179 protein-coding genes, 43 pseudogenes, 1 CRISPR repeat array and 1 riboswitch (1 of these 224 cut by a window edge) are annotated in these 230,686 nt (G+C 38.0%); of the genes and pseudogenes, 80 read left to right on the forward strand and 142 right to left on the reverse strand.

The window, feature by feature from the left end; translation table 11 throughout:
• Nucleotides 1-52: 52 nt before the first annotated feature.
• From MHH90_RS04570 to MHH90_RS04685, 24 genes and pseudogenes are all read left to right on the forward strand, one after another.
• Nucleotides 53-1,264, forward strand: a complete 1,212-nt coding sequence (locus tag MHH90_RS04570) for a phosphopentomutase (RefSeq protein ID WP_011681180.1) — start codon at nt 53-55, stop codon at nt 1,262-1,264.
• Nucleotide 1,265: 1 nt separating this feature from the next.
• Nucleotides 1,266-1,773: pseudogene (locus MHH90_RS04575) on the forward strand (DUF1697 domain-containing protein).
• Nucleotides 1,774-1,793: 20 nt separating this feature from the next.
• On the forward strand, nt 1,794-2,603 hold the full coding sequence (locus MHH90_RS04580) for a purine-nucleoside phosphorylase (RefSeq protein ID WP_011681179.1): 810 nt from the start codon (nt 1,794-1,796) through the stop codon (nt 2,601-2,603).
• A gap of 3 nt (nt 2,604-2,606) precedes the next feature.
• Nucleotides 2,607-3,859 (forward strand): annotated as a pseudogene (locus MHH90_RS04585) (chloride channel protein).
• Nucleotides 3,856-4,521 (forward strand): glutamine amidotransferase-related protein, encoded by a 666-nt coding sequence (locus MHH90_RS04590; RefSeq protein ID WP_445330288.1) that lies wholly within the window; start codon nt 3,856-3,858, stop codon nt 4,519-4,521. The pseudogene MHH90_RS04585 and the gene MHH90_RS04590 overlap by 4 nt, the downstream one beginning before the upstream one ends.
• A 382-nt stretch (nt 4,522-4,903) precedes the next feature.
• A complete protein-coding gene (gene deoD, locus MHH90_RS04595; RefSeq protein WP_340725801.1) occupies nt 4,904-5,614 on the forward strand; it encodes a purine-nucleoside phosphorylase in 711 nt (236 codons plus the stop codon).
• A 342-nt stretch (nt 5,615-5,956) separates the two neighbouring features.
• Nucleotides 5,957-7,417 carry an LCP family glycopolymer transferase CpsA gene (gene cpsA, locus MHH90_RS04600; RefSeq protein ID WP_014621641.1) on the forward strand — a complete coding sequence of 487 codons (1,461 nt, stop codon included), beginning with the start codon at nt 5,957-5,959 and terminating at the stop codon, nt 7,415-7,417.
• The gene (gene cps4B, locus MHH90_RS04605; RefSeq protein WP_100273473.1) at nt 7,418-8,149 is read left to right on the forward strand and encodes a capsular polysaccharide biosynthesis protein Cps4B; all 732 of its coding nucleotides are present in this window, start codon (nt 7,418-7,420) and stop codon (nt 8,147-8,149) included.
• Between the two features lie 8 nt (nt 8,150-8,157).
• Complete coding sequence (locus tag MHH90_RS04610; RefSeq protein WP_232992660.1) at nt 8,158-8,850, forward strand: capsular polysaccharide biosynthesis protein; 693 nt, start codon at nt 8,158-8,160, stop codon at nt 8,848-8,850.
• A 9-nt stretch (nt 8,851-8,859) separates the two neighbouring features.
• Nucleotides 8,860-9,600: a tyrosine-protein kinase gene (locus MHH90_RS04615; RefSeq protein ID WP_232992659.1), complete on the forward strand. Its 741-nt coding sequence runs from the start codon at nt 8,860-8,862 to the stop codon at nt 9,598-9,600.
• Between the two features lie 56 nt (nt 9,601-9,656).
• Nucleotides 9,657-11,024: a sugar transferase gene (locus MHH90_RS04620; RefSeq protein ID WP_300979491.1), complete on the forward strand. Its 1,368-nt coding sequence runs from the start codon at nt 9,657-9,659 to the stop codon at nt 11,022-11,024.
• Nucleotides 11,025-11,056: 32 nt separating this feature from the next.
• A pseudogene (locus MHH90_RS04625) lies at nt 11,057-11,224 on the forward strand (DUF1972 domain-containing protein); the annotation flags it as partial.
• Nucleotides 11,225-11,445: 221 nt separating this feature from the next.
• Nucleotides 11,446-12,260, forward strand: a pseudogene (locus MHH90_RS04630) (sugar transferase); the annotation flags it as partial.
• A gap of 8 nt (nt 12,261-12,268) precedes the next feature.
• Nucleotides 12,269-12,718, forward strand: a complete 450-nt coding sequence (pssD, locus tag MHH90_RS04635) for a PssD/Cps14F family polysaccharide biosynthesis glycosyltransferase (RefSeq protein WP_220018424.1) — start codon at nt 12,269-12,271, stop codon at nt 12,716-12,718.
• Nucleotides 12,718-13,203 carry a glycosyltransferase gene (locus tag MHH90_RS04640; RefSeq protein WP_340725803.1) on the forward strand — a complete coding sequence of 162 codons (486 nt, stop codon included), beginning with the start codon at nt 12,718-12,720 and terminating at the stop codon, nt 13,201-13,203. Before pssD ends, MHH90_RS04640 begins: the two co-directional genes overlap by 1 nt.
• Nucleotides 13,204-13,941, forward strand: coding sequence for a glycosyltransferase family 32 protein (locus MHH90_RS04645; protein WP_115266070.1), 738 nt, complete (start codon nt 13,204-13,206; stop codon nt 13,939-13,941).
• Nucleotides 13,910-15,061: a hypothetical protein gene (locus MHH90_RS04650; RefSeq protein WP_220018422.1), complete on the forward strand. Its 1,152-nt coding sequence runs from the start codon at nt 13,910-13,912 to the stop codon at nt 15,059-15,061. The genes MHH90_RS04645 and MHH90_RS04650 overlap by 32 nt, the downstream gene beginning before the upstream one ends.
• Nucleotides 15,061-15,933 (forward strand): glycosyltransferase family A protein, encoded by an 873-nt coding sequence (locus MHH90_RS04655; RefSeq protein ID WP_340725804.1) that lies wholly within the window; start codon nt 15,061-15,063, stop codon nt 15,931-15,933. Before MHH90_RS04650 ends, MHH90_RS04655 begins: the two co-directional genes overlap by 1 nt.
• Nucleotides 15,934-15,960: 27 nt before the next feature.
• Nucleotides 15,961-16,923 carry a glycosyltransferase family 2 protein gene (locus MHH90_RS04660; RefSeq protein WP_157795595.1) on the forward strand — a complete coding sequence of 321 codons (963 nt, stop codon included), beginning with the start codon at nt 15,961-15,963 and terminating at the stop codon, nt 16,921-16,923.
• A gap of 116 nt (nt 16,924-17,039) precedes the next feature.
• Nucleotides 17,040-17,504, forward strand: a pseudogene (locus MHH90_RS04665) (CpsB/CapC family capsule biosynthesis tyrosine phosphatase); the annotation flags it as partial.
• A 39-nt stretch (nt 17,505-17,543) separates the two neighbouring features.
• Nucleotides 17,544-18,959 carry a flippase gene (locus MHH90_RS04670; protein WP_232992655.1) on the forward strand — a complete coding sequence of 472 codons (1,416 nt, stop codon included), beginning with the start codon at nt 17,544-17,546 and terminating at the stop codon, nt 18,957-18,959.
• Nucleotides 18,960-18,969: 10 nt separating this feature from the next.
• Entirely contained in the window at nt 18,970-20,070 is a 1,101-nt protein-coding gene (gene glf / locus MHH90_RS04675) for a UDP-galactopyranose mutase (protein WP_300979492.1), read from the forward strand.
• A gap of 12 nt (nt 20,071-20,082) precedes the next feature.
• Entirely contained in the window at nt 20,083-21,060 is a 978-nt protein-coding gene (locus tag MHH90_RS04680) for a Stealth CR1 domain-containing protein (protein WP_093528275.1), read from the forward strand.
• A gap of 10 nt (nt 21,061-21,070) precedes the next feature.
• Nucleotides 21,071-22,123 (forward strand): galactofuranosyltransferase, encoded by a 1,053-nt coding sequence (locus tag MHH90_RS04685; RefSeq protein ID WP_220018420.1) that lies wholly within the window; start codon nt 21,071-21,073, stop codon nt 22,121-22,123.
• 41 nt (nt 22,124-22,164) lie between these two features.
• Here the strand turns inward: MHH90_RS04685 and MHH90_RS04690 are convergent.
• The 3 genes and pseudogenes from MHH90_RS04690 to MHH90_RS04700 all read right to left on the reverse strand — a co-directional run.
• Nucleotides 22,165-23,414, reverse strand: a pseudogene (locus tag MHH90_RS04690) (ISL3 family transposase).
• Between the two features lie 162 nt (nt 23,415-23,576).
• Nucleotides 23,577-24,152 carry a VanZ family protein gene (locus MHH90_RS04695; protein ID WP_084830648.1) on the reverse strand — a complete coding sequence of 192 codons (576 nt, stop codon included), beginning with the start codon at nt 24,150-24,152 and terminating at the stop codon, nt 23,577-23,579.
• A gap of 235 nt (nt 24,153-24,387) precedes the next feature.
• A pseudogene (locus MHH90_RS04700) lies at nt 24,388-24,528 on the reverse strand (IS6 family transposase); the annotation flags it as partial.
• A 6-nt stretch (nt 24,529-24,534) separates the two neighbouring features.
• On the opposite strand from MHH90_RS04700, the gene MHH90_RS04705 reads away from it, so the two are divergent.
• From MHH90_RS04705 to MHH90_RS04740, 8 genes and pseudogenes are all read left to right on the forward strand, one after another.
• Nucleotides 24,535-25,173, forward strand: coding sequence for an HAD hydrolase family protein (locus MHH90_RS04705; RefSeq protein WP_340725916.1), 639 nt, complete (start codon nt 24,535-24,537; stop codon nt 25,171-25,173).
• A gap of 37 nt (nt 25,174-25,210) precedes the next feature.
• Nucleotides 25,211-25,783: pseudogene (locus tag MHH90_RS04710) on the forward strand (histidine phosphatase family protein); the annotation flags it as partial.
• Nucleotides 25,784-25,861: 78 nt separating this feature from the next.
• Nucleotides 25,862-26,998, forward strand: coding sequence for an AI-2E family transporter (locus MHH90_RS04715; protein ID WP_011681160.1), 1,137 nt, complete (start codon nt 25,862-25,864; stop codon nt 26,996-26,998).
• A gap of 121 nt (nt 26,999-27,119) precedes the next feature.
• A pseudogene (locus MHH90_RS04720) lies at nt 27,120-28,442 on the forward strand (glycoside hydrolase family 1 protein).
• 318 nt (nt 28,443-28,760) lie between these two features.
• Nucleotides 28,761-29,039 (forward strand): phasin family protein, encoded by a 279-nt coding sequence (locus MHH90_RS04725; RefSeq protein WP_011681159.1) that lies wholly within the window; start codon nt 28,761-28,763, stop codon nt 29,037-29,039.
• A 17-nt stretch (nt 29,040-29,056) separates the two neighbouring features.
• A complete protein-coding gene (locus MHH90_RS04730; RefSeq protein ID WP_113870352.1) occupies nt 29,057-30,634 on the forward strand; it encodes an ABC1 kinase family protein in 1,578 nt (525 codons plus the stop codon).
• Nucleotides 30,635-30,637: 3 nt separating this feature from the next.
• Nucleotides 30,638-31,257 (forward strand): annotated as a pseudogene (locus MHH90_RS04735) (SGNH/GDSL hydrolase family protein).
• Nucleotides 31,254-32,105: a patatin-like phospholipase family protein gene (locus MHH90_RS04740; RefSeq protein ID WP_014608321.1), complete on the forward strand. Its 852-nt coding sequence runs from the start codon at nt 31,254-31,256 to the stop codon at nt 32,103-32,105. The pseudogene MHH90_RS04735 and the gene MHH90_RS04740 overlap by 4 nt, the downstream one beginning before the upstream one ends.
• A 39-nt stretch (nt 32,106-32,144) precedes the next feature.
• Here the strand turns inward: MHH90_RS04740 and MHH90_RS04745 are convergent.
• Nucleotides 32,145-33,468: pseudogene (locus tag MHH90_RS04745) on the reverse strand (D-alanyl-D-alanine carboxypeptidase family protein).
• A 250-nt stretch (nt 33,469-33,718) separates the two neighbouring features.
• On the reverse strand, nt 33,719-34,915 hold the full coding sequence (locus tag MHH90_RS04750; protein ID WP_014621600.1) for a cation diffusion facilitator family transporter: 1,197 nt from the start codon (nt 34,913-34,915) through the stop codon (nt 33,719-33,721).
• 213 nt (nt 34,916-35,128) lie between these two features.
• Between MHH90_RS04750 and MHH90_RS04755 the strand changes: the two genes are divergently transcribed.
• From MHH90_RS04755 to MHH90_RS04815, 15 genes and pseudogenes are all read left to right on the forward strand, one after another.
• Nucleotides 35,129-35,782 carry a uracil-DNA glycosylase gene (locus tag MHH90_RS04755; RefSeq protein WP_014608320.1) on the forward strand — a complete coding sequence of 218 codons (654 nt, stop codon included), beginning with the start codon at nt 35,129-35,131 and terminating at the stop codon, nt 35,780-35,782.
• Between the two features lie 19 nt (nt 35,783-35,801).
• The gene (locus tag MHH90_RS04760; RefSeq protein WP_014621598.1) at nt 35,802-37,070 is read left to right on the forward strand and encodes a dihydroorotase; all 1,269 of its coding nucleotides are present in this window, start codon (nt 35,802-35,804) and stop codon (nt 37,068-37,070) included.
• Between the two features lie 75 nt (nt 37,071-37,145).
• Nucleotides 37,146-39,089: a DUF2207 domain-containing protein gene (locus MHH90_RS04765; RefSeq protein ID WP_340725917.1), complete on the forward strand. Its 1,944-nt coding sequence runs from the start codon at nt 37,146-37,148 to the stop codon at nt 39,087-39,089.
• A gap of 487 nt (nt 39,090-39,576) precedes the next feature.
• Complete coding sequence (locus MHH90_RS04770; RefSeq protein WP_023909664.1) at nt 39,577-40,548, forward strand: thiamine pyrophosphate-dependent dehydrogenase E1 component subunit alpha; 972 nt, start codon at nt 39,577-39,579, stop codon at nt 40,546-40,548.
• Between the two features lie 24 nt (nt 40,549-40,572).
• On the forward strand, nt 40,573-41,571 hold the full coding sequence (locus MHH90_RS04775) for an alpha-ketoacid dehydrogenase subunit beta (protein WP_002950819.1): 999 nt from the start codon (nt 40,573-40,575) through the stop codon (nt 41,569-41,571).
• A gap of 157 nt (nt 41,572-41,728) precedes the next feature.
• On the forward strand, nt 41,729-43,117 hold the full coding sequence (locus tag MHH90_RS04780) for a dihydrolipoamide acetyltransferase (protein ID WP_084828823.1): 1,389 nt from the start codon (nt 41,729-41,731) through the stop codon (nt 43,115-43,117).
• Nucleotides 43,118-43,287: 170 nt separating this feature from the next.
• Nucleotides 43,288-45,042 carry a dihydrolipoyl dehydrogenase gene (lpdA, locus tag MHH90_RS04785; RefSeq protein WP_084830641.1) on the forward strand — a complete coding sequence of 585 codons (1,755 nt, stop codon included), beginning with the start codon at nt 43,288-43,290 and terminating at the stop codon, nt 45,040-45,042.
• Nucleotides 45,043-45,317: 275 nt separating this feature from the next.
• Nucleotides 45,318-45,560: a hypothetical protein gene (locus tag MHH90_RS10235; RefSeq protein ID WP_014621592.1), complete on the forward strand. Its 243-nt coding sequence runs from the start codon at nt 45,318-45,320 to the stop codon at nt 45,558-45,560.
• Nucleotides 45,561-45,675: 115 nt separating this feature from the next.
• Nucleotides 45,676-46,155 carry a GH25 family lysozyme gene (locus MHH90_RS10240; RefSeq protein WP_041827343.1) on the forward strand — a complete coding sequence of 160 codons (480 nt, stop codon included), beginning with the start codon at nt 45,676-45,678 and terminating at the stop codon, nt 46,153-46,155.
• A gap of 195 nt (nt 46,156-46,350) precedes the next feature.
• Nucleotides 46,351-50,853 (forward strand): annotated as a pseudogene (locus MHH90_RS04790) (pullulanase).
• 250 nt (nt 50,854-51,103) lie between these two features.
• Nucleotides 51,104-51,982 (forward strand): iron uptake system protein EfeO, encoded by an 879-nt coding sequence (gene efeO / locus MHH90_RS04795; protein ID WP_022096825.1) that lies wholly within the window; start codon nt 51,104-51,106, stop codon nt 51,980-51,982.
• A gap of 5 nt (nt 51,983-51,987) precedes the next feature.
• Nucleotides 51,988-53,193 (forward strand): iron uptake transporter deferrochelatase/peroxidase subunit, encoded by a 1,206-nt coding sequence (gene efeB / locus MHH90_RS04800; RefSeq protein WP_084830640.1) that lies wholly within the window; start codon nt 51,988-51,990, stop codon nt 53,191-53,193.
• Nucleotides 53,171-54,856: an FTR1 family iron permease gene (locus tag MHH90_RS04805; protein WP_340725805.1), complete on the forward strand. Its 1,686-nt coding sequence runs from the start codon at nt 53,171-53,173 to the stop codon at nt 54,854-54,856. The genes efeB and MHH90_RS04805 overlap by 23 nt, the downstream gene beginning before the upstream one ends.
• A complete protein-coding gene (gene tatC, locus MHH90_RS04810) occupies nt 54,843-55,571 on the forward strand; it encodes a twin-arginine translocase subunit TatC (protein ID WP_024009901.1) in 729 nt (242 codons plus the stop codon). Before MHH90_RS04805 ends, tatC begins: the two co-directional genes overlap by 14 nt.
• A gap of 12 nt (nt 55,572-55,583) precedes the next feature.
• Nucleotides 55,584-55,772, forward strand: coding sequence for a twin-arginine translocase TatA/TatE family subunit (locus MHH90_RS04815; RefSeq protein WP_002947363.1), 189 nt, complete (start codon nt 55,584-55,586; stop codon nt 55,770-55,772).
• Between the two features lie 138 nt (nt 55,773-55,910).
• On the opposite strand, the gene MHH90_RS04820 is transcribed toward MHH90_RS04815, so the two are convergent.
• Together MHH90_RS04820 and MHH90_RS04825 are read right to left on the reverse strand one after the other, a co-directional pair.
• The gene (locus tag MHH90_RS04820) at nt 55,911-56,129 is read right to left on the reverse strand and encodes a type I toxin-antitoxin system Fst family toxin (RefSeq protein WP_307770172.1); all 219 of its coding nucleotides are present in this window, start codon (nt 56,127-56,129) and stop codon (nt 55,911-55,913) included.
• Between the two features lie 53 nt (nt 56,130-56,182).
• A pseudogene (locus MHH90_RS04825) lies at nt 56,183-56,463 on the reverse strand (transposase); the annotation flags it as partial.
• Nucleotide 56,464: 1 nt separating this feature from the next.
• Here MHH90_RS04825 and MHH90_RS04830 point away from each other — a divergent pair.
• The 3 genes and pseudogenes from MHH90_RS04830 to glgP form a co-directional block, all read left to right on the forward strand.
• Nucleotides 56,465-56,878: pseudogene (locus tag MHH90_RS04830) on the forward strand (substrate-binding domain-containing protein); the annotation flags it as partial.
• Between the two features lie 183 nt (nt 56,879-57,061).
• Nucleotides 57,062-58,561 carry a 4-alpha-glucanotransferase gene (gene malQ, locus MHH90_RS04835; RefSeq protein ID WP_340725806.1) on the forward strand — a complete coding sequence of 500 codons (1,500 nt, stop codon included), beginning with the start codon at nt 57,062-57,064 and terminating at the stop codon, nt 58,559-58,561.
• A 1-nt stretch (nt 58,562) separates the two neighbouring features.
• Complete coding sequence (glgP, locus tag MHH90_RS04840) at nt 58,563-60,827, forward strand: glycogen/starch/alpha-glucan family phosphorylase (RefSeq protein ID WP_167401502.1); 2,265 nt, start codon at nt 58,563-58,565, stop codon at nt 60,825-60,827.
• A gap of 105 nt (nt 60,828-60,932) precedes the next feature.
• Here the strand turns inward: glgP and MHH90_RS04845 are convergent, their stop codons facing one another.
• The gene (locus MHH90_RS04845; protein ID WP_228024360.1) at nt 60,933-61,373 is read right to left on the reverse strand and encodes a hypothetical protein; all 441 of its coding nucleotides are present in this window, start codon (nt 61,371-61,373) and stop codon (nt 60,933-60,935) included.
• Entirely contained in the window at nt 61,315-61,704 is a 390-nt protein-coding gene (locus MHH90_RS04850) for a hypothetical protein (protein WP_340725807.1), read from the reverse strand. The genes MHH90_RS04845 and MHH90_RS04850 overlap by 59 nt, the downstream gene beginning before the upstream one ends.
• Nucleotides 61,705-61,885: 181 nt before the next feature.
• On the opposite strand from MHH90_RS04850, the gene MHH90_RS04855 reads away from it, so the two are divergent.
• Both MHH90_RS04855 and xerS read left to right on the forward strand, forming a co-directional pair.
• Nucleotides 61,886-62,875 carry a lipoate--protein ligase gene (locus tag MHH90_RS04855; RefSeq protein WP_340725808.1) on the forward strand — a complete coding sequence of 330 codons (990 nt, stop codon included), beginning with the start codon at nt 61,886-61,888 and terminating at the stop codon, nt 62,873-62,875.
• A 224-nt stretch (nt 62,876-63,099) separates the two neighbouring features.
• On the forward strand, nt 63,100-64,170 hold the full coding sequence (gene xerS / locus MHH90_RS04860) for a tyrosine recombinase XerS (RefSeq protein ID WP_014608300.1): 1,071 nt from the start codon (nt 63,100-63,102) through the stop codon (nt 64,168-64,170).
• A 161-nt stretch (nt 64,171-64,331) separates the two neighbouring features.
• Here the strand turns inward: xerS and MHH90_RS04865 are convergent, their stop codons facing one another.
• The 20 genes and pseudogenes from MHH90_RS04865 to pcrA all read right to left on the reverse strand — a co-directional run bounded on the left by MHH90_RS04865 (nt 64,332) and on the right by pcrA (nt 84,323).
• Nucleotides 64,332-66,872 carry a M1 family metallopeptidase gene (locus tag MHH90_RS04865; RefSeq protein ID WP_340725809.1) on the reverse strand — a complete coding sequence of 847 codons (2,541 nt, stop codon included), beginning with the start codon at nt 66,870-66,872 and terminating at the stop codon, nt 64,332-64,334.
• Between the two features lie 133 nt (nt 66,873-67,005).
• Complete coding sequence (phoU, locus tag MHH90_RS04870; protein ID WP_041827032.1) at nt 67,006-67,659, reverse strand: phosphate signaling complex protein PhoU; 654 nt, start codon at nt 67,657-67,659, stop codon at nt 67,006-67,008.
• Between the two features lie 27 nt (nt 67,660-67,686).
• A complete protein-coding gene (pstB, locus tag MHH90_RS04875) occupies nt 67,687-68,445 on the reverse strand; it encodes a phosphate ABC transporter ATP-binding protein PstB (protein ID WP_011225971.1) in 759 nt (252 codons plus the stop codon).
• A gap of 12 nt (nt 68,446-68,457) precedes the next feature.
• Nucleotides 68,458-69,261 (reverse strand): phosphate ABC transporter ATP-binding protein PstB, encoded by an 804-nt coding sequence (gene pstB / locus MHH90_RS04880; RefSeq protein WP_002950744.1) that lies wholly within the window; start codon nt 69,259-69,261, stop codon nt 68,458-68,460.
• Nucleotides 69,262-69,271: 10 nt separating this feature from the next.
• Nucleotides 69,272-70,156, reverse strand: coding sequence for a phosphate ABC transporter permease PstA (gene pstA / locus MHH90_RS04885; protein WP_002952978.1), 885 nt, complete (start codon nt 70,154-70,156; stop codon nt 69,272-69,274).
• Entirely contained in the window at nt 70,146-71,060 is a 915-nt protein-coding gene (gene pstC, locus MHH90_RS04890) for a phosphate ABC transporter permease subunit PstC (protein WP_011225969.1), read from the reverse strand. The genes pstA and pstC overlap by 11 nt, the downstream gene beginning before the upstream one ends.
• Before the next feature lie 2 nt (nt 71,061-71,062).
• Nucleotides 71,063-71,938, reverse strand: coding sequence for a phosphate ABC transporter substrate-binding protein PstS family protein (locus MHH90_RS04895; RefSeq protein ID WP_002950736.1), 876 nt, complete (start codon nt 71,936-71,938; stop codon nt 71,063-71,065).
• 124 nt (nt 71,939-72,062) lie between these two features.
• Nucleotides 72,063-73,373 carry an RsmF rRNA methyltransferase first C-terminal domain-containing protein gene (locus tag MHH90_RS04900; RefSeq protein WP_014608296.1) on the reverse strand — a complete coding sequence of 437 codons (1,311 nt, stop codon included), beginning with the start codon at nt 73,371-73,373 and terminating at the stop codon, nt 72,063-72,065.
• An 82-nt stretch (nt 73,374-73,455) separates the two neighbouring features.
• The gene (locus MHH90_RS04905) at nt 73,456-74,223 is read right to left on the reverse strand and encodes an inositol monophosphatase family protein (protein WP_011681130.1); all 768 of its coding nucleotides are present in this window, start codon (nt 74,221-74,223) and stop codon (nt 73,456-73,458) included.
• Entirely contained in the window at nt 74,213-74,494 is a 282-nt protein-coding gene (locus MHH90_RS04910; protein ID WP_002950730.1) for a UPF0223 family protein, read from the reverse strand. Before MHH90_RS04910 ends, MHH90_RS04905 begins: the two co-directional genes overlap by 11 nt.
• Nucleotides 74,487-74,900: a Spx/MgsR family RNA polymerase-binding regulatory protein gene (locus tag MHH90_RS04915; RefSeq protein ID WP_002950728.1), complete on the reverse strand. Its 414-nt coding sequence runs from the start codon at nt 74,898-74,900 to the stop codon at nt 74,487-74,489. The genes MHH90_RS04910 and MHH90_RS04915 overlap by 8 nt, the downstream gene beginning before the upstream one ends.
• Nucleotides 74,901-74,960: 60 nt before the next feature.
• Nucleotides 74,961-75,881 (reverse strand): bifunctional riboflavin kinase/FAD synthetase, encoded by a 921-nt coding sequence (locus tag MHH90_RS04920; protein ID WP_011681127.1) that lies wholly within the window; start codon nt 75,879-75,881, stop codon nt 74,961-74,963.
• The gene (truB, locus tag MHH90_RS04925) at nt 75,878-76,759 is read right to left on the reverse strand and encodes a tRNA pseudouridine(55) synthase TruB (protein WP_340725811.1); all 882 of its coding nucleotides are present in this window, start codon (nt 76,757-76,759) and stop codon (nt 75,878-75,880) included. Before truB ends, MHH90_RS04920 begins: the two co-directional genes overlap by 4 nt.
• Nucleotides 76,760-76,925: 166 nt before the next feature.
• A pseudogene (locus MHH90_RS04930) lies at nt 76,926-78,172 on the reverse strand (DUF438 domain-containing protein).
• 1 nt (nt 78,173) lies between these two features.
• On the reverse strand, nt 78,174-78,407 hold the full coding sequence (locus MHH90_RS04935) for a DUF1858 domain-containing protein (protein ID WP_014621569.1): 234 nt from the start codon (nt 78,405-78,407) through the stop codon (nt 78,174-78,176).
• An 87-nt stretch (nt 78,408-78,494) separates the two neighbouring features.
• Nucleotides 78,495-79,115 carry a restriction endonuclease subunit S gene (locus MHH90_RS04940; RefSeq protein ID WP_014621568.1) on the reverse strand — a complete coding sequence of 207 codons (621 nt, stop codon included), beginning with the start codon at nt 79,113-79,115 and terminating at the stop codon, nt 78,495-78,497.
• 122 nt (nt 79,116-79,237) lie between these two features.
• Nucleotides 79,238-79,732: a thiol peroxidase gene (tpx, locus tag MHH90_RS04945; protein WP_232979342.1), complete on the reverse strand. Its 495-nt coding sequence runs from the start codon at nt 79,730-79,732 to the stop codon at nt 79,238-79,240.
• Between the two features lie 64 nt (nt 79,733-79,796).
• Nucleotides 79,797-80,552, reverse strand: a pseudogene (locus MHH90_RS04950) (HAD-IIB family hydrolase).
• A 60-nt stretch (nt 80,553-80,612) separates the two neighbouring features.
• The gene (locus MHH90_RS04955; protein WP_167401497.1) at nt 80,613-81,893 is read right to left on the reverse strand and encodes an O-acetylhomoserine aminocarboxypropyltransferase/cysteine synthase family protein; all 1,281 of its coding nucleotides are present in this window, start codon (nt 81,891-81,893) and stop codon (nt 80,613-80,615) included.
• Nucleotides 81,894-82,013: 120 nt separating this feature from the next.
• Nucleotides 82,014-84,323, reverse strand: a complete 2,310-nt coding sequence (gene pcrA / locus MHH90_RS04960) for a DNA helicase PcrA (RefSeq protein ID WP_084825637.1) — start codon at nt 84,321-84,323, stop codon at nt 82,014-82,016.
• A gap of 314 nt (nt 84,324-84,637) precedes the next feature.
• Nucleotides 84,638-84,744, forward strand: a riboswitch (glycine riboswitch).
• Nucleotides 84,745-84,838: 94 nt separating this feature from the next.
• On the opposite strand from pcrA, the gene MHH90_RS04965 reads away from it, so the two are divergent.
• Together MHH90_RS04965 and mnmE are read left to right on the forward strand one after the other, a co-directional pair.
• Nucleotides 84,839-86,182, forward strand: coding sequence for an alanine/glycine:cation symporter family protein (locus MHH90_RS04965; protein WP_100285026.1), 1,344 nt, complete (start codon nt 84,839-84,841; stop codon nt 86,180-86,182).
• A 128-nt stretch (nt 86,183-86,310) separates the two neighbouring features.
• Complete coding sequence (mnmE, locus tag MHH90_RS04970; RefSeq protein ID WP_011227195.1) at nt 86,311-87,681, forward strand: tRNA uridine-5-carboxymethylaminomethyl(34) synthesis GTPase MnmE; 1,371 nt, start codon at nt 86,311-86,313, stop codon at nt 87,679-87,681.
• A 112-nt stretch (nt 87,682-87,793) separates the two neighbouring features.
• On the opposite strand, the gene MHH90_RS04975 is transcribed toward mnmE, so the two are convergent.
• Nucleotides 87,794-88,969, reverse strand: a complete 1,176-nt coding sequence (locus MHH90_RS04975; protein ID WP_340725732.1) for an IS256-like element IS1191 family transposase — start codon at nt 88,967-88,969, stop codon at nt 87,794-87,796.
• 175 nt (nt 88,970-89,144) lie between these two features.
• Between MHH90_RS04975 and MHH90_RS04980 the strand changes: the two are divergent.
• Nucleotides 89,145-90,084 (forward strand): annotated as a pseudogene (locus MHH90_RS04980) (AraC family transcriptional regulator).
• 38 nt (nt 90,085-90,122) lie between these two features.
• Here the strand turns inward: MHH90_RS04980 and nt5e are convergent.
• Nucleotides 90,123-92,362: pseudogene (gene nt5e / locus MHH90_RS04985) on the reverse strand (cell surface ecto-5'-nucleotidase Nt5e).
• 132 nt (nt 92,363-92,494) lie between these two features.
• Nucleotides 92,495-93,151: pseudogene (locus MHH90_RS04990) on the reverse strand (amino acid ABC transporter permease).
• A gap of 300 nt (nt 93,152-93,451) precedes the next feature.
• On the opposite strand from MHH90_RS04990, the gene MHH90_RS04995 reads away from it, so the two are divergent.
• Together MHH90_RS04995 and MHH90_RS05000 are read left to right on the forward strand one after the other, a co-directional pair.
• Nucleotides 93,452-94,627, forward strand: a complete 1,176-nt coding sequence (locus MHH90_RS04995) for an IS256-like element IS1191 family transposase (protein ID WP_340725732.1) — start codon at nt 93,452-93,454, stop codon at nt 94,625-94,627.
• A gap of 163 nt (nt 94,628-94,790) precedes the next feature.
• A complete protein-coding gene (locus MHH90_RS05000; protein ID WP_014621555.1) occupies nt 94,791-96,242 on the forward strand; it encodes a peptide MFS transporter in 1,452 nt (483 codons plus the stop codon).
• Between the two features lie 18 nt (nt 96,243-96,260).
• On the opposite strand, the gene MHH90_RS05005 is transcribed toward MHH90_RS05000, so the two are convergent.
• The 18 genes and pseudogenes from MHH90_RS05005 to MHH90_RS05090 form a co-directional block, all read right to left on the reverse strand.
• Nucleotides 96,261-96,431, reverse strand: coding sequence for a hypothetical protein (locus MHH90_RS05005; RefSeq protein ID WP_011681119.1), 171 nt, complete (start codon nt 96,429-96,431; stop codon nt 96,261-96,263).
• Nucleotides 96,414-96,802, reverse strand: a pseudogene (locus MHH90_RS05010) (amidase family protein); the annotation flags it as partial. The gene MHH90_RS05005 and the pseudogene MHH90_RS05010, both read right to left, overlap by 18 nt.
• A gap of 142 nt (nt 96,803-96,944) precedes the next feature.
• Nucleotides 96,945-97,574: an orotate phosphoribosyltransferase gene (gene pyrE, locus MHH90_RS05015; RefSeq protein WP_011681117.1), complete on the reverse strand. Its 630-nt coding sequence runs from the start codon at nt 97,572-97,574 to the stop codon at nt 96,945-96,947.
• Nucleotides 97,575-97,662: 88 nt separating this feature from the next.
• On the reverse strand, nt 97,663-98,358 hold the full coding sequence (pyrF, locus tag MHH90_RS05020; RefSeq protein WP_014621553.1) for an orotidine-5'-phosphate decarboxylase: 696 nt from the start codon (nt 98,356-98,358) through the stop codon (nt 97,663-97,665).
• Nucleotides 98,359-98,556: 198 nt separating this feature from the next.
• On the reverse strand, nt 98,557-99,843 hold the full coding sequence (gene csm6, locus MHH90_RS05025; protein WP_014621552.1) for a type III-A CRISPR-associated CARF protein Csm6: 1,287 nt from the start codon (nt 99,841-99,843) through the stop codon (nt 98,557-98,559).
• A gap of 14 nt (nt 99,844-99,857) precedes the next feature.
• Nucleotides 99,858-101,018, reverse strand: coding sequence for a type III-A CRISPR-associated CARF protein Csm6 (gene csm6 / locus MHH90_RS05030; protein WP_260224126.1), 1,161 nt, complete (start codon nt 101,016-101,018; stop codon nt 99,858-99,860).
• Nucleotides 101,015-102,088 carry a type III-A CRISPR-associated RAMP protein Csm5 gene (csm5, locus tag MHH90_RS05035; protein WP_014621550.1) on the reverse strand — a complete coding sequence of 358 codons (1,074 nt, stop codon included), beginning with the start codon at nt 102,086-102,088 and terminating at the stop codon, nt 101,015-101,017. The genes csm6 (MHH90_RS05030) and csm5 overlap by 4 nt, the downstream gene beginning before the upstream one ends.
• Nucleotides 102,089-102,090: 2 nt before the next feature.
• A complete protein-coding gene (csm4, locus tag MHH90_RS05040) occupies nt 102,091-102,990 on the reverse strand; it encodes a type III-A CRISPR-associated RAMP protein Csm4 (protein WP_002950684.1) in 900 nt (299 codons plus the stop codon).
• Between the two features lies 1 nt (nt 102,991).
• A complete protein-coding gene (gene csm3, locus MHH90_RS05045) occupies nt 102,992-103,654 on the reverse strand; it encodes a type III-A CRISPR-associated RAMP protein Csm3 (protein ID WP_011681112.1) in 663 nt (220 codons plus the stop codon).
• A complete protein-coding gene (gene csm2, locus MHH90_RS05050; RefSeq protein WP_167401494.1) occupies nt 103,654-104,019 on the reverse strand; it encodes a type III-A CRISPR-associated protein Csm2 in 366 nt (121 codons plus the stop codon). Before csm2 ends, csm3 begins: the two co-directional genes overlap by 1 nt.
• Nucleotides 104,020-104,022: 3 nt before the next feature.
• Nucleotides 104,023-106,299 carry a type III-A CRISPR-associated protein Cas10/Csm1 gene (gene cas10 / locus MHH90_RS05055; RefSeq protein ID WP_014621547.1) on the reverse strand — a complete coding sequence of 759 codons (2,277 nt, stop codon included), beginning with the start codon at nt 106,297-106,299 and terminating at the stop codon, nt 104,023-104,025.
• Nucleotides 106,280-107,011 carry a CRISPR-associated endoribonuclease Cas6 gene (cas6, locus tag MHH90_RS05060; RefSeq protein ID WP_014621546.1) on the reverse strand — a complete coding sequence of 244 codons (732 nt, stop codon included), beginning with the start codon at nt 107,009-107,011 and terminating at the stop codon, nt 106,280-106,282. The genes cas10 and cas6 overlap by 20 nt, the downstream gene beginning before the upstream one ends.
• Before the next feature lie 130 nt (nt 107,012-107,141).
• Nucleotides 107,142-107,978: direct repeats of the CRISPR family, unit length 36 nt; unit sequence GTTTCCGTCCCCTCTCGAGGTAATTAGGTTTATATC.
• Nucleotides 107,979-108,078: 100 nt separating this feature from the next.
• Nucleotides 108,079-108,408 carry a CRISPR-associated endonuclease Cas2 gene (cas2, locus tag MHH90_RS05065; RefSeq protein ID WP_167401493.1) on the reverse strand — a complete coding sequence of 110 codons (330 nt, stop codon included), beginning with the start codon at nt 108,406-108,408 and terminating at the stop codon, nt 108,079-108,081.
• Nucleotides 108,408-109,412, reverse strand: a complete 1,005-nt coding sequence (gene cas1 / locus MHH90_RS05070) for a CRISPR-associated endonuclease Cas1 (RefSeq protein ID WP_167401492.1) — start codon at nt 109,410-109,412, stop codon at nt 108,408-108,410. Before cas1 ends, cas2 begins: the two co-directional genes overlap by 1 nt.
• A gap of 138 nt (nt 109,413-109,550) precedes the next feature.
• Complete coding sequence (locus MHH90_RS05075; protein WP_167401491.1) at nt 109,551-110,498, reverse strand: dihydroorotate dehydrogenase; 948 nt, start codon at nt 110,496-110,498, stop codon at nt 109,551-109,553.
• An 18-nt stretch (nt 110,499-110,516) separates the two neighbouring features.
• Complete coding sequence (locus MHH90_RS05080) at nt 110,517-111,290, reverse strand: dihydroorotate dehydrogenase electron transfer subunit (RefSeq protein ID WP_011681108.1); 774 nt, start codon at nt 111,288-111,290, stop codon at nt 110,517-110,519.
• Nucleotides 111,291-111,561: 271 nt separating this feature from the next.
• Nucleotides 111,562-112,110, reverse strand: coding sequence for a DJ-1 family glyoxalase III (locus tag MHH90_RS05085; protein WP_002948194.1), 549 nt, complete (start codon nt 112,108-112,110; stop codon nt 111,562-111,564).
• A gap of 41 nt (nt 112,111-112,151) precedes the next feature.
• Nucleotides 112,152-112,979: a TraX family protein gene (locus tag MHH90_RS05090; RefSeq protein WP_228024362.1), complete on the reverse strand. Its 828-nt coding sequence runs from the start codon at nt 112,977-112,979 to the stop codon at nt 112,152-112,154.
• A gap of 332 nt (nt 112,980-113,311) precedes the next feature.
• Here MHH90_RS05090 and MHH90_RS05095 point away from each other — a divergent pair, with 332 nt between their 5' ends.
• From MHH90_RS05095 to MHH90_RS05105, 3 genes and pseudogenes are all read left to right on the forward strand, one after another.
• Nucleotides 113,312-114,970 carry an Rqc2 family fibronectin-binding protein gene (locus MHH90_RS05095; protein WP_260224128.1) on the forward strand — a complete coding sequence of 553 codons (1,659 nt, stop codon included), beginning with the start codon at nt 113,312-113,314 and terminating at the stop codon, nt 114,968-114,970.
• Between the two features lie 925 nt (nt 114,971-115,895).
• Nucleotides 115,896-116,665: pseudogene (locus tag MHH90_RS05100) on the forward strand (MATE family efflux transporter).
• Complete coding sequence (locus MHH90_RS05105) at nt 116,662-116,928, forward strand: MATE family efflux transporter (protein WP_260224129.1); 267 nt, start codon at nt 116,662-116,664, stop codon at nt 116,926-116,928. The pseudogene MHH90_RS05100 and the gene MHH90_RS05105 overlap by 4 nt, the downstream one beginning before the upstream one ends.
• Before the next feature lie 200 nt (nt 116,929-117,128).
• Here MHH90_RS05105 and MHH90_RS05110 read toward each other — a convergent pair whose 3' ends face one another.
• Nucleotides 117,129-117,287 carry a hypothetical protein gene (locus tag MHH90_RS05110; RefSeq protein ID WP_002950673.1) on the reverse strand — a complete coding sequence of 53 codons (159 nt, stop codon included), beginning with the start codon at nt 117,285-117,287 and terminating at the stop codon, nt 117,129-117,131.
• Between the two features lie 236 nt (nt 117,288-117,523).
• Nucleotides 117,524-117,799 carry an ABC transporter substrate-binding protein gene (locus MHH90_RS05115; RefSeq protein ID WP_109195044.1) on the reverse strand — a complete coding sequence of 92 codons (276 nt, stop codon included), beginning with the start codon at nt 117,797-117,799 and terminating at the stop codon, nt 117,524-117,526.
• Nucleotides 117,800-117,942: 143 nt separating this feature from the next.
• On the opposite strand from MHH90_RS05115, the gene MHH90_RS05120 reads away from it, so the two are divergent.
• Nucleotides 117,943-118,578: an HAD hydrolase-like protein gene (locus MHH90_RS05120; protein WP_014608272.1), complete on the forward strand. Its 636-nt coding sequence runs from the start codon at nt 117,943-117,945 to the stop codon at nt 118,576-118,578.
• A 61-nt stretch (nt 118,579-118,639) separates the two neighbouring features.
• Here MHH90_RS05120 and MHH90_RS05125 read toward each other — a convergent pair whose 3' ends face one another.
• Nucleotides 118,640-119,404, reverse strand: coding sequence for a nucleoside phosphorylase (locus tag MHH90_RS05125; RefSeq protein ID WP_011681098.1), 765 nt, complete (start codon nt 119,402-119,404; stop codon nt 118,640-118,642).
• A 312-nt stretch (nt 119,405-119,716) separates the two neighbouring features.
• On the opposite strand from MHH90_RS05125, the gene MHH90_RS05130 reads away from it, so the two are divergent.
• Together MHH90_RS05130 and MHH90_RS05135 are read left to right on the forward strand one after the other, a co-directional pair.
• The gene (locus tag MHH90_RS05130) at nt 119,717-120,892 is read left to right on the forward strand and encodes an IS256-like element IS1191 family transposase (RefSeq protein WP_340725732.1); all 1,176 of its coding nucleotides are present in this window, start codon (nt 119,717-119,719) and stop codon (nt 120,890-120,892) included.
• Between the two features lie 37 nt (nt 120,893-120,929).
• Nucleotides 120,930-122,063, forward strand: a complete 1,134-nt coding sequence (locus tag MHH90_RS05135; protein ID WP_340725813.1) for an IS256-like element IS1191 family transposase — start codon at nt 120,930-120,932, stop codon at nt 122,061-122,063.
• Nucleotides 122,064-122,472: 409 nt separating this feature from the next.
• Here MHH90_RS05135 and MHH90_RS05140 read toward each other — a convergent pair whose 3' ends face one another.
• From MHH90_RS05140 to MHH90_RS05160, 5 genes and pseudogenes are all read right to left on the reverse strand, one after another.
• Nucleotides 122,473-122,796: a hypothetical protein gene (locus MHH90_RS05140; RefSeq protein WP_014621541.1), complete on the reverse strand. Its 324-nt coding sequence runs from the start codon at nt 122,794-122,796 to the stop codon at nt 122,473-122,475.
• A gap of 510 nt (nt 122,797-123,306) precedes the next feature.
• Nucleotides 123,307-124,171: pseudogene (locus tag MHH90_RS05145) on the reverse strand (alpha/beta hydrolase).
• A gap of 256 nt (nt 124,172-124,427) precedes the next feature.
• Nucleotides 124,428-125,465 carry a zinc-binding dehydrogenase gene (locus MHH90_RS05150; protein WP_011681096.1) on the reverse strand — a complete coding sequence of 346 codons (1,038 nt, stop codon included), beginning with the start codon at nt 125,463-125,465 and terminating at the stop codon, nt 124,428-124,430.
• Nucleotides 125,466-125,561: 96 nt separating this feature from the next.
• Nucleotides 125,562-126,656 (reverse strand): ferrochelatase, encoded by a 1,095-nt coding sequence (hemH, locus tag MHH90_RS05155; RefSeq protein ID WP_232975692.1) that lies wholly within the window; start codon nt 126,654-126,656, stop codon nt 125,562-125,564.
• A gap of 111 nt (nt 126,657-126,767) precedes the next feature.
• The gene (locus MHH90_RS05160) at nt 126,768-127,664 is read right to left on the reverse strand and encodes a cation diffusion facilitator family transporter (protein ID WP_065973155.1); all 897 of its coding nucleotides are present in this window, start codon (nt 127,662-127,664) and stop codon (nt 126,768-126,770) included.
• A 133-nt stretch (nt 127,665-127,797) separates the two neighbouring features.
• Here MHH90_RS05160 and MHH90_RS05165 point away from each other — a divergent pair, with 133 nt between their 5' ends.
• Together MHH90_RS05165 and MHH90_RS05170 are read left to right on the forward strand one after the other, a co-directional pair.
• Nucleotides 127,798-128,337, forward strand: coding sequence for a TetR/AcrR family transcriptional regulator (locus tag MHH90_RS05165; RefSeq protein WP_002944663.1), 540 nt, complete (start codon nt 127,798-127,800; stop codon nt 128,335-128,337).
• 38 nt (nt 128,338-128,375) lie between these two features.
• Nucleotides 128,376-128,709 (forward strand): annotated as a pseudogene (locus tag MHH90_RS05170) (glucuronide permease).
• Nucleotides 128,710-128,764: 55 nt separating this feature from the next.
• On the opposite strand, the pseudogene MHH90_RS05175 reads toward MHH90_RS05170, so the two are convergent.
• Nucleotides 128,765-129,619 (reverse strand): annotated as a pseudogene (locus MHH90_RS05175) (SDR family NAD(P)-dependent oxidoreductase); the annotation flags it as partial.
• Nucleotides 129,620-129,738: 119 nt separating this feature from the next.
• Between MHH90_RS05175 and MHH90_RS05180 the strand changes: the two are divergent.
• Together MHH90_RS05180 and MHH90_RS05185 are read left to right on the forward strand one after the other, a co-directional pair.
• The gene (locus MHH90_RS05180) at nt 129,739-130,443 is read left to right on the forward strand and encodes an ABC transporter permease (protein WP_252989159.1); all 705 of its coding nucleotides are present in this window, start codon (nt 129,739-129,741) and stop codon (nt 130,441-130,443) included.
• Nucleotides 130,444-130,729: 286 nt separating this feature from the next.
• Nucleotides 130,730-131,949: pseudogene (locus tag MHH90_RS05185) on the forward strand (ISL3 family transposase).
• Nucleotides 131,950-132,007: 58 nt separating this feature from the next.
• On the opposite strand, the gene budA reads toward MHH90_RS05185, so the two are convergent.
• The 12 genes and pseudogenes from budA to ndk all read right to left on the reverse strand — a co-directional run bounded on the left by budA (nt 132,008) and on the right by ndk (nt 144,069).
• Nucleotides 132,008-132,727 (reverse strand): acetolactate decarboxylase, encoded by a 720-nt coding sequence (budA, locus tag MHH90_RS05190; protein WP_340725814.1) that lies wholly within the window; start codon nt 132,725-132,727, stop codon nt 132,008-132,010.
• 15 nt (nt 132,728-132,742) lie between these two features.
• A complete protein-coding gene (gene alsS / locus MHH90_RS05195) occupies nt 132,743-134,419 on the reverse strand; it encodes an acetolactate synthase AlsS (RefSeq protein WP_340725815.1) in 1,677 nt (558 codons plus the stop codon).
• A gap of 161 nt (nt 134,420-134,580) precedes the next feature.
• Nucleotides 134,581-135,672, reverse strand: coding sequence for an MFS transporter (locus MHH90_RS05200; protein ID WP_340725816.1), 1,092 nt, complete (start codon nt 135,670-135,672; stop codon nt 134,581-134,583).
• 6 nt (nt 135,673-135,678) lie between these two features.
• Nucleotides 135,679-136,422, reverse strand: a complete 744-nt coding sequence (locus MHH90_RS05205; RefSeq protein WP_011225905.1) for an arginase family protein — start codon at nt 136,420-136,422, stop codon at nt 135,679-135,681.
• Complete coding sequence (locus tag MHH90_RS05210; RefSeq protein ID WP_340725817.1) at nt 136,419-137,501, reverse strand: radical SAM/SPASM domain-containing protein; 1,083 nt, start codon at nt 137,499-137,501, stop codon at nt 136,419-136,421. The genes MHH90_RS05205 and MHH90_RS05210 overlap by 4 nt, the downstream gene beginning before the upstream one ends.
• Before the next feature lie 216 nt (nt 137,502-137,717).
• On the reverse strand, nt 137,718-137,867 hold the full coding sequence (locus MHH90_RS05215; protein ID WP_002947897.1) for a KGR family RaS-RiPP peptide: 150 nt from the start codon (nt 137,865-137,867) through the stop codon (nt 137,718-137,720).
• Between the two features lie 59 nt (nt 137,868-137,926).
• Nucleotides 137,927-138,727 carry a Fe-S oxidoreductase gene (locus tag MHH90_RS05220; RefSeq protein WP_011225902.1) on the reverse strand — a complete coding sequence of 267 codons (801 nt, stop codon included), beginning with the start codon at nt 138,725-138,727 and terminating at the stop codon, nt 137,927-137,929.
• 59 nt (nt 138,728-138,786) lie between these two features.
• Complete coding sequence (locus MHH90_RS05225) at nt 138,787-139,644, reverse strand: Rgg/GadR/MutR family transcriptional regulator (RefSeq protein ID WP_023909614.1); 858 nt, start codon at nt 139,642-139,644, stop codon at nt 138,787-138,789.
• Nucleotides 139,645-140,166: 522 nt separating this feature from the next.
• Nucleotides 140,167-141,999: a translation elongation factor 4 gene (gene lepA / locus MHH90_RS05230; RefSeq protein WP_340725818.1), complete on the reverse strand. Its 1,833-nt coding sequence runs from the start codon at nt 141,997-141,999 to the stop codon at nt 140,167-140,169.
• 387 nt (nt 142,000-142,386) lie between these two features.
• Nucleotides 142,387-143,150: pseudogene (locus MHH90_RS05235) on the reverse strand ((S)-acetoin forming diacetyl reductase).
• 210 nt (nt 143,151-143,360) lie between these two features.
• Nucleotides 143,361-143,654, reverse strand: a complete 294-nt coding sequence (locus MHH90_RS05240; RefSeq protein WP_084830608.1) for a rhodanese-like domain-containing protein — start codon at nt 143,652-143,654, stop codon at nt 143,361-143,363.
• 1 nt (nt 143,655) lies between these two features.
• Entirely contained in the window at nt 143,656-144,069 is a 414-nt protein-coding gene (gene ndk, locus MHH90_RS05245) for a nucleoside-diphosphate kinase (RefSeq protein ID WP_171815264.1), read from the reverse strand.
• 167 nt (nt 144,070-144,236) lie between these two features.
• Between ndk and MHH90_RS05250 the strand changes: the two are divergent.
• Nucleotides 144,237-145,383: pseudogene (locus MHH90_RS05250) on the forward strand (cobalamin-independent methionine synthase II family protein).
• Nucleotides 145,384-145,452: 69 nt separating this feature from the next.
• On the opposite strand, the gene trmFO reads toward MHH90_RS05250, so the two are convergent.
• The 16 genes and pseudogenes from trmFO to MHH90_RS05330 form a co-directional block, all read right to left on the reverse strand.
• Nucleotides 145,453-146,796: a methylenetetrahydrofolate--tRNA-(uracil(54)-C(5))-methyltransferase (FADH(2)-oxidizing) TrmFO gene (gene trmFO, locus MHH90_RS05255; protein WP_024009878.1), complete on the reverse strand. Its 1,344-nt coding sequence runs from the start codon at nt 146,794-146,796 to the stop codon at nt 145,453-145,455.
• 100 nt (nt 146,797-146,896) lie between these two features.
• A complete protein-coding gene (locus tag MHH90_RS05260) occupies nt 146,897-148,192 on the reverse strand; it encodes a sensor histidine kinase (RefSeq protein ID WP_207559960.1) in 1,296 nt (431 codons plus the stop codon).
• A gap of 89 nt (nt 148,193-148,281) precedes the next feature.
• Nucleotides 148,282-148,941, reverse strand: coding sequence for a response regulator transcription factor (locus MHH90_RS05265; RefSeq protein WP_011227158.1), 660 nt, complete (start codon nt 148,939-148,941; stop codon nt 148,282-148,284).
• Nucleotides 148,942-148,976: 35 nt separating this feature from the next.
• On the reverse strand, nt 148,977-149,801 hold the full coding sequence (locus tag MHH90_RS05270) for a TraX family protein (RefSeq protein ID WP_340725819.1): 825 nt from the start codon (nt 149,799-149,801) through the stop codon (nt 148,977-148,979).
• A gap of 116 nt (nt 149,802-149,917) precedes the next feature.
• The gene (topA, locus tag MHH90_RS05275) at nt 149,918-152,062 is read right to left on the reverse strand and encodes a type I DNA topoisomerase (RefSeq protein ID WP_340725820.1); all 2,145 of its coding nucleotides are present in this window, start codon (nt 152,060-152,062) and stop codon (nt 149,918-149,920) included.
• A 167-nt stretch (nt 152,063-152,229) separates the two neighbouring features.
• Nucleotides 152,230-153,070, reverse strand: a pseudogene (gene dprA / locus MHH90_RS05280) (DNA-processing protein DprA).
• An 81-nt stretch (nt 153,071-153,151) separates the two neighbouring features.
• A protein-coding gene (locus MHH90_RS05285; RefSeq protein WP_148259541.1) for an IS3 family transposase occupies nt 153,152-154,503 on the reverse strand; the annotation gives its coding sequence in 2 pieces (ribosomal slippage) (nt 153,152-154,044 and nt 154,044-154,503; 1,353 coding nt in all).
• 75 nt (nt 154,504-154,578) lie between these two features.
• Entirely contained in the window at nt 154,579-155,499 is a 921-nt protein-coding gene (locus MHH90_RS05290) for an ROK family protein (protein ID WP_340725821.1), read from the reverse strand.
• 10 nt (nt 155,500-155,509) lie between these two features.
• Nucleotides 155,510-156,277 (reverse strand): ribonuclease HII, encoded by a 768-nt coding sequence (locus MHH90_RS05295; RefSeq protein WP_082245791.1) that lies wholly within the window; start codon nt 156,275-156,277, stop codon nt 155,510-155,512.
• Nucleotides 156,264-157,118, reverse strand: a complete 855-nt coding sequence (gene ylqF / locus MHH90_RS05300; protein ID WP_084828773.1) for a ribosome biogenesis GTPase YlqF — start codon at nt 157,116-157,118, stop codon at nt 156,264-156,266. The genes MHH90_RS05295 and ylqF overlap by 14 nt, the downstream gene beginning before the upstream one ends.
• Nucleotides 157,119-157,245: 127 nt before the next feature.
• On the reverse strand, nt 157,246-157,935 hold the full coding sequence (locus MHH90_RS05305) for an XRE family transcriptional regulator (protein ID WP_046206437.1): 690 nt from the start codon (nt 157,933-157,935) through the stop codon (nt 157,246-157,248).
• A 94-nt stretch (nt 157,936-158,029) separates the two neighbouring features.
• On the reverse strand, nt 158,030-158,545 hold the full coding sequence (locus MHH90_RS05310) for a transcription repressor NadR (protein WP_340725822.1): 516 nt from the start codon (nt 158,543-158,545) through the stop codon (nt 158,030-158,032).
• A gap of 23 nt (nt 158,546-158,568) precedes the next feature.
• Entirely contained in the window at nt 158,569-159,096 is a 528-nt protein-coding gene (locus MHH90_RS05315) for an ECF transporter S component (protein ID WP_011681081.1), read from the reverse strand.
• Between the two features lie 101 nt (nt 159,097-159,197).
• The gene (gene ffh, locus MHH90_RS05320; protein WP_167401485.1) at nt 159,198-160,760 is read right to left on the reverse strand and encodes a signal recognition particle protein; all 1,563 of its coding nucleotides are present in this window, start codon (nt 160,758-160,760) and stop codon (nt 159,198-159,200) included.
• Between the two features lie 32 nt (nt 160,761-160,792).
• Nucleotides 160,793-161,125 carry a putative DNA-binding protein gene (locus tag MHH90_RS05325; RefSeq protein ID WP_002950594.1) on the reverse strand — a complete coding sequence of 111 codons (333 nt, stop codon included), beginning with the start codon at nt 161,123-161,125 and terminating at the stop codon, nt 160,793-160,795.
• A gap of 65 nt (nt 161,126-161,190) precedes the next feature.
• Nucleotides 161,191-161,889: a GntR family transcriptional regulator gene (locus MHH90_RS05330; protein ID WP_011681080.1), complete on the reverse strand. Its 699-nt coding sequence runs from the start codon at nt 161,887-161,889 to the stop codon at nt 161,191-161,193.
• 167 nt (nt 161,890-162,056) lie between these two features.
• On the opposite strand from MHH90_RS05330, the gene guaA reads away from it, so the two are divergent.
• The 4 genes and pseudogenes from guaA (at nt 162,057) to MHH90_RS05350 (ending at nt 168,760) form a co-directional block, all read left to right on the forward strand.
• Complete coding sequence (gene guaA / locus MHH90_RS05335; protein ID WP_340725823.1) at nt 162,057-163,619, forward strand: glutamine-hydrolyzing GMP synthase; 1,563 nt, start codon at nt 162,057-162,059, stop codon at nt 163,617-163,619.
• 223 nt (nt 163,620-163,842) lie between these two features.
• Nucleotides 163,843-165,788, forward strand: a pseudogene (locus MHH90_RS05340) (DNA methyltransferase).
• 1 nt (nt 165,789) lies between these two features.
• Nucleotides 165,790-168,576, forward strand: a complete 2,787-nt coding sequence (locus MHH90_RS05345; protein WP_340725824.1) for a DEAD/DEAH box helicase family protein — start codon at nt 165,790-165,792, stop codon at nt 168,574-168,576.
• Between the two features lies 1 nt (nt 168,577).
• A complete protein-coding gene (locus tag MHH90_RS05350) occupies nt 168,578-168,760 on the forward strand; it encodes a hypothetical protein (RefSeq protein ID WP_041829036.1) in 183 nt (60 codons plus the stop codon).
• A gap of 439 nt (nt 168,761-169,199) precedes the next feature.
• Here the strand turns inward: MHH90_RS05350 and adhP are convergent.
• From adhP to glmS, 9 genes and pseudogenes are all read right to left on the reverse strand, one after another.
• Nucleotides 169,200-170,223, reverse strand: a pseudogene (gene adhP, locus MHH90_RS05355) (alcohol dehydrogenase AdhP).
• 146 nt (nt 170,224-170,369) lie between these two features.
• A pseudogene (locus tag MHH90_RS05360) lies at nt 170,370-170,651 on the reverse strand (DUF5960 family protein).
• Nucleotides 170,629-170,926, reverse strand: a pseudogene (locus tag MHH90_RS10245) (hypothetical protein). The pseudogenes MHH90_RS05360 and MHH90_RS10245 overlap by 23 nt, the downstream one beginning before the upstream one ends.
• 77 nt (nt 170,927-171,003) lie before the next feature.
• Nucleotides 171,004-172,122: pseudogene (locus MHH90_RS05365) on the reverse strand (DinB/UmuC family translesion DNA polymerase).
• A 165-nt stretch (nt 172,123-172,287) separates the two neighbouring features.
• Complete coding sequence (locus MHH90_RS05370) at nt 172,288-173,139, reverse strand: amino acid ABC transporter substrate-binding protein (RefSeq protein ID WP_014621495.1); 852 nt, start codon at nt 173,137-173,139, stop codon at nt 172,288-172,290.
• Between the two features lie 12 nt (nt 173,140-173,151).
• Nucleotides 173,152-173,781 carry an amino acid ABC transporter ATP-binding protein gene (locus MHH90_RS05375; protein WP_014621494.1) on the reverse strand — a complete coding sequence of 210 codons (630 nt, stop codon included), beginning with the start codon at nt 173,779-173,781 and terminating at the stop codon, nt 173,152-173,154.
• Between the two features lie 8 nt (nt 173,782-173,789).
• Nucleotides 173,790-174,431 (reverse strand): amino acid ABC transporter permease, encoded by a 642-nt coding sequence (locus MHH90_RS05380; RefSeq protein WP_023909604.1) that lies wholly within the window; start codon nt 174,429-174,431, stop codon nt 173,790-173,792.
• A gap of 195 nt (nt 174,432-174,626) precedes the next feature.
• Complete coding sequence (locus MHH90_RS05385) at nt 174,627-174,956, reverse strand: zinc ribbon domain-containing protein YjdM (protein WP_002950574.1); 330 nt, start codon at nt 174,954-174,956, stop codon at nt 174,627-174,629.
• A gap of 117 nt (nt 174,957-175,073) precedes the next feature.
• On the reverse strand, nt 175,074-176,882 hold the full coding sequence (gene glmS, locus MHH90_RS05390) for a glutamine--fructose-6-phosphate transaminase (isomerizing) (protein WP_024009870.1): 1,809 nt from the start codon (nt 176,880-176,882) through the stop codon (nt 175,074-175,076).
• 206 nt (nt 176,883-177,088) lie between these two features.
• Here glmS and MHH90_RS05395 point away from each other — a divergent pair, with 206 nt between their 5' ends.
• Nucleotides 177,089-177,997 carry a LysR family transcriptional regulator gene (locus MHH90_RS05395; protein WP_340725825.1) on the forward strand — a complete coding sequence of 303 codons (909 nt, stop codon included), beginning with the start codon at nt 177,089-177,091 and terminating at the stop codon, nt 177,995-177,997.
• Nucleotides 177,998-178,091: 94 nt separating this feature from the next.
• Here the strand turns inward: MHH90_RS05395 and MHH90_RS05400 are convergent.
• Nucleotides 178,092-178,906: pseudogene (locus MHH90_RS05400) on the reverse strand (IS3 family transposase).
• A gap of 68 nt (nt 178,907-178,974) precedes the next feature.
• Complete coding sequence (locus tag MHH90_RS05405) at nt 178,975-179,688, reverse strand: glycoside hydrolase family 73 protein (protein WP_340725826.1); 714 nt, start codon at nt 179,686-179,688, stop codon at nt 178,975-178,977.
• Nucleotides 179,689-179,860: 172 nt separating this feature from the next.
• On the opposite strand from MHH90_RS05405, the gene MHH90_RS05410 reads away from it, so the two are divergent.
• Nucleotides 179,861-180,868: a YeiH family protein gene (locus tag MHH90_RS05410; protein WP_084828765.1), complete on the forward strand. Its 1,008-nt coding sequence runs from the start codon at nt 179,861-179,863 to the stop codon at nt 180,866-180,868.
• Nucleotides 180,869-180,938: 70 nt separating this feature from the next.
• On the opposite strand, the gene MHH90_RS05415 is transcribed toward MHH90_RS05410, so the two are convergent.
• From MHH90_RS05415 to MHH90_RS05435, 5 genes and pseudogenes are all read right to left on the reverse strand, one after another.
• Nucleotides 180,939-182,506 (reverse strand): IS3 family transposase gene (locus MHH90_RS05415; RefSeq protein ID WP_340725827.1). Its coding sequence is split into 2 segments (ribosomal slippage): nt 180,939-181,861 and nt 181,861-182,506, totalling 1,569 coding nucleotides; the frame shifts between segments, so codons are not numbered across the junction.
• 99 nt (nt 182,507-182,605) lie between these two features.
• Nucleotides 182,606-182,921: pseudogene (locus MHH90_RS05420) on the reverse strand (hypothetical protein).
• Between the two features lie 145 nt (nt 182,922-183,066).
• Nucleotides 183,067-183,465, reverse strand: a complete 399-nt coding sequence (locus MHH90_RS05425; protein ID WP_011225860.1) for a hypothetical protein — start codon at nt 183,463-183,465, stop codon at nt 183,067-183,069.
• Nucleotides 183,466-183,616: 151 nt separating this feature from the next.
• On the reverse strand, nt 183,617-184,792 hold the full coding sequence (locus MHH90_RS05430) for an IS256-like element IS1191 family transposase (RefSeq protein WP_340725828.1): 1,176 nt from the start codon (nt 184,790-184,792) through the stop codon (nt 183,617-183,619).
• A gap of 210 nt (nt 184,793-185,002) precedes the next feature.
• Complete coding sequence (locus tag MHH90_RS05435; RefSeq protein ID WP_084828764.1) at nt 185,003-186,547, reverse strand: zinc ABC transporter substrate-binding protein AdcA; 1,545 nt, start codon at nt 186,545-186,547, stop codon at nt 185,003-185,005.
• Nucleotides 186,548-186,704: 157 nt separating this feature from the next.
• Here MHH90_RS05435 and MHH90_RS05440 point away from each other — a divergent pair.
• Nucleotides 186,705-187,514: pseudogene (locus MHH90_RS05440) on the forward strand (PrsW family glutamic-type intramembrane protease).
• Between the two features lie 55 nt (nt 187,515-187,569).
• Here MHH90_RS05440 and MHH90_RS05445 read toward each other — a convergent pair.
• The 8 genes and pseudogenes from MHH90_RS05445 to MHH90_RS05480 all read right to left on the reverse strand — a co-directional run.
• A pseudogene (locus MHH90_RS05445) lies at nt 187,570-187,956 on the reverse strand (C69 family dipeptidase); the annotation flags it as partial.
• Nucleotides 187,957-188,086: 130 nt separating this feature from the next.
• The gene (locus tag MHH90_RS05450; protein WP_084828762.1) at nt 188,087-188,281 is read right to left on the reverse strand and encodes a hypothetical protein; all 195 of its coding nucleotides are present in this window, start codon (nt 188,279-188,281) and stop codon (nt 188,087-188,089) included.
• Nucleotides 188,238-189,173, reverse strand: coding sequence for a hypothetical protein (locus MHH90_RS05455; RefSeq protein WP_252989158.1), 936 nt, complete (start codon nt 189,171-189,173; stop codon nt 188,238-188,240). The genes MHH90_RS05450 and MHH90_RS05455 overlap by 44 nt, the downstream gene beginning before the upstream one ends.
• A 172-nt stretch (nt 189,174-189,345) precedes the next feature.
• The gene (locus tag MHH90_RS05460; RefSeq protein ID WP_084828761.1) at nt 189,346-189,939 is read right to left on the reverse strand and encodes a site-specific integrase; all 594 of its coding nucleotides are present in this window, start codon (nt 189,937-189,939) and stop codon (nt 189,346-189,348) included.
• The gene (locus tag MHH90_RS05465) at nt 189,932-190,777 is read right to left on the reverse strand and encodes a GIY-YIG nuclease family protein (RefSeq protein WP_232693757.1); all 846 of its coding nucleotides are present in this window, start codon (nt 190,775-190,777) and stop codon (nt 189,932-189,934) included. Before MHH90_RS05465 ends, MHH90_RS05460 begins: the two co-directional genes overlap by 8 nt.
• A gap of 109 nt (nt 190,778-190,886) precedes the next feature.
• Nucleotides 190,887-191,045: a restriction endonuclease subunit S gene (locus tag MHH90_RS05470; RefSeq protein WP_309252091.1), complete on the reverse strand. Its 159-nt coding sequence runs from the start codon at nt 191,043-191,045 to the stop codon at nt 190,887-190,889.
• A 66-nt stretch (nt 191,046-191,111) separates the two neighbouring features.
• Nucleotides 191,112-191,438, reverse strand: a complete 327-nt coding sequence (locus MHH90_RS05475) for a restriction endonuclease (protein WP_084828759.1) — start codon at nt 191,436-191,438, stop codon at nt 191,112-191,114.
• Nucleotides 191,435-192,032 (reverse strand): annotated as a pseudogene (locus tag MHH90_RS05480) (N-6 DNA methylase); the annotation flags it as partial. The pseudogene MHH90_RS05480 and the gene MHH90_RS05475, both read right to left, overlap by 4 nt.
• On the opposite strand from MHH90_RS05480, the pseudogene MHH90_RS05485 reads away from it, so the two are divergent.
• Both MHH90_RS05485 and MHH90_RS05490 read left to right on the forward strand, forming a co-directional pair.
• Nucleotides 192,024-192,353 (forward strand): annotated as a pseudogene (locus MHH90_RS05485) (transposase); the annotation flags it as partial. The pseudogenes MHH90_RS05480 and MHH90_RS05485 sit on opposite strands and share 9 nt — an antisense overlap.
• Before the next feature lie 193 nt (nt 192,354-192,546).
• A pseudogene (locus MHH90_RS05490) lies at nt 192,547-192,819 on the forward strand (GRP family sugar transporter); the annotation flags it as partial.
• A 101-nt stretch (nt 192,820-192,920) separates the two neighbouring features.
• Here MHH90_RS05490 and MHH90_RS05495 read toward each other — a convergent pair.
• Nucleotides 192,921-193,925 (reverse strand): IS5-like element ISSth7 family transposase, encoded by a 1,005-nt coding sequence (locus tag MHH90_RS05495; RefSeq protein WP_011681261.1) that lies wholly within the window; start codon nt 193,923-193,925, stop codon nt 192,921-192,923.
• An 86-nt stretch (nt 193,926-194,011) separates the two neighbouring features.
• On the opposite strand from MHH90_RS05495, the pseudogene MHH90_RS05500 reads away from it, so the two are divergent.
• Nucleotides 194,012-194,653, forward strand: a pseudogene (locus MHH90_RS05500) (GRP family sugar transporter); the annotation flags it as partial.
• Between the two features lie 602 nt (nt 194,654-195,255).
• Nucleotides 195,256-196,431, forward strand: coding sequence for an IS256-like element IS1191 family transposase (locus MHH90_RS05505; RefSeq protein ID WP_340725732.1), 1,176 nt, complete (start codon nt 195,256-195,258; stop codon nt 196,429-196,431).
• Between the two features lie 125 nt (nt 196,432-196,556).
• Here the strand turns inward: MHH90_RS05505 and MHH90_RS05510 are convergent, their stop codons facing one another.
• From MHH90_RS05510 to MHH90_RS05545, 8 genes and pseudogenes are all read right to left on the reverse strand, one after another.
• Nucleotides 196,557-198,716, reverse strand: a complete 2,160-nt coding sequence (locus tag MHH90_RS05510; RefSeq protein WP_340725830.1) for a heavy metal translocating P-type ATPase — start codon at nt 198,714-198,716, stop codon at nt 196,557-196,559.
• Nucleotides 198,717-198,911: 195 nt separating this feature from the next.
• Entirely contained in the window at nt 198,912-200,087 is a 1,176-nt protein-coding gene (locus tag MHH90_RS05515) for an IS256-like element IS1191 family transposase (RefSeq protein ID WP_340725732.1), read from the reverse strand.
• Nucleotides 200,088-200,424: 337 nt separating this feature from the next.
• Nucleotides 200,425-200,625 (reverse strand): cold-shock protein, encoded by a 201-nt coding sequence (locus tag MHH90_RS05520; protein ID WP_014621469.1) that lies wholly within the window; start codon nt 200,623-200,625, stop codon nt 200,425-200,427.
• Between the two features lie 470 nt (nt 200,626-201,095).
• Nucleotides 201,096-202,430 (reverse strand): ISLre2 family transposase, encoded by a 1,335-nt coding sequence (locus tag MHH90_RS05525; RefSeq protein WP_003045982.1) that lies wholly within the window; start codon nt 202,428-202,430, stop codon nt 201,096-201,098.
• Between the two features lie 184 nt (nt 202,431-202,614).
• Nucleotides 202,615-202,890 (reverse strand): hypothetical protein, encoded by a 276-nt coding sequence (locus MHH90_RS05530; RefSeq protein ID WP_003045979.1) that lies wholly within the window; start codon nt 202,888-202,890, stop codon nt 202,615-202,617.
• Nucleotides 202,891-202,910: 20 nt separating this feature from the next.
• On the reverse strand, nt 202,911-203,288 hold the full coding sequence (locus tag MHH90_RS05535; RefSeq protein ID WP_003045977.1) for a replication initiator protein A: 378 nt from the start codon (nt 203,286-203,288) through the stop codon (nt 202,911-202,913).
• Nucleotides 203,289-203,298: 10 nt separating this feature from the next.
• Nucleotides 203,299-203,571: a hypothetical protein gene (locus tag MHH90_RS05540; RefSeq protein ID WP_340725831.1), complete on the reverse strand. Its 273-nt coding sequence runs from the start codon at nt 203,569-203,571 to the stop codon at nt 203,299-203,301.
• Nucleotides 203,571-204,083, reverse strand: a pseudogene (locus tag MHH90_RS05545) (MinD/ParA family ATP-binding protein); the annotation flags it as partial. The pseudogene MHH90_RS05545 and the gene MHH90_RS05540, both read right to left, overlap by 1 nt.
• Before the next feature lie 88 nt (nt 204,084-204,171).
• Between MHH90_RS05545 and MHH90_RS05550 the strand changes: the two are divergent.
• A complete protein-coding gene (locus MHH90_RS05550; protein WP_011681261.1) occupies nt 204,172-205,176 on the forward strand; it encodes an IS5-like element ISSth7 family transposase in 1,005 nt (334 codons plus the stop codon).
• Between the two features lie 69 nt (nt 205,177-205,245).
• Here MHH90_RS05550 and MHH90_RS05555 read toward each other — a convergent pair.
• The 22 genes and pseudogenes from MHH90_RS05555 to MHH90_RS05660 form a co-directional block, all read right to left on the reverse strand.
• A pseudogene (locus MHH90_RS05555) lies at nt 205,246-205,608 on the reverse strand (ParA family protein); the annotation flags it as partial.
• A gap of 144 nt (nt 205,609-205,752) precedes the next feature.
• Nucleotides 205,753-206,337 (reverse strand): hypothetical protein, encoded by a 585-nt coding sequence (locus MHH90_RS05560; protein ID WP_003045971.1) that lies wholly within the window; start codon nt 206,335-206,337, stop codon nt 205,753-205,755.
• 12 nt (nt 206,338-206,349) lie between these two features.
• A complete protein-coding gene (locus tag MHH90_RS05565; protein WP_300976337.1) occupies nt 206,350-207,687 on the reverse strand; it encodes a CHAP domain-containing protein in 1,338 nt (445 codons plus the stop codon).
• A 12-nt stretch (nt 207,688-207,699) separates the two neighbouring features.
• Entirely contained in the window at nt 207,700-207,960 is a 261-nt protein-coding gene (locus MHH90_RS05570; protein WP_017650060.1) for a hypothetical protein, read from the reverse strand.
• 19 nt (nt 207,961-207,979) lie between these two features.
• The gene (locus MHH90_RS05575; RefSeq protein WP_003045965.1) at nt 207,980-209,929 is read right to left on the reverse strand and encodes a hypothetical protein; all 1,950 of its coding nucleotides are present in this window, start codon (nt 209,927-209,929) and stop codon (nt 207,980-207,982) included.
• Between the two features lie 9 nt (nt 209,930-209,938).
• Nucleotides 209,939-210,583 carry a hypothetical protein gene (locus MHH90_RS05580; protein ID WP_003045963.1) on the reverse strand — a complete coding sequence of 215 codons (645 nt, stop codon included), beginning with the start codon at nt 210,581-210,583 and terminating at the stop codon, nt 209,939-209,941.
• Nucleotides 210,583-210,888: a hypothetical protein gene (locus MHH90_RS05585; protein ID WP_003045960.1), complete on the reverse strand. Its 306-nt coding sequence runs from the start codon at nt 210,886-210,888 to the stop codon at nt 210,583-210,585. Before MHH90_RS05585 ends, MHH90_RS05580 begins: the two co-directional genes overlap by 1 nt.
• A gap of 140 nt (nt 210,889-211,028) precedes the next feature.
• Complete coding sequence (locus MHH90_RS05590) at nt 211,029-211,313, reverse strand: BRCT domain-containing protein (RefSeq protein ID WP_003045958.1); 285 nt, start codon at nt 211,311-211,313, stop codon at nt 211,029-211,031.
• 5 nt (nt 211,314-211,318) lie between these two features.
• Nucleotides 211,319-213,496: a pLS20_p028 family conjugation system transmembrane protein gene (locus MHH90_RS05595; protein ID WP_340725832.1), complete on the reverse strand. Its 2,178-nt coding sequence runs from the start codon at nt 213,494-213,496 to the stop codon at nt 211,319-211,321.
• A gap of 131 nt (nt 213,497-213,627) precedes the next feature.
• Nucleotides 213,628-214,979, reverse strand: a protein-coding gene (locus tag MHH90_RS05600; protein ID WP_340725767.1) for an IS3 family transposase whose coding sequence is annotated in 2 segments (ribosomal slippage) — nt 213,628-214,520 and nt 214,520-214,979 — 1,353 coding nt in all. Because the reading frame shifts where the segments join, the coding sequence is not laid out codon by codon here.
• Between the two features lie 74 nt (nt 214,980-215,053).
• Complete coding sequence (locus MHH90_RS05605; RefSeq protein ID WP_003045954.1) at nt 215,054-215,536, reverse strand: LptM family lipoprotein; 483 nt, start codon at nt 215,534-215,536, stop codon at nt 215,054-215,056.
• 99 nt (nt 215,537-215,635) lie between these two features.
• Complete coding sequence (locus tag MHH90_RS05610; RefSeq protein ID WP_003045952.1) at nt 215,636-218,785, reverse strand: VirD4-like conjugal transfer protein, CD1115 family; 3,150 nt, start codon at nt 218,783-218,785, stop codon at nt 215,636-215,638.
• A complete protein-coding gene (locus MHH90_RS05615) occupies nt 218,778-219,035 on the reverse strand; it encodes a hypothetical protein (RefSeq protein WP_003045951.1) in 258 nt (85 codons plus the stop codon). Before MHH90_RS05615 ends, MHH90_RS05610 begins: the two co-directional genes overlap by 8 nt.
• Before the next feature lie 284 nt (nt 219,036-219,319).
• Complete coding sequence (locus MHH90_RS05620; RefSeq protein ID WP_003045947.1) at nt 219,320-219,730, reverse strand: hypothetical protein; 411 nt, start codon at nt 219,728-219,730, stop codon at nt 219,320-219,322.
• A 123-nt stretch (nt 219,731-219,853) separates the two neighbouring features.
• Nucleotides 219,854-220,999 (reverse strand): glycoside hydrolase family 3 protein, encoded by a 1,146-nt coding sequence (locus MHH90_RS05625; RefSeq protein WP_081587250.1) that lies wholly within the window; start codon nt 220,997-220,999, stop codon nt 219,854-219,856.
• A 103-nt stretch (nt 221,000-221,102) separates the two neighbouring features.
• Nucleotides 221,103-221,537 (reverse strand): single-stranded DNA-binding protein, encoded by a 435-nt coding sequence (locus MHH90_RS05630; protein ID WP_003045942.1) that lies wholly within the window; start codon nt 221,535-221,537, stop codon nt 221,103-221,105.
• 95 nt (nt 221,538-221,632) lie between these two features.
• The gene (locus tag MHH90_RS05635) at nt 221,633-225,904 is read right to left on the reverse strand and encodes an SspB-related isopeptide-forming adhesin (RefSeq protein ID WP_003045940.1); all 4,272 of its coding nucleotides are present in this window, start codon (nt 225,902-225,904) and stop codon (nt 221,633-221,635) included.
• A 30-nt stretch (nt 225,905-225,934) separates the two neighbouring features.
• On the reverse strand, nt 225,935-226,717 hold the full coding sequence (locus MHH90_RS05640; RefSeq protein ID WP_003045938.1) for an LPXTG cell wall anchor domain-containing protein: 783 nt from the start codon (nt 226,715-226,717) through the stop codon (nt 225,935-225,937).
• A 19-nt stretch (nt 226,718-226,736) separates the two neighbouring features.
• Entirely contained in the window at nt 226,737-227,810 is a 1,074-nt protein-coding gene (locus MHH90_RS05645; RefSeq protein WP_003045936.1) for a hypothetical protein, read from the reverse strand.
• Nucleotides 227,811-227,820: 10 nt separating this feature from the next.
• Nucleotides 227,821-228,168, reverse strand: coding sequence for a TrbC/VirB2 family protein (locus MHH90_RS05650; RefSeq protein WP_000791789.1), 348 nt, complete (start codon nt 228,166-228,168; stop codon nt 227,821-227,823).
• Between the two features lie 92 nt (nt 228,169-228,260).
• Complete coding sequence (locus tag MHH90_RS05655; protein WP_176693514.1) at nt 228,261-230,105, reverse strand: AAA family ATPase; 1,845 nt, start codon at nt 230,103-230,105, stop codon at nt 228,261-228,263.
• A 1-nt stretch (nt 230,106) separates the two neighbouring features.
• Nucleotides 230,107-230,686 carry the final stretch of a type IA DNA topoisomerase gene (locus MHH90_RS05660; protein WP_340725833.1) on the reverse strand. 1,169 nt of this gene lie beyond the right edge of the window, so only the last 580 of its 1,749 coding nucleotides appear in the window; its start codon lies beyond the right edge, outside the window; it ends in the stop codon at nt 230,107-230,109.

The raw sequence follows: 230,686 nt of genomic DNA on the forward strand, positions 1-230,686 counted from the left end.
ATAGAAAGGAAAGAGGTAATTTCGAAAGATTTTAGCTCTTTGTGGTGTTGTTATGTCCAAATTTAATCGAATGCATTTAATCGTTCTTGATTCAGTAGGTATTGGTGCAGCTCCAGATGCTAATAATTTTGTCAATGCTGGTGTTCCTGACGGAGCTTCAGATACCCTTGGACATATTTCTAAAACTGTTGGTTTGAATGTGCCAAACATGGCTAAACTTGGTCTTGGAAATATTCCTCGCGAACAACCCTTGAAAACTGTTCCAGCTGAAAGCAATCCAACTGGTTACGCAACTAAGTTAGAAGAAGTCTCTCTTGGAAAAGATACCATGACAGGTCACTGGGAAATCATGGGACTTAATATTACAGAACCTTTTGATACTTTCTGGAATGGATTCCCAGAGGAAATTCTTACTCAAATTGAAGAATTCTCAGGACGTAAGGTTATTCGTGAATCCAATAGACCTTATTCTGGTACAGCAGTTATCGATGACTTCGGACCACGCCAAATGGAAACTGGTGAGTTAATTATTTATACATCAGCTGACCCGGTTCTTCAAATCGCAGCTCACGAAGATATTATTCCTGTTGAAGAATTGTATCGTATTTGTGAATTTGCTCGTTCTATCACTTTGGAACGTCCAGCTCTTCTTGGTCGTATCATTGCTCGTCCTTACGTTGGTGAGCCTGGGAACTTTACTCGTACATCTAACCGTCGTGACTTGGCTATTTCACCATTTGCTCCAACTGTTTTGGACAAATTGAACGAAGCAGGAATTGACACTTACTCAGTTGGTAAGATTAGTGATATCTTCAATGGTGAAGGTATCAACCACGATATGGGTCATAACAAATCAAATAACCACGGTGTGGACAATTTGATTAAGGCTATGACATCAGAAGACTTTAAACATGGTTTTTCTTTCACAAACTTGGTAGACTTTGATGCCCTTTACGGACATCGTCGTAATCCACAGGGCTACCGCGATTGCTTGCATGAATTTGACGAGCGCTTGCCTGAAATTATCGCTGCTATGAAAGAAGATGATCTCTTGATGATCACTGCAGACCATGGTAATGACCCAACTTATGCTGGTACAGACCATACTCGTGAATACATCCCATTCTTGGCTTACAGCCCTTCCTTCAAATGTAGTGGCTTGATTCCAGTTGGACATTTCGCTGATATCTCAGCAACAATTGCGGATAACTTCGGTGTTGAGAAAGCGATGATTGGTGAAAGTTTCTTGGATAAACTTGTCTAAAATGAAACGTTGTACTTTTCTGGTTCGTGGGATAAATGTCGGCGGTCGTAATAGGGTAGTCATGGAAAAATTCTGCCATGACCTTGAGAAACTAGGTTTTAAGAATGTTTCTTCCTTTATTAATAGAAGAATTACTTTTAGCCATAGAAGAATTTCTGAATAAGTCTTACGCCTTTATTAATGTCTTTTCCCTTTTTACACTAGAGGAATACCAAAATGAGTGTAAATATCTACCGAAATGGTAGGAAAATGATTTGTACAGAAAAGATGTCCTCTTTTATACAGTTCAATTAGACAAGGATGAATTGAAGAGAGTAATAAATTCTTTTGATTTGGCAGATGAGACTCTTCATTTTGGGGAATTAGGAGTCTACTGGGGGAAACATGATAAGACAAGCTACAATCAAACGGTTTATCATAAAAATCTATTAAAGTCATCATTTTATTCTTATATTACGATTCGAAATGCAAGAACTTTTTCAAACATTGGTCATTGTTTGAAAAAATAAGGAACTAAAGGAGATTTAGAATGTCACTACTTGAAAAAATTAGAGTTACGCAAACCTTTTTGGAAAGCAAAGGAATTGAAAAACCTGAGTTTGGTTTGATTTTGGGTTCTGGACTTGGAGAATTGGCTGATGAGATCCAAGATGCTATTGTAATCGATTACGCAGATATTCCAAACTGGGGGAAATCAACAGTAGTCGGTCATGCAGGTAAACTTGTATATGGTACTTTGTCTGGACGTAAGGTATTGGCTCTTCAAGGACGTTTCCATTTTTATGAAGGAAATCCTCTTGAAGTGGTAACTTTCCCTGTACGTGTTATGAAAGCTCTTGGTTGTGAAGGTGTTATTGTAACTAATGCTGCTGGTGGTATTGGCTTCGGTCCTGGTACTTTGATGGCTATTACTGACCATATCAATATGACTGGTCAGAACCCATTGATCGGTAAAAACTTGGATGACTTTGGCCCACGTTTCCCAGATATGTCTAAAGCTTACACTCCAGCCTACCGCGAAATTGCTCATAAAGTGGCTGATAAACTTGGAATCAAGTTGGAAGAAGGGGTTTATCTTGGAGTAACTGGTCCAACTTATGAAACTCCTGCTGAAATTCGTGCCTTCAAGTCATTGGGGGCAGATGCTGTTGGTATGTCAACAGTTCCTGAGGTTATCGTCGCAGCACATTCTGACTTGAAAGTTCTGGGTATTTCATGTATCTCTAACTTTGCAGCTGGTTTGCAAGAAGAATTGAACCACGAAGAAGTTGTAGAAGTAACTGAACGCATTAAGGGAGACTTCAAAGGATTGCTTAAAGCTATTTTGTCGAAACTCTAAGAAATGATTTCTCAGGTAAGGAAACGTTTAAGGTTGTTACCAAAATCCCTTAAGCTGAGTTTAGCCGTTATTGGAACTGGGATTGCTTCAGGTTTTATTGGAATTTTTTTGCCACTACCTTCTAGAATTTATACAAGTTATTGTGTTTGGTAAAGATAAAAGGAACCTCTAGTTACAGTTTCAATCAATGAGTGCTTTTCGAAGACTCTCAGTCTTACTTGTTGTTGGGATTTTATCTAGTTTATTTTGGTATTTTCTTCAATGACGTGTCACCTTACTTTCCATTAGCAAAGCTAAGAAACTCGTTGGTAAAAGGAACCTAAATTTCCTCTAGGTCAGTCTTCTACATGCATTAGTCCAGGTGGCAATCGTTGCTGCTGGAGCCTCAATAGGCAAAGAAGGAGCACCTCGAGAATTGGGTGCTCTCTTTGGTGGGAGTCTTTCTAAAGGATTGCATTTATTCATTTCCGATAGACAATTATTAATTGCTTGTGGTGCTGGCTCAGGGCTAGCATCTGTTTACCAAGTGCCTTTTGCTAGTGCTTTGTTTGTTTTGTAAACCTTAGGAGTCTGTTAGAAACTAAAGAATATCATTATTATTCTTGCGACCACTTATGTATCTGCTTATTGTGCCAAACCAATTGTTGGTGAACAACACTTTATATATAGTCGATAAAGTGACTATTGATTCTTCCAGTTTTATACAGGCAATCATCTTAGCATTATTTGTAACAGCACTTGCCATAATATTTGGATATTTTGCAAAGAAGGCCAGTAAACATCATATTACAGGTAAAGAAATTCTTTGGACGTTGTCCTTTACCTTTATGATTCTTGGTGGACTGTCAGCTTACCTTCCAATTTTTATGGGAAACGGACAGGTTTTAGCTCAATGGATTTTTTCTGGAAACTCTTCAGCATATCTTCTTGTCATTCTCATCATCAAATGTCTATTAGTCTGTCTACTTTTAAGGAGTGGTGCTTATGGTGGAACTCTGATGCCATCGTTTGCTATAGGTGTAGGTACGGGTTATCTGATAACGGTGCTTCTTGGAAATTTTGGATTTTCTCATAGTCTTAGTTTAGGAATGTTACTAGGGGCAACCGTATTTTTAGGGACAATGCTTGATCCCCCCCTAACAGGAATAGCCTTGGTTGTTGGTTTTACAGGTATAGGAGGAGTTATCGTATTCCCACTTATACTAGCAAGTATCCTATCAAGGATGATAAACAATAAATGGAAAGAAAGATTATGAATATTCATTTTATCTTACACGAAAAATTTGAGGTTCCAGGAGCTTATTTGAAATGGGCTCAAAAGCGTGGACATCATATTTCATCAACAAAGGTTTATGAGGAAGAAGAACTTCCAGAAACTGTTGATGATATTGATTTCCTTATAGTAATGGGCGGACCTCAGTCACCTGATGAAGATCGTCAAGTCTTTCCATACTATGATCCAAAGGCTGAAATTGCATTAATTCAAAAAGCCATTGATGCTGATATCTATATTGTCGGGGTATGCTTAGGGGCTCAACTTTTATCTATAGCTTATGGTGGAAAATATGAACATAGTCCAGAACGTGAAATTGGCGTTTTCCCTTTGACCTTAACTGATGAAGGATTAGCTGATGATCACATTAAAGATTTTGGTTCTACTTTAAACACGGGTCACTGGCATGGTGATATGCCTGGTTTGAGCGACAAGGCAGTTGTTCTTGCGACTAGCAAGGGCTGTCCACGCCAAATAATTTGCTTTAGCCCTAAACATTATGCCTTCCAAGCACATTTAGAGTTTGACCTTGAAGCGATTGATTTACTGATAGCTGCTGATGGTGAAGAGTATTTGTACCAGCAAAATAAACAGTTAGATTTTGTTCAAACACCAGAACAATTGCATAATCATGATTATTCTTAAATGAATAAAAAATTATTTGCTTTTCTAGATTCACTAACCCAGATCTAAACATTTAAGTAGCTCATATACTATTTATATAATAGTAGAAAACTTTAAAAAATATAACTTAAGGATTGCGGAGCAGGTACTTATATTTGAAAATGAGTGGAGAGTTTGGGAAATAGCTAACCTGCTTAGACGCGTAGAGCTATGTCAGCTTCCTTATTTTCAATTACTTTCTAGTTGTTCTTTAACCTTTATAAATAATAGAAAGGATGGGTTAACCGTATTCAATGAACTGAATACGGGCGGAGAAGAGTGAAAAAGATAAACTGGATAGCATTGGTAATCTTCGTAAGTTTTTTATTTTTACTTCGTCTCTGTCGCCCTTTATAGATTAATTATGTCAATTCATATTTCTGCCAAACAAGGAGATATTGCTGATAAGATTCTTCTTCCTGGGGATCCTTTACGTGCAAAATTTATTGCCGAAAATTTCCTTGAAGATGCTGTGTGTTTCAACGAAGTACGTAACATGTTTGGTTACACAGGAACATACAAGGGTGAACGTATCTCAGTAATGGGGACTGGGATGGGGATGCCATCTATCTCTATCTATGCACGTGAGCTCATTGTTGACTACGGTGTCAAAAAATTAATTCGCGTAGGAACTGCCGGTTCTTTGAATGAGAATGTTCACGTTCGTGAGTTGGTTCTAGCACAAGCAGCAGCAACTAACTCTAATATTATTCGTAATGACTGGCCTCAATACGACTTTCCTCAAATTGCAAGTTTTAATCTCTTGGATAAGGCTTACCACATTGCTAAAGAACTTGGTATGACTACACATGTTGGTAATGTCTTGTCTTCTGACGTCTTCTATTCGAACTATGGTGAAAAGAACATCGAGCTTGGTAAATGGGGCGTGAAGGCTGTCGAAATGGAAGCAGCAGCACTTTACTACCTTGCAGCCCAACACCAAGTAGATGCTCTGGCTATTATGACTATTTCTGATAGTTTGGTAAATCCAGATGAGGACACAACAGCTGAGGAACGTCAAAATACTTTCACTGATATGATGAAAGTTGGTCTTGAAACACTAATTGCAGACTAGTTTGTAAAAGGACGCCATTTGGTCGTCCTTTTGTGTTGTAGCTAATATCTGTTCGAAGTGATAATAAGTTAAAATTTTTCAAACTACTAGAAAAAATAAAAATATTTGGAAGAAGAAGACTTTTAATAAATAGGTAAATATCTGACAATTTAAAGTTTAACTACTAAAAATGTGAAAGATAGTTCACAATATAATGGAAAATGATATAAATTAAATGATTGATATCATAATGAAAACGTTTTTTTGTTTTTTTTTTGAAAAAAATGACAATTGAAATGAAATTGTATTAATGTTACAATAATAATGGGGAATACTTAATTTTAATTTTTAGGAGCAATTTATATGAGTTCGCGTACGAATCGTAAGCAAAAACGTACGGGTAATAGATCATGGGGGATGGTCAACGTTGGATTGACCATTCTGTATGCTATTTTAGCATTGGTCTTATTATTCACCATGTTCAATTATAATTTCCTATCCTTTAGGTTTTTGAACATCATTATCACTATTGGTTTGTTGGTAGTTCTTGCTATTAGCATCTTCCTTCAGAAGACTAAGAAATCACCACTAGTGACAACGGTTGTATTGGTTATCTTCTCGCTAGTTTCTCTGGTTGGTATTTTTGGTTTTAAACAAATGATTGACATCACTAACCGTATGAATCAGACGGCAGCTTTTTCTGAAGTAGAAATGAGCATCGTGGTTCCTAAGGAAAGTGACATCAAAGATGTGAGCCAGCTTACTAGCGTACAGGCACCTACTAAGGTTGATAAGAACAATATCGAGACCTTGATGTCGGCTCTCAAAAAAGATAAAAAAGTTGATGTTAAAGTTGATGATGTTGCCTCATATCAAGAAGCTTATGATAATCTTAAGTCTGGCAAATCTAAAGCTATGGTCTTGAGTGGGTCTTATGCTAGCCTACTAGAGTCTGTCGATAGTAATTATGATTCAAATCTAAAAACAATCTATACTTATAAAATTAAAAAGAAGAATAACAATTCTGCAAAACAAGTAGATTCAAAAGTCTTCAATATTTATATTAGTGGTATTGATACCTACGGTTCAATTTCAACAGTGTCACGTTCAGATGTCAATATCATTATGACCGTTAACATGAACACACATAAGATTCTCTTGACGACTACTCCACGTGATGCATACGTTAAGATTCCTGGTGGTGGGGCAAACCAGTATGATAAATTAACCCACGCAGGTATTTATGGCGTTGAAACATCTGAACAAACTCTGGAAAATCTTTATGGTATTAAGATTGATTACTATGCCCGAATTAACTTCACATCTTTCCTTAAGTTGATTGACCAACTTGGTGGTGTGACAGTCCATAATGATCAAGCTTTCACAAGTCTTCATGGGAAGTTTGATTTCCCAGTTGGAGATATCCAAATGAATTCAGAGCAAGCACTTGGATTTGTTCGTGAACGCTATAGTTTAGATGGCGGAGATAATGACCGTGGTAAAAACCAGGAGAAAGTCATTTCTGCGATTGTAAACAAGTTGGCTTCTCTAAAGTCTGTATCAAACTTTACTTCAATCGTTAATAATCTCCAAGACTCTGTTCAGACAAATATTTCTTTGGATACCATTAATGCTTTGGCTAATACACAACTTGATTCAGGCTCTAAATTTACAGTAACGTCTCAAGCAGTAACTGGTACAGGTTCAACCGGACAATTGACCTCTTATGCGATGCCAAATTCTAGTCTTTACATGATGAAACTAGATAATTCGAGTGTGGCAAGTGCCTCTCAAGCTATCAAAAATCTGATGGAGGAAAAATAAGTGATTGACGTTCACTCACATATTGTTTTTGATGTTGATGATGGTCCTAAAACTTTAGAAGAAAGTTTAGACCTCATTGGTGAAAGTTACGCCCAGGGGGTACGTAAGATTGTTTCAACATCCCATCGTCGTAAGGGGATGTTTGAGACTCCAGAGGATAAAATTTTTGCCAACTTTTCTAAGGTAAAAGCAGAAGCAGAAGCACTTTATCCAGACTTAACTATTTATTATGGAGGTGAACTTTATTACACCTTAGACATTGTGGAGAAACTTGAAAAGAATCTCATTCCGCGCATGCACAACACTCAATTTGCTTTGATTGAGTTTAGTGCTCGCACATCTTGGAAAGAAATTCATAGTGGGCTTAGTAATGTTTTGAGAGCGGGGGTAACGCCTATTGTTGCTCATATTGAGCGCTATGATGCCCTCGAAGAAAATGCTGACCGTGTTCGAGAAATCATCAACATGGGGTGCTATACTCAAGTTAATAGCTCTCATGTTCTAAAACCAAAGCTCTTTGGAGATAAAGATAAAGTAAGAAAAAAACGTGTTCGTTATTTTTTGGAGAAAAATTTGGTTCATATGGTTGCTAGCGACATGCATAATCTTGGGCCGAGACCACCATTTATGAAAGATGCTTATGAAATTGTTAAAAAGAACTACGGCCCCAAACGTGCTAAGAATCTTTTTATTGAAAATCCCAAAACATTACTAGAAAATCAATATTTATAGGAGATATTATGAATCAAGATAACACTAAAAGTGTTGAAATCGACGTACTAGCATTGCTACATAAACTTTGGACGAAGAAGCTTTTGATTCTTTTCACAGCCTTTTATGTTGCTGCTTTCAGTTTCTTAGTTACTTATTTCTTTATCCAACCAACATATACATCAACAACGCGTATCTATGTTGTTAATCAGGCAACAGATAATAATAATCTTTCTGCTCAAGATTTGCAAGCTGGTACCTATTTGGTAAATGACTATAAAGAGATTATTACATCAAATGATGTATTATCAGAAGTTATTAAAGATGAAAAATTGAATTTGAGTGAGGCAGAACTGTCTAAAATGGTTTCAGTTAATATTCCTACTGATACTCGTCTTATTTCAATTTCTGTTAATGCTAAAACTGGTCAAGATGCGCAAACACTTGCTAATAAGGTTCGTGAAGTTGCTTCAAAAAAAATCAAGAAGGTGACAAAAGTTGAAGATGTCACAATGCTCGAAGAAGCTAAATTGCCAGAGTCACCATCTTCACCAAATATCAAACTTAATGTGCTTCTTGGGGCAGTGCTTGGAGGATTCCTTGCAGTGGTTGGTGTATTGGTACGTGAAATCCTAGATGATCGTGTTCGCCGTCCAGAAGATGTGGAAGATGCCCTTGGAATGACACTTCTTGGAATTGTCCCTGATACAGATAAAATTTAAGGAGAAGAAATGCCTTTATTAAAGTTAGTTAAATCAAAAGTAGACTTTGCTAAAAAGACGGAAGAGTATTATAACGCTATTCGCACAAATATTCAATTTTCTGGTGCTCAGATTAAAGTGATTGCGATTAGCTCTGTTGAAGCTGGTGAAGGAAAATCAACGACATCTGTTAACTTGGCGATTTCATTTGCTAGTGTTGGGCTCCGAACACTTCTCATTGATGCGGATACGCGTAACTCTGTTTTGTCAGGTACATTTAAATCAAATGAGCCTTATAAAGGTCTTTCAAATTTCCTTTCAGGAAATGCCGATCTAAATGAAACGATTTGCCAAACTGATATTTCTGGTTTAGATGTTATTTCATCTGGTCCTGTACCACCTAATCCAACAAGTCTTTTGCAAAATGACAATTTTAGACATTTGATGGAAGTTGCTCGTAGTCGTTATGATTATGTTATCATTGATACACCACCAATTGGTCTGGTCATTGATGCTGGTATTATTGCCCATCAGGCTGATGCTAGTCTTTTGGTTACAGCAGCTGGAAAAATTAAACGTCGTTTCGTAACTAAGGCGGTCGAACAATTGAAACAAAGTGGTTCTCAGTTCTTAGGTGTCGTCCTTAATAAAGTTGACATGACAGTTGATAAATATGGATCATATGGTTCTTACGGATCATATGGTGAGTACGGGAAAAAAACAGACCAAAAAGAAGGTCATTCAAGAGCACATCGTCGTAGAAAAGGATAGCATTAATGGGGATGATGCGGCTCCTTATACCTTAATAGATTAAAAAGGGGTTTAGAGTGAAAGAAAAACAAGAAATTCGTCGCATTGAAATTGGTATTATACAGTTGGTTGTGGTTGTTTTCGCAGCCATGGTAGCTAGTAAAATACCATATACAGAAATTACCCAAGGAAGCATCGTCTTTTTAGGTGTCGTTCATGTAGTTTCCTACTATATTAGTAGTTATTATGAAAATCTAAAATATCGGGGCTACTTGGATGAACTCATTGCTACAATCAAATATTGTTTCATATTTGCTCTAATTGCAACTTTCCTCTCGTTTTTTGCAGATGGAAGTTTTTCTATCTCACGTCGCGGACTTCTTTATGTTACTCTGATTTCAGGTGTTCTCTTATACGTTACAAATACTGTTCTTAAGTATTTCCGCTCTTCTATCTATACACGTCGTAAAAGTAACAAGAATATTCTTTTGATTTCTGATCAAGCGCGTCTTGAAAATGTCTTATCTCGTATGAAAGACAATATGGATGGTAGGATTACAGCAGTTTGTGTCTTGGATAATCCTTATTTCACTGATCCATTTATCAAGAGTGTTAAACCTGAAAATTTGATTGAATATGCGACACACTCAGTAGTAGACCAAGTTTTGATTAATCTGCCAAGTGAGCAGTACAAGATTTGGGATTACGCATCACCTTTTGAAGTTATGGGGATTCCAGTATCCATTAATTTGAATGCCCTTGAATTTATGAGTAAGGGTGAAAAACGTATCCAACAATTGGGTCCTTTCAAAGTTGTTACGTTTTCAACGCATTTTTATAGCTATGGAGATATCTTGGCGAAACGTTTCCTCGATATCTGTGGAGCCCTAGTTGGTTTGGTGCTCTGTGGGATTGTTGGAATCTTCCTTTATCCACTTATTCGTAAGGATGGTGGGCCAGCCGTTTTTGCTCAAGACCGTGTGGGAGAAAATGGACGTATCTTCAAGTTTTATAAATTCCGTTCTATGTGTGTTGATGCGGAAGAAATCAAGAAGAATTTGATGGCACAGAATCAAATGTCTGGTGGTATGTTTAAGATGGACAATGATCCACGTATTACCAAAATTGGACATTTCATTCGTAAAACGAGTCTTGATGAACTTCCACAATTTTGGAATGTTCTAAAAGGTGATATGAGCTTGGTAGGAACACGTCCACCAACATTGGATGAGTACGAATCTTATACACCGGAACAAAAACGTCGCCTCAGCTTTAAACCAGGTATTACTGGTCTTTGGCAAGTAAGCGGTCGAAGTGAAATTACTGATTTTGATGAAGTTGTAAAACTAGACGTTGCTTATTTGGACGGATGGACAATCTGGCGCGATATTAAAATCTTATTGAAAACAATTAAAGTAGTAGTAATGAAGGATGGAGCAAAGTGATGGCTTTCTCCATTTCTTTTAATGGTGATTAAATGACAAAAACAGTTTATATCGTTGGTTCAAAAGGGATTCCTGCAAAATATGGTGGATTTGAGACCTTTGTTGAGAAGTTGACAGAGTTCCAATAAGACAAAGATATCCAATATTATGTAGCTTGTATGCGTGAAAACTCTGCAAAATCAGGAATTAGAGCAGATACTTTATCAACTGCACTGTGCGTAGATACAAATATCTATTCCTTATGACTGCTGAACAACAGAAGAATACATTAGTCATTACCACCACTGAGAGATTGCGATTAATGGAGGGGCTCTTTGAGTCAGATCAACTTCCTATCAAATATTTGGCAGGTATAGTAGTCATCGGAGATGGTGAAGTGGCGTTTCCAGAGGGAGTCCCAATAATTCCTTTTGATGATGCGATTGACTTTGCGACTCATGAAGTTGTCGACCATGTGTTTATCAACTTACCGAGTGAACATTACGATCTCAAACATCTTGTTTCCGATTTTGAAGTCATGGGTATTGATGTGAGTGTAGATATTAACTTATTTGATTTCAGGGCTTTAAAAAATAAAAAAATCAAAGAAGTTGGAGACCATAGTATCGTGACTTTTAACTCCAATTACTACAAACATAGCCATATCTTTCTAAAGCGCATGTTGGATATCTTTGGGGCTGTGATTGGTCTTCTAATTTGTGGTCTGGTCGGGATTGTCTTAGCTCCTATCATTCGGAAAGATGGAGGAACCTGCTATTTTCGTTCAGAAACGAGTAGGGAAAAACGGTCGTATCTTTAATTTTTATAAATTCCGTTCTATGTATATAGATGCAGAAAAACGGAAAAAAGAACTTATGGCTCAAAACCAGATGCAGGGTGGTATGTTTAAAATGGATAATGACCCACGGATTACACCAATTGGTCAGTTTATCCGAAAAACAAGTCTGGATGAATTGCCACAGTTTTATAATGTACTAGTTGGTGATATGAGCTTGGTAGGTATTCGTCCACCGACAGTGGATGAATTTGAAAAGTATACACCAAGTCAAAAACGTCGCCTCAGCTTCAAACCAGGAATTACAGGACTGTGGCAGGTAAGTGGGCGTAGCAATATTACCAACTTTGATGAGGTTAAAACTCGATATTGAATATATCGATAACTGGTCGATTTGGTCGGATATCAAGATATTGTTGAAGACTATCGTCGTGGTTTTAAAAAAAGAGGGAAGTAAGTAGATTATATTATGAAAGTTTGTTTAGTAGGTTCTTCTGGTGGGCATTTGGCACACTTGAATATGCTTAAACCTTTTTGGAGTGAACAGGACCGCTTTTGGGTTACCTTTGATAAAGAAGATGCAAGAAGTATTTTAAAAGATGAGCAGTTTTATCCGTGCTATTTTCCTACTAACAGAAATTTTAAAAATTTAGTAAAGAATACTTTTTTAGCACTTAAAATTTTAAAAAAAGAAAGACCTGACGTTATTATTTCATCAGGAGCAGCGGTAGCAGTTCCATTTTTTTACCTAGGTAAACTATTTGGAGCGAAAACGGTTTATATAGAAGTATTTGATAGAATAGATAAACCGACAGTAACTGGGAAATTGGTTTATCCAGTGACAGATAAATTTATTGTTCAGTGGGAGGAGATGAAAACTGTCTATCCCAAAGCTATTAATCTGGGGAGTATTTTTTAATGATTTTTGTTACAGTGGGAACCCACGAACAGCCCTTTAATAGGCTTATTAAGGAAGTTGATCGTTTAAAAAAAGAAGGTATTATTACAGATGAGGTTTTTATTCAGACAGGTTTTTCAACTTATGAGCCTCAATACTGTGACTGGAAAAATATTATTTCTTATTCTGAAATGGAAGATTACATGAATCGTGCAGATATTATTATCACGCATGGTGGTCCAGCGACATTCATGGGAGCAATTGCTAAAGGAAAAAAACCGATTGTTGTTCCAAGACAGGAAAAGTTTGGAGAGCATGTAAATAATCATCAGCTTGAGTTTGCTGAACAGGTTTCTGAACGATTTGGAAGTATCGTTGTCGTAGAAGAAATTAATGAATTGCAAAATTATTTTAATTTAGATTTAATTGTAGATGAAAGTTTCAATTCGAACAACCTAAGATTTAATAGTCAATTAAAACAAGAAATAGAAAGTTTGGTTAGATGAATGATTCCTAAAAAGATTCATTATTGTTGGTTTGGTGGAAATCCGTTACCCGAAACTGTTCAAAGATGTATAAACTCATGGAGGAAATTTTGCCCTGATTATGAAATAATAGAGTGGAACGAATCAAATTATAACATTCATAAAATTCCATTTATCGCTGAGGCTTACGATGCGAAAAAATATGCCTTTGTGTCTGATTATGCTCGCCTAGACATTATTTATAACGAAGGTGGGATATACCTTGATACAGACGTGGAATTGATACGGTCATTAGATACTTTATTAAGTAATAATTCTTTTATGGGCATGGAGTTTGCTGGACAAGTTGCTACGGGATTGGGCTTTGGTGCTGAAAAACATCATAAGTTTATCAAAAAAAATATGGAAATTTATGAAAATCTTAAATTTGATGCCCAGCATATCGTGACCTGTGTAGAAATTACGACGTCGTTGTTAAAAAAATACGGACTAACAAGTAAAAATATTATTCAGGATGTAGCTGGATTAACAATCTATCCAACAGAATATTTTTGTCCTTATAATATGGAGACAAGGAAAACTTTAATTACTGATAACACATATTCAATTCACCATTATGATGCTACCTGGTATGGTACTGGAATTAACGCAAAAATGAAGAAAATTTTTTTACCTATAAAAATTAAGATACGTATTTTTATTGATATGGTTTTAGGAGAAGGGACTTATGAGAAGCTTAAACAATATTTCAAAAAATAAATCTTCCATGGTATTCAATTATGAAGATATATATTGTTGTTTTGTTTTCATTGTTATCTATCTAAAATCTATTTTTTCTTCTTTTGCAGATCAAATCTATAATATTTTTTTGATTTTATTTGTTTTATTCATTTTTTTAAAATTATTGAATCAAAAATATACCCTTACTCAACTATTCTTTTTATTAGTGTTGGGAAGCCTTTCAATATTAAATGCTTTGATTTCTAAGGATTTCTCATTGTTAGTAGCCTTGTTATTCTTTTTTGGTATGAAAGATATTAATGTAGATAGAGTATTATCTACTGTATTGATTGCTAAGATTTCTTCTTTTTTATATGTTCTTCTTTCCTACATATTACATTTTAGGAGTGCTTCAGTAATTTTATTCAATAGGACATCTGAGGTAGTTTCTAGGTATAGTTTTGGATTTGGTTCACCAAATACATTTCATGCGAGTTTTTCTTTTATTCTCTTTTTAATTATTTGTAAGTACTATGATCGTATCAAAGGAATACATATTATTGGTATGTTACTTTCTAATGAGTTTATTTATTTTTTTTCTCAATCAAGAACTGGGCGATATAGTGTCTTACTTGTGTTAATATGCCTTTTTGTGATGAAATCTACCAGAAAAATAGGAGTATATTTTTTGAACACGGTTCCTTATTTGCCAACAATAATATTTTTATTTACTGTAGCATTATCATCAATTTTAAAAGGGACAAAAGTTTATGATGTATTGAATACCATGCTATCTGGGAGGCTGTTTTATAATAGCGCAATACTGGAACACGTGCCTTCACTTCTGGGTGATAATATAATGAAGTATAAATATGTTACCAGTGAAGGTTATGTATATGAAATGATACATGATAATAGCTATATGGCAACATTTGCGTTGTCAGGTGTGATATTTATGTCTTTGTTACTTTGGTATTATTATATTGTTTCTAGAGAATTGCTAATAAATAAAAGGTACAACTTGTTATTTTTATTTATTTCAATAGCAGTTTATGCATTCATGGAAGATTATATAAGATATATTTATTTTGATTTTCTGTTTTTTGTTTGTGGCTCTTTCTTCTATAATCAATTAACTTTAGAGAGGAATACGGAATAATGCTATATATTGTCACTCCAACATATAATAGAGCTAAAGAACTATGTATTTTGTATAAAACTTTGAAATCGCAAACATGTTTGGATTTCAAATGGTTGGTAGTAGATGACGGCTCAACAGACGAAACGCCACTTTTGATTGCTAAATTTCAAGAAGATAGCTGTGTTGCAATTGATTATCTCAAAAAAGATAATGGGGGTAAACATACCGCTTATAATTTGGCATTGGATTATATGTCTAAAATTGATTGTCATATAGTAGTTGATAGTGATGATTGGCTTGCGATGGATGCTGTCGAGCAAATCTTACAAGACTTAGAAAAGACTTCAAATAAAGAAATAGGGATTGTTTATCCAAGATACGGTAGGAATTCTAGTCCTCAGTGGCTTTCTGATAACGTTAAATATGTTTCAATTCCTGATATAAAGTTGAAATACGGGCTTTCAATCGAGACTGCAATTGTTATTAAAAATTTATTCATTGGTCAATTGAGACTTCCTTCATTTGAGGGGGAGAAGTTTTTGTCTGAAGAAATTTTTTATATTATGCTATCGGAGTTTGGAAAATTTCTTCCTCTTAATAGAAGAATATATTTTTTTGAATATCTAGAACATGGTCTAACTAATAATCTTTTTCATCTGTGGAAGAAGAACCCCAAGAGCACTTATTTATTGTTTAAAGAGAGAAAAAAATATATCCTGCAAAATTTATCAGGTTTTAACCGAATTGTTGAATTGTTTAAAGTGTCCTTGAATGAACAAGCATTATCGCTAGCAACATCAAAGAATGAAAATATTCCCCAAGAGCTATCTATTGGGGAACGTATGCTAAAACCATTGGCATATTTATTTTATTTAAAAAGGTATAAATAGGAATAAGTATCATAGTGAGGAGATATTGTGGATAATGAGTTAATCAGTATTATTGTTCCTGTATACAATGTTGAAAAATACATTGCTAAGTGTTTGGACTCTTTAGTTAACCAAACATATTTAAATATAGAAATACTTCTAATTGATGATGGATCTACAGACAAATCATTATCGATATGTAAGAAGTATGCTGCAGTTGATTCTCGAATTAAGCTTTTTTCTAAAGAGAATGGCGGCGTTTCTAGCGCTCGAAATCTAGGTCTTCTACATGTTCAAGGAGAGTACGTTGTGTTTGTAGATTCAGATGACTTTGTATCTCCAAAATATTGTGAACATTTATATCAACTTACTATAAGTACTAAGTCAGAGTTAGCTTCTGTAAGTCGTTATAATATTTTGAATGAAGAAGTGGTAAAGATATCCGATTTATCTTTTAATCAAATAACATCAGACGAAGCCTTAAGAAAATTTTTTTTAGGTGAGGGAATAAATTGTTATCTTTTTTCAAAAATATTTAAATATGAAACAATAAAAGGACTCCAATTTGATGAAAGTTTAGAATCAGCAGAGGATGTTTTGTTTATTTATCAAACTCTTAAGAACATAAACTTTGCATCTATGGATGGTACGGTTGCAGATTATTTTTATATTATCAGAGAAGGATCTTTAACAAATAAAAGACTGACTTCATCAAGAATTGATAGTTCCATTAGAGTTGCGGAATATATTACTAGAGATTGCAACAGCAACAAAAAATTGAAAATGTTAAGTGAAATTAATGAAATATCATTAAAGGGTGAGGTTCTTGAGTGGATTTCATTAAATAGTGAACTTAGAATTGAGTTTGAAGAATATTATAATATCATATTGAGAGAAGTTAGAAAGTTTAAATTGTTCCATAAAGTTCAATATCTAACTTTAAAAAAATTTATTAGGCTTATATTATTAAAAGTTAGTCCTAGATTAGTTACAATCTTAAAAAATAAATAGGCATCCCGGAAGGAGTTTTCATGGATTTTAATAGTAGTCTTTACATGATGAAACTAGATAATTCGAGTGTGGAAAGTGCCTCTCAAGCTATCAAAAAATTGATGGAGGAAAAATAAGTGATTGACGTTCACTCACATATTGTTTTTGATGTTGATGATGGTTCTAAAACTTTAGAAGAAAGTTTAGACCTCATTGGTGAGAGTTACGCCCAGGGGGTACGTAAGATTGTTTCAACATCCCATCGTCGTAAGGGAATGTTTGAGACTCCAGAGGATAAAATTTTTGCCAACTTTAAAAAAGTAAAAGCAGAAGCAGAAGCACTTTATCCAGACTTAACTATTTATTATGGTGGTGAACTTTATTACACCTCAGACATTGTGGAGAAACTTGAAAAGAATCTCATTCCGCGCATGCACAACACTCAATTTGCTTTGATTGAGTTTAGTGCTCGCACATCTTGGAAAGAAATTCATAGTGGGCTTAGTAATGTTTTGAGAGCGGGGGTAACACGTATTGTTGCTCATATTGAGCGCTATGATGCCCTCGAAGAAAATGCTGACCGTGTTCGAGAAATCATCAATTACGACACTAGGAATTGCAAGTAAAAATGGGAGAGTAGAATGAAAGTTTTAAAAAATTACGCCTACAATCTTTCCTATCAATTACTGGTCATTGTTTTACCAATCATTACGACACCTTATGTTACTAGGATTTTTAGTTCTAAGGATTTAGGTACTTATGGTTACTTTAATTCGATTGTGACCTACTTTATTCTTTTGGCGACTTTAGGTGTTGCTAACTATGGTACTAAAGAGATTTCAGGACATCGAAAGGATATTCGTAAAAATTTCTGGGGTATTTATACCCTCCAATTGATTGCGACTATTTTGTCTCTTGTCTTGTATACATCATTATGTTTGTTCTTTACTGGTATGCAAAATATGGTGGCTTATATCTTAGGATTAAGCTTGATATCGAAAGGAATGGATATTTCTTGGTTATTCCAAGGTTTGGAGGATTTTCGTCGTATTACCGCAAGGAATACAACGGTAAAGGTTTTAGGAGTTATTTCTATCTTCCTATTTGTGAAAACACCTGGTGATTTGTATCTCTATGTTTTCCTATTGACCTTCTTTGAATTGCTTGGGCAATTAAGTATGTGGTTACCAGCGAGACCTTACATTGGAGAACCACAATTTGATTTATCCTATGCTAAGAAACATCTTAAACCTGTTATTCTGCTGTTTCTCCCTCAGGTTGCCATTTCACTATACGTGACTTTGGATCGTACAATGTTGGGTGCCTTGTCATCGACAAATGATGTAGGGATTTATGATCAGGCTTTGAAAATAATTAATATTTTGTTGACGTTGGTGACTTCATTGGGAAGTGTAATGCTTCCAAGGGTATCTGGTCTTTTGTCTAGTGGAGACTATAAGGCCGTTAACAAGATGCATGAGTTGTCTTTCTTGATTTATAATCTTGTGATTTTCCCGATAATAGCAGGTCTCTTGATTGTTAATAAGGATTTTGTGAGTTTCTTCCTAGGGAAAGATTTCCAAGAGGCTTATCTTGCCATTGCTATTATGGTCTTTAGGATGTTCTTTATCGGTTGGACAAATATTATGGGAATCCAGATTTTGATTCCACACAATAAACATCGTGAGTTTATGCTCTCTACGACTATTCCGGCTGTTGTCAGTGTTGGACTTAATCTCTTGTTAATTCCTCCATTTGGCTTTGTTGGGGCCTCAATTGTATCAGTTTTAACAGAGGCTTTGGTATGGGTTATCCAAGTGAATTTTTCAAGGAGATTCATCAAAGATGTGTCAATCCTTCCAGCCATGTCAAAAATTATCCTAGCATCAGTTATCATGTATCTTGGACTCTTTGTCTTTAAGATGTTTGTTCAATTTAAACCAATGCTTAATGTAGCAGTAGATGGTCTTGTCGGTGCTATCATTTATACTGCCTCGATTATTATCTTACGTGTCGTTGATATGAAAGACTTGAAGCAACAGTTAATGAAAAACTAAGGAGAAAAATATGTACGATTATCTTATCGTTGGTGCTGGTTTGTCCGGAGCAATCTTCGCACATGAAGCTACAAAACGTGGCAAAAAAGTAAAAGTGATTGACAAGCGTGATCATATTGGCGGCAATATCTACTGTGAAGATGTTGAAGGTATTAACGTTCACAAGTATGGTGCTCACATTTTCCATACCTCAAATAAAAAAGTTTGGGATTATGTCAACCAATTTGCTGAATTTAATAACTATATCAACTCACCAATTGCTAACTACAAGGGCAGTCTTTATAACCTTCCATTTAACATGAATACATTTTATGCTATGTGGGGCACTAAGACTCCTCAAGAAGTTAAGGACAAGATTGCTGAGCAAACGGCTGATATGAAAGATATTGAGCCTAAAAACTTGGAAGAACAAGCTATCAAGTTGATTGGACCAGATATCTACGAAAAGTTGATCAAGGGATACACTGAAAAACAATGGGGACGTTCTGCCACAGACCTGCCTCCTTTCATCATCAAGCGTCTTCCGGTTCGTCTGACTTTTGATAACAACTACTTTAATGACCGTTACCAAGGAATTCCGATCGGTGGTTACAATGTCATCATTGAAAATATGCTTGGAGATGTTGAAGTAGAACTTGGAGTTGACTTCTTTGCCAATCGTGAAGAGCTTGAAGCTTCAGCTGAAAAAGTTGTCTTTACAGGAATGATTGACCAGTACTTTGATTATAAACATGGTGAGTTGGAGTATCGCAGTCTTCGTTTTGAACACGAAGTCTTGGATGAAGAAAATCATCAAGGAAATGCCGTGGTCAATTACACAGAGCGTGAGATTCCTTATACTCGTATCATTGAGCACAAGCACTTCGAGTATGGTACACAACCTAAGACAGTTATCACACGTGAATACCCAGCTGATTGGAAACGTGGAGATGAACCATACTACCCAATCAATGATGAAAAGAACAATGCCATGTTTGCTAAGTACCAAGAAGAAGCTGAGAAAAATGACAAGGTTATCTTTTGTGGACGTCTTGCAGATTATAAATACTACGACATGCACGTGGTCATTGAGCGTGCTCTAGAAGTCGTTGAGAAAGAATTTACTATATGACACAAGAAAAAAATTGATATCGTTGTTCTTTGGGTAGATGGAAGTGCCCCAGAGTTTATCCGTGAGAAACAAGCAGTTACTGAGAATGTTTCTGATTTGAACCAAGAAATTGATGGTGAGCAACGTTATCGTGATTATGATGTTTTTAATTACTGGTTCCGAATGATTGAAAAGAATGCTCCTTGGGTAAATAATGTCTATTTGATTACCAATGGGCAAAAGCCAGACTGGTTGAATTTGGAACATCCAAAACTCAAATTGGTAACTCATAGGGAATTTATGCCCAAAGAATACCTACCGACCTATAATTCAGCAGCTATTGAGCTTAATCTTCATCATATTGAAGGGTTGTCGGAGAACTACTTGTATTTCAATGATGATACGTACTTGATTAGAGACAGTCAACCTTCAGATTTTTATAAAAATGGTCAGCCTAAGCTTTTAGCTGTTTATGATGCCTTAGTTCCTTGGCCACCATTTACGAATACTTATCACAATAATGTTGAATTAATTTATCGCCATTTTCCTAATAAGAAGGCTTTGAAGTCTTCGCCATGGAAATTCTTTAATTTCCGTTATGGTTCCTTGGTTTTGAAAAACTTGTTACTCTTGCCTTGGGGTCCTACGAGATACGTGAACCAGCATTTACCTGTTCCGATGAAGAAGAGTACCTTGGCACATTTATGGGAAATTGAAGGTGAAACTTTAGATAAAACATCGCGAAATCCAATTAGAGACTATGGAGTAGATGTTAATCAATACATCTGTCAGCATTGGCAAATTGAAAGTAACCAGTTTTACCCTATGTCTAAAAGTTTCGGAGAGACAATCGGTTTGAATCAGGTGGATAAGCTGGAATCTATCTTTAAAGATAGACGTAAAAAACTACTTTGTGTGAATGATGATGTTGACTTTAAAGAGGAGAATATCATTCGTTTAAAGGAAATCTTGAATGAATACTATCCTGAAAAATCAGCTTTTGAAAAATGAGAAATAAGAGATGAAATACTATTTAAAAGAAGAATTTTTACACGATAACGATGTTAAAAATGCCGGTAATAAGGCTCGTAATGATGTTGAAGAAATTGTAAAGAGAGAAGGTTATCAATCCTTGGTTCTTTCAGTTGATAATTGGTACGAGATGGGTACACTTAAAAAACAGCTTCATAAATCTAAGGCTATTGGTCAGGCCTTGAATCAACTAAAGCAAGGTGATGAGTTACTTATTCAGTTCCCAATGCTTCATCATAGTTTTTTCACAACACATCATGTAAAGAAAGCACAGACAAAAGGCGTAAAAGTTAATTTTATTATCCACGATTTAGAAGCTCTTCGTTATATCAATGTTGAGAATCTCCCTTTGAAGGATAAGATTAACATTCAAATTCAAGAATCGGGTCTTCTTGGTGCAGCTGATGGTATCATTGCCCACAATCCAATTATGAAATCTGTATTGGTAGATAAAGGGATTGCGGCAGATAAGATTGTTAGCCTTGGAATTTTCGACTATTTGATTCCAAATTTCCAAGAGAAGACTGGTTTCACGAAGAATCAGCCAATTATTGTAGCTGGTAACTTGGCACAAGAAAAAGCTGGTTATCTTTACTCTCTTCCTGCAGAACCTGCTTATAACCTTTATGGTGTCGGCTTCGACGAAAGCAGAGCTCTTGAGAATGAGAACTACTTTGGTTCCTTCCTACCTGATGAGCTTCCTGCAGCTCTTGAGGGTGGTTTTGGGCTTGTCTGGGATGGCGACAGTGCTGAGACATGTAGTGGTGTTTTCGGCGAGTACCTTCGCTATAACAACTCTCACAAGGCGTCACTTTACTTGGCCTCAGGGTTCCCGCTTGTCGTTTGGAAACAGTCAGCCTTATCTCATTTTGTGCTTGAGAACGGCTGTGGAATTGCAGTAGATTCTCTTCAGGATTTGAAGGCTACCATTGACAATCTTTCAGATACTGATTACCAAGATTTGGTTGAAAATACCAAGCGTGTCGGTAAAGGTATTCGTGATGGTCACTATCTACTTACTGCATTGAACAATTTAAAATAAGGGCTCTTTGTCAACTGTAGTGGGTGACGAAAAGCTAACATCTAGAGAGGACCGGATAGGTTTTCTCTTTTTGTATGTTCAGAGTGATGAAGACACGCTTCCTAAAGTTGATGAAGTTTCTAAAACCAAAGCCCAACCGTTTGATGTCTTTAATCAACTTGTTAGTCGCTTCGAGTTTTGCGTTTGAATAGTCTGTTTCTAGCACATTCTTGATGGATTTCTTGTGTCTAAGAAAAGTCCTAAAGACCGTTTGAAAGTAGTGGTTGACCTTGCTTATGTTCTCCTCTATTAACTCAAAGAACTAATCTACTCTCTTCTCCTGAAAGTGAAAAAGTAAAAGCTGATAAAGTTTGTAGGCATTAGCGATCTCTTCTGAAAATACCAATGTCTTCTCAATGATTTCATGTGGTACTAAAGTTTGTCTGAAGGTCTTTGAATAGAAGGAGTTGAGAGATAGCTTACGACTGTCCTTTTGAAAAAGTCGCCAGTGATTTTTTAAATCTCAATAAGGTAGTGAATTCTTATTAAACTGGTTCATAATGGAAATTCTTGTCTTTAAAAAGGCACGTCCAAGGTGCTGGATAATGTGAAATCGATCAGGAACGATTTTGGTGTTAGGAAAGAGTTTGCGAGCCAGTGGAATATAAGCTCCAGACATATCCATCGTGATAAACTGTACCTGTTGTCGGACTTTCAATGGATACTTCAAAAAGTAGTTTCGTATAGTGGTTTGGCGGCGATTATCAAGGATGATTATGAGTTCGTTTGTCTTATAATTCTGCGCCACAAAAGCCAATTCCCCTTTCTTGAACCCAAACTCATCCCAGGACATAACGGCAAGGAGTTTGTCATAATGTTCCTTGAAAGTAAACTGATCAAGCTTACGATAGACAGTGGACGTCGACACGCGAAGTCTTCTTGCAATATCAGTTAGTGACACCTTCTCAGTTAGGAGTTGTGTAACTTTTTGTCGGACTAGTTTGGAGATTTAGCAGTTTTTCTCAACGATAGATGTCTCAGCTACCGTGACACTTCTACAACTTTTACACTGGAAACGACGTTTTTTCAGACGTAGTAGAGTTGGCGTTCCCGCTTGCTCGAGAAGAGGGATTTTAGAAGGCTTTTGAAAGTCGTACTTGATCATCTTTCCTTGGCAGTGAGGACATGATGGTGCAGGGTAATCAAGTTTTGCTTGAATCTCGATATGAGTGTCAGTTTCAAAAATAAGTGAAATCTTGATATTTTGGTCTTTAATTCCGATTAATTCTGTGGTATTCTTAATAGGTCTCATAAGTTCTTCCTAATGATGGTTTGGTTGCTTTTCATTATAGTTCTTATGGGATTTTTTGTCTGCATTCAAAAAGCTCTATAATCTCTATGGTGGTTTTACCCACTACAGAAATTATAGAGCCAATATATCTCCTATCTATTTTTATGCTACTTTTGGGTTAGCTCAACTCAACCGCCTTTTAATCTCCCAACAACAATAATACCCAATCAAACAACCCAAAAAATTCAAGATAATATCACTAATGGCAAATGTGCCCAAATAAAAGATAAATTGAATGGTTTCAATTCCTAAAAGTGTGACCAAACTGATAATGACAAACTGTTTGAAATTAGTATTGATACAGTAAAGGCCACCTAAAGGAATGAAGTAGATAATATTTAGCACTGCCTCTTGAATCGTTCTGGTATCCGCTTTTATAAAGTCAAAAGGATTCAGTGATATCGCCCGAAAATCCGTTGTTTTAGTAAAAAGCACCATGAATAACAGTAATAAATACACACTGAAAGCAAGATAGAGATAAATAACTGAAAAATGTTTGAGGTGATACTGGATGCCAAACAACCAGATAATCAGCGTTAATAAGAGTATTAAAGTTAATGCGGTATAGTCAAAGTGGTTAATCAACCTAGTCAGGCTTTGATAGCGAGTGAGAACGGGCATAATCAGCCAAGTAATCGTCGCATAACTCAGGATAAATGTGACCAATAAACTGCTGAGGTAGATCATATATTTTCGCAACTGTTTTTAACTCCTTTTTCTTGATGAGATTAACCCTATTTTAACATATTTTAAAACTTTCATGTTTTTATGAATTTAAAATAAAGTTCAATAAATTTTTTGAAAATTTTGGAAAAAGGCGTATAATAAAATCATGAACGTATGACTCAGGCAAGATATCAAGGAGGATATCAGATGACATGGTTCTGTTGCGAAGTTTGAAAATCAAACGTGCCCTCTCTAAACTTCAAATATCTTAGGCTGGTATTCCCATTAATACCTTGATTTCAGTAGACACCGAAAAGTCAAAGAGCGTTCCATTTCTTCGGTTCTTTTTATATCTTCCTCGAAGGGTCTCCATGCCCTTAATCGTGGAAGAGGCTGTACGGAGACTTTTGACCGCCTGCATTTTGTAGCCGAAAATGGTGGTCAGGTGGTTAGCTATGGCAAGCTTCTGTGTCAGGAGTTTATGGCATCAAATGATGTTGAAAAATTACTAAGATATTTTAATTATGATTTGTTAGATAAACCGACTATATTTAATGGTGCTAAATCTGCTTATATGCTATCAGGAACGAAACTACATTTTGGTAAAGAGATGATAATAGAAGAAGAGCAAGCCGCTATGGAAGCATCCATTCACCGTTTGAATAGGTTGGAGGATTTAGATGATGATTTCATAAAGATCACCATGTTGCTGAGTCCTGAAGAGGCTAATCAGGTTTCGCAAGCCTTTAATCGTGATTTTGATGGTAATCTTGTCGCTGTTCCAAGCGGTTTTGGTGCTATTGACTTCATTCAAAAAGGCATGCACAAGGCTTGGGGGCTTAAGCATCTTCTTAACCATTGGGACTTGAATGAGGCAAATGTTATGGCTTTTGGTGATGGTGACAATGATATTGAGCTCCTGCGTAAGACTAGTCATTCTTATGCGATGGAAAATGCCAGCCCTGCTCTTTTGCAAGTGTCAGACCAAGTAGCACCGCATCATAAGGATCAAGGTGTCTTGACTATTTTAGAAGATTATTTAGGTTTATATTAAAAAAGGGTGGTAAAGTAATGAAATTATATTAATGTGACATGGTGAGACATTATTTAATACACTCAATCGGATTCAAGGTTGGTGTGATTCCCCTTTGACTGAAAAAGGTCAGGACCAATCTCGGCAGGTGCGTGCTTATTTTGAAAAACATGATATGACTTTTGATCAGTATTACTGCACGACTACTGAAAGGGCTTCTGATACCATTGAACTGGCCACTGGACAGACTGATTATCAACGTGTTAAGGGGCTTAAAGAAATGCACTTCGGTATTTTTGAGGGTCAACCGGAGTATCTTCATTCCAAGACATCTGTTGCGGGGCATTTTGGGGAGCACTATGCCCAGTTTGGTGGGGAAAGTCAAGATCAGTTTGTAGAACGAGTGGTTGCGAGTGCTAAGGAAATCGTTGAAAGGCATCCTGAACAATCTATTTTGGCTGTTAGTCACGCAGGAGCTTTGATGACTTTTCTCCATGCTGTAGATCCGGAGCGTGCCTTTCAGTCTTGTCCAGGCAATTGCGCTATCTTAGTCTTTGATTACGATGGATCGAACTTTCACTTTGTCAAACTGATTGATCCTTTAACGGATCAAGAGTTCGTGGAGTTTTAGTGTCTTTCTATGATCAAAGATAGTAATAAATCCTTTCTTAGTGTATAATGGAAGTGTATTTTAAATTTTGGAGTGCCTATGAAGTTTACAAAGAATCAGTTCATTTGGTTGGTTGTGCTGTTTTTCAGCTGTTTCTTGATATATACCTATTGGGAAACAGTTGTTTCGATTTGTAACAAGATATTTGTTGCCAGTCAGCCCTTCTTATTTGGAGCGGGAATTGCCTTTGTGGTCAATATCCTAATGTCTTTTTACGAAAAAATACTGATCAAGTTTATACCATTTGGTTTTATCACTAAAATTAAACGTCCCGTTTCCCTGCTCTTGGCTTTTGCAACTATCGGATTGATCTTTACTTGGGTAGTATTCACTGTCCTTCCTGATTTGATTGATAGTATCAACACCTTGATTAGTCAAGACCGCTCAGCTATTAATAATTTGATTAATTGGTTGCTTAAGAATAAATCTTTGCAGAAGATCATTCAAGACCTGGGTGGTGTGACACAGGTTAGAGAGCTAATCAATAGCTACAGCGCACAGTTGCTTCAACAAATTATGAATGGCTTGACGAATTTCTTGACTTCTTTGACTAGCCTACCATCAACTTTGATTAATCTTTTTATCAGTATTGTCTTTTCTTGCTATGTCTTGGTTGGGAAGGAGAAACTTGGTAGTCAGGTTAATCGCTTAGTCGATGTTTATTTGGGTCGTTATGGTAAGACTTTCCACTATGTGGTTGCAATTCTCAATAATCGTTTCCGCAATTTCTTTGTCTATCAGTCGATTGAAGCCTGCATTTTGGGAACCTTATGTTATATTGGGATGCGTATCTTTAATTTCCCTTACGCTGCGACCATTTCTATTCTGATTGGCTTTTCAGCAATGATACCAGTTTTGGGTGCCTATATTGGTGTTACTATTGGTACCATTTTGATTATGACTCATTCCGTGACCTTGGCACTTTTATTTGTCGCCTACGTGGTTATTTTGCAACAGTTTGAAGGGAATCTCATCTATCCTTATGTAGTTGGTGGTTCTACCGGACTTCCAGTCGTTTGGGTTATCTTGGCTATTACCATAGGGTCTGCCTTAGGGGGAATCCTGGGTATGCTGGTTTCCGTTCCAGTAGCCGCAACCCTTTATCAGATTGTTAAGGATAATGTGGTTACACGAGAAAAAGCCAAAGCAGTTGCTTCTTTAGAAAATAGTGATTAATTCAAACAGACTTCGGTCTGTTTTTTCGTGTTATAGTATCGGATTTCAATAATATAGTATAAGTGTAATCGATTTCTAAGTGTCATACTATGAGTAACTTGAACAATGAAAGTAGAAAAAGATGACTTATACATTTCCGAAAGAATTTCTTTGGGGTGGAGCAACAGCTGCCAACCAGTTCGAAGGTGCTTATAACTTAGATGGCAGAGGCTTGTCTGTGCAAGATGTGACTCCCAAAGGTGGTGTCCCTTTTGAAGCCTTTGACTACTGAAGAACCAACACCAGATAATCTAAAGCTTGAAGGTATAGATTTCTATCACCGCTATAAAGAGGATATTGCGCTATTTGCAGAGCTGGGCTTCAATTCGCATGTCGATTGCTTGGTCTCGTATTTTCCCGAACGGTGATGATGCTGAGCCAAATGAAGCAGGGTAGTCTTCTACAATAAGGTTTTTAACGAATTGGCTAAGTATAATATCGAACCTCTGGTCACCTTGTCTCACTATGAAATGCCCCTAAACTTGGCACGTGAGTACAACGGATGGACTAATCGTAAAATAATTGGATTTTATGAGAATTATGTTCGTACAATCTTTAAACGCTATAAAGATAAGGTCAAATATTGGTTGACCTTTAATGAAGTGAACTCTGTTCTACATGCACCGTTTATGTTAGGTGGTATTGCAACTCCTATGGAAGGGCTATCTAAACAAGAACTCTACCAAGCTGTTCACCACGAGTTGGTCGGTTCAGCTTCAATAACTAAGATTGGCCATGAAATTAAGCCTGAGTTTAAAATCGGTTGTATGGTTCTTGCCATGCCTGCGTACGGGATGACAGCTACTCCATTGGATCAGTTGGCAGTTCCTGAGTTTGAAAATCAAAACTATCTCTTCTCTGATATTCATGCACGTGGAAAATATCCGAACTATATTAAATATTACTTCAAAGATAATGGTATTGAAATACAATTTTCCCCTGGCGACGATGAAATCTTAAAGAATACCGTTAATTTTATTTCATTCTCTTATGCTATGTCTGAAGCAACAGCACACAACCCAGAAGACTATAAGGTTGTTAAAGGCAACATCTTAGGTGGTGTCGAAAATCCATACCTTGAGAAATCTGAATGGGGCTGGGCTATTGATCCAATTGGACTTCGTTTGGTTTTAGATGACTTTTATGATAGTTATCAATTGCCATTGTTTATTGTCGAAAATGGTCCTGATGGTCCGACAGTTGAGGATGATTATCGTATGATTACCTTCAAAAACACTTGATTCAAGTTGGTGAAGCTCTTCAAGATGGAGTAGAACTTTTGGGCTACACGACTTGGGGACCAATTGATTTGGTTTCAGCCTCGACTGCAGAACTTAGTAAACGTTAAGGTTTCATCTACGTTGATCGAAATGATGATGGTAGTGGTAGCTTGGCACGTTATTAGAAAAATTCATTTGCTTGGTATAAGTCTGTTATCTAAAGTAATGGTGCCGCCCTTTGTAAATAGAAAATTGTGATGAATCCCGCACATGCTCGCAACTCATATTTAGTATTTAAATACAATATTTATTAATAAATATTCCAACTATTTGAATAAAGTTATAGTATTGTGATACTATAACTTTTAAGAGGATTAATTCACTATAACTTACACATTTTTTTGAAAAAGTGGTAGAATAAAAGTGTGAAAACGTTCTTATATTTTCTGAAGAAGTAGCTAGACTATTTCTTTGCTTTTCCTATTCAGATGGAGGTAATGTTCATGAATAATTTGAAAAAAGTTCTTTTAGCTGGTATTGGTTTGACTGCTATGACAGTAGATAAGGCTGATAGTTTTGTCCAAGAATTGGTTGAAAAGGGCCGTTTGACTGTCGAAGAAGGTAAGGAATTAGAACAAGAGCTAAAACGTCAAAGTAAAGAAGAGTCTCAAGAATTTTTAGCTAAACTTGACGCCAAGAAAACTTCAGTTGAGTATGCGACTAAAGATGATGTGAGACGTCTTGAAGAAAAACTTGATGCTTTGCTCAGTCAGAATAAATAAAATGTAAGGGGACTAAAATGGCAAGTAAACGATTGAGACATGTGTTGAAGGTTTTCTCGTCAGTTGGTCTCCTTTCTTATCGTGAAAAACACCTTCCTCAAGACCAACAAACAACACCTGTCAAGCTCCGTCAAGCTTTCGAGCAATTGGGACCAAGTTTTGTTAAAATTGGGCAAATTCTATCGACACGCTCGGATCTTTTGTCAGAGGCCTATATCCGAGAATTATCAAAACTCCAAAGTAGTGTTCCTCCATTGAATAAAGAGGAGGTCATGACTGCCATTAGGCAAGAATTGCCAACTGATCTTTCTGAGGTTTTCGTCGATTTTTCTAAAGAGCCTCTGGCCTCTGGGTCTGTCGCTCAGACCCATCGAGCAAGGTTGTTGTCTGGTCAGGAAGTGATTATAAAAATTCAGAGACCAGGTATTGATGATATCGTAAACGAAGATATCCAGCTTCTTATTAAGCTTGCACGGCATATACCCAAGCATTTTATCTCCATGGTCGATGTTCAAGAGGTCTTGGAAAATCTGCGTGAAACCCTAATCAAGGAACTTGATTTCAGGAATGAAGCAGAGGCCATGAAACGTTTTAGGGCTAACAATAAGAGAGTGGTTTGTCTGGGTGTTCCAGAGGTTTATGATGAATTCACGACACCTCATCTCATAGTCGAAGAGTACATCAATGGGATTCCGCTTAATCATTATAGTCAGCTGCTTGAAGCTGGTTATGACTTGGAAGATGTAGGCAAGAAGCTTATGCTGTCGTTTATCAAGCAAGTCTTCAAAGATGGTTATTTTCATGGCGATCCTCATCCTGGAAATCTGTTGGTACGCGATGGCAAGATTTATTTCATTGATTTTGGAATTATGGGTGAGTTGGAAGCGGGGATGCGTTCGTCCTTAAATGATATCCTATATAGTTTTACCGCACAAGATGTTGACGGCATGACCAAGGCAATCCTATCAATCACCCAGTTTGATAATGGTCTAAATAGTGCAGTTCTAAGTCAGGATGTGGAGCAGATGCTGGGCCGTTATTCTGGTGTAGACATAGGAAGTTTGTCGATGACAGATTTGCTTGAAGATTTGCTGACTGTTTTCCAGAAGAATCATCTTAAAGCCCCTTCTCAAATCACTATTTTGGAGAAGGCTTCGCTTGAAATTGAAGGTATTTTTCGAGAATTTGCACCAAATATTGATCTTATGACCCTGGCCAAGGATTACTTCCTAGAGAATATGGGGCCGGATATGCTTAAGCAGGCCTTAAATAAAGAGACTATCTTGATTGAGCTCTTTTACCTGCTTCGCAATGGGAAAAATATTCCACACCATCTTCATCAGCTTTTGGAGCTGATTTTAAACGGACGAATCGTGCTTAACCATGATTTTATTAACTTTTCAGGTAGGGTTAAAGTCTTTGAGAAAGTTTTAAATAACATGGTTTTAGCCTTGCTGACATTAGCATTTCTTCTGTCTGGTGCTCTTTTGTCCAATAAATCAGATTTTCAAAATCTTGCTTGGCTTTTTCTTGGACTTGGAACTGTCCTAGCTTTAGTTACTGTAGGTCGTATAATATTTAAGAAAAAAGGATAAGGTATGATTGAAACAACTAGGCCTGAGCTTGTGGCCTATCAAAAAGAGCGTTTAGCTAAATTTGTAAGTGAAAATCAAAAGTTAGACAAGGGCCAAATTGTTTTTGCAGGGGACTCCATCACGGAGTTTTTTGCATTGAAAAAGTACTTAGGTCGAGACTTTCCTTTGGTTAACCGCGGAGTTGCAGGAATAGACTCGGTTTGGCTTTAGAACACCTTAAAGAGCAAATTTTAGATTTGGAACCCAGTAAATTGGTTATCTTGATTGGAATTAATGACATTGGACGAGGTTACCCCATTCAAGATGTTGTTAATCGTATTTCCGATATTATCATGACAATTCGACAAGAATCTCTATATACAGAAATCTATTTGCTAAGTATCTTTCCTGTCAGTGAAAGATTGGAACATGCCTCGAATGTTAAAATTCGAAACAATGCTACTGTAGGTGAACTTAATCAACAACTAGCAGTCCTACCTGGTGTGACTTATGTTGATTTGTTTGATTACCTTACAGATGCTCAAGGACAGTTAAATGCCAACTATACAACTGATGGTTTGCACTTGAATCCACAAGCTTATCAGGTCATAGCAGAACCAATTATAAAGGAGATTTTAGAATGAAGGTAGGCTTAGTCCTCGAAGGCGGTGGTATGCGTGGCTTATACACAGCTGGAGTTTTAGACGCTTTTTTAGAAGCAGGGATTAAGGTGGATGGTGTTGTTTCGGTATCTGCTGGAGCGCTTTTCGGTGTCAATTATCTGTCTAACCAACCCAAAAGAGCTCTTCGCTATAACAAGCGATTCATGGGAGACCGTCGTTACATGAGTTTTTGGTCATGGTTGACAACCGGTAACTTCGTTAATAAGGAGTTCTCCTATTATAAGGTTCCTATGGAGTTAGATGTTTTTGATCAGGACGCTTTTGCTGAGTCGGGTGTTCCCTTCTATGTGGTCGCTACAGATATTAAGACGGGAAAACCAGACTATATTAAGATTGATCATGTCTTTGAGCAGATGGAAGCCCTTCGTGCCAGTTCTGCACTACCTCTGGTTTCTGAAATAGTCGAGTACAAGGGCAAACGCTACATGGATGGTGGTCTGGCTGATAGTCTTCCTATTGATTTCATGGAAAATATGGAATTTGACAAACTTATTGTAGTTTTGACACGTCCTAAGGGTTATCGAAAACATCCTTCTAAAACTAGCAAGCGCATCTACAAACTCTTTTACCGCAAGTATCCTGAATTTGTTGAGGTTGCTTCAAATCGACATATTCACTACAATAAGAGCATTGAGAAGATTGAGACCTTGGAAAAATCTGGAAAAGTCTATGCCATTCGTCCAGAGCATGCGCTTGAAGTTGGTAGATTGGAAAAGGACCCAGAAAAGTTCGAAGCTATTTATCAAGAAGGATTGAAACAAATGCGTAATGATATGACCAATCTCAAAATATTTCTTGGAGATAACTAAAAACGTGCTTTTCTGAGCACGTTTTTCTTAGTTATTCATTTATCGTGCTTGACGACGTTCGTTGAATTTTTGATGTCGCTTTTTTTCATTGTTGAAAATCAGGTAGATAACGTAAATTGGTAACAGGAGGAAGCAGAACAAAGCAAAATTTTTCATAGATGTTTTATGATTACTTGTCTGTTTATTCTTTTGATCAAAAGAATAAAGGAAGAAGCCAGCTTTAGTATCTTTGACTGAGGTTGGTTTGATATTAGGTGATACTGTTTTCAGGCCGTTATCAATGACAATTTGGTCATCTTTTGCAGAGATTTTTGGTTCTTGGCCTTTTTTGACTGTGGCGTAGACATCATTTTCGACATTATATTTTTTACCAGCGATCTCTTGTTCACCTTTGCTAAGGACTTTCTTGTAAGAGAAATCTTTATACATTTTCTTAACCAGAGCATTACCAAAGGTATGGCGGATTTCTTCAACAGTTTGATCCGACCAGTCCCCTGACCCCATGATAATAGCAATCATTCGCTGATTGCCATGCTTGATGGTATCAATATAGAGTTGAAAGCACCTTCTGGGCTAGACCCTGTCTTCGAGCCATCTACCCCCTTGAGACCATAATCAGCACCAGGAATTGAATAGTTGTAGGTTTCAAAAGCTTCTTCGTAAGGTGTTCCCTCTTTAACAGCTACAACAGGTTTGCTAGTGTATTTAAGAATATAAGGATACTTTTTGATAAAGTTATATGTCATGATGACCAAATCACGCGCAGTCGTTTGATTGCTCTGATTGTTATCATAACGCCTCAGGTGCAGCTGTAGTAACCTTTGAAGGCTACCGCAGCTGCACCTGAGGCGTTAAACCATTTGGTATTGGTCATACTTAATTCTTTGGACTTTTCATTCATCATGTCTAGCCATTTATCAGGATCATTATTGGTCAAGTAGTTGGCTAGCATCACAGTTATAATGTTAGAGGATGGCACCGACGTCATGGTAATGAGCTCAGAAACTGTTTAGTCAACACCAGCAACAATCTTGTTATTGGAGATTTCATAAATATCGGCAATAGCTTGGTCTGTAGGAGTAGCTGTAATAACAGTTTCTTCTGAAATTTCTCCTTTGGACATGGTTTCGAAGACCAAATACAGCGTCATAGCCTTAGACATAGAGGCTGGGTCACGAAATTTCATCAGCATTCTCCTCCCAGAGAACATCTCCGGTGGTTCCATCAATTAACAGAGTAGATTTAGGACGATAGGCCTCTGTTGCTTCAGTATAACCAGCAGCGCGTGTAATATCCATTAATTCATCTGCACTAGACAAAGTAGGGCTAGGGCTAGACAAGCTGATAAAAGGATGGAAACAATTTTCTTTTTTAATAATGCGTCTCCTTTATTTTATATGGGTTCTGTCATAGGCGGAACCCAGTTATATACTTAATAGAAATTGCGTATCAATCAAAATTAAAAAACAAATTTAATAGTGATAAATACCTCCATTATACCGTATAAAATACTTAGTTTTCGAAATATTTTATATTTTAATACATTTTTTAGAATCTATAGTGGTTTAAAAATCACATACTTTTGATAACAAAAAAACAAGCTGATTTGCTCGTTACTCTTTATCTTTTATAGCTGTAACTTGATGGTAAATCATAAACCATGTCTCATTTCGGCGCCAGATGCTGGTATGGAAATTTCCTCCCAGTTCGTAACTAATTAATTTAGTTTTTTGACTGATGGACGTCATCTTAAACTTGTCAAAGTTATTGAGAAGCGGTTGATGATTAGCAATGACGTCTTCCCGGTTCTGATGATGGCCGTTTTCATCAATCAAAAAGAAATCGGGTGCTAAGAGGTTTTCGTAGCCTGGAATCTTTGATAAGATAATCTTTTCATTCCGAATGAGTTTGCGAAGGACGTTCCCATAAATTTCGTCTTCAGGAATTGCAGCAGGCTCTACATGGACATCAGTATCATAGACAGAAAAACGCTCACTGAGGATTTCTTCAATTTGTTCCGTAATGGCGTGGCTCTCGTAGACGGAGAGGTCAGGGTTCATTTCAACCACAATATCAAGGTAGATATTACTACCATAGGAACGTCCACGTTGCTTTTTAACTTTGGTAACTTTAGGAATATTCAGAATGGCTTTTTCATAGGCCTTAAGATTTCTCTCATCAAAGCCATCTGACAAGCTGAAGGTTGCTTCCATGAAGATATCATAGGCTGTCTTTAGGATGAAGAAGGTGATGATAATAGCAGTAATATAGTCTATGATGGTAAGGTTGAAGGATGCTGCGACGATGGCAATTGAAGTTCCAATAGAGGTCACGGCATCTGATAGGTTGTCCTTAGCAGCTGCGATAAGGGCACTGGATTTTAGTTTTTTTGCTAACCCTTTGTTATAGAAATAGACTGCACACATGACAATAGCAGAGAGGACTCCGACGGCAGCACCAAGAGGATCGACGACAGTTTCTTCTCTTAAAAAAATCTTTCGGACTGTTTGAATTAGGACTTGGAAGCCTACTACAAACATGATAAAGGAAGTAACTAAACTTGATAAATCTTCAATCTTCCAATGTCCAAACCTATGATCTGAATCAGCTGGCTGACTAGCCAGCTGTAATCCAATGAGTAGGGCGACATTCCCCAAAATATCAGATAAGTTGTTAAAACCATCGGCAATCAATGAGCTGGAGTTTAAAAAATGTCCAGCAATAAGTTTGGCAATGGTAAGAAGTAAGTAGGCTGCAATACTAACGATGGGACCTCGTCTGGCTACCCTTAAATTTTCATACGTCGTCATAGATTTACCTTTTTGTTTAAATACAATAATTTATTATAGCACAAAAGAATAGTTACTTAAAGCCTGTAATACCTTGATGTTAATATGAATCGTCTTTCTTAAAATGAAAATATTGAAGAAACAGCTATCACATACTATTTTTCAGTATTTTCCGAATATTATCTACAAAATGTGGTATAATTTAGTGTGTATAACAGTCTAAAAGAGGTTTTTATGGAACATTCGACATGGCACAGGCTTCTAAAAGAGGAATTGCCTGACCATTATTTTTCAAAGATAAATCAGTTTATGGACAAGGTCTATGAAGAGGGAACAATTTATCCCCCACGAGACAAGGTATTTAATGCTTTGTTAGAGACTCCTTTTGAAGAAGTCCGGGTGGTTATCCTTGGACAGGACCCTTACCATGGTCCTAATCAGGCTCAGGGTTTGTCATTTTCAGTACCTGAGACGATTCCAGCTCCACCTTCTTTGGTTAATATTCTCAAAGAATTGGGGGAGGATCTTGGTCCTAGAAGTCATCATGATTTAACAACTTGGGCCGAGCAAGGAGTGCTATTACTTAATGCCTGTCTGACTGTTCCAGCTGGTCGAGCCAATGGTCATGCTGGTCAGATTTGGGAACCTTTTACAGATGCTGTGATTAAGGTTCTCAATCAAAAGGATACTCCGGTTGTCTTTATACTTTGGGGCGGCTATGCTCGTAAGAAGAAATCACTAGTAACCAATCCTAAGCATGCCATTATTGAGAGTGCTCATCCTAGCCCTTTATCGGCCTATCGCGGTTTTTTTGGCAGCAAGCCTTTTTCAAAAGCCAATGCCTACCTCGTATCTCAAGGACAACCCCCAATTGATTGGTTGAAGTAAAATAGAAAGTTGGAAGATTATGTTACTGATTAAAAATGGTCGTGTTGTTGACCCTAAATCTGGTTTGGACACGCAAGCCGATGTTCTTGTGGATGGAAAAAAAGTCGTTAAAATTGCTGAAAATATCGATGCGGGAGATGCCCAAGTTATCGATGCGACTGGTCTTGTGGTTGCTCCTGGTTTGGTGGATATCCATGTTCACTTCCGTGAGCCAGGTCAAACCCATAAGGAAGACATTCATACGGGTGCCTTGGCAGCGGCTGCAGGTGGTTTTACAACAGTTGTGATGATGGCTAATACGAATCCAACGATTTCAGACAAGGAAACTTTGAAAGAGGTCTTGACTTCAGCAGCTAAGGAAAATATCCATGTTAAGTCTGTTGCGACTATTACAAAGAACTTTGATGGTGAAAATATTACTGATTTCAAGGGTTTGCTTGAAGCAGGTGCTGTTGGATTCTCAGATGACGGTATTCCATTGACCAATGTTGGGATTGTCAAAAAAGCCATGGAGTTAGCTAAAGAGAATAATACCTTTATCAGTCTTCACGAGGAGGATCCTGATCTTAATGGTGTTCTCGGTTTCAATGAAAATATTGCTAAAAAAGAATTTCATATTTGTGGGGCAACTGGCGTAGCTGAGTACAGCATGATTGCGCGTGATGTCATGGTTGCTTATGATACACAAGCACATGTTCATATTCAACACTTGTCAAAAGCTGAATCTGTAAAAGTCGTTGAGTTTGCTCAAAAACTTGGAGCACAAGTCACTGCTGAAGTAGCGCCGCAGCACTTCTCAAAAACTGAAGACCTCTTACTCTCAAAAGGCGCTAATGCCAAGATGAACCCACCACTTCGTTTGGAATCAGACCGTCAAGCCGTTATCGAAGGTTTGAAATCTGGAGTAATCTCAGTCATTGCTACGGACCACGCGCCACACCACGCAGATGAAAAGAATGTGGCTGATGTGACTAAAGCACCATCAGGGATGACTGGTCTGGAAACCTCTCTATCTCTTGGTTTAACTTATTTAGTTGAAGCAGGACATTTAAGTTTGACAGAATTATTGAAATTAATGACAAGCAACCCATCTGATCTTTATGGGTTCGATGCCGGTTATTTGGCTGAAAATGGACCAGCAGATCTTGTTATCTTTGCAGATAAGGAAAAACGTCAGGTTACAGCAGACTTTAAGTCTAAAGCAGCCAATTCACCATTTGTAGGCGAAGAGCTTACGGGCAGTGTTAAATACACTATCTGTGACGGTGAGATTGTTTATCAAGCCTAAATAGTGGATTAGAGCAGGGCACTTCGAGACACTTGGTGTTGCAGCTGCTTTTTTAGTCCTTGAAGGAGCAAAATGATGAAAAAGATACTTAAAGGCCTCGCTAAATATGTTGCTTTTACTATTTTGTTAGCCTGTTTTCTGCCATTGTCTTTACAACACGTTCAAGCTGATGAGGATGAGGTAGAGTATAGTCTGCCTTCCTATGTTGGTCACCTTTCAATTCATGATGATGGTAATGCGACGTTTAGTCAGGAAGTGACTTATGATTTTGATAGTGATTATAAAGGTCAGTATGTAACCTTGGGGAAAATTGGTGGTTATTCTATCATGGATGACCCAAAGGTTTCAGCAACCGTAAATGGGAAAGAAAAAACAGATATTACAGTTGAAAAAACAGACTCTTATGATGGTATTAAACTCAAAGTTTATAATTCAGGTTCAGATGGTGATAGGGTCGTTCTCAAAGTTACTTGGCAAATCCAACAGTTGTTGAATCTATATTCAGATATTGCAGTTTTAAATTGGTTTCCTATCTCTGATTGGGACAAAGGATTTGGACAGGTTGATTTCACAGTTGATGGTCTAGATGCAAGTCAAGGAGAGCTTTACGCTCACGCTGGTTATTTTGGAAAAGACCCACATGTTAAACGTACTGCTACAGGTTATCAGGTTCATGTAGACAATTTACCAGCATCAGGTAAATTGGAATTACATGCCTACTGGCCGATGACTAATACTTTGCGAGAAAATAATCAGGCTTATTTATTAAATAAAACGAATGAGGCAGACTTTCTTAAAAAAGAAAGAAATATCAAGGAATCTAAAGAAAAGTTTCGACATCTATTTTATGTCATCTTGCCACTTGTAATCTTAAGCTTTGTTCTTGTGGGTATTTTCTGTTACCTCATTGTTCTTTATAGTACTAGGACGCCTTCCTTCCCTCGAGATGCACGTCTTTATGAAGCCCCTCAAGATTTAGCACCCTTGGTCCTAGCCAAGAATGTTTATAATCAGTCTTTCGATAAAACAGGACTAAAAGAAGAAACAGGTCCTTTGAAGTTCAAACATATGGTTCAAGCAACCATCCTTGATTTGATTGATAGAGGTTATCTCACCTTTAGGCGAGAAGGTGATAGTAATATTCTTATACGTATTGAAAAGGAAGGTCTCTCTTCATTTGAAGGATCTTTCTTGGATATGTTGTTTGATGGTCGCATGGAAATTAGAGATAGTGAAATGTTCTCGCGCTATTATCTTGATAAAGATGCTCTAGATAAACAATTCAAGAGTGCTAGAACAAGCTATGAGCGTGAAGCTATTCGTTCTCAGGGAAAACGTGTCAAATATCAATTTACTAATGACGGCTATCAGGTAGCAAAAGGTGTAGAAAAAGAGGAATTTGCGCTAGGACTTCCTAAAATTTATAGAGATTTTAGTGCGAAAGAAAAGACATTTAACATATTGGGAGTAGCAGCTTTGGTACTTTCAATGATGCTTTGTAGTCTTTCAACCTTGTTCTTATTTGCTGCCTTTGGATCAGGTCTTGGTTTTTACTATATTCTCGGACTTCTACCTATAGCAGGACTTACCGTTTTATTCTGGTTCTTGGTGAAAAGACGTCGTCAGAGATGTCTTGATGCAACTCAAATTTCAACGTATTACCAGTGGCATAGCTTTAAAAATATGATTAAGAGTATTCCTAGTTTTAAAAAATCCGAACTAGAATCTGTTATCCTTTGGAATCGTATCTTGGTTTATGCGACACTCTATGGACAGGCGAAAAAAGTTAGTGATGTCCTAAAACGTTACAACATCCACCTCAGTAATCCATCTCTAGATGAGTTTACTTATTCTGCGATACCATTTATTATGCTGAATAATGTTAATTATCTAGAATCATATGTTTCTGCCTCAGATACCGTAAGTAGCTTTTCTATCAATTCAAATAGTGGTAGTGGCGGCTTTGGAGGTGGTGGCTTCTCTGGTGGTGGCGGAGGAGGCGGAGGCGGTGCCTTTTAAGACCTGAAAAACAATTACTTAAGTCTTGCCATTAAAGAAAAGGTATATGGGATAAAGAATGCCTCTAGAATGGTATGTCTAAGATTCTTGTGAGAACTAGCTGTTACTAGAAACACAAGAGCAATGAAGCCAGATTTTGGGAATGGGATTCGCAAGAAACTGAAAGCTATAATGCCTAAACCTGTTAAGATGAGAATTCAATATCTCGTCAGCCTTTTCCTAGTTACCTTGAAGATAACAAATTGAAGTATAGGTGCTATTCATGCTGTAAGCCCATGAATCATGGCATCACTCAATATAATAAATACCCTATTTGAGTTTGAGTAAAATCTATCCAATTATAGCATAACGCTTTGAAAAAGAGCATACGAATTGCCTATAAGTGATAAGGATGTAAGGCTTTTCATTTTTTAAGCATATTTCTTGCTCATTAAGTTTTTTTAACCTATCCTATACGTATATAAAAAATTCGATAGAGGAGATCGATATGGTAAAACTTTCTAAAGAGACACATCTTGAGATGTTCACTAAAATGGAACGTATCCGTGAATTCGATTCACGTATTAATAAATTAGTTCGTCGTGGTTTTGTTCAAGGAATGACTCACTTTTCAGTAGGTGAGGAAGCCGCTAACGTTGGAGCTGTCCAACACTTAAGTTATGACGATATCTTCTTTTCAAATCACCGTGGTCATGGACAATCTATTGCTCAGGACATGGATTTGAATAAAATGATGGCAGAGCTTGCTGGTAAGGCAACAGGAGTTTCTAAGGGGCGTGGTGGTTCTATGCACTTGGCTGACTTTGAAAAAGGTAACTATGGTACTAACGGTATCGTTGGTGGTGGTTACGCTCTTGCTGTAGGTGCAGCCCTTACTCAACAGTACAAAGAAACTGGAAATATCGTTGTTGCCTTTTCAGGTGATGGCGCTACTAATGAAGGTTCATTCCATGAGTCAGTCAATATGGCAGCTACTTGGAAATTACCTGTTATCTTCTTCATTATTAATAACCGTTATGGTATCTCAATGGATATTCGTAGAGCTACCAACACTCCTCACTTGTATACACGTGCAGAAGCCTATGGTATTCCTGGATTCTACTGCGAAGATGGTAACGATGTAATGGCTGTATATGATACAATGGGTAAGGCTGTTGACCATGTTCGTGGTGGAAATGGTCCTGCTATTGTTGAAGTTAAATCATACCGTTGGTTTGGTCACTCTACGGCCGATGCGGGTGTTTACCGTACTAAGGAAGAAGTTGACGAGTGGAAGAACAACAACGACCCAATTATTAGATACCGCGACTATCTTGTTTCTGAAAATATCGCAAGTGTGGAAGAGTTAGATGCTATCCAAAGCCAAGTTAAGGCACAGGTTGATGCGGCTTATGAGTTCGCCCAAAATAGCCCAGATCCAGAACTTTCAGTTGCCTTTGAAGATGTATGGGTAGACTAAAGAGAAAGGATGAGTAATACAAGTATGAGTGAAACAAAATTGATGGCCTTGCGTGAGGCAGTAAACCTTGCTATGAGCGAGGAAATGCGTAAAGATCCGGACATCTTCCTTATGGGTGAAGATGTCGGGATCTATGGTGGTGACTTCGGTACATCAGTTGGTATGTTGGCGGAATTTGGTGAAAAACGTGTTAAAGATACACCAATTTCAGAAGCAGCAATTGCTGGTGCAGCCGTGGGTGCTGCTATTACAGGTCTTCGTCCAATCGTTGATTTGACTTTCATGGACTTCATCACTATTGCCCTTGATGCTATCGTTAATAATGGTGCTAAAAACAACTACATGTTTGGTGGTGGTTTAAAGACTCCTGTAACTTTCCGTGTAGCTTCTGGTTCAGGTATCGGATCTGCAGCGCAACACTCACAATCTCTTGAGTCATGGTTGACTCATATTCCAGGGATCAAAGTTGTTGCTCCTGGTAATGCAAACGATGCTAAAGGTCTTTTGAAATCTTCTATTCAGGACAATAACATTGTTATCTTCATGGAACCAAAAGCTCTTTATGGCAAAAAAGAAGAAGTTACACAAGATCCTGATTTCTATATTCCACTTGGAAAAGGTGAAATCAAACGCGAAGGAACTGACCTTACTATTGTCACGTATGGTCGTATGTTGGAACGTGTTCTTAAGGCGGCTGAAGAAGTAGCTGAACAAGGTATTAATGTTGAGGTAGTTGATCCTCGTACTCTCGTTCCACTTGATAAAGAATTGATTTTTGAATCAGTTAAGAAGACTGGAAAACTTATGTTGGTCAATGACGCTTATAAAACAGGTGGCTTCATCGGTGAGATTGCTGCTATGGTTACTGAAAGTGAAGCATTTGATTACCTTGACCACCCAATTGTACGTTTGGCAAGTGAAGATGTGCCTGTACCTTATGCGCGTGTCTTGGAACAAGCGGTTCTTCCAGATGTTGAAAAGATTAAGGCTGCTATTATCAAGATGGCTAATAAAGGAAACTAACTATCTAGCGACGGTTAAGTGATATTTCTCGTTAGTAAAATATATTTCTTGTTTTAACTGTGGGGGTATCGAAAATTATAATTTAATGTTGAAAGGAGAGGGTGAACCAGACGCCTAATTTTCAGTCGCTTTCTGGTCGCTCTTGGGTATCTTATAAATGGCTTTTGAGATTATTATGCCTAAGCTCGGTGTAGACATGCAGGAAGGTGAAATCATCGAGTGGAAAAAACAAGAGGGAGACGTGGTTAATGAGGGAGATATCCTTCTTGAAATCATGTCAGATAAGACAAACATGGAACTTGAAGCAGAAGACTCAGGTGTTCTTTTGAAGATTACCCGTCAAGCTGGTGAAACAGTACCAGTTACTGAGGTGATTGGTTATATCGGAGCTGAAGGAGAAGTTGTGGCTGATAATGCTGCAATCGCACCAGCTGCAGAAGCTGCGCCACAAGTTGAAAAAGTTGCTGATGTGGAAACGCCTGCTGCTAAGCCTCAGCCACAGGTAGCTATTGTTCATGAAGGTGGCAAAATACGCGCGACACCTAAAGCACGTAAAGTGGCACGTGAGATGGGGATTGACATCGCTCAAGTTCTCGGAACTGGGGCAAAAGGGCGTATTCATGCAGATGATGTTGAGAACTTTAAGGGCGCTCAACCTAAGGCAACACCATTGGCTCGCAAGATTGCAGCAGACCTCGATATTGATTTAGCTACCGTATCTGGAACAGGATTTGGTGGTAAGATTACTAAGGAAGATATTCTTGCAATCAGTGCTCCAGCACAAGTTAAGGTGGCTGCAGCCGCACCTGCGGTTGAAGCTAAACCTGAAAAAGTCTTGCCAGAAGGTGTGGAAGTCATTCCGATGTCTGCTATGCGTAAGGCTATTTCTAAGGGAATGACGCACTCATACTTGACTGCACCAACATTTACTCTTAACCATGATGTGGACATGACTAACCTTATAGCTCTTCGTAAGCAAGTTCTTGATCCAATCATGAATAAGACTGGTATGAAGGTGACCTTCACTGATTTGATTGGTTTGGCAGTTGTGCGTACCCTTATGAAAGAGGAACACCGTTACCTCAATGCATCCTTGATTAATGATGCACAAAATATCGAATTACACAAATTTGTTAATCTTGGTATTGCAGTTGGTCTAGATGATGGCTTGGTTGTACCAGTCGTTCATGGTGCTGATAAGATGAGTTTGTCTGACTTTGTGGTGGCCTCTAAGGATGTCATCAAAAAAGCTCAGGCTGGTAAATTGAAGGCGGCAGAAATGTCAGGTTCTACTTTCTCTATTACTAACTTGGGAATGTTTGGAACCAAGTCATTCAATCCAATCATTAATCAACCTAACTCAGCTATCCTTGGTGTTTCAGCAACTATTCAAACACCGGTTGTTGTTGATGGTGAAGTTGTCGTGCGGCCAATCATGGGTCTTTGCTTGACTATTGACCACCGTATTGTTGATGGTATGAATGGTGCTAAATTCATGGTTGATTTAAAGCATTTGCTTGAAAATCCAATGGAATTGTTGATTTAAGAAAAATATCTAAAAACTGAAGTTTTAAATAGAAAGGAGAGAGCGAACCATAGGGTTTAACTGAACCCGAGCGGAAAGCTTGGAAAATAAACCGTCCGTCTACGCCAGCAGGCTGACGTGCCGGGCACCTAATTTTCAGTCGCTTTCTGGTCGCTCTTGGTATCTTATAAATGGCTTTTGAGATTATTATGCCTAAGCTCGGTGTTGATATGCAGGAAGGTGAAATCATTGAGTGGAAAAAACAAGAGGGAGACGTGGTTAATGAGGGAGATATCCTTCTTGAAATCATGTCAGATAAGACAAACATGGAACTTGAAGCAGAAGACTCAGGTGTTCTTTTGAAGATTACCCGTCAAGCTGGTGAAACAGTACCAGTTACTGAGGTGATTGGTTATATCGGAGCTGAAGGAGAAGTTGTGGCTGATAATTCTACAAGCGCACCAGCTGCAGAAGCAACTGCTCAATTGGAAGCGGCTGGGCTTGAAGTCCCTAAAGCTCCATCTCAACCATCTCCAGCGACAGCAGAAAAAGCAGCCCTTGCTGATAACGAATATGATATCGTTGTTGTTGGTGGTGGTCCAGCTGGTTACTATGCAGCCATCCGTGGAGCACAACTTGGCGGTAAGGTTGCCATCGTTGAAAAATCAGAATTTGGTGGAACATGTTTGAATAAGGGATGTATCCCAACTAAGACCTACCTTAAAAACGCAGAAATCCTTGATGGACTTAAAATTGCAGCAGGTCGTGGTATCAACCTAGCATCAACAAACTACACCATCGATATGGATAAGACGGTTGACTTTAAAAACTCTGTTGTTAAGACCCTTACTGGTGGTGTGCAAGGTCTTTTGAAAGCTAATAAGGTAACTATTTTCAATGGTCTTGGTCAAGTTAACCCTGATAAGACTGTCACTATTGGCTCAGAAACAATCAAGGGACGTAACATCATCCTTGCAACTGGATCAAAAGTATCACGTATTGATATCCCTGGAATCGATTCACAACTTGTGATGACATCAGATGATATTCTTGATTTGCGTGAATTGCCTAAATCACTTGCTGTTATGGGTGGTGGTGTCGTTGGTATCGAGCTTGGTCTTGTTTATGCTTCATACGGCGTTGACGTAACAGTTGTAGAGATGGCTGATCGTATCATACCTGCTATGGATAAAGAAGTGTCACTTGAGCTTCAAAAAATCCTTTCTAAGAAGGGTATGAAGATTATGACATCTGTTGGTGTTTCTGAAATTGTTGAAGGCAATAACCAATTAACACTTAAACTCAATAATGGCGAAGAGATTGTGGCTGAACGTGCCCTTCTATCAATCGGGCGTGTGCCACAATTGAACGGTCTTGAAAATCTTAACCTTGAGCTCGACCGTGGCCGTATCAAAGTAAATGAATACCAAGAAACTTCTATCCCTGGTATTTACGCCCCTGGTGATGTAAACGGAACTAAGATGCTTGCTCACGCTGCTTACCGTATGGGTGAAGTAGCAGCCGAAAATGCTATGCATGGTAATGTCCGTAAGGCACACCTTGATTATACACCAGCGGCAGTTTACACCCACCCAGAGGTAGCAATGTGTGGTCTAACTGAAGAAGATGCACGCGCTAAATATGGTGATGTTCTCATTGGTAAATCAAGCTTTGCTGGGAATGGACGTGCTATCGCCTCAAATGAAGCTCATGGCTTTGTTAAAGTCGTTGCGGATGCGAAATACCATGAAATCCTTGGAGTTCACATTATTGGTCCGGCTGCTGCTGAGTTGATTAACGAAGCAGCAACTATTATGGAAAATGAACTGACTGTAGATGAACTCTTGCAATCTATCCATGGTCACCCAACTTTCTCTGAAAATATGTATGAGGCTTTTGCTGATGTACTTGGAGAAGCTGTTCATAACCTACCAAAACGTAAATAAGATAAATTAAATTCTCGGACAGGTGTTTGAGGATTTTTTCTTTTGTCACACATTTTCATATTCAGCTAAATCTCGTAAAATTCTTTTCATTTTTAGTATTAAATACGAATAGGTAGTTAAAGGGTTTTCAAATAAGATAAATCGCAATTTTACTAGCGTTTAGAATTTTATAATGTTTCTGTCTTATTTAGAAAATTTTCAATAATGACTTTTCCATGAGAGTTTTTCTATGGTAGAATGGTTAAAGCATTATAAAAATGCAAAAGGAAAGTTAAATGCGAACGAAAGATTTTATCTACTATGATAGTGCGGCTGTTCTCTTGGCTGTCACAACACAGGTTGCTCAAGCAGACGAAGTGGCGACACAAACGCCTTCCGTTACTGAAGGAAATCATTGTCAACCTGCGGCTACAAGTAAAGTGGCAAAAGCTAGTTCTCCAGCGGTATCTACGGTCTCCTGCTTCACAGAGTTCCGAGGCTGCAACGGCATCAACTTTAGTAATATCTTCAGTTGTTAGTTCAGAAAGTGCAACAGTTTCTACAAGTGCGACAAATTCTGAAACATCAAACAGCACTGTAGCAACACCTGCTAAATTAACGAATTCTACAGATGTTCCTTCGCCAACACTTAAGGTGCAACCAAAGACTTTTATCGATGTCAGCAGCCATAATGGTGAAATCAGTGTAGATGACTATCGTGCTCTTGCATGCCAAGGTGTGGGTGGTGTCGTTGTCAAGTTGATTGAGGACACTTGGTACAACAACCCTAAAGCACCCTCACAAGTTCGCAATGCTCAAATTGCTGGTCTTCAAGTATCAACCTATCATTTTTCTCGATACACAACTGAGGAAGAAGCACGTGCAGAAGCTCGTTTCTACATCCAAGCTGCACAAAAACTGAACCTTCCAAAGAGTACTGTTATGGTTAATGATTTCGAAGACTCTAAGATGCTTTATAATATCAACCGTAACACTCAAGCTTGGGTTAACGAAATGCGTAAGCATGGATATAACAACTTGATGTTCTACACAAGTGCCAGCTGGTTGGAGGAGAACAATCTAGGCTACCGCGACCCTGTCTCAACCTCTCAATTTGGGATTGAGAATTTCTGAGTTGCACAGTACCCATCATCAACTCTTACAGCAACAAGTGCCAAAAACATGTGCTTTAATGCCAAAACTGGTGCATGGCAGTTTTCAGCTACGGCTAATCTCTTGCCAGGTAAACATGTCTTTGACCATAGCGTGGACTATACAGAACGTTTCACCGCAAGTGCCAGTGCTGAGGTTGATGCCACTCAAGGCAATTTGAGTGGAACCATTTCTATTGTCAATAACAATCCAACTCTTGGTAGCTTTGATGTTGTCATCTCTAATGTCAAAGCACCAAATGGCGTTGAAACAGTCTCTGTTCCAATTTGGTCAGAAATTAATGGTCAAGATGACATTATCTGGTATACGGCTAACCGTCAAAATAATGGAACTTACACAGTAAACGTTAAGGCTTCAGCTCATAAAAACTCAACAGGCCTATATAATGTTCATCTTTATTATGTTCAAAAAGATGGTCAATTAACAGGTGTTGGCGGAACAACTACTCAAGTCTTCATTGGTAAGACATCAGAGCAGTTGAAACCTAAAGTAAGTTTTGCTATTGAAAATAATAATGCTAAGAATGGTACCTTTGATGCTGTCATCACTAACATCACAGCACCACTAGGTGTTAAGGAAGTTTTGGTGCCAACATGGAGTCTTGAAAAGAGTCAAGACGACCTTATTTGGCATAAGGCTTCCAAGCAAACTGATGGCAGCTATCGTGTAACCATTAAGGCAAGTGAGCATAAGGGCATTAAAAGAAATTACCGTGCCGATGCTTATATCGTGGATAACTCTAATAACCGCCATTATATTGCTGAAAAAGTAGTGGCTGTTGATTATGCTCGACCAAGTGGTGTTCTTACAATTGAAAACAACAATACTGCAGCAGGTACTTTTGATGCCGTTGTTCGTAATATTGTTGCTCCTACAGGTTTGAAAGAGGTTCTTGTTCCTTCATGGAGTTTAGCTGGCGGTCAAGATGATCTTACCTGGCATAAGGCAACTCGTCAAGCCGACGGTTCTTACCGAGTGACTATCAAAGCAACAGATCATAAGAATTCAACTGGTAAATACCGTGCTGATGCCTACATCGTAGATGACTCTAATAAGCGTTTCTACATTACTGAAAAAGTGGTAGAAGTTACTCAAACTCGCCCTAGTGCAAGTCTCGTTATTGAGAATAATGCTGATTTAGGCACTTTTGACGCTGTTATCCGCAATATCGTAGCACCAAATGGGGTTATGGAAGTCTTAGTTCCTTCATGGAGTCTTGTTAATAGACAAGATGATCTCGTTTGGCATAAGGCTAGTCGTCAATCTGACGGTTGCTACCGTGTTACTATTAAGACTAGCGAGCATAAGAATTCTCTAGGAAATTACCGTGCTGACGTTTACATCGTAGATAATGCCAACCAACGTCATTATGTCACTGAAACTATTGTAGATGTAAAACACAATAAACCAGTAGGTACCATTTCAGTAGTTAATAACAATAAAGATACTGGTACTTTTGATGTCATTATCAGTGATGTCTATAGTTCTAAAGGTGTTCGTACTGTTCAAGTACCTATTTGGTCTGAAAAAGATGGCCAAGATGACATTCGTTGGTATGAAGCCACATGACAAGCTAATGGCACTTATACGGTAAATGGTTCAAGCTACTAGTCATAAAAACTCAACAGGCTTGTACAATATTCATTTGTACTACATTTTAAATGATGGGTCACGAGTTGGTGTAGGAGGGACAACGACAACAGTTGAATTCCGTAATGCTAAGACAAAAACGCAAACCTATATCACTAATGTTAATTCAGAAGCAGGTAGTTTTACAGTAGTAGTTGATCAAGCGCCACAAGGTCGTCGGATTCAGAATATCCGTGTAGCTGTATGGTCAAAAAGCAACTAAGGCAACCTTTCTTGGTACAATACAGCACCTACTGGCTCACACACTGAAATCAATGTTTCGACTGTTAATCATAAGAATCTTATCGGCAGATATACGACTCACGTTTATGTAGATACTGATCCGACAGTCTACACCAACCCTTATTTTGTCAAGGATGTGCGTTTGACTGGGGCTCATCAGCTTAGTCCAAGCCAAATAGAACTTAGTTTCACCAACTTAGACGAGGTCTCATCTGAAGATATTCTCAAAGACCTCAAGGTTACATATAAGGATGGTAACAGTGTGATTCTTAAACAGCTTGAGTTGGATACTAAGCTCAAAAAAGCTATATTAACTGGTGATTTTGTTGCGAAAAATCTGCCTTACAAGGTCACTTTGGGCAATGATAGTTTTAAAACATCTGATAGTTGGCAATTGAAGGTTGCCCTCTACAGTTACGATGGGGAATTGGGTGCTCGTCTAGAAGAGAATGGTACTAAGGCACATGTGACCCTTTGGTCACCAAGTGCTGATCAAGTAGATATCATTGTCTATGATAAGAATAATCAAGATAAGGTGCTTGCTGAACATACTCTAAGCAAAGGACTTCGAGGTACTTGGCAAGATGACTTGCTTGCGACTGATTTTGGTTTGGAAAACTTAACCGGTTATTTCTATCAATACCGCATCAAACGTGGTGATCAGTCTGTAATCATTTTGAATCCGTATGCGAAGTCTTTGGCCGCTTGGAATAGTGACAATGTCAGCCAGGGACCTGAACACAAGATTGCCAAGGCTGCCTTTGTAGATCTTGCTAATTATGGACCAAAAGATCTTGACTACGCTAAGATTCCAAACTTTAAATCTCGAGAAGATGCCATCATTTATGAGGATCATGTCCGTGATTTTACCTCTGATAAGGCTATTTCAGCTGAATTGAAACACCAGTTTGGGACTTTTGCAGCCTTTGCCGGAGCGTTTGGATTATCTTAAAGACCTTGGCGTAACCCATATTCAGCTTTTGCCAGTATTAAGCTACTATTTTGTCAATGAAATGCAAAATGGGAAGCGTTTGGATGCCCATGCATCAAGTAACAGTAACTATAACTGGGGTTATGACCCACAAAACTATTTCTCTTTGACGGGTATGTATTCTGAAAAGCCAAGTGATCCAGCTAAACGTATCGAAGAATTCAAGAATTTAGTTTCTGCTATTCATGCCCACGGTATGGATGTTATCTTGGATGTAGTCTACAATCACACAGCCAAGACAGCTATTTTTGAAGACCTTGAGCCAAATTACTATCACTTTATGGATGCTGATGGCACACCACGTTCGAGTTTTGGAGGTGGTCCGTCTAGGCACGACTCACTATATGAGTCGTCGTGTCTTGGTGGATTCGATTGCTTATCTTACTAAGGAATACAAGGTTGATGGTTTCCATTTTGATATGATGGGTGACCATGATGCTGAAAGTATCGAGAAGGCTTACCTTGCTGCAAGCGCTCTAAATCCAAACCTCATTATGCTTGGTGAGGGCTGGGTGACTTATGCTGGCGATGAAAATAGTCCTGTTCAGCCTGCCGATCAGTCTTGGATGAAGAATACAGATACCGTAGCTGTATTTTCAGATGATATTCGAAATATCCTCAAATCAGGTTATCCAAATGAGGGGACACCTGCCTTCATCACAGGTGGAAAACGTGATATTAATAAGGTTTTTGACAATATCAAGGCGTAACCAACTAACTTTGAGGCTGATTCCCCAGGTGACGTTATCCAGTATATTGCTGCTCACGATAATTTGACCCTTTTTGATATCATCGCCCAATCAATCAAGAAGGATCCAAGCAAGCCTGAGAATAATGCTGTAATTCATCGTCGGTTGCGTCTAGAAAACCTCATGGTCTTGACTGCTCAAGGAACATCCTTTATTCATTCTGGTCAGGAATATGCTCGTACGAAACAGTTCCGCGATCCTGCCTATCGTTATCCGGTTTCTGAGGACAAGGTGCCGAATAAGGCTCATCTTTTAGTTGATGAAAAAGGAAATCCGTTTGATTATCCGTACTTTATCCATGATTCTTATGATTTTAGTGACGCCATTAACCATTTTGACTGTACTAAGGCGACTGATACTAAGTCATTCCCAGAAAATACGAAAACACGTGCCTTTGCCAAAGGTTTAATCGCCCTACGTAAGACTACAGATGCTTTCAACTTTAAATCAAAAGCAGATGTGGATGCACGTGTGACGCTATTGACAGTTCCAGGTACGAACAATGTCACTCAAGAAGATTTGGTATTGAGATACTAAACTGTTGCTTTCAATGGTGACCATTACCTTGTCTATGTCAATGCTGCTAGCAAGTCTCGTCAGTTTGATTTGAGCAAGATTACAAATGGTCTATCCTATATAGTTTTGGCGGATGGAAATCAGGTCAATCTATCTGGAATTAGTGACTTATCAGATGTTGCAATCAACAATCACATCTTGACCTTGGATCCATTAACAGCGAAATTTATTCGTTTGACTAATGCTCAGACGCCAACTGAGGCGGTAGATCAGCCTTCAGAAAAGATCAATTCATTTGGTGGAAAAGATACTGAGGCAACTAAAACAACTGCCAAGGCTTCAGGTAAAGAGGACCTTGTTGGAGATGCTGAACTTGTTAATCGTGACAATGGTTAGGCTAAAACTGAAGCTAGTCATCAAACTGATAAGCAACTGCCATCTACTGGTGAAAAGACAAATCGTGGACTCTTTTTGGCAGGTCTTCTAAGTATTCTTAGCCTAGGCTTCCTTAGAAAACGTCGTACGAAATAATAAGTAGCAACAGGTTATTTCCTGTTGTTTTTCTTTTATTTAGAATCATTTTTATCTGCTCTTTAGAATAGTTCTTAAATAGCCTAAAACCGTTGACAGCGCTGGTTTCTGCTGTTATTTTAGATTATGTTCTCTTACATACGAGAGATCATAATTGACTTACCATCGTTCGTTCATTATTAATGATAAAACGACGATTCACATATATAACGACAAATGTCGAACACTATCTTGAAAATAGGAGACATTCATGAAAAAACTTAGCAAACTTGGTGTTATTCTTTTAGCATCAGGACTTTTATTGACGGCTTGTGCCAAATCTGGCAATTCAAGTCATTCAAGCTCAACTAGCTCAAAACTCACAGCTAGTGAGCAAAAGCTATTGAAGCAGGCCACAAGTGATTACAAAACTTTCGTGGAAGGCGAAATCGATCAGCTTTTGAAAGATACCGAAGGATTCAGTGAGACCCTCAAGTCAGGAAATCTTGAAGAAGCCAAGAAGCAATACCCATTGATCCGTATGGCTTACGAACGTTCAGAGCCAATTGCAGAAAGCTTTGGTGAGTCTGACGTGAAAATCGACTACCGTTTGGTTGATTACATGGACGAAAATAAATCAGAAGACGGCTGGTTAGGGTTCCACCGTATTGAACGCATCATGTGGCAAGACAACACGACAGAGGGTACAACTGCCTATGCCTATGCAGATCAATTGGTTAACGATATTAAAGAACTCAAGGCTAAAATCGCAACTGTTAAAGTCACTCCAGATATCATGTTGACAGGAGCAGTAGACCTTCTTAACGAAGTGGCCACTCAAAAGATTACAGGTGAGGAAGAAGTCTTCTCACACACTGACCTCTACGACTTCCGTGCCAATATTGAAGGGGCAGAAAAAATCTTTGAACTCTTCAAGCCATTGATCCAGAAGAAAGATGCTAAGCTTGTTAAGACTTTGGAAACAGAATTCAAGAATGTCAACGGTCTTTTGGACAAACACATGATTGATGAGAAAAACTATAAGTCTTATACAGATTTGAGTGAGGCAGATACTAAGGAATTGGCCGAAGCTGTAACTAAACTTGGTGAACCATTATCACAAATTGGTGTTATCCTAGATGGGAAATAAGAAAAATGACTGATGAAAAATTTTTAGACCAAAAAATGGACCGTCGTGAATTTCTTAAAAAATCAGGTATTGGAGGGGCTGGGCTTGCACTTGGTCTTTCTGGTGCATCTGCTTTTTTTGCTAATCAGGATCGTTCAAGTAAAAAAGCCCTAGATGGGGATGAAGATATTAGCTTTTTTGGTAAGCACCAGGCTGGGATTACGACTCCCATGCAGAAGGCTTGCTACTTGGTGGTGCTAGATCTTCATACAACCGATAAAAAAGAAGTCATCCAGCTTTTTAAAGACTGGACCGATTATAGTAGTAAATTGGTCGAAGGAGAGTTAGTCAAAAAAGACGGTTCTAATGCCCTCTTGCCTCCTATGGATACAGGCGAAACCGTGGGACTCAATCCCTATCGCCTTAGCCTGACTTTTGGAGTTTCGGCTGATTTTCTTAAAAAGCTTGGCCTAGAATCCAAGCGTCCTAAGCTCTTCCGTGATTTACCTCCATTTCCAAAGGAGCAGTTGCAGGACAAGTATACGGGTGGAGATATCGTCATTCAAGCCTGTGCAGATGATGAACAAGTAGCCTTCCATGCTGTCCGCAATCTGATTCGCAAAGGTCGTAATAAAATCAATATGAAGTGGAGCAAGTCAGGTTTTGCAGCTATTGGTGACCGTAAGGAAACGCCTCGCAATCTCTTTGGTTTCAAGGACGGAACTGCTAATGTAACGAAGGAAAAGGAATTCGACAAGGTTGTCTGGGCTGATAGTAAGGATTGGATGAAGGGTGGTTCTTATATGGCTCTTCGCCTGGTCCAGATGCACTTGGAAACTTGGGATCGTACCAGTTTACAGGAACAGGAAAATACCTTTGGTCGTTACAAGGAATCAGGCGCTCCTTTTGGCAAGAAAGATGAGTTTGATGAAGTAGATTTATCTAAACTTCCCGTAGATTCCCATGTGCGTTTGGCCAAAGAAGTAAATCTTCCTATCTTACGTCGTTCCTATTCCTATTCAGATGGCATTGATGAAAGAACGGGTCAGTTTGATGCAGGTTTGATATTCATTGCCTACCAGAAGGACCCAGACCGTTTTGTCAAAATACAGACCAATCTTGGAGCTGTAGACAAGATGAATGAGTATATCACCCATATCGGAAGCGGGCTCTTTGCTTGTTTTGCTGGCGTGGAGAAAGGAGGCTACCTTGGTCAAGCACTCTTTGAATAAACTCCTCGTTTTGCTTGGGCTTCTAGCTTTATTCTGGACCTATCCAGTAGCTGCTGAATCCTATAGTGATCTCTATATCAAAATCACAGATGCAACAACAGCTGTTCAAAACAAGGATCAAGCAAAAGCTAAGGAATTGGTTGCTGAGATTAAGACTGATTTCGAAACAAAGGAAAATCACGATTCCAAGGCTGGTAAAAAAGTTAGCAAGGCTCTTGATATTAATGGTGACGTGACAGAAGAGGACCTAACCTCTATCTCGTCAGCCCTCCTTAAATTTGAAAAAGAGCAAAATCTTGTTGACTTGGATGCCGAAAAGGAAAAACTTGAGACCCACTTCAATCCTTATTTCAAGAACTTACAGGATGCCATTACGGCTAAAGACTTAGCTGAGACCCGCAAAACTTACGGCGAATTGAATAATGCTTGGACGCGAAATGAAGCTGTTGTCCGTGACCATAGTACTGCCTACTACGGCAAGATTGAGACGGCTATTTCACTTTTGCGAAGCAGTATTGAGACGGAGCCTACTGATTTCACCAGCATCCAGTCGTCATATGATGATCTTAAGGGTGGGATTGATGACTTTATCAAGGGTGTTCCTCTTGATAGTACAAGCTCAAGTTTAACCCTAAAAGATGGTATTAAACTCTTGGAAAAGGCTCTAAGTCAATTCCAAGCAGGTGATGAAAAAACGGCTGCGGCATCTATGAAGAAGTTCATCACTATCTGGCCAACCATTGAAGATGACGTGAGCACGACTAACCCTAGCCTCTATGCGAGCGTGGAGAGCGAAACGCCTGTTATCATGGTAAAGGGAAAAGAAAAAGCTTATCGAGACAAAATGCAAGCCTTGATTACAGACCTATCTGCTATCGATACCAGCGCTTCTTATAATGCCTTTGATGCCATGTTGATTCTCTTGCGTGAAGGGGTTGAAGCCCTCCTCATCGTCATGGCCCTTGTGACAACTCTTAAGGCAGCTAAGATGCGTAAAGGACTCAAATGGGTTTATGGCGGAGCTATTGCTGGTGTTCTTGCCAGCGCAGTAATCGCTGTTGTCTTACAAGTTGTCTTTCCAGCTGTGACCTCAGGGGCTAACCGTGAAATTATTGAAGGTGGCGTTGGTATCTTTGCAGTTGCGATGATGATTCTTATCGGTATCTGGCTCCACAGCAAGTCTTCAGTCAAACAGTGGAATGACTTTATGGACCATCAGATGAAAACAGTGACAGCCACTGGAAGTTTTGTATCCATGTTTGCCCTCAGTTTCTTGGCTGTCTTCCGTGAAGGTGCCGAGACTATTCTTTTCTATGTTGGTATTATCCCACGTATCACGACAGCTAATTTTTTGATTGGTATTGGTTCAGCCATTGCAGTTCTTGTTATCATTGCTGTAGCTATGACTAAAGCTAGTCACTATATTAAACCGCACCGCATCTTCTTTATTTTGACTTGGTTGATTTATGCTCTAGCCTTCAAGATGCTCGGTGTCAGTATTCATGCCCTTCAGTTGACTAATATGATGTCTAATCATTTGATTAGTGGTTTCCCAACCATTGATTGGGCTGGTATCTATCCAAGCTGGGAAGTCTTGATACCACAACTTATCTTTATTGTTATAATTGCCTTTGTGACGGTGAAGCAGCATGGCAAGAAGTAGAGATGAGATGACCATTGTTGAACATCTAGTGGAGTTTCGGAGACGATTCATTGCAGTAGTGTTATGCTTTTTCCTAGTTTTTTGTATTACCTTGTTGTTTGCTGGGGAGATCTATGCTTATCTGACCAGAGGATTTGAAAAGTCCTTATTGGTTCTAGGACCTAACGATGTTCTCTGGATTTATATTAACTTAGCCAGTCTCATGGCTTTTACGGTCACCTTGCCTTTTACCACCTACCAGATTTGGCAGTTTGTGAAACCAGGTTTGAGGGACAATGAAGCGCGTGCTATCTTTGCCTATATTCCAGCAACTTTTGTCTGTTTTGTTTTGGGTTTGGCCTTTGGCTATTATTTTGTGAGTCCAGCTATCTTGGAAGTGCTTTTGAAACTAGGTGAAGGACTCTTTAATACACAAATTACAGCACAAAACTACCTTACTTTCTTACTGCATACGACAGTGCCTTTGGCTGTTCTCTTTGAATTTCCTGTAGTTGTTAGTTTCCTAACCTCTATTGGTATATTGACACCAGTATTTTTGACACGCTATAGACGCTATGCTTACTTTGTTCTCTTGGTTTTGGCGGTGATTCTGACACCAGCTGACTTTATTAGCGACTTGGCCATGACTGCTCCTTTAATCTTGCTTTATGAAGTTAGCTTAACTCTTAGTAAGCTTATTTATAAACGTAAACAAAGAAAATATAAAGATAAATAGAAAGGAAACCTCATGGGAATTCTACGTGATATCGGAGCTCCAGGACTTATCATCATTGTCCTAGGAGCCCTCCTCATCTTTGGTCCTAAACGCTTGCCAGAACTCGGTCAATCTATCGGTAAAATGCTAGCCGAATTTAAAGCAGCCGTAAATAAGACTGATCATGATAAAAAAGACGAAGAAGACAAAACTAAAGACTAGGGTCTCTACTTAGTGAACATCTTCAAGTTTCTTGACAATTCTAATCTTTTATGACATAATACACTTGTATTGAATAGTAAGTCTACATTATAGGCAAGAAAAGACCTCGGGCTAACTTCCAGATAAGCTCGGGTTTTTTTAGCAGTATCTATCCCTGTTTAGCCATTTGTCTACCAGACGAAGGATAATACTGACCACAATGGGGCCTATGATAGTTTTGAATAGTAAATCCATCATAGGCAATCTCACCTCCCTTCGTAGGCGGGTTCCGAGGTGCCAAGGGATATTATATCCTAGTTTGATAGAGATATCTTTAATAACTGTAAGGAGGTAAATGTTAGAATGTATTGCGATCATAACAAAAAATCAGGGCTCTTTGTCAACTGTAGTGGGTGACGAAAAGCTAACATCTAGAGAGGGCCGGATAGGTCCTCTTTTTATGCATGTTCAGAGTGATGAAGACACGCTTCTTAAAGTTGATGAAGTTTCTAAAACCGAAGCCCAAGCGTTTGATGTCTTTGATCAACTTATTAGTAGCTTCCAGTTTTGCGTTTGAATAGTCTGTTTCTAGTGCATTTTGGATGTATTGCTTGTGTCTAAGAAAAGTCCTAAAGACCGTTTGAAAATAGTGATTGACCTTGCTTCTATTTTCATCTATCAGGTCAAAGAACTCATCTACTCTCTTCTCCTGAATAGGTCAAGAACATTATCAAGGATATATTGAAGCGACTAACGAATTTAATTTAGAAACTTATCCAGAACTTGTTTTTTCATCTAGAGTCATTGATTCATTGAAAGAGAGCTTGCAATCTTATCAACTGACTGCCTTAATAGTTAAAGATGACTTGATTGCCCTACGGTTAATACACTGGTTAAATAATCAGGGAATCAGAATTCCCGAAGATTACGCCATTATCTCTTTCAATAATTCAATTTTTGCTGAAATCATGCATCCTTTTCTAACTACCTATGACATTAATATTAAAGAACTGGGTAAGGAAAGCGTCCAAAGGCTATTGGATCTTCTTAAAAATCCTCAAACTAAGGCACAGAAAATAACAGTTCCATTTAGACTCATTGAAAGAGAAAGTGTCTCAATGGGATAAAAAAGGTTTAAATATTTACTTTTGGTTGGTAACTTAAGTTAGCAACCATTTTTTATTACCTAGACAATCGTTTTTCCGAAAATCGACAATCTTTTTTCAGAAAATCCAGAGCACTAATTTCTTGACTTGTGCAACCGTTTGCATTATAATCGCTAGTGTAAAAAATAATTTGAGGTAAACTTTATGAACATACGAGCAAGCGGTGTTTTGATGCACATCACATCACTTCCAGGTGACTACGGAATCGGATCTTTCGGTCAAGCAGCCTACGACTTTGTTGATTTTTTGAAAGAAACAAAGCAAACATACTGGCAAATTTTGCCATTGACTACTACAGGTTATGGAGATTCACCTTACCAATCATTCTCAGCAATAGCGGGGAATACTCACTTTATCGATTTGGATTTCCTTATTCGTGACAAATTCCTGACGGAAGCAGATGTTGAAGGTTCTGATTTTGGTTCAGATCCAGAGTTTATCGACTACGCTAAAGTTTACGAAGCACGACGCCCACTTCTTGAAAAAGCAGTCAAAGCAATCTTGGCAAATGAAAACGAAACTAAGAAGTTTGAAACTTTCAAAGCTGAAAATGCTAACTGGTTGGCAGATTATGCTGACTTCATGGCTATCAAAGAATACTTTGATAACAAAGCCCTTCAAGATTGGGATGATAAAAAAGCGATTGAACGTGATGAAGCAACTCTTGAAAAGCTTCGCAAAGAACTTACTGATCGTATCACATACCATCAAGTTGTGCAATACCTCTTTTTTAGCCAATGGGCAGAGTTGAAAGCCTATGCTAATAAGAACGGTATTCAAATTATTGGTGATATGCCAATCTACGTTTCAGCTGATAGTGTGGAAGTCTGGACTCAGCCACACCTCTTCAAATTAGATGCTGAATGTAAGCCACGTTACATTGCCGGAGCTCCACCAGATAACTTCTCACCAACAGGACAACTTTGGGGGAATCCAGTTTATGATTGGGAAAAACACAAAGAAGAAATCTATGCTTGGTGGGTCTTCCGTATTCAAGAATCATTCAAACTTTATGATTGCTTGCGTATCGACCACTTCAAAGGTTTCTCTGATTATTGGGAAATTCCTGGTGGAGATGAAACTGCTAAAAATGGTAAATGGGTTCCAGGACCTAGTTATGAACTCTTTAAAGTGGTTAAAGAAGAGTTAGGTGATCTTAAGATTATTGTCGAAGACCTTGGTTATATTGATGATAAAACACGTAGATTCCTTGAAGACTGTGGTTACCCAGGAATGAAGATTCTTCAATTTGGTTTCTATGATACCACTGGTAACAGCATTGATATTCCACACGCATACACACAACACTCAGTGGCTTACACTGGTACACATGATAATGAAGTTATCAATGGTTGGTATAATAACTTGACACAAGAGCAACGTGATTACACTGATGCTTATATCAACCGTCGTCAAGGTGAACCAATCACACGTGCCCTTCTTCGCACACTCTTCGCAACAGTAAGTAACACAGCTATTGCGACTATGCAAGATATTCTTGATAAACATGAAAATAGCCGTACAAACATCCCTAACACAGTTGGAAAAAACTGGAAATGGCGTATGCTTCCAGGTGAAATCACTGTTGATAAGAAAGAATTTTTGACTGATATTACAGAAAGATATAATCGAGGAAATAATTAAAATGTCTACATTTACAAATTACGTTGAAGCGAAAAAAACAAACCTTAAAGAACTTTCAAACGAAGAGATCTACTACCTTTTGTTAGAATTTGTAAAAGAAATAGCTGCTCCAAAACCTAAAAATGATAGTAAACGTAAAGTTTACTACATCTCAGCTGAGTTCTTGATTGGTAAACTTTTGTCTAATAACCTGATTAACTTGGGTATCTATAAAGATGTGAAAGCTGAATTAGCTGCTGCCGGAAAATTAATCAGTGAAATCGAAGATGTTGAACCAGAACCATCTCTTGGTAACGGTGGTTTGGGACGTTTGGCTGCGTGTTTCATAGATTCTATGTCAACACTTGGCATTAACGGTGAAGGTGTCGGTCTTAACTACCACTGTGGTCTTTTCAGACAAGTCTTCAAAGATAACAAACAATATGCTGAACCAAATTACTGGATTGAAGATCAATCATGGTTGATTCCAACTGATATCTCTTACGATGTTCCATTCAAAAACTTCACTTTGAAATCTCGTTTGGACCGTTTGGATGTCTTAGGTTACAAGAAAGAAACTAAGAACTACCTTAACCTCTTCGATATCAATGGTTTGGACTATGGTTTAATTGAAAAAGGAATCACTTTTGATCAAGATGAAATCCAAAAGAACTTGACACTCTTCCTTTACCCAGATGATTCAACTCGTAAAGGTGAGCTCTTGCGTATCTACCAACAATATTTCATGGTATCAAACGCTGCTCAACTTTTGATTGACGAAGCTATCGAACGTGGTTCTAACCTTCACGATCTTCCAGATTACGCTTACGTACAAATCAACGATACTCACCCATCAATGGTTATCCCTGAATTGATTCGTCTTTTGACAGAAAAACATGGATTTGAATTTGATGAAGCAGTAGCAATTGTGAGCAAAATGGTAGGTTACACAAACCACACTATCTTGGCTGAAGCCCTTGAAAAATGGCCTCTTGACTATCTTGAAGAAGTTGTTCCACACCTTGTTGTTATCATCAAGAAATTGGATGCCATCGTTCGTGGCAAATTCGATGATCCACGTGTTCAAATTATTGACGAACACAACCGTGTTCACATGGCCCACATGGATATCCACTTCTCTACAAGCGTAAACGGTGTTGCAAAGCTTCACACAGAAATCCTTAAGAAATCTGAGTTGAAACCTTTCTACGACCTTTACCCAGAACGTTTCAACAACAAAACAAACGGTATTTCATTCCGTCGTTGGTTGGAATTCGCTAACCAAGAACTTGCTGATTACATAAAAGAGTTAATTGGAGATGATTACCTTACTGATGCCACTCAATTGGAGAAATTAGCTGCCTTTGCAGATGATCCTGCAGTACACAAACGTTTGTCTCAAATCAAATATGATAACAAATTAGCTCTTAAGCGTTACCTTAAAGCCAATAAAGGTATTGATCTTGACGAAAATTCAATCATCGATACACAAATCAAACGTTTCCACGAATACAAACGTCAACAAATGAACGCTTTGTATGTCATCCACAAATACTTGGAAATCAAAAAAGGAAACCTTCCAAAACGTAAAATCACAATCATCTTTGGTGGTAAAGCAGCTCCTGCCTATGTTATTGCTCAAGACATCATTCACTTAATCTTATCACTTTCTGAACTCATTAATAATGATCCAGAAGTAAGCAAATACCTCAACGTCCACTTGGTTGAGAACTACAACGTAACAGTTGCTGAACACCTTATCCCAGCGACAGATATTTCAGAACAAATCTCATTGGCTTCTAAAGAAGCTTCAGGTACAGGTAACATGAAATTCATGCTTAATGGTGCCCTTACACTTGGTACAATGGATGGTGCCAACGTTGAGATTGCTGAATTGGTAGGACCAGAAAACATCTTCATATTCGGTAAAGACTCTGATACAATCATCGACCTTTATAAAAAAGAAGGTTACGTATCACGTGATTACTACGAAAATGATGCTAACATCAAAGCAGCTGTTGATTTTATCATAAGCGAGGACCTTGTAAAAGTTGGGGATAAAGAACGTTTGGAACGTCTTTACAAAGAACTTATCTCTAAAGACTGGTTCATGACATTGATTGACTTGGCCGAATACATCGAGAAGAAAGAAGAAGTATACGCAGCTTACGAAGATCAAGATGCATGGAACAAGAAAGTTGTTTACAACATTGCTAAAGCAGGATTCTTCTCATCTGACCGTACAATCGAACAATATGACAAAGATATCTGGCACACAAAATATTAGCCTAGTTGTATAGAAGGAAAACAAGATCAGAAATGGTCTTGTTTTTTTGCATGAAAAAACACAGCCAATAGGATAATTAACCGTGTTTACATAAATAAGATTATGTTATTTCGCATGATAATTTAGTATATCATTAATATATGCTTCTTTATTTGATGAATCGTAAGTATTAGACTTAGAGTATTTTAGATAATGGATTTCGTCTTTTGTTGTTCTAGATTCTTCTTCTAGGTAAGAATCCGTAATAGTAATCTTAAAATTCTCGCTCTTACCTGTTAAATCAAGACTAAGTGGAAAATATGTAAATTCATCTGAGTAAAAGACCATCTTATAAAAATTATAGCCATCTCCTCTAAAATCATTTAAGCGAGGAAATGTTGTTATATTGTATCTTTCATCCCAAAGATTACCATATTCTCTAATATCGTAGTCATCGAAGAAGTCCTGAATTCTTTCTTTAGTTCTTTCTTTACTAGCATCATCCTTATCAAAGGTAATAAAGGGAAGCCTCCCAATCCCATATTGAAATGTCTCCTTCATTTCCATAGATAATATAACTTTTCATTTTTTCTGACTTAGGATTTTTCAACTGAAAGTTGTATTCACTTACACCATCTTTTACAGCTCCAGTTTGATATAGGGTATCGCCAGGGACTATCAAAAAGAGAAAATCTCTTAGGTACAATTCGAAGTCGGTATCTATTGTTTTATCATGTAATCCAGGGAAACGCTGAATCATTTGTTTGTAATTCTCTGCATTAGAAAACCATTCTTTATCAAAGCCTAGACCGACTTCAAAAACTTTATAATCGAAATTGTTTTCATAACGTTCAGAATAGTTTTCAGTGGAAGTCACCTGTCCAAATGGTAAAGTCATATTGGTATTATCTGTAAAAGTGATATGCAAAAAAAAGCCTTCTCGGATCAATTCCTTTATCATCCCTAACTCCCATGTTTTTACTATTATATCATGAAAATAATTGCTCTCAAGCCATCTTCGTGTACTTTGTCACCGTTTTCCATTATAATATAGGTACCACATTACAAGAGGAGACATCATGAAATATATCGTAAACACATCAAATGATCCTGCCTATAATATTGCTTTGGAAGCCTATGTCTTTCGTGAATTGGTAGATGAAGATGAATTGTTCATTCTCTGGATTAACCGTCCAGCTATCATTGTTGGTAAACACCAAAATACCATTCAAGAGATTAACAAAGAATATACTGATGCTCATGATATTAAGGTCGTTCGTCGTTTATCTGGTGGTGGTGCTGTTTATCACGATTTGAACAACCTCAACTATACTATCATCTCAAACAAGGCAGATGAAGGCGCATTTGACTTTAAGACATTTTCTCAACCGGTAATCGCAACACTTGCTGATTTGGGCGTTAAGGCTGAATTTACTGGCCGTAACGATCTTGAGATCGATGGTAAAAAATTTTGCGGAAATGCCCAAGCCTACTATAAAGGTCGTATGATGCACCATGGTTGCTTACTCTTTGACGTTGATATGTCCGTTCTTGGTCAAGCCCTTAAAGTCAGCAAAGACAAAATTGAATCTAAAGGCGTTAAGTCTGTACGTGCTCGTGTGACTAACATTGTAGACGAATTGCCAGAAAAATGCACTGTAAATGAATTCTCAGATAAGATCTTGGAAAAAATGAAAGAATTCTACCCAGAAATGACCGAATATGTCCTTTCTGAAGACGATTTGGCTAAGATTCAAGAGTCTTATGAGAAACAATTCAATACATGGGACTGGACATACGGCCAATCTCCAGAATACACGGTAGAACGTAATGTCCGTTACCCAGCTGGTAAGATTTCTACCTATGCAAATGTTGAAAATTCAATTATTAAATCTGTTAAGATTTACGGAGATTTCTTTGGTATTGGCGATGTATCTGATATTGAAGAACTTTTGGTCGGTGTACCTTACGAGTACGAAGATGTCCTGGCAAAACTCAAAACCATTGACACAACGCTTTATTTCTCACACATGACAACTGAGGAGGTTGCAAAAGCTATCGTAGCTTAATCATTGTTTGAAACAATCTGGCAAACTCCAGGTTGTTTTTGTATGCGTAAATTATTGTAGATGATTAGTAAGTTTTTAATAGCATAGGCCAGCAAACCTAAAAAGACCATAAGAGAAGAACACCTCATAACATCTTTCCGAAAAACTGTAATTTTCTTGAAAGAAATATAAGGGTGTGATATACTTCTATTAAGTAATTTAAGTAATTATGGAGAATAAGATTAATGAAACGTGAACTCTTACTAGAAAAAATTGAAGAATACAAATCTCTTATGCCTTGGTTTGTTTTGGAGTATTATCAATCTAAACTATCGGTACCGTATTCTTTCACGACCTTATATGAATATCTCAAGGAATATAAACGCTTTTTTAACTGGTTAATTGACTCAGGTATTTCAGATGCTGATGATATTGCCTCAATTCATATCAAAACCTTGGAGAATCTAACTAAAAAAGATATGGAATCGTTTGTCCTCTATCTACGTGAACGTCCATCTTTAAATACCTATTCAAAGAAACAGGGTGTCTCTCAAACAACCATTAATCGTACGCTTTCAGCTCTATCTAGTCTCTATAAGTATTTAACTGAGGAGGTCGAGGGACCTGATGGTGAACCATATTTCTATCGTAACGTCATGAAAAAAATTTCGACTAAGAAAAAGAAAGAGACCTTGGCTGCACGTGCTGAGAATATCAAACAAAAACTTTTTCTAGGCGATGAAACCATGAAGTTCCTTGATTATGTAGAAAATGAATACGAAGTCAAACTCTCAAATCGTGCGAAATCTTCGTTTTATAAGAATAAAGAGCGAGATTTAGCCATCATTGCCCTGCTGCTGTCTTCAGGCGTTCGACTCTCTGAGGCTGTAAATCTGGACCTTAAAGATATCAATTTAAAAATGATGGTTATTGACGTTACTCGAAAAGGTGGTCAACGGGACTCGGTTAATATGGCGAGTTTTGCAAGACCCTATCTTGAAAACTATCTTAGCATACGTAATAAACGCTATAAGGCTGAAAAGCAAGATGTTGCTCTATTTTTAACAGAATATCGAGGCGTTCCCAACCGTATTGATGCTTCAAGTATCGAAAAAATGGTTGCTAAGTATTCTCAGGATTTCAAGATTCGTGTCACTCCCCACAAACTACGTCATACTTTGGCAACACGTCTTTATGATGCTACTAAGTCTCAAGTTTTAGTTAGTCATCAACTTGGTCATGCTTCCACTCAGGTCACTGATCTTTACACCCATATTGTAAATGATGAGCAAAAAAATGCTCTAGATAATTTATAATTAACCAATCAAAACCATTCCGATTTAGGTTGATTATTTTTATTATACATAAATTTAATTATGTGATGCTAATTTTATTTACGATTGTTAGCAGAACTAAAATTATGTAAATCATTGTGAATAAAAACAAACTCTCCTTCATGGAAAGCTTGTTTTTTATATTAATAATCTTTAAGAGCTGATTCAACCGCAGCTTTTTCTTTTTCAATTAAGTCTACGCGTGCAGCAATTGTTTTAATTCCCATCAAAATATTACGTTCCAAAGCTTTGTCACTTGTTTGTGGCTCGAAAAATGCAATATATTGGTCAAGACGTTCTTGATTTTTAAAGATTCCTGCTGGGATATTAACAAAACTATCAAAGCTCATATCGCCACCAAGAGCTGCTTTAATCCATTCCCAGTTTTCTTTAGCCCAGTCCCAAACGGTCTCTTGAGCAAAAGATTTGCTGAGGAAGTTCATATACCAGAGATACAAATCTTGCGGTTTAACAACGTTTTTATCTTTTAGCTGACCTAGTACGTAGTCAAGACCTTCTTGATTTTTAAGATATGAAAGTGCTTGGGTCAATTGACGACGGAAGTTACTGTCGTTTGTTGCCACGTATGCATTAATATACTCTTCAACAAGAGACAGACTGTTTTCTTGTTTCATTTGGTTGATGAGGACAAGGCCACGGATACTTGCTGGAATGCTTTCTATGTTTTCTTTATGGGCTTGGAAAACATTTGCGGCTGCAAGGACTGTTGGTTGATAGTCTGCTTCAATCAAGTAGCTGAGAGCTGTTTGACGGACCATTTCATCTTCATCAGACTCCCCTTCTTTGGCATCGAAACCAAGGCGTTCAAAGTCATTTTGGAATTGACGACGTACCAAGGCTTTATAATGCACTTCGGCTTCTGTATCTTCATCGATAAAGCGTTTCAAACCAGCAAGGATTTGAGATTTAGCTTGAGAAATCAAGAAGCTTTCTTCTTTTTCGACAAGATCAAGAAGACCAACTAGGCTTGCATACGAGATACGTCCACTTTCCGCTAGAAGACGGCGTTCTTGTAAGATTTGAAGTTTACTTACAGTATCAAGGTTTGCAAAATCTTCTAAGATATTGTCCAAGAGTTGTCCTTGATAGTCTGTGATGTAATGTGCTGCATTAGCTGTATTAAGACGGAGAACTCCATTATTTTCAGTAGCAAGCTGGCTATAATTTGGAATCTCAATACGCTCTTCTGAAAGTGTATCTGGAAGCCCATTCCAGTTTGTATTCAATGGAATCTCCCAAAGGCGCCCTTTGTCTTCATGTTCACCAATGAAGAATTGTTTTTGACTAAGGATAAGCGTATCATCAACAACTTCTGCACTAACCACTGGGTATCCTGGTTGCTCTAACCATGTGTCCATGAAGCTAGAGACATCCTTACCTGAAGCCTCTGAAAGAGCATTCCAAAGGTCACGTCCAACAGTATTGTTATATTGGTGTTTTTCAAAGTAAGCTTTAAGCCCTTTGGCAAAGGCTTCATCGCCTAACCAACGGCGGAGCATATGCATAAGACGGCTACCCTTGGCATAAACAATAGCACTATCAAAGAGGGTGTTAATCTCGTCTGGATGACTGACTTCCATGTGGACAGACTGTACGCCGTCTGTTGCGTCACGTTGAAGAGCATTAGGTACACCAGTTGTTTGGAAATCTTCAAAGATGTTCCAGCTTGGTTCAATAGCATTCACTGAAACATACTCCATCATGTTGGCGAAACTTTCGTTAAGCCATAAATCATCCCACCATTTCATGGTAACAAGGTTACCGAACCATTGGTGAGCCAATTCGTGAGCAACAACAAGGGCAACTTGTTGACGGCTTGCAGCTGAGCTATTTTCATCTACAAGGAGGTAAACTTCACGATAGGTAACAAGACCCCAGTTTTCCATGGCACCCGCTGAAAAGTCAGGAAGAGCAAGGTGGTATGATAATGGAATAGGATACTTGACTTGGAAGTAGTCTTCATAGAATTCGATGACACGAACGGCAATATCAAGAGCGAAGTCGAAGCTATTTTCTGCTTGTGCAACTGTAGCGAAGACACCAACTTCAGTGCCGTTTTTTGTTTTAGCTGTTTTACCATGAAGAGCACCGAAACCAAAGGCGAGAAGGTATGTAGACATGCGAGGTGTTGTCTCGAATGTCCAAACTCCAGTTTCTTCACGCAAATGGCTATTGATTTCTGGCATGTTTGACAAGGCAGTATCGCCCTCTTCAGCGTCAAATTTCAATGAAAGATCAAAAGTTGCTTTTGCTTCTGGTTCATCAACACAAGGAAAAGCTTCACGGGCGAAATGAGATTCAAACTGTGTTGAAATAATTTCCTTCTTTTCACCATTGTAAGTGTAATATGATGGATAAATACCAGTCATATTATCTGTGATGCGGCCAGAAAATTCTATGAAAATTGTTAGAACCCCAGTTTCTGGAAGTTCAATATGAAAAGCCTCATTGGCATCATCCATTTGGAAGTTCAAGGATTCATTATCCAAGAGAACTGAATTAATGGTAAGGTCTTTTTGGTGAAGAGAGATGTGATTATCAATGGCTTCACCAGTAATGGCAACATTCCCTGTAAAGGTCTTTTCAGAACGATTAATGTCCAAGAAAAGATTGTAATTTTCAGGGATGAAACTTTCGATAAAACGAGCAACAGATGCTGTCATATGTAAATACTCCTAATCTAACTTTTCGTATCGAAACAGACTGATATTTGTTTCGATATCAGGTACTTTAACAAAAGAAATGAGCCTGAATTATTCAATACAGGCTCATTATAACATAGATTTTAAACTTTGCCTATAATTCAATGATTTTTCCAGACTTGAGGTAGACAACCCATTCACAAAGATTACGGGCATAATCACCAATACGTTCTAGGTACACGAGTACTTGGATATACTCTTTGGCAGCAAATGCTGCATCTGGATTTTCGCGGACACCTTCTACTGTCATAGCTTGGATGTCACGGAAATAATTATCAATAATCTCGTCTGAAGCTGCGATTTCATAAGCACGTTCTTCGTCACCATTCAAGTAAACTTCGAGAGCTTCTTCGACCATGTGGCGGGCGGCTTTTCCCATTTTCTTGATTTCAGTTTCAATATCTGTCATTCTGCTTTCACCCTTAATACGGATGGTTGCTTTAGCGATGGCCACCGCATGGTCACCCATACGTTCGACGTCACTAGATGCTTTTAATGCAGTGATTACAGTACGTAAATCACTTGATACAGGTTGCTGGAGCGCAATAAGTTCAAGTGATTTTTTCTCAAGTTTGGTTTCGTAGTTATTGACGATTTCGTCGTTTTCGATAACTTCCTTGGCTAATTCAAGGTCATGACTAATAAAGGCACGCAGAGATTTTTTGAGCTGTGCAGCAACTTCAGTACCCATGGCATAAAATTGGTTGTGAAGCTTTTCTAATTCTTCTTCAAAGGGTGTTCGTAACATCATAATTGTTAATGACTCCGTCCTTTCTTAACCTAACTTACCGGTAATGTAATCTTCGGTTTCTTTGTGTTGTGGATTAAGGAACATGTCTTTAGTTGATGAATACTCAATAAGTTCTCCATCGAGGAAAAAGGCTGTTCGTTGAGATATACGGCTTGCCTGTTGCATAGAACGTGTGACAAGCAACAATGTATATTGATCTTTAAGGTTATAGAGTGTTTCTTCAATCTTACCAGCGGAAATAGGGTCTAGGGCAGATGTTGGTTCGTCAAGAAGAATCACCTTTGGTGAGGTGGCAAGTACCCGTGCAACACAAACTCGTTGTTGTTGCCCACCTGAAAGACCAAGTGCTGAGTCATGAAGTCGGTCCTTAACCTCCTCCCAGACTGAAGCTCCTTTTAGAGATTCTTCTACTGCTTTGTCAAGAACCGCCTTATCTTTGATACCATTGATACGAAGGCCATAGACTACGTTCTCATATATAGACATAGGGAAGGGATTGGGTTGTTGGAAGACCATACCAATTTCCTTACGGAGTTCAACAGTATCTGTTCGAGGACTGTAGACATTATGGCCATTGTAGGAAACTGCACCAGTAACTGTGCATTCAGGGTTTAAGTCCCCCATTCTGTTGATAGAACGAAGCAAGGTTGATTTTCCTGATCCAGATGGCCCGATAAGGGCTGTGATTTCATTTGGATAGAAATCCATAGTCACATTATTAATGGCTTTTTTCTTATTGAAATACACCGATAAATCATTGATTGAAATGATTGGTTCAGTCATAAGTGCTCCTTTCTATCCAAAGCGTCCTGATACATAGTCACTGGTTGACTGTAGAGCAGCATCTTGGAAGATTTTCTTGGTTTCATCATATTCGATAAGATCACCAAGGTAGAAAAATGCTGTATAATCACTGGCACGAGCCGCTTGTTGCATATTGTGTGTGACGATAATAATGGAATAATCTTCTTTCAGCTCAAACATGGTTTCTTCTAGCTGCATAGTAGCTACAGGATCTAATGAAGCTGCTGGCTCATCCATAAGAAGAATCTGTGGTTTAACGGCGATAGCCCTTGCGATACAAAGACGTTGTTGCTGACCACCAGAGAGTGTAAAAGCTGACTTATGAAGGTCATCTTTTACTTGTTCCCAAAGTCCCGCTTGTTTAAGTGATGTTTCAACAATCTCATCCAAAGTTTGCTTATCTTTCACACCATTACATTCATGGGCAAAGGTGATGTTTTTATAGATAGACTTGGCAAATGGGTTTGGACGTTGAAAGACCATTCCAATGTGTTTGCGCATTTCATAAACATTGATATTACTTGCATTGACATCAACTCCTTCATAAAGGATTTGTCCAGTAACCTTGGCAACATCAATAGTATCATTCATGCGGTTTAGGCTACGAAGAAAGGTTGATTTCCCACATCCTGAGGGACCGATGAGTGCAGTGATTTTATTTTTTTCGAATTGCATATCAATACCATTGATGGCTTCTTTTTGACCATAGTAGACATGCAAATCCTTGGTTTCAAGAGCGAGCTTCTTCTCTGGGAAGGTGATAATATGACGCTCGTCCCAATTGTATTTTGTCATGAAATCTCCTTTAAGCGGATGTTAATTTCTTATGGAGGTAAGCTCCTAAACGACGTGCACCAAAGTTGAAAATCAAGATGAAAATCATAAGCACTGCTGCTGAACCAGCAGACACTGCAGTGGCGTCAGGTGTCGTACCTTCTGAGTTGACCTTCCAGATGTGAACAGCAAGTGTCTCAGCTTGACGGAAAATTGATATTGGACTAGATATGCTAAGCGGATTCCAGTTGCTCCAGTTAAGCGCTGGTGCAGATTGTCCTGCTGTGTAAATAAGTGCTGCTGCTTCCCCAAAAATACGTCCAGAGGAAAGTACTATTCCAGTCACAATACCAGGCAAAGCTTCAGGAATGACAACGTGACATATAGTTTCCCATCTAGACAAGCCTAAGGCAAGTCCAGCTTCGCGTTGAGTGTGGTGAACTGTGCGTAAACTATCTTCAACGGTACGAGTCATTTGAGGCAAGTTAAAGACAGTCAATGCCAAGGCACCTGAAAGGATTGAAAATCCGTACTGGAATTGTACAACAAAAATTAAATAACCAAAGAGTCCGACCACCACTGAAGGCAGTGATGAAAGGATTTCAATACAGGTACGGACAAAGTTGCTGAGCCGGCCTTTTTTAGCATATTCTGATAGGAAGATACCAGCTCCCATTGAAAGAGGAACAGAAATAATTAAAGTAATAACCAACAAAAATAATGAATTGTATAGTTGAACTCCAATTCCTCCGCCAGCTTTGTGAGATGATGACATACTAGTCAGGAATGACCAACTGATGTGTGGAATCCCGCGAACCAAGATATAGAGAATCAGGGCTGCTAGGATTGTTACAATAATGCCAGCAATCACATAGAGCGTGCTGATAGCAATTTTATCGACTTTTTTAGCGTTCATAATTTCTCTTTCTCTCACGAGTGATAAATTTCACCAACATATTGAAACCAAGACTCATCAATAAGAGCACTAAGGCAAGTGACCAAAGGACATTATTTGAAACAGTTCCCATGACTGTATTTCCGATTCCCATAGTCAATACAGAGGTCAACGTTGCTGCTGGTGTCGTTAAAGACGTAGGAATAACTGCGGAATTTCCAACAACCATCTGAACGGCAAGAGCCTCACCAAAGGCACGGGCCATACCAAAGATAACAGCAGTGAAAATACCCGGTTTAGCCGCATTAAGTGTCACACGCCAAATTGTTTGCCAGCGAGTAGCTCCCATGGCAAGACTAGCTTCACGATAATGACGTGGCACTGCACGAAGTGCATCTGTTGTCATAAAGGTTACGGTTGGTAGAATCATGACGAATAAGACAAAGGTACCTGAAAGGATACCAAAACCTGTTCCACCAAAAATGAAGCGAACAAATGGAACCACGACTTGCAGACCAATGAATCCGTAAACAACAGATGGAATTCCTACTAAGAGTTCAATAGCGGGTTGTAGGAATTTAGCTCCCTTAGGAGAAATCTCAGTCATAAAGATAGCTGCACCAATGGCAAATGGCGTTGCAATCAAGGCTGAAAGTAAGGTAACCAAAAATGACCCTATAATCATTGGCAGAGCCCCGAATTTGCCTTCAGACGGTGACCAATCGCCACTAAAGAGAAACTCAACTAAGCTGACTTTATTAACAAAGAAAGTCGCCAAGCCTTTTTGAGCAACGAAAAGTAAAATCAATGCTACGATGAAAACAATCAAGGCCAAGCAAAGGAAAGTGATTGTTTTACCAAATTTCTCAAGGCGTGAATTTTTAGAGGGTGAAGTTAATTGTTTCATCAATTTTTCATTTTTCATGATTACTCCTCACTCTTCTTTGTAACCTTGCCGTCAGCATCCTTAGTAACTTTCATAGTATGAATTGGAATGTATCCCATTTTTTTAACGATATTTTCTTGAACCTCGTCACTAATCATGTAGTCTAAGAATTGTTTGGTGTAGCTATTAGGTTTCCCTTTAGTATACATATGCTCGTAGGACCAAATAGGCCAATCGTTAGTCGCAACATTTTTCGCATTAGGTTCAAATCCATTTAGTTTCAATGTTTTAACTGAATCATCAAGGTAAGCAAATGATAGGTATGAAATAGCACCTGGTGTCTGAGCGACAATTGACTTAACCATTCCGTTAGAATCTTGCTCCTGGGTACGGATTGGTGATTTGCCATCCATAATCACAGCATCGAAAGTTACGCGTGTTCCTGAGCTAGCTGCTCGGTTAACGATAGTAATTTCCAAATCCTGTCCACCAAGCTGTTTCCAGTTTGTGATTTTTCCAGTGAAGATTTTACGAAGTTGTTCTGTTGTCAAATTATCAACGGATACTTTCTGATTAGTGATAACTGCAATACCTGCAACTGCAACTTGAAAGTCTACGAGCTTACTGGCATCGATTCCAGATTTTTCCTCAGCGAAAAGATCACTATTCCCAATTTCAACAGCACCTGATTGCACTTGGGAAAGTCCAGTACCAGAACCGCCCCCTTGGACGTTAACCACAATTTCAGGATTCTTTTCAGCAAAACCATATGATGCTGCTTCTACTAAGGGTTGAAGAGCCGTAGAACCAACTGCTGTAATGGACTGACCACGGTCAATCCAAGAGGCACAACCAGTTAAGACTAGCATGGCCATTGCCAGTGATAAAATCACTGCAAGGCCTTTTGTTTTTTTCATTTCTATCCTCCGATATGTTGTCACAAAATTTAACCAATGCCTTCAATATATACTGTTAAAAGACATTAAATTAATTATACCAAGTCTAGGTTAATTATGTCATGTTACAGTTTGATTACAGGCTTCAAATATGGAATCTTAAACCCTTAGGATAGTAGTTTTTTAAAGTATTTCCAATAACCTTAGCAAAGCCAAATCCATTACCATCTACCAAAAGTTGATACCAACCGTTTTCTAACGTTTGGTCAAGTGTAACCACATTACCAGAGGCATACTGTGCAAATTGTTCTTGAGTTAACTCTATACTTGAGACTACTTCATCCGATGTTAAAGCAATTCCAAGTGCAAAACTTGGCTCAAAACGTTTTTTCTTGAAGATGCCAAGATGCAAGCCATTGCGTGCGATTTTAACTTTGGAAAGATCTGGTAGTCCCCTAGGAAGTAGATAGAGGTTGTCGCCAAAGACTTGTAGTAAACCGTCTAGAGGTAGCTTGAGGTGTTTTTTAACAAAATCATCCCAGAGCTGTTTTTGCTCCTTATTGAGGTTTGTTTTCCCCTCTTTGATGCATGACTGCTCAGGCATGCGCTTATCCTGGAATTTTGCCACAAACTGACCTTCCCCCTTGAAATGGTGTGGATACATTCGAGCTGTTTCTGGAAAATCAATCCCATCGCTCATCCCGTTCAATTTAGGGATTGCCACCAATTCAAGGTCAGGGTAATTCTCTAAAATCCAAGCAACAACACCTTCATTTTCCTCAGGAGACCAGGTACATGTTGAGTAAACTAATTGTCCTCCTGGGGCTAACATCTTCAAACCATCTGCTAGGATGTCCTTCTGCAATTGTGCCAGTTCACTAGGATAGTCCTTGTGCCAATACTGGATTGCATCAGGGTCCTTGCGAAACATTCCTTCTCCAGAACATGGTCCATCAAAGACAATCATATCAAAATAATTTTTAAAAACTTTGGCTAGTTTATCAGCTGACGTATTAGTCACAACAACATTTTTAGCACCAAATCGCTCAATATTCTCAACTAGAACCTTGCTACGTTTGAAATTGATTTCGTTGCTGACGAGTAAACCTGTGTTATCCAGATAGCTTAGGAGATGCGTGGATTTTCCGCCTGGTGCTGCGGCTAAGTCTAGAACACGGCTTCCTTTTGATGGAGCTGCCACTTGAGCAACCATTTGAGCAGCTGGTTCTTGAGAATAAACTAAACCAGTCGCGTGGTCAGAAGATTTTCCTGAAATTTTACCGTAATGGCCCCAAGGTGTTCCAGGAATAGGATCAGGATAGTCCTTCTGCTGCTTTTTAAGAGGGTTAATGCGGTAGGCAGACACAGCTTCTTGATCAAAAGATGTAAAGAATTCCTCCGCTTCAGCACCAAGTAAGTCTTTATATTTTTCTATAAAATCTGATGGAAATTTCATAGTTTCCTTTCTATCAAAAAAACTGGACCACTCAAGAGAACTTGCTATTCTGATTTGTCCAGAATAGTATATATTTTTAAAGTTAATTTTCTGAGTTAAGAATATCTCTGATTTCTTCAAGTCTATCTTTAGGAACAAGCATCACAGCTTGGCGACTAGAATAATCAAGTAGCTCTCCAGTAATGGTTTCAAGTTGGTAGCCCAATTTTTTTCCCATAATACTTGCTGCAGCATAATCCCATGGGTAAATAACTGAAAAGTAAGCTAAAATTTGACCAGAAAGGACCTTGGACATACTTAGACCAGCACCACCATACACTCGAACACCCAAAGTTTTGTCAATGAATCCTTTTATACCATGGTAATTTTTAGCGTACATAGCAGCATTACTACCTACTAGACAACGATCCAGAGGACGTCTCTTATATGGTGAAAGCAATTTATCGTTGCAGTATACGTCAAACTGACCCCCACCATAGAAAAGCTGATCAGCCATAACGTTGTATATTAGGCCAAATTTTCCCTGTCCCTTTTCGTAATAGGCAATCATGACACAGAAATTATCCTGTTGGACGATAAAATTGACTGTCCCATCAATAGGATCCAAGACCCAGACGTTTCCATCTTTGATATTATGAACCATGTTATTTTCTTCAGCCAAAATATTGTCTGTTGGGAAAGCTGATTTAATGCGTGCTACTAGTAAATCTTGCGTTTGTTTATCAATATTAGTTACTAAATCATCAAAAGCAGACTTTTCCTCTACCGTGATTGTTTTACTCAAACTTTTTTTAATAAACGCCCCAGCTTCCTTGATGATTTCTTTAGCAAAAACAAGTTTATTTTCCAAGTGTTACAAATCCTTTTTCTTTTGCTTTAGCAGCTCTGACAGCTTGGTAGATTGAAAAACCGCTTGCTTCTTGGAAGGCCTTGTCTAGTTGCTTTTCAGGTGCTTTTCCTGGAACAACTGTTTTAAACGCCTTATAAGCCTCCAAGAGCTGATCACGGTCAACCTTACTCTCATATGCTTTTTCTACCTGACTCAAAAAATGAAGCACTGTGGTAATTTCCTCAGTGCTCCATGATGGATCGAGTGGGTAGGAATAATTTCCTTTAGTCATTATTACCCTTAATTTCAGCACTAATAGTCGCTTGACGCAATTCTTGCTTTCTATAGTCACGAGGCAAAAAGGCACGAATCTCATCTTCGTTAAAACCGATTTGCATATGTTTGTTATCCATAATGATTGGTCGACGAAGAAGATTTGGATATTCAGAAATCAATTGAATGAGCTCCTCAATTGTCAAATTATCCACATCAATATTCAACTTCTGAAAGACTTTAGAACGAGTTGAAATGATATCTTCAGTACCATTTTCCGTATGAGACAAAATATTCATCAATTCATCGTGAGTTAATGGGCTCGTGATGATATTGCGTTCGTCAAAAGCAACTTCATGATTGATCAACCATGCTCGTGCCTTTCTACAGCTGGTGCAGCTAGGTGATAAAAATAAAGTTACCATGCAAACACCCCTTTCACATTAACTTTCCAAAAATATTATACATTATTTTCTTAGTTTTGGCTACGCTTTCTTAAAGTTTTCCGCAATTTTTTTATCCGCTTTCAGTTGGTCACATAGCTCGTCTATATTATTGAATTTTATTATATCACGGATATAATCTAACCAGAAGACTTCGATTGTTTTTCCATATATATCACCTTCAAAATCAAAGATATTGGCTTCAAGACGTAACTCTGTACCACCAAAAGTGACGTTTTTTCCTAGACTAGTCATGGAACGATAGCGCTTACCATCAATTACGACATCCGCAACATAGACACCATCTGCTGGTAGAATAGTCCTATCGATAGGTGCTAGATTTGCTGTTGGGAAACCAATAGTCCGACCACGCGCATCACCATGTACCACGATCCCTCGCGTAGAGAATTCATGTCCTAAGAGATTATTGGCCTCTTTCACATTGCCTTCTCGGATTAATTGACGAACACGCGTTGATGAAATCTTTTCGCCACCACTTTGCTGTTCCTCAATGACATGAACAGTACCAGAAAAATTACGGTCTAAATAGTCCGTATCAGTGCGATGGTGTCCGAATTTATAGTCGAACCCAACTACAATCTCTTGAGCTTTTAGACGGTTAATATAACGTGTAATGAAGTCGTCAGAACTTGTTCGAGCAAAATCACTATTAAAATCTGTTAAGTAAAGTTGATCTGTGCCATAGGCTTTAAAAAGATCACAACGTCTCTGAGGTGCTGTGATATGCAGAAGGAGATCATCCGTATAGCGTTGGAAAGTCAGTTGAGGGCTCTCGTTAAAGGTAAGGACAGCTACTTCAAGCTGTTTTTCATCAGCAATCTGGCGTGCCTTATCAAAAAGGACCTTGTGACCACGATGAAGAGCATCGAAATACCCTAAGACCAAGACGGTTTCCTTATCCTGATGGATATCTTTATAATCGTTTATCGGCGTTACTTTCATTGACTTAATACTTTTCTAGATTTATAGACTTGACCTCGCTTTTCCATAATAGCTAGAACTTTGTCGCCCAAAAAGGCAGCAACCAAAGGCTCTTGGCTATTAATTGAAATAAAGCGACCAAATGAGATTTCTTTGGCATCATCTTCAGTGACTTGTACGGCTGGCAGGTCCTGAACGCCAAATTCAATAGGGAGTAGGAAGGACTGGTCTCCTGCTTCTACCATTTCAGAAATTTGTGACAGAGTTAGGGATGAATCTAATGTTAAACCTGCAGAAGCTGTTCGACGCAGAGCAGACATATGACTAGCAAAGCCTAGTTTTACACCCAAATCAACAGATAAGGTGCGGACATAAGTTCCTTTACTACAAGCAACACGGAAGGTGAATCTTGCAGTACCGTTTTCTAGCTCAATAGGTGAGGTTCGGACAAACTCGGTAATTTTTACCTGACGTTGAGGACGTTCAACTTCTTCTCCAGCTCGGGCGTACTCATAAAGTTTCTTTCCGTTGATCTTAACCGCTGAATACATAGGAGGAATTTGTGTGATTTCTCCCTCAAAACTAGCCATCGCCTGATCGACAGTTGCTCCATCTAGCTCTGTTATTGGAGTTGTTTGGACGACTTCTCCACTAGCATCTTCGGTAGTTGTCGAAAATCCAATAGTGATTTCGCCTTCATAGACTTTACCCGCTTCAGTCATGTATTCAATAACACGAGTAGCTTTTCCAACTGCTATAGGTAGAACACCAGTAACATCTGGATCAAGAGTTCCGCCGTGCCCAATTTTTTTCTCATGTAATATTTTGCGTAGTTTAAAAACAGCATCATGACTGGTCATTCCAGCCTCTTTTTTTAGATTAATAATTCCTGAAATCATACTTTTAATTATATCAAAAGCAATCCTAAAGAGCTAGGTAGAAACATAAAGAGGCAGAGAACAACATCTCTAACCTCCTAACTTTTATAATGAGAAGAAATCACAGGACTACTTGTTCATTTTAATCGATATCTCTATTTAGATCACTTTCCAATTCAAAGAAAGGCTAAATATCTTGCACATACTCTAAGACACCTTGAAAATCCCCCTGGTCATCCCTGACAGCAGCATAAGTTACATAGACGAATTTTCCTAAACGTTCAGACTTGAACCACATTGGAACTTGGTCACGTTCCCCACTTCTGAGTAAGTTAAAGGTTTTCTTGACCTTATCAAGTACTTTGGGTGGATGACGAAGTTCAACATTTCGTCCAATTTGGCTAGGCGTTCGTTTAAAGACCATCTCATCCGCCGGGACATTATCATTGTAGTATTGGAAAACATCATCTTTATTAACAAAAGTGATTTCCAAAGGGAGATGATTAAGAATGAGATTAGCCTGTTCAACAGAAAGGTAACCATTACCAAATGGCTGAGTGGTTTCTCTGTTTGCGACAGATTTATTTTTTGGTTTTGGCGTGAAGGTGATAGTGAATTGACCCTCAGGAGTGTCGATGATTCGAGTATTTTCGGTATTTTCCTCAGTCCTTGTCCTAGACTGTTTTTTTTTATAATTGCATAGCCGTAGGCATCGCTTTCCTCGGCAATTGAAAGCTAATCATCCTGTGTGAAGGTTTCAAGCAGAATCATAAGTAAGATAGCCTCTTCTTTTAAGATCATAGCTTCAAATTCTTCCGAAAATGTTTCGAATGCTTTTGAGAATTCTTCAATATCAGCATCAGAGTTCGAAAGTTCTTGGAGTTTAGACCCTGCATCTCAAAAAAGTTTTCGGATATCGTCATCTACTCTCCACATAACCTTTGGAGGTGAATCGTGACCATAACGCTCCATAATGGGAAAGAAAAGCTTTTCTTTACGCGTATAATGATTATGGAATTGCCCAAGTAAAGTCATCTGATGCTTAAGACCGTTTAATAAATCAGATTTAAAGGGCTTATTTTCAGGTTTACTGATGTTTTCTATGATACGACGGATACGAAGTATAGCTGAACGTAGGGCTAGATTTTCTTGCTTGAAAACATAGACAGGATGACCTTCTTGATCAGCATCTGCTACTTCGACATCTGCAATTGCTCCCTTGAATAAGTTGGCATGGACATTACAGAGACTCATTACATCTTCAAAGGTAACCCCATCTTCAGATGCCATCAATTCATGCTCCATCATAGATATTTCAAGTGCAGATACTCCCTTGAAGTGTTGATTGAAACGCTCTTGAACATTTTCGGGACTAGCTCCATGATGTAAATCAAGGAGAATTTCTTTAAGTATTTGAATACGATTGTTTTCCATATTAGTCTCCGATGACATCATAACCATTGAACAGTAAGGTTCGCTTAATTTTAGATAAGGGAATATTTGATAACTTAGAGCCAGCTTTTAAACTTGTTACCTTACCGACAGTATTTAGCATAGCTGGGTTGGACAAGGACTTGAAACCAAGATTAATCAGTAATTCCTTGACCTCTGGATGCTCTTTTATGATTGTTGCAACAGGTTGTGATAAATCTATAGTGTTGGTAGTCATAATGACCCCCTAATAACATATTTATTACTTCCATTATACACGAGAAGAATGAAAAAAAGACCAACAAATCTTAGTTTGTTGGCTTTGTTAATTCCCAAATAGGGCTTCTGTAACGTTTTGCTGGATATTTTCCCATTCCTGCTCTGCACGAACCATCTTACGGTGGTAATCGGCACGCCCACGTAAGTAAGCAGCAATTTGATAATCTTGCTTAACAATCGGTATCTCAGGAATTTTAATATCCAAGAGGTCAGCTGTCGACAAATTTAGGACAGCCTTACCCTTATCAGCATAGTCTAAATAGGCACGCCCAATCTCAGTTTCAAGAAAGAATTTGATGTAGAAACCACGAAGTTTCTCTTTGGGACGAAGCACTGTTATGTTTGATGAAGCGACTACCTCACGCTTACCTTGATCTTCGAAAACAGCAACTTTCTGAACCGTTCCCTTAGAAGCAATAAGGACATCACCATCTTCTAAAAGAAAGCGTAATAATTTTCGGCGTTCTTCAGAAAACGTCTTTAGGTTATCGTAGGCAATGCCGTTGCTTGTCATATCCGATAGGTTAATAACTGCAAACTCTCCTGGTTCTGCCTTAGCAGGAATGGCTTTTCCTTTAAATTGATCGACAACATCTCCTAAACGAACGAGTTTATCTGTATTAGCTTCATAATCGATAATAAGTTGAGGTCTTTCTTTTTCAGACATTGGATCTCCTTTTTATATTCTAGTATCCGTAATGAGTATTGCTATACAATAATAGCAAGAAGCTAATACTTTTGCAAGTGAGAACTGTAATAAAGGCAAAAAAAGAGACCTAAGTCTCTTAATTATAAACTTTTAACAGCTGCCACTGCTGCTTCATAGTTTGGATCTGAATTGATATTGTCCAAATACTCAACATAGGTAATCTTGTTGTCAGCATCTGCAACTAAAACTGCACGAGCTAACAAGTGCCATTCTTCGATAAGGACACCATATTCTTTTCCGAAACTATTGTCATAGTAGTCAGAAAGCATGATAGCATTTTCAAGACCTTCAGCACCACACCAACGAGCTTGTGCAAATGGTAGGTCCACTGAAATAGTAATTACCACTATATCATCTAGTTCTGACAATTCCTTGTTAAAGGTACGTGTTTGAGTTGAACAGATACCTGTATCAATGGATGGAAGGATAGAGATAACTTTTTTCTTACCGTCGAATTCTGAAAGTGTTTTTTGACTCAAATCTGTGGCTGTCAAGTTAAAGTCACGCAAGATATCTCCAACTTGAAGTTGCTTGTCTTCAGCTACTGTAACTAGTTTTCCAATAAATGTTGGCATGTTAGTCCTCCAATACTTTTTTAACTATTGTACTGTAAATATAGGGATAAGCCTAAGCATTTGTTTAGAATTTTTCAAACAGTAGTCTAATTTTTTCAGCAATAACTGCATTAATTGCAGGAATAACCTCATCCGCAAAGTTATTTAGGTAGGGATAATCACCAATTTGCACTCCATATATAGCATTTTTGAAAAGAGAAATATCATTTTGATCATTTCCAAAAGCTACAAAGTCTTTACCAAAGTGGTTTAAAACAGTACTAGCCTTGGTCACACCTTTAGGATTAATGTAAAGACACCTTTCGATATCATGATAACTAAGGTCTAAACATTCCAGTTTGTTTAGATTAAAGATAAGGTCTTCACGTATATCTTCATGCTCTACAAGTGGAATAACAACTTTGACGGGCTCATTAAGTTCATGAATAGACAAAATCCTTGCTTTGTTTAATGGATCAACATTTGAAAGAAAAGGGATTTGCTCAGAATTTTGAATAGCATAATTAAAGGTATCATCAATAAAATAAGGGAGATTATAAATATCACAGTAGCTAACAATCGTTCTTGGAGCAGAAGAAGGTATTCTGTATTGTGATACTAAGCGTTCATCTTAAAAAACTTCACCACCGTTTAAGCTAACTACTGTCAGCTTTCTCAATTCTCCTTCTAAAACACTAAGACAGTCTCTGTAAGAGCGTGCTGTTGCAAAAATAATTTCATGCCCGTATTTTGGTGCAGTTAAAAGAACCTTTTGTAGGTCTTTTGACATGGTCATACCATCAAAACATAGGGTTCCATCCAAATCAAAAACAAATTTCATAGGGATAGTATAACAAAAAACCAACTAAAGAGCTGGCTAAATCATTTTGTATTGAAATACTTAGATTTTATCAAGAGCTAGTTTTAAATCTTCAATCAAATCATCTGCGTTTTCCAAACCAACTGAGATACGAATTTGATTTGGAGTGACACCACAAGCTAGTAAATCAGCTTCTGCCAATTGTTGGTGAGTTGTTGTTGCAGGATGCACCACCAAAGATTTTGCATCAGCAACGTTAGCTAAATCTGAGAAGATTTCAAGATTATCTATAACGGTACGTGCTTCGTCTTGTCCACCTTTAACATGGAAAGTGAAAATAGAACCTGGTCCTTTAGAGAAGTATTTTTGTGCCAAATCATAGTAAGGACTTGATGGTAATCCAGGATAGTTAACTTTTTCAACTTTTGGATGATTTTCCAAAAAGTCTACGATTTTTTTAGTATTTTCGACGTGGCGTTCGACACGAAGTGAAAGTGTTTCAAGTCCTTGCAAGAGCAAGAAAGCATTGAAAGGTGCCAAGGCAGCCCCTGTGTCACGCAAAAGTTGTGTACGAAGGGCAGTTACAAATGCTGCTGGACCAACATCACGCGTATAGCTGATATTGTGGTAAGATGGGGCCTCGTCAACCAACTGTGGGAATTTGCCTGAAGCTTCCCAGTCAAATTTACCAGAATCGACGATAAGACCTCCAATAGTTGTTCCATGTCCACCGATAAACTTAGTTGCAGAATGAAGCACGATATCTACACCATGGGAGATAACATTGATGAGATATGGAGTTCCAAAAGTATTGTCAGCAACCAACGGAATCTTATGACTGTGAGCAATCTCAGCAATTTTTTCAAAATCAGGAATATTGATAAGCGGATTTCCCAAAGACTCAATCAAGACAAGCTTGGTATTATCTTTGATAGCAGCTTCAATTTCTTCAGGATTGTCAACATCTACAAAAGTTGTTGTGATACCATAGCGTGGAAGAGTTTCTTTTAAGAGATTGAATGTCCCACCATAGAGGGTTGTTGCGGCAACAACATGATCGCCAGCATGTGCCAAACCAAGAATAGCATAGGTGATTGCAGCCATACCTGATGCCGTAGCCAGGGCCCCAACACCACCTTCGAGGGCTGCAATACGTTCTTCAAGTACTGCTACTGTTGGATTAGTAATACGTGTGTAGATATTACCAGGCTTTCTAAGGGCAAAGAGATCTTCACCTTCTTGAGCGTCGTCAAAAACATATGAAGTGGTTTGGTAAATTGGAACAGCACGTGATTTTGTTTCCTTATCAGGTGTTTGTCCAGCGTGTAATTGTAAGGTTTCAAATGAAAATTCTCGTGACATATGGGTGTCCTCCAAAACAAAAGTTGCCTTCATTCTACACCTAGAAAATCTAGCTGTCTAATAGAAATTTTTTATCAATGTGATAGGGAGGGATTATAAAAAGGACCTTTCGGTCCCTTTCTATTTCTTCACAATAGGTGCTACGCTTGCCAAGACTTTTTTAAGTCCAACTTCTGGAAATTTTATCTTAAGTTCCTGTGTCTTACCACTTCCAGTTACTTCTAGGACGGTACCATCTCCCCATTTCTTGTGGTGAGCGATATCTCCGATTTCCCAATCTGTAGCTGAGTTTCCAGAGTCTGAAGCCTTACTAAAAGGTAGTCCCCCAGTAGCTTTTGAAAATGGCTGAGCGCCAGTATGTTTTTGCGGCTGTGCATTTGCTTTTCTGGTCTGAAGCGCTTGTTGTAAACTCATGCCCTGACCAAATTGTATCGGCTCTTCCTTTGTAAAACGAACACCAAATGATGAATTAGCTGGACGTGCTAGACCTTGATATTGTAATAAATCATCTGAAATTTCACGTAAGAAACGGCTAGGACGATTATAGCTAGTCTTACCAAAAAGCGTACGCGTATTAGCGTTGGTAAGGAAAAGAATCTCTTCCGCACGAGTGATACCTACGTAAGCCAAACGACGCTCTTCTTCGAGTTCATCTGGCTCTTCTGAAGCACGTGACAAAGGGAAGACTCCTTCTTCCATACCGATTAGGAAGACAACTGGGAATTCAAGCCCTTTGGCGGCGTGGAGGGTCATTAAGGTTACTTCTGCTGCCTCAATCTCACCATCGTCCGTGTCAGCAATCAAAGCCAAATCATTCAAGAAACGGCCTAAACGGTCAATGCCTGTCTCATCTTCAGTTCCATCTGTATTAGTCTCGTCGAAATTCTTTGTTACAGACATGAACTCTTCAATATTTTCAATGCGTGATTGGCTTTCAAGCGTTTGTTGCATGGACAGAGCATCCAGATAACCAGACTTGTCTAAAATAGCTTCTACAGTATCGGTAATGCTTAGCCCATCCAACTGATCACGTAGGTTCAGAATCATGTTAGCGAAATCGTAAACACCTTGAGCTGCTTTCCCTTTAATGGGAGACAACATGATATTAGCTGAAGCATCTAGGAGACTCATGTTTTGCTCATAGGCAAAGTTCCGAAGCTTTTCAAGTGTGCCAGGCCCAACTCCACGTTTAGGTTCATTGACGACACGTTCAAAACTAATGTTATCCGAAGTGTTGGCAATCAAGTTCAAATAAGAAATAACATCACGAATCTCTTTACGGCTGTAGAATTTTGTCCCACCAACCATTGTATATGGAATATTAGACTTGAGCAAGGCTTCCTCAATGGTACGAGACTGAGCATTGGTACGGTAAAGAACAGCGAAGTCTTTGAAATTCTTGACTTTTTCACGGACGATATTATCGATTGTTGAAGCTACGAATACAGCTTCATCACGCTCGTCGTTAGCACGGTAATAAACAATCTGTTCACCTTCATCATTTTGAGTCCAAAGTTTCTTAGGACGGCGGTTGCGGTTGTTCTTGATGACATCGTTAGCCGCTTGAAGAATTTTCTTGGTTGAACGGTAGTTTTCTTCCAGAAGGACAACCTTAGCTTCAGGATAATCCTTCTCAAAATCAAGAATGTTCTGCATATCAGCTCCACGCCATCCATAGATTGATTGGTCAGCATCACCCACGACACAGATATTCTTAAAGCGTGAAGCTAGGAGTTTTACCAATTGGTATTGAGCATGGTTGGTATCTTGATACTCATCTACGTGAATGTACTGATAACGTTGCTGATAATAAGCGAGGACATCGGGATTTTTGTCAAAGAGACGAAGAGTCATCATAATCAAATCGTCGAAATCCATGGCCTCACTACGACGAAGTTCTTCTTGATAGGCCTTGTAACATTTGGCTACGATTTGCGTATACATGTCACCAGCTTGATGCTCATAAGCTATCTCATCTAAGAGGTCATTTTTGGCGTTAGAAATGGTCCCTAAAATGGCACGTTCATTCCACTTTTTAGGATCTAAATTCAGATTCTTGAGAATACGTTTCATCAAAGTACGTTGTTCTCCTGGATCTACAATAGTAAAGTTTCTGTTGTAGCCAATATGATCCGCTTCACGACGAAGGATTCGTACACACATGCTATGGAAGGTCGCAATCAAGGTTTCTGAAGTTGCGGGATTTAAAGCCACTGCACGTTCACGCATTTCACGGGCAGCCTTATTGGTAAAGGTAATGGCCAAAATATTCCAAGGATTGATCATTTTTTCGTCGATAAGGTAGGCAATGCGATGGGTAAGGACACGAGTCTTACCTGATCCAGCACCAGCCATAATCAAAAGAGGGCCTTCAGTCGTTTGGACTGCTTCGGCTTGTTGATCATTCATACCAGTTAATAATGGGTTCATCATATTCTCCATTCTCAAAAATAAGCTCTACTATTTTATCATTTTTTAGATGAAAATGCAGAGTCTATTCGTAATAGAAAAAAATAATTGAGTGAAAAACTGTTTGTTTTTGCTAGGGTCTCAGCTTAATAAAAAGGATGACATTACGTGCTTTTTGAGAGATTGAAAACTATAGATAACGATAAATTGAAAGCTCAATATTCGGATTTTTTACGTATATAATAAAATTATATGTTGACAGCGTTCGGTTTTTTCGATATGATGGAACCGTAATAAAATAATAACCGAGTGATGTCATCAGGATGACTGGTGATTGACGGACTTCTGGAGAGATCTTGAAACGGCTTATGCTGTAGACAAGACACCGAAGGGGCAAGGGATAAGACCCGAAACTCTCAGGTAAAAGGACAGAAAGCATTGAAAGTTTTTAACTTTCAGTAATAGCTTTGTACTTTCAGAGGTCTGGTTAAGCCAAACCTCTTTTTGACGTCTCGGTCTAAGGAGATTTTAAACGCATGTTAGACTTTTTCACTTCCATTGATGACTTTGTATGGGGACCTCCCCTTCTTGTCCTTCTTGTAGGAACTGGTATCTACCTTACAATCCGTCTTGGACTTTTGCAAATCATTCGTCTGCCTAAAGCCTTTAAACTTATCTTTGCTGAAGATAAAGGAGAGGGTGATATTTCTAGTTTTGCAGCCCTTGCCACAGCACTTGCTGCAACTATTGGTACTGGTAATATTGTTGGTGTTGCGACAGCCATTAAGACTGGTGGGCCTGGTGCTCTTTTCTGGATGTGGATTGCTGCTTTCTTTGGTATGGCAACCAAATATGCTGAAGGTCTCTTAGCCATTAAATTCCGTACGCTTGATGACCAAGGAAATGTCTCTGGTGGACCAATGTATTACATCACACACGGTTTTAGTGGAAAATGGCAAATAATCGCTAAGCCTTTAGCCTACTTCTTCGCTTTTGCTGGCGTTCTTGTCGCATGGTTGGGTATTGGTACCTTCTCGCAAGTTAACTCAATCACATCATCTCTTCAAAACAGCTTTGGTTGGTCACCAAAAATTGTTAGTGTTATCTTAGCTCTTATTACTGCTGCTATCATTTTCGGTGGTATTCAATCTATTTCAAAAGTATCCGAAAAAGTTGTGCCATTTATGGCTGGTCTTTACATCATTGCCGCACTTATTGTCATTTTTGCTAATTTCAATCAGCTGCTCCCTGTGCTTGAGATGGTTTTCCAATCAGCATTTACTGGTAAAGCTGCTGTCGGAGGTTTTGCTGGAGCAACTGTCATGGCTGCTATGCGACTTGGTATTGCGCGTGGGGTATTTTCTAATGAATCAGGTCTTGGTTCTGCCCCTATTGCTGCTGCTGCTGCCAAGACTGAAGAGCCTGTTGAACAAGGTTTGATTTCTATGACAGGTACCTTCATCGATACTATTATCATTTGTACGCTTACTGGACTTGCTATTCTCGTAACTGGACAATGGTCTGGTAGCTTAGAAGGTGCACCAATGACACAAGCGGCCTTCTCTTCTATTTTTGGAACTTTTGGAGAACTTGCTCTAACACTTTCTTTAGTCTTGTTTGCCTTTACGACTATTCTAGGTTGGTCATATTATGGGGAACGTTGTTTCGAATTTATTTTCAAATCTACCAAATTCCTCTCATTTTATCGTCTTATCTTTGTAGTTATGGTCGCTCTTGGTGGCTACCTAACACTTGAGGTTGTTTGGAAAATTGCGGATATCGTAAATGGCTTGATGGCATTGCCTAACTTGATTGCCCTCCTAGTCCTTTCACCAATTATTCTCAGAGAGTCTAAATCATATTTTGAACGTCATAAATAAGGAAAAGAGCTCAGGCTCTTTTTTCTTGCCTTTAAAGGTAACCAATCCTTGCTACTACTGCTCATTTGAGTTACAATGAAATTAAATCATTTTAAAACTTGTAAAGAAAAAAATCCAAAGGAAAAACTATGTCAATTACCAAAGAATTCGATACTATCACTGCTATCTCAACTCCCTTAGGTGAAGGTGCTATCGGTATCGTCCGCTTGTCTGGGACCGATGCTATTGCTATTGCTAATAAGGTTTTCAAAGGTAAAAATCTTGAAACCGTTGATTCTCATACTATCAACTACGGCCATATTGTCGAAAATAATGAAATTATTGATGAAGTCATGGTCAGTGTTATGCGTGCACCAAAAACCTTTACACGTGAGGATGTCGTAGAAATCAATACACATGGTGGTGTCGCAGTTACCAATGAAATCCTTCAACTCCTGATTCGTTCTGGTGCTCGTATGGCCGAACCAGGGGAATTTACCAAACGTGCCTTCTTAAATGGACGGATAGATTTGACCCAGGCTGAAGCTGTCATGGATTTGATTCGTGCCAAAACTGATAAGGCTATGACTGTTGCTGTCTCTCAGTTAGATGGTTCGCTTAAAAATCTCATTAACAACACACGCCAAGAAATCCTTAATACTTTGGCACAAGTCGAAGTCAATATTGATTACCCAGAGTATGATGATGTTGAAGAAGTTACCACAAATCTAGTCCGTGAGAAAACTCAAGAGTTCCAGGCTCTCTTGGAAAATCTTCTTGCAACTGCCAAACGAGGAAAAATCCTACGAGAAGGTCTTTCGACGGCAATCATAGGCCGTCCTAATGTCGGAAAGTCTAGCCTTCTCAACAATCTCCTACGTGAGGAGAAAGCCATCGTCACTGATATTGAAGGGACTACCCGTGATGTTATTGAAGAATACGTTAATATCAAGGGTGTTCCTCTTAAGTTAATCGATACCGCTGGTATTCGTGACACAGATGATGTGGTCGAAAAAATTGGTGTTGAGCGTTCTAAAAAAGCTCTTGAAGAGGCTGATTTGGTCCTTCTTGTGCTTAATAGCTCTGAACCACTTACCGACCAAGACCGTACACTGCTTGACATCAGCCAAAATAGCAACCGAATCATTCTCTTAAATAAGACGGACCTTCCACAAGCTATCCAGACTGAAGAGCTTCCTGAGGACCTTATCCCAATTTCAGTCCTCAAAAATGAAAACATTGACAAAATCGAAGATCGTATCAACCAACTCTTCTTTGATAATGCTGGCTTAGTAGAAAAAGATGCTACTTATCTTTCAAATGCACGCCATATCTCACTCATTGAAAAGGCGCTTGAAAGTCTCGAAGCCGTTAATCAAGGTCTTGAATTAGGTATGCCTGTTGACCTATTACAAGTTGATATGACTCGCACATGGGAAATTCTTGGCGAAATTACTGGTGACGCCGCACCGGATGAGCTTATTACTCAACTCTTTAGTCAGTTCTGTCTCGGTAAATAGACATAACTTAATTTATGTAAAAAGATAGATTGCTATCTTTTTATTTTAAATTAAGTTATTACAGGATACTGTCAATAATTATGTGTAAACACTCAAGTAGAGTTGAAGAATGTTAATCAAATAAGCTTTCAAGTGTGTCAGCACATTGGCCAAACCCTTTATGGATGCGTTGATTTTGCTTGAAATTATAATCTTCAAACAGGGTAACTAAATAACGTTCCAGAGCCTCCTCGTTAGGAAAAAGAACCTTCTTTTTCGTTTGACGTTTGATTTCTTTGTTAAGAGACTCAATGAGGTTTGTCGAATAAATGCTATGCCAAATCTGGTAGGGAAACTGATAAAAAGTTAAAAGATTATCCGTATTCTCCAGACTTTCCATGACTTTCCTATACTTTGGTTTCCATTCGGCGATAAAGTTCTCTAAAATTTGCACTGCCATTTCTAAATTTTCAGCACGATAAATCGTTTTAAATTGCTCCAGAATAACCGCTCTATCTGCTCGTTTCACTTTACTAGCTAGATTTCGACTAATATGAATTAAGCAACGTTGTTGTTTAGCTAATGGGTAAGCCTGATTGATAATCTGTTCAAGCCCCTTGAAGCCATCGGTCACTACAAGAGAAACCTGTTGGATTCCTTGGTTTTGAAGCTTGTCTAACAGGGTGGACCAAGAAGCATTGTTTTCATTTGGGGCGATTTCATATCCAAGAACAGCCTTCTGTCCTTCTGGTGTAATGCCAAGTGCGATATGAATACATTCTTTACTAACGGTTCCACGTCTTAAGGGGAGATAGGTTCCGTCAAGAAATAAAACAGAGTAATTGGCTTCTAAGCTTCGCTCATGAAAAGTAGCGACATTCTCCTGAGTTGCTTTTGAGATATTAGAAATTGTGGCAGGACTATAGTGATGACCATACATTCGCTCGATGATATCACTAATTTCTCGAGTCGTTACACCGGTTTGATAGAGTTTGATAACCATCTCTTCCAAGTGGTCATCTCGACGTCCATAAGCGGGAAGCAAAGCTGGACTAAAGTTCCCATTACGATCTCTAGGAATACTCAACTGAACAGTCCCATATTTGGTTTCGAATTTCCGTGCATAGCTTCCGTTACGACTATTCCCAGAATTATAGCCTAATTTATCGTAAGGTTCATACCCTAAAAAGGCTGATAACTCTGCTTGAAGCAGATCATTCATTGCTGTTTCAAGAGAAGTACGGAAAAATTCATCAATATCTTGCTTTTGGGCTAGGAAGTTAAGTAGTTCTGTGGTAAACTGAGTCATAGGAATAAATCTCTTTCTAGTAATGTTTTGCAACTCTACTATAACGGATTTATTCCTTTTTGTGTTTACACAACTTATTTTACACTACCTATTACAGAAATACAATTATGTTAAAAATAATAAATTTATACCTTAAAATGATTTTGCCATGCTTTTCGAAAAAGAAAATGCTGTCATGGTACTATCCTATGATTTTGAAAGGTTAATGATGGGCCAACAAACTACTGATACTGATTTTAAACATTTTATAGATTTTGATGATAATCTTCTTTTTTAGACTAACTGAAACTAAAGTTGACAATGGACGACCTGACATTCTTTTTCATTGGCACCCAGAACTTGAAATCTAATACGTCTATGAAGGGACTGCTCGCTATCACATTGATTATGACTATTTTGATAGTCAGGCTGGAGATATCTTTCTAATTCGTCCTAATGGACTCAATTCTGTCCATCCTATTGCTAATCAGTCGCACCATACTAACACTCTTCATTTTCATTTAGATATGTTAGGACAATTTCTAGTGGATCCTCTTAGTCTCCGTTATCTTCAACCCTTACAAAATTCTAATTTTAAGTTCAAACAATGTTTAAAACCAACTGATGAGGGGTATTCTGAAATTAAGGGAACCCTATTTGCAATTTTTAAGATCATTAGACAAAAAGAGAGACACTACGGGATTTTGCTTAAGTCCAAATCGGAGGAACTCATCTACCTTTTCTACTACTATCGTTTGGTAGAGAGAAAGACTTCTGATGATCATTATCGTAAAAATGAAAAAATTCGGGAAATCATTGATCACATCAATAAGCATTATGTCGAGACGCTTACTATTGAACAATTGTCCGAGCTCATGGGGTACAGTAAGACGCATTTTATGACCATATTTAAACAACATACAGGTACCTCTTGCACTGAATTTATTATTATTCAGGATAGACTGAATGCTGCTTGTGAGGAACTCCGTAATAGCGTAAAACCAGTTTTAGAAATTTCTACGAGCGTTGGTTTTAACAACCTTTCAAACTTTAACCGCCAATTTAAGCATTATTATGCTCAAACACCGAGCCAGTACAGGAAGACACATAGCAACAAGAAAACAAATAAGAGTTAACCATTGGTTAACTCTTATTATTTATGCAGAGAAGCTATTTAGTTTTTCTCTTTACCTTTGTGTTTGCCACTAAGTCCAAACATCGTAAGCAACATGCCCAGTCCAAGAAGACCTGCATGTGAAGCTTTATCCCCTGTTGTTGGAAGTTCTTCGGTTTGGCTTGGAGTTTCAGTAACTTTTTCAGTTTCCTTAAGAGTTTCGTTTGAAGTTTAAACGAAGAAGACTTTACCGTTAGGTGTTGTTACTACTTTAGATACCACTGGTTTCGTTTTTTCTGAAACTTTAGAAGCTACAGTTGAGTCAACAGGATTTACTGGATTAACCGTTGTATCTTCTGCATTCTTTTTCTTGTTCAAAGCAGCAAAATTGGCACTTGAAATAGAAATTTTACGTGAATTAGGATTAATAACTGCGTATTTCGTAAGATCTGCATGCGTCAAGTAATCGGCAAAGACTGTATTGAGTGAAGGACCTTCTTCACGAAGACCACCAAGCATTGTGAAGCCATCACCACCAGCAAGCCAAGAAATCGTTTGTTACTAGATAATAAGTTTCAGTAGTGTTGAGTGGTTTATAGACACCAGTTTCTGGATCTAAGATGTCAATTGATAGGATACGTTTTTCAGTTGGAAGAGTTGTGTCATAATATACACGAGCTCCAGCGACTTGAAGGAAGCCACCTGAAGGTTCAAGAAGAGGTTGACCATTTTCGTCAAAAACATTTTTACCACTTTCATTAACTTGGAGAATTGATCCAAGTGATTTCACAAACATATCATAGATGTTTTGTCCAGTTACTTGAATTTGAGCAACAGAGTTACCAAATGGAAGAACGGCAATAATGTCACCTTTAGTAATCGGTTTGTCCTTAGCAATTGTTTCACGAAGACCACCACCGTTAGTTACTGCAAGATTTGATTTGTGTGTAAAGTCAGACTGACCATAATCCAAAAGTGCGTCAGCAACCGCATTACCGAGGTTTGTTTCACGAACACGAACGTCCATACGGTCACCGCTAAGTTTTACAGGACTATTGTCAATGGCAACTTTAGAAGATTCTGCCTTGTACTTAGCTTGAATGTCATCAATCATAGCTTTAACAGTAGGGTTAACTTGGTAATTTTTCTTAGCTTCGTCATGTGTAATCACTCCATGTGACAAAACACGGTCAGAATTATAGACAACACGGCCAACATTATTTAGGTGGCTACCTGTTTGATTGTAAATAACATTATCTCCGTAAGTTGCTGTATGAAGGGTATGTGAGTGCCCATCTAGAACAAGTACACATTTACCTTTAAGTGGTGCATAATTTGAAAGAGCTTTTGCCAAAGTTGATCCACGCCATTCTACTGGTGTCGTAGTATCAATACCCAAATGAGCAAGAACAATATAAGTTTTGTAATCTTTACCTTCGGCACGAGCGTTTGATTCTACTTGGTCGACCACAGCCTTAACTTCAGTAATAGGATCAGTGAAAGAGACACCAGGAAGGTTGCGTGGGTGTGTTTTAGTAGCTGTTTCAGGTGTCATAACACCAATAACTACTACTTCATCTCCATCAATACCAGGCGTTTTATCAACGATTGTCGATGGTTGGAAAAGACGAACACCGTTGACATAGACGTTAGATGTGATGATTGGGAAATTGATTTGTTTGCTCAAACGACGCAATTGATCAAGTCCAAAGTCAAACTCATGGTTACCGACTGTCATGGCATCAAAACCGACCGCATTCATAACAGCAGCCATATCCTCACCCTTGGAACTATTTGAAATTAGAAGACCTTGGAAAGAGTCCCCAGAATCAAAGACAAGGGTTGTTCCTTTAGACCGCGTGTCATTTGCGATACCTGATAAGAGTGCATCGCCAATGACTCCGTTATAGTCACCCTCTACCATACGACCGCGAACGTCGTTAGTATGAAGAACAGTTACAGTATCATTATTGTCACTTGCGCTAGCGTTTGTCACAACTGCTGGTGTTGCTGGGCTTGCAGCTGCAGTTGCTGTTTCATTGGCCGCAGCAACTGGTGCTACGCTAGTTTCAGCTGTTGAAGTTGGTTGAGCTAGCTAGAGGTGTTGCAGACTCGTTTGACGCAGTTGTTGCTGCAGTAGATGTCATATCGGTAGTTGCCTCTGTGGTTACTACTTCTGTACTTGGTGCTGTAATAACTGTACTAGTTTCTACTTCGTCAGCCTTAACAGCATTAGCCAAGATGGCTGTTGATACAAGTAGGGTCGATAGGGTCGTTGCAACGATTGTTTTCTTTTTCATCACTAAAAAAACTTTCAAAAGAATATCGTTAATATTATATCATAATTATATGTATGTAATCGGTTGAAATATTAAATAATTCTAAATATTGTGATAAACAGACCAAGATACTTTTCTCGGTCTGTTTTACTCTTAATATACCGTTAAACGTTTTTCGACTTGCCCTTGAAGAAGCTCTAAAATGAAACTAAGTACCCAGTAAATAAAGGCAATTAGAATATACATAGACATGTAGTCATACTCACGCCCACCAATAATTTTTGCGTTTTGGAAAAGGTTAGGCACTGTAATCATAGCAGCCAATGAGGAACTCTTAACCATATCAATAATGACATTGCAAGTGGTGCTACTGCAATACGTAGGGCTTGAGGTAAAATGATGTGACGAATAATTGGCTTTTGAGGAAGTCCTAGAGATTGAGCAGCCTCCCACTGTCCCTTATCTACAGCAGAAATGGATGAACGGAAAATCTCTGCCATATAGGCTGCACTTACGGTAGAAAAACCAATTATGGCATATAGAAGGGCGGGTATCTGGATGCCAACATAAGGCAGGCCAAAGTAAAGAATGAAGAGCACGACCAACATAGGAACCCCACGCATAAATGAAATGTAGATACGGGCTGGATACTTTAACCAAGGCTTTTGTGACATCCGCATAACGGCAAGAAGAATAGCAAAAAAGTTTCCAATGATAAAGCTCAAAACTGAGATTCCTAAGGTATATATAAGGCAGACCTGATAGGACATAAGGAATGCTTTTTAGAATCAGTGAAAAATCAATAATCATAAGTCTAACTTTCTAAACTTTTCTTTTGCCATACTTTTGGACATCCCAGCGGGTACCTCATTCCTTTAACTTAAATTCGTTCACCCTCTATTGTATAGATAAATCCACGGTCTGACCACTAATTCGCCCTATTTTACGATATCTTCACGTCAACCTATCGGTTAAGCACGGCTAATATGATATTATTTTGATACTAAATTGAGTAAATAATGGTAGTGTAAAATAAGTTGTGTAAACACAAAAAGGAATAAATCCGTTATAGTAGAGTTGCAAAACATTACTAGAAAGAGATTTATTCCTATGACTCAGTTTACCACAGAACTACTTAACTTCCTAGCCCAAAAGCAAGATATTGATGAATTTTTCCGTACTTCTCTTGAAACAGCAATGAATGATCTGCTTCAAGCAGAGTTATCAGCCTTTTTAGGGTATGAACCTTACGATAAATTAGGCTATAATTCTGGGAATAGTCGTAACGGAAGCTATGCACGGAAATTCGAAACCAAATATGGGACTGTTCAGTTGAGTATTCCTAGAGATCGTAATGGGAACTTTAGTCCAGCTTTGCTTCCCGCTTATGGACGTCGAGATGACCACTTGGAAGAGATGGTTATCAAACTCTATCAAACCGGTGTAACGACTCGAGAAATTAGTGATATCATCGAGCGAATGTATGGTCATCACTATAGTCCTGCCACAATTTCTAATATCTCAAAAGCAACTCAGGAGAATGTCGCTACTTTTCATGAGCGAAGCTTAGAAGCCAATTACTCTGTTTTATTTCTTGACGGAACCTATCTCCCCTTAAGACGTGGAACCGTTAGTAAAGAATGTATTCATATCGCACTTGGCATTACACCAGAAGGACAGAAGGCTGTTCTTGGATATGAAATCGCCCCAAATGAAAACAATGCTTCTTGGTCCACCCTGTTAGACAAGCTTCAAAACCAAGGAATCCAACAGGTTTCTCTTGTAGTGACCGATGGCTTCAAGGGGCTTGAACAGATTATCAATCAGGCTTACCCATTAGCTAAACAACAACGTTGCTTAATTCATATTAGTCGAAATCTAGCTAGTAAAGTGAAACGAGCAGATAGAGCGGTTATTCTGGAGCAATTTAAAACGATTTATCGTGCTGAAAATTTAGAAATGGCAGTGCAAATTTTAGAGAACTTTATCGCCGAATGGAAACCAAAGTATAGGAAAGTCATGGAAAGTCTGGAGAATACGGATAATCTTTTAACTTTTTATCAGTTTCCCTACCAGATTTGGCATAGCATTTATTCGACAAACCTCATTGAGTCTCTTAACAAAGAAATCAAACGTCAAACGAAAAAGAAGGTTCTTTTTCCTAACGAGGAGGCTCTGGAACGTTATTTAGTTACCCTGTTTGAAGATTATAATTTCAAGCAAAATCAACGCATCCATAAAGGGTTTGGCCAATGTGCTGACACACTTGAAAGCTTATTTGATTAACATTCTTCAACTCTACTTGAGTGTTTACACATAATTATTGACAGTATCTAAATAATTTGTATTTTACACCATTTTAGCATAAAATAGAAAGATATTTTTAATAAATATGTTTGTAACGTTGTTAATTCAATAATAACGTATCAAAAATCAACCGGAGGATTTTATGGAAGACAAAGGAAAGACATTTTTCGGGCAACCTTTAGGACTGTTAACACTATTCATGACTGAAATGTGGGAGCGTTTCTCATACTATGGTATGCGCGCCATCTTGCTTTACTATATGTGGTTCCTCATCAGTACTGGTGATCTACACATTACACGAGCAACAGCCGCATCAATCATGGCAATTTACGCTTCAATGGTTTACCTTTCTGGTACGATCGGTGGTTTCGTAGCCGATCGTATCATCGGAGCACGTCCAGCTGTATTCTGGGGTGGTGTTCTCATCATGCTTGGACATATCGTGCTCACTTTGCCTTTTGGCGCAAGCGCATTGTTTGGGTCAATCATCTTAATTATTATCGGAACTGGTTTCTTGAAGCCAAACGTTTCAACATTGGTTGGGACATTGTATGACGAACATGATCGTCGTCGTGACGCTGGTTTCTCAATCTTTGTGTTTGGTATTAACTTGGGTGCGTTCATTGCACCACTTATTGTTGGTGCTGCACAAGAAGCTGCAGGTTACCACGTGGCCTTCTCATTGGCAGCAATCGGTATGTTTATTGGTTTGCTGGTTTATTACTTCGGTGGTAAGAAAACATTGGATCCGCGTTACTTGCGCCCAACTGATCCACTAGCACCAGAAGAAGTTAAGCCATTACTGGTTAAAGTAAGCTTAGCTGTTGCTGGCTTTATTGCAATCATCGTTGTGATGAACCTTGTCGGTTGGAATTCATTGCCTGCCTACATCAATCTCTTGACGATTGTTGCGATCGCCATTCCAGTCTTCTATTTTGTTTGGATGATTGCTTCAGTCAAGGTTACGGCAACAGAACGTTTGCGTGTTGTATCATACATTCCACTCTTCATCGCCGCTGTTTTGTTCTGGGCGATTGAAGAACAAGGCTCAGTTGTGTTGGCAACATTTGCTGCTGAACGTGTTGATTCATCTTGGTTCCCTGTCTCATGGTTCCAATCATTGAACCCACTCTTCATCATGCTTTACACACCATTCTTTGCTTGGCTATGGACTGCCTGGAAGAAAAATCAACCATCATCACCAACAAAGTTTGCCGTTGGTTTGATGTTTGCCGGCTTAAGCTTCTTGCTCATGGCCATTCCTGGTGCTTTGTATGGCACAAGTGGTAAAGTATCACCACTATGGTTAGTTGGGTCATGGGCCCTTGTTATCGTCGGTGAAATGTTAATTTCACCTGTCGGCCTATCCGTCACAACCAAGTTGGCACCAAAAGCCTTCAACTCTCAAATGATGTCAATGTGGTTCTTGTCATCAGCGGTAGGTTCTGCTTTGAACGCACAACTGGTGACATTGTATAACGCCAAATCTGAAGTCGCTTACTTCTCTTACTTCGGATTAGGTTCTGTTGTACTTGGTATTGTTCTCGTCTTCCTATCAAAGCGTATTCAAGGTTTGATGCAAGGTGTTGAATAAATTGCATAAAAAAAGCGCTCATATATTGTGAGTGCTTTTTTTATGCTTAATTATTTCACATCGTCGGGCTTTGTCAGCAACTTTTTCAGCAGCCTTGTCAACATTTTCATTAACTTCTTTAGCCTTATCAGCAGCTTTATCAGAGAAATCTTCAGCTTCAACTTGACCCGCGCCAGCATTCCGTGTCACATCGTCAGGCAGATTGACAGAACCATGAATCTGGGCATCACTGATATTTTTGAAACCAAACTCAGGAGTGCTAGAACGCCCTAAAATAATGAAGCCCAGTTCTTCAAGCTTCTTGACATAGTTATCCGTTTCTTTAGCATGGTAACTTGTAAATAGGCGAGAACCTGCTGTTGAAGGCTCTCCCCGGCTTGCTCCTGACCTAAATCCTTCAGGAAAATTGGTACTCCTGAAAAAGGCTTATCAGAAAAATCTCGATTTTCTGCTTCTACCAATGCTTTCTCGTAACGTTGACTGACGATAACATTGGTTTTAGTATTCGTCCTCTACGCTTCACTTATAGTATCCTTTACTAGTTCTCGAGGACTGACCATCTTATTTTGCACGGCTTAAGCCATTGCTGTCACATCTGACCACTCATTTATTGTCATCTCATAATCTCCTGCTTCTATTATCTTCTAAATTATACTAAAAAAAAGCGAAACGCCTAAAACGTTCCGCCTTAAATCATAATAATTAGTCTTGCCAAGTTTCTTGGTTTTCTTTGAATTTCTTCAAGAGTTGAAGTCCGTCTGCAGTGATGTAACCTTTAACTTTAGCAACCTTAATCAACTCAGTGTAGTTTGAAAGAGTGACCAATTTCACACCAGCTTCTGCGAAGTTTTTCTCAGCTTTTGGCAATTCGTAAGTGAAGATAGCCACAACACCAATAACATCAGCCCCTTCACGCTCTGCAGCAGCGACAGCATCAAGTACTGACCCACCAGTTGAAATCAAGTCTTCAACAACAACCATTTTTTCGCCTTTAACCACACGGCCTTCGATCTGGTTACCAGCACCGTGATCTTTTGGCTTGCTACGGATGTAAGCAAATGGAAGGTTCATTTTGTCTGCAATGATCGCACCGTGAGGAATACCCGCAGTTGCAGTACCAGCAATTACTTCTACTTCCGGAAACTCTTCTTTAATCTTTTTCACGAACCCATTTTCAATAAGTGTACGTGTTTCAGGATAAGACAAAGTGATACGGTTATCAGTGTAGATTGGTGATTTAATTCCTGATGCCCATGTAAATGGCTCTTCAGGTTTAAGGTAAACCGCTTTGATATCTAGCAAGTCTGAAGCAATTTGTGATGCTAATGTCATAATTATGTTCCTCCGTAAAGCGTTTTCTATAGTTTATTATAACCCAATTCTTTCTATTTTTCTTAAGAAATCAGGTATTTTTGAAAATTTATTGATCGTTCCATTGGGCCTTGATGTCGTGATAAGCTGCCACTGGATCTTCAGCTTGCGTAATTGGGCGACCGACAACAATGTAGTCTGAACCAATTTGATGAGCATCAGCAGGTGTCATGACCCGTTTTTGGTCACCAACCGCTGCTCCTGCTGGACGAATACCAGGTGTCAAACAAACGAAGTCTTGGTTAGTTGCTTCTTTGATTTTGGCTACTTCGTGTGCTGAACAGACAACACCATCGAGACCTGCTTCAGCAGTTTTCTGAGCATAATGAACCACTGATTCTTGAAGTGTGGTTTGGATATTTTGAAAATCACGCATCTGCTCTTCAGACGTAGAGGTCAACTGGGTTACAGCAATCAAGATTGGTCCATCTCCCAAGCCTTCACGCGCAGCTTTCATCATCTCCACACCACCAGCCGCATGCACATTTGTCATATCAACGCCAAGGTTAGACAAGACACGCATAGCTGATTTGACAGTATTTGGAATATCGTGAAGCTTAAGGTCAAGGAAAACACTATGGCCAAGCTCTTTAACGTAGCGTACAATCTCAGGACCAGCCGCATAGTAAAGTTCCATACCAATCTTCACATAGAGCTTTTCATCAGCAGGAAACTTAACAAGAAAAGCCTTCACATCCTCAAAAGTCGGGAAATCAAGGGCAATAACAGGACGTTTTTCACTCATTTCTTATATCCTTTCACAAAAAAACCTCCGCCAGTCAGCGAAGGTTGCACGAAAACAGGGCAGTCCCTACCCTTAGTGATGCCATAACATCTCAGTACACCTTTCTCGCCTCTCTGGACTCGATTAAAGGTTCAGTTCAATTTGTTCTATTATAGCGCTTTTATTAGGGAATGTCAAAGGGGGATGACACCCAAATATCTATTCAAGCATCTTTATAAGCTCTTTATTTTGTTTGTCATAGTAGTTAAAATAGCTCGAATCAATACCCAAACAATCAACAAGAAGCAATCGCAAGTTTTCAGAAAGTTGTTTTAACTTCTTACGACTTAATAATCGCGTATCAATTTCTGACAAACCGTGAGCAACTTTATTTCGTTCACCATTCAAACTTAAAATGCCATTAATCGCTGTCTGAAGCTGAGAATCATATTCATAGAACTCAAGGATATTCAAGTAAGATAATAGATTAAGTGTAGATTGTACTGAAAAAATGCGTTCTTCAGTGTCTTCAATACCCCTAGATTTTTTCATTTTCTTATCAATATCGTCTAAAATTGCCTCACAATCAGGAAAACTTGGATTAAGTTTTGGCAGATTGCCATCAAATACAATTAAGCCCTCATGATCTTTTTTGATGGTTTCTTCGATGACAAATTCAGCTAGTGATTTTGCCTTAATTAAGACATCAGCAATATGCTCACGTTCTTTTAAAACATCAATCATCAAATAGTAATTCAAAGCCTTCTTTTGGGAGTCATCGAGAGGAAACGATAGGATATCTGAAAGAATAGACTGATTTTTGAAAACTCGTGAAAAATCGTATAGTTTCTCACGAATATAAGCGATTTTCTTTTTAGAAAGTAATTTATTATATTCTTTTCGATTGATTATCGCTTCTGCTGCTTGATAATCAAAGGAAGCAATTAAACTTCTAAGATGACGTTTGACTAATGCTTGAGTAAATTTCTCAGATTTATCTTTAATACTTCGGTCAACAAAATCCAGCCTATTATCTTGATTTTCCATAATTAGAGCATCTATCTCAGACTCAGTCAGAGCTGTGTATTCTCTGTTTGCTCTATTTTTAGGAGTAGCAACCTGAATAGCTTGTGTGTTATAGTCATTGATACGGTTAAGGGCAAAGAGAGCTGAAATAATTTGTGGTGTACCTGATGACAAGTTCAAGATGATTTCGTTATCGTCATTAGTATACTTTTGAACAATTTGCCCCATAACTTCATACATTTTGTCAAAAAGAAAGACTTCGTCGTTATTCAAGATTGTAGAGTCAATTTCAATAATAGGGTTATAGCCTTCGATTGAGAGCAAAACCTTATTTATCAAATCTTGTTTGACCATCATTTCTTGACTATATACAAGGACAATCTTGTCAGGTCTATAATTTCTTGCGATATGAAGTAAAGCTGCATCGTGATTATTACTTATAGGATCAGTGGTCCCCACAGCAGAGATTAATATTTTCAACTTGGATCACCTCTTTAGTTCAACTTAGTCAATAATATTTTATTCAAATCATGATAAAAATTAAAATCACTCTGGCTAAAATGGTATTGTTCTCTAACCAAAGTTTTTAAGGTTTTCATAGCTATCCCCAGTTGTTTAACTGCATCTGAGTCCAAAGGACTTAAGCTGTGGGCAACCTTATTTCTAGAAGAATTCATATCAATAATTGGAGCGATTGTTCTCTTAAGTTTAAATTCTTTCGTTGCTTTTAAAAGTTTACTGTAATCAAAGAGACTTAGATAATATTTCTGAATATCTTCACAATATTCATCTATTAAACCTGGGTATCTTTTTTCAATATAGTCTTCCAAAATAAATTCCGTTAAATTTTTTATTCGTATAAAACTTTCACTTACGTTCCCACGTTCTCTTTGTAGTTCAATGGTCAAATAGGCACTAAGAATTTTTTGTTCTTCTTCCTTCAATTTTTTATGACGTAACCCTTTTGGAACATCTTGTTTAGACAGACAGTTGACAACATCGCGGATTTCTTCTCTAACACTTTTTAAATTCGGGAAATCTGATAATTGGTCTAGAATATCTAGTGCCGCCTTATAATCAAACTTCTCAATAAAATCTCGAGCAGTTTTCTTCAATAGAGCCTGACTAAATTTTTCGGCATTATCTTCAATCGTTCGATCAATGAAATTGACTTTATTATCTTTATTGACTTCGATGAGTTCATCGATATTCTCATCATTATCATGACCGATATTCTCGTTTGAAGCGTGTTCGGGACTCGAAACTTGAACCGCTTTGACATTGATACCATTTAAACGATTAATCACAAATAGAGCAGATTTGATTTGTGGTGTTGCGCTAGAAAGATTCAAGATAAATTCATCTTCTTTAGTATAGTATTCTTGCAAAATATCAGAGAAACGTTGAAACATCACATCAAAAATATGAACCTCATTATCACTAATAATGGGATCATGAATTATGAGTTCAGGCTCATAATTAGGAGCAATAGAAAACAAGGCTTTTTCAATATTACCTTGTTTTTTTGCAGTATGTTCTGAAAAAATCAATATAACTTTTTCGGGACGATATTTTCTTGCAATATGAATTAAGGAGCCATCATGAAAATTTCTAAAAGGGTCTGTGTCACCTACAGCTGATATAAGTACTCTCATTTATCAATCTCCTTAATCATGAAATTAGCTTTTCCCATTTCATAAAAGGACTCGTGGTTCTTGATTAATGAATGATTACCAGATGGAATCTTAACTATTTTAAGAGGTGCTTTTGTGAGCTTAAGAACTCCTTTTTTAACCATTTTAGTTTTCATTCGACTGTATCGTCTTTGTAAAATACCATCAGCTTGCTTAAATAGAGTCTTTGTCCAAGCACCGCTCCCCGCACCTAAATAAATTGGGTATTGTAGATTGGCTTGAATCTTATCATCAGGAAATTCAGATAGGAAAAATGCCTTATAGTCTTTATAAAACGCTTGTGCTCTCTTACCTAATTCTTCAATCAATCTTCCAGCTTCATCAGTGGTTGTTGTAATCTCAAATTCAATTTTTGTTAATGGAGAGATTGATTCTCTATACAAGGGAAGTGGTTTAGCTTTATTTGTTTTCGCTGAATAATCCCATTTCTGCACTAAGATAAGACGCTTATTATCAAAAGGCTTACTATCACTCACACGAATTGCGTTAAACAAATCATCGTATTCTTTTCCCTTTTTTGGTCCCCAAGGGATAAGGTTCTTATTCTCTTTCGGAAATCTTCCAAAGTCATTTACAGCATTTTCATTATTCCACTTAGGGGTAGTATTCATTAAAATGGTACGAATAGCACCTTTTAGTGAGCTACCAGGAATGTAGGGATTTCCAAAAGCATCTCGAATAAACTTATTAACTTCGTTAATAGCTCCGGCTGAATTAGGATTTCTGTCCGATTCTAAACCTGTTTCAGAGATACTATAACCTCCAAAAGAACGCTCTGCAATTCGGTTATCATTTAAGAAGGAAATAAGACGATTATTACGTGCATTTGGACGAGTTTGAATTAGAAATGCTTCAAACTTTTCAGCAAGCCTCTTCTCCACCATTTTATTATAGAATTTCCCCATGTCAGGAAAGTAAAACTTCTTATTTTCATAGATAAATTCTCTAGAGGTATACTTCTCTCCATTACCAATATGAATTGGAGCAAGTGTCAGGAGGCTTAATTTAAATGTTCTATAGTCATTTTTCATTTTTATACCTCCAATTTAAAGAAGAGTGGTTTAGCATAATTTAAAACAGCATGAGGGAAATCAAGTGGTCTCACATCAACAATCTGACCTTCAAATGTTTTACTAAAAGTTGAACCAGAAGCAAATTTGTAAAGATCCTGCTTACGATAATTCTCATTGGTAGCATGACTAAATGCAAAACCACTTGATTTAGTTAATAAGTAATGTCCATCTTCCATTGCTTCTTCAAGGTCAGCATCTACAGGAAGTGCTGTCGTAAGACTCATCACTTTATCTGAATGATTCTTAGTCAGTCTATCTGACAATTCTAGTGGGATATTTTGAATATCTAACTCAAAACGACCAAAACCACTTGAACGCTTTCCACCAAGACCTGAATACTGAAGACTAGACATCAACTCATTAAGCAAATCAGATTCGTTTGCGATGACGTAAAGCGACGTATCATTTGAAAATCTAGTTGTAGCTACCTGATAAAGATTGCCATCCTTATGTGGTTGATTTTTTGTCACAGTATCAATGACTGCATGCTCTTCATTTTCAAATAACTCTCCATTGAGATAATCGTCAACATTTTCTAGAGCAAGAAATTGCAGTTTCTTAGACAATTTTGCTTGACGGCGAACCTCTTTGACATCAACTGATTGATCTATTTGGTCATGTTTGGGATAACCAATAGGTTTCGGCAAAAAGGGACCAAATTGAAATGGAAAGGCATCTGTGAGCGTGAACTTGTCTTGGTTAGCTTCCGCAAGAAATGCATCGAGTTTTCCCATTTTTAGGGATTCTAGCACTAGTGCTGAGAAGATACGGTCTGCTGAGAATGTTAATTTTGAGCTATCAAGAGTGCCCGAACCAAAATGAGCATTCTGAAAGGTCATAATATACAGTTTATAGGTCATATTAGACCTCCGCAGTTAAAAGTTCATTTAATGTTTTAACATCATAATTACCAAATACGGTAGTAGCTTTGAGTTTTTCAAAAGCAACCTTACCGTAACCTCGAGATCCAGAACCACCAAGATAATCAAGTTCAAGCAGTTTTAAACCATCTCGAATCACTTTGAAATCTTCTTCGACTTGATTTTCATTCTCATCTGTAATTTCATAAATCAACTCGAAATCAAAAGTACTGTTACGAATAGCACGTTCAATTTGTCTTGGATTAGCTTCGGCAGTGATACGGTCAATTGTATTTTCAAATTTTACTTCTGTATAACTTCTTACCCCAAGAGAGTCTAGCTCATCAGCGTTTGACAAGAAGGCATCACGAAAAATCAAGCGTCCCATTTTGAATCGTTTATCTTTACTATTCCCAAATAAACGGCTAAGAATATCACTGTCATCGCTTGGTTTCTCAGCTACCTTTTCATTATAAACCTTGGCAAGAAGCGTTCTCATTTTTCCTTTGAGACTTGAACCAGGAATGATCGGTATGTTGGTAATAGGATCTTTAATAACAGGCGAATCGATTGCACCAATGGCTGCAAAAGCATCGCTTCCACCAATATGGAGGCCTGTCTCTAAACGAATTTGAGCTGAAAATTTAATCTTAGCGAATGTCATTAATCTTTACCTCCATAAAACTTGAAATAGGCTACTAATGCTTCCATATATCTACAAAATCTTTGAAGTGTCTCTCTATCTTTGATTTCCTTAAGAGCCTCAAGAATTTGAGCCTTTTCTATCAGATCTTTTACTGCAATCTCTCTACCTGCTTGATAGACAAATTGTACTCTTAAATAGGAAACATCATTTATTAATTCATCAAACTTTCTTTCTTTACTTCTATCATATAAAGAACTACATAAGGATAATAACTTTCTAATTTGTGACGTTGTTAGTAAATAATTCCCTTTATTATCCTTTTCAAGTAATGAAATAGCACGTTCTGCTTTATCTACATAATTCTCATCAGTTAAAATTGCCATGTATTAATCCTTCCTAATTTCATAAACATAGAGAAGCAAAGCTAATTCCGCCTCTTTACGGTCTGATTCATTGTTTGTATACCATTTGAAGAATAATTTCTTGAATTGTTTGAATTTATCTCTTTCATCTTTGTCTGTTAACTCTTCCAGACGTGTCAAATAGTAAGCTAATCGGGCAACATTCATCTTTTCTTCACTCTCGTAGTTTCGAAGCAATTCAATCAATTTATAAATGAAATTCTTACCTCGTTCATCTTGGTGATTAAAGAAATAGCGAATCTGCTCTAACTTATCGTCGTAAACATTAGTGATAAACCGATCAAATTTAAAGGTATAGTCAGAACTAAAGAGTGAAATACTATCTTTCTCATTGCCTTTAGCTGCTTCTTCTAGCTCCCCTGTTTGATGTGCCATTAAGCTAATAGGGGTCTTATCAGCAAACAGACCGATACCAGCCGAGAGTGTTAGTTTTCCATTTGTCCATTTAATGAAGTTCTGACGGAGTTCAACAGTAAAGGCAATAATATCTTGCCATGAGCCGATGGCAAAAACATCGTCCCCACCGGCATAGATGATAGAGAGCTTCTTATCACTAGCAAACTGGTTAATATAAACCTTGAAGAAAAGACTCATGCTTCGAGAGAAAGTGGCTGAGCGTGATAGAGTACTATATTGCCCATTTCCTTGTCGGGAGAAGCCTGCCATAAAAGCAGCTCCCAAATCATCCACGTCAAGACGTACAACAGCTAAACGTTTAATACCTAAACCGTCTTCATTTTTAGACAAGGCAGCATATTTGTGTATTTCATCACACTGGTAATCTCCAACGAAAACATGAGTTGCCTTAATTGTACCAGCCTTATAGTCATTTTTGACATAGACACGGGAGAAAGATTCTTGGCTTAGCTTTTCAAATGCAACACCTTTAAGACATGCATTCGGTCCAATAGGAAGTCCCTCATTTTCAGTGATAATGAAATGGTCATGGGCAATCTCTTTAGAAAATTGATACAAGCCTCGACAAATGTCACACACTTTTTGGTCATGATAAGAAACTAAATTCTCAACGGAATGACAAATCTCGCACTCTCTTTCAGAAGATTTACCGCCCCTGTTCAACAACATAAGGGTTCGATAATCATACCTTGAGATTTTTTTCTCAGAAATCATGCGACTAGCCTTTTGATAGATCTGTCTATAGCTTTCAGGTGAGTTTAGTTCGCTCATGATATCCTTAGCCGCAAAGCTTCCCCAACCAAAGGCAACATATAATCTGGTTTGGAAATTTGCCAATAAAAATTGATTGAAATCTTTTTCAAATTGAACGAGTGTTTCTACCGTTTTTTCAGTATTGGCTAGGACAAAGTAAGCATGTCCCCCACCGACATAGAGCAAATTAGCCCGATTGAGGCCTAGTTTATCAAGTAAACTGTCTGCTATATACTCGCTCATAAAGTCAAGATATAAAGATCTAGCCTTCAATTGTTTAGCAGCACCACTCGTCGCAATATTATAGATAAAGTCTTGAATCCCTGATAAGTCAAAGCTAGCTAGGAGAAAAGCTTCTTCCTCATAAAAGGCTGATGCTTTAGTAAACAAGTCCTCCTTATAGTTATGACGACCTTTGTCTTCCAAGTAATCATAGATGGCTAGAGCAAAAGCTGCTGTCAGACGACTATGCTCAGCAAGTGAAATATCAGCGATTTCTTTAGAATTAGTCGAAGAAGGCACAAAAGAGAGGATTGCTTCGAACAGATTTAACAAAGAGTCAATTTGTGCTTGATTAAACTCAAATTCTGCCAATTCATTTTTGATACGAGTCGCAATTGCCGCATAATCACCTTTTGAGAAAGGTTCATATGTTGCCGACGCAAAGTTAGGTTTAGATTTCAAGTTTAGAACCGTCGGTTTAAAGTAGCGTTTATCCGTTTGTGCCCCAAAAACGTTAAAAATATCAGCCTGGTTTGTATAGGTATCCCAAATCTTAGCTGATGCATCCTCGTCACTCTCCTCATTTGACTGTCTTCTGTCGACACCAGAGGCAATGTTATCAGCGATATAAGTTATGTAAGCAAGATGGTCATTTCCAAGTTTATCACTCTGGTAGTTAGCCATGTGATATCTAATTTGATCGGAAATAACTTGATTATCAGCAATCTCATCAAACCAATCCGCGCCTACCAAGGCGTGTTTTTTTCGTTCTCCTGTCGCCCTTTGAATGACCTTACCGATATCATGCAAAAGAGCTCCGTAAAATAAATCAATCTTTTCTTTCTTCAAGCTTTATCCCTCCCATACCGAGACTCGTTTTCATGCCAAGACCTGAATATTCACCGAATGTTAGAAGCATTTTGACATAAGCTTTTAGAGTTTTGGCGCCTTGTACTTTAAAGGTTAACTTTCCTCTAAAGGCAGGAATTCGTTGCCTGTGCACCCTGAAATAACTCGTCTCCAAGCGATAATTCGTGATAGTGCTGTGTTCAGATAGGTAATCTAAGGTATCCTCTTCAATTTCAGGTTGATTTTCCACCAACCTTCCATACTTTTGCATCAAACTTTGAAAAATCAAACGCATAGATGGGAAGATGACGTAGGAACCTTGAGATTTAAAACCTGTTGGAGTCTCAAAAATAATTGAAAAATAGGTTTGATTTTCCTCGCTATTGAAAATCTCTAACAGTTTATCTGCCCCCAACTCCTGAATCTCAACTTTTTCGACACTGAGTTTAGGCAGATCGTTTAAGGACACCTCTTTAATCTGTAATAAGGTCATAAAAACCTTATCCTCGTGGTCATCTGTGAGCAGATGTACAACCCACTGCGTGTTTTCTTTCCCTTGGATTACCTTGGTCGCATAGGGATTTGTTTGCTGCTGATGCAGATAATCAACATAGTCACTATCCAACTGCTCCATCAAGAAGCCATGAAATTTAACAGCCAAATCTTGTGCAGGATGGTCGATCCTTTTAAAAGTAAATACTAATTTTTTCATTCGACTCCTTCATCTTTGTATGAAAAACCCCCAAAAGCTGAAAGTACTTTTCAACTCATTGGGGCGCCCTTAATGTGCTTTTAGTCTAACACTTTCTGGAAGCGGTGTCAATATTGTTTTCAAAATTTTCAAAAAAGTCCCCTCTCGAGGTAATTAGGTTTATATCCAGGCAAGGAGTAATGATTGATGACAACTTCGTTAAGTTTCCGTCCCCTCTCGAGGTAATTAGGTTTATATCAAAAACATGAAATTTGAATACGATTCTAAGTCGAAAGAGTTTCCGTCCCCTCTCGAGGTAATTAGGCTTATATCTTTCTAGGAATGGGTAATTATAGCGAGCTAGAAAGCGTTTCCGTCCCCTCTCGAGGTAATTAGGTTTATATCAATTTAACAAAGGTGAATTGCTTTTCAAGGACAAGTTTCCGTCCCCTCTCGAGGTAATTAGGTTTATATCTTAGATAAGTACAGATTCATTAATGCTACTAAATTGGAACAGTTTCCGTCCCCTCTCGAGGTAATTAGGTTTATATCAATGGTCACCAACTCAACATATATAGAAGACTTTGACTTGTTTCCGTCCCCTCTCGAGGTAATTAGGTTTATATCAGGTAAGTGGTAACGCAGAGGTCTACGGTAACGCGTTTCCGTCCCCTCTCGAGGTAATTAGGTTTATATCCAAAAAGAAAAAAATATATGGAGATAAATAATATGTTGTTTCCGTCCCCTCTCGAGGTAATTAGGTTTATATCAAAATTCACGGTTTAGGTAAGACATTGATTTAAGAGTTTCCGTCCCCTCTCGAGGTAATTAGGTTTATATCTACTGGTTATGCAAACATTGATGGTGATACTAAAATTAAGTTTCCGTCCCCTCTCGAGGTAATTAGGTTTATATCAAACAATTTGATGATTTTGTTGATATGGCAAGAAAAGTTTCCGTCCCCTCTCGAGGTAATTAGGTTTATATCCCCATATCTTGTGCTCTAGGCAGTTGCTAGAGGCACAAGATGTAGGACCTACTGGAAACACTATCTATAGTGTACCATATGATTAAAGGTCTATAAAGGCTTAGAAGAAGAGAATGTCATCTAATTTTTCAGCACTATGGTAGGGGCTAAAACTAGTCACCTCTTCTTTGGTTGTCACATACACTATTATGCTGTCTTCTTCATCAGCCTTGTAGAAGCCCTCGATATCCTTAAGGAGAGACTGATAATCATTTCTTGACAGGTCGACCTCGAAATAGGATTTTTGCACCCTCACGCCATAACCCTCAAGTAATTTCGAGAGTTTAAGTCTACGTTTGTTACTTCGGATATCATAAATAATCAGACAAAACATGGTTTTTTGTTTGGCAAACTCACGCTCTTCTTCGCTGAGGTTAAAGTAAAGTCCCATTAATGCCCTCCTGTGTAACTTGTCTCATAGAGACTAGGGTCAAGTTCTCTAAAAGCCCTAATCAAACTCTTGATTTGCCTATCTGCTGTATAAAGAAAAGAATAGCGTTTTTTGTCTAACTCAATATACTGATGGACTTCTAATATTCTTGAACGTAAAGCCCGTGCAAAGATTTCTCTGCCTTCATCGGTGAGTATGAAGTCTTGATCCTTATTTTCAAAATGACTTAAAAGAAGTTTACCATTTCGTATCAACTCCATAAGCGTATTATCGACGATGATAGGTCTCCATTCTTCCATTAAATCACTGGCCAAGGTCGCATGATGCTGATGATGCTTGTGAATTACCCCAAATCCCAAGCTTAGCCCGTTTTTCTTAATCAGCCCCATTAAGCAAGAATATAAGATACTATAGCCAAAATTGAGGGCACTGTTAAAACAATCCTCCGCAGGCCGTCTACTCCTACCATTAAAATGAAAGTCATCAGGAACGAGTAAATTCAGATAGTAAAAATAGGATTTCGCAAGGCGACCTTCGTAACCCATAATTTCTGTAATGGAATAAGCTTTCTGAATATCATTGACACTATCTTCAAACCTAGAATAATCTGAGGTATCTAGTAGACCATCCGTATCAAACTCTCTAAGTAAGGCAATTTGGTGCCTCACCTTGGTCGTAGCAATACTCCTCGCAACCTCTAAACGGAAATCCTCTTCAAAATAAGCCTTTGCTTGCAACTCTTGCTTTTGGAATTCGTCCTGCCTGTGGGTTTCAATACTAGAAATAAATTGACCAACATTTGAGAAATAGTAACCATTCATCTTGTTCTTTGACAAGGCTTTGATGAGTTGGGTGGTCAGTTGTGCATTACCAAAAAGTAATACATTATCAACGAGTGAAATGGACACTTCTTTGACAATCTCTTTATTATCATTTTTAATGATAATTCTTTGTTCAGATAAGGATAGGTAATAATTGGACCTTTGACTATATAAATCGCTCATAAGCTACCTCAGAGTATTTTATGACATATATTATATCACCACAATTCTAATCGTCAATATATTCTAATGTCTTATCTAAAAAATGAAGCCCTAACGATAGGACTTCGATTTTTATTTATTGTAAAGAGATTGCTTTCCTTATTTCCCCAACAAGTCTGTTCGAACTTCCTTACGTAAGTCTTCTAGTGTTGTGATGCCATACTTGTCCATGACTTCTGGGAGGCGGTCAATGATTTTAGGGCAGACATAGGGATCTGTAAAGTTGGCTGTTCCAACACCTATGGCTGAGGCACCAGCGATGAACATTTCGATAGCCGCTTCGGCACTGTCTACGCCCCCCATACCGATGATTGGGAGGTCTGACGCTAGAGCAACTTGGCGGATGAGTTTAAGGGCTACTGGGAAGACAGCTGGTCCTGACATACCACCTTGACCATTGGCAATGATTGGTTTGCGAGTCGCCAAATCATAGCGTGTACCAACCAAGGTGTTAATCATGGTGAAACCTGTCGCACCAGCATCTTCGACTGCCTTGGCAACACTTGTAATGTCAGCCACGCTTGGTGTCAGTTTGACATAGACGGGCACATCAGAGTGAGAAACACTGGTTTTTACGGCTGCATAGGCAAGTTCTGGTACTTGTCCTATGAGAAGACCGTTATTGCCATGGTCCACGTTTGGACAGGAGATGTTAAGCTCGATTGCCTTGACGTTACTAGCTTTGGAAATCTTGTGAGAGACTTCTGCATATTCTTCGTTAGAAAATCCAGCCACATTCGCAATGATTGGCAACTCAGGATAATGTTCCTGTAACCATGGAAGTTTTTCAGACAAGACAGCATCAACACCCGGATTTTGCAGTCCAATGGCATTAAGCATACCTGATGGTGTCTCTGCCACACGGGGTGTTGGATTCCCAAAACGTGGGTTGGCAGTTGTTGCCTTAATCATGATCGACCCTAGTTTGTCCAAATCATAGTACTTGGAATACTCTTGACCAAAACCAAAGCAACCAGAAGCTGGGATAATGGGATTTTTCAAATCGAGCCCTGGAAGACTAATAGCTAAACGATTTTCTGATTTCATCTCTGATATGGTTACCTCCTAGACGATGACTTTTCCGGTAGGAAAGACTGGTCCCTCCTCGCAAACACGAAGATTTTTAGCATCCGTTTCTCCTTTAACGTGAACTACGCAGGCATAGCACGCCCCCATTCCACAAGCCATACGGGCTTCCATAGAAACATAGGCGTGAGGATGATTTTCAAACTTGCTATCAACATATTTGAGCATACCTGGAGCTCCACAACTGTAAACGGCATCTGGTGTCCAGTCAAAGTTATCAATGACTGTCGAAACGTAACCCTTGATACCGTATGAACCGTCGTCAGTCGTCACATAAACATCACCACAAGCCCTGAGTTTATCCTCCAAAATAACGGCATTCTTATTGGCGAAACCAATTACTGATACAACTTCCACTCCCTTAGCCTTCAACTGCTTAGCCGTCTCAACCAAAGGTGGCACGCCAATACCACCACCAACAAGGAGAGCTTTCTGCCCAGCCTCAATAATGGAAATATCAAAACCATTTCCTTGAGGGCCCATGGTATCAATAGTTTGACCGGCTACCATCTTTGAAAGGATAGCTGTTCCCTCACGCTCCACACGATAGACAATGGTTGCCTCTTTTTTATTGTAGTCAATCTCTGAGATGGAAATCGGACGACGAAGGAGCTTGCTTGGGTCTGGCACTTTGAGGTGGACAAACTGACCAAGCTGCATATCCGCAACCATCTCCCCCTTAAGCACCATCTCAAATATACGAGGTGCAATCTCACGCTGACTCACAACGGTTAAATCTTCAATTAAAATCATGACAACCCTTTCTATACTGCAAAATGTCATCAAAAAAACCTCACCATATGGCAAGGTCGCACAAAAAATCACAGGAGAAACCTGCTGTTTCACTCTGTCCGACCTTTCAAGCCTCTCTGGACTCATTTAAAGGTTATTTTGTGATTATTATAACCGTTTTCAAGACGGATGTCAAAGAAGAAAAGAAAAAACCAAAGCTTATAAATTTAAGCTAAGGTCTCTCCAGCCTATAACTAGGCCCTCTGTTTGATACATGATCTATTTATCAATCTTATTGAAACAGTCTGTCGTAGACCATAGTATGAGCCAACTGCTGACCATCACCGCCCAACAAATCAACCAAGGCATATGCAAATGCCAATGCTGTTCCGGCACCACGGCTTGTGACAATATTGCCATCAACGACCACCAAATCAGTTTGATGTTCGCCAGATGCAATTTGTTCTTCAACACCAGGGAAACATGTGAATTTGCGACCTTCAAGAAGACCAGCACGTTCGAGAACAATTGGTGCCGCACAGATAGCAGCAACATATTTTCCAGCTTTAGCAACTTCTTGAAGAGAGGCAATCAAGGCTTGGTGATCACGTAGTTTAGTTGAGCCAGGCATGCCGCCAGGGAGAACCACCAAATCATATTCATCTAGATTACCATCAAATACGCCATCCATAGTGACTTGAATCCCATGAGAGCCTGTCACTGATGCACTTTCAAGTCCTAACATGCTACAGTCAAATCCAGCTCGGCGGAAGACATCCACTGGGCTCAAGGCTTCGATTTCTTCAAATCCTTCCGCAAATACTACTGCTACTTTTGTCATGATATACCTCCAATTTAGTTATCACAAGATTCTATTACTCCTTAAATTATAGCAGTTTTAGAAGCAGGAAACAAATTATAAAAATTGGACTTTGAGCACGAAAAAAGACAGTATAAGGACTTCCTCTGTCTTCTTATCTGAAAAAAACTTGCTAAAATCCACAAGAGATAAATATGGGCTGGATAGAATATGTAGAAGAAATTCTTATTGCCACTACCACGCTCACCGTTGTAGAAATACATAGGAATCACAGCGAAGATCATCATCCACTGCACAGTTGTCGGATCAAAGAGATGGGCAATCACTGATATAATAGCTAATACGATAATTTGTGCGATACGATTGGTACGGAAAATATAGAATAGCAAACCAAGAATAACCATCACAAAGCCACCTTCAACCATGATAATACTTGGCACAAGTGACAAGATAGAGGCAACAATTTGCACAACAAGTGGGTTTGCATGTGGTATTTCATTTATACCTGCCAGGACTACAACTGGAATAGATGACAGAATTGGAAAGAGAAAGAGACCGAGCCCCTGAATCAATTCCTTGTATGATTTATCGCGAAGCCCTTTAGCCAACAAATCCCATGAGCAGATATAAATCCCTGTAATAAAGAAGGTTGAAAAAGCATTGTTCATCAAACCAACATTACCATTATGAAAGACATTACCAATGATGGCGTTGCCAATGGTCATGAACCAACTCATGTAGAGGAGACGTCTGAGGTAGGCCAATCGATCATGAGTATAATGGAAACTATCAGCTGCTAGAAAAAGGAAGATAGGAAAAACCAAACGCCCTAACATAGTTAACCATAGTGGCACTCCCATACCCTCAAACATCTGATGGATGTGATCCAAAAAACATAAGTACAATAGCTGGGTATTTCAAATTAGTCGCATTACATAGCTTTCTAATATTATTCATTAGAATACTCCTTAAATTTTCAGCGTATTAAATGATACCATAACTAGAATATAATTCAAAAGAATGTTTGAAGAATTTTGATATGTTTTAGCTACTTATGTCATACCATTTTTTATGATAATTTATAATAGATTAAAATAATCAGTTTAGATTCTCGACCCTCCCCAAACATTTCTACCGGATTTATGCTATAATGGTTAAGCATTTTATATATTATCACAATTAAAATAACAACCATTACCACTAACAAGAAAGGAAGTGCATCATGTCTTTTGACGGCTTTTTTCTTCATCATATGACGGCCGAGTTACGTGAGCAGGTGCTTTACGGGCGTATCCAGAAGGTTAATCAGCCTTTTGATCGTGAATTGGTGTTGACCATTCGTAACAATCGTCAGAATTACAAGCTTTTGCTTTCGGCTCACCCTGTCTTTGGGCGTATCCAGACAACCAAGGCAGAGTTGCCAAATCCTCAGAATCCAAACACCTATACCATGATTATGCGTAAATACCTTCAGGGAGCTGTTATTGAGGATATCCAGCAGCTGGAAAATGACCGTGTTCTTGAGATTTCCGTGTCTAACAAAAACGAAATCGGTGACAGTGTTAAGGTTACTCTTGTTATGGAAATCATGGGGAAACACTCCAACATTATCCTTATTGACAAGAACGAGAACAAAATCATAGAGTCTATCAAGCACGTTGGTTTCTCGCAAAATAGTTACCGAACTATTTTGCCTGGCTCTACCTACATTGCTCCGCCAAAGACAGATGCTAGGAATCCTTTCAATATTTCAGACGAAAATCTCTTTGAACTCTTACAGACGGAGGATTTGTCAGCTAAAAACCTTCAAAAACTCTTCCAAGGGTTGGGGCGTGATACGGCTAATGAATTATCAGCTTTATTAGAGACTGATAAACTCAAGAATTTTCGTGACTTCTTTAATCGTGAGGTCGAACCTAATCTTACGACTAAGGCATTTTCAGCTGTAAGATTCTCAGATAGTCAGGACCAACCTGAGTTTGAGACCTTGTCAGAGCTTTTGGACTACTACTACTTGGACAAGGCGGCGCGTGACCGTGTGGCTCAACAGGCTAGTGATTTGATCCATCGTGTGCAAAATGAACTGGAAAAAAACAAGAAGAAACTTGTTAAACAAGAAAAAGAGCTTGCTGCTACTGAAAATGCTGAGGAGTTCCGTCAAAAAGGTGAACTTTTAACAACCTTTCTGAGCATGGTGCCAAATGACAAGGATAGTGTAGAACTAGACAACTACTATACTGGCGAAAAGATTACCATTCCTCTAAATGTGGCCCTAACGCCTAACCAGAATGCTCAGCGTTACTTCAAGAAATACCAGAAGCTCAAGGAAGCTGTTAAGCACTTAACTGGTTTAATTGAAGAAACCAAGCAAACCATTAACTATTTGGAAAGTGTCGAGTTTAGTCTTTCTCAAGCTAACATGGATGAGATCGAAGACATTCGTGAGGAGCTTGTACAAGCTGGCTTTATGAGGCGTCGTTCAACTGACAAACGTCAGAAACGCAAGAAACCTGAACGTTATCTAGCTTCTGATGGCAAGACCATTATCATGGTTGGTCGTAATAACCTACAAAACGAGGAGTTGACCTTCAAGATGGCTAAAAAAGGTGAGCTCTGGTTCCACGCCAAGGATATTCCAGGTAGTCACGTGGTCATCAAGGACAATCTTAACCCAACCGATGAGGTCAAGACTGATGCGGCAGAACTAGCTGCCTACTACTCTAAGGCTCGTCTATCAAACTTGGTTCAAGTAGATATGATTGATGTTAAGAAACTCAACAAACCAACAGCAGGTAAGCCTGGATTTGTGACTTATACGGGACAAAAAACCTTACGTGTCACACCAACTGAAGAAAAAATTGACAGCATGCGAATGAAATAAATTGAACATTCCACCAACCATTATGTAATGCCTAGTGGTTGTTAATGCTAGTTTAACTGTAATAAAAAAGGAACTTAGTAGGTTCCTTTTTTTCATTATATTAGTGGTTTATTTTATATTTATTATTCAATACATATTCTTGTGATAATCTTGATTATTTTTTGTAAACTTAAAATTTTTGTAAAATCCAATTACACTACCTATTGTAAAACACAGAAAAATAAATGAAATCACCCATATTATTGAGTCTGAAGAAGCATCATAAGTTAATGGAACAGTAATTAAATACACAAGAAGTGCTATTGGTAAAAATGATAAAGTAACAGAAGCATGTTTGATACGTTTGTTGTCTTCAATACTGTTAATATCTACAAATCAGCCTACAGGAAGAAATCGCATCCAATATTTAAACTTTTGAGCTTCAGACTGGCTAACTTTTTCTGAGAACAAGTTTGTTATAACTTTATAATAAGGTAATGCTACTAAGTATGTAATTTTTATAAAGAGCACAGAAAAGACTGTTAGTAGACTTATAATCAACATGATATAACTAAAATCTTCATTGAACCTTGAATTTTTTGACATTTTCTTTCCTCATTCTATTTTTTGGAGGGCTTCTATTCCATCTCATTTCTGAGACCAAGAGCCAGTACACCCTTCTCTATATTTACTTACAGCTTCCAATGATTGCGGCCGGTTATATCCATATGTCACAAAAGCTCAACCGCTATCTAAAGTCTATGAAAAAGTCATCCTAGGGTGACTTTTTATTATTGTTTCACGATTACTCTCTTGTTATAATAGTACTATAAAAAATTCGTCAGTTGATCTTTTAGGAGGCCCAATTTTGAGGTCTCTTTTAATCTTTGCTCTGCCTACTCTAGTTTCTAATATTTTTCAGCAGCTCTACAATACTGCTGATGTCATGATTGTGGGACGCTTTCTAGGACCTGATGCCTGGGCTGCTGTTGGGGCTTCCTCTTCTATTTTTGATTTGGTAATCGGATTTGCCCTTGGTGTTGGAAATGATATGGGGGGAGTTGTTATTGCATGTTATTATGGTGCGCAAAAATATGATAAGCTTCGTCAATCTGTAGCTACCACACTTGTTATTGGTCTAGGCTTAAGTGTCTCAGTTATGTTTTTAGGGCATTTTGGTCTTTATCCTTTGCTAACTTTTTAGGAAGTCCTAGTTCTATCATTAGACAGTCCTACCAGTATATTTCTATGATTGTGTCTTGTGTTGGGGTAAGCTTGGGTTATAATCTGTGCGCAGGGCTTCTTAGGGCGGTTGGGGATAGCCTCACAGCTCTCTACTTCCTGATTTTTTCAGCCTTAGTTAATATCATTTTAGACTTTTTTATTACACAGCTCCATCTTGGCGTACAATCAGCAGGCTTAGTAACTATTATCTCACAGGGGTTGTCAGCTATACTCTGTCTTTACTATATTAAGAAAAAGGTGACCTTTCTCCTACTACATAAGTCTGACTTTGTTCTTGATTCAAGCCTTTATCTGGACCTTTTTGGACAAGGAATGGCCATGGGCCTCATGAATTCCATTGTTTCTATTGGAACTGTGACCTTACAGTACGCCATTAATGGCTTCTGCCCTCTCATCATTAGTGCTCAGGTGGCAGCAAGACGAATTATGTCCTTTGCGGTTCTACCCTTGACCTCCCTTGCTGCTGGGTGACGACCTTCACCTCACAGAATTTCGGAGCCCAACAGTTTAAACGTATTGTTGAAGGGTCGAAACAGTCATGCCTTGTCTCTATCATTTGGTCCATTATTGCTTGTGTCCTACTCTATATGATAAGTCCCTTCTTGGCTGGTCTTATTTCTGGGTCTGATAATGCTATGATTATCAACAACGCCGACCGCTACTTGCGTATCAATTCCCTTTTTATCCTATTTTGGGAATACTCTTCATCTTTAGAAATAGTCTCCAGGGGCTAGGTAAAAAACTCACACCAAAAACCTCTAGCTTTATTGAGCTTTTTGGTAAAATTCTCTTTGTTGTGTTTGTCATTCTTTATATGGGCTATCTTGGCGTTATCCTATGTGAACCATTGCTTTGGATTCCTATGACTATTCAGCTCTATTTTTCTTTGAGAAACACACCAGACGTTTGTTTGTCAGCTAGATTCCTTTTTAGTTTAATTCAATCCCCATTCATCAGCTATTTGTTTCATAATTATTTCTTGCGACACAATGCCAAATCCAAGCATATAAGTTAAATAATCTGCATAGATAGCCTTATTATTTTGAACAGCTTTAAGCTTACTCCAGATAGGTGAGTTTTTAAGTTGGAACATATCATCTGGATTATAGGTTTCGCACGATTGAACTTATAAGTATCATACAGGTAACCAAGATGCCCGTAAGCATAGTAACGGATTTCATTGATAGTCACGCTTAAATACATAAGTTTTTGGAAGCTAAATTTAGCTTTGACATTTTCCGCAAAAACAGCCTCCTTAGCATCAACTCTATCGAGATCTTTCTTCATTTCATCACGTTTGTCAAAGATGTCTGCTTTTCATTTGTGTTGCTATAAATAGCCAACAGTTGGTGCAATCTCAGACAAATCTTCATAAAGATCCTTTCGCTCTCCTGTCATAAGGATTAAATCAGGTTCTAACTCAGCAATCTTTTCTAAATCTGGATTTTCCTGCCAACCCACTGAAATCACTTTTTTATCCTTGTATTGTTTCTTAAAAAGGGTTGAAAAATCTTGACTTCCAGTTTGACCGGTTGTCTCACCCCTTATAGGAGTTATATCTAATGGGTCTAAAATTTCACCATAGAGGTGGTCGAGGATAAGGATATGTTTGGAAGCTTTTTTTCAACTCCACCCTATCAAAATCAAGCACAATCGTCTTCTCTTTGAAAGTCTGACTTGTATTGTTTGACTTTGTATTTTGTCCTATCATGATATAATAAACAAATAACATTGTATTGGAGAATCATATGACATTTACACACATTTTCTTCGACCTTGATGGTACTCTTATAGATAGTTCCGAGGGCATCCACAATGGTTTTGTCCAAACCTTTGAAAGACTGGGCCTACCTGTTCCTAGCAACCAAAAAATTCGAACCTTTATGGGACCACCTCTAGAAGTGACATTCAAAGAAGAAATTAGCGAAGAAGGTGCTGCCCAAGCTGTCAAAATTTATCGTGACTATTATGAGACCAAAGGACAGTTTGAAGCTCACCTCTACGACGGTATAAAAGAGGTTCTAGAAAAGCTGAGTCACGATCCAAATAAGAAAATCTATATTACGACTTCCAAAAATGAGCCTACCGCTCTGGAAATGTGCGAGTACCTTGGCATCACTGAGTTTTTTGACGGTATCTATGGGGCCACACCTACTGCTTTCCACAAGGCTGACGTCTTGCAGCGTGCTATCACTGAAAATAATGCGAATAAGGACAGTTCTGTCATTGTTGGTGATACCAAGTTTGATTTGATTGGTGGAAAAACAGTTGGCATCAAAACAATAGCGGTTACCTGGGGATTCGGGACTAACGAAACCTTATTAGCTGAAAATCCAGATTTTGTAGCTGAGACCACCCAAGAACTTTGGGATATTTTGAAATAATAACTTACATCTAAAAAGAGCACGATTATATAGTCATGCTCTTTTTTCTATTGAATTAGGATTACATCTGGACAATGATATCCAGACAAAGCTCTAAAGCCTTATCAAAAGCCTCTGAGCCCCAATCTCGTTGATCGTAATTGTCAATATCTGCAAGGGAATCTGCCGTAAAGAGTAGTAATCCCCAAATAGCTCCTCGAAGTTGAGCAACTGCTGCAAGTGCAGAACATTCCATCTCTACAACACTACAGCCCTCTTCAATACGATAGGAAACCTTATCTGGTGTTTCTCTATAAAAACCATCTGTCGACCAGGTCATGACCTCTTCATAGGGGATTTTCTTTTGTTTTAAAGTTTTCTCAATAGCTTCCAGAGCTTGTTTATTCATGTCTATATAGCGGGATGGCGCAACATAGTGGTAACTCGCTCCTTCATCCCTCAACGCTATAGTAGGAATCAAAAAAACATTTTCCTTCATGTTTACCAAAACGCCACAAGTTCCAGTTGAAATGATTTGTTTTACGCCATAACCAATTAACCAATCAAGAAATTGTGCAGCTGCAGCTGATCCAACTGGAGCTTGAGCCAAGCAAATCTCCTCCCCATTGTAAGTCATAACAAATATAGGATAAGTTTTGGTCGCGGAGACAAACTCTCCAACTTTATCAGCCTCAACGGCGTTCGCATAGCGTTCAATCTCTTCTTCTAAAAAGGCGTAAATACACCTAGCCGGCAAGTCTAAATCTAAGTCCTCATGTGTCGGCATAATCACAGCCTGAGGACTATCATCAAACTCTAAAATTGGGATTTCATGTTTATGTATCATCTGTTGCCTCCTAAGTTTTAAGAATTATTATATCAAAAATTCAAACTGATTATATGATTTCATAAAATCTATTGGTAGTGTAAAATAAGTTGTGTAAACACAAAAAGGAATAAATCCGTTATAGTAGAGTTGCAAAACATTACTAGAAAGAGATTTATTCCTATGACTCAGTTTACCACAGAACTACTTAACTTCCTAGCCCAAAAGCAAGATATTGATGAATGGTAGTGTAAAATAAGTTGTGTAAACACAAAAAGGAATAAATCCGTTATAGTAGAGTTGCAAAACATTACTAGAAAGAGATTTATTCCTATGACTCAGTTTACCACAGAACTACTTAACTTCCTAGCCCAAAAGCAAGATATTGATGAATTTTTCCGTACTTCTCTTGAAACAGCAATGAATGATCTGCTTCAAGCAGAGTTATCAGCCTTTTTAGGGTATGAACCTTACGATAAATTAGGCTATAATTCTGGGAATAGTCGTAACGGAAGCTATGCACGGAAATTCGAAACCAAATATGGGACTGTTCAGTTGAGTATTCCTAGAGATCGTAATGGGAACTTTAGTCCAGCTTTGCTTCCCGCTTATGGACGTCGAGATGACCACTTGGAAGAGATGGTTATCAAACTCTATCAAACCGGTGTAACGACTCGAGAAATTAGTGATATCATCGAGCGAATGTATGGTCATCACTATAGTCCTGCCACAATTTCTAATATCTCAAAAGCAACTCAGGAGAATGTCGCTACTTTTCATGAGCGAAGCTTAGAAGCCAATTACTCTGTTTTATTTCTTGACGGAACCTATCTCCCCTTAAGACGTGGAACCGTTAGTAAAGAATGTATTCATATCGCACTTGGCATTACACCAGAAGGACAGAAGGCTGTTCTTGGATATGAAATCGCCCCAAATGAAAACAATGCTTCTTGGTCCACCCTGTTAGACAAGCTTCAAAACCAAGGAATCCAACAGGTTTCTCTTGTAGTGACCGATGGCTTCAAGGGGCTTGAACAGATTATCAATCAGGCTTACCCATTAGCTAAACAACAACGTTGCTTAATTCATATTAGTCGAAATCTAGCTAGTAAAGTGAAACGAGCAGATAGAGCGGTTATTCTGGAGCAATTTAAAACGATTTATCGTGCTGAAAATTTAGAAATGGCAGTGCAAATTTTAGAGAACTTTATCGCCGAATGGAAACCAAAGTATAGGAAAGTCATGGAAAGTCTGGAGAATACGGATAATCTTTTAACTTTTTATCAGTTTCCCTACCAGATTTGGCATAGCATTTATTCGACAAACCTCATTGAGTCTCTTAACAAAGAAATCAAACGTCAAACGAAAAAGAAGGTTCTTTTTCCTAACGAGGAGGCTCTGGAACGTTATTTAGTTACCCTGTTTGAAGATTATAATTTCAAGCAAAATCAACGCATCCATAAAGGGTTTGGCCAATGTGCTGACACACTTGAAAGCTTATTTGATTAACATTCTTCAACTCTACTTGAGTGTTTACACATAATTATTGACAGTATCTGATGAATTTTTCCGTACTTCTCTTGAAACAGCAATGAATGATCTGCTTCAAGCAGAGTTATCAGCCTTTTTAGGGTATGAACCTTACGATAAATTAGGCTATAATTCTGGGAATAGTCGTAACGGAAGCTATGCACGGAAATTCGAAACCAAATATGGGACTGTTCAGTTGAGTATTCCTAGAGATCGTAATGGGAACTTTAGTCCAGCTTTGCTTCCCGCTTATGGACGTCGAGATGACCACTTGGAAGAGATGGTTATCAAACTCTATCAAACCGGTGTAACGACTCGAGAAATTAGTGATATCATCGAGCGAATGTATGGTCATCACTATAGTCCTGCCACAATTTCTAATATCTCAAAAGCAACTCAGGAGAATGTCGCTACTTTTCATGAGCGAAGCTTAGAAGCCAATTACTCTGTTTTATTTCTTGACGGAACCTATCTCCCCTTAAGACGTGGAACCGTTAGTAAAGAATGTATTCATATCGCACTTGGCATTACACCAGAAGGACAGAAGGCTGTTCTTGGATATGAAATCGCCCCAAATGAAAACAATGCTTCTTGGTCCACCCTGTTAGACAAGCTTCAAAACCAAGGAATCCAACAGGTTTCTCTTGTAGTGACCGATGGCTTCAAGGGGCTTGAACAGATTATCAATCAGGCTTACCCATTAGCTAAACAACAACGTTGCTTAATTCATATTAGTCGAAATCTAGCTAGTAAAGTGAAACGAGCAGATAGAGCGGTTATTCTGGAGCAATTTAAAACGATTTATCGTGCTGAAAATTTAGAAATGGCAGTGCAAATTTTAGAGAACTTTATCGCCGAATGGAAACCAAAGTATAGGAAAGTCATGGAAAGTCTGGAGAATACGGATAATCTTTTAACTTTTTATCAGTTTCCCTACCAGATTTGGCATAGCATTTATTCGACAAACCTCATTGAGTCTCTTAACAAAGAAATCAAACGTCAAACGAAAAAGAAGGTTCTTTTTCCTAACGAGGAGGCTCTGGAACGTTATTTAGTTACCCTGTTTGAAGATTATAATTTCAAGCAAAATCAACGCATCCATAAAGGGTTTGGCCAATGTGCTGACACACTTGAAAGCTTATTTGATTAACATTCTTCAACTCTACTTGAGTGTTTACACATAATTATTGACAGTATCAATCTATTAGCTTATAATCAAGAAAAATAGATGATTAAATCATAACACCTAAAAAAGACATGAATCTGTTTTAGTCAGAAACATGTCTTATTTGTGTTCTATTCAAGAAAGATTATTTCAATCATCTTTTATTGTCTCACGAAATCTTCTGATGTTAAGAACCTATGCACGATACTCTGAAATAATCTCTCCTATCCAGTTTTTAAAAGGATTGTGAGAATGAAGATTCTTGATAATAACAAATAAATAGAATTTATAACTTTTCTTCATCTCCTCACCTTTAATCATCATCTTCTAGTACTAGATTCTCATCCTCATAAAAAACGACTTTCCCATCTTTTACTTTAAAAGAATAACTGATTTAATCTTGATTCTCATCCTTGGTATTGGAATAAAAGAAATTATATTCACCATTCGGAAGATCACTAGCATCTAACTTTTTAGCCGCATCTTTCATATCTTGTGATTTGACTGTTATCTTTTCATCGATATAAATGACCATCTCAATCAACTCTTTATCAATCAAGGTTTGGTATGAAATTTGATAGTAACCTGCAAAGTCCTTCTTACCTTCTTTGAGATTGTCTGAGGATAAGGTATCCAGATTTTTCTCCTTTTCATCATGACTGAAGTTAGATAGAAAACTAAATGAACTAATAGGAAGACCGAGTTTTTGTTTCTTCAATTGTTTTTTTAATTTTCTTCTCAACCTTTTGGACAGATTTCTGCTTCAAAAACGATTCCTTATATTCTGGAACATTGCCATAAGAGTCACTTGATCCTTCTTCATGAATAGCCGTATTTTCTCTAATACTACTTTCTGGTCATCGTTAGTTTTATCAGAATAGGTATAAGTTACGTGGTAAGTTGGTATTTCTAAGGCTGTCCAATATAATTTAGTGATAGTAACCTTAGAATGCAGACTCACTTTATTACAATTCTCGACAATAACTCCTCTGACCTTGTTATAATCACTAGACTTCATCTTTCTGAACTCCATCAAAAACAAGGCTGTAAATATTATGAGAAATAAAAGTAAACGATTACATTATTTTATCTTTATTTAACATTCTTTACATGAAATGTCAGATGAAATTGGATTCGTTCTTTTACTTCTCTTCTCTGCCAACCCAATCATTGTATTAAAAAAATCTAGTAGACAGCCTCTACTAGATTTTTTTATATTCTTATCAACTCATTTTCCCCATAAGAAAGCATTTAGAGGCTTATCGACCAAGGTTGTTTCATGGAGTTTACTGTGTTGGCCGTTAAGACCTGTGATTTTCTTTTCTTGGTAGGATTTGACATAACCTTTAAGCAGATAGGCTAGGGATTGACTGGATAGATTGGTCACGCGCTCATCACTCTCTTTACCTGTATTGCCATAGATGTTGAGGACTTCAACTTGTCCTTGAGGATAGTTGTCTCCAAGAGACAAGAGCTCCTCATATGACCCGGTCATGCTAGTTGGTTTTCCTTCGCCATCTAGAGAGTTTTCTTCCGGTTCATCCATGCCGATAATCCCGTTAAAGTGACCGGCGATATCCACTTGTTTGACTAGTTTAGGCAGACTGGTATCACTGCCATGCTGGAGCATATAATAGACGATAGCTATATTGCCGTAGGAGTGACCAACCATGTTCATCTCAGTGATTTCGTAGGTATCCTGGAGAGCTTTGACAACAGCGTAGGCATAGTTGCTCTGGTCCTGAGTGCTGGCCCCTCAATTATTGTCAAAATTGACTAGGACAATCGGATTGACCGCATCTTTTTGAATAGTCCCTTTCAGAGTAACGGTCCCATCTTCAGCCACATTGGCTTCGATAATGGTTTGGGTCACGCCAGATTTTTTAGCTGCATTAGCCATGTGTCTTTCCGCATGACTGCTTGAGCTCCCAACCATGGAAAAAGATGGTTGGACGGCTTGATTGAATAAATGTTTTTCTTGCTTCTGCTTTTACGGCCTGCGCTTGGTTTTGGGAAATAAAATACCAACCACCTACACAAACAAGACCAAGTATTGCTAAAAGACTGAAAATAAGAGTTCTTTCTTCATATATACCTTTCTAATTTGCTTTATGTAAGAGCTAAATGGTCATAACTTTTTTACTTGCAATACTGATTACGAACTCATTCATCTTACATGTTTTCCTTAATGAAACGATCCATCTCTTCAAACGGAATCACGTTCACCTGGTCATAAAGGTCTGTGTGACTAGCCCTTTCGACTGTAATCATTTTTTGTCTCCTTTGCAACATATAAAAAGGCTTGGAAACACAGCTCTCTTGCATTACCAAGACTTTTGTATAACTTAACTAATCTAAAACAATCATAGATTTAATAGACTTGCGTTCATCCATATCTTTATAAGCCTGATTAATATCTTCCAATTTATAACTTGTCGTAAAGACTCGGCCTGGATTGATGTCGCCATCAAGAACAGCTTTTAACAAAACTTGTTTATCATAGGTTGTGACAGAGGCTACCCCTCCCGCCACTAAAATATTTTGGGCAAAGGTCGAACCAAGGGAACGGTTATTATAATGAGGCACACCGACAAATCCCATACGACCACCGTTATGGAGGACACCAAGAGCTTGTTCTACTGCTGCTTCAGTACCGACACACTCGAGAGCTGCATCTGCTCCTCCCCCGAGGATTTCACGGACTTTGTCAATGCCTTTTTCGCCACGCTCAGCTACAACCGCAGTCGCACCTGACTCCAAAGCCATCTTTTGACGATCTTCGTGACGGCTCATAAGGACAATTTGAGAAGCTCCACGCATCTTAGATGCAATGACAGCACATTGACCAACAGCCCCATCTCCGATAACGACAACCTTATCACCCTTTTGTACATTAGCCACACGCGCAGCATGGTAACCCGTCGGCATAACATCAGCAAGTGTCAAAAGTGACTTGAGCATGCCTTCGCTATAATCTGAGGGTTGCCCAAGAATTTTGACAAGGGCCCAGTTGGCAAAGTGGAAACGGATATACTCAGCCTGCACGCCCTCAGACCAGTTATTACCTGAGTGGTTATCACAAGAGCCGTCAAAACCAGCTCGACAAGCATCACACTGACCACACCCATGTGTGAAAGGTGCAATGACAAAGTCTCCTGGTTTTACCGTAGTAACTTGCTCACCAACTTCTTCGACAATTCCGATAGCCTCATGACCACTATTTCTATGTCCCTCTTCCATTTCCGGATTACGGTAACTCCAAAGGTCAGATCCACAAACGCAAGTACGTACTATCTTGATAATGGCATCATCTGCTGCCACGATTTGCGGGCGATCAATTTCTGCCAGCCCCACTTGTCCAGCTTTGGTATAAACTGCTGATTTCATATATCTACCTCTATTTCTTTAGTTATAGTTAGTATACACTTTTAGGCAAGCTTTAGCTCACATCATGCCCTCCAAATTACTTTCAAACAATAGCAACTAATCATATTTTTTTCCATACTTCTTTTCAAGCATTTTCTTAAATAGATATGGCATCTTGACATTTTCTAGACCTTTTTTAGCAATCAATTTCTTGACGAAATCGGGCATTTGAATGTCCTTTTCCTCATCCAAAATCTGACCTGTGCTAGAAGGAGTTTCCAGCTCATCAAAGGTCTCAAGCTGAGGTTGATAGTAACTATAGTCACCGTCTATATGAGACTGAATAGCCGAAAGAAGGGCCTTGATTAAACGAGGATCGCGATTTGGCATGGGAGGTCTGTGATAGGCTACACCTAGCTCTTGGCAAAGTTCCTTACATTCCACATCATTATCAAAAAGAACCTCAATATGCTCACTAATAAAGACAATAGGGACAAAAATATAGTGGTCTGGGTGTTCACGCTCATCTCGTAGATATTCTAAGACATCAGGCTTAATCCAAGGAATACCTATATCACTCTCACTCTGCCAAGTATTAGTGTACTGCTCTTCTCTAAGTCCTAAATCCTCCGCAATCAAGCGACTATTATCATAAATCTGGTCGATATAAGGGTCACCAAAATCTAGTGCCAAAACTGGGACACTGTGAGCTGAAAAAATCACCTTATAACTGTCGTCTCCAATCTGATCTAAAATCTTTCGGATTTCATCAGCCCAATAATGAAGAAGAGAAGGTTCGCGGTACCAGTCCTTGATAATTTGGAACCTAATATGCTCACTTTCTAAAAATTTCTCATATCCCATGACAGAATAGTAAGAATAATGGGGCTCTAAAATCAAGCACAAACATTCTTCAATTCCGTCATTCTCCATCTGTGTAATCACATCTGTAATGAAAGGTCGTGAAAATTTATTGGCAAAGTAAACCGACACTTGTTCTCCAAGAGCAGAAGCAACCAAATCAACTTCTTCTCTGGTTATCCTTTGGAGTGGAGTTCCACCAATTCGGAGGTAATTGTCATGTAAAGTCTGAATTTCATGTGGTTCAGGACGAACACCACGCCGTATATTCGTGAAAAACTCCGCTACTCCTTCATAGGTAATCTCTTCTGGTGACCCAAAGGTCATCATCAACACAGCTCTCTTACTCATAATTAATCCTTGTTCTACATTTGTTCTATTTTATCATGAAAAGGATCACTTTAGGGAACTTGGTATCAAAATAACTCTTAAAGGTAGACTCTAAGAGTTTAAAAACAAACCTTAATGATGGTGTTGCTGCTCACTTTCTGCTTCTAGCTCTTCGATATTTCGCTTGTGAGCTTGGTGGGTTGCCAAGTCTTCATCAACTTCGATGGTGACATTTTGAAAGCCACTCTCTTTGAGCAAGTCTCGGATAGACTCTTTACAGACCTCGATATGTTTGACATGCTCCAGACAAACATGGACAATAGCATTTTTCTCCAAGCCGTCCATGGTCCAAAGATTAAGCTGATTGATACTAGCAACATTATCCAACTGCTCTAAGTCATTCTTAACTTGCTTGATATCTACCCCTTCTGGCACAGCATCCAGGAAAATCTTGAGCGTGCTCCAAAAACGTGGAATGGCTTTGGACAGAATAAAGAAGGAAATAGCAAGAGACAAGAGGGGATCTAGGATATACCAGTCCGTAAATCGGAGGACAATGGCCATCAGGATGACAGCCAACCAACCTAAGGTATCTTCCAAAAAATGCAGGCTGAGAATAGACTCATTCTTGGTCTGACCCTTACGAATGACCAGACTCGCCAGCAGATTGACACTGATAGCAATAATTCCCAACCAAAGAAGCCCTTCGTCATTGACGGGTTGTGGGTGGAAAAGCTTGCTTACATTTTCTAAAATCACCATACCAGACCCTGTCATCAGAATGACTGCCGTTACCAAAGCCCCTAATAAGCTAAAACGCTTGTAGCCTAGGGTATAGCGACTATCTTCTTCACGATTGGAGATTGTTTCTAGAAAGGCCGAGAGGCCAATGGCTAGAGCATCCCCCAAGTCATGGACAGAGTCAGCGAGAACAGCACTGGAAACAAAGATTCCCCCTGCAATAAACTCAACAATGGCAAAGCTTAGATTCAAGAAAAAAGCCAACCAGACTGCATATTTTGAACTCATTTTTTACCTTCCTTTGGTATAATAGATTCACGAACATCATATTCAATATCTATTATCCAATACTACCAACAGAAAGGATAGGGGCAAACCGTTCGCTGTGTACGTTACTGAACAGTTTGTTCATAGTGTCCATATGACTGCACAAGATCGTCGCATTACCAAGACTAGAAAAGCCATCTATCAAGCTTTCTTGTACTTACTTAACCAAAAAGATTATGAGGCCATCACCGTTCAGGAGATTATTGACTTGGCTGATGTGGGGCGTTCGACCTTTTACAGCCATTATGAGAGCAAAGAGTTACTACTGGATGAGCTCTGCCAAAAGCTCTTTCACCATTTGTTTGAGCGTACTCAATACCTCTCTCCACAAGACTACCTGGCCCATATCTTTCAACATTTCAAGAAAAATCAAGACCATGTAACCAGTCTCTTGCTTTCAAAAAACGATTATTTTATCCGGCAGCTGCGAAAAGAACTGGAACATGACGTCTATCCAATGGTAGCTGATGAACTGATTCAATCACACCCCAACATTCCTCACTCATATCTCAAGCACCTGGTTGTAACCAACTTCATTGAAACCCTGACCTGGTGGTTGAAAAAAGGCAAGTCCTACAGCGAGCAGGAAGTAGTCCAGTTTTATTTGGAGATTTTAAACGTCGCTTCTAACTAAGGTGCGACTTTACATCATGTATCATAGAAAGGAAAACTATGCTCCTCCTCATTCTTCTTGGTATTTTCACAGCTTTCTTATCCCTTGCTTTTGCTCTTCTTCATTTAATGGCCAGTCTTTCAGAATTAAGAAAGCACAAGAATACTCTAGGAAATCGGCTTCTCCTTATCGGAAGCAACCTTGCGACCTTCTCTCATCCTTTACTTCCTTTTGCCAATTGTTGCTTTATTCCTTTGGCTGATCGGAGTTAGCTTGATTTGCTACGGAGCCTATTGGAATGGCAAGCATAAAGGAAATTTCCATCTAGTAGCCCACTACCTGATTCGGATCGGAATCGCTCTGGTAATTACGATTTTATTAACTCTTGTATAAGAAAAGATCAAGTTTTATTAATGAAAACTTGAGCTTTTTTCTTATATTTATGATATTAAACATTCTGCTTTTCTTTAAACATTTTGACCTTTTCTTGGCAGTAATTCATTAATTTCTGTGCTTTTTCAAATGAGTAGCCTTTTTCAGATACCGACTTGACTTTCTTTTCATCAAAGTAGTAGCCAGTCAAGCCACTGACTTCCTCTGATAAGGTGAGATAATAGCCTGTTTCGATTCCCTGATCTAAATCTTTTGAAAGAGACTTCATCAAGCGTCCGAAGAGAGACTTTTCCGTCTTTTTATCACTAGAATTATTCCCTAAGTTGGTTAAAATCAAGCCGGGATGGTAGGCATTAATAGTGGTATTTGAACCTTTTAAAAAGAAATCTCTTGCTAGATAGCGTGTCATCCAAATGGTGTAGAGCTTGGAATTATTGTAGGCCAAACCGGGATTGTATTCTTTCTCAAAGCCAAAGTCCAAATCCTTCACTTTCGCAAAATGGTGCATATAGGAAGAGGTATTGATAACAAGGCCATCAGGCAATTTTTCTAACAAGGGGATTAGCTCTGTTATAAAAATATAGGGAACCAGAACGGATAACATGAAAGTTAGTTCGACATTTTCACCACTCGCTTTTCGCTCTTTCCCTGCATACAGACCTGCATTGTTAAATAAGATATCAATCCTTTGAAAGTCTCGCTTGATTTCCTCCACAAATCGATAAACATTATCTAATTTTGAAAAATCAGCCAAGTAGCTAGACACTCTGCCTCTCAAGGAGACTGCCCGAACCTCCTGAGTAGCCAATTCCAGCTTTTGAGGATTGCGACCGTGGAGGATGATATGATAGCCTTCACTAGACGGTTTCTTTGCTAGATGCTTACCGATACCGTCCGTAGCACCTGTTAGATGTAGGAAGTAATAACGATCGTCAAGATATCACAACACTTGTTGTCAATGATAAAGATCAAAAAACACTTCAAAATTACATCAAACTCAATCATCGTGAAACTGGTCAGAAGCTTGATTTGACTGAAAAAGGCATTATTATCTCAGAGAAATTGGCGGACCTAGCTGGTATTTCTGTAGGTGATGAAGTAACCGTTCAAAATAGCCAGGACAAAGACATCAAACTCAAAGTTTCTGGTATTTCTGAGATGTACATGGGGCACTTCATCTTTATGAACGAATCTACTTATAAGGATGCTTTCGGAAAAGAGGCTAGCCAAAATGCTACGATACTTACACTAAAAGATCATTCAGACAAAAATGTTGAGCAAACAGCCAGTCGATTTATGTCTCTTGATGGTGTAAAAGGGGATGTCCAAAATACTACTCTAAAGGCACAAATTAAGACCATCGTCAACTCACTTAGCCGTGTTATGGGAGTTTTGATTGGTGTTTCTATTCTTCTTGCTTTTGTTGTTCTCTTCAATTTAACGAATATCAATGTGGCAGAGCGTATCCGCGAATTATCAACCATTAAGGTTCTAGGTTTCTTTAATAAAGAAGTGACGCTCTACATCTATCGAGAAACAATTTATCTTTCTATCATTGGTATCTTGGTTGAATTCGGACTTGGTTTGGGACTGCATCAATACATGGTAGATGTTATCACGCCTGAAAATATTATGTTCAATCCAAATCTTGGCTGGCTCATCTACGCTGTTCCAACACTAGTAATCATTATCATTCTGACAGGTTCTGGGTATCTTTGTGAACCAACACCTTAAGAAAGTCAATATGCTCGAGGCTCTAAAATCTGTTGAGTGAGATATGCTATAACTTAATAAATAAAACGGAAGAGTTAGGACCACTTCGTCGTTTTAAAACAAGATACTCCCCTATGTCGAATAGGGGAGTATCTTGGCTCTATAATTTCTGTAGTGGGTAAAACTACTGTAGAGATTATAGAGCTTTTTGAGTGTACACAAAAAGTCCCATAAGAACTATAATGAAAAGCAACCAAACCATCATTAGGAAGAACTTATGAGACTTATTAAGAATACCACATAATTAATCGGAATTAAAGACCAAAATATCAAGATTTCACTTATTTTTGAAACTGACACTCATATCGAGATTCAAGCAAAACTTGATTACCCTGCACCATCATGTCCTCACTGCCAAGGAAAGATGATCAAGTACGACTTTCAAAAGCCTTCTAAAATCCCTCTTCTCGAGCAAGCGGGAACGCCAACTCTACTACGTCTGAAAAAACGTCGTTTCCAGTGTAAAAGTTGTAGAAGTGTCACGGTAGCTGAGACATCTATCGTTGAGAAAAACTGCCAAATCTCCAATCTAGTCCGACAAAAAGTTACACAGCTTCTAACTGAGAAGGTGTCACTAACTGATATTGCAAGAAGACTTCGCGTGTCGACGTCCACTGTCTATCGTAAGCTTGATCAGTTCACTTTCAAGGAACATTATGACAAACTCCCTGCTGTTATGTCCTGGGATGAGTTTGGGTTCAAGAAAGGGGAATTGGCTTTTGTGGCGCAGAATTATGAGACAAACCAACTCATAACCATCCTTGATAATCGCCGCCAAACTACTATACGAAACTACTTTTTGAAGTATCCATTGAAAGTCCGGCAACAGGTACAGTTTATCACGATGGATATGTCTGGAGCTTATATTCCACTGGCTCGCAAGCTCTTTCCAAACGCAAAAATCGTTCTTGATCGTTTCCACATCATCCAGCACCTTGGACGTGCCTTTTTAAAGACTAGAATTGCAATTATGAACCAGTTCGATAAGAAGTCACTACCCTATCGAGCCTTGAAAAATCACTGGCGACTCTTCCAAAAGGACAGCTGTAAGTTATCTCTCAACTCTTTCTATTCAAAGACTTTCCGCCAAACTTTAGCACCACATGAAGTTGTTAAGAAGACACTAGTCTTTTCAAAAGAGCTTACTGACTACTATACACTTTATCAGCTTTTGCTTTTTCACTTTCAGGAGAAGAGAGTAGGTGAGTTCTTTGACCTGATAGAGGAAAATAGAAGCAAGGTCAATCACTATTTTCAAACGGTCTTTAGGACTTTTCTTAGACACAAGCAATACATCAAAAACGCACTAGAAACGGACTATTCAAACGCGAAACTTGAAGCGACTAATAAGTTGATCAAAGACATCAAACGTTTGGGCTTCGGTTTTAGAAACTTTATCAACTTTAAGAAGCGTGTCTTCATCACTCTGAACATTCATAAAAAGAGGACCTATCCGGCCCTCTCTAGATATTAGCTTTTCGTCACCCACTATAGTTGACAAAGAGACAGTATCTTATTTATATGCTTATTCAGCCTTAGTAATATCTTTACGCATTTCATCAACATTGAATTTAGCAAAGAGATATTGACGGTCTTGAACTGGGAAGCGTTGATCGAGTTGGTCAACTGGTCCAACTTCAATAATACCATTCTCGATAACAAAGTCCATAACGTGACCACCGAATGTCAAGTCATCTGAAATAAAATGGAGATGGTAACCAGCAACACTCACACCGTGGAACATTTCAGGTGTCCAGATACCAACGATTGTACCTGAAATATCATCTACCTCATACTCAGGTTGGCGAGTGGCAACATCAGCAAACTTAATGTCCGCATTTGATTTTGGAATCATGCGCACGTGCATGTGTTTAAAATGACCTTTGATTTTGATTGAACGGAAAAGATTGACCCCATCATAGTATGATTCAATACGATCCTCAAGTTCTTTATCAGTCATTTCATAACGTTGACGGAAGATAACTTCAGCTTGGTGAGGTACGACTGCTGCATAGGGAACTTTTTCATCAGGAGAAACTTCTACCACTTCGACTTTACCTTCAGAGCCTTTAGCTTGGTAGGCTTTACCGTCAAGAATAATCAACTCACCATCGATAGAATCTAATGTTCCGAGACCCAAGTCTCCATGCTCTAACAACTCTCCAACGGTTAAAGTACCTCCATAAAGCCCAGCCATCAAGGCTCCCAAAGTATTATATTGAAATAATTTTATGGCTTCAGACATGTCTACACCCTCTTTTTAGTAAAATTCATCTGGCAAAATAGTTTCGCCGAGTTTAATGTTATCTTTATAGTCAATTGGAACATCAATAAGGACTAGTCCATCTACAGCCTGAGTCAAAGCCTCTTGAAGCAAGCTAGCAAATGCTGCTTTACTTGTTGCACGATAACCTTTGGCTCCAAAGCTCTCAGCATATTTTACAAAATCTACAGGACCAAAGTCAACCCCAGATGAACGACCGTACTTCATTTCTTCCTGGAATTCCACCATATTGTAATGACCATCGTTCCAGATAATATGGACAATTGGCAATTTCAAACGAACTGCTGTTTCCAATTCTTGTGCTGAGAAGAGGAAACCACCATCACCAGAAACAGAAATCACTTTTGTCTTAGGACGAACCAAAGCTGCAGAGATAGCCCATGGAAGAGCAACACCTAGCGTTTGCATCCCATTTGAGAAAAGCAAATGACGTGGTTCATACGATTTGAAATAACGTGCCATCCAAATATAGTGACTACCAACATCAACCGTAACAGTCATATCATCATCTGTTTGTTCTTGCAAAACTTCGATTAAATCTAGCGGATGCACCGTACCTTCATCAGGCTGACGGTCAAACTTAACATCCTCAACAACATTGTTTTTCAAACCTTTAAGATATTCAATCGAACCTTCAGGCAATTTATAACCTTGAATAGCGGGCAAAAGCAAGTTTAAGCTCGCTTCTACATTACCAATCAATTCACGTTCCGGTTGGAAGTAAGTGTCCACCTCGGCCGGCTCAACATCAATAACGATGATACGTGCTGAAATTTCAGCATTCCAGTTACGTGCTTCATATTCGATTGGGTCATAACCAATGGCAATAACTAAGTCGGATTTTTTAAGCAACATGTCTCCGGGTTGGTTACGGAAAAGACCTACACGACCAAAGAAAGTATCTTCTTCAAGGTCACGTGACACGATACCGGCACCTTGGAAAGTTTCAACAACTGGCAATTTAACATGCTTCAAAATTTGGCGAATAGAGTAAGTTACGGCTTCTGATGAGGCACCATTCCCCAAAAGAAAGACTGGCAACACTGCATTTTTAATGGCTTGTGCGAGATAGTTAATATCAGAAACAGATGCTGAACCAAGTTTTGGATCTGTCATAGGCTTAATAGCCTTAACACTGACCGGAGCATCCGTCACGTCTTGAGGAATTGAAATGAAGCTTGCACCTGGTTTCCCTGACTTAGCGTGACGATAGGCATTAGCAACCGTTTCAGAAAGGGTGTTAGCATCATGTACTTCAGCAGCATATTTGGTAATTGGCTCAAGCATAGCAACGTTATTCATTGATTGGTGGGCACGTTTCAAGAGATCTGCACGCTTAACCTGACCACCAATAGCAAGAACAGGGTCTCCTTCATCCGTCGCTGTTACCAAACCAGTAGCCAAATTGGAGACACCTGGACCAGATGTTACCAATACTACACCTGGTTTCCCAGTAATACGTCCAACACCTTGAGCCATAAAAGCAGCATTTTGCTCATGACGGGCAACAATCAATTCAGGTCCCTTATCTTCCAAGGTATCAAAAACCCTATCGATTTTTGCGCCTGGAATCCCAAAGACATACTCAACATCATGGTTGATCAAACTATCAACCACTAAATCTGCACCATACAATTGCTTTTCTTCTGACATGAACACAGTCCTTCTAGCCCTAAAATGGTAGAGCCAACTTTCCTTTCAAGTATAAGTCACAAAGTGTCAAAGTCTGCTCGTTTTTTCACAAACTTTCATCAATTCACAATTCTGTTATCATTATAGCACAGTTTTCAGACAATCTTGTGAAAAAAGGCAGACTAGGTGACTAAAACAAGATGACTACTTAAAAAGGCAAAACTTCCTATTACTAAAACAGCAATGCCTGAAAATACAGAATGTAAGGTCTCCGAGTAAATATATAGTTTCTGTAATTCTTTCATGTTAAGTGACAACTGAAAATAATTGGTTTCGATTATCCCCATCATTGTCTGACCTATCGCTAGAAAAACATAACTCATTAGTACTGTATAAATGTTCGAAGATGTACTAAATAAAAGTAGATATAGAACATAAAATGAAAGACCTAAGGCGAAAGCTTTCATATGAGAACTTATTTGTTTCACGAAGCTAAGAAGGAAGCTCATTACTAAGAATGAAACTGCTAAAAATGATAAGGAAAAGGAATACATAGAATCACTAATACCGAGATACTTTGTTAAATAAACAACTTCATAAGTATCATAAACAACTCCAATTGATCCCACAATAACTCCAGATAATAGAACTAATGCAATTTTTTTGGATCTCAGAATGTTAAATAATGTAATGTTTAAATTTTGTTTTTTTCTTTCTTCTTTCAAATTTAAAGTCGAAATATTTGGTAAAAATAAAAGACTAGTAGCTCCCACTATCAAAAGAAGAGCATAAACTGCAAACAATAAAAAGTGACTTTTATTAATAAATAAACCAACAAACAACGGTGCTAAAAAATAAGATACTGAACCAATGCTTGTATACCTAGCGTTAAACTTAATCAATGAATCCTTGTCTATAATAATTGGTACACAACTATATAATAAACTGGAAAACAATACATTGACAACCTCAATTATGAATACAACTAATAGGACAATTATATGGTTTAATCCAAAACCTAGTAAGAAAAGTAAGATTGCCTTTGTAATTTCTAACAGAATAAGCAGGTATTTTCTGCTCAGTTTACTATTTGAGATATTAATCCTATTTGTAACTATTGCAGCTAAACACTTTACCACCCAAAAATACATAACTAATTGCACAGAAATTCTAGACAATAGAATGTTGATCAAGATAGTATAACCATACTCTGAGATTAACGATGAGAAACGATTAAAATAAATACTCAATGCTGCATATTTTTTTATTTTCAATATTTCCTATATCCTCCTTAATTTTGATTTAACAAATTGAATCATTTGGTAAAAAATGTGAGCATTATCACTTCCAACCATCGGATTGTACTCAACTATATCACAAAAATATACCTTATCAGAACATAAAATTTTGGAAATTATTCCAAGAAAATCGTTCATTTGAAATCCTCCAATAATAGGATATGATACTGAATCAAAAACAGATGGATCCAAAACATCAATGTCTATTGATAAGTAAATATCTTTTGACTCATCAATATAACTATCTAACTTTTTCAAAACTCTACTCTTATTTAACCAATACTCCTCCATTGAGAGGATGATTATTTTATTATCAAATGAACTAGGAAACTCAAAATTCCTTTCCCCAATGATAATTATTTTTTCAAAAATATCGGTTAAAAAACTTAAAAAATTCCAATTTTTTACAACACTTTCAAAGTCTTTGAAGTAATCTAAATGAGCATCTAAAACAATTAAATATGCTCCCTCTCGAACAGTGGCCTTTGCTAATAGATAAGTAACTGAATGATCTCCTCCTAAAGCAATCTGAACTTTAGATTCAGCAATAGTTCGACTTAGACTTTCTAAATCAATAGAAAATAAATCTTGATTACCTAAATTAATTGTAATTATATCAGAATCTTTCCTATCATATAACATCGCTTCTTGATAATATTTTGTGGGAGCAAATCTCGCTCCTGGAATTCTACTTCCACCATCATAAATAATAGATAATATTTTCATAAACTCATTGACTTTGGCTTAATCCCAGTTAAATTATATGCTAACTTGCACTCCTGTATATCGGGACTCCCAATAGAACCTCCGAAAAACTGAGCTCGACTTCTACACCCACCTTGACAAACATAATTTGCAGGGCATTCATTATAATACTTACATCGTACATTTCGAATATGATTGAAGAACTTCGAATTAATCCAAATATCATTTAAAGTCTTTTCATTAATGTTACCTCCACAAAATTTAGTGGAGGATAATGTCGGACAAAATCCAACATCACCTGACGAATTTATAAACACATAAGAATTGCCAGCACCACAATAAAATGATTCAAATGTGGATTCGGATATATTATTACAATTTGCTTGAATATTGGGAATACACAAAATAGCATTATTGAATTCTTCATCACTAATTGATAGTCGATTATTCCTTTCAAAAGGTAAAAACCTATCAAAAGCATATTTCACATCTAATCGATCAAACAACTCCAAAAAATACTTCACTCCACTAATATTCTTGTTATTCAAAACAACATTAACAGTAACAGGTACTCCTAAACTCCTAAAATATTCAATATTCTTAATTGTTCTCTTAAATGTACCTCTTCCTCTAATTGAATCATGTATTGTTTCATTCCAACCATCTAAACTAACTTTTAGTCTTATACCATCATATCTTTGAATCAATATTTTAAAATCTTCAGGAATATATACAGCATTTGTAAAAATTGTTGTACACATTCCCTCTTTTAATACTTCCTCGATAATTTCACTTAATCCCTGTAATAATAATGGTTCGCCTCCAGTGAAATCAACATCCATTACTCCTAGCTGCTTAGCTTCATATACTATACTTGAAATTTTCTTTATATCGAGCTCCTTTGAATAATCAGGTAAATAACAATGCATACATCTTAGGTTACATTTGTTCGTGACCTCAATCTGTATCACTTTTAATGGTATTTTCGTTGAAAATTCAACAATTTTAGTGTTGGTCTTAGAGAGTGATATTTCATTGTTATTTAGAAAATCTATAACATTTTTTATTACCTGACTCTTTGAATCAGAAAACTTTTTCAATGAAAATTGGTACATAAATTTTAAAGCTAAAAATGTAGCTAAATTTAATGAAAATAGTTTATTATTCCTATTATTCCTGAGTATTCCTTGCTTATTGTACCAATTAAAAAAATCGAGTAAACATTGCTCGTCATATTAATTCCCTGCAATCTTCCAAAAATATTAATATAAAAACCAAAGGATTAGAAATAGACTCTAATCCTACAATCAGTTCTATTAGACAGACGGTGGGCAACGACCTTTGAGTCCATCAATCAACTCTGTAGCAACAGAAGGTTTAATTTCCATAATGTCAATAGATAGACCGCTAGAAACAACTTCTTCTTCTGCTAATTCAATTTGTGCAATAGCATCACTAACTTGCATCGTAATATCCTCCATTATTTATTTAAGAATCAATAAGTACCCATAACAAATCATAGAAATCATTCTTTATCTATAAAATTTAGCTGAAAATGCTTTGAAATTGTCTTATTAAACTGATTTGCAATAATAAAGTATATGTTATCTGTTCGTATATATGATATTTTTTTATAAACATCTTCACAAACTCTCTTGTAAAGATTCCAAAATTGATTTGCTTGTGAACTTGTATAAGATAAGGGTATACTTCCCCATCTAAAATCTAAATAATATATATACCATTTTTCATATTCTTTAAACTCTGTAGTGCCATCGGCAGTCTTTGTTCGATAATACTCTGATAAAGTGTTTTTAAAATTGTTTTGATACTCAATCTCATATTTCAGCCTTTCCTCTGAAACATGCAAAGACGGACTAAAAACTGGCACCCCAGTTTTAATATATCGTAAAACTACATCCTCTATATCCTTGTACCTCTGCCCCTCACCAAGGTTCAGTTGAAATGTCGGACAAGGAGTAAAAGAAACAATATAGAAGTTCTGAATTTTCTTAATATGAAAAGGATATAATTCACAAGTTAATGGCTTGTTCAAGCCTAAATCATTTATCGTACAACCCAATTCAGAATGAAACCAGCACTTTTTACCACAACTCAACAATGAAACACTATCATCACTAACAATAAAATCTTTAAGATACGTGCGTTTTAGAAAACTTGCTGTCTTTGCATCAAGTAATAAAGAATTATTCACATGACAACAAGATCCTCTACACTTTTCACAATTATAAGAGATAATATCATCTAGAAACGTATAATGAATGATATCTTCTGAAATCTGTTCAGGAAATTTAATAATTCTCATATCAATAATATATCATTTAATTTTGACACTGATAATTTATACCATATACACAAATCCAACTACATTTTTAACACTCCAGATAAATGATTTTCAAATTTTATAGCTAAATTCTCACTATTAGCCAGCTTCATTGCAGTAATACACTTCTTCATTTCTAGAATAGCTTTATTGCTCCTATTCTTCTTTAATTCATATAAATTTTTTGAATAATGAAACACTAATTTCTCGTAAATCTCAGTTTCCGTAAAACAACTATGATTTAACTGTTTTTCAAAATACAACGCATCAATATACTCATCTCTTTCAATACTTATGATATAACAATTTAATAGCATTGTTGAGTGTAACCTTCGGTAGTTTGGTAAATCCTTGTAAAATTCTGAACGTTTACACATTTCTCTTGATAAAAGCATCATTGTTTGATGATTCAATACATCTACAGTATTCGCAAATAACAGTAGTTCGTAACAACCCCAATATTCTACAGAGAATAGGTAGTCTGATAAATATTGGATATCAGATTCATCATAGTAACTTTTGTCTGATAAGTCCTGTAAACGAATTTTTATTAAAATAGTATTTAGAGTATAAAAAGTCTCACGCTTTTCGATTTTTTCTACTTGAGAGATTAATAACTTTTCCATACCTGACACGTTCCTTGCTGAAACAAATAAACTAATCTTTTCTAAGATTTCATTAAACTCATATCTCTGAAAGTCGTTTGCTGCATACATAAACTCATCAATAGGCATATTTATCGCATTTAAAGCTGACATAAACTTACTAATTGTCAAATCTGTATTTTCACGTTCAAAGCGGGAAATATGAGATACTGATACGCCTAACTTTGCGATATCTTTTAAGACTAATCCCCTAGACTCTCTAAATTTCTTAAATAATTTTCCATAATCTTTCATAAAAAGCACCTCTTTTGCATATACGAGAATTTCCCAGATAAACTTAAAAGTATTATATCATATAGTGAGATAGGAGGTTAATTTCTATGAATAAAGAAAGTTTTTTAGCTATCTTACTTCTAATTTTTGAAAGCATTATTGTAATTGCTGTTGGCTAAACAAATAGAAAATAAAGACACCACAAAAGTTAGACTTTCGATGTCTAACTTTTGTGGTGTAGTTAAGGTATGATGTTGTTCTCTAATAAGGGTATAATATAAAAAAGACTCTATGATTTCTGTAGTAGGTAAAACCACTATAGAGATTATAGAGCTTTTTGAGTGTATACAAAAACTAGTTCTTTATTGGAACAAAGTCAACAACTAATCTAGTATTGGTTGCAGCGGCAATTTCTTCCAATGTTTTATATGTTGGATTAGTGGTGCCATTCTCTATACGTCACTTTGAGAAGGTAAATTTTAAAATCCTCTTTATCATAACTTTTTACTAAAATAGCCAGAACATCACATTCTACTATCATTCTTATTTCTCATCTTCGTCCATTGAAAGCACAGACAAGAAGGCTTCTTGTGGTACCTCCACCGAACCGATGGCTTTCATACGTTTCTTACCGGCTTTTTGTTTTTCGAGGAGTTTACGTTTACGTGAAACGTCACCACCGTAACATTTAGCCAAGACGTTTTTACGAAGAGCTTTGATATCTGTACGGGCAACAATTTTTTGACCAATAGCCGCTTGGATATGAACTTCAAATTGTTGACGTGGAATAATTTTCTTAAGTTTATCAACGATAAGTTTTCCACGTTCGTAGGCAAATTCTCTATGGACAATAAAGCTAAGGGCATCGACCTTATCACCATTAAGGAGAATATCCATTTTCACCAATTGTGAACGACGGTACTCTGACAATTCATAGTCAAAACTTGCATAACCACGAGTTGATGACTTCAATTTATCAAAGAAGTCAAAGACGATTTCAGCAAGTGGAATTTGATAGATAACGTTAACACGATTATCATCAATATATTCCATGGTTTCAAAATCACCACGTTTACGTTGCGCCAACTCCATAACAGCACCAACATACTCTTGAGGAACCATAATTTGAGCTTTGATATAAGGCTCTTCAATGGTATCAATACGTGTAGGATCTGGAAATTCAGATGGGTTGGACACTTCAAGCATTTCACCGTCAGTAGTGTTAACATGGTAAACTACTGATGGTGCAGTCATGATGAGATCGATGTTAAACTCACGTTCCAAACGCTCTTGGATAACATCCATGTGAAGAAGGCCCAAGAAACCACAACGGAAACCAAAACCAAGGGCTTGAGACGTTTCAGGCTCAAATTGAAGACTGGCATCATTCAATTGGAGCTTTTCAAGAGCCTCACGCAAGTCGTTATATTTATTTGACTCAATCGGATAAAGACCAGCAAAGACCATTGGGTTCATTTGCTTATAACCATGAAGTGGTTCTGCGGCTGGATTATCCGCAAGTGTCACTGTATCACCGACACGAGTATCCGCAACTGTCTTAATTGAAGCTGCTACATAACCAACATCTCCAGTCGCAAGGTAGTCACGGCCAACAGCTTTAGGAGTGAAAATACCAACCTCAGTAACGTCAAAGGTCTTGCCATTAGACATCATTTGAATCTTATCGCCCGTTTTAACCATTCCGTTAACCACACGCACTTGGAGTATGACGCCACGATACGCATCATAAACAGAGTCAAAGATAAGGGCTTGGAGAGGTGCTTCCACATCACCTTGGGGCGCAGGAACTTTCTCAACAATTTGTTCGAGAATCTCTTCGATACCAATGCCAGCCTTAGCTGATGCAAGCACAGCTTCCGAGGCATCTAATCCGATAACATCTTCAATCTCTGTACGTACACGCTCAGGATCTGCCGCTGGAAGGTCGATTTTATTGATAACTGGTAAGATTTCCAAGTCATTATCAAGTGCCAAGTAAACATTGGCAAGTGTTTGTGCTTCAATCCCTTGAGCTGCATCTACCACCAAGATAGCACCCTCACAGGCGGCAAGGGAACGTGACACCTCATAAGTAAAGTCCACATGTCCCGGTGTGTCGATAAGGTGGAAAATATAAGTCTCGCCGTCTTTAGCTTTGTAGTTAAGCTCAATGGCATTCAGTTTGATAGTGATACCACGTTCGCGCTCAAGATCCATACTATCAAGGAGTTGTGCCTGCATCTCACGACTTGATACAGTCTCAGTCTTTTCCAAGATACGGTCAGCAAGCGTTGATTTACCATGGTCAATATGAGCAATAATCGAGAAGTTGCGAATCTTCTCCTGTCTTTGTTTTAATTCTTCAATATTTGGCATTTTATTCTTTCCTAGTTCTTACTTGTGATTGTTAAAAAACGAACCGTCACCTCCTATTATACAAAAAAGACAGGCATTTGCCTATCTCTAATATCTGCTTTATGACTGCATTTAGTCCTTCTTATTTCTTAAAATTATCATTGTAGTGCTTATTAATAATAGCTGAACGCTTGTTCTCTATTGAACTACTTGAAAATGGAGCTAAACCAAAGGCTAGTACAATAATTCCCAATAGAATAAGACTAAAAAATGGGTGCTCAGCAATATAGTGTAAGATGTCTGATATGGGAATCCACCTTTAAAAACATAATTATTTATAACTATATTATCAGAAACATTATGTTTTATCAAGCAAAAAAAGAGAGCCATTCGCTCTCCCTTTTAACCTTAATGGAATTGCATACCACCATCAACGATGATTGTTTGACCTGTGATGTAGTTTGAGTCAGGTCCAGCTAGGAAGCTAACTGCTGCTGCAACATCTTCAGGTTCTGACAAACGTTTGAGGGTAATATCTTTAGCAAAAGTTTGCATACCCTACTCATCATCTTTACCAGCATTTTACCAACTTCGTGGGAAATGTCAAACATCATTGGAGTCTTAACGATACCTGGTGCATAAGCATTTACAGTTATACCTGAATCAGCTAAGTCACGCGCCAAAGTTTGAGTAATACCACGAACTACGAATTTAGTTCCACCATATACAGTTAAGTTAGAGTTCCCTACAACACCTGCTTGTAAAGTTGCATTGATAATTTTACCACCATGACCAAGTGATTTAAATTGTGCTTGGGCAGCTTGTGCACCTCAGATAACTCCACCAACATTAATGTTAAATGTACGTTGAAACTGTTCTTCAGTAATAGTTTCAAGGGGGTTTTGTTGGTGCACACCAGCATTATTAACAACAACATTCAAGTCGCCAAAGTGATCAACTACTTTTTGGAAAGCTGCTGCTACCTCAGCTTGTTTAGACACATCTGCTACAACGGAAAATGCCTTGTCTTCTGACAACTCAGCAACTGCTTTTTCAGCAGTTTCAGCGTCATAGTCCAATACCCCGACTTTAACACCATCTTCAACCAAGCGTTTTGAAATCGCAAAACCAATACCTTGACCTGCACCTGTAACAATAGCAACTTTTGACATACGAAATCCTCCTCTACCAATTGTAGTCACAAGCTTAACCACAAGCCCTATCTCAATTGGAATATGCTAAGTTAATCAAGTTCTGGCAAAGTCATTTTCATAGGCTTTTTCTTAACTCATTTAGAATCTTACCACTTTATGAAAGCGTTGTTAATAATTTGTCATGCTTTTTGAAAGCAAATAAGATCACCACTAGTGACCTTATGTGTATTATTTTTCAAACTTAAACCCTAGTGCTTCCATATCGTCCAAGCCACCTAGATTAGTCACCTTAGTATATCCTCGTTCTTTCAGTACTCCTGCAGCAAATTCAGCACGAGATCCCATTTTACAATAAAGATAAATTGAATCGTCTTTTTTAGCTGGAATGTCAGCTGTGAAAAACTGCGTGTGAGGTGTTAATAAAGCATCCTTAACATGACCTTCTGCGTATTCTTCTGGAGTCCTGACATCAATTAATAGTCCATCCTGAGCTAATTCTGATTGAATCTGTGCTATATCCATCCTACTCACCAAACCAAATCTTAATTTCTCGAGACGCAGATTCTTCTGAATCAGAGCCATGAACGATATTTGGAATCATGTCACCATCTGGTGCTGTTGCAAAGTCTCCACGAATCGTTCCAGGAGCAGCATCCCCAGGATTAGTTGCTCCCATCATATCACGCCATGACTTAATAACACCTGGGCCGGACATAATACCAATAACTGCTGGACCACTCATCATGAATTCAGAAATACTAGGGAAAAAAGGTTTATCAGCCAATTGGGCATAATGTTCTTTAAGACGTTCTTCGTCAAGCATCAGCATCTCCATACGCTCAATAACGAAGCCACGTCGCTCAATTCGATCAAGCACTTGACCAATTAGATGGCGTTTAACAGCATCTGGTTTAATAATAAAGAATGTTTTTTGCATATTCCCAACCTTCATCGTTTTCTTTCCATTTTATCATAAGAAGTATCATTTTGCAGAGCTAAACCTTATATAGTCTAAAACTATATCCACAGCAAGAAATTAACTATTTTTCATTAGTTCCCATAAGAAATAATATAGATGTAAATAGACATTTCGAGGTAAATTTAATGACAAAATCTAAATTCCAATTAGTCGGTTCTCTTCTTCGTCCTGCGGATCTCCGTAAATACAAGGACGAAATCGAGCATCGTGACGACATCCAGTATCCTTTCTATGATGTCCCTTCCTGGTTATCAAGAAACTGAAACTGCATCTATTAAGCGAATTGTGGCTGACCAAAAAGCTAACGGAATTGACATCCTTACCGATGGGGAGTTTGGACGTTCTATGTGGCACTTGGACTTTGTCTGGGGACTCAAAGGTATTGAACGCTACATTGCTGAGCATGGTTATACTTTTAAAGACCATGATGGTGGTCAATATGAAACACGTAAAGATATCGGTATTCGTATCACTGAACCTCTCTCAGGTAAAAACCACCACTACCTAGATATTTACAAATTGGTTAGGGCTGAAGCTGGTGATGAAGATACCAAACAAACTATCTGGGGACCTGCTCATGCCTACACTGAACTTGCTATCTTTGATCGATTGGCTGTTCCTGGACAAGTATATGAAACAAACGAAGAACTCAAAAAAGGTTTGATTAATGCCTATAAAGAATTCTTGGATGAATACAAGGCTGTTGGTGGTAAAATCGTTCAATTTGACGACTGCCTCTGGGAACTTTTTGACCCATCAAACCCTACAAGTTTCTACTCAGACGGCAATGGTGATTTGGTAGAATTGGTCGATGAATTTGTTGCTATCAATAATGAGGTTGTTGACTATACTCACGAACTTGGTTTAACGGTTTGGACACACAACTGTCGTGGTAATTATGAAATCCGTTCTGCTTCTGAAGGAACTTACGAAGACATCGCTAAGAAATTCTTGGCAGAGCAACACTATGACCGCTTCTTCCTTGAATGGGATAGCGATACAGCTGGTGATATCAAAGCTCTGGAAGCCCTTAAAGACAGTAAAGCTAAAGTTGTATTTGGGCTATTGTCTTCTTAAACGACTGACCTAGATGACGAAGAACGTGTTCTCGATTTGCTTGAAAAAGCGAGTCAAATCCTTCCAAAAAAACGTCTCTTCCCCTTTCACCAATGTGGTTTCGCCTCATGTGACTCAGGTAATGAGCTGGCAACACCTCAACAATGGGCTAAAATCAAACAAGGTCAAGAAATCGCTAAGAAATTCTTTGGCTAATCGATATTTCTATTCGCTCCTCTCTAAAACGAAAAGCCTTCACTCTTGTGAGGGCTTTTTATGTTAGCATCAAGCATCTATAAAAGTTTGCAAATCCTTAAGAGCTCTTTCTGCGATTTTTTCATAACGCTCTTTCTTGTCACGAATACGTGGGCCTTCTAATTCTTTGATAATACCAAAGTTAACATTCATTGGTTGGAAATGTTTGCTTTCAGCATGTGTCACATAATATGGAAGGCTACCGATTGCTGTTGTATGAGGGAAAATAACTTCATCTTCACCCTTAAAGAGACGGGCTGCATTGATTCCAGCAACCAAACCTGAGGCAGCTGATTCAACATAACCTTCAACACCAGTCATTTGTCCAGCAAAGAACAAATTAGGGTTTGATTTTGATTGGAAGGTCTGTTTAAGCAAGTTTGGCGAATCCATGTAAGAGTTACGGTGCATTACCCCATAACGAACAAATTCTGCATTTTCAAGACCTGGAATCATTTGGAAGACACGTTTTTGCTCTCCCCATTTGAGGTGGGTTTGGAAACCAACGATATTGTAGAGGCTACCAGCCGCATTGTCCTGACGAAGCTGAACAACCGCATAAGGTGTCTTGAAGTCACCATCACGTGGACCCATATAATCTTCAGGATACTCCAAACCAACTGGTTTCATAGGACCGTAGAGCATTGTTTTAATACCACGTTTAGCCATAACCTCGATAGGCATACACCCTTCGAAATACTTTTCTTTTTCAAAAGAATTCAAAGGAGCTTCTTCAGCTGTAGTCAAGGCCTCATGAAAGGCCATGAACTCTTCCTTGGTCATTGGACAGTTTAGATAAGCTGCTTCACCCTTGTCATAGCGTGACTTAAGGTAAACCTTGTTCATGTCGATAGTTGCTTTATCAACGATTGGTGCAGCGGCATCATAGAAATAGAACCCGTCTCCACCGTTAAGCTCATGAATCTTTTCAGCTAAAGCATCAGAAGTTAGGGGACCTGAAGCAATAACTGTAATAGCATCATCAGGAATTTCTGTGATTTCTTCACGGATAACTTCAATTAAGGGATGACTTTCAATTTCAGCTGTCACTGCTTCTGCATAGCCTTCACGGTCCACCGCCATGGCACCACCTGCTGGCACACGGTGAGCTTCTCCATTACGCATAATGATAGAGTCCAAACGACGCATTTCTTCTTTTAGAAGCCCTACAGCATTGGTCAAGCTATCTCCACGGAAAGAGTTAGAGCAAACCAATTCTGCAAAATTTGTTGTCTTATGCTGTGGTGTTGCTTTGACCCCACGCATTTCATAAAGTTTTACTGGAATACCACGTTTGGCAATCTGATAAGCCGCCTCGGATCCGGCCAAACCAGCTCCAATCACGTTAATATAATCTGCTTTTGATTGAGACATGACACTAATACCTCTTCGGAAACAAGATGAAATCCTGCTCCCACAAATCTTTCTTCATTTTTACTCTTAGTAGTATAGCAAAAAACTCCTCATCTGGCGACTAGGAGTCATCTGTATTTAAAAGGGGTAAAATGATAGTCACTTTAGCACTACCCGTGCCATTGTCATTTGCAAGAGAAAGACTACCATAGTGTAAACGAATAATATCATTGGCAATAGTCAGACCAAGGCCACTATGATTGCGACTCTGTCTGCTTTTATCCTCTTGATAAAATAGCTGAGTAGCGTTTTCAAGAGATTCAAGGGAAAATCCAGGACCAGAATCAAGGCATATAAACTTGAATTCATCTTCTTCTACCCTAGCGGTCAGGAGCAACTGACTGCCACTGGGTGTATGCTCTACGGCATTTGAAACAATATTCATAATAGCTCGATTCAACAAGGGCTTATCCCAATTGCCTATGCTTTCTTTCGCAATTTCCTCCTTGTCAAATACCACATTGATTTGTTTCGTTTGAGCTAATGACAAGGTTTGATCGTAAATGTCTTCAACAAATTCCTTAACTGGAACTTCTTCAAGCGTCAGGGTCTTCTTCAAACTCATTTTGTTGAGTTCTGACAACTCTTTTACATAAGCATCAACCTGTGCAATACCTTTTTGAAAATGCTCTAATAACTCCGTTTGATTTTCATCCAAGGACGTCATAGCTAAGAGTTCCGCATTTCCACGAGCAACTGTTAGGGGCGTCTTTAAGTCATGTGTCAGGGCAGAAATCTGATTTTGTTTATCTTGCTCTGCCTTCCAATTTTCCATCAAAGACTCACGAAGTGCTATACGCATATGATCCAAACCACTTAAAACCTGATTAAATTCCTTAATTGTAGACTGAGAAGTTTGAAAATCCAAATCTTGTTGGGAAATTTTTTCAGTAACCCTTAATATAGGTTTAAGTTGCTGACTCAATTTATTTGCATAATAAAAAGTTAAAATAATAAATATGATTAAGATAGATACAAACATTGAACCAATCATCATAAGATCAGCATTGGGAAAATGCTGGTTCATCCACTCATTACGGTACCGAGGTGATAGTTGATAATTGACAATGACTATTCCATCTGATCGTTCAAAAGACTGAAAATAGCCGTATTTCTCACCGTGAGCATTCTTGAATTGGTAATTTAGTAAGGATTCTTCTTGCAAGTTAACAGGCATGTTAGACTTTTTAAGCTTAAAATCCCTAGTTAAAAAGACATAACTCGTGCCATCAGGTAAAATCTCGGGATTAAAGACCTTAGAAGTTTCAATATCACTTCTCACAGCAGACAAATCACTCTCAACTTGATTTGCTGGAATCACAACTCCAAAACGATAAGACAAGCTGAATAAATACAAAATAAGAAGACTGCTGATTACAGAGAGAATTGTAAGACTGACGACATAAGATAACAAGATTGTTCTTAAAGAGTGTTCTCGTTTTTTTATTAGTGCCACTTGTAACCAATCCCCCAAACTGTTTCAATAGGATTTTGCCCAACTTCTTTAAGCTTTGCACGGATATTCTTGATATGTTCAGCCACTGCTGCCGGACTGCCTTTATCCTCATAGCCGTACAAATGCGTGTAGATTTGTTCTTTTGAAAAGACTTGGCCCTTATTTTCAGCTAAAAACTGGCAAATACCATATTCCGACTTTGTCAAATCTAACAACTGATTCTCAATATAAAGCTCTTGAGCAGACAAGTCAAACTGAAACTCCCCAAGTGAAAGCTTATGGTGACGCTCACGATGTTCACGTCTCAAGTGAGCTGCAACACGCGCTTGGAGTTCTTTAACCCCAAATGGTTTGCAAATGTAATCATCCGCACCATAACTCAACCCTTGGACAATGTCTGCTTCTTGCGTTTTAGCTGTAATAAAGAGGATTGGGCAATCCACCTGATTTCGAATCTCATGGCAAAACTGTAGACCGTCAACATCAGGCATCATAATATCCAGTAAAATCAGGTCAAATCGAGGTAAAGAGTTCTTATCCAAATCCAAAACACTTGTAAGCCCTGTCACATTATGGTTTTGGAGCTCTAAAGCCTTTACAACCAATTGAACAATATCTTTTTGATCATCAATAACAAGTATTCGAGCCATAGCCTTTCCTTTCCTTCAAAGTTATCTTTATCATATCATCTATAGAAGATAACTGACAAGGCGTAAAGTAGATAAATATGGGTTGGGTAAAAAACATAGAACAAATATTTTGACCCTTTCCCTCTTTGACCGTTATAAGAAAGCATTAAAGGTGCTGAAAATATTTCCATCCATTCAAAGTATTTGAATATTAAATCGTGAAAAGAAGGTCTACTTAAAACAATCGCCATTAGCAGCCAAACGAGACTAACATTCATAAAAGCAAGCACTTCTTTCTTAAGATTCCTATGACAAAGATACATAGCGATACCGGTCAAAAGCAACCACGTTCCTCCATCATTGATAAATGTATGGACTGGCAATACTGTGAAATTGAGTAAATTTAGTAGAAAACCAAACATAGGTTTGTTCACACTTAGCAGATAAAAAGGCACCATTAACCATGGAAGCAACAATGGAAAAAGTAAAGTTGGTATCCCTTTAAGGTATTTCTTTTCTTGAATCCATGCAATCCCTTGAAGAGCAACGAGCAAAATTGCGAATGACGACAGCATCATATTTTGTGGAAAGAAACCATCTGGTCTAACTAGAGGATGTAGAAAATTATAGAATCCAAATTGAATCAGTCCCATCACAATTGCTAAAGAATAAATCTTTAGGAAGTATTTCTTCCGGTTATGGGTATGAATAAAACCCTCAATCACACAAAAAAGGAACAATGGGGCCGCTAATCTACCAATCATAGCAAACCAAATAGGGATTTTCCCTGTATAATCAAAAAAATAATGAATGTGGTCGAATACCATAGTAATTAGGGCTATATATTTGAGTTGGAAACCTGATAAACTTAAACGTTTCATAATAACTCTCCTTTCTTTTCATTCTTAGTATAAAAAACAAATTTAAGGAAAGTATCAGTTTTTTTGACAAAATACAGAAAGCTATCCCAAGTCAAAACTTGGGATAGCTTTCTTCTTTATTTTATAACAGATTCTTTGTAGTCACACTCTTCCTTACTACAGATAACTTGCTTGCCACCACCACGTACTTTCTTCTCCACGAGGTAATCGCCTGATTTAGGACAGTTACGTCCAATAGGGATATCCCACGAGGTAAATTCACAGTCTGGATAGCGATCACAACCATAAAAGACACGATTGCGTTTTGTCTTACGCTCGATAACCTGACCTTGCCCACAGGTTGGACAAGTCACACCAATTTCTTTAGTAATAGCCTTAGTATTGTGACAGTCTGGGAAGTTACTACATGCATAAAACTTACCGTAACGACCTAGCTTGATAACCATTGGATGGCCGCAGAGGTCACAATCAAAACCAGCAGGTTCATCCTTGATTTGGATTTTTTCAATACCTTCTTCAGCTTTTTCCAATTCTTTTTGGAAAGGTTTGAAGAATTCATCAATAACCTTCTGCCATTGTTCCTTACCGATTTCAACTTTATCGAGTTTGGCTTCCATCTCGGCAGTGAATTTAACATCCACGATATCTGGAAAGAATTCTACAATTAAGCTATTAACGATTTCACCGAGTTCAGTTGGTTCAAAACGTTTAGCCACCAATTTGACATAGTAGCGACGTTGAATAACATCAAGCGTTGGTGCATAAGTTGACGGACGACCAACGCCATTTTCTTCCAAAGTCTTAATCAATGTCGCTTCAGAGTAGCGTGCCGGTGGTTGCGTAAAGTGTTGTTCAGGCGTTGTCACAACCTTCTTAATCGTATCACCTTCAGCCATTTCAGGAAGCATTTTATTCTTATCAGAGTCGTTGTAAACGGCCATATAACCGTCAAACTTGATTTGACTACCATTTGCAGTGAAAATGACACCATTTTGAGACAAGGTCACCTTCATCGTATCAAATACTGCAGCCGCCATCTGACTAGCCACAAAACGATTCCAAATAAGGGTATAGAGCTTAAGCTGATCCTTATCCAAATACTTAGCAATACTTTCTGGTGTTTGGAAAACATTTGAAGGACGGATAGCCTCGTGAGCATCTTGCGCCGCTGAACTATTTTTCACCTTGCTTCCATGTTTAGAATACTTAGAGCCAAAGCGTTCTGTAATAAATTCAGCCGCTTGATTTTGAGCCACTGGACTGATACGTATTGAGTCCGTACGCATATAGGTAATCAAACCTTGAGCGCCTGAACCAAGATTAATCCCTTCGTATAACTGTTGTGCAACCATCATAGTCTTACGTGTACGGAAGTTGATTTTATTAGCAGCATCCTGTTGTAGTGATGATGTTGTATATGGCAATGGCGCATTACGACGTCGTTCTTTTTTCTCTACCTTATCAACGTTAAAGTCGTCACTTATGATACGAGAGAGAACGTCTTTAACATCGTCATTATTGTTGAGCTTGAGCTTTTTACCATCAAGACCATAGAAGCTAGCCTGAAACTTCTTAGCACCCTTCTTAAAGGCACCATCAATTGTCCAATATTCTTCTGGTTTAAAAGCCTTGATTTCATTCTCACGTTCAATAATAAGCTTAAGAGCTACCGATTGCACTCGACCTGCAGAAAGACCTTTCTTAACCTTCTTCCATAGAAGTGGTGAGATAGAGTAACCCACAATTCGGTCCAAAACACGACGAGCTTGCTGAGCATCTACTAAGTCCATGTCAATGGCGCGTGGCTCTGCAAAGGCATTCTTCACCGCGTCTTTAGTGATTTCGTTAAAAACTACACGATTCTTATCTTCTGGCTCTAATCCAAGTATATGTGACAAATGCCATGAAATAGCTTCCCCTTCACGGTCCGGGTCACTTGCGAGAAAGACTTTCTTGGCTTTCTTAGCTTCTTTCTTTAATTCTTTGATAAGGGGTCCTTTACCACGAATATTGATATACTGTGGTTCGTAGTTGTTTTCAAAATCAATAGACATACTTGATTTTTTCAAATCACGGATATGCCCTACTGAAGCAACAACTTTATAGTTGCGCCCAAGGTACTTCTCAATGGTTTTCGCTTTGGCTGGAGACTCCACGATAACCAAATTTTTCTTCGGTGTCGCTCTCTTTTTAGTCGCCTTTTTAGCCTTTGTTTTCTTCTTTGCTTTAGTTTTCGTTTTTGTTGTCGTTGCTGTCGCCATAGACTATTTCCTTATAATGTTATAAACTGGCTGCGCCACTAATCTGTCTAAAATATAGTCACAAGACATTAAAAAATGAAACATCTTGGACCAAGCAACTAACATGATACCGTCCTTTTCTTTAACTGTCAATAAGAAACTTTTTTTCTATAGGAGAAGTTTGATTTTTATGAAAATTCTGAAATGATGTCAAATCCTGTAGTAATGCACTTTGCGCCCTCTTGAATGAGGTGATGGCATCCATCCGATTTTCCATCTAAAATATTTCCTGGTATGGCGAAAACATCTCTTCCTTCTTCCATTGCACGCTCACAAGTAATAAGACTTCCCGAGCGAAGCTTGGCTTCAACCACCATAACCCCTTGACACAATCCAGAAATTATCCGATTTCGTTCAGGATAATGGTATTTAAGTGGCTGTTCACCCGGTCCGTATTCTGTAAGAACTAAATGATTTTTAGCCATATAGTCCTGTAAAGCTTTGTTTTCTTTAGGATAATATACGTCTAGCCCAGTCCCGATAACTGCAATGGTGTTACCTTTATTTTTTAAGGCCTCCATATGAGCACAAGTATCAATTCCACGCGCCAAGCCACTTACAATAGTAAAGGCATTCCCAAGTTCATGAACAATTTTTCGAACAGACTGTTTGCCTGTTTCAGAACACTTTCTGGCACCAACTACTGCTAACTTGGGTTTACTTAGCAAATCAATATTCCCTTGATAAAAGAGGAGAACAGGAGGATTATAGGAATGTTTCAGCTCAATGGGATACTCCTTATCAAAAATTGATAAGGTCGGAAAACGTTGAAAATCTTCCTTAAGCTGCTTAACATCCAAATTCTTGTATTTTTCCATAAAGAGAACGGCATTTTTAGACTTAGATACCACTGCCATATCACGTAAGCTCAATTTTTTTATCTTGATTTTTTTGATAGTCTAAAATGTTAAGGATGTTTAAATTCGTCAATCCAGCAGCTTTTAGTTTAAAAAGTTCAAAGTTATTCATCTAACTACCTCCATTTCATTATTCGCAAGAAAAAACAAAAAAAGTCCCTTTTGTACTGACCCCAAAAAGTTGGACAATAAATTATTGAAAGGATTTAGTTCTGTATTGCACAGGACTGAGTCCTTTTAATTTTGTCTTGATACGTTTATTGTTGTAATAAAAAATATAATCCGTAATGGCTTGTTCTAGCTTATCAAGCGACTTAAAAGTCTTTTCATAACCGTAAAACATCTCAGACTTTAAGATGCCAAAGAAGGACTCCATCATGCCATTATCTGGACTATTTCCCTTGCGTGACATAGATGGACGAATCCCTTTGGATGCCAAGAAATCATGATAAGACTGGTGTTGATATTGCCACCCTTGGTCGCTGTGAAGAATAGTTCCTTGGTAAGAGGTAGCCGGAAATGCTCTTTTAAGCATGGTTTGAACCTGTTTTAAATCAGGTGAGCGTGACAAGGTGAATTCAATAATCTCACTATTGTATCCATCAAGAACAGGGGATAAATAGAGTTTCTCTCTAATATTTGGTAAAGCGAATTCAGTGACATCCGTATAACACTTCTCATAAGGCTTAGCCCCTTCAAACTGACGTTGAATTAGATTATCAGCTTTCTTCCCAATCTCTCCCTTGTAAGACGAGTATTTACGCTTACAACGAGTACGAGCAGCGAGTCCCATGAGTTTCATTAACCGTTGAACCTTCTTATGATTGATAACAAATCCTCGGTTTCTTAGTTCTAAATGAATACGACGGTATCCATAATTGCCTTTATGGTCAACGTAAATGGTTTGAATCATCTCTTTGACCTTCTTATCTTTCTTAGCTCTATTAAACCGTTTCAACTGATAATAATAAGTAGAACGAGCTAGCTTAGCGGTTTTTAGTAAGAGGTCTAATCGAAATCCTCCTGAGACCAGTTCTCTAACTGTTTCCGCCTTTTGCGCTGTAAGGCTTCGTCCCTCAAGCGCAATTCCCTCAACTTTTTTAGATAAGCTACCTCGGTACGCAGACGCTCATTCTCTTCCAGAATATGTTCTAGCTCAGTCATTTCTTTACAAGTTTTCTTTGGTTTACGTCCCATCTTACTCGGTCTCCCTCGTTGTTTCTCAACAATAGTATACCCGTTTTTCTTGTATTGTGCTATCCAATTGGTGAGTAGGGATTGTTGGGGAAGAGCATAATCCAGTGATACGGTGAGCTGAGATTGACCGTCAATAAGAACTTTATTAATGATTTCCTGCTTTAATTTAGAGGGATAATACTTATTTTTCCCTTTTTTAACAACCTCAATACCATGTCTCTCCATAAGCCGTACCATGTACTTAAGATTGGATAGACATACACCGTACTTTCGACTAATATAAGGCCAAGAAAAACCAGCCTGTCTTAACTGATATATTTCTAGTTTATCTTCATAACTTAATTTCATACAAAAACACCCCAATCGTTAGATTTTTTTCTGTCTAACTTTTGGGGTGCAGGTCATTTATGGAACTTTTTTTGACTATAAGGCATTTTTAGAAGTAAAATATGATGCTGCTCCTAAGAGGTTACTATCGTTATGGAAATGACAAGATTGAATTGATATCGGATCAAAACCTAATTCGGATTCTTCATTAAATGACTCTTCATAAGCATTAACAAGACCTTCTATCAAAGAATTTTGTCTGCTAATGCCTCCACCAATAACAACTCTATCCAACTTGAGGAAACTCTGCAAATTAAGAATCAGAACAGCAATTTCATGACAATAGTCCTTAAATAGACGTTTTAGTTGTCCAGAGTGATTATCATCTAAAGCGGAGAAAACAGCTAAACCATCGTCCTGTTCTAAACCAAGTATTTGACTAGCTTCATGAACGAAACCTACCGCAGAACCTTTATTAGCGACAAGACTAAATAGAGCATGCTTAAATAGCCCCAACTGGAAAGGGAGAACGGTTTGACCCAAGCTTTGGGGACTTGGAGCACGCAAATATTGGGTAACCGACAGAGGTGTTAACAAGGCTCCCTGTGAGACAAGTCCTAAGCCAACACCAGTACCCAAAACCAAGGCAGCACCACAATCTAAATCCTGTAAACTACCATATCTTGCTTCAGCCAAAGCTGCCGCATCTGCATCATTAATAACTTTTACAGGCAGTTGAAATATTTTGGACAAGCGTGTCCCAAGAGGAATAGATGTTAAATAAGGGATAAGGCCACCCTTGAAAACAAAGCCATGTTTACTATTAATTTTGCCTGGACATGCAATGGCAATACCAGAGATATCATTCTTAAATGATGAGACTATGCTTTCTAAAATCCGCCAAAAGTCGTCAATTGTCGTTGGAGTTGACTCTTTAGATTGACTGCTAATTCTAAAATCATCATCAACTAATCCAAATTTAATAAAGGTTCCTCCGATATCAATAGCTAAAATCACTCCACTTCACCTACTTTTTTATTATTGACTTTATTGGTTCGAAGCTTCTTCTATGAATTGGCGTGACACCAAACTTATCTATGCCAGACAAATGTTCTTTGGTGCCATAGCCTGCATTTTTGGCAAAGGCGTATCCAGGAAACTCCTGCTCATAATCAGCCATCATCTTATCCCGAGTTACTTTTGCTATGATAGAAGCTGCTGCAATAGATAGAGAATTAGCATCCCCTTTTATGATTGAGGTTTGTTCTATAGGTAAGTCCAAATTCATGGCATCAATTAGCAAATGTTCAGGTTGGGGATTGAGTTTTTCAATAGCTTCTATCATGGCTAACTTGGTAGCTTCATAAATATTGACGTCATCAATCACATAATTATCCTTCATACCAATACCGACAGCTACTGCCTCCTTCATTACCTGATTATAGATAGCTTCATGTTTAGATTTTGGAATCTTTTTACTGTCATTTAGACCTTTTATTTTGCAAAGCTTTGGTAAAATGACCGCAGCCGCTACAACTGGGCCAGCTAAAGGACCACGTCCAACTTCATCGACACCTGCGATGAGTTCTATTCCTCGAGCATAGAGTGATTTCTCATAATTAAGAAGCGTTTCTAAACGTTCTTCCTCAGCAAGTTCAGCGAGGATAGCCTTACGGCGTTGCCTAATGGCAGCTTGTACACCAGTCCGACTATCTTCCTCAAAACTTGCCCATCTAGGGTCGTCAAGATCCCTCAAAATAGCCAATTGTTCCTTGACTTCTTTAATTGTCGCCATCAGTATCGACCCCAACAATATCAAGAGTATAACGGCCTAGTTTTCCATCACGAACATCTTTGACAAAAAGATTGTAAAAACGGTCATAATCTTCACGAAAGCCAAGTTTTCGAGTCATTTCCATGATGATTTCTGGTGCTTCTTCTTCAAGGTCAATCCCTTTAAAGTGTTCCTCTAGTCGTTCTGGGTAGTAAGTTTTAAAGTAGTTGAGACCAAAAATCGTGACTTCATCCATTGGTAATAACTGGTCCTTGATGGCACCAGTTAAAGCGAGTTTCAATCCAACCAATTCATCTTCAAACTTAGGCCATAAAATCCCTGGAGTATCAAGAATTTCTAAGTCCTTATTAGACTTCAACCACTGTTGACCTTTTGTAACGCCAGGCTTATTTCCCACAACAGCAATCTTTTTACCAGCTAGGCGGTTCATCAAGGTAGATTTTCCTGCATTTGGAATCCCAATAATCATGGTTCTCAAGGTCTCTTTCTGAATACCACGTTCACGTAGTCGTTGAATCTTTTCAGTCATAAGACTCTGAGCAGCATCTGTTACCAATTTAACTGTAGATTGTTCCTTGGAATTAATGGCCAGGGTTTTAATCCCTTGACTCTCAAAATAGGTACGCCATTCTTTCGTACGATTATCGTCAGCAAGATCAGCTTTATTGAGAATTAAAATCTTTGGTTTATCGCCAACAATTTTGGTCAACATAGGATTCTGACTTGAAAGTGGCAAACGTGCATCCACCAAAATCGTTACAAAATCAACATGCTTAAGATTTTCCTGAACCTGTCGACGGGCCTTAGACATGTGACCTGGAAACCATTGAATAGTAGCCATGTATGCTTCTCCTTTTGTATTCTTAGCAAAATATCATTTAAAATCTTTAAAAAAAGCCAAATCATTGGCTTTGCTTTAGTTATATTATAACAGATTTAGTTTGGGATGCCCAATTGTTATCACTTGGCTAAGCCTCAATAGGCATGAAGTTACCAACAATTTTACCGATGATTCGAGGGTCTTCATCATAAGGAGCAAATTTGTCACCATACCGTTTATTAAGAGAAACCAAACGAAGACCATCCTCCTCACGATAAACCTTTTTGATATAGGTTTGACCATCCCAGTCTACAGCATAGACATCGCCATCATAATCAAAACCTGTTTGTTTGATCAGCACGACTTCACCATTTAGGTAGGTAGGTTCCATAGAGTCTCCAAATACCCATGATGCAAAATCATGATCTATTTCTTCATCGTAGAAAACTTCATCATAATTGCCATCACCAAAATAAGTATAACCTGTTCCGGCTGATAAACGCTCGAAAACTTTATAAGAGTAAAGTGGGATAACGGGTGCTTTCTTCTTTTCTGCTTCTTGTTCCTCCAGAAGAGCTTTAGTGAATCGCAAAGCTTCTTGACGATTTTCCTCAGTTAATTCCAAGTACACTTCAACAATCTCGTGTTCAGACAGAAAATAGGTCTCGGCTACACCAAATAGTTCAGCCAGTACCGATAGATTCTTTTGATTTGGTTTCGTCTTACCATTTTCCCAGTTAAAATAAGAGGAGCGCGAAATCCCTAGATGCTTAGCTACTGATGCTTGACTCATTCCTTGTGCTTCTCGAATCTCTTTAAGTCTTTGTCCTGAAAACATAGCTACCTCCGTAAGTTAATAAACTAACATAAGTGTATCAAAAAAAGCAGTTGACTTCAAGTGAAATCAACTACTTTTATATTTCTCTTTTGTATTAATCTTTGACTAAAAATCCAAGATTATCGAGTGCCTCTTCAATATAATCTAAATCTTGTTGACTATCAGCTTCAACAAGATGATAGTGAACACCGTTGGTTAATTCAGATAGTGGTCGAAAGTCACTTGACGCTGCTTGTTCTAAAAAATGTCTAACATCTCGACGACAAGTCAACTTCAACAAGGCTTGAATTTCACCATAGGCTGGATGATCAATCATGATATTTTGAATACGTCCCCCATTATCGACAATGGCTAGAAGCTCTTCTTCCATATTATTCACCGTATGATTCACTTTAAGCAGTCGATGTGCATAAGAATTATCATCACTAGTCTTATAAATATAACCCCTGTTAGTTGAGATAATTTGATAACCATCTGCTCGCAGAAGTGCAATATCTTGGACAATGATTTGACGAGTAACACCGAAATGTTCTGCCAAACTCTGCCCATTAATCGCTTCTTTAGACTGCTTTAATAGGGTCAATAATTCTTGCTTGCGATTTAAAGTCATAGACTAAACAACTCCTCTTACAACTATCGAATTTTTCGAATACTTTTGAAAATCGTTAATGCTATAACGTAATCTATCATACTATGGACAATAGTACCAAATCCAACTAAAACAAACAAGATATAAAATAGTTTTTGGAAGTCCTCCCCCGTTACTGAATAAAAAATCACACAAGCAATAACTTCACCTAGAGCATGAATAACCCCTAAAACAAAGTTAAAAATTAAAGATGATTTATGGTTTTCTATTGTTTGAGGAAACTTTTTCAAATAAAGCGCTCCTAAACAACCAAAGATGATATGCGAGAATGCCCTAAAAACAATAACAATCGGATAGCCGGCCATAAAGAAGCCTAAACTAGACGCTAAGATAACAAAAGCTGCCACCCAGGGAGATATAAACATAGCTAGAAATAATGGAACGTGACTCCCTAAGGTATAAGAAGCCGGTGGAATGATTAGTTTAATTGGCATAATACTTGGGATAAGGATAGCAATCGCAGTTAACAAAGCTGCAAAGGTCATTTCTTGAATTCTTTTTTTCGGTTTCATAATCTTCTCCTTTTTCTGTATATACAATAGTATATTACATTGTATATACCTATATGTCAATATGCCATAAAAAAACTAGAGCCATAAGCTCTAGTCCTTTCTTATTTACGTTTTTTCTTAGCTTTCTTCATCTTGTTAGCTTGACGCTTCATCATATGTTTCATGGCAAATGAACCGACCTTACCTTTAAGACCACCACCAAGCATTTGGCTTAGATCCATATTTGCAAGATCTGGCATACCAGTGCCACCCATCATGCCTTCAAGAGCAGACATGTCCATATTCTCCATATCAGGCATATTTGGCATGTTTTTGGACAGATTATTTGGGTTAAGACCCATTTGACGCATCATTTGCTCCATATCGCCAGACATAACGCCTTGCATCATTTGTTTTGCTTGATTGAAGTCTTTAATAAACTTGTTTACTTCGATGAAGGTATTCCCTGAACCATTGGCAATACGGCGACGACGACTTGGAGTCAAGAGATCTGGATTTTCACGTTCTTCTGGTGTCATTGATAATACAATGGCACGCTTGCGAGCAATCTGCTTTTCGTCTACTTTAACATTAGCCAAGGCTGGATTGTTAGCCATACCTGGCAACATCTTTAGTAAATCCTCCATAGGACCCATATTTTGCACTTGGTCTAATTGGTCGATAAAATCATTGAAATCAAAGGTGTTTTCACGCATCTTCTCAGCTAACTCAAGAGATTTTTTCTCATCATACTCCTGAGAAGCTTTTTCAATAAGGGTAAGAAGGTCACCCATACCTAAGATACGGCTTGACATACGGTCTGGGTGGAAAGTCTCGATATCCGTAATTTTCTCACCAGTACCTGTAAATTTAATCGGCTTACCAGTGATCTCACGAATTGAAAGAGCCGCACCACCACGTGTATCACCATCAATTTTAGTAAGAACGACACCTGTGATATCTAGTTGTTCATTAAACTCCTTGGCAACGTTAGCAGCTTCCTGACCAATCATGCTATCTACAACCAAGAGAATCTCGTTTGGATGAGCAAAATCTTTGATATCACGCAACTCTTTCATGAGGGTTTCGTCAATCTGCAAACGACCAGCCGTATCAATCAAGACATAGTCATTTTTATTAGCACGCGCTTGTTCCAAACCATTTCTGACGATCTCAACTGCTGGAGTCTCTGTTCCCATATCAAAAACAGGAACATTGATTTGTTGTCCCAAAGTTTTCAACTGATCAATGGCTGCTGGACGATAGATATCTGCAGCAATCATCATTGGACGAGCTTCTTGTTCTTTAATCAGTTTATTAGCCAATTTACCTGCAAAGGTTGTTTTACCAGCCCCTTGAAGACCAACCATCATAATGATAGTTGGAATCTTTGGAGATTTCTCAATCTCAGATGTTTCAGACCCAAGAATTTCTGTCAATTCTTCATTAACAATCTTAATGATTTGTTGTGAAGCATCAAGAGTATCAATGATTTCGTGACCTACAGCACGTTCACGAACACGTTTGATAAATGTCTTAACAACTGGTAGAGCTACGTCTGCTTCAAGAAGTGCCAAACGAATCTCTTTAGTGACTTCTTGAACTTCTTTCTCTGAAAGTTTTCCTTTACGTCTTAAATTTTTGAAAACGCCTTGCAAGCGTTCCGTTAAGCTTTCAAAAGCCATATGCCATTTCCTCTCTTACTTTCTGCTTGAATCTAATCTCTATTATCAATGCTGCTCAGGATTGCAATTTGTTCCTGGAGATAGCTATCGTCTGCGTATTTTTCCATGATATCATCAAAAATTTGGCTACGGACGATGTAGTCTGAATACATATGTAATTTCATCTCGTAATCTTCTAAAATCTTCTCAGTGCGCTTGATGTTATCATATACGGCCTGACGACTCACACCAAATTCCTCGGCAATTTCTGCCAAACTATAATCATCCGCATAATATAGCTCAATATAGTTCATCTGCTTATCTGTTAACAAAGCTGCATAGAACTCAAAGAGGGCATTCATGCGATTGGTTTTTTCAATTTCCATAAGCTACATTTTACCATAAAATCATGGTGTTAGCACCATACTTGTGCAGAAAAAAGCAGTGACTTCTAATTGTTCTCCAAATAAAATTCAAAACGGTCGCCAACATAGTAACTTCGTACATATTCGAAAGCCTGCCCGTCTTGGAGAAAGGAAATTTGTGTCAGACTCAAAAGAGCATCACCAGTCTTAACCTTGAGGTGCTTGGCTAGACTACTATTGGCCAAACTTGCTGATATTGTCTGCTGACTTTTTCCTATTTCATAGCCATTATCAGTTAATGTCTTGAAGAAATGTTCGGTAATTTCTGATTCCTTAAAACCTCGGATAATTTTCTCAGGGATACTGGCAATTTCATAGGCAACCGGAATGTCATCAGCAAAACGAACACGTTCCATACGAATGACATGGGACTGTGGCAAGACACCTAAATTCTTGATTTCAAACTCATTTGGATGTAGACGTTGATACGAAATAAGCTCACTAGATGGCTTCCTCCCTTGGGATTTGACAATCTCAGTAAAACTCGTAGTTCCACGCATCTTTTCCTTAACTCGACTACTAGCAACAAAGGTTCCACTGCCTGGTTTGCGTTCTAAAATCCCCTCATCCACTAAAAGTGTTATCGCCTGGCGCACAGTCATCCGACTCACATCAAAAGTCTCGCAAAGATCTCGCTCGCTAGGAAGACGTTGCCCAATTTTCCAAGTACCATCATCAACATCTTCCTTAATCTTATCATGTATGCGAATATACGCTGGTAACATCCAATTCCCCTCCTTTTTCCCTATTTTACAAAAAAAGTGACAAAATTGTAAATATAAGTAAGAGATTTACAGTTTCTCGTATAAATCTAGGTGCTAAGTCCATGAATTTGTGATACAATGATTGCATAAGAAAGAATCTACATGTGATGCAAAAAGAAAGGGTAATAATGACTAACATTTCTACTTTGAATGATGTGCAGAAAATCATTGTTCTAGACTATGGTAGCCAATACAATCAGCTGATTGCACGTCGTATTCGTGAATTTGGCGTTTTCTCTGAATTGAAGAGCCATAAAATTACTGCTGATGAAGTACGTGCCATCAATCCCATCGGGATCATACTTTCTGGTGGTCCCAACTCTGTTTATGCCGAAGATGCATTTGGTATTGACGAAGAAATTTTCGAGCTTGGTATCCCAATTCTTGGTATCTGTTACGGAATGCAACTTTTGACCCACAAACTCGGTGGTAAAGTTGTTCCGGCTGGTGAAGCAGGTAACCGTGAGTATGGCCAATCAACACTTCGCCTTCGTGCCCAATCAGAGCTCTTTGCTGGAACTCCTGAAGAACAAGTCGTTCTGATGAGCCACGGTGATGCTGTTATAGAAATTCCAGAAGGTTTCCATCTTGTTGGTGACTCAGTGGATTGCCCATTCGCTGCGATGGAAGATACTAAGAAAAACTTTTATGGTATCCAATTCCACCCAGAAGTTCGTCACACTGTATATGGTAACGACATTTTGAAAAACTTCGCTTTTAGTATATGTGGTGCCAAAGGTGACTGGTCAATGGCTAACTTCGTAGATATGCAAATTGCACAGATTCGTGAAACAGTTGGCGACCGCAAAGTCCTTCTTGGACTATCAGGTGGAGTTGATTCATCTGTTGTCGGTGTGCTCTTGCAAAAAGCTATTGGTGATCAATTGACATGTATCTTTGTTGACCACGGTCTTCTCCGTAAAGGTGAAGGCGACCAGGTTATGGAGATGCTGGGAGGTAAATTTGGCCTTAACATTATCCGTGTTGATGCTTCTAAACGCTTCCTTGATCTCTTGGCTGGTGTTGATGACCCTGAGAAAAAACGTAAAATCATCGGTAACGAATTTGTTCACGTTTTTGATGACGAAGCAAGCAAACTTAAAGGTGTTGACTTCCTAGCTCAAGGAACACTCTACACTGATATCATTGAATCAGGTACTGAAACAGCGCAAACAATCAAATCTCACCACAACGTTGGTGGTCTTCCAGAAGACATGCAGTTTGAATTGATTGAACCACTTAACACTCTCTTTAAAGATGAAGTGCGCGCTCTTGGTACTGAACTGGGAATGCCTGACGAGGTCGTTTGGCGCCAACCATTCCCAGGACCAGGACTTGCCATCCGTGTTATGGGTGAAATCACTGAAGAGAAACTTAAAACCGTTCGTGAGTCTGATGCTATTCTTCGCGAGGAAATCGCTAAGGCTGGTCTTGACCGTGATGTATGGCAATACTTCACTGTTAACACAGGCGTACGTTCTGTCGGTGTTATGGGTGACGGACGAACTTACGACTATACTATTGCTATCCGTGCTATCACTTCAATTGACGGTATGACAGCTGACTTTGCGAAACTTCCATGGGAGGTTCTCCAAAAGATTTCTGTTCGAATCGTTAACGAAGTTGATCACGTTAACCGTATCGTCTACGATATTACAAGTAAACCACCTGCAACTGTAGAGTGGGAATAAAATAGTGACACTTTATAACACCAGAAACGTTGATTTTACTGCATTTAGCTAAAACTCAAGTGACGTTCGGAGACACAAAATGATTTGAATTGTCTCCAAAACTGTCGCCAAAAATCCTCTCACTGAATGGTTGTCGGTGGGAGGTTTTTTTTGGCTCTCGCTAACACGTGTAAGGTGTTCAATGCTATAATTTAAGAGATAAACTATTAAGGAGACGACACATATGGCAAAAATTGAACCGAAAATTTTTGACGAGTTGAAAACGGCTTTGGTATCTTTTGGCGACAAATATTTTGTCGGAGAAGAATTGAACCGTTCCAAACTCACGGATGATTTACGAAATTATGATGAAGCACTTTTAAGCAAATTGTTTGAAGTGGATTTCATCAAGCAACATTTCATCAAGGAAGTGGCGGGGCAAAAGCTCTTTCAGATTGAACAGCTAGAGGAAGCCGTTCTCTATAACGATTACTGGGACACAAGCTACACCAAATATGAAAATCGTGTTGGGTTAGCTTCTAATGGGAAATTCTTAGAGGATAGTCAAGACGTAGTATTAGACTTCCCGTTCAAAGATGGCGTTTTGACTGCTTCAATGACTAAAGAAGATAATGAGGACGGCTATGATGACGCCTTCTTAAACGAGGTCATTGAGAAAGACGAGATTGACCGTCTATTTGACAAGAAAGTATTTGTCAATGTCAAACGCTTTGGCGATAATCAGACAGCACAGCACAGCACAGCACAGCACAGCACAGCACAGCAGTAGATAATGGGATTGTTTCTTTTGATAAGGAGAAAGACAATCTGATTATCAAAGGAAATAATCTGTTGGCGTTGCATGCGCTGAAAAATGAATTTGCAGGAAAAGTTCGTCAAATTTATATCGACCCACCTTACAACACAGGTAAAGACTCATTTAACTACAATGATAAATTTAATCACTCCAGTTGGTTAGTTTTCATGAAGAACAGGTTGGAGATTGCTTGGGAGTTGTTGTCTGATGATGGAACAATTTGGATTTCGATTGATGGGTATGAAAGTCATTATTTGAAAGTTTTAGCTGATGGTATTTTTGGTGCGGAAAACTTCCTTGATGAGGTTGTGTGGCAACGTGCGTATGCACCTATCAATCTGAAAAAGACATTTTCGAAAAGTCATGATTATATCTTGGTTTACGCAAAAAATAATTCTGGGGCAAAAGAACTGAATAGGTTGCCTCGAAAAGCTGAGATGGTTGCTTCATATAAAAATCCTGACAATGACCCACGAGGAGTTTACAAAGCAGATAATTTTTCCGTAGGGCCAGCTGTAGAAAAGAATATTTATGAAATTACAACTCCATCAGGTAGAAAAGTATTACCTCCATCTGGGCGTTCATGGTTATACTCAAAAAGACGTTACGAAGAATTACTTGCTGATAATCGTGTTTATTTTGGCAAGGATGGAAATAGTAGTCCATCATATAAAAGATTTCTTAGCGAAGTGAATGCAGGGGTTGTTGCTCAGACACTATGGACATATCAAGAAGTTGGGCATAATCAAGATGCTAAAAAAGAAATAAAGAACTTATTTGAAGGAACTGCTTCTTTTGGAACTCCAAAACCTGAAAAGCTGATTCAAAGAATTTTGACACTTGGTTCAGATGAAAATGACCTTGTACTAGATTTCTTCATGGGTTCTGCTACTACTCAAGCTGTTGCTATGAAAATGAACCGTCGCTTTATCGGTATTGAACAGATGGACTATATCAGTACCGTTTCAGTCCCACGCCTTCAAAAAGTCATTGAAGGCGAACAAGGCGGAATATCAAAAGACGTTAATTGGCAAGGTGGTGGTTCATTTGTCTACGCCGAATTATTCCCTAAAAATATGGGCTACTTGCAAGATGTTATCCATGCCAAAAACCTTGATGAATTGAAGTCAGTCTATGAGCGTATGCTTTCGGGTTCCGATACGGATGAACCGGCAGATATTTCCTTCCGTGCTGATTTATCTAAGATTGATTGGATGGAAGGATTTGACGAAAACAAGCGTCTACTTGTGAAGCTCCTTGATAAAAATGGGCTTTACTATAACTACTCTGAAATTGACGATAAAAACGTCCGTGACTTAATCTCTGATGAAGATTACACCTTCAACAAGAATTTCTATGAAGGGGGTGACTAGCATGGCAAAAGCAAAGAAAATACCTGCTAACGCTCGTCAATTTCCTCTTGTGGATCAGGCTGAACAAGCTGAAAATGATTTGTTCAGTCAGCACCAAAGTTATGAAATCCCAAAGTATATTAAGGGGAACTTGATTCATACGTTGCGTACCTATCAGGATAAAGCTATCCGAAATTATCACTATACCCAAACAGAGATTAAACCGAACCCTCAACATGTGCTTTTTAACATGGCGACAGGTTCAGGGAAAACCGACTTGATGGCAGGGCTTATCCTCTACCTTTATCAAGAGCATGGCTATCGCAACTTCTTGTTTACCGTCAATACCAACTCAGTCTTGATGAAAACAAAGGACAACTTGGTCAACGAAAACAGTGAAAAATACCTGTTCAAAGACAAAATTGAAATCGACGGCAAGCATATTTTCATTAAGCAAGTCGAACGTTTCCCACGGATTCAACAAGACAACACCATTTACATTAAGCTATCTTCGGTTCAAAAAGTATCGGATGACCTGTTTGTCTTGAAAGAAAATACCATGGGGCTTTCAGACTATGAAAACCAACCTGTTGCAGTCTTAGCGGATGAAGCACACCATTATTCCGCAAGCACCAAGTCTGAAAAGGAAGCTGAAAATACTTGGGAATCAGCCATTAACAAAATCTTGCGTGCCCGTGATGATAAGGAACAAAAGAATCTCCTCCTTGAATTTACGGCAACAGTCGATTTTGATAAGGACGTCATCTATAACAAGTATCGGGATAAGGTGGTCTACCGCTATCCGTTGAATCAATTCATGTTTGATGGCTATTCCAAGCAGGTTAAGCGAATTGAAACGTCCGCAAGCGACCAAGATAAAATGCTAAACGCGGTCTTGCTTTCGCAGTTTAGAAAATACTGTGCTTATGCCGAGGGTGTCACAGGAACATTTAAGCCCGTGATTATGTTTAAGTCCGCAAAAGTTGCGGTATCACTGGAAGCCAACAAGGTCTTTAATGAGCTGATTCAAAATCTCAACGTTACGGATTTGCTCGCATTTATCAAGCGCCAACAAGTCCTAGATAGCAACGACAGCTCAGCTTTGGAACTGGCTTACAATTACTATCTCAAAAATGAAGATGACCTTGCAAAAATCGTCCGTGAGATTAAGCAAGACTTTGACCCGAGAAACGTGTTAAATGCTAATGACACAAGCGGAAATATGCTTGAAAAGGGGCAGTATGAGGCACTCAACACGCTCGAAAGCCCAAACAACCTCTATCGTGTGGTTTTTGCGGTCGCAAAACTGACCGAGGGATGGGATGTTCTCAACCTCTATGATATTGTCCGTATTGAGCAGGAAGCTGCGACAAACAAAAATGCCACAATGGTTGAAGCGCAACTCATTGGGCGTGGTGCAAGGTATTATCCATTTGAATTGGACGGTGTGAAAAGCTATCAACGTAGATTTGATAACGACACCTCAAACAAGCAATTGTTCCTAGAAACGTTGCACTACCACACCATGAATGAGCCACAATATCTTAAACAGCTTGTAGGCTCATTGAAGCAAATGGACTTGCCAACGGGTCAGGACAAGAAAAATCCACCGATTGAAATCAAGGTCAAGCCTGCTTTCAAAAAAACAGAAACCTATAAGACAGGAAAAATCTATTATAACGAAGCTGAGGATGTGGCAGATGATTGGTTTGATTCCATTCAGAAATACGGAATCACACACAAGACCGATATTCAAAGAAGTTTGAATTATGGTACTCGTGAGGTGTCTTATCAAGCAACAGTCGCATTGACTGAGACAAAACAAATCCATGTTGATAGGTTTGATGACCGCTATATTAAGAAAGCCATTCACCGCCTTGAGTTTTATCAATTTGACAACTTGAAAAAGTATCTGCCATTGCTTGAATCCATGAAAGAGTTCATCTATGGGGAAAACTGGCTAAACGCAAGTAAGTTGAAACTTTTCTTGACCGTTCCAAAAGAATACAAGTCAACAGATATTACGGCAGACGAGATTTTGAAAGTCACCATTGACCTTTTGAAAGAGTACGAAGTCAAATTCAAGTCTGGCTATGTCAAGAAACGAGGCACAAACAGGTTTGTTGGCTACCCAATTAGTGAGTATCTAACCAACTATAATAAGCGAGTACCTGAGTATGACACGGCAAACCTCTTGAATGAAGCCACTCAAAAAGTTGCAGTTTACGATATAGCTGAGGACTTCTATGTCTATGACCGTGCTATCGTCAACAAGTTGGAATTTGACCTCATCACACGTATTCAAGCTCATGTGAATGAGCTAAAAGCCAAATATAACAAGGCAGTTTACTTGTTCCGCATGGACGAGAATATGCACCGTGAGTCAGCTAAGAGCGAAAAGCTCAAGCTCCATCAATATGGCTCACGGATCAATCGAGCTGGCGAAATTGTAGATATGCACTTGCAGGGCTTCCAACCCGACTTCATCTTGTTCCTTGAAGATAGTGACTTTTGCTTCCAAATATTCATTGAACCAAAAGGCATGAGTGGCGATAGATTCGTCAGCGAGCTATGGAAGCAGGACTTGTTGCTCTATATGACCGACCATCAAGCAGAGATGGAATTTGAAGATGGTGTCGATAACGTCAAGATTAGCGGTCTGAAATTCTTTACCGCAAAAGACGGACAAAACACAATCCCTGAATTGATGGCAATGTCTGGCGTGACCTATCAGAAACCTAATGAACAGATAGATTTATTGATGGTAGCAGACCCTTCTACTGATGTAATAGTCGAGGAGGATGAGTGAAATGCCAAAGAAAAGTGTGAATTCACGACCCTATCTCAAAACTTGTGAGTTGATTTATCAATTGGCTTCACAAAGAATTGGCGAAAAATATCGTAAATGGGAAGCAGATAACCAAAAATATAATACCCAATCTCAGTTTTTTCCCGAGGACCGCAAACCTATTTTTTTCAAACATATTCTTTAAAAATAAAAAAATAGTAAGGAGTAATAAATGCAAGAAAAAATTATTTGTGAAAATAACTGGCAATATTTCTATCTCATTCCCCTCAAAAAGTTTAGTAAAATTCAATGGAAATCAAAAAATTTTAAAATAGTAACAATCCCCACCATCTAGCCCACCAAAATAAGTAAATCTTTCTAAAATCCCAATATGAAAGGATTTTAATGGTATAGATTACTATTGAGTGGAAATAAAACCAAAAACATCAAAAGCGCTGAACGCAATCGTTCAACGCTTTTTTGTTTTATATCTATATGAGGTTTTAGACCAATAAAAATTCTATCAACACAAATAAATCACTGGAATTTTGTTCAGAAATACTGCTTTCAAAAAGTAATTTAGCCAGTTTTAGGCTACCCAACTCCTCATATAGTCATCATGGTAGTCATTGACAAATGTATGTTTACTTAGTGAAATCAAGTACCTTACGTCCTTGAATTTCACCTTTTCCCATTTGATCAAATACTTTTACAGCTGTATCGACAGGAACGGTTTCAACAACTGGTACTACCAAGCCTTGTGCATCGAAGTCAAAAGCTTCTTCTAAGTCTTTACGCGTACCTACAAGAGATCCAACAACACGGATACCATCTAGAACTGTTTTGACAATTGAGAGCTCCATGTATTCAGATGGGAGCCCAACGGCAACGACCGTACCACCGGCACGTACTCTATCGACAGCCTGGTTGAAAGCAACCTTAGAAACAGCTGTTACAACAGCACTGTGTGTACCACCAGTTTTCTCTTGGATATAGCCTGCTACATCTTCAACTTCTTTACCGTTCACCACTAAATCAGCACCAGATTCCTTAGCAAACTCAAGTTTATCTTGGTTGATATCAACAGCCACTACTCGTGCATTGAAAACCTTCTTAGCATATTGAATAGCCAAGTCACCTAGTCCTCCAGCACCATAAATAGCTACCCATTGACCAGGTTCAACTTTAGCCTCTTTAATGGCTTTATAAGTTGTAACTCCCGCACAAGTAATAGATGAAGCTTGAGCGGGATTGAGTCCGTCTGGAACTTTCACAGCGTAGTCAGCAGTAACCAAAGCATAGTCACTCATACCACCATCAACACTATAACCAGCATTTTTTTACAGACCGACAGAGTGTTTCACGTCCAGTTGTACAATATTCATAGTAGCCACACCACCCTTTGAAGAACCAAGCGATTGATACGCGATCACCTTTTTTTAGTGTTTTAACCCCTTCACCAACTTCTTCAACAATACCAATTCTCTCATGGCCTAAGATATGACCTGGAACTTGACCAAAGTCTCCATGGGCTACATGAAGGTCAGTATGCCAAACGCCACAGTATTCAACTTTAACCAAGGCTTGACCATGAGCAACTAACGCTGGTTTTTCATAGTCCACAACTTCAATACCTGTGCTTGCTTGATTAACAACAACTGCTCTCATCTTAATCACTTCCATATGATAACTTTTAACACTCTCAGAAACAATATCAACGCTTACATAAACGTTTCTCAGTCACTGAAAAATTTCTTGAAAGCTCTGGCTAGCAATTAAAGAAATACTATTTCTCCTGCTGGATGTGATATGATTTAATCATTTCCAAGATACCTATACTTGTCTCACGAGTGTCTTGAAATCCAAAAGACTGACTCAAAATGGAAATAATGATTGCGTCCGTCTCTAGCATTCTCTTTATTTAATAGAAAATAATTATTTTGACTGATATCCATCTCTCTAAGAATATCATCCATCAAAAAGGTTAAGGGAATATCCATAGCAGACTAGCGATAAAAGTCTTCTTCAAACTTTAGATAGCTATCAGAAAAATAGTCAATTTGAAGTTTATCATCATAAATTTTTCTCTTCTTCATCTATGTTTTTCAACCTCCAAACTAATTTCTAATATGTCCTTTGTTCGAATACGTTTATGTCGCTTGGAAGATTTTATAGTAACTTAATCAAAATCCAAGTCAACCACATAGCCACTAAACCTACAGCGCCTACCTTGATCCTTTATCTGGAAATTCCCCAATAATTGACCCAAATAAAGCTGGTTCAATAAAGTAAACTTCTCTAAATCATCCAAATGATTAGTTAGATTTTCTTTAGTATTATCTTCATGTAGTGAACTTGTGTGTTCCGACAAGAAATATCACATCCACCTCATCATTCCCCTATCTTGATGTTCCCTAGCAGATTGAAAGGGAAGGTAACTATGATCTATCATTTTAAGCCATCTAATCCTCCAGTTGAGTGTCCACCAATAAGCTTACTTTGAGCAATACTCCTAGGTGCCTCCTGTAAAGCTGTTGATTTTTGAATGGTCGTAAAGCCAAATTCCTGACGAATACTATCTATAGCTGACTGAAGCCTTTCTTCTTTATCAATGTCATCTGGATTATCAAATAAAGAAAGAATTTGAATCTTTTCATCTACAAAATTTGCATAAGAAACACTGACACTTCTAACAGCCCCTCCTTGATATTTCTTCCGAAAGAGTGAGATGACATGCCCTATTAGTATTTTTGGATTATTGGCAGGCTCAATCTTCATCTGTGCTTGTAGCGAACGCTTGCTCTCTAACTTTGAAAATCCAATGCTAATGGAAACTTGACAAGCTTTCTTATGGACTCGTCTTAATCTAATAGCCACCTGTTCTGCTATCTCTTTCAGAATCAATTCAATATCAGCTTGCCGATCATAGTCTCGTGGTAATATTTGCGAATTTCCTAAACCATGTGACTTTGTTTTATAAGGTTTATGAACATTACTTTCATCAATACCATTGGCATGAAAAAAGAGGTCTAAGCCCACAATACCTAACTCCTTTTTAAGAGTATCAGGGTTGCTATTAGCAAGTTCTCGACCTGAAATCATATCTAACTTATCTTTTCTAGTAACAGTCCTATCGGGAATAAAGTAATTTAATGACGATGTGAGATCAATGAACCCCTCATCAATAGAATAGGAAAGAATATCGTCAACACTGGCATAATTCTGGAAAATGTGTTGATTCTGAATATTCTTTTTGATATAAAGATCCATTCGAGGGAAACACTAAAGGTAACCTTGGCCCAAGATTCTATAAAATCAACAAAATCTCTATCAGTTGGAAGTCCCTGTTTTTTGGCATTATAATAATGAAACTTACGAGAATAAATATCAAAAGGTAAATCATAAGATCGACTAACATTTGACTTGCCAAAAACATGCTTAAATATAGGGGAAGACGCTAATATTGAACCATTAGCGTTTTCAGCTCTACTCATCATACATAGAGAAGTCTTAAGTGGATGTAACCCACGCTCAACACACTCTAACACTCGCATAGAAAGATTTCATATCTACAAAAGCAATATCACTTTTTGGCTCTCTTGAATAATCGAAATATCCATGCTTGTCCTTTTGTAAGTTTATAAACTAACATTAGTATAAATTATAACTTGTTATATCTCAAGTGTTTTTCACAAAAAATAACAACATTCTTTCTAGAATGTTGTTATAGTCTTATCTTTTCCCTTTAACTTGGTCTGTTGCGACATCTTCACCAAACCACTTGTTAGAAATCTTTTGGAATTCTCCATTTTTATAAAGAGTTTCAAATCCTTGATTGATTTTTTTTATTAGTGTCTTATCTACCTTACGAGCACCTACAGCAAAGCTTTCTCCCTCGTAACCAGCAGGCATAACATTATACTGATCCAGAACTCCTGATTTTTCTAGGTAGTAATTAGCGTACACACGGTCAATCAATAGGCCATCAATACGTCCACTATTAAGGTCAATCAAAGCTTGTGTAAAAGTCGAATATTGGACAACTTTTTGATTAGCAACGACATCCTTCAAAATTTTTGGAGAAGCATTGAATGCATCATAACCAGACGACCCAGCTTGAGCACCTAAGGTCTTACCTGCCATTCCTGCAACAGAATCAATCCCTGAGGACTTTTTGGTTACCAGTACTTGTTCATTTACCATATAAGGTTCCGTAAAGTCTGCAGACTGCTTACGTTCATCTGTAACCGAGTAACCATTCCAAATAAGATCAATCGTCCCATTCTTCAACTCAGTTTCTTTCATATCCCAGTCAATAGCTTGCCATTCAACATCAATGCCATATAATTTAAAAACTGCATTAGCCAAGTCAATATCAAAACCAATATAGCTACCATCCTTTTCCTCATATCCCATAGGAACAAAGGTTGCATCAAAACCAATTTTGATTTTCTTTTCTTTGGTATAAGTTTGCCACTGGTCTTTCTGAGTTGCAAAATGTGAGCGCGAGCTACAAGCTGATAGCGCAAACAAAGGCAAAATAATAAGACAGGCTAGCAAAACTATTTTCACTATTTTTTTCATAGAAAATCCTCGCTATTTTGGATTGATAGTGACAATCTCATCAGCGATGTGCTGTGCAAATTGCATATCGTGAGTAATAACGATTTGCGTAATCCCAATCTCACGATTCTGCAAAATCAATTTCTCTACTTCTTGACGCAACTCAGGATCAAGAGCTGAAGTTGGTTCATCATAGCCGACGATTTTCGGATCAATCATCATGGCACGAGCAAATGCAACACGTTGTTTTTGTCCCCCAGAAAGTGAATACGGATAAGCATTTCCATGTGCTCCAAGCCCTAAACGGTCAAGTAGAGTCTGAGCTTTTTTCTGGGCATCTTCCTTAGACATTCCCATCGTCTTAATTGGCGAAAGGGTTAAGTTATCTAAGACAGTCAAGTGCGGAAACAGTTGAAAATCCTGAAAGACAAAGCCTAGCAAGTTACGACTTTCCATCTGATCCAAGGGAATCTCTTCATTTTCATAAATAATTTGCCCTGAATCAATAGTTTCAAGTCCTGCTAGCATACGCAAAAGAGTTGTCTTACCACCACCGGATGGTCCAACGATAGCTAAGATTTTCCCCTCTTCGACAGTTAGGTTATAGTTATCAAAAATTTTGTGTTGACCAAATTGCTTGGAAATATTTTTTAATTCTAACATAAGGTCTCCTATTTATAATAGTTGAATTTCTTTTCGATGTTTTTCGAAGCCACAGTCACCAGACCCACAAGGATAAGATAAATAGCTCCGGCCACAAACATCGGTGCTAAGGTCGCATCACGGTTAGCAGCGGTACGACTTTCCAAAAGAAGGTCTCCAACCCCAAGAACATAAACCAATGATGAATCCTTAACCAAGTTAATAATCTCGTTAAAGATACTTGGCAAGACAATCTTAACCACCTGAGGAAGGATGATATAGCGTATGGTCTGGAAAGGACTAAGTTTAAGCATTTTAGCTGCTTCGTATTGTCCTTTTGGAATAGCCAAAATTCCTCCACGGAAAATCTCTGCAAAATAAGCTGCATAGTTAAGCGTAAAAGCAAGAATAGCAGCTGGTAGACGATCAAAGACAATCCCAACGCTTGGAAGAACGTAATAAACGAAGATCAATTGTAAAAGGAGGGGCGTTCCACGCATAATCCAAACGTAAAGGGTTAATAACCAATTTAAAGGTTTGAATCTAATCTGCATTAAGAAAGCAAGTACAATCCCTAATGGAATCGACAGTACGATAACAATGAAAAATACTTGAAGTGTGACTACCGCACCGTTCAAAAGGGCTGGTAATACTTCCAAAACGTATGACATATAAACTCCTATAATTATTTAGTGTTGATGAATATTATACCAAAAAAAACAAAAAAATAGTATAAGATTTTAAAAATACTAAAAGGAGTGAGACTGAACCCTCTCTAAAAATTGAGTTCTAATTCCCACTCCTCAAGGACTTAAATAATCTGGAAAACTGTAGGTCTTAAAAAATTTCCTACTTAATCCTTATTTTTAGATTTTCTTAACAAATTCTGATTTAAGTTTCATGGAACCAAAACCATCAATCTTACAATCAATGTTGTGATCACCTTCAACCAAGCGAATATTTTTAACACGTGTTCCTTGCTTGATGTCTTTCGGAGCACCCTTAACTTTCAAATCTTTGATAACTGTAACAGTATCGCCATCAGCAAGACGTGTTCCATTGCTATCAAGAACCACAAGTCCTTCTTCTGCAACTTCGTTTGGATCCCACTCATAGGCACATTCCGGACATACTAGCAAGATTCCATCTTCATAGACATACTCTGAGTTGCATTTTGGACAATTTGGCAATGACATAATTCTCTCCTAAGATTGTAATACAGATACTATTCTACTTTAGATTACTTAATTAAGCAAGAGTGAAAACAAGAAAAACATATACCCCCCCTTACAATGTAAGAGATGTTAGTATTTTTATTCAACTGTAACGGATTTAGCTAAGTTACGTGGTTTATCAACGTCGAGTCCACGATGAAGCGTCGCAAAGTAAGCAATTAATTGTGTCGGTACTACCATTGAAATTGGTGATAGGTAAGGGTGGACATTATTAAGAACGATGTCATCACCTTCCTTAGCAACGTTTTCCTCAGCAATGGTCAACACTTTAGCACCACGCGCTACCACTTCTTGGATATTACCACGAGTATGACTAGCAAGAACAGGATCTGACAGGAGGGCAATAACTGGTGTGCCATCTTCGATAAGAGCGATTGTACCATGCTTCAACTCACCTGCTGCGAAACCTTCACATTGGATATATGAGATTTCTTTTAATTTAAGACTTGCTTCCATAGCAACATAGTAATCTTGACCACGACCAATATAGAAAGCATTACGTGTTTCTGAAAGAAGAGCTGCCACCTTCTCATCAATCACTTCTTTTTCAGAGAGCGTTGATTCGATAGATTGTGCTACAAGTGACAATTCATGTACCAAGTCGAATGCTTTAGCTTTTTCATTACCATTAGCTTCACCGACTGCTTTAGCCAAGAAGGCAAGGGTCGCAATCTGAGCTGTGTAAGCTTTAGTAGAAGCTACGGCAATTTCTGGTCCAGCATGAAGAAGCATTGTGTGATCAGCTTCACGAGAAAGAGTAGATCCCGGAACGTTTGTCACCGTCAAACTTGGAATTCCCAACTCGTTAGCTTTAACAAGAACCTGACGACTATCTGCTGTTTCACCTGATTGACTAATAAAGACAAAGAGAGGTTTTTTGCTAAGGAGTGGCATACCATAACCCCACTCAGAAGAAATACCAAGCTCAACTGGAGTATCTGTCAACTCTTCAAGCATCTTCTTAGAGGCAAAACCGGCATGATAAGAAGTTCCTGCTGCGAGGATATAGATGCGGTCAGCTTCTTGAACAGCTTTAATAATTTTAGCATCTACAGTCACTTGACCCTTGTCATCAGTGTAAGCTTGGATGAGCTTACGCATCACTGTTGGTTGCTCATCGATTTCTTTGAGCATATAGTATGGGTATGTCCCTTTACCAATATCAGAAAGGTCAAGCTCAGCAGTATAGCTATCACGTTCTTTAACATTCCCATCATAATCTTGAACTTCGACACTATCAGCTTTCACGATAACCAACTCTTGATCGTGAATTTCCATGTATTGATTTGTTTCGCGAATCATAGCCATAGCATCTGAGCAGACCATGTTATAACCACCACCAAGACCAATTAAAAGTGGTGATTTGTTTTTAGAGACATAAATTGTTGATGCATCTTCAGAATCCATGAGGGCAAATGCATACGATCCACGGATAATGCGGAGAGCCTTCTTGAAAGATTCAATAGTTGACAAACCGTCTTCTTCAACAAATTTACCAATCAAGTGAACAACAATTTCAGTATCGGTTTGACCTTTGAAATGATGACCAGAAAGGTATTCTTCCTTAATTTCAAGATAGTTTTCAATAACACCGTTGTGAACCAAAACGAAACGTTCTGTTTCTGAGCGATGTGGGTGAGCATTGTCTTCCGTTGGTTTCCCATGAGTCGCCCAACGAGTATGTCCGATACCTGCAGTACCTTCTACACCTTCAATTTTAGCAGTAAGTTCCGCAATACGGCCAACAGCTTTAACCGATTGACTAGATGTTTCACCAGCTACAAAGATACCGGCTGAATCGTAACCACGGTATTCTAGCTTTTCAAGTCCTTGAATCAAGATATCAGTTGCATTTGTGTTACCTACAACACCAACAATTCCACACATATTTTTAATAATAACCTCAAGTCAAAGAGGTCATGTCTCCTTCATTTAAAATTGGTATAGTCAATAAGCTCTTTTAAAAGCTTAACGAAGACAGTATATTCCATATATTCAACATTGTCAAGCATAAAATTGGTATAGTTTCCAAAAGACCTTTTAATTGCTTCTTATCCTAAGGAATAATACTTAAAGTATGCTATAATAAGGCTATGCGAATTCAACAATTACATTATATTATCAAAATCGTCGAAACCGGCTCAATGAATGAAGCCGCAAAACAACTTTTCATTACACAACCAAGTCTTTCAAACGCTGTCCGCGATTTAGAAAGAGAGATGGGAATTGACATCTTTATTCGTAACCCTAAAGGGATCACCTTAACCAAGGATGGTGTTGAATTTCTATCTTATGCCCGTCAAGTAGTAGAACAAACTAATCTCTTAGAAGAACGCTACAAAAGTCACACAGAGACACGTGAATTATTTAGTGTTTCTTCTCAACACTACGCTTTTGTCGTCAATGCCTTCGTCTCACTTCTCAAGAGAGCTGATATGACGCGTTACGAGCTCTTCTTACGTGAAACTCGTACCTACGAGATTATCGAAGACGTTAAGAACTTCCGTTCAGAAATCGGTGTTCTCTTCCTTAATGGCTATAACCGAGATGTCTTGACTAAAATGTTTGACGATAACAGACTTACCTATACTAGTCTCTTTAAAGCTAGACCTCATATCTTTGTCAGCAAGTCAAATCCTCTGGCCAAGCATAAAGTGGTCTCATTGGAAGATTTAGAGGACTTCCCTTACCTTAGTTACGATCAGGGGATTCATAATTCCTTCTATTATTCTGAAGAGATTCTCTCACAAATCCCCCATAAAAAGTCGATTGTGGTTTCAGACCGTGCAACACTTTTTAACCTATTAATTGGTTTGGATGGATACACAATTGCCACTGGTATCTTAAATAGTAATTTAAATGGTGACAATATCGTCTCTATTCCACTAGATGTTGATGATGAAATTGATATTGTATACTTGAAACACCAAAAGGCTACTCTCTCTAAAATGGGAGAAAAATTCTTAGACAAACTTGTTAAGGAGGTCACTTTTGATAACTAATATAAGAGCTACTTAGTCCCCACCACATAAGGTTGGAATTTTTTATCGTTCAAAAAAGCCCCTTGTACTGACCCCAAAAAGTTAGACAAATAATTTATCCAAAGGATTTAGTTCTGTATTGCACAGGACTGAGTCCTTTTAGTTTTACCTTAATGCGTTTGTTATAATAATTAATATAGTCTACAATAGCTTGTTTCAATGTTCAAGTGAGTGAAACGTCTTCTCGTAACCATAAAACATCTCAGACTCAAGAATGAGAAAGATTCCATCATACCATTGTCTGGACTATTTCCCTTACGTGACATGGACGGTTGGGTCCCTTTATCCTCCAAAAAATGATGATAGAAATCGTGTTGGTATTGCCATCCTTGGTCGCTATGGAGAATTGTGTTTTCATAATGGTCTTCTGTAAAAGCTTGTTCTATCATAGCTTTCACTTGTACTAAATTCGGCGACCTAGAAAGATTATAAGCGACTATTTCACTATTGAAGCCATCTAATACTGGTGATAAATAGAGCTTTTGGCTGCTTGCTGGAATTGCAAACTCTGTCACATCTGTGTAGCACTTTTCCATTAGTTTGGATGCTTCAAACTGCCGTTGAATAAGGTTATCTACTTTCTTGCCAACTTCTCCTTGGTATGAAGAATACTTGCGTTTACGACCCAGTTTAGGTGGTCTCCCTCTTGTTTTCTCAACAATAGTATACCCATTTTTGTATTGTGCTATCCAATTGTTAAGCAATCCTTGATTTGAGAGGCCATAGTCCAGGCAAACACTTTGTTGAGAACAACCCTTCAAGTAGAACTTTATCAATTATTTCTTGTTTTAATTTAGGAGAATAATAACGATTCTTTCCCTGCTTTCTCAGTTCATATATTTGAACTTTATCTTCGTAAGTCAATTTCATAATAAAAATACCCCAAAAGTTAGATTTTTTCTGTCTAACTTTTGGGGTGCAGTTCATTTCGGCTCTTTTTATTTATAATTTTTATAACTTGCCCAAGCCACATCTATAGATAAGGTCTCAGCATCTGTGTATGATCCTCTATAACTATTCCAAACTAGATCGCTACTCGAACCTGTTGCCTGGGTAACTGGGGCTTGGTCGTAGATAGTAAGCCCATAGTATGCAATAATACTATTTAACTTAGAAGCATAAAGACTATCTGTAGCATAGGTTCCTGTGAGTGTCTGAGTAGCATCCGCATAGCTGCTTGTATTTGATTTCCAAGTACCTGAATAAGTGGATGACGTCATTAAAGCAGCATAATCTGCTAGGGAATCACTCAGACTTCCATATGAACGGAAGGGCTCGTCAATCTTGTAAGTATTTCCTGTACCGTCATCTTCCCAAGTACGCATTGTAACAGAGTTCCCATTATAAGAACCCTTAATACCAAAGAAGTTGTAATAAGGAGCTTGACTCAAGCCTGACTGACCTGAATTTGATTCCAAAATAGCTTGAGCAATTAAAACAGAGGCATAGATATTGTAATCTTGACCAATCTGTCTCGCAGTCTCTCCGATACTATCAATAAAAGCCGTCGTAGTTTGATTGTAGGAAGCTTCAGCTTTAGCAGTAACACTGTTATCATTTTTTCTATCTGTTGTAAATGCCAACACCAAAAAAAGTGAACAAAAAAAAGCCCCCACTATAAAAACAAAATACTTCTTTAAAAGACGACACATACAACCCTTCCTTCATAAAAAATTAATCATAATGTTTTAATACTATTCTATCAAAAAAACTAACATCCCGCAATCTTCTTACCTAGTTTTTGTTGAGAATTAAGGCATAAGTCGCCTTTACATCGTATTTATAATAGGCTATAATATAGCTAACTTTTTAGGAGATGACTTAATGAAAATAAAAGAATTCTTACCAGGAATAAGTATTTCAATACTTATATCACTCATAGCTTGGTATCTTGGAAACTTATTTCCTATTATTGGTGGGCCCGTCATTGGACTTTTTATCGGACTCTTATTAGCTAGTCTACTTATAAATCAAAAAAGATTTATAATAGGGATGCAATTCACATCGAAAAAAGTATTGCAATACGCAGTTATTCTTCTGGGATTTGGATTAAATCTTTCTCAAGTCTTCAACGTTGGTTTAACATCTCTACCCATTATTTTAACTACTATTGCTACGGCACTGATTACTGCTTATGTCATCCACAAGCTATTTAAATTAGATAGTGAAATCGTAACTTTAGTAGGAGTAGGATCATCTATCTGCGGTGGTTCTGCTATTGCAGCCACTGCGCCTGTTATCAAGGCCAAAGATGAGTCCATTGCAACTGCAATCTCTGTTATTTTCTTTTTCAACATTTTGGCAGCTCTACTTTTTCCTCACTTAGGCTCTTGGTTAGGCCTCAGTAATCAGGGCTTCGCTATATTTGCTGGAACAGCTGTTAATGATACATCCTCTGTAACTGCTACCGCTAGTTCATGGGATAGCTTACATGGAACATCCATCCTAGAGCAGGCAACGATTGTTAAACTAACAAGGACACTTGCTATTATTCCTATTACTCTAGGACTCTCTATTTGGCAGTCAAAAAAAGATAATACAAAGGAAAGGTTTTCTCTGACCAAAGCAATTCCAAACTTTATCCTTTGGTTCCTGTTGGCTTCACTCATTACAACCGTTGCAATGTCTATGGGGGTCCCAGCAACTATCTTTGCTCCTTTAAAAGACCTTTCAAAATTCATGATTATCATGGCCATGACAGCTATCGGTTACCAAATAAATCTCAAAAAACTAATTACTAAGGGAGGTTCTGCTCTATTAGTGGGAGGGCTTTGTTGGCTATTAATTAGTATCGTTTCACTCCTCATGCAAAAACTATTAGGATTTTGGTAAAATAAATAGAAAACTCACAAACTTGCTTTGAACCGCTCCCTGTCAAGTAGACAGTGAAATACTAAAATGATTAAGCAACCTGATTCCTGAATTCCAAAGGAGTCAGGTTGTTTAATTTTGCTTGATACCGTTGTGTGTTGTAGAATTCGATATAGCGTTCTACATCTGCGACTAGTTCTTCATAAGTCTTATATTTCTTAAGATGATAAGACTCTGTCTTGAAATGCCCAAAGAAACTTTCAATCGGTGCATTGTCAATACATTTTCCCACACGTGACATAGACAAAGTCAGCCCAGCTTGTTGTGTGATATAACGGTATTCCTTTGAAGTGTACTGACTACCACGATCGCTATGGATAATTGGTGTGGCACCTAGATTAAGCTCTAAAGCCTTCTTAATCGTCTTTATAACAAGTGGATTGTCATTGTTATGACTAACCTCATAAGCGATGATAGAGCCATCATACAAGTCTTTAATGGCACTGAGATAAGCCTTGGCTCCCATTCCATACTGTAGATAGGTAACATCGGTACACCATTTCTGATTAGGTGCGGTAGCTGTGAAATCACGGTTGAGAATGTTTTCTTCATAGAATCTGTCACCAGCTTTCGTGCAAGAATGTCTGACACGACGGATAACTGAGCTGATGCCTAGTATTCTCATTAGTCGACGAATACGCTTCTTGTTGTAGTTGGTTCCAAGTTGGCGGTTGATAAACGTTGTCATGCGCCGATAGCCTAAGATGCCATTGTAGAAGCTGTGAAGTTTCTTAAGGGTCTCCATGAGTTTCGTATTTTCTTTCTCAGAAAGAGTCTCTTGATGATTGAACCACTTGTAATAGCCTGAACGTGATACCTTTAAAATCTGACACAAGATTTGAATAGGGGCATCTGGTTCTTCATCATGATAATCCTTGACTGCTTGGAACTCCGCCAAATGCTTACCTAGTCTTACCATCGATTTCTTCGTTTGACGTCTTCTAACTTTTTTAGCAGACCAACCTCAATTTCTAGGAGACGATTGCGTTCCTTCAGTTGTTTAATCTTGAGTTGAAGTAGCTCAGCTTCGGTTAAATTAGGTTTACTTTCTAACCCTCTTCCACGTCTATCAACCAAACCTTGTGACCCACTCTTTTCAAACTTACGAACCCAAGAATAAACCTGTTGGTAAGAAACACCAAACTTCTCAATAGCTGCTTGATAGTCTTTACCATGAGCAATCGTGTAGTTAACAATCTCAACACGCTCTTCAAATGTTGTCGGTCTTCCTTGTTTCATACGGCTATATCCTTTACTAGTAGCTTTTAAGTCTTTACCACTAGTATACCGTTTTATCCAACTTCTGAGAACATAAGTATCAGAAATATCATAGCGTTGACACACAGCTATCAATGTCCCTTTTCCATTAAGATAATCTAAAACAGCTTGTTCTTTTAATTCAGAAGAGTATCTCTTCCAAGTTTTGGATTCCTTAAGACCATCAATACCAAACTTCTCATACTTTACTTTCCAAGACTGGATAGTCTTATCACTAACTTCATATTGCTCACTGAGTTGTGAAATGGACTGCTCATGCTTGAGTAACAATTGAACTATCTCTAATTTTTCCTCTAATGATTTTGGACTTCTTTTGGACATATGAAAACTCCCTATATAGTTTCTAGTGAATTTTTGTTTTTTCACTGTCTACTATATGGGGAGTATATCACTTAGTTTGTGAGTTTTTTTATTGTGTAGTTATTTTTTATATTCAAAGATATAGGTTTGAATAACCTTATCTCCCTCATTTGTCACTCTCAAGCCAACATCATAGTTATTAGTTTCACCACTTATGTCTTGAACCTTATAAAACACCATCCTTCTTTACTGAGGAAGGAGATACTTGACCAGAATAATGGTTTACTTCAAGAACTGAAGTGCTCTCTGGAGATAAGGAAATGAAACCATTTAAAGAATAAAAACCATAAAAAATAAAAACTAGAAGGCTGAGTGAAGCAAGGCTCCCAAAATAATACTTAAAAAAAGCCCCCGATTTCAACCCCTGTTTACTCACTTAGTTATTATCTTCCTTTAACTTAACATTATTTTTATTAGAGTATCTTTAAATTTTATTTTACACATATTGGGGAATTTTGTCAAATTATCTGATATTTAAAACATAAACTAAATTTCTTGACATATCAAAAGCCATTAGCAATCTAACGGCAATTTTTTATATCTGAGATAACGTATTCAAGACGGTTATAAAGACCAAGCAATAAGTCATAACTTCGATTTTCGTTTTCTTTCAAAACAGAATAGACTGTTGTACCGTAACTAAATTCAAAGAAGTCATCTAATTCTTTAAGCCAGTCATCAATAACCCCTAAATTTTGATCGATAATAGCAAATAAACTTGGCTGATACCAGATTGTACCTTCGATATAAAGGTTTTTGTCAGATAATTTAGATAGTGATACTTTTAAGTCAGCAAGCTCACGTTTAGCAAGATTGGGATCAATCTTGAGATCGAAAAGCAAGCGTGCATCATGATTAAGAATATTGAGTTCTGCTTGAAGCAGTTGAATATAGTGTATCGCTACTAAATACTGGTTCATAGGTCTCTCCTGGTCTTATGAAAATCGTAATATTATTGTACCACTAAAGAATGAAAAAAGTAGTAATTATTTAATATTTTACGTGATTTTTTTAGAAATATTTGATACTGTCAATAATTATGTGTAAACACTCAAGTAGAGTTGAAGAATGTTAATCAAATAAGCTTTCAAGTGTGTCAGCACATTGGCCAAACCCTTTATGGATGCGTTGATTTTGCTTGAAATTATAATCTTCAAACAGGGTAACTAAATAACGTTCCAGAGCCTCCTCGTTAGGAAAAAGAACCTTCTTTTTCGTTTGACGTTTGATTTCTTTGTTAAGAGACTCAATGAGGTTTGTCGAATAAATGCTATGCCAAATCTGGTAGGGAAACTGATAAAAAGTTAAAAGATTATCCGTATTCTCCAGACTTTCCATGACTTTCCTATACTTTGGTTTCCATTCGGCGATAAAGTTCTCTAAAATTTGCACTGCCATTTCTAAATTTTCAGCACGATAAATCGTTTTAAATTGCTCCAGAATAACCGCTCTATCTGCTCGTTTCACTTTACTAGCTAGATTTCGACTAATATGAATTAAGCAACGTTGTTGTTTAGCTAATGGGTAAGCCTGATTGATAATCTGTTCAAGCCCCTTGAAGCCATCGGTCACTACAAGAGAAACCTGTTGGATTCCTTGGTTTTGAAGCTTGTCTAACAGGGTGGACCAAGAAGCATTGTTTTCATTTGGGGCGATTTCATATCCAAGAACAGCCTTCTGTCCTTCTGGTGTAATGCCAAGTGCGATATGAATACATTCTTTACTAACGGTTCCACGTCTTAAGGGGAGATAGGTTCCGTCAAGAAATAAAACAGAGTAATTGGCTTCTAAGCTTCGCTCATGAAAAGTAGCGACATTCTCCTGAGTTGCTTTTGAGATATTAGAAATTGTGGCAGGACTATAGTGATGACCATACATTCGCTCGATGATATCACTAATTTCTCGAGTCGTTACACCGGTTTGATAGAGTTTGATAACCATCTCTTCCAAGTGGTCATCTCGACGTCCATAAGCGGGAAGCAAAGCTGGACTAAAGTTCCCATTACGATCTCTAGGAATACTCAACTGAACAGTCCCATATTTGGTTTCGAATTTCCGTGCATAGCTTCCGTTACGACTATTCCCAGAATTATAGCCTAATTTATCGTAAGGTTCATACCCTAAAAAGGCTGATAACTCTGCTTGAAGCATATCATTCATAGCTGTTTCAAGAGAAGTACGGAAAAATTCATCACTATCTTGCTTTTGGGCTAGGAAGTTAAGTAGTTCTGTGGTAAACTGAGTCATAGGAATAAATCTCTTTCTAGTAATGTTTCGCAACTCTACTATAACGGATTTATTCCTTTTTGTGTTTACACAACTTATTTTACACTACCAAATATTTTTATATTGAAAGTTTTATTTTAAAATAATTACACTAGTTGTTTTTCTAATACTATAAAAAATGAATAATTTTCAAAAAAATAAAAAAACACTCAAATGAGTGATTTAATACTCTTAGTGACTGACCATTTCTTGTGCAATTTCTAAGCCGCTAAGTTTTCCAGGGTAGTAAGTTGGCCAGTTGTCCATTTCTTTTAGAATTTCTTCTTGGCTACTATTACCAAAGAAAATGTGAAAATGTGCTGAGCTTGTTGGATCTATTTGATGATCAGAGAATTGGACATACTGGTAAGGATTATCTGCCGCTTGACTGTCAGTTGCCGTAAAGAGATAACGAACACCCTTTTTACCAGAAGAATAGGTCAAAATCTTATAACCATCATAACGATAAGTGTGTGTCACACTGCTTCCATCAGTCTTAGTGAAAGTCATGGTCATCTTTTTCCCATCAATGGCAATTTTAGAAACATCTGTTTGATAACCCTTAATATAGTATTCTTTGTACTCTTGTGCTGTTTTATCCTTATTCAGCAGAGATTTGTATTCAAATACTTGATCTAATGTACCATCTTGAAGGAAGGGATAAACCGATTGCCACTCACCTGACCAATCTGACAGTTCTCTGTCTTTAACATCTTTGTCATCAAAGTAACCATTTTGAACAGTTTTCTTATCATTGCTTCCATCTTCAGGTTGAATATCTTTACCTTCAACATCTGTTGTCAAACGAAGACTTTTTAGATTTTCAGTCATAACACTGACATAATCTTCACCTTTTTTCAATTGATCCTTAGTTAGGGATTCAATAGGGTTTAAAACTGCTGTCTTAACTCCTACTTCATTGGCTAAGGTTTTAGCAATACTACTAGAAGCATTCTCTTCAAAGTAGATATACTTAATGTCATATTCTGAAACATACTTAGAAAGGCTAGCGATACGTTTTGCAGATGGATCAGATTCAGCTGAAACACCTGAAATTGGTACTTGGGTTAAACCATAATCTAAGGCAAGGTAGGCAAAGGCTGAGTGCTGTGTAACAAAACTCTTCTGTTTTGCCTGACTAAACGCTTGTGTATATTCCTTATCCAAAGCTTGTAATTTTTTTAGATATTTTTCTGCGTTGGTCGTAAATACCGCTTTTTTATCTGGATGTTGAGCAATCAAACCATCTCTAATAGTTTCCACTAATTTTTGAGAACGTTTTGGTGAGAGCCAAACATGGGGATCGTACTCATGATAATGTTCTTCACCACCGTGATCGTGATCTTCTTCCTCTGTACCAGGCAAAAGAATCATTCCTTTACTTGCCTTAATGACTTTGGTATGTTTGGTGTTAATGTTTTTTTCAACCTTTGGAACCCATGTTTCCATATTCTCATTCAGGTAGACAAAAGTGTCAGCCTTCTCAATATCAGCAACATTCTTAGTAGAAGGCTGAAAATCATGGACCTCACTACCTGCAGGGATAAGATAAGACACCTCCCCCTCATCTCCAACAACCTGTTTGGTGAATTCATAAACAGGGTAGAAGCTCGTTACAACCTTCAAATCACCATTTCCCTTTGAATCGTGTTGACTAGTCGTATAATAAATACCTGCACCAGCTACTAGAACAACAGATGCTAATCCTACTAGGCCAAAAATGCGTTTCTTTTTCATGATATTCCTTTCAAAATACTTAACCAGTTAATAGTTTGCTGGTTAAGTATATCACACTAATTTTATTTTGCAAGTCCCTAAATAAAAAAATTGAAATATTTCGAAGAGAAAAAATGATTCGATATACTGGAAGTATCATTTTGAAAGTAGGTTACACATGTTTCGAAAACTAACCCTATACATTTTTCTATTTTTGTCAGCCATCGGCCTTGACCTATGATACACAATCATATACTTCTGGCTCGGCTTATGGAATTATTGGGCTATCAACTCTCATTGCTCTCTGCTACATCATTCCAGCAATATTTCTGATTCAATTCTTAGGCAGGAAATATCAGGTGAAACCACTTGTTCTCGTATTTGCTCTAATTGGCGGATTCTTTATTACAGGTTGGTTGGCAGGTTATGCTAATACTTTTTCCCATGAATGGGTGACTGCCCGTCTTTCTTCAAAGAATTTCTTCTACCGATTTGAGGATGCTATAATGGCACCACTGGTTGAGGAACCTCTCAAACTAGCAGCATTTATCTTTGCTGTCTATGTGGTTCCAACAAAAAGTTACAGAGGGCTCTTACTCGTTGCTATTACAGCAGGTCTGGGCTTCCAGATTAGTGAAGACTTCTCCTATATTCTTTCAGATTTGCCTGATGTTTTTTCTTATACACTCTCAGGAATTCTTGGTCGAACTATTGGTGCTGTATCGTCTCACTGGCTTTACACATCCTTCCTCGCTATGGGGCTAGTCCTGATATGGTGTTCACGTCAAAAACTCATTAGTTCTAAATACAGTCTTATTGGTATGCTTTATGCTTGTGGTGCTTTTGCGGCACACTTGCTTGAAATTTACCTCTTCGAAATTTAGAAAGCGATTTGCCATGGGCATCAGGTCTTCTTATTTCACTCAATCTTTTCTTCCTCATTATACTTTATCAGATCCTCTCGAAACTGGATGAAGAAAACAAGTAATGTTAAACTACGAAAAAAGCCTTTCCAATTTTATGGAAAGGCTTTTTTGATGACTTTAATCACTCATAGAAAAACGATCGGTCATCAGATTACTAGCATCATCTAAGACTTTTGCCAATAGTTTATCTGTTTCTGACTGAATCTTATCACTAATTTTTTGATTTTCAGCTTCAAAATCAATACTTTTATCATTAGCTAAAGCGGTATCAACATGATTAATCATGGCATGGCCAAGAGCCATCGTTGTTTCTACATAAGTATCCAAATCAGCTTCATGATATTGGAAATGAGGATCACAGATAGCAGCAATCAAGCGATTACTCCAGTAGAAATTACCTGTATCTACTTTATCAGTTGTTTGACGGAAATAAGCAGGTGTTGTTCCGACCTGAGTCCAGAATGACACCATTGCACCAAAAGTCATTGATCCATAGGCTAACCATTAAGTTCTGTTGCAAAGTTTTCCAAAAAATCTATTTTAGTGTAAAATTGAGAAAAAAGACAGAGAGGACAGAGTAATGAATCATTTAATTTCTCCCAGCTCTTTATTAATCATTCTAACTTTTTTAATACTATTTTTTCTTACCACTAATAACTTTTGCCACAAACAGCGCCGCACTTGCTGCGGCAGGTACTGCAACTTTTTTCACAGTACTCACAAATGACTCGAATACTCGAGTGTGCTCACGACAAAAAAAGGCTTTCTTATCAAAAGTTTCTTTATCACAGCTTGGCATCATGCATTTTTTGGGTTTCAATTCTCTCATAATCCTGCTCTCCAATCCTTTTATTTATCACTTCATCAACTAAATAGGTGATTCTGTCAGTGACATCTAGGGAAATTTCATCAAACTTTCCGTCCATACCTTTGTGCGCATTGTCAATCTGCCAGGCAAGCGTTCTTTCAGTATCACCAACTTCTTCAAGTAATGTTTGTCCTATGAACGACTTATAGTTCATTAGTGTTGCAATCAATGCTTGTTGCTCGCCTAATGCAGTGTGAGCGACAAGGTTTAATTGGACAGTTGAATTTAAATAACCAACTGAATTTTGAAGGTGATTTTCGATTCGTTGTGCCTCTTTGGGTTTGATTTTGGTATCAATGAAGGCTAGTGCATCATGATGAATGGCTAGCATCAACTTCGCGATAGTGTCGTTATTTGTTTTGACGGCTGAAATCAATAATTCCTTTTTTACTGTCTCGTCATCTGCTGACAAGGCTTCCACAACCTGCTGTCGAGCACTAAAAAAACCAGCATATCTGTCATTGTATTGTCCCTGTTCGACTCTTTCAACCAAGCGATTCAGACTCTCTATTTTCTCGACAATATCAGCCAACTGCCCTTGAATAGCAGTTAATTCAGGCAAATTACCTAAATTCTGAACAACCTTTTTATCTAGAGTTACAAAGCTCTGGCTCTTCCCGGTTGAAACATCTTTAATGACTGCATAAGTTTCTCCTGTCTTCTTACGAATACCTAAGGTCCACTCACCCGATTTCAGCTTTTCCTTAACATAATCAGACAGCTTTGCTACATATTCGACCTCACCCTTGTTCGACAATTCTTCGATAAGTTTTGCCTCTGAAATGTGAGAAAAAACACTTGTTCGTATTTTCTCCGAAAGAGATAAACCAGCCGCTTTTTGCAGCGGAGCCAAAGAGTAAGAATTAAAGTCGTAGTTGTATAAACCTTGATTGGTAACGTCAATATCGGTGTCTTGATTGCTTGGTAATGCTATCTAAAATTCACTCATCCTAGACCTCCTTGTAGGTCGATGATTCTAATTATATCATGCTTGATAGTATAGCTCCAGCTTCTTTCTTTCAAAACTATCCAAAATCGATTTGGTCTAAAATTGTTTCATGACTGGCTTGATCTAAATCGAGATAAGTTAAAGTCATTGCTTCGCTTGAATGGTTTAGTAAATGCATCACTAAACCAATATTATAATTCGACTGCGTATAAACACGATAAGCGCCTGTTTTACGTATGGTATGTGTTCCTAAATAGGTTGATATACCTAAAAGATCGCCAACGTGCGCCATGACCTTATAAAATTGCTTTTCAGTGATATGACGCTCTGGGCGAGAGGTTGATGGAAATAACCATTCAGAATTAAGATTTTGTTGGACCAGCCAATCATGATGAATCAATAAATCTTGTTGTACTGGTTTCAAATATAACGTATTCGCTTTTCCTGTTTTTTTATCATGAATAAAAGCCGTGCTTTTGATAGAACCATCTGGGTTAAAGACATCTGATTTTTTTAATTTCATGACATCACTCACACGGAGTAGTGTGGCCTTACCGACTTGAAAGATCGTGTAGTTACGACGCCCAGCCCGAAAACTATCAAGTAACGTATCTTGGACCATTTTTAAGACATTCGAATCTTTGATGGGAAGAACGATTTGTTTAACCATATGAATTACCACCTTTCAAATATAACTTTTTTTCAGTCAGTTCAGCTAATTTTTTGATTTGATTGTATAAGCCTATTTTTGAAAAATTAACATACATATGGTATTTAGTTAGCTCTATTGGTTTAGTCAGCTTCGTCCCTTTAGCTGATATATGTTCTCTATTGCCAAGTATTTGTACTGTATTGGGTTCATTGGGACTCATTAAGGGAATCAATTTATCCAACTCTGCGGATAATACTAAATTAGAAACTAATTGCGTAAATACATCTCTACATGATTTCCCAGTATATAATGATTCTCCAAATATGATTGATATATGACTATTTAGAGTTGAGTTGTCACTATTATCTTCAGTTTGAATGTGTTCTGAATCAAATAAATCGATATTAGCAACATCATTCAATAGTTTCTCAACCTTATTCCATAATGACAGAGCTGAAAATTTGCTTAATTTATCAATATAGCTTTTATTTCCTTGAGTGCTATTATCTAAATCAATATTAGCAGTATTCATTTTTTCAATGATTAAACGTTCTAAAAGATCTAGTTGTGCTTTAGATAGATGCCCATCTTCACGTCCAAAAAATATTAATTTGTTCCACCATGGTTTATTTGTATTGTGTTGTTGTAACCTAGAAAAAATAGAATTAGAGGCTTGACCTACATAACGTTTATTATCTCCTAGTAATATATATATACCTGGTTTTTTAGATTCCTCAATTAATTGAATTGCTGGTAAATCATCTTTATTGGCAATAACTACAAAAGTAGTTTCTTCATAAAAAATAGAAATATTATCATTTCCAGATTCTCGATTAATAAATATATGGTATGGCATAACGTCCTCCTTTTAGGGTTATTATATCATTAAAATAAATAAACAGCCCCTATAATCTAGAATTTGGATTATAGGGGTTATTTTTATTTGATTTCTTAGGGGTTATTATCTAATTATAGACCCTAAACAAACATCTTTTGTAAAAAGCCTTTTTCTGTTCTTTCAACAAATCTAACTTACGTTGATGGAAAGCGATAGTATCATCTAACTGTTTGAAGAATGAACCTATTTTTTGTTGTTCTTCATAACTGGGAACAAAAGCACCCACACTATTAATTACAGTTTTCGATAAACTAGGTACACCAGTAGATTCATCAAATTTTTTCCAATTTTTTTAAAAAATAGATAGTGAAAATTGAAGGTCAATATTTTGTTTAGGAACAGCATAAAACAAGGTATCGACAGTCCAAAAAGGCGCTTTTAATAAATAAGGCTTATCAATTGTCCCTTTCCTTCCGAACCCAATGGCATCTATATCTGATAGCGCTCTATCTACACTTAGCATATATCCACCAGTTCCATAGACAGGTATTGATCCCGCATTCAGATGTTTGTAGTCTTTTCCAGACTTAACATCAATAAAATCAGCAAACTTACGCTGTTCCCAATCATCCGTAAAACCATCAAATCTTAATTCTGGAGCCTGTACTTTTTCCTTCATTTCGACACTCCCAGTTCCTTAAAGTGGTTTGCTAAGGTTTGATTAGCTTTCGCAATCTCTGCGTCTACTTCATCTATTTGACCTTGAATATCCACTAAGTCAAATCGGTTCTTCCTCTTCAAAGGTATCCATATAACGCGGAATATTTAAGTTGTAATCATTCTCAATGACTTCCTCAAGTGTTGCTAAGTGGCTATATTTATCAACCGCCTTGCGATGAATGACTGTTTCAGTGATCTTGTAAATATCTTCTGGGCGTAATTGCTTTTGATTCTTCATCTTTTCAAAGCCTTGACTTGCGTCCACAAAAAGAATATCTGAGTTTGCTCGATTCTTTTTAAGAATTAAGACACAAACGGGAATGCCTGTGTTCAAAAAGAGTTTATCTGGAAAACCAATTACCGATTCAATTTGATGTTTATCAATCAAAGCTTTTCGAATCCGTCCTTCCGCAGCGCCTCTAAACAAGACACCGTGTGGGAGGGTAATGGCCACGCGGCCACTCTCTTTGGTATGGTACAAACAATGCGACAAGAAAGAATCTTCCGATTTAGTTTTTGGCGCAATGCCATATTCACGAAATCGAGGGTCATCGATATCGCACTTGATACTGAGCCCAAGCTCAAACAAACCTACGAAACCTACTTATCGCTTCATGATGCTTAGATGGTGAATAAACATCCCGCGTAACTGGCAAACCTGTTAGCTACTTACGAGTCAAACGGTACGGCAATGGATATGACGATCGCGACGCTTAAGCGACACAAAGTCGCTGTTCTCGCCGCTGTCACCAGCCCTTATTCCAACGGTCCAATCGAAGGGATTAACCTCCTCATCAAGTCATTCAAACGATCCTGTTTTTGCTTCAAGAATCAGCTGAACTTCTTCAAACGAATCTACCAAATCACGCCATAACATGACAAAGACGACTCCCCAAATGGAGAACCGCCTCAAATGATAAATTTATTATTCAACACCAGTTGACGTAGAACCACAGTTATGGTTCTTGTGTATTTTTTTATCTCTTGTTTTTTCCCGAAATAAGAGTAATATAGAGGTATGCTTAATTTTTTAGGTAAAAAATTATTTTAAAGAGGTAAATATAAACATGCAAGGAGTTCTTTTCGCGCTTGTTCCAATTTTTGCTTGGGGTGCTGTCGGATTGGTAGCTAATAAATTTGGTGGTGATCCTAATCAACAAACACTTGGAATGACTTTGGGCGCTTTTGTTTTTGCACTTATTGTTTTCTTATTCCGCATGCCAACGTTGACATGGCAAATTTTCTTAATTGGATTTATTGGTGGATTGCTTTGGGCAATTGGACAATTTGGTCAGTTTAATTCAATGAAATACATGGGGGAACCTCTAAAAACACCAGTAGAGCATCTAGAGCGTCAAATTTATCTTTAATCTACAGTTTATTTCTTGTAAATTTTTGTTTGTGAGTCTTACTCAAGGCTATTTCCCAATTTTTGGGCGCACTAAGCCCATGATTTCAACCCTAGTCGTTTAATCTGTTCAAATCGAAAGATGTTATAGAGGAGGTTGGTTAAGGTCACATTTGTCTTTGCCCTATCCATTCCAATCCCTCTAAAGGTACTTCCCTTCATGCTATTTTCAATAAAACCAAAAACATGCTCAACTCGACAACGGACTTTGGCAATATGACGGTTAATGTTCTTGTCAGTATCGGTCAATGGTTTATTTCGGAAAGCACGACGGACGGTATGGTGTTGGCAGTTGTCAGGAACACTTTTCCCCACATAGGCACTATCATCAAATACAGGTTCGTTGGCATCACAAAGAGAAGCTAGAACATTGGAGTCATGTATACTAGCTGTTGTGACGCCATAATCTTTGATTAGCTTTGATTTTCTATCAACACAGACGTGATTTTTATAGCCAAAGTAACGAACACCCCCTTTTTGAGTCCAGCTCCCATCGATATCTTTTTGGCATCGTTTGGCTTTGTTCCAACCTTCTACAGTTTCATGCGCTTTGATTTTCTCGTTTTCCTCACGGGAATTGCGTTGCTTAGGACATTCCACAAATGAAGCATCAACTATTTGACCTGTGTGGGCAATCAAACCTTCGTCCGAGAGTTGAGTATAGAACAAGTCGAATAATTCCTTTTCGCGACCTGATTGAGTCAAGCGATCTCGATAAAGCCAGATAGTTTTTGAATCTGGGACATTATCTTCGTGGCAACCAACGAAACGACGAAAGGATAAGCGATCAAGCAATTGATATTCCATAGCATCGTCAGACAAGTTATGTAATCGTTGAAGTAAAAGGACTTTGAACATCATGAGGTAATCAAGGTGAGGACGACCTCCACGACCAATAACTTTATTCTTGCGAGAAAACAATTCTGATAACAAGGGGAGAAAGAGTTGCCAATCCATGACAGCGTCTAGACGTTCCAATGGATTACCTTTTTCAGTGAGTTTTGACAAGATTTTTTCATCATCAGTAAATAAATGCATCGTGTTTAACCTCGTTTATCGAGTTTTATACTTGTATTTCTATTATCTCATTTTATAGGTTTTTTGAGGAGTTTTTAGAGGTGCCCATGGGTGTTTCAATAGCGAGTCCACTTTCAGCAGGAAGTCAATTAGTAATTGGTGGATTGCTTGGGGTTTTTGCTTTCCACGAATGGACAAAACAAATTCAATTTATTCTCGGATTTATTGCGATGGCTTGTTTGGTAGTTGGGCTCTATTTCTCAGCTAAACGTGACCCAGAAAATGCAGTTGTTGAAGAAGAACGTAATTATACTAAAGGATTGACTGCTTTAACTTACTCAACTTTGGGATATGTTCTCTATGTTATTCTTTTTAATAACTTAGCAGTACTTTGGTTCAATGTTCATTTTGATACACTGACAATTATCTTGCCAATGTCAGTTGGAATGATCTTTGGAGCACTTGTGATGGGTCGTTTCAAAATTAAAATGGAAAAATATGTTTATCTAAATATGATTGATGGAGTAATGTTTGGTGTAGGTAATATCTTTATGCTTATGGCTGCAAGAGCTGCTGGTAACGCAATTGCCTTTTCATTCTCACAATTAGGTGTTATCGTTGCAATTATTGGAGGAATTCTCTTCCTTGGTGAAAAGAAAACCAAAAAAGAATTGGTTTATCTTGGAATTGGGACTGTTCTGTTCGTAACAGGTGCATTTTTACTTGCAATTGTAAAATCTAAAGGATAATAAAAAAGCTGTCAGTAAACTGACGGCTTTTTTTGTGAGTTAATTTACTGACTAGTTTTCTGTCAGTAAAATTTTAGAGTTTTTCATTAACGAAATTCACAAAATGATTTAAAAAACATTTGGAGCACTACTGCGAGGGACAGTTTTCTTGGCATCAATGGAATTTGTTCTGCTGTACAATTTGGATGATAGCCTAAACAATCCTTTACTATAGTAGAAAGAGTGACAAATTTTTGGTTTTTAGTCACAGTTGCTTCAACTGAGGCTATTTTTTTGGAAGTTTGTCAAATGGTGTTGAAGGATAGTTTCTATCCCTTGGAAGTGTTTCTAAATATTTATTGAAAGAATCAAGTATGAGTATGTCTCCCATTTTCCCACTTTAGAAATAAACAGTTCTTTTGAAAGATCAATTACCCTAGCCAAGTCTTGATTTTTATAGTCGTAACCAAATAATTGCCATGGAACTGTTCCGTTTGTTATACTGTTTGAAATATCAATGTATTTGTTATTAGAGGTAGTGTAAAATAAGTTGTGTAAACACAAAAAGGAATAAATCCGTTATAGTAGAGTTGCAAAACATTACTAGAAAGAGATTTATTCCTATGACTCAGTTTACCACAGAACTACTTAACTTCCTAGCCCAAAAGCAAGATATTGATGAATTTTTCCGTACTTCTCTTGAAACAGCAATGAATGATCTGCTTCAAGCAGAGTTATCAGCCTTTTTAGGGTATGAACCTTACGATAAATTAGGCTATAATTCTGGGAATAGTCGTAACGGAAGCTATGCACGGAAATTCGAAACCAAATATGGGACTGTTCAGTTGAGTATTCCTAGAGATCGTAATGGGAACTTTAGTCCAGCTTTGCTTCCCGCTTATGGACGTCGAGATGACCACTTGGAAGAGATGGTTATCAAACTCTATCAAACCGGTGTAACGACTCGAGAAATTAGTGATATCATCGAGCGAATGTATGGTCATCACTATAGTCCTGCCACAATTTCTAATATCTCAAAAGCAACTCAGGAGAATGTCGCTACTTTTCATGAGCGAAGCTTAGAAGCCAATTACTCTGTTTTATTTCTTGACGGAACCTATCTTCCATTAAGACGTGGAACCGTTAGTAAAGAATGTATTCATATCGCACTTGGCATTACACCAGAAGGACAGAAGGCTGTTCTTGGATATGAAATCGCCCCAAATGAAAACAATGCTTCTTGGTCCACCCTGTTAGACAAGCTTCAAAACCAAGGAATCCAACAGGTTTCTCTTGTAGTGACCGATGGCTTCAAGGGGCTTGAACAGATTATCAATCAGGCTTACCCATTAGCTAAACAACAACGTTGCTTAATTCATATTAGTCGAAATCTAGCTAGTAAAGTGAAACGAGCAGATAGAGCGGTTATTCTGGAGCAATTTAAAACGATTTATCGTGCTGAAAATTTAGAAATGGCAGTGCAAATTTTAGAGAACTTTATCGCCGAATGGAAACCAAAGTATAGGAAAGTCATGGAAAGTCTGGAGAATACGGATAATCTTTTAACTTTTTATCAGTTTCCCTACCAGATTTGGCATAGCATTTATTCGACAAACCTCATTGAGTCTCTTAACAAAGAAATCAAACGTCAAACGAAAAAGAAGGTTCTTTTTCCTAACGAGGAGGCTCTGGAACGTTATTTAGTTACCCTGTTTGAAGATTATAATTTCAAGCAAAATCAACGCATCCATAAAGGGTTTGGCCAATGTGCTGACACACTTGAAAGCTTATTTGATTAACATTCTTCAACTCTACTTGACTTGAGTGTTTACACATAATTATTGACAGTATCTAATCTTTAAGTATATTTAAGTGATAAAAGTTTCATAATTAGTATGAAAAAAATAGAAGAGCATGTGCTCTTCTATTTTTTATCATACCTCAATCCCATCGCGTTGATTGAGACAATCACGGTTGAGATTGACATCAGGACTGCTGCAATGAGAGGGTCAATATAAAATCCTGTAAATGGATAAAGAATACCCGCTGCAACAGGAATAGCAATAATGTTATAGCCTGCTCCAAACCAGAGGTTTTGTTTCATTTTTCTAAGCATGCGTTTGGAGATGTTAATCATATTCAAGACGTCACTTGGATTGGAGTTAACTAGGACGACATCAGCGGTACTGATAGCAACCGAAGTTCCTGCTCCAATCGCAACACCAATCGTAGCAGTTGCAAGGGCTGGGGCATCATTGACACCATCACCAATGAAAAGAACGCCGGCTTTCTTTTGGTATTCTTTCACAATTTCTGCTTTATCTTCAGGTTTTAATTCCGCTCTAAATTCGGGAATATTTAGTGCACTAGCAATTTTTTGAGCAGTTTCTTTATTATCACCCGTGAGCATAACAGGGGTAATTCCTTGGGCTAATAAACCATTAATAAAGGCTTTCGCGTCTGCTTTAGGAGAATCTCCTAAGGCAATAAATCCTAAAACATCTTGTTGTTCATTGATTAGGAAAGATACAGTTAAACCTAAATCTAAATATTGAGCAATCTTTTGTTCATCATAAGAAAGTTGATTTTCACGAAGATATTTATAGTTAACAATTTGATAAAAGTTTTGATTAACTTGCCCTTTAATTCCAACTCCTGGAATGTTTTCAACCGCTTCAACTTTTAGATTTTTAAGAGGTTTAGCAGCTGAAACGATTGATTGAGCAATTGGGTGAGTGGAACTTCCTTCAAGTGCTGCCATGATTTGGAGAATGTCTGTTTCACCAGTAAAATCAATAACATCACGGACAGTAAACTTACCGTCAGTTAATGTTCCTGTTTTATCCATTAAGGCATATTTAATTGTATTTATTTTTTCCAAAGAGGTTCTGTTTTGAATTAATAAACCATTTTTAGCAGAAATACTGGTTAAGCGAGAAACAACAAGTGGAACCGCAAGACCTAAAGCGTGTGGACATGCAATTACAAAAACAGAAACCGCACGAAGTAGAGCAAAACTAAAGTTAGAACTAATTGTCCAAAAAATTAATGAGAAGATACCGACAATAAGTGCAGCATAGAAAAGGTAACCAGCCACTCTGTCAGCCATATTTTCCAAATTAGATTTTTGAGCTTGGGCTTTCTTGACTAATTCGGCCACTTGATTGAGAAATGAATCTTTTCCAAGGGTTGTGACTTTCATCTCAAATGGTTGGTTTAGATTGAGGGAACCACCATAAACAAGGTCATTTGTTTTTTTATTGACTGCTCGGCTTTCACCAGTAATCATTGACTCATCAACGAGCGCTTCACTTAATATAAGGCCATCTGCAGGAATTCTTTCATTTTCTTTCACTAAAAGCAAATCGCCAACTTTTAGTTCTGAAAGCTCCACATCCTTCCCACTTTTTAAGTGAGCTTTTTTGGGAACAAGGCTTGCTAAATCTTTCAATGCATCGCCAGCACCCATGATTGCTTTCATCTCAATCAGGTGACCAATCAACATAATGACAATTAAAGTTGCCAGTTCAAACCAGAAGTTCATGCCCATATGTCCGTTAAGACTCATAATTGTGGCATAAACAGAATAAGCATAGGCAACGGCAATTCCCATTGTAATCAGCATCATCATGGCTGGCTTACGGCTTTTTAATTCACCTTTTGCTCCGCTAAAAAAAGGAGTCCCAGAGTAAAAGAAGATAATTGTACCAAGGATAAGTTGCAAAATTTCACTTCCGGGGAATTTAAGGATAGTAAAGCCAGCGATTGGTGAAATGAGTAGAAGCGGAATCATTAGAATGATAGCCACTTTGAGCTTTTTACTCATATCACCCATATGCATCATGTGTCCTCCATGATTCATCATATCCATATTGTCCATATCATGCATATTATCCATATTATCCATATTATCCATATTGTGCATGTTGTGCATGTTGTGCATGTTGTGCATGTTGTGCATGTTGTGCATGTTGTGCATGTTGTGCATCTCATGATTTTCGTGCTTCATATCCACCATTTCATGATTGTGATGATGCTCAGACATCATTTCTTCGTGATTAGACGAATGAGTTTTATTTGACATATTTTCCTCCTAAATGAATGCTTTGAAATTTCTATCTATGTATAGTTTACACTTGTAAACCATAAAAGTCAAAAAAAAAAGTTATATTCTATAAATGTTATGAACATAATAATCGATATGTTTCTTTTGTAACTTAAATGTGATGTCGATACTGTCAATAATTATGTGTAAACACTCAAGTAGAGTTGAAGAATGTTAATCAAATAAGCTTTCAAGTGTGTCAGCACATTGGCCAAACCCTTTATGGATGCGTTGATTTTGCTTGAAATTATAATCTTCAAACAGGGTAACTAAATAACGTTCCAGAGCCTCCTCGTTAGGAAAAAGAACCTTCTTTTTCGTTTGACGTTTGATTTCTTTGTTAAGAGACTCAATGAGGTTTGTCGAATAAATGCTATGCCAAATCTGGTAGGGAAACTGATAAAAAGTTAAAAGATTATCCGTATTCTCCAGACTTTCCATGACTTTCCTATACTTTGGTTTCCATTCGGCGATAAAGTTCTCTAAAATTTGCACTGCCATTTCTAAATTTTCAGCACGATAAATCGTTTTAAATTGCTCCAGAATAACCGCTCTATCTGCTCGTTTCACTTTACTAGCTAGATTTCGACTAATATGAATTAAGCAACGTTGTTGTTTAGCTAATGGGTAAGCCTGATTGATAATCTGTTCAAGCCCCTTGAAGCCATCGGTCACTACAAGAGAAACCTGTTGGATTCCTTGGTTTTGAAGCTTGTCTAACAGGGTGGACCAAGAAGCATTGTTTTCATTTGGGGCGATTTCATATCCAAGAACAGCCTTCTGTCCTTCTGGTGTAATGCCAAGTGCGATATGAATACATTCTTTACTAACGGTTCCACGTCTTAAGGGAAGATAGGTTCCGTCAAGAAATAAAACAGAGTAATTGGCTTCTAAGCTTCGCTCATGAAAAGTAGCGACATTCTCCTGAGTTGCTTTTGAGATATTAGAAATTGTGGCAGGACTATAGTGATGACCATACATTCGCTCGATGATATCACTAATTTCTCGAGTCGTTACACCGGTTTGATAGAGTTTGATAACCATCTCTTCCAAGTGGTCATCTCGACGTCCATAAGCGGGAAGCAAAGCTGGACTAAAGTTCCCATTACGATCTCTAGGAATACTCAACTGAACAGTCCCATATTTGGTTTCGAATTTCCGTGCATAGCTTCCGTTACGACTATTCCCAGAATTATAGCCTAATTTATCGTAAGGTTCATACCCTAAAAAGGCTGATAACTCTGCTTGAAGCAGATCATTCATTGCTGTTTCAAGAGAAGTACGGAAAAATTCATCAATATCTTGCTTTTGGGCTAGGAAGTTAAGTAGTTCTGTGGTAAACTGAGTCATAGGAATAAATCTCTTTCTAGTAATGTTTTGCAACTCTACTATAACGAATTTATTCCTTTTTGTGTTTACACAACTTATTTTACACTACCTATGCACCAAAAACTACTTATCATTATGTGCTGTGATAGGTGGTTTTTTATATAAATCTTTTAAATATTAATTTTAATTAATAAACATTAAAAAACCATTCTATATTAGAGTGGCCCTAATTTATGATTGGGAAGTGTGAGTTTCCTCTTGCTGGCTAAGTATATCATACTCTCTCATAATTGCAACTGAATATTAAAAAAAAAAGCTGAAGTCATGACTCCAGCTTTTGCACGATTTTCAGATACAATTATGCTTTTGTAATATTAACTGCTTGAGGTCCACGTTGACCTACTTCAACATCAAATTCAACTTTTTGATCTTCGTCAAGTGATTTGAATCCATCAGATTGAATTGATGAGAAGTGAGCGAACAAATCTTGACCATCTTCAGAGGTAATAAAACCAAATCCTTTATCTGCGTTAAACCATTTTACTGTTCCATTTGCCATAATATATTTATTTCCTTTCGACAAAATTGTAAATCTTATTTTGCGAAAAGTGAATTTATAAAACATTTTACTCATTACAAAATCTACTTCTTAATAGTAACACTAATTATACTCAATGTCAAGCTACTCTCTGATTAGTATGCGGTAGAATTTTTTAGAATGCCCAATTCTGTATTGTCAGAGAAGAACTTGTTACCGAGATGTAAAGAAAAAGCTGAACAATTTCTTGCTCAGCCCTTGACAGTGATACGTTTATCATGTATCATAAATTAGAGACTGAGTAAGAAGTGATGGTTCTTACTCGGTAAGTGGTACGCTGTAGGAGGCGTGCCACTTTTTTTATTCGATTAAGTTATATAAATTATAACACACATAGGCACACCAAGCAAGTATTTTCTTTAGAATTGTAGCACAAAAAGCCTTTCTTTTTGAAAGGTTATTGTTATATAACTTGTTGTATAACTTTTTATCTAATTACCAAAACGAAGTCCTCGTTTTCCTTCTCGCTTACTAAAGCGACGTAGCTTATATACACGCTCAATCCGATTAAGTTTTGACTTGATTACACCTGCCGAAACAGACTCTAGCTCAGTCATTTTTTCATATTCCTCTCTCCAGGAACCAAAAAATAAATCTCTGAGTTGTTCCTCATAGTTGAGAACAATTATACGGCTCATTGTCTCTGCTCCCCACACTGTCCAGTACATACCACGCTTCTTCATTCTATAAGTAATTTTACGGTGTTGAGACTCCATAATACCTATCCCTGCATGAGTGAACCCTCTTAATTCAGCTGGCTTAGTGTATTGAAAATTATTGAGTAGCTTTCTCTTAAACTCCTTAAAAGTCTCTAGTTCTTCTTCGGTTGAAATCAATGCTTCTGTCGTATCAAAAACTGTGCGAAGTTTCCCTTTATCATGCTGCTTAATCGCCTGAAAAGCTCTATCCAGAAGCTCTTCTGAATAAGGTTTAAAAAAGGATTTTATCTTTTGGTTAACATGGTATTCATCCCAAAAGTGTTCGTGACGTTTAATTTTCAAGGCCTTAGCAATTTCCTTAAATACATATGGTGTATAACCGTGACCACCGTCAGAATTAGTAATAAGAAGTGTTCTTTCGGTTATCTCATAGGTGTTATAGAGATAGTCTAATACTTGCTCTCTAGCCAACCGATTATCCAAACCAACAAACTCCTTTTTATCTTTTAGCTCAAAACGATTACTACCAACTTTATGACTTCCAGTATGAACTACAAAATGCGATAAATCATAGTGACGGTTATCCGTATCTACGTCACGTGCCTTGACCATCACACCGTCACCTTCAATATAAATCACATCTACCTTATGCTTCTCTCTGCCATCAGTATCTTCATAAAAACGATAGGTTGCACGTTCTGCCAGCAGCTGATCACACAGTTTAACTGCTTGAACAACGGTAGGCTTTGTAATCGTAATATGGTAAGTCATCTGAATAACCTGAGTTACCTTTTCATAAGGCATCATCGTTGATAGTCTAGCAACCTGATACATAAATTCCCAGGAGAAACGCACATTCTTTTTTAACCCAAGTTTCTCATCCACTGGAACAAACCAGTCTTCCCCTTTCTTCCATCGGCGGCGGCGAAACGTAAACTCTCCAAAGGTAAAAGCAACTGTTCGTTCCATTGAGTGAATACAGGTGTATCCTCTAGCTTTCATCACTGGAACCATTTGCTCATCGTATTTAGCTACAAAATCATAAAAATCAAGGGCATTTTGGGCAAGCAGTTGTTCTTTAAGTTCTCGTTCATCAAAGTTTGTCATTGACTCTCTCCCATAAATTAGAATAACGTGCCCTATTTTATAAATTTACTGGAACCTTTTCAAATTTCTTTTTATTCTGTAAAGAAAAAGCCTTCCACAAAATGGAAAGCTCTTATGTTCTATTCGTTTTATTTTTTAGCTTGTTAGAATCTTTGAGAAGGTTCACTTGATCATTGATAAACATCTAAGTTATAAAGACAAATGGAATACCTACAATCATAACGATCCCTGCTTCCAAAAAGTCTGCAATGAATGAAAAGTCACCTGAAAAATGAACACCCACTGCAATTAGAAGAATTGGTAAAAACAGCACAGGAACAAATTTTAACGCTAACAATCCAATGACTAGTAAGAAAAACATATTTAATCCAATTGTCTGGTAGAAAATATAGAGAGCAATTGCTACAATCAACCACCATAAAGTCTGAACCATTTTTTTGAGGGAAACAAAAACAATCATAATCAGTCTCCTAATTTTTACTAATAATATGACAAGATTTCATCAGTCAAGTAAATTCTATTTGGCTGCCCTAAACCTTGCTTTACTTCTACGATAAGGTGTTTTTGTGCCAGAATTTTTTTAACCGAAATCACTGTCGTTTTACTACAATTTAGTGCTTCAGCCAAATCTTCATTTGAGAAGTAAATAAAAATATTCCCTTCATCATCTTGACCTTTATAGATAAAATCTATTGGTTTACGTAACCGATCTAGCAACAAAGCATAAGCTGTAACTCCATTAGCACCAAACTCAGGAAGGCAATGTTCCATCAATGGTCTAGGTACATAAAACTGCCCACTCTCTAAAACTGTTGTCGCAAACTCAGGAATATCACTCATGGTTGAAAGATAATTCATCAGTTTCTCCTTAATCCTTTAATTTACGTTGTAGTTTATTCCACTCTTGGATAATCAATTTTTCTAAATAATCTGAGGCAGACTTCGCCTTATGATAGGAAACCAACTCTTCGAGTTTTTTATAACGGACATCATAATGTAATGAAAAGGGGTAACGTCCCTTTTTATCGTAGCTGTCAGGTGATTTTTGTGCCGCTACTTCTTTACCTAATGATTGTTTTCGTTTTTTAGGTAGCTCCATATCAAAGGTGTCCCTTAATTGAGCAAAACGATTATTTGTCATTATGCTGTCTCTCCTTCTAGTACCGTTAAAATATTTTGATAGACATACTCTATATTATCATAAAATTTCTGATGATCCTGCTTTTGTTTTTCAGTCATTTGTTCACGTTGCTCAAAAACACTCTGGTTAATAACTAAACTCTTAGCCACTAACTCCTTTTTCTGAATAGATCCTAAATAAGCCTCATCTTCCTGAACCACATCCAAGAATTGCTTGCAAGTTTCTGTCACATTATTGCCGTAAAATTCAATCTTATTGCCAATAAGATAAGCTTCTGCCTTAACATAGCTTTTCTTTGTAATCACTTCTACTGCTTCACTCTTGATATAATCTACAAATTTTTTGAGAGCTAACCAGGCACGAAAACCGTTAGTAGAAGCATCCGTTACCCCCAGGACAATATCAGATACAGCAATAAAATTCGCTGTCACTAGACTTTCATCATTGTGCGTATCAATTAATATAATATCAAATTGTTCAGCTAGTTCATCGTAGTGCTCACTGAACCACATAAGGGCACCTCTAAAAACTCCTCAAAAAACCTATAAAATGAGATAATAGAAATACAAGTATAAAACTCGATAAACGAGGTTAAACACGATGCATTTATTTACTGATGATGAAAAAATCTTGTCAAAACTCACTGAAAAAGGTAATCCATTGGAACGTCTAGACGCTGTCATGGATTGGCAACTCTTTCTCCCCTTGTTATCAGAATTGTTTTCTCGCAAGAATAAAGTTATTGGTCGTGGAGGTCGTCCTCACCTTGATTACCTCATGATGTTCAAAGTCCTTTTACTTCAACGATTACATAACTTGTCTGACGATGCTATGGAATATCAATTGCTTGATCGCTTATCCTTTCGTCGTTTCGTTGGTTGCCACGAAGATAATGTCCCAGATTCAAAAACTATCTGGCTTTATCGAGATCGCTTGACTCAATCAGGTCGCGAAAAGGAATTATTCGACTTGTTCTATACTCAACTCTCGGACGAAGGTTTGATTGCCCACACAGGTCAAATAGTTGATGCTTCATTTGTGGAATGTCCTAAGCAACGCAATTCCCGTGAGGAAAACGAGAAAATCAAAGCGCATGAAACTGTAGAAGGTTGGAACAAAGCCAAACGATGCCAAAAAGATATCGATGGGAGCTGGACTCAAAAAGGGGGTGTTCGTTACTTTGGCTATAAAAATCACGTCTGTGTTGATAGAAAATCAAAGCTAATCAAAGATTATGGCGTCACAACAGCTAGTATACATGACTCCAATGTTCTAGCTTCTCTTTGTGATGCCAACGAACCTGTATTTGATGATAGTGCCTATGTGGGGAAAAGTGTTCCTGACAACTGCCAACACCATACCGTCCGTCGTGCTTTCCGAAATAAACCATTGACCGATACTGACAAGAACATTAACCGTCATATTGCCAAAGTCCGTTGTCGAGTTGAGCATGTTTTTGGTTTTATTGAAAATAGCATGAAGGGAAGTACCTTTAGAGGGATTGGAATGGATAGGGCAAAGACAAATGTGACCTTAACCAACCTCCTCTATAACATCTTTCGATTTGAACAGATTAAACGACTAGGGTTGAAATCATGGGCTTAGTGCGCCCAAAAATTGGGAAATAGCCTTGAGTAAGACTCACAAACAAAAATTTACAAGAAATAAACTGTAGATTAAAGATAAATTTGACGCTCTAGATGCTCTACTGGTGTTTTTAGAGGTTCCCATAAATAACTGAAGATACTTATTGTTTCGACTGGATAAGTCTAACTGTTCATCTGTCAGTCGCTCATCTCCACGGATTAAGCTAAGATTATCATTTATACGGCAGATTTCATACTCACCTGTTGTGAAAATATCATAAATTGTCTTTTCACTAGTCACATCAAAGGAGTGCGTTAAATTACATTCTCTTGCCCCATCAATTAGCAAGACACGCTTATTTTTAACACGTGATAACCAATCTCCTTCATTGTAGGTATGACTACTTTTTCCGCCACCACCTTTATCAAGGTTTGTTGTTTGAATCTTCATAAAAGCACTCCCATTCTTATATAATTAGTTGGATAAAAAGTTATATAACTTTTTATATATCTATTTTAGCTTATTATTTATTTTATGTCAACTAAAAATGCACAACTTGTTATATAACTTTTTGTGCATTTGTTTTCTTATTTACTATCCAAAAGAACCTCCAATATTCCCACCAACATAGGCTTTCAACTGAATCTGATTAACCGTTGTATTAAAGTTTCCTACAAAATAACAGTTATCTTCTCCCTTCTTTGTCAGAACAATCAAAAATTGAACAACATCCTCATTTTCAGATGGCATAACTTCTAGCTTACTTGATTGATACTCATATTGATTTACCAGGAGTGCCATCGCAAAGGTTTGAACCATTCCATCTTGACTCATTGAAAGATGATTTTCTAGTGTACCACTAACATTTGATAAATGTTCTGCTTTCTTAATAGCATTGATAGCCTCTTCAAATGCTTTAAGTACCTGTTGCTTATGTTCTTCACTACCTTCTGTATAAGGGTGCTCTAGCTTCAATTTTGCTGTCCGATAGTTCTTTTCATCAACTGTTTCTGGAGTTGATTGTGATACATCATCCTCCACTGTCGTCTCCGTCTGTTCGCTTTTAGGTTCCTGTGGTTTGCTACTGGTTAGATTTCTATGAATTGCAAATCCAGAGAAAATTAGTAATAGTCCAACCACGATAACATAAATCATATTATCTTTTATCCATTCTTTCATTGATTTATCCTTTTACTTTCCAAGTTTTGGTTCTTTTCCATCTGGATAAGCAAAGGTAGTAATTTCTGCCTTTTGTTGCTCTGGTGTCCAGATACGATAGTTCCAGGTATAAGATTTTTTGAAATAATCTGCCCCTGAAAGTGGTGTATTTTGCTCTACAATCAAAATTGAACCATTTTCAAAAACATGGCACACAATACCAGTATGGCCATAACCACCACCCCCGTTTTGTGTAGAAAAGATAGCTCCTTTTTTAGGAGTAGTTTTGACAGAATTGCCAAATATGCTAGCCCATGCTGCTGCTTGGTCTTTACCGTTTCCAGTAACCGACCCTGAATGTCCCCAAAGATGGTTTCCCACGCTAATTGTCAAATTAACACATTGACCAGCTAAATAATCACTACCTGGATTAAACCATCCAGAAGAGCTTGCATAGGCCATGCCAAGCGATTTAGGATCAATGATATACTGCTTTAGACTCTCTGGTAAGTTATCAGGACTATATCCCCAGGCTGTCGCATCAGCTGGAACTGTTCCTGTACCATCATTGGCACCACCTGAAGAAGAATCGCTACAATCTTTACTATTGCTTGTAAAAGTATCAGATGGGCCAGCATCTCCAGCTGAAGCTGTGACTGCTTTATAAGGTTTATCACCATGAGCGCTGATAGCTTCCTTATCCAGCCATTCATACTTTTTGCCAAGCGTATTGTACATGTCAATAAGCTTAGTTTTATAAGTACCGTCAGTAGCCCAGCCACCGTCTGCAATAGCACTTAGAGTCGCTATGCCATCCGTATTATTGATAGCCTTAGTATAGAGTGTTTGGTGAGCCATAAACTCTGCTTTACCAACAATGCCAGCATCATAACTGGAGAACCAGGTGTAAGCTCCACCTGTACCATCTCCTACATTAGCTCCTGGTTTCGTTCCTGTTAGGTCAACACTATCTTCACCATAAGTTGCTAGAGTAACAGGGAAGTTGCTCTTGCTCGAAGTTTTAACACCACCCATATTGTGTGCTTGCCAAAATGAGGTGCCATTAGGATTAGAGAAATTGAATCCATTTTCAATCATAGTCTGCGTGATCGATGCAGACGGTAAGAACCCACCAGCTTTCCAAGACCGGATATAAGCCTCTTTGTGTTCCTTAACAAATGAATCAATTGAGCCATCACCTGAAGAAATAGAGGATTCTGTAGAGGTAGAAGTTGCTACTTCAGTTGTACAATTCGTTTGAGAACTACTAACAGCCCCCAAAATACCTGCTAGTATGGTTACACCAATACTAATTAGAAACACAAGAGAAATAAGTGGTGCTAGTATCTTAAATAGAACTGCTTTTTTCACATATTCTCCCTTCTACCAAAGACCAAGAATTGTCTTTAGAATAGCGTAGAACACTAAGAAGACAATGAAACCAACACCAAGTTTCCTTAAACCTCTTAAAAATTCTTGATCACGTGCTTTCTGAGCTGCTAAGCGTTCTGGATCAGACTCACCATCCGAGGCAAAATAATCTCTAATTTCCTGACTCTTAATTTTTCGTACGGTCACATAGTTATTGATTGCTTGCTTCCGTCTTTCAATTGGTCCAAGTTTATTTGGATTTTTATTTGACATATCCGTCACCTTTCTATTTCTACTGAATACCACCATATCTCTGTACTTCTGGCGTTAATAACTGCTGGTTAAAGACCAGATTGCCTACCCCAGCAATATTCATAAATAATTGCCCTTTTACTAAGCGTGGCAATGTTTCCAGCTCTGATTGATTCATAGAGCCTACCAAGGCATTAGCAAGCAAAGGAATACTTGTTTCATCAGTTTGAGCAAAGACACGGTACTGCATCAATCCAAAGATACGCTGAACAGCTGTGACATACGGATCTTTATGACTACCTGCTCCTGATTCAAATAAAATTCCTCGTAGAGAGTTAACCGATAGTACCACACCTGCAAAGTTCTCTCCCATCGAGTCAATCATATCAGCTAGTAGTTCAACGCTGCTTTCATACTTAGGATTGATCAATGTTTGAGCTTCACTGATATTAACAATATAATGCTCCATATCCATTTCTGTTAGATTAGGATTAGCTTTTAATAATTGCTTGCAGCGTTTACCATTATTAACGATATCAGCTGAAACCAGGGATAGCACTGAAAAGATTTGTGCATTAAGTAAGTGAGGGGTTCCTTTAAGGCCTGAGAAGTCAAAAGTAACAACTTGCTCAGACGAAATATCCTGGAACTCAGTTGTGCCTTCAAAGATCTCTGAGTTTGTTGTTAGCAGTTCATCAAAAGTATTATGAATACGGTTAACAGATTTAATTTCAATTTCATCTGGTTGACTTTGTGCCAATAAACTACGCTTATAGTCTTCCGCAAAGTGGATAAAATCTGTTAGGACTGGATACTCCTCATTTACTAAATCAGTCGCTTTTAACTTCTCTGGATTCAACTTAGGATTACGTGCCCACAAACCTTCTTCAATATAAAACTCATTGAGCATCTTACCGAAGGTTGTTAAATCATCCCCTGTTACTTCACTATTAAGTAGTTTCAAGATACTCTTTAACTTCTGAATATGTAGATTATAGGATTTCTTCTTATCAATCTCTGTTCCATCTTCATTTGTTACTGTTGGGAACACTTGGAAAATATTGATACGGTTAGCTTCACCTGATAAATCAAGAATCAGACCATGCTGGTGTCTCGTCTGATCGAGAAATGTCCCATTTGCATCAAAGTTACGAATATAGTTTCCTTTGGCATAAAGGCCATCTGTATGCTTCAACAGAAAAGAACGCTGCCCCATCTTAGGGTTCCCTGAAATAATCATAAAGGAACGAGTTCGACGTTGATCACGTTGCAAAAAGTTGAAATTAACGGCTCCTTTGGTTGGTGTCCATCCCATGTAAACACCTTTAGAATCTTCTAGTTTGGTGTGATTGAAGAAATAACCACCGGCCAAATCATGCGCCCTAATAGGAATACCTCGTCTATGGTTGGGTAAATCAATTTGATATTGGGCTGGTATGAATGGAGCATGATATTCAAAGTCAAGTTCACCTGAAAGGATGGTTGACTTAAAGTTAGAAGTCTTGTCTTTAATATCCTCTACTTGCTTGAAGAGAGCTTCTTTAGTTGATGCAGAAGAATAGTTCCGAACATACATTCCTAGCATCGCAATATTCTTCTTGGTAATGTCTCTATCCAGCTGAGTTAAGTCTTTGATTTCATCTAGTTCTTGTTGGTTATCAACTATCTTACTGTTTCCAGTAATACGAGTTGATTTTTCCTCAATAGCATCTTTGATTTCTTGCTTCAGCTCTTTGTTATTTGCTCGATAGAGAGATAAAAACGAACGTGTACCTGGAATCAGCATTAAATCTGATAACCAGAAACGGTCTAAATCTTCTGAGGGGTATTCGTAATAATGAAGTGCTGTATGATAACCGTCCCCACTGATCCAGGAGCGATCATCCTTTTTGAAATCAATGTTACCTTGTGGTTGTATGCGACTGAGAAAAGCAAGATCATAACCTTGCGCTTTTAACTGTCTTTGTCTGCGTTTTGAAAGTTCTGGCATGTTATCCTCCTATACTTTTTCGTTCATGTTATTGAATTGCTTGATAATTTGTTCTTTCTTAACCCTGGTTATTTCTTGAGGAACAAAATCATTATTCCCATAAGACTTAGCCTTACGTACTAGGTCATCTAACTCCGTTGTAGTTGGTGCAAAGAGCCACAAAATAAACTCTGTATTGTAGATTTCTTGTTGAATACTCTCTTCAACTTGAATCTCATTGATCAGTAAGGCCTCACGATCAAGAAGCTGTAAGTACCGACGTGAATTAGGTAGTAATTTTGCCTTTTCTTGCCGAACGAGGCTCAAATGATGACGAAGATCCATAATCTGAGTATCTGTATTAGTTGGCAAGGTTGTTGTTTCAATCTGAATATCAGTGTTAAAGTCAGTCAACCATTTCTCAAAATTATCAATTGTTCGTCGAATTTCATTATAGGAAAGTGATCCTAAGTCTTTTCCTGGTATTTCCATCAACTGAAGATAACCGTAATCAACTAATTGAATGTAAGCTTGACGATTATCAATAATTGACTTTACATCAAGCAATTCTACACATGAATGAAGGTCAAAATATTCTTGACTGTGCTTTTTTTCCTGCTTACGCCCTAATTGTCGTTTAACTTCAGGCTGCTTTTGATTTTGTTTAATAGCCATTAACGTTTCTCTCCTCTCTGATAATTCAAACTAATGTATCGTTTCCGTCGTCTCCTGAAAAAGAGAAGCATGCTATGCCAATTTTTCTTTCCGCCATTGGCTGGTAAAACTAGATAGAGACACATAAGCGGTGTCAAAATAATAAAGGCAAGTAACTGTGCCCATTGACTCGTTGGGAATATCTTGGTTCCAATAGAAACCGCAGCAACCGCTGAGCCTCCTACAAAAACAATATCGGCCATGAATAGTCCTATGATTTTTACTTTGGCATAGATGTCACGTGGAACACCGTATTTTTCATCCATTTATCTAACTCCTTTCTTGTATAGTTCCATCATAAGAGATAATGAAAATTCTTGCGTTAAGCGGACAAATGGTATCATCTTAAACTGAAGATCCGTTTTTATACAAAAAGTTATATAACTTTTTACACAAAAAAGAAGCCTCAAGATTGAGACTTCTTAACCATATTGAAGAATGATTCTTCTGACAAAATTGTGATTTCTTGCCCTTCTGCTATTCTGGATATTGCAGCTTCATACTTTTTAGACCGTCTATCTGGTTCAAAAAGATCTAGTTGTTTATGACCTGCAAGAAGAATATTTGTTTGAGCAGAGACATATCCTTGAACGATTGCTCCCTTTTTCTCCAGGAAGGTAATCACATCTTGTCGGCTCATTGGTCGTAAACTTCCTGTAATCACAACAACCTTACCTGCAACATCACACATAGAGCTTACTCTTCACTTTCATCAATTTCAGCACCTCTTATATGAGATTGTCCTTGCATACGCTGACCTGCTTGTTGCATTTGTTGGTTCATGTACTGCATTTGGTTCATTGATTGTTGGAAGTTACGTTTAGAAACCGTTGAGCCTTCAGTTTTTTTGGGTGCTTCATGGGTAACATTGGGAAGTGGATTATTTTCAATAGATTGAGGAATGTCTCTAGCTGGTGGAGTTGGATCACTAATGCCACCGAAGGCCTCGCCAGACGGTTCTGCTGGTGTCACTGTTGGATCTGTAATACCACCACCACTTGGGCCACTATCTGTATTTTCAAATGGGCTAGGCTCATCTGATAATAAACTTTCCCCTCCATATTGTCCAGAAGGATTTAAGGTAAATTCTGCATTTGGATTGATTGTTGAATCAAATCCTGCACGTGGCGGAACTGCATCATTTTTCATGCCTTTATAAACAGCATCATGGGCAGCCTGCTCTTTTTGACCTAAGTTATCTGCTATACCACCTGCAAAGTCTTTCGCTTTACCGACAGCCTCTTTACCTGCAAGGTCAGCAGCACTATACATGTTACTCAAGCCACCTTTAACTGCATTCAAAGCACCTTGATCTTTAGCAGCATTGAAAGCACCTCGAATTCCACCACCAGTTGTTGCCAGACTATTTCCAAGAACTTTACTTCCTGCTACCATTGCTCCAGGAGCTTTCTTAGCCATATCAAGTCCAAAGCCTCCCATAGCCATAGCTCCGTTACCGATAGCTCCAGCACCTGTCGCAAAGGCATTACCCATCATCATCGCTCCAAGCAGTTGTTGGGCTGTATCACTATGACCAGTAGAAACGCCAAGCCAACGTTCAATCATTGATACCCCTTGCATAGCAGCAAAGAAGACACCAATATAAACAAGTGAAGCCGCAAGACATTGTTCCCACATATTAAGACCGTCAAAGAAACCGCCTGATAATTTTGTAACAGCTGATACTGATAACGTTGGTAAGTCACGTAGGATTTCCAGCGTCACACGCATAATCACCACTTCAAAGAAGATACCTGCAAGAGCACCTCCTATTGTTCGTAGAAGTTCTTTATACTTCTTGGAATTAGACAAGGAAGAGTACCCTTGAAGCGGTGAAATCATAGCTTCAATCACAATATCAAAGACTGATTTAACCAACTTAATTGACATAGAAATTAATAGGACAATCAGGATAATGTATTGCATGAACATCCCTATCCAGTTGACCTTATATCGCATATAAACTGGTTCAAAGGCATTTAATTCACCTACAATACGGTGCTGTGTAATGGTTTCTATTCCATCTTGATTCGTGTTTAATTTATGTAGGAATAAACCTTTTATACCAGTGTGCTTCTTTTCCATTTGATCTAATAATCCAGAATTAGAAGCACCATAAGTTGCCCCAAAATCAATTCGTGTCGCAAAGTCAGTAGTGTCTCGCTTATCAGTGCTATCTGTAATATTATTGACTGGCGTTGAGCCTTCTTTAGGTGGCTTGATATACCCATAATCATCCAACGGAAAAAGCTCGGTTGAAAAATCATTATCAATCAATACTTTAAGATCCACTATATTATTCTTCATCGGTTGAATCGCCAAAGATGAATAGTGTTCAGTTCCATCAGGTGCTTCACTAGATACGGTTTGAATATTCATTGCATCTTGAGCAATTACCGATGAAATAGATGTTAAAGCTAAAGGTAACACTGCCGTAACCATAGTCACTAGAAGGAAGTTAGTTATCACCCCTTTGTATTTGACTGGCTTAGTAAAAACACCACCTATTGCAGAAACAACTAAAATCAAGCTAAATAGTGTTGTTCCTATCACCTGAAACCAGAAGAAAAATTGTCCTATAACCGTGTTGTTATCGCCTAAATATCCAAATAAACCAAAAAGCTTAAACATATTATTAAAGACATGTTCTAGACTCGCTGTAATGGAATATAGAGCTTTGGCAATGGCACCTGGTATATAGGCTAAAAAGGAGAGGAAAGCTGGGGTGGAATCAAGATAGTTGCTCCAATATTTATAAAAGGAAGCCATCTTTTCTGCATTCTCCCCTGTGATATTCCCATTGGTCTTACCATTGAAATCTAGGAAGCCTGTTTCCAAGGCGTTGACCAAATCGGAATAAGTATCATATTTCACATAAGGTACCTACTTTCTTTATAAGATACCTCCATCATAAGGGATAATGAAAATTCCTGCGTTAAGCGGACAACTCATAGGAAATATAAAAAAGCCTCATATGTACTGACCCCAAAAAGTTGGACAATAAATTATTGAAAGGATTTAATTCTGTATTGCACAGGACTGAGTCCTTTTAATTTTGTCTTGATACGTTTATTGTTGTAATAAAAAATATAATCCGTAATGGCTTGTTCTAGCTTATCAAGCGACTTAAAAGTCTTTTCATAACCGTAAAACATCTCAGACTTTAAGATGCCAAAGAAGGACTCCATCATGCCATTATCTGGACTATTTCCCTTGCGTGACATAGATGGACGAATCCCTTTGGATGCCAAGAAATCATGATAAGACTGGTGTTGATATTGCCACCCTTGGTCGCTGTGAAGAATAGTTCCTTGGTAAGAGGTAGCCGGAAATGCTCTTTTAAGCATGGTTTGAACCTGTTTTAAATCAGGTGAGCGTGACAAGGTGAATTCAATAATCTCACTATTGTATCCATCAAGAACAGGGGATAAATAGAGTTTCTCTCTAATATTTGGTAAAGCGAATTCAGTGACATCCGTATAACACTTCTCATAAGGCTTAGCCCCTTCAAACTGACGTTGAATTAGATTATCAGCTTTCTTCCCAATCTCTCCCTTGTAAGACGAGTATTTACGCTTACAACGAGTACGAGCAGCGAGTCCCATGAGTTTCATTAACCGTTGAACCTTCTTATGATTGATAACAAATCCTCGGTTTCTTAGTTCTAAATGAATACGACGGTATCCATAATTGCCTTTATGGTCAACGTAAATGGTTTGAATCATCTCTTTGACCTTCTTATCTTTCTTAGCTCTATTAAACCGTTTCAACTGATAATAATAAGTAGAACGAGCTAGCTTAGCGGTTTTTAGTAAGAGGTCTAATCGAAATCCTCCTGAGACCAGTTCTCTAACTGTTTCCGCCTTTTGCGCTGTAAGGCTTCGTCCCTCAAGCGCAATTCCCTCAACTTTTTTAGATAAGCTACCTCGGTACGCAGACGCTCATTCTCTTCCAGAATATGTTCTAGCTCAGTCATTTCTTTACAAGTTTTCTTTGGTTTACGTCCCATCTTACTCGGTCTCCCTCGTTGTTTCTCAACAATAGTATACCCGTTTTTCTTGTATTGTGCTATCCAATTGGTGAGTAGGGATTGTTGGGGAAGAGCATAATCCAGTGATACGGTGAGCTGAGATTGACCGTCAATAAGAACTTTATTAATGATTTCCTGCTTTAATTTAGAGGGATAATACTTATTTTTCCCTTTTTTAACAACCTCAATACCATGTCTCTCCATAAGCCGTACCATGTACTTAAGATTGGATAGACATACACCGTACTTTCGACTAATATAAGGCCAAGAAAAACCAGCCTGTCTTAACTGATATATTTCTAGTTTATCTTCATAACTTAATTTCATACAAAAACACCCCAATCGTTAGATTTTTTTCTGTCTAACTTTTGGGGTGCAGGTCAATAACGAGACTTTTTTGCTTATTTAGCTTCACCTGTGAAATTAAAATAACCATCATTAGTATATCCAGTTTCAAACTCAAATATATTGATTGATTTACCACCTTCTGTTAGAACAACACCATACAACTGATCTCCTACTTTACCCCAAATATCATCTTTATGGTATCCGACGTTAATAATAAAATAGTGTTTATCTTTTAATTCTGCCTCATGAGATGCCATTATTCCCTTCATAGATTTTGGTAATTTATCTTCAGCAACAACCTCATAATAAACTTCTTCATCTCCAGACTTCAATTTATGATTCTTCTTATCAAATTCAAGCTCTTGACCCCCTCCAGTGAAAATCAAGCTATCATATCCTGAAAGTTCTGAATACCCTGTATAACTATCTTTCAATTCTGTTTTGATAATATCTTCAGCTGACTTTTGACCACAGGCTGCTAGAACAATAAGCGCAAGCCCTAACATCAATAGACTAAAAAATTTCTTCATTTTCATAACAACCTTCTCCTTGATTAAATTGATTTCATTATATCAGAAATATGGCTCTCAGACAACAATTTGTATAATTTGTTATATAACTTTTTATCTATCTTATTATATTACATCATCTACAAAGAAGATATCGTCTTCCTCTTCTTCATCAAAAACATCTGCAATAATAGCATGTGTTAGTTCATCTGGAGAGGTGAACTGAGCTTGAGATAAAGGTTTTGGTTGCTGCTTTCTTGTAGCTAATTGAGGAGGTTCTCCGTTACTTCTCATACGATCAGTTAGTGCCGTACGCCAATCAATAATTTTATTAAAAGTGCTTTGTGCTCCTACTGCTATATCTTGAAGATCAAGCTCTCTATGCTCACTATTTACTGGAATATCAGCCAAGGTCATAGAGTGATCAAACTCATCTTGAAGGAACATATAACGGTAAGGAAGGCTGGTCTTCTCGTGCAAGAAAATTGGATCTGTCGTTACCTTACGACCAACGTTATCTCGACCTTTAACCCCACGTAGAATAACCGCTTCTCCTTCCTGGAGTTTGGCTAATTGTGTAGGTGTTAGCAATTCTTGCTTAGGATTTTCAATAGACACGTTAGGGTTAGCTTCATCTAAGATATTGCTAGAACGTCGGCGACGTGTGATTGTCCGTGTTCCTAAATCCTTACTGAAGCGTTCATTAGTTTTATTAGAGGTAGATTTAACGTAGATTTTAAGCGAACAGTTATCTTGAATAGTTGCTGCGATATTTTCACCATATTTATCGGTCAATTGCTCCAGATTTTGAATCCAGAGATAGTATAAAATGTTTTGACCAAGCCCAATAGAAATCTTAGTATCCATATGAGGAACTGCTGGTATGTTTGTGAACTCATCCAGGATATGAAGAATCCTGTTAACGCACTTACGGCCATTTGACAGAGCTAACTCATAATTGGCATTAAACAGCTGATCCAAGAACAGCGACACAATACTATTATATTCAGTACGGTTTGGTGGTGTTACCAGGTAAATAACTTTAGGATTGTCTGAATAAATCAAATCAATATCTTCTTCTTGGAGAAGGTTATCATCTTGTTCATTGAGAACAGTAACTTTGATATAATCCAAAATAGGTTTCCTAGTGTATTCATCCAGCGCAATGATTTTACCACGCTTCTTATAGACTTTCTCAGCTGAGAATTGGAAGGTCTTGTTACGGATAGCTGAATCACCATTATTTTCATGGTTGAAATCTATCGTTACTATGAACCGATCAGGAAGTTTTGGTTCAATCACATAGGTAAGATAACCTTCACCATCTATCAAAGCCGTTGCAGCATCTACGTGAATAACTTGTCTAGTTGTTTTACCCCAAGCCGATTGACTGGTAATTGTTACCTTAGCAGTCTTATGAGCGTATTCGTTACGCATAGCTACATTAGAACTTGAACGAAACTTAACCGATAAGCGACGTGGGAAGCCAACTGATTCTAGGTCAATAGAATTTTTAGACGTGAGTTTAGCAATGTTATCTTGCAAGAACAGATTAATACCAGACATCATACTAGAGAATACGTTTCCTTTTGTTTCTTCTGAAGCAAAGTCAGACGACCTAAAGTTAAGGTCTGCCATATCTCTAAACTTAGAAAACTGTTCCTGATTGATTTTACGCAAGTTATCAAAGTAAACCGTGATTTTAGATTTCTTCTTAACTTGTTGCTCTCGATCTGGATTCTCAACGATTTCTCCAAAGTCATTAACAAAGACTTCTTCAGAACCCAAATCGGTTAAGAATTTGGCGATATTTCGAACTGTAACCGTGTCCCAGGCATCCTTTTCTCCATTCTTGAATGTTTCATTAGCTCGGTCAATGAGAGCCATAGCAATCGCATTAAAGAGCGAAATAGAGGTATCTTCCCAATATTTGGCATTTCCGTTGCCAACACCTGGTTTCGTTTTACGATAAATTGCTTCAGCAACCGCATTAACCCTTGTCTGTGTCATTTCATAGTAACCTTTCTTGGCCGCTGCTATTGCAAGAGCTAGAGGGTTATAAGACATAGACCAATCCATATTCTGGAAAGATAGGACATTAACATCATAGCCACGTCGGCGCATGGTTTTATATGATGACTGATAGTGTTCCCCTTTTGGATCGGCAAGAACCATCGACGGTTGAATTTCTGCACGACTATTGATATCAATAGTCGTTGTAATATGCCCTTCGCCTTTACCAGAACGTGTCATACCAATACCAAGCATATTAGTGGTGCTGTCATCGATGTAATAATCACCTGAAGCTTTCGCATAAATCCCTAAGACTCTTTCAGCATTCGTCAGATATCGGCTAAAAGTGCGGTTTTGCCAAAGCATTTGAGAACCTAATGTTAAACCTGTAAGATTCGTTCTCGTCTCATGTAGGACTGGTACACCACCTTCACCTGGATAAGTTTCTGTTTTATTGGGAACTTTCTTATACTGTTGGTGAATTTCCTTGACTGTCGCAAAGCGGTCATCACCTTCCTCATTATGGTTATAGTCACGATATTGTTCAAAATTGACCCAAGCTGAACGCCAGGCAATGATTAAACCAATGATAAAAATTGGTACTGCTAGAATCGGTGCTACCAGAAATACTCTAGCATTAAATAAATTCTGAATCAGTAAGCTATCAACATTAAAGACGACAACTTGACTGCTATCCCTCAACGTTATGAGTGAGAAATAAAGGAAGCGGATAGCTGCCCTTAAAACAGTTACCAAATAGTTCGTCAAAATTAAAGCAATAAAACTGAAGCCCAAACCCATGAATACAAAACTACGGTAGTTTTTGAAGTAGAGCAGAGGCTTCATTTCCTTGTCAAATCGCTTTCTGTCTTGCTTCACAAAGGGCAATTTATAGATAAGACGGAAGAGAAGGTTACCAATCAGCAAGAATAAAAATGAAGGAACAACTGTCATAAGTCGCTTCATAAGATTCCAGAACTGTTTACTCTTAACTTTACCAGCTGACTTCCAGTCAATTTCATGACGATTCTTCAAGATATGAGCTAATTCTGCACTCCTATTTATGAAACGTTCCCTGAAAAGTTCTCTATCATCTATCAAGCCTCTTATCAACCGGAAAAGATTTCTAAGTGGTTCTCTCACAACTTTTATTCCCTGATAACCCAGATAGCCTACAAAACTAACTAGGAGGAGAGCATTGAACCTATTGACTTTGGCTAATTGAATAAGCGTGTAATAAATGGCCTCTATCCAACTATACATACCGTTCACCTCTGATTTCTTCTAAGAAACGCTTGATTTTCTCACCGTAGAAACTTGAAAAGAGGAATATTTTAAATTTTAATTGAGGTGATGCAAGCTGGTATCTTTCCAGATAGGAATTTATCCCCTGCTCAATTCCTAATTGAACGGTATAGCGATGACAACCTCTCCCCTGTTTCAGATAGTTTTCCACCTGAAGAGACTCAGCCATCAATTCATCTGATTGATCATCTGTTTGTTTTCTTTCCATAAACAATTATCCTTTCTGATGTAATTTTGAATACACTATTAGTCTAAGGGATAATTGCTTTTTCTGCGTTAAGCGGACAAATTAGGAAGTTGTATAAAAAGTTATATAACTTTTTAGCTCTCATTCTAAGAGCATTTCATAAAGAAATACCCACAAAACAAGTTGAAAACGTCTTAAAATTAGTATATTAGCAAGCCTTATGATATACTTAAATAGGCATAAAGCTCTAACCAAAAATAGCACGTGAACTAATCTCACGTGCTATTTTTGTCTATTAAATCATGTTATCGGATATAACGTTCTTTCCAGCTATTCAAAATAGCATTAAAATCAATTTGTTTTAAATCATACAAAAAATCACCTAAATGTTGAACTGCTTGATTACTATCGTTAGTTATCTCTAAATGCTCTCCAGAATCGTTAGAGCGCTCCAATCTTAAATCATTAAGTACTTGTCCAACAAATAAGTGAAATTTAGAAATACCAATATGATATCCACCATCAAATGTTAAATTCATTGAAATAAATTGATTGCCACTACCTAAAGTCTTCGATTCCACAAATGGATATTGAATATCACGCACACTCAGCTCATTCAGTGTTGTTAAAATGGACTCATGATTAGCTTGGATAATGGCGAAAATTTCACTTCTAAGAGCATCTACAGTTGAATTAATGATTGTTTGATCTGCCATATTTCACCTCTTTGTATATTATGTATTTATTATAATTATATCATACTGTCCCAGTATTTCAGTAAAACTACAATTCTTTTTTGACTTTTTTTAATAGTGACATAATATTGCCAAATATTCTCTTTATTTCTCTAGAGTTGATAACAATCCCAATTCATATTTCCATGATAGGATTCGTTTAACAGATTCATCAATCCGTTCTTCAGATAACTCACCTGAGGAAACTTTCTCTAGTAGGTATGGAATTTGCGTATGGTAAGAAGAACCTAGGATCAAATCATTTCCAGCTGAAATCACCTGATGAGCTGCTTCATCCTGATTAACAAAGTTAGCTAATCCTGCCATATCCAGATCATCTGTCATGATAACACCATTGAAGCCTAATTCTTTTCGCAGGATCTTATTGATTTTAGGTGAGATTGAAGATGGTACATTATCAAGCTTAGATAAGATATTATGTGAAACTAGAACACTATCTGCGCCAGCAGAAATCCCAGCTTCAAACGGTAAGAAGTCCGATTGGCGCAATGCCTCCAAAGAACGGTCATCTCGAATGATGGCTGTATGGCTATCCCCATTATTTCCGTAACCTGGGAAGTGCTTTAGGGTGGAACCAACCTGATTTTTATCAAGTTCTTGAACAACAGATTTGACATACTTAGCGGTTGTTTTGGCGTCTTCTCCAATTGTCCGGTTATAAATAAAAGCTGATGAATCCGTTGCTACATCCGCAACTGGGAATAAACCAGCATTGATTCCAACTGATTTTAGTGTCTCTGCTTTCGTTTTAGTGTCAGCAACAACAGCCTCAAGCCCTCCACTTTGATACAGAGACATTGGCGACTGGAAAGGAGCGTTTAGGATAGAACTGATACGTGTTACTGTTCCCCCTTCTTCATCAGATCCAATTAACAGTGGAATTTCAGCAGCTGACTGGTAACTATCCGTTAGCGCCTTAATACCTTCCAGTGATTGCCCCTCAAAATCCTTACCAAATAAAATGTACCCCCCTAAGTGATAGGTCTGAATATCCTCTATTTGGTTGCCATAAGGTACTCTTGCCCAAAATAGCTGACCTATTTTTTCTTCTAAAGTCATAGCTGCTAATAAATTCTGAACGACCTTAGTTTTTTGATTTTCTTTATTGTTTTTAGTTGTTATCACATTCTTTTCTGTTCGTCTTTCTGATGTTACTTTATTCTGATGGTTCGCAAATATCAGTCCACCTATTATAAACAGGAAGAATACATAAACAACAATAGGTTTCAATCTTCTTCTCATAACAAATCCATTATATCATGTATCTGGCCACAAAAACACACTTACAAAAAATAAAGCACTCAAGGTGAGTCCTTGAATGCTTTACCGTTATTTAAAAGGGTTCATCTGCATCCATTGGTTCTGGATAAGCCGACGTTGGTTGAGGTGCTACCTGAGAAGTATTAAAGTTTCCTTGCTTACGTCTTTGAGCCGCTTCTTTACCTTCTAAGAAAGTAATGCCATTCTGCTGATTTGGAGCAATGTATTGATAGCTGCGACGTTGTCCTTGTTCAGTCGTATAAGGACGCTGAACAATTTCTCCGTTAACTAAAATTGGAGAACCTTTTGATAAGCTTTGTGCCATAACTTCAGCCTGTTTACCATAAACTTGCACGTGGAAGAAACTCGTCAACGGTTTTCCATCATTCCCCTTTAAGCTAGAATCACAGGCAAAATCAAACTTAAAGCTGACATGCCCATTAGCTGTTCTACCAACTGCATCAGATGGAATATCTGACACTCGCCCTTGTGCAATAAATGCTTGCATGTTATTAACCTCCTTGATAATAAAAGGCCACAAGTGTATAACGTATTCTTCTTGTGACCAATTTTTGTTATATACGAGCTTTTCAGTTACCTGAATTAGTTTTCTTTACGTTTACGAACGCCTGCCAAACTTAATCCAGAAAGCAGGAATCCACCTAATACTGTAAGAATGCTACTTGCTTCACCAGTTGAAGGAAGACTAGCTTGTTTAACTGGTGTATTTGGAGCTGGTGGAGTTGGTTTTGGTGGCTCTGGAGTGTGAGTTGTGACTTTTGCAGTCATCTCTTTGCCATTCACAATATTTACAAAAGTATTTTCAACGTCACCTGCTGCAATACGTTCTACTTCTAGGTAGAAGTCTGCATCGAAGGTTCCCTCTACACCAAGTGAACGGAGAAATTCCTCATCAATGCTGTATGCCCATTCACCTTTTTTATCGTCCCAAGTTACTGTTACAATCTTCTTGATAAAATCGTTATTAGTATCTTGGTCAAATTCAAAGGTAAAGGCATACTTAGAACCAGATTTGATAGTATCACCAGCTTTAACAAGTGTCCCATCTTCAAGCGTTACATCATAGGTTAGTACGAGGTCTTCTTTAGCTGTATATTCAGTTCCTTTGATAATACCTTTCCAATTACCAGTATAGCGGTCATGTGCAATGTCAAGCTTATCTTTACCATCATATTGCCACAACGTATCATGTTTCACTGGAACAGTTACACCATCAAGAAGATAACGAATGTACTCACCAATTTGAACCGTTTGATCATCTAAGATAATGTTATCATCTTTTTGATCCAAAGCGTGTTTTTCTGGGGTCACATCTGGTACTTCAACAGTAACAAGATTAGACTGATAGCTGTTTCCAAAATCAATTTGGTAGAAGTCATTTTCAACTACTTCTCCTTCTGGAACAAGTAAACGTGCTGGAAGATCAATTGTGACGTTCTTAGCTTGTTTAACATAGTTTGCGTAGAAGCTAGCTGGATCTTTAGCTACCCAGAGATAGAACTCTCCAACTGGAGAAAGATTAGCATTGTCCAAGATAGCTTGGATAGCTTCTGTACGAGCTTCATCTGAAAGAACATGATACATGGTAAATAAGTCTTTAACATCTGTACCATCTGTAGCTGTTGCAGTAATACCATCTTCATTTACAGTAAAGGCACCATCTTGAACATCATCCATAATCGCAAAGCCCTTAGCAATCGCAAGAGTTGAGGCTGTTACTTTCGTGTATGGGCTGTAGTCTGTAGTCAAATGGAAGTTAACGTTACGGTCAAATGTTTTCGCACCATTAATGTCTGCACCAGAGTTATCAGTAATTGATTTAACTGGATCTGGAGTTGGTGGGGTATAAGTCGTTACTGTATTTGAAAAGGCCTCATAATCATTCTTGAACACTTTATAAGTGTTATCATAGAATGCTTTATCGTAGATAGGAACCCATTTAATCGTTGGTGCCTCAAGTTTTTTACCTTGGTAAACAGCTGTGTAAGTGTAAGTTTCTTGAATTTCATCGTAGTTGACTGTCCAACCTTTTGCCTGAGCATCAGCTTCATTTTCAGCAACAACTGGTGTAGCACCTGCTTCCAAAGGATCCACAATAGTGATAGTATCTCCAACTTTGATATTAGCATAGATATTATCGTGGTCTAGAGTATAAACTTGCGGAGTATTTTTAGCAACTGTTGCACCATCTGTATTTTTCTTATCAGTGTCCGTAACAGTCTTAGTCACCGTCGGTTTATAGGACAATTTGTAATCATGATAAGCAACGGATACTTGTTGATTTTTAGTATCAGCTAGTTTGGTTAATTCAAGAGTCGGTTTCTCAGGATTTTTAGCTTTAACCAATTCAGCTGAAACTGGATCAGGGGAAACAGGGTCAACCGTTGTCTTAACAATGGAAACGTTAACTGGTTTAACCTCAGAAGGTTTAACTGTTGTTTTAATTAGTGAAGCACTAATTGGTTTAACTTCAGTTGGTTTGACCGTAGTTTTGGTCAATCGAGCACTTGTTGGTGTTTCAACAACTGGTGCTACCACACGAGTATTAATCGCAAACCAGTAAGTTTGACCTGCTGGATCAGCTGGCCCATCCCATTGCACAAATTCAGTCGTAAAGCTTGAACCTTGAGTGAAGACACCAATCGCAGCTCCTTTGTATTGGTAAGCGGAATCTGTTGTGTCCCAGTTAAGTCCTGTTTCTTCTTGACGGTTATAGTTGTCAGAATATGCAAATTGGTCACCATGAACGCTAACCGTTGAACCGTTAATTTCAACCATTGAACTTCCATCACCTGTTGCACGTGCCCCCTCACGACCAATTGGGTTATTATTAAGTGATGAATAAGTTAAAGTAATAGGTGTGTCTTGTGAGGCTGAGTACACAACTTCTTTTCCATTTACAGTGTAGTAATAAGAATCTGTAACAAGGAAATTCATATAATCTGAATAACTGCCTGTACCATTGTTACGTGCTACAATGAAACCTTCCGTTGGATCGTTTGGAATATAAACATCATTTAAGCCTGTAGCTCCAGTATTTACCAGTTGGAAAGTACGGTGGATACGTGAAATATCATGCTTTTGACCATCAGTTGTCGTAACAGTTAAACCTTTAAGATTAGTGTAATCAATTTCTGTTGTCCAACCTTTGTCAACATTCGCATACTTGAAAACTCCAGTTGAGTCAAGAATACGTCCATATCCAGAACTTCCTGTTGTAGAGCCAATATCACGAGTACCTACAATTTGAGAACCAGCAGCAGAAGAGCCATGTGTTGCCTGTGGGTTTGATGCTGATAAATCTAGTGCTTGAAGAACAACTTGTTTTGTATAGCCTTCTGTGCCTGTTTTAGATTGTAGTTCATCATATTTTTTCTGCCAATCTGCTTGTTTCTGTTTTGCTTGATCATAAGCAGATTTATTTTGAGAAGTAATTTTTTCTGCTTCTTCTGCTGAAGAAACTTCTTTTGATGAAGTCGTTACGACAACCCCAGCACCTTTAAGCTCATTAACTTTAGCTTCGGCATCCGCATTTGTGGTATCACTAGCTTTTTTAGTTTTATTATACGCTTCTAAAATAGCATTATCTGAAGTGACTTGCTTTTCTGCTAAAGCAACGGCATCTGCATTTTGCTTACGGATAGATTCAGCTTCTTCTGCTGAAGAGACTTCTTTTTCAGCAGTTGTTACACTAACGCCTTTACCTTGAAGTTCTTTAGCCTTAGTATCGGCATCCGCATTTGTAGCATCACTGGCTTTTTTAGTTTTGTCATGCGCTGCTAAGACGGCGTTGTTTGAAGCTACCTGGTTACCTGCTGAAGTTGCTGCTGCTTCATTTTGTTTACGTAGTGTTTCAGCCTCTTCAGCTGAAGAAACTACTGTTGTAGTTACATTTACTGTAACACCTTTTTCTTTAAGATCTGTAACTTTGCTATCAGCATCCGCATTTGTAGCATCACTGGCTTTTTTAGTTTTGTCATGTGCTGCTAAGATGGCAGTGTTTAGGGTAATTTGTTTTTCAGCTGAAGCAATCGCTGCTTCATTTTGTTTACGTAGTGTTTCTACTTCTGCAACCGAAGTAACAACTTTTTCAGTTGTAGTTACTGTAACACCTTTATCTTTAAGAGCATTAGCAGCTGATTCTACTGCTTGATTTAATGTTTTAGCTTCTGCAACTGTCGCATCATAAGTGGCTTTGTTTAATTCGTAAGTTTTAACACTTTCTTGGTTACCTTTTAAGGTTTTCTTAGCCACTTCAGTAGCCTGTTTATTTTTGGCAGCTGAACCATCTGTGGCTGTTGAACCATCTGTTGTAACAGTTACCGTAGTGTCTTTTTCATGCTTACCTTTTGCATCTTCTACAAAATCATTATTTGCATCGATAGCACCTTGTGCTTCACTATATGCCGCATTATTGTCAGCTTGTGTTTGTGTAGCTACTTTAATCTCTTTAACTTGCTTTTCTTGATCTGACTTAATATCAGCCTTAGAAGCGTCCAAATCAGTGCTATTTGTATCTGTACCTTGATCAACGGTTGCTTCTTTTGTGACCGCTACTCCTGTTTCTGTAGCAGTTTCTACAGCTGCTTCAACAGTGCTATTATCAATAGCTACTGGTTGAGTTCCAGTTGACGTGTTTGCTTGTGCTGCATAAGCATTATTATCATTAGTGCTTTCTGGTTGTGTAACAACTGTTGTTGCTTCAGATTCAGTCACTGGCGAAGTCACTTCATCAGCTAAAACTGCACCTGATGAGAAGGCTACTGCTCCTGCTAGAGCAATTCCTGATACAAGACCTTTTGCCCATTTTTTCTTACGGAAGTAACCATGTCCTTTAGTATTGTTTGTTGTCATTTTATTTTCTCCTATTTCCGTTTTAATTTATTAAACTAATTTCTTTTTGAAAAGAAATCCTACCAAGCCCAGCAAACCAGTACCAACGACCGCTAAGAAGCTTGCTGCTTCACCTGTTTCAGGAAGTGTCGCTTTCGTACCATCTGCTTTAGTTACGGTGATTGTTTTATCAGTATTAGTCACTGCTCCAATCGCTTCAGGGGCAACAGTAGAGCCATCACTAAGAACAACTTGACCATTTTGTGTGCTAACAATTGAGGCACCTGTGTTAGTTTGTACTGGGGCATCAGGCGTAACATTTTGCACGACCTGACCAGTGGAAGTTGAAACAGTTCCTACTTGAGAAACTCCTTGTTGGTTGGCTTGCTCTGTTGTCTTTGGTTGTTCTGATGGCACATCTAGGTTCTCTCCTGCATTGTCCTTACCTTGTTCACCTGAAGGAGCTGGTTGTTCTCCTTGACTTGGATCAGTAACTTCCAAGTTATCACCTGCGCTATCCTTTCCTTGAGGCGCTGGTTCTGGAACATCTACGTTATCGCCTGCATTATCTTTACCTTGTTCATCTGAAGGTGGAGTCACTTCAGTTGATGGAGTTGTGGGATCAACTGGTGTTGTTTGTTCTGTTGTTGTAACATCTACTGGCACAGTTGTATCTGTTGTAACTGCTGGAGTAGAAGGTTCTACCGGAGTTACAACTTCCGTTGAAGGCGCTGATGGATCAACTGGTGTTACTTCATCAGCTGATACAAATCCAGCTTGAGCTAACGCAAGTGTTGATAAGGCAAGTGCTGATAATAATTGTTTCTTTTTCATGTTTTTTTATTCCTTTTCTTTATTTGATATAGTCTGCTTCTTTAGGTTCAGTTGTCACAACAAAACCATATTTTGCAGAATCAGATTTTTTAGCAGTAAAACTTAAACGAATACTTCTAGCTTTATCACCTTCTTTAACTGATAGAACGTAAGTCGGCTGATATTCTTTAGTTTCTGGTTCATAGGTCAGTTGTTCAAGAATAACTGACTGTAAAGTTCCTTCTTTGGGAACAGTATATTTGGCATCTCCATCAGAAAGAAATTCCTCAAGATTTTCTTTCTTACCAGAATAATAATTTGGTAAGAAATAACGACTGAACACATCAATCTGATGTTCTTCATTAATGACATTCTGAGTATTCTTCAGTTCTTGATAAAGATAAGTAACTTGCTCATTTTGCTTAGTTAGTTGCGTATATGCAATAACAGATGAAACGATTCCTCCAATAGCTAAAGTTGCTAAAAGCCCCATCAGCAAGTAAACCTTTTTCAGAGATTTCTGATCAGCAACATTTACTACTGCTTTTGGAGTAGCACCAACATTAATATTAGGTACTTGTTGATGTTGAGTAAAGGGAGCCAACACTTGCTCTCCTTCTTCTGGGAAAAGGGGTAAGGCTGATTCCTGAATTCCTAAACTTGCTTTATAAGCTGGGTAAATTTGATTAACAAAATACTCACGCTTTTCTTGATAAGTATAGTTTTGGAAATCTGAACCTGTCATAATAGATTGAATCAGCGGTAAGAGTAAATTCTGATACCGTTGATCAATGATAAATGGACTGGCAAAGACTTCTCCTTCTGAGATAGCCTCTTTACCCTCCAAATGACAGATAGCCACTTTTTTCAATTCCATGTGCCCATAAGCATCTTTTAGCGCTTGAAATAGCAATTCTGCTTGATAAAAGGTCACATAAGGCAATGATTCTTCAATTGTATGATCAAAGTCCAGGTACTGTTGATCCAGCCCTTCAATAATGCCAAGCAACTCACTATCATCTTCTGGAGATTTCCCTTCTTCCCAAGTTACCTCAAGAAATAGATCATCTGTTACTAAGCATTTATTGCTTTTCTTAAAAGGGATAAATGCCATAGCAACCACCTTAACCTTTCACAAAGTTAAAGCCCCATTCAACAATACTTGGACCAGCAGAAACAGCAATAATTGCCACTGCGATTGCTACCCAGTGTTTTTTGATTGCAGCTTTAACTTCACGACCACCGAAACCGTAGATTAAACCAGTGACAACAACGGCTAATCCCAAAGTTACAATACCAATTCCTTGAACTTTAGAAATACCTTGTTGAGCTAGTGCATCTGTTTTGGCAAAAGGATCATCCGCATAGACGGTATTCGTCAGGACTCCTGATAAAAAGAGCGATAAACTAAGCAAATACCCTTTGCTTTTAGTCCTCACTTCACTGATAAAATTTGTTAACTTGTTCTTCATAGAAGACCTCCTTTATTTTATTGACATTATTAGTGTAAGGGATAATGAAAATTCCTGCGTTAAGCGGACAAGTCATGGGAAAAAAGTTTTTTTCAGCTGAAAAGAGCATCAACTTCTTCTCCAATTTCTCCTTCAACATCTAGCTGAATTTGTCTCAAATCTTTTCGATGTTGGCTATCTGGTGCCTCTCCCTCAACCCATAGATGAATATTGTAGGTTTGCCTACTTTTATCTAAAGAAAGACTTTTAGCTGAAATAGGGGCTAAAACTTTTCTTTTAATCAAACGCTCTAAGGGACGTGCGCCATTTTTTACATCGGTTCCAACATCAGATAAATACTGAATTAAACTAGGCTCATATGAGAGTGTCATATTTTGACGCCTCATTCTATCTTCAATTTCAGACAAGTTTTTTTCTGCTATCTTTTCAATAATTTCTCGTTCCAAAAGATTGAAGATAAGCTTATTTTCAATACGATTAAGGAACTCTGGTCTAAACTCAGTTTCAAGTTCACTAATCATTGACTTCTCAAATTGTTGCCTATCACGTTCTGTTAAATGCTGGAAACTCCCCTTCAACTCCCATTTATTGATAATCTTTTTGGCTCCAATATTAGTGGTCATTATGACAATAGTATTTTTGAAGCTAATCAAACGTCCTGAACTATCTGTTAAACGACCATCATCTAGCACCTGAAGAAAAAGATCCAGAACTTCACCATCAGCCTTTTCAACCTCATCTAGTAATACAACGCAATAAGGCTTTTGTTTTACAGCCTGTGTCAGCTGCCCTTTTGTTTTCGTTGCACGATTACCAATCAGTTTAGCTGCATCTTCTTTCTCTTTGAACTCAGACATATCAAAACGAATCATAGCATTTTCATCATCAAAGAGCGCTTCAGCTAAAGCCTTTGATAACTCTGTTTTACCAACACCTGTTGGGCCCAGGAACATGAATGACGAAATCGGTTTATTCTCATCTTGCAATCCAGCTTGAGCAATAGTGACAGCATCCACAATAGCATCAATAGCATCCTCTTGCCCCTTGACACGATTCATTAATTTTTCCTTCAGACCATCTAAGCGTTCCTGATCACCTTTTAATATTGTAGTGACAGGAATACCAGTTTTATCCTTCAAGACCTGGGCAATATCCTCTTCTGTAATACTGTCTTTTCCTTCAGCTGAAGCAATGGTTGCTGCTTCATCAATCAAATCAAAAGCTTTGTCTGGCAGAAAGCGATCTGTTAGATAACGAACAGATAAACGTACAGCTTGTTTCACAGCTTCAGAAGAAATTTGAATCCCATGAAATTTCTCATAAATTATTTTGGCCTGATCAATAATGGATATGGCTTGTGGAATGGTGGGCTCTTCTACCATGACTGGTTGCATCCGACGTTCCAAGGCTCTATCAGTCTCTACATAGTCATGAAACTCATCTAAGGTAGTCGCACCAATAAGCTGAATATCCCCACGTGCTAAAACTGGTTTAATCACATTTCCTGCATCGAGGGCTTGACCATCTTGGCTACCTGCACCAACGATAGTATGAAATTCATCTACAAAGAGAAGATTACGGCCACGTGTCGCAACCATCTCTTCAATAATCTTCTTAAACTTGGCAATAAAGCCACCATCTTCTTCACTCATCAAGCTAGAGAGTTCCAGAGAGCGAACTGTTAACCTTTTTAAAGGTTCAGGAACTTGACCACGCATAATAGCAAGCGTTAGGCCTTCCACAATAGCTGTTTTCCCAACTCCAGCTTCTCCTACCAAGATAGGATTATTTTTAGTTCGTCTGAGAAGAGAGATAATGACCGCTTTTACTTCCTTATCACGGCCATAAACTTGGTAATCATCTGATTTTTTAGCAACCTTAGCTGACAAATTATCAGTGTATTTATCAAGATAGGGGGTCTTCAATTCATCGTCCACTTCAATCACTCCTTTCCTTTGCAGCAGCAACCTGGTTCACCAACTTTTCTTTTATGGCATCGACAAACTCACGTGGGTTAATCTTACCCTCACCAATTTGAGAGAGAAACAACTCCCATCCTCCTGTCGTTTCAGGACTAGCAAATTCATTATCATAAAGGTAATGAATCAAGAGATAGGCTTTATTTGTTGGGAATAGCTGACCTGTCTTTTTATCTTTGGTCACATAACCTCTATCCTGAATTGTTTTTAGCATAGCAGCTCTGGTTGCTTGCGTGCCTAATCCATACTTCGGCAAAATCTCACTAATCAGTTGACTCTCAGTAATTCTCTTAGGAGGCTTAGTCACTCCTTCTACAATGATTGTTTTAGTTTCAATCTGATCTCCTACGCGGTAATCAGGTAGCTCAACATCTGCTTTTAATTTTTGCTGACTATAAGCGACCCACCCCAAGTCAATCATTTGTCGTCCAGTCGTTTTGAAAACTAATTCTTGATTTTCCACTTCAACTGTTGTCGTTAAATAACGACAATCTGCCGCAAACATCAGAAGAGTTCTGCGAACAACTGCTTCATAGATT

It is taken from the genome of Streptococcus sp. FSL E2-3488, from assembly GCF_038003585.1.
Lineage (GTDB): Bacteria > Bacillota > Bacilli > Lactobacillales > Streptococcaceae > Streptococcus > Streptococcus thermophilus.

Excerpts from the sequence above, each read along its gene's own strand:
- MHH90_RS04815 (WP_002947363.1), top strand. The coding sequence starts at position 55,584 with ATGGGAATTCTACGTGATATCGGAGCTCCAGGACTTATCATCATTGTC.
- MHH90_RS04760 (WP_014621598.1), top strand. The coding sequence starts at position 35,802 with ATGTTACTGATTAAAAATGGTCGTGTTGTTGACCCTAAATCTGGTTTG.
- ylqF (WP_084828773.1), bottom strand. The coding sequence starts at position 157,118 with ATGGCTACTATTCAATGGTTTCCAGGTCACATGTCTAAGGCCCGTCGA.
- MHH90_RS10235 (WP_014621592.1), top strand. The coding sequence starts at position 45,318 with ATGCGAACGAAAGATTTTATCTACTATGATAGTGCGGCTGTTCTCTTG.
- MHH90_RS05585 (WP_003045960.1), bottom strand. The coding sequence starts at position 210,888 with ATGGATGAAAAATACGGTGTTCCACGTGACATCTATGCCAAAGTAAAA.
- topA (WP_340725820.1), bottom strand. The coding sequence starts at position 152,062 with ATGGCGACAGCAACGACAACAAAAACGAAAACTAAAGCAAAGAAGAAA.
- MHH90_RS05160 (WP_065973155.1), bottom strand. The coding sequence starts at position 127,664 with ATGAGTTCAAAATATGCAGTCTGGTTGGCTTTTTTCTTGAATCTAAGC.
- MHH90_RS04740 (WP_014608321.1), top strand. The coding sequence starts at position 31,254 with ATGAAGGTAGGCTTAGTCCTCGAAGGCGGTGGTATGCGTGGCTTATAC.
- MHH90_RS04920 (WP_011681127.1), bottom strand. The coding sequence starts at position 75,881 with ATGAAAGTAACGCCGATAAACGATTATAAAGATATCCATCAGGATAAG.
- MHH90_RS04765 (WP_340725917.1), top strand. The coding sequence starts at position 37,146 with ATGAAAAAGATACTTAAAGGCCTCGCTAAATATGTTGCTTTTACTATT.
- MHH90_RS05550 (WP_011681261.1), top strand. The coding sequence starts at position 204,172 with ATGCATTTATTTACTGATGATGAAAAAATCTTGTCAAAACTCACTGAA.
- MHH90_RS04570 (WP_011681180.1), top strand. The coding sequence starts at position 53 with ATGTCCAAATTTAATCGAATGCATTTAATCGTTCTTGATTCAGTAGGT.
- MHH90_RS04685 (WP_220018420.1), top strand. The coding sequence starts at position 21,071 with ATGAAATACTATTTAAAAGAAGAATTTTTACACGATAACGATGTTAAA.
- MHH90_RS05310 (WP_340725822.1), bottom strand. The coding sequence starts at position 158,545 with ATGACTTTAAATCGCAAGCAAGAATTATTGACCCTATTAAAGCAGTCT.
- MHH90_RS04975 (WP_340725732.1), bottom strand. The coding sequence starts at position 88,969 with ATGACTCAGTTTACCACAGAACTACTTAACTTCCTAGCCCAAAAGCAA.
- MHH90_RS05510 (WP_340725830.1), bottom strand. The coding sequence starts at position 198,716 with ATGTCAAATAAAACTCATTCGTCTAATCACGAAGAAATGATGTCTGAG.
- MHH90_RS05520 (WP_014621469.1), bottom strand. The coding sequence starts at position 200,625 with ATGGCAAATGGAACAGTAAAATGGTTTAACGCAGATAAAGGATTTGGT.
- MHH90_RS05580 (WP_003045963.1), bottom strand. The coding sequence starts at position 210,583 with ATGGCTATTAAACAAAATCAAAAGCAGCCTGAAGTTAAACGACAATTA.
- MHH90_RS05295 (WP_082245791.1), bottom strand. The coding sequence starts at position 156,277 with ATGGCGACAATTAAAGAAGTCAAGGAACAATTGGCTATTTTGAGGGAT.
- MHH90_RS05325 (WP_002950594.1), bottom strand. The coding sequence starts at position 161,125 with ATGGAAATTGAAAAAACCAATCGCATGAATGCCCTCTTTGAGTTCTAT.
- MHH90_RS04610 (WP_232992660.1), top strand. The coding sequence starts at position 8,158 with ATGAATCAAGATAACACTAAAAGTGTTGAAATCGACGTACTAGCATTG.
- MHH90_RS04850 (WP_340725807.1), bottom strand. The coding sequence starts at position 61,704 with ATGACTTTACCATTTGGACAGGTGACTTCCACTGAAAACTATTCTGAA.
- MHH90_RS04820 (WP_307770172.1), bottom strand. The coding sequence starts at position 56,129 with ATGATCGCAATACATTCTAACATTTACCTCCTTACAGTTATTAAAGAT.
- pyrE (WP_011681117.1), bottom strand. The coding sequence starts at position 97,574 with ATGACATTAGCATCACAAATTGCTTCAGACTTGCTAGATATCAAAGCG.
- pyrF (WP_014621553.1), bottom strand. The coding sequence starts at position 98,358 with ATGAGTGAAAAACGTCCTGTTATTGCCCTTGATTTCCCGACTTTTGAG.
- MHH90_RS05165 (WP_002944663.1), top strand. The coding sequence starts at position 127,798 with ATGACTGCACAAGATCGTCGCATTACCAAGACTAGAAAAGCCATCTAT.
- MHH90_RS05265 (WP_011227158.1), bottom strand. The coding sequence starts at position 148,941 with ATGGCTCGAATACTTGTTATTGATGATCAAAAAGATATTGTTCAATTG.
- ndk (WP_171815264.1), bottom strand. The coding sequence starts at position 144,069 with ATGCAAAAAACATTCTTTATTATTAAACCAGATGCTGTTAAACGCCAT.
- MHH90_RS05305 (WP_046206437.1), bottom strand. The coding sequence starts at position 157,935 with ATGTTTTCAGGACAAAGACTTAAAGAGATTCGAGAAGCACAAGGAATG.
- malQ (WP_340725806.1), top strand. The coding sequence starts at position 57,062 with ATGAACATACGAGCAAGCGGTGTTTTGATGCACATCACATCACTTCCA.
- trmFO (WP_024009878.1), bottom strand. The coding sequence starts at position 146,796 with ATGTCTCAATCAAAAGCAGATTATATTAACGTGATTGGAGCTGGTTTG.
- MHH90_RS05350 (WP_041829036.1), top strand. The coding sequence starts at position 168,578 with ATGCCAAAGAAAAGTGTGAATTCACGACCCTATCTCAAAACTTGTGAG.
- pstB (WP_011225971.1), bottom strand. The coding sequence starts at position 68,445 with ATGACTGAACCAATCATTTCAATCAATGATTTATCGGTGTATTTCAAT.
- MHH90_RS05535 (WP_003045977.1), bottom strand. The coding sequence starts at position 203,288 with ATGAATTATCTTTCAACCATGAGTGATATTCCTGAGTTTGCGACAACA.
- MHH90_RS05225 (WP_023909614.1), bottom strand. The coding sequence starts at position 139,644 with ATGAAAGATTATGGAAAATTATTTAAGAAATTTAGAGAGTCTAGGGGA.
- phoU (WP_041827032.1), bottom strand. The coding sequence starts at position 67,659 with ATGTTACGAACACCCTTTGAAGAAGAATTAGAAAAGCTTCACAACCAA.
- pcrA (WP_084825637.1), bottom strand. The coding sequence starts at position 84,323 with ATGAACCCATTATTAACTGGTATGAATGATCAACAAGCCGAAGCAGTC.
- MHH90_RS04750 (WP_014621600.1), bottom strand. The coding sequence starts at position 34,915 with ATGACGACGTATGAAAATTTAAGGGTAGCCAGACGAGGTCCCATCGTT.
- tatC (WP_024009901.1), top strand. The coding sequence starts at position 54,843 with ATGGCAAGAAGTAGAGATGAGATGACCATTGTTGAACATCTAGTGGAG.
- MHH90_RS04725 (WP_011681159.1), top strand. The coding sequence starts at position 28,761 with ATGAATAATTTGAAAAAAGTTCTTTTAGCTGGTATTGGTTTGACTGCT.
- csm5 (WP_014621550.1), bottom strand. The coding sequence starts at position 102,088 with ATGAAAAATGACTATAGAACATTTAAATTAAGCCTCCTGACACTTGCT.
- MHH90_RS05435 (WP_084828764.1), bottom strand. The coding sequence starts at position 186,547 with ATGAAAAAGAAACGCATTTTTGGCCTAGTAGGATTAGCATCTGTTGTT.
- cas2 (WP_167401493.1), bottom strand. The coding sequence starts at position 108,408 with ATGGGACTTTACTTTAACCTCAGCGAAGAAGAGCGTGAGTTTGCCAAA.
- MHH90_RS05645 (WP_003045936.1), bottom strand. The coding sequence starts at position 227,810 with ATGGCATTTATCCCTTTTAAGAAAAGCAATAAATGCTTAGTAACAGAT.
- MHH90_RS04935 (WP_014621569.1), bottom strand. The coding sequence starts at position 78,407 with ATGACTACCAACACTATAGATTTATCACAACCTGTTGCAACAATCATA.
- MHH90_RS04715 (WP_011681160.1), top strand. The coding sequence starts at position 25,862 with ATGAAGTTTACAAAGAATCAGTTCATTTGGTTGGTTGTGCTGTTTTTC.
- glgP (WP_167401502.1), top strand. The coding sequence starts at position 58,563 with ATGTCTACATTTACAAATTACGTTGAAGCGAAAAAAACAAACCTTAAA.
- glmS (WP_024009870.1), bottom strand. The coding sequence starts at position 176,882 with ATGTGTGGAATTGTTGGTGTTGTAGGTAACACAAATGCAACTGATATC.
- MHH90_RS05240 (WP_084830608.1), bottom strand. The coding sequence starts at position 143,654 with ATGGATATAGCACAGATTCAATCAGAATTAGCTCAGGATGGACTATTA.
- MHH90_RS05475 (WP_084828759.1), bottom strand. The coding sequence starts at position 191,438 with ATGAAGGAAAAAGTACAGGCTCCAGAATTAAGATTTGATGGTTTTACG.
- MHH90_RS04940 (WP_014621568.1), bottom strand. The coding sequence starts at position 79,115 with ATGTCTGAAAAAGAAAGACCTCAACTTATTATCGATTATGAAGCTAAT.
- mnmE (WP_011227195.1), top strand. The coding sequence starts at position 86,311 with ATGTCAATTACCAAAGAATTCGATACTATCACTGCTATCTCAACTCCC.
- lpdA (WP_084830641.1), top strand. The coding sequence starts at position 43,288 with ATGGCTTTTGAGATTATTATGCCTAAGCTCGGTGTTGATATGCAGGAA.
- MHH90_RS04910 (WP_002950730.1), bottom strand. The coding sequence starts at position 74,494 with ATGACTAAAGGAAATTATTCCTACCCACTCGATCCATCATGGAGCACT.
- MHH90_RS04775 (WP_002950819.1), top strand. The coding sequence starts at position 40,573 with ATGAGTGAAACAAAATTGATGGCCTTGCGTGAGGCAGTAAACCTTGCT.
- MHH90_RS05345 (WP_340725824.1), top strand. The coding sequence starts at position 165,790 with ATGGCAAAAGCAAAGAAAATACCTGCTAACGCTCGTCAATTTCCTCTT.
- MHH90_RS05590 (WP_003045958.1), bottom strand. The coding sequence starts at position 211,313 with ATGTGTGATGTTGCAGGTAAGGTTGTTGTGATTACAGGAAGTTTACGA.
- MHH90_RS05640 (WP_003045938.1), bottom strand. The coding sequence starts at position 226,717 with ATGAAAAAGAAACAATTATTATCAGCACTTGCCTTATCAACACTTGCG.
- MHH90_RS05540 (WP_340725831.1), bottom strand. The coding sequence starts at position 203,571 with ATGACAAATAATCGTTTTGCTCAATTAAGGGACACCTTTGATATGGAG.
- MHH90_RS05460 (WP_084828761.1), bottom strand. The coding sequence starts at position 189,939 with ATGGTTAAACAAATCGTTCTTCCCATCAAAGATTCGAATGTCTTAAAA.
- MHH90_RS05315 (WP_011681081.1), bottom strand. The coding sequence starts at position 159,096 with ATGAAACCGAAAAAAAGAATTCAAGAAATGACCTTTGCAGCTTTGTTA.
- MHH90_RS04650 (WP_220018422.1), top strand. The coding sequence starts at position 13,910 with ATGAGAAGCTTAAACAATATTTCAAAAAATAAATCTTCCATGGTATTC.
- MHH90_RS04755 (WP_014608320.1), top strand. The coding sequence starts at position 35,129 with ATGGAACATTCGACATGGCACAGGCTTCTAAAAGAGGAATTGCCTGAC.
- MHH90_RS04655 (WP_340725804.1), top strand. The coding sequence starts at position 15,061 with ATGCTATATATTGTCACTCCAACATATAATAGAGCTAAAGAACTATGT.
- truB (WP_340725811.1), bottom strand. The coding sequence starts at position 76,759 with ATGATTTCAGGAATTATTAATCTAAAAAAAGAGGCTGGAATGACCAGT.
- MHH90_RS04995 (WP_340725732.1), top strand. The coding sequence starts at position 93,452 with ATGACTCAGTTTACCACAGAACTACTTAACTTCCTAGCCCAAAAGCAA.
- MHH90_RS05095 (WP_260224128.1), top strand. The coding sequence starts at position 113,312 with ATGTCTTTTGACGGCTTTTTTCTTCATCATATGACGGCCGAGTTACGT.
- MHH90_RS05560 (WP_003045971.1), bottom strand. The coding sequence starts at position 206,337 with ATGAAAGAATGGATAAAAGATAATATGATTTATGTTATCGTGGTTGGA.
- budA (WP_340725814.1), bottom strand. The coding sequence starts at position 132,727 with ATGTCTGAAGCCATAAAATTATTTCAATATAATACTTTGGGAGCCTTG.
- MHH90_RS05430 (WP_340725828.1), bottom strand. The coding sequence starts at position 184,792 with ATGACTCAGTTTACCACAGAACTACTTAACTTCCTAGCCCAAAAGCAA.
- MHH90_RS05405 (WP_340725826.1), bottom strand. The coding sequence starts at position 179,688 with ATGTGTCGTCTTTTAAAGAAGTATTTTGTTTTTATAGTGGGGGCTTTT.
- MHH90_RS05615 (WP_003045951.1), bottom strand. The coding sequence starts at position 219,035 with ATGGAAAGAAAACAAACAGATGATCAATCAGATGAATTGATGGCTGAG.
- csm6 (WP_260224126.1), bottom strand. The coding sequence starts at position 101,018 with ATGAGAGTACTTATATCAGCTGTAGGTGACACAGACCCTTTTAGAAAT.
- MHH90_RS05125 (WP_011681098.1), bottom strand. The coding sequence starts at position 119,404 with ATGATACATAAACATGAAATCCCAATTTTAGAGTTTGATGATAGTCCT.
- MHH90_RS04845 (WP_228024360.1), bottom strand. The coding sequence starts at position 61,373 with ATGGAAATGAAGGAGACATTTCAATATGGGATTGGGAGGCTTCCCTTT.
- MHH90_RS05515 (WP_340725732.1), bottom strand. The coding sequence starts at position 200,087 with ATGACTCAGTTTACCACAGAACTACTTAACTTCCTAGCCCAAAAGCAA.
- MHH90_RS05530 (WP_003045979.1), bottom strand. The coding sequence starts at position 202,890 with ATGATTGTTTTTGTTTCCCTCAAAAAAATGGTTCAGACTTTATGGTGG.
- MHH90_RS05635 (WP_003045940.1), bottom strand. The coding sequence starts at position 225,904 with ATGACAACAAACAATACTAAAGGACATGGTTACTTCCGTAAGAAAAAA.
- MHH90_RS04590 (WP_445330288.1), top strand. The coding sequence starts at position 3,856 with ATGAATATTCATTTTATCTTACACGAAAAATTTGAGGTTCCAGGAGCT.
- tpx (WP_232979342.1), bottom strand. The coding sequence starts at position 79,732 with ATGCCAACATTTATTGGAAAACTAGTTACAGTAGCTGAAGACAAGCAA.
- ffh (WP_167401485.1), bottom strand. The coding sequence starts at position 160,760 with ATGGCTTTTGAAAGCTTAACGGAACGCTTGCAAGGCGTTTTCAAAAAT.
- MHH90_RS05465 (WP_232693757.1), bottom strand. The coding sequence starts at position 190,777 with ATGCCATACCATATATTTATTAATCGAGAATCTGGAAATGATAATATT.
- MHH90_RS05495 (WP_011681261.1), bottom strand. The coding sequence starts at position 193,925 with ATGCATTTATTTACTGATGATGAAAAAATCTTGTCAAAACTCACTGAA.
- csm4 (WP_002950684.1), bottom strand. The coding sequence starts at position 102,990 with ATGACCTATAAACTGTATATTATGACCTTTCAGAATGCTCATTTTGGT.
- MHH90_RS05085 (WP_002948194.1), bottom strand. The coding sequence starts at position 112,110 with ATGACAAAAGTAGCAGTAGTATTTGCGGAAGGATTTGAAGAAATCGAA.
- MHH90_RS05110 (WP_002950673.1), bottom strand. The coding sequence starts at position 117,287 with ATGTTCCAACTTAAAAACTCACCTATCTGGAGTAAGCTTAAAGCTGTT.
- cas6 (WP_014621546.1), bottom strand. The coding sequence starts at position 107,011 with ATGAAAAAATTAGTATTTACTTTTAAAAGGATCGACCATCCTGCACAA.
- MHH90_RS05605 (WP_003045954.1), bottom strand. The coding sequence starts at position 215,536 with ATGAAAATGAAGAAATTTTTTAGTCTATTGATGTTAGGGCTTGCGCTT.
- MHH90_RS04645 (WP_115266070.1), top strand. The coding sequence starts at position 13,204 with ATGATTCCTAAAAAGATTCATTATTGTTGGTTTGGTGGAAATCCGTTA.
- MHH90_RS05450 (WP_084828762.1), bottom strand. The coding sequence starts at position 188,281 with ATGAGAGAATTGAAACCCAAAAAATGCATGATGCCAAGCTGTGATAAA.
- MHH90_RS05395 (WP_340725825.1), top strand. The coding sequence starts at position 177,089 with ATGCGAATTCAACAATTACATTATATTATCAAAATCGTCGAAACCGGC.
- MHH90_RS05650 (WP_000791789.1), bottom strand. The coding sequence starts at position 228,168 with ATGAAGAACAAGTTAACAAATTTTATCAGTGAAGTGAGGACTAAAAGC.
- xerS (WP_014608300.1), top strand. The coding sequence starts at position 63,100 with ATGAAACGTGAACTCTTACTAGAAAAAATTGAAGAATACAAATCTCTT.
- MHH90_RS05620 (WP_003045947.1), bottom strand. The coding sequence starts at position 219,730 with ATGGCAGATCAAACAATCATTAATTCAACTGTAGATGCTCTTAGAAGT.
- MHH90_RS04730 (WP_113870352.1), top strand. The coding sequence starts at position 29,057 with ATGGCAAGTAAACGATTGAGACATGTGTTGAAGGTTTTCTCGTCAGTT.
- MHH90_RS04615 (WP_232992659.1), top strand. The coding sequence starts at position 8,860 with ATGCCTTTATTAAAGTTAGTTAAATCAAAAGTAGACTTTGCTAAAAAG.
- MHH90_RS05370 (WP_014621495.1), bottom strand. The coding sequence starts at position 173,139 with ATGAAAAAAATAGTGAAAATAGTTTTGCTAGCCTGTCTTATTATTTTG.
- MHH90_RS05080 (WP_011681108.1), bottom strand. The coding sequence starts at position 111,290 with ATGATTTTAATTGAAGATTTAACCGTTGTGAGTCAGCGTGAGATTGCA.
- MHH90_RS05380 (WP_023909604.1), bottom strand. The coding sequence starts at position 174,431 with ATGTCATACGTTTTGGAAGTATTACCAGCCCTTTTGAACGGTGCGGTA.
- MHH90_RS05215 (WP_002947897.1), bottom strand. The coding sequence starts at position 137,867 with ATGCAAGTTAGTGATGCTATTGCACAAATTGAATTAGCAGAAGAAGAA.
- MHH90_RS04965 (WP_100285026.1), top strand. The coding sequence starts at position 84,839 with ATGTTAGACTTTTTCACTTCCATTGATGACTTTGTATGGGGACCTCCC.
- pstC (WP_011225969.1), bottom strand. The coding sequence starts at position 71,060 with ATGAAAAATGAAAAATTGATGAAACAATTAACTTCACCCTCTAAAAAT.
- MHH90_RS04640 (WP_340725803.1), top strand. The coding sequence starts at position 12,718 with ATGATTTTTGTTACAGTGGGAACCCACGAACAGCCCTTTAATAGGCTT.
- MHH90_RS05525 (WP_003045982.1), bottom strand. The coding sequence starts at position 202,430 with ATGACAAACTTTGATGAACGAGAACTTAAAGAACAACTGCTTGCCCAA.
- MHH90_RS04895 (WP_002950736.1), bottom strand. The coding sequence starts at position 71,938 with ATGAAAAAAACAAAAGGCCTTGCAGTGATTTTATCACTGGCAATGGCC.
- MHH90_RS04780 (WP_084828823.1), top strand. The coding sequence starts at position 41,729 with ATGGCTTTTGAGATTATTATGCCTAAGCTCGGTGTAGACATGCAGGAA.
- MHH90_RS05410 (WP_084828765.1), top strand. The coding sequence starts at position 179,861 with ATGAAAATAAAAGAATTCTTACCAGGAATAAGTATTTCAATACTTATA.
- guaA (WP_340725823.1), top strand. The coding sequence starts at position 162,057 with ATGACTAACATTTCTACTTTGAATGATGTGCAGAAAATCATTGTTCTA.
- csm3 (WP_011681112.1), bottom strand. The coding sequence starts at position 103,654 with ATGACATTCGCTAAGATTAAATTTTCAGCTCAAATTCGTTTAGAGACA.
- lepA (WP_340725818.1), bottom strand. The coding sequence starts at position 141,999 with ATGCCAAATATTGAAGAATTAAAACAAAGACAGGAGAAGATTCGCAAC.
- pstA (WP_002952978.1), bottom strand. The coding sequence starts at position 70,156 with ATGAACGCTAAAAAAGTCGATAAAATTGCTATCAGCACGCTCTATGTG.
- MHH90_RS05205 (WP_011225905.1), bottom strand. The coding sequence starts at position 136,422 with ATGAAAATATTATCTATTATTTATGATGGTGGAAGTAGAATTCCAGGA.
- MHH90_RS05575 (WP_003045965.1), bottom strand. The coding sequence starts at position 209,929 with ATGCCAGAACTTTCAAAACGCAGACAAAGACAGTTAAAAGCGCAAGGT.
- MHH90_RS05000 (WP_014621555.1), top strand. The coding sequence starts at position 94,791 with ATGGAAGACAAAGGAAAGACATTTTTCGGGCAACCTTTAGGACTGTTA.
- MHH90_RS05150 (WP_011681096.1), bottom strand. The coding sequence starts at position 125,465 with ATGAAATCAGCAGTTTATACCAAAGCTGGACAAGTGGGGCTGGCAGAA.
- efeB (WP_084830640.1), top strand. The coding sequence starts at position 51,988 with ATGACTGATGAAAAATTTTTAGACCAAAAAATGGACCGTCGTGAATTT.
- efeO (WP_022096825.1), top strand. The coding sequence starts at position 51,104 with ATGAAAAAACTTAGCAAACTTGGTGTTATTCTTTTAGCATCAGGACTT.
- MHH90_RS04855 (WP_340725808.1), top strand. The coding sequence starts at position 61,886 with ATGAAATATATCGTAAACACATCAAATGATCCTGCCTATAATATTGCT.
- cpsA (WP_014621641.1), top strand. The coding sequence starts at position 5,957 with ATGAGTTCGCGTACGAATCGTAAGCAAAAACGTACGGGTAATAGATCA.
- MHH90_RS05270 (WP_340725819.1), bottom strand. The coding sequence starts at position 149,801 with ATGAAACGTTTAAGTTTATCAGGTTTCCAACTCAAATATATAGCCCTA.
- MHH90_RS05610 (WP_003045952.1), bottom strand. The coding sequence starts at position 218,785 with ATGTATAGTTGGATAGAGGCCATTTATTACACGCTTATTCAATTAGCC.
- MHH90_RS05130 (WP_340725732.1), top strand. The coding sequence starts at position 119,717 with ATGACTCAGTTTACCACAGAACTACTTAACTTCCTAGCCCAAAAGCAA.
- MHH90_RS04580 (WP_011681179.1), top strand. The coding sequence starts at position 1,794 with ATGTCACTACTTGAAAAAATTAGAGTTACGCAAACCTTTTTGGAAAGC.
- MHH90_RS05220 (WP_011225902.1), bottom strand. The coding sequence starts at position 138,727 with ATGAGAATTATTAAATTTCCTGAACAGATTTCAGAAGATATCATTCAT.
- cas1 (WP_167401492.1), bottom strand. The coding sequence starts at position 109,412 with ATGAGCGATTTATATAGTCAAAGGTCCAATTATTACCTATCCTTATCT.
- MHH90_RS05425 (WP_011225860.1), bottom strand. The coding sequence starts at position 183,465 with ATGAACCAGTATTTAGTAGCGATACACTATATTCAACTGCTTCAAGCA.
- alsS (WP_340725815.1), bottom strand. The coding sequence starts at position 134,419 with ATGTCAGAAGAAAAGCAATTGTATGGTGCAGATTTAGTGGTTGATAGT.
- hemH (WP_232975692.1), bottom strand. The coding sequence starts at position 126,656 with ATGAGTAAGAGAGCTGTGTTGATGATGACCTTTGGGTCACCAGAAGAG.
- glf (WP_300979492.1), top strand. The coding sequence starts at position 18,970 with ATGTACGATTATCTTATCGTTGGTGCTGGTTTGTCCGGAGCAATCTTC.
- MHH90_RS04770 (WP_023909664.1), top strand. The coding sequence starts at position 39,577 with ATGGTAAAACTTTCTAAAGAGACACATCTTGAGATGTTCACTAAAATG.
- MHH90_RS05570 (WP_017650060.1), bottom strand. The coding sequence starts at position 207,960 with ATGTCAAATAAAAATCCAAATAAACTTGGACCAATTGAAAGACGGAAG.
- MHH90_RS05075 (WP_167401491.1), bottom strand. The coding sequence starts at position 110,498 with ATGAAATCAGAAAATCGTTTAGCTATTAGTCTTCCAGGGCTCGATTTG.
- deoD (WP_340725801.1), top strand. The coding sequence starts at position 4,904 with ATGTCAATTCATATTTCTGCCAAACAAGGAGATATTGCTGATAAGATT.
- MHH90_RS05375 (WP_014621494.1), bottom strand. The coding sequence starts at position 173,781 with ATGTTAGAATTAAAAAATATTTCCAAGCAATTTGGTCAACACAAAATT.
- MHH90_RS04915 (WP_002950728.1), bottom strand. The coding sequence starts at position 74,900 with ATGGTAACTTTATTTTTATCACCTAGCTGCACCAGCTGTAGAAAGGCA.
- MHH90_RS04955 (WP_167401497.1), bottom strand. The coding sequence starts at position 81,893 with ATGTCACGAGAATTTTCATTTGAAACCTTACAATTACACGCTGGACAA.
- pstB (WP_002950744.1), bottom strand. The coding sequence starts at position 69,261 with ATGACAAAATACAATTGGGACGAGCGTCATATTATCACCTTCCCAGAG.
- MHH90_RS04900 (WP_014608296.1), bottom strand. The coding sequence starts at position 73,373 with ATGAAATTTCCATCAGATTTTATAGAAAAATATAAAGACTTACTTGGT.
- MHH90_RS05505 (WP_340725732.1), top strand. The coding sequence starts at position 195,256 with ATGACTCAGTTTACCACAGAACTACTTAACTTCCTAGCCCAAAAGCAA.
- pssD (WP_220018424.1), top strand. The coding sequence starts at position 12,269 with ATGAAAGTTTGTTTAGTAGGTTCTTCTGGTGGGCATTTGGCACACTTG.
- MHH90_RS04670 (WP_232992655.1), top strand. The coding sequence starts at position 17,544 with ATGAAAGTTTTAAAAAATTACGCCTACAATCTTTCCTATCAATTACTG.
- MHH90_RS04865 (WP_340725809.1), bottom strand. The coding sequence starts at position 66,872 with ATGACAGCATCTGTTGCTCGTTTTATCGAAAGTTTCATCCCTGAAAAT.
- MHH90_RS05120 (WP_014608272.1), top strand. The coding sequence starts at position 117,943 with ATGACATTTACACACATTTTCTTCGACCTTGATGGTACTCTTATAGAT.
- MHH90_RS05330 (WP_011681080.1), bottom strand. The coding sequence starts at position 161,889 with ATGTTACCAGCGTATATTCGCATACATGATAAGATTAAGGAAGATGTT.
- csm2 (WP_167401494.1), bottom strand. The coding sequence starts at position 104,019 with ATGGCAATTTTAACTGATGAGAATTATGTAGATAAAGCAGAACGTGCT.
- MHH90_RS05385 (WP_002950574.1), bottom strand. The coding sequence starts at position 174,956 with ATGTCATTGCCAAATTGTCCAAAATGCAACTCAGAGTATGTCTATGAA.
- MHH90_RS05630 (WP_003045942.1), bottom strand. The coding sequence starts at position 221,537 with ATGCAAGCATTTATTGCACAAGGGCGAGTGTCAGATATTCCATCTGAT.